Here is a 195,703-nt window from a genome sequence, read left to right as displayed (position 1 = left end):
CTCTGCACGAAGGTCTCCAGCTTCCCGGCATAGCCACCATCGGCAAGATCATCAGCAGGCTCAGGAAGCCATGGCAAAACATGCACAACAGCAGCTTTGCGCCGTCACGATCTTGCACGTCGGCGGGCGTGACCCACCACGCCCAGCAGCAGGCCGTTGGTGTCGGTGAGCGCGTGGCGCTTGCGTCCCTTGATCTTCTTGCCCGCGTCGTAACCGCGCATCACAGCCGGTAGCTGCCCTGCCTTTGACGCTTTGGCTGTCGATGACAGCGGCGCTGGGCATGGCGTTTTTTTAGCATCAGGCGTGTCTGGGTGCGCAGGGCGTCGTTGAGCTTGGGCCACAAGCCCTGCTCGGTCCATTTACTCAAGGCGTCGTGAGCGGTGCTGCGGGGCGCGAGGTTCTTGGGGGATCATCGACCACTGAGAGCCCGTTTGAGCACATAGCGGATGGTGTCCAGACAGATTCGGGCGGAGTCGGGAGCTCGCAGCCTGCCTCGACAACGCTTTCGCGCCAGCCGGGTAGATGATAGACCGGTTCTCAAAAAGAATGTCATAAACGCGTCTTTGGGCGGCACTGGGACTGAAGGATGGATGGCTGGTCGAACAAAGAGCGTAGGGACTCGATGATACGGTCCTGAAGTTGCTCGGAAGTCTTGGCGATCCAGCCGTTGAACCAGTCGGCCTTCATGCGCAGCCACAAGCGTTCGATGGCGTTGAGATCGGGCGAGCGTGGTGGCAGATACTCGGGCTCAAAGTGGTGCCAGTTAAGACTCTTGGTCTTGTGCCATGAGGCGTTGTCGAGCACCAGGATGGCGCGGCGTCCTGCCACGTGCGGATTCTCTTCGGCCAGAGTGTCGAGGAACACCTGAAAAGTGACGCTGTCGCACAGGTTGAAGAGCAGTGCGCCGAGCCTTCCATCTTTGGGCCGCACTGCGCCAAACACATTGTAGCGGATGTGCTCACCGAGATAGGGTGAGTGGCGCACCTTGCCGATCTTGGTCCAGGTACGGCGCGGGCGCGGATCGCCTTCAAAGCCGCTTTCGTCGCTGAACCACAGGTCGACGCTCGGATCGGCCACCCAGCGCTGGAGCTTTTCGCAGAAGGCTTGGCGCTTGTCCTCATCCTGATTGAGCGGCCAAGGGCGCGGAACCTTGATGCGGTAGTCGTGCTCGTGGAGATAGCGCACGGTGGTGCTGTAGCCGAGCTGGGTTTGCAGGTTCTGCTTGATCCAGCCGTGCAATTTCACAGCGGTCCAGTGGCTTTGTCCGGCCAGTGAGGGGTCTTCGATGAGAGGTAGGATTTTATCGCTCACCTGTTCCTTGGGCAGGATGCGGCGACGCCCGCTGCTGCGTCCAGGAATGAGACCATCAAGGCCGGCGAGATTGAAGACTTGGATGAAGCGCAAAACCTGCCGCAGGCTGAAGCCTGAGAGGTCAGCGACTTGCTCGCGGCTCTTGCCTTCATAAAGCCAGCGCAGCGCTTGAAGCCGACGAAAGCCCTTCTTCGTGGGCGTGCAATCCATCGCCACGCAGACCTCTTCCAAGGTCGCGTTTTCGAGATTGAGTGTGATGCACGGGCGGGCCACCGCCGCCTATTACTAATCCGGTAAATAGATAGCACGCATTATGAGGATGTGGTAATGGTGCGTCCGCATGAAAGAAGACGGACGCAAACTAAGCAAGGAACAACAGGTGGAAGCACGTCGCCGGGCGATGCTGCTGGCCAAAAAAGGCTGGAGTGAACATGACATTGCCGAGGCGGTGGGGGTGCATCCCCGCACTGTCCAGCAGTGGAAGCGGCACCAGCGCCAACACGGCACCGCAGCCCTGCTGTGCGACGAGCGCGGCAGGAAAACATGGGGATAAACGGCTCATGAGCGCCGAGCAGGAGAAGGAAGTGCGCAGGCTCATCACCGACAGGTTGCCCGGAGCAGTTGAAGCTGCCCTTGCACTATGGACCCGCAAAGCTGTCGCCCAACTGCTGGACAAGCGCTTCGGGTTCAAGCTGCCCGTGCGCACCATGGGGCTGTATTTGAAGCGCTGGGGGTTCACACCCCAGAAGCCATTGAAGAAGGCCTACGAGCAGCGACCAAGGAAGTCCAGGCGTGGCTGGAGCAGAAGTATCCGCAGATCGCAGGCTCAGGCCAAGGCGGAAGGGCCGAGATCTATTGGGGTGACCAGACCGGGGTCAACAACCAGCCCAATGCCGTGAGAGGCTACGCACCACGCGGAGAGACGCCCGAGATCAAGCAGATGTCCGGGCGCTTTGGTAGCTCGATGATGAGCGCGGTGAGCAACCGGGGGAGTTCGCGGTGGATGGTTTACAAAGGGGCACTGGACGCGCGGCTTCTCATCCGCTTTTTGGAGCGGATGGTTCGCTCGATGCAGGGGCGCAAAGTGTATCTCATCCTCGACAACCTGCGGGTGCATCACAGCAAGCCGGTGAAGGAGTGGCTGGAGCAGCATCAGAGCAGATCGCGGTGCATCACCTGCCCAGCTACAGTCCAGAGCTCAATCCCGACGAGAGGCTCAACCGTGCGCTGAAAAGCAAACTGGGAGTGCTACCCGCCGCCCGGAGGAGCGGGAGCCGCAAAAGCAGATCATCGGCCAGATGCGCTCATGCCAGAGGCTGCCAGAACAAGTCCGTGCCTTCTTTAAATCTGCCTCAACCCAATATGCAGCTTGATGTGCTATCTTAGTGCCGGATTAATAATTACCGAAATTCTAAAAAGTACAGCCTCAATATGACATTCTTTTTGAGAACCGGTCTAGCTGCAATGCCGCTAAGCAAAAAAGCGAAGAGGAGCGAAAAGAGTGCTGTACAACTGAGTAGCTGAGTCAACTAGCGGTAGATGGTAAGCCATCCAGCCCACCGCGATACGAACATCATCTCTGCACGCATCCGCAAAAAAACTCGGCGTCGAGCAGTTGCCCGAGGAACTGCGGGCAGAGCCAACGCACCAAGGGCCGCGACGCAAACTTCTCGGTTGGCAACTCATCGCCGGCATGGTCGCCCAAAGTCTGCACGCTTGCGGCAGCCTACAGCAGATCATCGGTCGTTATTTTGCTGTGCGCATCGGGCTCCGCGGCGCTAAGCCAGCGTCGTTTGAAGATATCCACCCAAGCTTTCGATGCCTGCATGCGCCACTCCCTGGTGCCGCTAGCCTGTGAGCAGCGGCATCCAGCGTGTTTTTCGCCGGGCTGCGCTTGGTCGGCATCGACGGTGGGCAGTGGAACCTGCTTAACACCGTGCAGATCAACGCCCAAGTGCCCAAAAGCCGCAGTCGTCGTGCGCAGGCAGCCTTTGCCAAGCTCTCCATGAGCACGCTGGTCGAGCTCGGCACCCATGCACCGCTGGCCGTATCGATGTCACTGCGCGCTCAATGAGAAATCGCTGGCCGATCCGTTGCTCGCCGCGCTACCAGGCTCGCAGCCTGCTCATCGCCGACCGCTGGCGGGCAGGCTCCGATGCTCAAAGAACTGCAAAAACATTCGCAGCGCACGCAGAGTCACTTTTTGGTCCGAGTGCGGCAAAGCTCTCCGTGCGAGTGCAAAGCGTGCATGCCGATGGCAGTGCGGAGGTGGTGGTGAGTCTGCGCGAGCGTGAGAGCCCATGCGCAGACTCGTCAACAACAGCTCCGTCCAAAGCTGACGAGAAGCAGACACCCGAGGCGAACAAAGCGCGGGGCCGCCCGCGCAAACATCCGCCGATGCGCCAGAGCGAGTTGCCAGTGCGCGAGATCGTGGGGCGAGTGCGCAACGCCGCTGGAGAGTGGGTGAAGGTGCGGCTGTGGACGAGCCTGAGCGTGCAGCAGGGCAGTGCGCGTGAGTTGTTGACGTTGTATGCGAAGCGCTGGGAACAGGAAGTCTTTTACAAAGAACTCAAGCTCGTGCTTCACGGAGGGCATTTGCTCAGCGCACAACGCACTGAGACAGCACAGCAAGAACTCGCCGCGCTCCTCATCGCCAGCTCACTGGTGGCTGAGGAGCGACTAGCCTGCGCACAGAGCAGTGAGGATGAAGAAGTCCGGCAGGGCAGGAGCGCTGCGCATCAGCATGAGCCACTGTTTGGAGCACACCGTAGCGCTGCTACTGGTGCTGGAGGCAGCGCAGGGCCTCATGGACGAGGCGGCACAAGGAGTGCTGGTGCGCCGAGTGCGAGAGCAAATCGCCCAAGCCGCGTTGCCAGCGCGACGAAGACGTAGTTGCCAGCGCAAGGTGCGACAGCCCGTGAGCAAATGGCCACGCCTGCTCTCGACCTCTTCTCTCCAAGCCAGCGACGATCTCATCATCGACCCTTTTGCTTAGCGGCATTGATTTTAAACCGCTAATTCGACGCTGACGTGACTCTAATTCCAAACTCATTTATCAGCGTCCTATCAGCGCTACAAGGTCAGCTGTGATACAGATGCAAGCGCACTATAAACCGGCTGCCAATCTCTGGCGATCCTTCGCTGGTCATCAGGATCGTCCGCGAATCGCTCTGTGTGGGTGCAGACGTAGTCGGCGAGGGAACGAATAGCGGGGTGAATCGGGAAAAGGGCCGAAGCCGTGGGCCATCCAAACTGCGCGGCGACAAGGGAACCGACAATCGCAGCCAAAGAGCCATCGTCATGCTCTGAAGTCACAAACTCTCGAAGAAAGGTATCCAGCACAGGGAAATAGAACACAAAAGCGCGGCCTCCCATGAACATGAAATCCTCCTGATAATGAATCGGGTTCTCGCGGAACTTCGTCAGCGCTTCGGGCACGGTGAGTCCACCGAAGTTTCGCCATGCATTCTGTGCATCAAGACAACCACCCAATGGGTCAAAATCGTGCTCCGCAGGGAGTCCTGTCAGATTGCCGGGGCTCTTGCTTTTCACGGGGATGGTCATGTTATCTATCCCTTTGTGATGGTTGTATGGTTGAGGTCCACTCGGACGCTGTTCTTTCGTCGTTGCAGAAGCGTGATAATGCCATTTTTGCAGGTGCAGTCATCTCGCCAGATCCTCCAAAAGTCCCCAATAGGAGCAACCTGCTCAGAAGAGGGTCTGTGGATGTCTCCAACTTCTTTAAAGCTGGCCTTCTTGGCGATACCGTCCTTGCTCCAAATCTCGACAGCATTGTTCTGAAGTTCGTCGGTCTTCACAAACTCCCAAGCAATCCAGACGACTCGCGAACCATCGTCAGACACGAAATACTCATCGTGCCAAATTGGACGCGTAAATGACCACAAAACCCGCTTCGGGTTCTTGGCAGCAAATACCTCGTGCTTTCCGTTCTTTGCATGTACTCGAAGCACAAAGTGTTCGTTTTCAGACTTCACAAGGCGATCTTTGGGCGGCGCAAAAGATGTGGCGAAGACATCGCCCAGAAAAGCTGTGATAATGGCTATGGTTACTGCGACGGTCTTCATTTCGTTGAGTGCTACTAGGAGATTGAGCGAACGCCCAATACGTGTCAATGACTCAACATGTGTAGCTGATTCAATTCACCGCAGAGATGAGCAGACTTTAATGATGGTGGAGGCGGGATGACAAAGCCGAAGCCATCAGAGCGGGAAAATCTTTTGGTCTGTGGAATTGACGTTCCTTGGTGGATTTCACAGAATCGCGGCCATGAATGTCCTGAGTATCCTTTGCCAGCGCTGCGGTGCACCGCTGCACGTCGCTGATGAAAGCGTGCGCTTCATCACCTGTGCGCACTGCGCTACACCGCTGGAGATCGTGCGCCAAGCGACGCAGTCGCATTCACGCATTCTGGAGCAGATTCAGGAGTCCAGTTCGGAGAGTGCGAAGACGCTCCGACTTATCGCCCTGCAAAATGAGTTAGAGCAATTGGACCGAGACTGGCATGGGGTCGAGCACTTGGTCAGCGGAGCCCTGGTTGATTGGAAAGCTAGCCCTGGCACTGCTTTCATGAACCTGCTGATCGGATTTTTCATTTTGCCCGCTCTATGTGTTGTTGTGGCAACAAGCGGCCTGACACGCCTTGTCTTTCTTGGACTAGCGGCAGCGGGAATGGGCTACTTTTTTGTGCAGGCCTACCACAAGTCCGCTCGGGAAATAAAGGAGATCGCACGTTTCGAGAACGCGCATCATCAACGGAGACAGTCCTTGCTCAACGCCATCCAAAAAGCCAAGCAGGAGGTTTTATGAGAAGGTAATCTGCTGATTCGATAGTGTGTTTCCAACCTGGAGGCGGCGGGTGGCGAGGTTTTTGGTTTCCTTCGTGGCTTTTTGCGGCATCACAGGGGGTTCATGCCCACTTACACCACACGCATCGCAGCTACGGACGAGCCACCTTTACTTCACCAGGCGGTGGATGATGCAGTGGCGCTGCTCCGCGCGGGAGAGGTGGTGGCGCTGCCCACGGAGACGGTCTATGGACTCGCGGCGGATGCGCTGAACGCGGCGGCGGTGGCGAAAATCTTCGAGGCGAAGGAGCGGCCCAGTTTTGATCCCCTCATCGTGCATCTGCCGCACAAAAACATGCTCGATACCGTGGCCGAGGTGCCGGCGGACATCGAACCCGTGGTGAAGCGCCTGGTGGAGAAATTCTGGCCTGGCCCCCTGACGCTGCTGCTGCCGAAAAAGGCCTGCGTGCCAGATCTCGTCACCGCTGGGCTGCCGACGGTGGCGGTGCGTGTGAGTAGCAATCCGGTCTTTCGCCGGGTGGTGGCCACGCTGGAGCGTCCACTGGCTGCTCCGAGCGCGAACCGCTTCGGCTCCATCAGCCCGACGAGCGCGGGTGCGGTGATGAGCGAGCTGGAGGGCCGTATCCCACTCATTCTCGATGGCGGAGCCAGTCTGCACGGCCTGGAGTCCACCATCGTGCGCATCGAGGCCGCCCAGCCGAAGCCGCTGATCACCATCGTGCGGCCCGGGCCGCTGACTCCGGAGGAGCTGAAGCCCTATGGCCGTGTGCAGCTAGCTCCGCGCACGATTTTGGATGACAGTGCCTCGGATGCACCGGGCCAGCTCGCGAAGCATTATGCCCCGCGCACTCCGCTGCGCCTGCTGACTCGTCCATCTGATTTCCACGCCGAGGAAGGGAAACGCTATGCGCTACTGAGTCTGAGCGGTGAGGAGCGCGATGGCTACGCAGGTCTGCATGATTGGGTGGAGGTGATGATGCTGAGTCCTGGCAGCGGGAAGCTGCCAGAGGCGGCGGTGCGCTTCTTTCACTGCCTGCGCCGGCTCGATGAACTGGGCGTGGACGAGATCATCGCCGAGCCGATGCATGAGCACGGCATGGGTATCGCCATGATGGACCGTCTGCGCCGCGCTTCTGTGAATAAGCCCGCGCCTCTGCGTGGACCTGCTGCGCATCACCCCCAGCACACTCAGCAGCAGCAGCAAAACCGCCGCGGATGACGCCTCTGATCCTGTATAGAGCCGCTCCGACCGTGCGTACGCAAGAATGGAGCACGCTCCAGCCTTGCGGAGAGTGCCAGTGCTCGCGAGTATCTGCCCCCACTTTTTCATGAACCTGTCCACCCTGCTCCTGCTCGCCGCCACGCTGGTCTTTGCCAGTGCGGTGGTGCAGGCCCTGCTGGCGCTGAAATCGGGCGTGTGGAAGCAGGCGCGGGCACGCATCGCGCTGATGGCGGCGGGTTTCGTGCTTCAGACCGGTTTTATCTACCTGCGTGGCCAGGAGGTGCGCCAGTGTCCGATGAAGAGCTTGGCGGATATTTTGGTGTTCATCGCGTGGAGCATCGTGCTGCTCTATTTCCTCGTGGGCTCAGGATTCCGGCTCTCGCTGCTCGGGGTCTTCACGGCACCGCTGGTGACGGTGATGCAGATTCTGGCCCTGGTGGCAGGTTTTGAGCCCTATGCTCCGAAAGGGAAAATCAATGCGCTCGTCGAGCTGCATGCCGCCGTGGCGCTGATCGCCTACGCGGCCTTTGCGCTGGCCTGCATCACGGGGGTGATGTACCTCGTGCAGGAGCGGATGCTGAAGCAGCACCGCATCGGTGGATTGTTCTATCAATTGCCGCCCATCCAGGGACTGGCGTTGGCCATTCAGCGGCTCGTCACGCTGGGGCTGGCGCTGCTGAGTGTGGCGCTGGGCATCTCCTTCGCGCTCGATACGCCCGTGTCGAATCCGAAGCTCATTTTCTCGTGGGTCGTCTGGGGGCTGTATGCCGCGATCGCGTTTCTCATGTGGCGACATGTCTCCTCACCGCGCCGGATGGCGTGGCTGGCGGTGGCAGGTTTTGTGCTGCCCTTCATCTCGCTCTGGATCGTGACGCATGCCTGAGCTGCCAGACATCCAGACCCCCGGCACCCTCGTCTGCGTGGGGCTGAACTACAAAACCACGCCCGTCGAGGTGCGTGAGCGCCTAGCCTTCCCAGAGGCCGTCGTACCAGTCGCAGTGCAGCACATCCGTGATCTACCCGGTTTCGGTGAATGCGTGGTGCTGAGCACCTGCAACCGCGTAGAGCTCTACGCCGCGCATGAGCTGGAAAATGGCCCACAGAGCCACGCCGCGCTGCGTGACTTCCTGGTTTCGCATTTCCAGCTCCAGCCCGAGCACGCGGATGCGATGGTGCTTTACCATCTCGATGCCGCAGAGGCTGCGCGGCACCTCTTCCGCGTCGTCAGCGGCCTTGATTCGATGGTTTTGGGCGAGACGGAGATCTTCGGCCAGGTCAAAGCCGCCTACCAGACCGCGCTGCAAACCGGCACCACTGGCAAAGCGCTCAACAAGCTCTTTCAGCAAGCCTTCAGCGTCGGCAAAAAAGTGCGCAACGACACCAGCATCCAGCGTGGCAGCACCAGCGTCGGCAGTGTCGCCGTGGACCTCGCCGAGAAGGTTCATGACCTCAAAGAATGCCGCGTCATGCTCGTCGGAGCCGGGGAGATGAGCCGCACCTGCGCCCAGAGCCTCCTCAGTCGCGGAGCGAAGAGCATCATCGTCTCCAACCGCAGCTATGACAAGGCCGTGGAGCTCGCAGAGGAGATGAAGGGCCGCGCGATGAAGTTCGACGAATGGGAGCACGCCCTGCATGAAGTCGATGTCATCATCAGCAGCACCAGTGCCCCGCATTTCGTCATCAAGCCGGAGCAGATCGACCAAGTCATGCGCAAGCGCCGCTGGCAGCCGCTGCTCATCATCGACATCGCCGTGCCGCGTGATGTCGATCCCGCCGTCAATGACATCGAAGGGGTCTATCTCTACGACATTGATGCGCTCCAAGCCATCGCCGACGACGGCCGCCGTGAGCGCGAGCGCCAGCTCGTGGCCTGTGAGCGCATCATCGAGGAGCAGCTCACGAAGTACGGGTATTTGAATTCCTGATTTTAGATTCCTGAATCCTGAGTCATGCTCCGCCGATGCAAAACGAATCAGGAATTCCACCACAGACTCTCTTTTCGGATATTGGGCACCGTTTAGGAGGCCCCAGTGGCATCCAGGAGCTCATGGACGACCTCGGCGAGGCATTGTCTCTCCATCCAGACATGCGCATGCTCGGCGGCGGGCAACCCGCCGCCATCCCGCAGGCTCAGGCGCTGTGGCGTCAGCGCATCGCCGAGATGCTGGCCGATGGCAGCATCGACCGGGCACTGCTCAACTACGACCCGCCTGGCGGCAATCCGCTCTTTCGCGAGGCCATGGCGGGCTTTTTGCGCCGCGAGTGCGGATGGGATGTCACACGCGAAAACATCGCCGTTTTGCCCAGCAGCCAGAGTGCGTGCTTCTTGCTCTACAACCTCCTCGCAGGCGACACCGCCGACAAAAAGCGCCGCGTGCTCTTCCCGCTGCTGCCCGAGTACATCGGCTACGCCAACCAAGCACTCTGCGAAGGCCAGTTCACCGCCTGTTTGCCCAAAATCACCGAGACCGGCCCACACGAGATCAAATACCACGTCGATTTCGACCGCCTGCGCCTCGATCCCAGCATCGCCGCCATGGCCGTGAGCTGCCCCACGAACCCCACCGGCAATGTTTTGACCGAAAACGAGTTCCAGAGCCTCCACGCCCTCTGCGCGGCTCAAAACATCCCGCTCATCATCGACAACGCCTACGGCCATCCCTTCCCCGGCGTCATCCACAACGGCTTCCAGCCGAAATGGCAGCCCGGCATGATCTTCAGCATCAGCATGAGCAAAGTCGGCCTCCCCGGCGTGCGGAATGCCATCGTCGTCGCCGACGCACCCATCGTGAAGGCCTTGTCGAACATGAACGCCATCACCGCGCTCTCGAACGGCAACCTCGGCCAAGCCATCCTCACCCCGCTGCTCGCCGACGACACGCTTATCAAGCTCGGTCGCGACACCATCCGCCCGTTTTATCGCGAACGCAGCGATCACGCCAAATCCATCCTCACCGCCGCCCTCGGCGAAAAAGTCCCATGGGCACTGCATGCGCAGGAAGGCGCCTTCTTCCTCTGGCTCTGGCTCAAAGGCCTGCCCATCCCCGCCGCCGAACTTTATCGCCGCCTCAAAGTGCGGAAGGTCCTCGTCATCCCCGGCCACTACTTCGCCTTCGGCCTCGACCAGCCCTGGCAACACCCCAACGAATGCCTCCGCCTCACCTACTCCCAGCCCCCGCACATCGTGCAGGAGGGTCTGGAGATCATCGCGGAGGAGGTCATCAAGTTGTTCTGAGCTATGAAGGGCTTCATCAAAGAATGCGAATGCACCATTCTTGGGCTCATGATGACCATTCTGCCGCTAGGACTAATTGGTGCCACCAAGGTCTTCATTTGCGGAGGAACTAGCGATGGAATCCTGTTCGATTTACTCTTTTACGGACTCCCGCTTTGGATTGTGGCTCCATTTGTGATCGCTTCTCAATGTGGTCTAAAACCAAGAGTGCGCAAGGTGTGCCGTATCATCGTCTGCTCTTACCTAGTACTGGCACTCGCCAGCATTTTGGTCAGATCGGTGACAAATTGAGTGAATTGAAACAACCGTATAGCACGGCAGCGTCGTGGAGTGCGGTGGCAGAGATGCGAGTGCGAAACCTCGCATCGGCGACACCGCTGTCGAGAGCTGGAAGAGTGCTTTTTGGCCTCTACCTACCGTCCGGCACACGACAGCGGTGTCGCGCCAAGGCTTGCCACACGCACTCCACGACGCTGCCGCGACTTCCATCAGCTCCCCGGCGTCTCTTTGGTCTTTTGGTATTCGATCCACTCCATCATCGCCTTCATGCGCTTTTTGGAAGCCTCCTCCATCGCGGAGCAAATCTGGGTCAATGGCAGAAGCGCGTAAAAGATGCGATGCCAAAGGTCATTGGACAACGTGCTCGCCCAAGCGGCAAGAACCACCATCGCCATCCCGATCCAAAACCCAGGCTCGTAGAGCGCTGGATGCTCCATCCGCTTTTTCAGCACCTCTTCAAACTCACGCTCACGCTTCCGACCATCCAGTAAGGTCACGCCTTTTCGAAACCAAGCTTCGCCGCTGGCATCATCTTCCTGGAGTGTTTCGCCGGGTATTTTCATGACAGATCGAAGTTACAAGGACGCCATCATGCGTCAATCTTCACGCACTATTGACGAAGCACAAAGCGAAGCCGTAAAAGCCCCCATGCGCCTCCACATCCTCAGCGATCTGCATCAAGAATTCGGCGAGGTGCCGGTTCCGAGGGTGGACTGTGACTGCGTGGTGCTCGCGGGCGATGTCTCGACGAAGACGAACGGCCTGAAGTGGATTCTGCGCACCTTCACCGACGTGCCTGTCATCTACCTTTGCGGCAACCACGAGTTCTACGGCGAAAACTACCCCTCACTGATCGACAAGCTCCGCGAAATGGCCCGAGGCACCAATGTCCACGTGCTCGAAAACGAATCCGTCACCATCGCCGGAGTGCGCATCTTTGGCTGCACGCTCTGGACTGACATGGCACTCATGGGTGATTGGCAGCTCGGCTGCCTCGCCGCCGGAGCTGTCATGAACGACTACAAACGCGTCCGCAACTCCGCCAAAGGCTACAAACGCCTCTCGCCGAAAGACACGCGGCAGGCTCACCTCGCCTCTGTGCAGGCTATGACGGCCTTCTTTGAAGCTGGAGACTCTCGCAGCAGCGTCATCGTCACGCATCATGCCCCGTCCATGCTCTCCTTGCCGGATCGTCGCCGGACGGAAGAGATCAGTTGCGCCTACGCCTCCCACCTGGAGCCGCTCATCATGCAGTACCAGCCGCAGCTCTGGATTCACGGCCACATCCATCACTCCAACGACTATCGCATCGGCGAAACACGCGTACTGGCGAATCCCCGCGCTTATCCCGAGCGGCCAAACCCCGGCTTTATGCCTGGTTTGGTCACCGAAGTGAGCCTGTAACAGTTTGTGATTCTTCCTTGTAAATCCACAATTGCTTTGATGATTTTCAAGGATAGTATCCGACCATGATCGACCGCCAGGAAGCCATGAGCCGACTCGAAACGGCTCTGGATGAAAACCCTGTCGCAGCCTTGCTGGGGCCGCGACAGTGCGGGAAGACCACGCTCGCAAGGATGCTCGCCGACCGTGAAGGCGGGCACTGGTTCGACATGGAGAGCGCCGAGGACCGCGCCGCGCTGGCCCAGCCGGGCTGGCGCTCAAAAACTCACCGGACTGGTCGTGATCGACGAAATTCAGCGCATGCCGGAGCTTTTCAGCACGCTCCGCCCGCTGGCGGATCGGAGCAGCAGGCCCGCTCAGTTTTTGATCCTCGGCTCCGCCTCGCCGGACATCGTCAAAGGCGTCTCCGAGACACTCGCGGGCCGTGTGGGCTTCGTCGATCTCACCGGCTTTCACACTGGCGAGGTCAAGGCGGACGAACTCGACGACCTGTGGCTGCGCGGCGGCTTCCCCCGCTCGTTTTTAGCCAAGGGCGACGCGGCTAGCTGGCGTTGGCGCACGGACTTCATCCGCACCTTCCTCGAACGCGATCTTCCCCAACTCGGCATCCGCACACCCGCGCCGACGCTGCGGCGCTTTTGGACGATGGTGGGGCATTTCCACGGCCAGCAGTGGAATGCCGCCGAACTCGCACGCTCCCTCGGCTCCTCCGAAGGCACCGCCCGGAACTACCTCGACATCTTGTGCGGCACCTACGTCGTGCGGCGGCTCCAGCCCTGGCACACGAACCTCGGCAAACGCGAACTCAGCGCTCCGAAAGTCTATGTGCGAGACAGCGGCCTGCTACACAGCCTTCTCGGCATCCAGGCCACGAAGGACCTGCACTCGCACCCGAAACTCGGCGCTTCATGGGAAGGCTATGCGCTGGAGCAGGTGCTGGCTCTTTGTGGCAGCGCGGACACCTACTACTGGGGCACCCATGCAGGTGCCGAGCTCGATCTGCTGCTCTTCCGCGGTGGCAAGGCCTACGGCGTCGAGTTCAAGGTCAACGATGGCCCCAAGATGACCAAATCCCTCCACATCGCCCTCGACGACCTCAAGCTCGAGCACGCGTGGATCATCCACCCCGGTGAAAAAAGCTACCCCGTGCATGACAAGGTCGATGCACTGCCGCTGAAAGAGCTGGATGTCTTGCGCAGGGCCGTCGGCGTAGCGTGATCAGGCATCTCCATCGCTTTCCTCAATGACCGCCGCGTGAATATCAATTTCAAGACACGCGGCTTTGCGGCAGACTTCACAGCGTCATGGAAATCATCATACTCCTGCTCATCGCCATTGTCTTCATCTTACCCATCGCAGCCATGGTCACGGCTTCTGGTGCTAAACGTGAGGCGGCGGCACTCCGCCACGAGCTGTCGCGGATGCAAAACATCCACGCCACACAGATCGAGCGCATCAATAAGCTCTCCACGCATGTCAGCGACGTCATCGGTGACAAACCGGCTCCCGCACCCAAACCGCAGCCAGAGCCGAAAAAACCGGTTTTTGTGCCTCCACCAGCCTATCTCGAGCCAGCGCCGCAAATCGAGGTGCAGCCTGAAATGCCCAAAGTGGAGCCGAAACGCGAAATCCCGCCTGTGGAGCCCATTTTGCCGAAATCGCCGCCGCCACTGCCCAAACTGCCGCCGATCAATCTGGAGCAGTTCATGGGAGCGAAGCTCTTCGCATGGGTAGGCGGTTTGGCGCTGTTTTTGGGCATCGTCTTCTTTGTGAAGCACAGCATGGAGCAGGGCTGGATCTCTCCCGCACTGCGCATGGCGATGGGGCTCATCACGGGTGTGGGGCTGGTCATCGGCGGTGTCATCATGCACCGCAGGCCGCGCTACATCACGCTAGCGCAGACGCTGTGTGCCACGGGTATCGTGGCGCTGTATGGCGTGACCTTTGCGGGGCATTCGCTGTGGCGTATCGGGCCGTTTGAGAGTGCGATGTTCACCTTTGGTTTCATGGCGGTGATCACCGCGGTGGCCTTCATCTTAGCGGTGCGGCTGCGTGCACAGGTCGTCGCCATTCTGGGCATCCTGGGTGGCTTTTTGACACCGATCTTGTGCTCCACTGGGCAGGACAATCCGCTCGGCCTGTGGAGCTACATCGCGCTGCTGTGCCTCGGCGTGCTGGCCGTGGTGAAGCATACGAAATGGCATCACCTCATCCCACTCGCCGCTGGTGGTGTGCTGGTGATGCAGCTCGGGTGGCTGGAGAAATTCTGGACGAGCAGTGGCTACGCATACGGCACAGCCACTTGGGTGCCGGTGGGAGTGTTGCTGGGTTTTGCGACGCTCTTCACCGCCGCGCTGATCTGGTCGCGTCGAGATGAGCATGCACCCACGAATGGAGCCCTGATGCTCTGTGGCGGCGGGATGCTGGCGGCGTTTGTGTTTCTCAGCTTCAGCAGTGTCTCAGCTCGTCCTGGAGTGCTCTACACGCTGGTGCTGGGCCTGAGTGTGCTGGTGATGGCCATCGTGTGGCTGAAACCACAGGTGAAAATGGCGCAGGGCATCAGCGCGGGCCTGGGCTTTCTGCATTTGATGAGCTGGACGAGTCTGAGTCTGCGCCAGGAGCTGCTGCCGTGGGCGCTGGGGCTGTATTTGCTCTTTGGGGTGTTGCACACGGGCTTCGCAGTGCTGTGGCAGCGGCGTGGTGAGGCGGTGCAGGGCTTCATGAGCTGGACACCCGTGGTCACCCTGCTGCTCATGATGATGCCGGTGCTCTTCCTCGAACAAGTCAGCCTTGCGCTGTGGCCAGCGGTGCTGCTGGCAGATGCGCTGGTCATCGGTGTTGCTTTGGTGACTGGGGCGCTGGCTCCGGTGCTCGTCGCACTGGCTCTGACGGTGATCACAGTTGGTATGTGGCTTTTCATGCGATTGCCTGCGGATGCCACACTGAGCCTCGCGCCGTTTTTGAGCGTGCTCGGTGGCTTCAGCCTGGTATTCGTCGCGGCGTGCAGTTTCCTGGCGAAAAAGCGGCCCCAGGCGCAGTTCGCAGGCCTTTTGCCGGTGAGCGCGGCGGTGATGCCCTTCGTCCTGCTGATCGCCGCGACGCTGCATCTGCATGTGGCGGACCCATCGCCCATGTTTGGCCTCGCGCTGCTGCTGGTGGTCTTCATGCTCGGGCTGGCACGCGTGAGTGGCATCACGCAGCTCGTGCCGACGGCATTGGGCTGTGTGCTCGCGCTGGCGTGGTCATGGCATGGGCAGAGCTTCCGCGCGGAGTGGCCGGTGGTGCCGCTGCTGTGGCATCTGGGCTTTTACTTGTTGTTCACGCTGTTTCCGCTGCTCTTCAGAGACTTCTTCGCCACGCGGAAGCTGCCGTGGATCGCCTCCGCAGCGGCGGGGCTCGGCTTCTTCGGGCTGGTCTATCGCACGGTGATTCTAGCGTGGCCGAATGGGGCGATGGGACTGCTACCACTCGGCTTTGCGCTGGCTCCGCTGCTCATGCTGATCTTCATTTTGAAGCAAAGTAGCCTTGTTGCTGCGCAACAAGGAAGTCCCTGTTCCGCAGGAACAGGGCAACTTCAAAATCCAGCGCGGCTCACGCAGCTCGCGTGGTATGGTGGAGTGGCGTTGTTTTTCATCACGCTGGTGTTCCCGGTGCAGTTTGAGCGGCAGTGGATCACGCTCGGCTGGGCGCTGGAGGGTGCAGCACTGTGCTGGATCTTCCGCCGCGTGCCGCATGATGGCCTGCGCATCACAGGCGCAGCTTTGCTTGTGGCTTCCTTTGCTCGTTTAGCGCTCAATTCGGACCTGTGGCATGCGCAACTGCGTGGCGATACCGCTTTCATGAATTGGCCGCTCTACGCACTCACACTGACGGCACTGGCCATGTTCGCAGCAGCGAAAATGCTCACGCCGCCTGCTCATCTGTGGCGTGAGGTGAATTTGCGCGGCCTTTTCATCGGCATGGGCACGGCGTTGATCTTTCTGCTCATGAATTACCAAATCGCTGATTACTTCACCGAGCCGGGGAGTGTGGTGCGTGTGCTGGATTTCAATCACAGCTTCGTTCGCGACATGACGACGACCATCGCGTGGTCGCTCTTTGCGCTCGCTTTGCTCATGCTCGGCATCTGGAAGCGGAATGCGCCCACACGCTATGTCGGCATCGCCTTACTCGTCGTGGCACTCCTCAAGCTTTTCTTCAATGACCTAGCCAACATCGGCAACATCTACCGCGTAGCCGCACTCATGGTGGTGGCGATCATCGCCCTGGCGGCCTCCTATCTCTATCAGCGCTATCTCCAAGACGAACCGAAATCATGAAACTACATTGTCCAAAATGCGGTGACCTTTTAACCGAGTCAGCCAACGGCGGCTTAGAGTGCGTTCGAGGCGAAATGGGTCTTTCTCAGAATCTGGAAAGCAGACTGAGAGATTGCTATGTTACTCAAATACGAAGACCCAAAGATGCTGTGTTCACGTATAACGGAAAACCACATGGCATTGGCGGCGATTGGTTTTGCCCAGGATGTGGGAGCGCGGCCCAAGAGAAGTTTCCTGGCGATTTGCGGTGTCCTGTCTGCCTGCGCAGCATCGTGGAGTTTATATATGCTCTTATTGAGCGTCACCCGCACAAGCTTGGGAATGGCGAATGGGGCTAAATCCGCTCTTTTTGGGCACAGACATTCTATTCATGAAATACATCGTTACGCTGGCACTAATCGCTTCAAATATTTGCTCCTTAGCAGCCGATCACGCCGCCTGGACGCATCAGCAGCGCCTGAGCGTGTCGCAGACTGGCCTGCATCGTGTGGAGCTCGATCCTGCGCTGCTGGATGCCTCGGTGATGAATTTGGGCGATTTACGCCTGCTGAGTCCGACGGGCGTGGAGATGCCCTATGTGCTGCTGACGCCCACTTTGCCAAAACTGCATGAAGAAGACGCCAAGGGACTGAAACAGACGCTCGAAGGCCAGACGACGCAGTTGGAGTTCCAACTCAGTGGCTCCAAACCGGTGAATCTGCTGCGTTTCGGCACGAGCGACAGTACCTTCATCAAAGCCGTGACGCTGGAGGCCAGTCGCGATGGATCAGATTGGCAAAAACTGGCCGAAAATGTGATTCTATGCCGCCAGGTGGGCTTTCAAAAAATGGAGCTCGCTCTGCCTGCGGACACTTGGCGGCATTTTCGACTGCGGGTGGAAGATTCACGCACTGAGCCGGTCGTTTTCACTGGCGTGCATGCCGTGGGCGAGCTGGAGCAGCGCCAGGTCTTGCCACACACCACTCGCATCGTCGCACGCGAAGAAAAAGACGGCTCCACGCTGCTGAGGCTCGATCTCGGAGCACAAAACCTGCCGCTGGCGAGTCTGCGGCTCATTACACCGGAATCGGTCTTTGATCGTGCAGCCAGCACCAGCCTCCACGGCATCAAGAAACCGATTTTCCGCCTGCAATACGAGGGCCATCATGCGGAGGATGTGGAGCTGCATCTCAACGAAAGCTCGGCCACACGCCAGATCACCCTCACGATCGACAACGGCGATAATCCACCTCTGAAACTCGACAGTGTGGAGCTCACGCGGCATGCGCTGCCGCTGCTTTTCCAAGCAGATGCGGCTGGCGAGTGGCGCTTGCTTGTAGGCAATGCACAGGCTTCTGCGCCGAGCTATGATTTGGCAAAAATGGCCAGCGATCTGCGCCGTGCACCTGCCACGAGCATCCGCGCTGCTCCTTTGGAGCCGAATCCAGAATTTCGCCAAGAAGCGACTCTGCCCGCGACGAATGCAGGCAGCGATGAGGTGAAGCTCGATACCAGCGCATGGCGGTGGCGCAGGGTGATTCTGCCTGCGAAGAAGGATATGCGTGTGTTTCGCATCGATCTCGATGATCATGCGCTCACGCACGCGCAGGCCGATGGCTCAGATCTACGGGTGATCGCGGGTGAGGACACGCTGGTGCGCCATCTCATGCTGCAATCAGGAAAAACCACGATGGCCGCCGCCGAGTTCGATAGCCAGCCCGATGCAAAACGGCCCAAAATCTCTCGCTGGCGGCTCACGCTGCCGCTTGCGGGCCTACCGGTGGAGGCGCTGCATCTCACGACGTCTTCGACTTTGTTCGAGCGCTCACTCACCGCTTACGAAATGGAAAAAGACCCGCGTACGGGCCAGCAGCGCTCGCGACAGCTCGGCTACGCTTTTTGGAAAAGCACTCCAGATGCTCCCCAGGCCAAAATACGTCTCGAATTGAATCAGCGGCCCCACAGTGCCGAAATCTGGTTGGAGACAGATAATGGCGACAATCCACTGCTCCAGCTAACGCAGGCTGAATTGGAAAAACCTGTGGTGAGCCTCCTGTTCGAAGCGCATGGCAATGAGAAGCCGCTGCACTTGCTCTATGGCAACGCGAAGGCTGTCGCGCCGCAGTATGACATCGCACTAGTGCGGGATCGCTTTGAAAAAACCACGCATGTCGCTACGCAGCTCGGTGATGCAGAGGCACTCTCGCCCGCGCCACCAGCACGCGACTCGCACAGCGGCAGCCCATGGCTATGGGCCGCGATGGCGGTGGTGGTGCTCGGTTTGCTCTGGGTCGTCGCGCGGCTGCTACCGAAGGCTTGAGGTCAAAAAGCTTACTTTTTGAATCGCAGATTGTACTGCGCCTCTAGCTCCCGGTATTTTTGCTCCAGGGCATCCATTTCCAGCTCTGCCAAAACAGCTGTCTCGGCGGATGGCAGCCCCAAGAACTGCTCCAACAACTGAATTTTACCAAACCACGCCCCTTTAGCTTGGCCTCGGTGGATACCCTCAACCAGGCCTTCGTTGCGGCCTTCATTGCGGAGTTTTTGAGCGAGGGACATGGCTTGGTTTTGGAGTTCGGGGAGCTGTGAGAGTGTATGGGAGATGCTTTCGACGTCAAGGTTCACGTCGATGTGTACCGCGTAGAGTAAGCAACGACGGAAAAGGTCTTCATGCAGCAACAGAGTGATTTCGCTGCCTGCTTTTCCGAGCCATTCAAAGAACTCCATGAGCTGCTTGTCCCGTGCAGCCTTCATGAGTTGTAGGATGACCTGCATCTGCGGATGCTTTTCTTCCTGTGCGGGGTCGAACTGGCTCAAGTCGAGTAGTGCGTGTTCGAATGTGGGCAAATAGGGGCAAAGGAGAGACTCCAAGTCCTGCGGAAGATCAAAAAGATCACGGAACTGAGTGCTGACCGACCAGCGATCTGGACCTTGGTGCAATACAAAGGGCAGAAGCGGAGGGAGCGGTAACCCATACAGATCGACATGTCGCCGTAGCACCAGAGAGATGTAATTGAGTAGCCGCAATGGCATCAGCGGGTCCACGCTCGTTTGGTGCTCGAGCAAAAGATAGAGAAGCACCTCACGGCCTCCGATTTGCACATGATAGAGCAGGTCCGTATGGGACTGCTGGAGGTTCTGCTGCACGAAAGAGGATGGCAGCAGTGCCAGCGTGCTCCAGTCAGCGGCAGCTACGAGCTGCGTTGGCAAATGCCCCTGGAAAAATGCACGGGCATGCAGCGGATCAGAAAGCATGCTGCGTGCAAAGGCATCATGCGGCTGAGAGGCCAGTTGTTCTTCGAATTCGTTCACACGTACAAAGTGCAAATATGCATTCGTGAAAGCAAGCCTCAGGCGGCATGTGCTGCGATTAAATCAACCCCAGCTTCCGCGAGGCGTTGGCCATTGATCTGGAGCTCGATGCGGTGGTGGCCGGGGTGATGCTTGCGGGTGGTGAAGTCACGGATGAGCTGGGTTTTGCTCAGGTGGATGCTCTGGCCGGCAGTGAGCTCCAGCTCGGTCCATTTGAAGACTTTTTCAAAGGCTGCACCACGGGACTTCACATAATGGATGAGGTAGTCGATGACGAGGCGCTGCGGCTTGTTGCTGGTGGAGGTGATGTGCGCATCGAGGTGCAGGCGATCACCGAGTGTGAGACGCGGAGGCGAGAGCTTCAGGGTGGCGGTGACGGCTGCTTTTTGACCGAAGCCGAAGAGTTTCAGCGCCTGGGGATCACCACGCTTGATGAGGGTGCGGCAGGCGTGCTTGGCGATCCAGCGCAGGGGCTCTTGATCGAGATCCCATGCAGTGAGGCGCTGCACAACGAGCTGCGGATGGTCCTTGGTGATGTCATTGAGGTGATTGGCGACGCTGCGACGGACGAAGAGAGATTCGTCGGCTTTCAATGCCTCTAAAATAGGTGCGGTGGGTGCTGGATCGCGCACGAGTGCGGTGAGGCGCAGGCCCCAGGGCAGTCGCGGGCGGCTGCCTTCACTAGCGAGGCGGCGCACTTTTTCATCGGGGTCCGCTGTCCAGCGCAGCAGGGTTTGCAGGGCTTTGGTTTGATCTGCGACGATGAATGGACGCACGGCGAACTCGGCAGAGCCGTAGCAGGTCAGGTAGCGCAGTGCCTCCATGGAGAAATCGAAGTCTTTCAGGCCAAAGGTGGCGACGTAGTCACAGCAAAAGATGGCGACGAACTCATGCCCGATCTGCGGTGCGAGCTGCTTGAGCACGGCGACTTTCTGGCGGTAGGTGCCGGTGAGCGCAGCGTCTGCGGCGGTAGCGCACTGATGCAGCCGCTGCATGAGGCTGCGGGGCTCTAGATCGGTGAGTGTGTGCTGGAGAAAGGTCTTCGCATCAAAGCCACGCGTGAGCTGGGAGAGCTGCCGGGCGATGGAGCGGTAGCGGGCTTCATCGAACCAGTCTTTGAGCTGCGGTGGTGGGGAGGGTTCTGAGGGCATGGCGAAAGACGCTCATCAAAGGCGCAATGAGCCGGGAGCCAGAAGAATTCAGAAAACTTTACGGCAGCGCTGCTTTGCGTGAGACTCGGGGATCTCTGAAACACGATTCCGTCATCGCCGAGCCTTTTTCTCATTTCATGCAGCGTGCGCTGTTTGATCCGCAGCGTGGCTATTACTCGCGGAATATCAAAACGGTGGGTGCTCGTGGCGACTTCAGCACGTCTGCGACGCTTTTTCCGGCGCTGGGCAAGCGGATCGCTGCGTGGCTGAAGGATGCGCGGAATGTCATCGAGATCGGTGCAGGATGCGGGGAGCTGATGGAGCAGGTGCGGCGCTCGTTGGGCCTGTGGCGGAGGATGCGGATGCGTTTTCACATCGTGGAGACATCGCCCATTTTGCGTGAGCAGCAGATGCGGCGGCTCCAGGGCGTGACGTGGCATGAGAGCATCGAGTCCGCTCTCGCGGCGACAGGTGGAGAGGCCTGGATTTATCACAATGAGCTGCTGGATGCCTTTCCCGCGACACTGGTGGAGTGGCGCGGCGGCCGCTGGAGCGAGGTGTGGCTGCCAGAGCAGCTGCGGACGCTGGGAGTCGATGCGGAGCCGTTTTCTGCGCTGAAGCATGCGAGCTTCCCGGAAGGGCAGCGCTGCGAAATCCACCCGAGCATCCGCGAGTGGCTGCAAAGCGGCTTCAAAGGCTGGAAACGCGGTCAGATGCTCACCATCGACTATGGGGACGAATTCCCCGCTCTGTATCACCGCAGGCCTGGAGGTACGCTGCGGGCCTATTTCATGCACCAGCGGCTTTATTGGCCTGATTTGCTGCAAAACGCCGGGCGCATGGATTTGACCGCGGACATCAATTTCACCGATTACCGCGCCTGGTGCCGGGAACTGGGCTGGGAGGAGATTTCGTATCAAACGATGGCGCAGTGGGCAGGCGCTGGTGAGTCAGATGGAGCTGGTGATGCTTTCAAATGCCTCGTGCATGTGGTGGGAGATTCGTCAAAGTAGCGGTGTATGCCCTACACTCATTCGGATCGACTCACCACGCTGGAGAAAGCCTTCAAAATCAATCAAGCGAAGGCCATTTACGGAACCTTCGCCGAGATCGGTGCCGGACAAGAGATCGCGAACTGGTTCTTCCGCGCAGGCGGTGCCAGCGGCACCATCGCAAAGACGATGTCGGCTTACGACATGACCATCAGCGACGAGATTTATGGCAAGGCCAGCCGCTATGTCTCACGCCAGCGCATGCTCTCCATGCTGGACCATGAATTCCCCATGCTGCTGCAGCGCCTAGACGCCAAGCGCGGGGCGACGACGAGCTTCTTCACCCTGGCCGACACCGTCCGTGCCCGTGCCTACAATGATACCACGCAGGAGTGCCATGGCTGGCTAGGGCTGCGCTTTCAGAGTGAGCCTGGTGGCCCCAGCCACGACATCCAGGTGCATGTGCGACTGCTGGATGATAGCCACATGCGTCAATGTGAGGCGCTGGGCATCTTTGGCGTGAATCTCATCTTCGCGGCCTTTCATCTGCGGCACTCGCTGGAGGATTTCCTCCGCAGCTTGCTCGACGATCTCAGCCGCAAACGTATCGAGGTGGACATGATCGACTTCAGCGGCGTCGCTTTCTCCGCGCCGGAGTTTCAGGACCGCCTCGTCGCGCTCAAACTGGTGCGGCTCGGTCTGGCCGATGCCGCTTTGTTCGGAGCGAATGGCGAAATCTGGCAGGCGAGCGATGTCTTCTTCAAAAAGCCCGTCTTCCTGAAGCGCGGCAGTTTTGATCCCATCACGAACCTGAATCTCGACATGATCGCCCGTGGCCAAGCGGCATTTCAGGCCGACTTCGGAGCCGCTGCTGCTGGCACCATCGAAATCCTGGAGATCACCATGCATAACCTGCTCGCCAGTGGCTGCGAGGTGCCGGATAGCGAGTTCCTCGCCCGTGCGGATGTGCTCCAGGCACTCGGGAAGAACGTGCTCATCAGCCGCTACCCGGAGTTTCATCGTGTGAGCAAGTTTTTATCACGTCACACCCAGATGCCCATCGCCATCGTGCTGGGGCTGCCGCTCTTTGAGGAGCTGTTCAATGAAAAATGGTGCTTGGACCTCGAAGGCGGCCTGCTGGAGTCCTTTGGCCGCCTGCTGAAAAACCAAGTGCGTCTCTATGTGTACCCGATGGGCGATCCACACAGTGGCAATGTGCTAGGTGCCAAGGATGCCCGCCTCAGTGCCGAAAAGAAGCACCTTCTACGCTACCTGATGGAGACAGGCAGCGTGCGCGAGATCCCCGCTGGCAATGTCTCCAGCGACGATGTGCTTTTTCACACCAGTGCCGATGTCCGCCGCATGATCCAGCAAGGCGAACCCGAGTGGCAAACCCTCGTCCCCGAAATCGTCCTCAATCAAGGCCCGTGGTGGGATATGGGGAAGCCAGCGATGTGAGCGGTCTCGGTGGTGCCAACAAGGGAGTGTGGTCGAAAAAGGCTCTAAATATCGATGGTCACTCTTTTGACAGGATTATGCAGGATTTTATTCCGTACAATTGGTGAGAGAGGCTCGGCTCGCTCTGACCTCACGGATAGGCTTTTCCAGAAGCGGCCCACGTTGCTCGTAGAGGCCACCCGCAAAGCCTGTTTCAATTATACGATTTGTAGTTTCAACCTGCTTGCACAGAAATGGCCGCACCTCTAAAACTCAGGTAAACAAAAGAATCACTAGCCATGCCGGAGAAGCCCGATCCTCACCCAAATCCGAAGAGTGATGCATCCTGGTTGTCATTCTTGACCGTAGCCATTGCGATACTGCTGCCGTCATACTTCCTTGGCTATAATGTGGTCTTTACTGAGGGAGAGGTCATGCAAGGTTTATACTACCTCGTTCTTATTCTGGTTCTTTGTACGACTCTATCGGCTTTTTATCGGCGAGATGTTGGGATCATTAGTGTTGCGATTATGGGCGGTCTTCTTCTCACTTGGCAAACATCTCAATCCCGCAAGTGGGCTATGATTCACGAGGACGTTACAGCCATCATTACTGCGGCAATGAAACAGCACAAAGAGACTGGCGCTTATCCAAAGTCTATCAATGACTTGAAGTTCACGAACTCGTTTGTCAGAGCGCACATTCACGACTTTACCTCCGATTCGAGTGGCTTCAGAATAAACTACTTCATCAATCAGCCAGGCATTACATACTCCTACTCGTCGATTGATGGCTTCTGGTATTACCCCGACTGATTCGGTTAACCGAATTCCTGAAAGATAACGGTTTTTGCAAAAGCACGCCGCGAAGCGCCTGCGTATGTCGTGGGGTTGCTTGGTCTTGTGCGCATTTGTGTGGCCTGCGTAGGCCATTCAATACCGCCTCAATGTCGTGTCCTGCGGAGTGCGGGAGGCATCTGGTTGCGGGTAGTCGAGGGTGTAGTGCAGGCCGCGGCTTTCGTGGCGGCGGAGGGCGCATTCGACGATGAGGGAGGCGGTTTCGACGAGGTTGCGCAGCTCCAGCACGTCGCTGGTGACGTGGTAGCTCCAGTAGAATTCCTGTACCTCGCGTTTGAGGTTGCGCAGGCGGGCGGCGGCTCGCTGGAGGCGTTTATTGGTGCGGACGATGGAGACATAGTCCCACATGAGGCGGCGGATCTCATCCCAGTTGTGGTAAATGACGACGAGTTCGTCATTGTTCACGGCGCTGCTTTTTTCCCATGGGCGCAGGTCGTAGCTCTGCTCGGCTTTTTTGCCGATGGGCAGTTTTTTGACCAAATGGGCCACGGCACGGTGCGAGGTGACGACACATTCGAGCAGGGAATTGCTGGCGAGGCGATTGGCACCATGCAGGCCGGTGCAGCCGACTTCGCCGACGGCGCAGAGGCCGCGGATGCTGGTGGCGCCGTTCACATCGGTCAAGACGCCGCCGCACTGATAGTGCGCGGCGGGGACGACGGGAATGGGCTCCTTGGTGATGTCGATGCCGACGCTGAGGCACTCGCGGTGGATGTTCGGGAAATGGGCGAGGATGAAGTCGGCAGGCTTATGACTGATGTCGAGATAGACGCAGGGGGCACCGGTGCGCTTGAGCTCGTGGTCGATGGCGCGGGCGACGATGTCACGCGGCGCGAGGGAGCTGCGCGGATCGTAGCGGGGCATGAATTCGTCCCCGTTTTGATGAATGAGCCGTGCGCCTTCACCGCGCATGGCCTCGGTGATGAGGAAGGAGCGCTTCTGCGGATGGTACAGGCAGGTGGGGTGAAACTGGATGAACTCCATGTTGGCCACGGTGGCTCCAGCACGCCAGGCCATCGCGACGCCGTCACCCGTGGCGACGCTGGGATTGGTGGTATAAAGATAAACGCGGCCGCAGCCGCCCGTGGCCAGGATGACGCGGTCACTGCGGCAGGTGATGACTTCACCGGTGGTCTCATCGAGCACGTAGGCGCCGAGGACGCGGTCTTCGGAGGCGAGTCCGAGTTTGGCCGTGGTGATGAGGTCGATGGCGTAGTGGTTTTCGAGGATGCGGATGTTTTTTTTCGCCCGCACGGCTGCGAGGAGCTTTTCGGTGATTTCTTTGCCTGTGGCGTCTGCGGAGTGCAAAACACGCCGGGTGGAGTGACCGCCTTCTTTGGTCAAATCGAACTCCAAATGGCCATTTTGGGCCTCTTTTTGGTCAAATCGTGCTCCCCAGGCGACGAGCTCTGCGATGCGTGCGGGCCCCTCGGTGACGATGGTGCGTACGGCGCTTTCTTTGCACAAGCCCGCGCCGGCGATGAGGGTGTCGCTGACGTGTTTTTCGATGCTGTCATCCTCTGCCGTGACGCAGGCGATGCCGCCCTGTGCCCAGTTTGAGTTGGAGTCCAAGGCACCGCGCTTGGTGAGCATGAGCACGCTGCCATGCTCGGCGGCGTGTAGCGCGGCGCTGAGGCCGCCTGCACCGGTGCCGATGATAATGAAGTCGGATTCGATCATGTAAGTGAGGGCACGCTACGAGGTGGCCGCGATTCGGCGAACGGTTTTTCCTCCCCACAGCTTGATTGCCCTGTCTGCGGCGGTATAGCCTGCGGTCTCGTTTTTCGTTCACACTTCCAAAAAACCACGCAACACCCCCATCCCTCCATCATGTCCGACATCGCTCTCGCAAAAGGTGAAAAATTTCTCGAAGACAATGCCAAGAAAGAAGGCGTCACCGTGACGGCCAGCGGCCTCCAGTATAAAGTCATCACCGAAGGCACCGGCCGCAGCCCGAAGGCGACAGATACCGTGGAGGTGCATTACGAAGGCACGCTAATCGATGGCAAGGTCTTCGATAGCAGCTACAAGCGCGGCGAATCCATCGCTTTCCCGCTGAATCGCGTGATCGCTGGCTGGACGGAGGGCGTGCAGCTCATGAAGGAAGGGGCGAAGTTCCGCTTCTACATCCCATCGAAGCTCGCTTATGGCCCGCGCGGTGCTGGGCGTGACATCGGACCGAATGAGGCACTCATTTTCGATGTGGAGCTCATCAAGGTGCAGTGAGTAAGCCCTGATGCATCAGGGAGATCACTTTTGCGGCTAACTTTCGTATTTTGTTTCAACAGTCATGTCCCAGATCACCCTTTCTCACGCTTGGTTCCACGTCGAAAACGAGGCGGAAATCCCCTCTCCAGCCCTGCTTTTCTTCCGCCAGCGTGTGGAGCATAATCTACAGCTCATGGTGCAGATCGCTGGTGCCGCGAGTCGCCTGCGGCCGCATGTGAAGACGCATAAATGTGCTCCGATCATCGCGCGGCAGGTGGAGCTGGGCATCACGAAGTTCAAGGCCTCCACCATCGCGGAGGTGGAGATGTGTGCCGATGCTGGTGCCGCAGATGTGATGCTAGCAATGCCCTGCGTGGGGCCGAATGCGGGCCGCTTGGCCGAGCTGGCGAAAAAGTTCCCCAAGGTGCAGTTTTCCAGCATCGCGGATAGCGAGGACGGCATCCGCATCCTGGCCACTGCGGCGCAGCAGCATGGCGTGGTGCTGGGGTGCTTTTTGGAGCTGGATTGCGGTATGGGCCGCACGGGGATCAAGCCTGGGGATGAGGCGGCGCTGCTCGCTCATGTCATCCATGATGTGCCTGGTCTGATCTTCCGTGGTCTGCATGCGTACGATGGCCACATCCATGACGAGAGCCTGGATGTGCGGCGTGAGCGCTGTGATGAGGCTTTTGGTCCGGTGCTACAATTCCGCTGCCGGCTGCAAGGTGAGGGCATCATCGTGAAAGAGCTCGTCGCGGGTGGATCGCCCACCTTTGGTATCCATGCTGCGCATGCGGATCGTACGCTCAGTCCAGGGACGACGGTGCTGTGGGACTTCGGCTACGGGGATAAGCATCCAGATCTGCCGTTTTTGCCTGCGGCGGTGCTGCTGGCTCGTGTGATCAGCAAACCGGGCACGAACCGCCTCACGCTCGATCTCGGCCACAAGTCCGTGGCTCCAGAGAATCCGCATCCACGCGTGCGCTTCGAGGAGCTGCCAGATGCCACCGTGCTCATGCAGAGTGAGGAGCATCTGGTACTGGAGACGGAGCGAGCGCATGAGTTCCTCATCGGTCAGGCGCTGCACGGCATCCCGCGTCATGTTTGCCCCACGGTCTCCATGCATAGTGAGGCCTACCTCATCGAAAATGGCCGCTACACCCAGCGCTGGCCCATCACGGCACGCAATAGGCGGATAACGATCTGATCCATCCTCTCATCATGTCCCACTGGCTCCTCAAATCCGAACCGGATGTCTTTTCCTTCGAGCACCTGAAGAAGAGGCCGAAAAAGACCGAACCCTGGAATGGTGTGCGCAATTATCAGGTGCGGAACATGATGCGCGATGAGATGCGCATCGGTGATCTGGGCTTTTTTTATCATTCGAGCTGCCCGCAGCCCGGCATCGCGGGTGTGGTGAAGATCGTGAGCGAGGCAAAGGCTGATCCGACGCAGTTTGATCCCGCCAGCGAGTATTTCGATGCGGGGAGCAAGCGTGAGGAGCCGCGATGGCTGCTGGTGGATGTAAAGTGGGAAGCGGATTTCCCCACCTTTGTCACCCTGGACATGCTGCGGGCTGATCCGCTGCTGGCGGAGCTTTTGATCCTGCGCCGTGGGAACCGGCTCTCCATCACGCAGGTCGAAAAGCGGCACTTTGACCGCATTTGTCAGCTAGGTGGACTGTGAGCGTGGCTTGATCACGCTTGATTGATGTCGAGCACGCCCGTGCTGAAGCCGAATTTGCCTGACTCCACACCCATGCGCTGGGCGAGGGAGACGAAGAGATCAGAGAAGACGTGTTTGTCCTTATCCACCGCGAGGTGGCGACCGTGCTTGTAGCCGCCGCCTGCGAGTAGGATGGGCAGATTCGCGGTGCTATGGGCACTGGCGTTGCCGAGATTTGAGCCAAAGAGCACGGCGGTGGTATCGAGCAGGGATGCGGCCTTCATTTTGGTCAAAAAGGCTGCCAGGGCGGTGAACTCGGCAGCTTCGATGACTTTGAGCTCTTCGATCTTCGCGGCATCCTGACCGTGGTGGGAGAGATTATGCCAGTCGTTCTTCACGCCTTCGATTTCTGGCACGGCATTCATGCCATTGAGGCGGAGGGTGATGGTGCGGGTGCTGTCGGTCTGTAGGGCGAGGAGGACCAGATCGAGCATGAGATTCATTTTGCCGATGGCGTCTGTGCGGCTCTGGATGTCGGTGGGTGGCTTGGCGTCGATGTGGGGCTTTGGCCGCTGCACCCACTCCTCGTTTTGCACCAGTCGGCCTTCGAGATCACGCACGGCGGAGAAGTATTCATCGAGCTTTTCCTGGTCACGCTTGCCGAGCTCGCCGTGGAGTTTTTTCGCCTGGCCCATGACGGTATCGAGGATGCTGCGGCCACGCTTCAGGCCGCGCACCTGCGCCGCGATCTCTGCCGGGGTGCCATCGACAAAGAGCTGCTGAAAGGCCTTTGCGGGCGAGTTCTCCGCAGGGAGCGGCACACCGCTGGAGGACCAGGAGATGGACTCACTGCCAGTGCCGAGCACCAGGCTGGGAAAGCGTGTGTGCATGCCGACACGCTCTGCGATGAACTGATCGAGGCTGATGGTGTTTTTGAAGCCAGCGAGGCCGGGATGCTTCGCAGAGGTGAGCCAGGTCATCTCGGAGGTGTGGCCGTTTGCGCCGTTTTGCTCCATGTGCTGGAGGCCGGAGATGACGGAAAAATCACTCCTCAGGGCCTTCAGCGGCTCCAGGTAAGGCGTGAGGGTGTAGTCTGCGCCCGTTTCCTTTGGGAACAAAAACGGCGTGTGAAAGCCGAGCGTGGCACACATCGCCATGAAGCGCTGCGGCGGCTGTGCGACGGCGGCCTGGGCCCGCGAGGCGAATGCAGGCACCATGGCCTCCAAAAATGGCAGCGAGAGCGCAGCCCCTGTGCCACGCAGAAACGTGCGACGGTCGAGATGGTGTTTGGTGGCGGTGTACATGGTGTTCTGCGTGCTGAAACGTGTCACTGGGGTGTGATCTGACATGTCCTCTGGCCCAAAATCCACACACTCATGCACAGATGATGTGTTTGAAACACCGGGGCCTCGCGCTATGTAAGCACCCCTCTCACACACCCACCACGAACCCCTTTTCCTCACAATGAATCTCACACGCACGGCTTACGGCACCTGGAGCGGCGGCCGCTTCATGCACTACGGCGAACAGCTCTCTGAAGAGCACTACATGCAGCTCATGCGTGATTCTTTCGCCAAAGGTGTGCGCACCTTTGTCACTGCCGATGTCTATGGCGTGGGCCGTGCCGATGCACTGCTGGGCGAGGCACTCAAGGGCATCCCGCGTGAGGAATACTGCCTCGTAGGCATCGTGGGGCATGATATTTACGAAGGCATCCGCCAGGGCTCACGCGGCTACCCGCGCTTCACCGATCCCACACTGCGCGGACCAGAGAAGTACTACGATTACCTCAAAATGGCGACGGAGAAGAGCCTGGAGCGCTGCAAGACCTCCAAGTTCGACCTGCTCATGCTCCACAACCCGGACAGCATCAGCTACACCAGCGAAAAGGTGTGGGATGCCTTCACCAAAATCCGCGACGAAGGCCTCACCGAGCGTCTCGGCATTGCCCCAGGACCTGCCAATGGCTTCACGCTCGACATGATCGAGTGCTTTGAGCGCTACGGCGACCGCATGGACTGGGCGATGATCATTTTGAATCCCTTTGAGCCCTGGCCTGGTCAGCATGTGCTGGCCGCTGCGGAGAAAAACAAGGTCGATATCCTCGCTCGCGTGGTCGATTACGGCGGTCTTTTCCATGATGACGTGAAGCCTGGGCATAAGTTCCGCGATGGCGATCACCGCACCCACCGCCCCGGTGAGTGGATCGAGCATGGCGTGGAGCGGCTGGAAAAAGTGCGCCCCATCGCCCAAAAGCACGGCTTGTCGATGCTCCAGCTCGCCTGCCTATGGACTCTGGGCAATACCGCCGTCAAAAGCGTCGTCCCCACACTCATCCAGGAGCATGGTGAAGGCGCCCGCAGCATCGAGAGCAAGCTCGATGACCTCGCCGCGCTGCCTGCACAATGCCTGAGCCAGGAGGAGATCGAAGCCATCCGCCAGATCGGTGACAACACCGGCTGCATGGCGCTAAAAGGTGCCAGCAAGCGTCACCCCGCAGATGATGTGCCCCGCGCGGATGAATGGCCGATGCGGGATGACCTCCTCACTCTGGCAGGCCGCTTCGGGCTGCAATGGGCGTGGTAAAAACCGCCCAGCTCAGCGCTTACTCTTCCTCTTCATCCGGCACGCGGGCGCTATTCACGGAGCGCGGCTTCTTCACGGGTGAGATGTGCCGGTGCACCCACACGCTCTGAATCATGCCCATGAGAAAAAGCGTCACGACCATGAAAGTACCGCCGTAGCTGATGAAAGGCATCGGAAGGCCGATGATCGGCAGCATCGTGAGATTCATGCCCGCATTCTGAAAGGTGTGCGTGAACATCATCGCCACGATCCCCACCACGATGAGCCGCCCTAGCTGATCACGGGCAGAAAAGGCCACCATCACGCCGAAGATCAGCAGACTCGCCATGCCCACCAGCGTGCCGAAAGCACCCCGGAAGCCGAACTCCTCTGCCATCACGGCAAAGATGAAGTCATTGATTACTTCATCCGGTAGGAAGGTGCGGTGCACGGAGGCACGATCCGGCACATTTTTTGACTCTGGCCCCTTGCCCTCGAAGCCGCCCGTGCCCACCGCCATTTGGAGATGACTGTACACCCAGCCCTCGTCCTGGAAGTTCACTTTGTGCGATTGGCCCGTGGCTAGATAGATGGGCGTTTCGATGCGCTTTTGCTGCTTCTCCGAAAGGGCAAAGACATAGCCTAGCGGCACCACCGCAGCGACCAGCGTCACCAGCGTGATGATGTAGCGGAAGGGGATGCTACCCACCAGCATCATGCTCAGAAACAGCGGCCCCCATACCAGTCCAGAGCCCAAGTCCTCCTTTGCCACCAGCGCCGTGGGCACTCCAGCGACGAGCCCCGCCACCAGGGTGCGTAGCCACGGCCTGCGAAACATCGGTGCCATGCGCGGTAGATCACCAAAGACCACCGCCAGGGTCAAAATGCCCGCCATGATCGCGAACTGCGATGGCTGAAACTGAATCCCACCGAAGCGTAGCCAGTTCGTATTCCCTTGGATCGTCACACCGAATTGCTTCAGCAGCAGCAGCAGCGTGAGTCCGGTAAGATACATCGGCCAACAGGCCCATCGCACCCATTTGTAGTCGATCAGACTCGCGGCAAAATAGAACGGCGTGCCGACTGCGATCCACATGAGCTGCTGCCGCCACTTCGTGGAAAGATCCACCGCCTCCTTATAGGCAGAGGCATTGTAGATCGAGTACACCCCCAGCAGCAGCAGTGCGACCATGAACAAAAACATGATCCAATGCATGCCGAGGAATTTTTTAAACAGCGGAGTCATCCTATTTCAGAAAAAGGTTATGGGATCAAGTCAGTCCAGATGCGGCACGGCAGCGAGCAGTTTTTTCGTGTAGTCGTGTTGCGGATTTTCACAGATCGCATCCGCGCCGCCCTGCTCCATGATTTTCCCGTGATGCATCACCACGATGCGGTCGCTCATGTGCCGCACCACCGCCAGATCATGCGCGATGAACAGCAGCGTCAGGCTCATCCGTGTTTGGAGATCCTTCAGCAGATTCAGGATCTGTGCCTGCACGCTCACGTCTAGGGCACTCACCGGCTCATCACAGATCAGGAAGCGTGGCTTCACCGCCAGCGCCCGTGCGATCCCGATGCGCTGCCGCTGACCGCCGCTAAACTCATGCGGGTAGCGCTGCAGCGCATCCGCAGGCAGTCCCACACTCACTAGCATCTCAGCGCTCGCCTCACGTCGCTCATTCCGGCTCATCTTCGGGAAGTGAATCTCCTGCGGCTCCGCCAGGATGCTCTCCACCGTCATGCGTGGATTCAGCGAGCCGATCGGATCTTGGAAAACCATCTGCATCTGCTTGCGCAGCGGGCGGAATTGCCCCTCCGGCATGTCTAGGATCGACTGCCCGGCAAAATGCACCACACCACTCGTCACCGGCACCAGTTTCAGCAAAGCGCGAGCCACCGTGGACTTGCCGCTGCCACTTTCACCCACTAGGCCCACTGTCTCCCCCTCATTCACCTCAAAGCTCACCTCATCCACCGCCTTGATCACATCCCGCGTGCCGCCCAGCAGACCAGAGCGGATAGGGAAGTGGATTCGGAGACCTTCGACAGAAAGGAGGGGCATGCAGGCAGGAGGAGAGAGGGCGCGAGCGTAGTGCTTCTTACGAATAATCAAAGAGCTTGTTGGCTTCCTTCGTGCCCGATCTGGGGCCACCTCGCCATCCTCCTCCACTCGCCCTAAGCTCGTTTTTGACGGAATCTTTCGTTGTCAAAATCAGCCGCTTCGCCAAGAGAGAAGGTGCATGAACAAATGGACACTCCGCGCCGTCTTCGGCGTCCTTCTACTCTGGCTCCTCTCTGGTCTGATCCAAAAACCGATCATGGAGGAATCTCTCACTCGTCACACCCAGGCCGCCCTCTCCGCCCCAGAGCACCGTGGCGTCTTCGCGGATGTGAAGCCCGCCTTCGATGGCCAGCAGGCCACCCTCACCGGCACCGTCGGCAGCCAGGCACTCCGTGAGCAGGCACGCGACATCGTCACCAACAAAGTCCGCCCCACTGGCGAATGGGGTGAGAGCTACAACCCCGTCACCCGCGTCATCGACCAAATGCGCGTGGACCCCGCCTGGCTCGATCAGCACCCCCAGCAGCACCTCATTGCCACCTACTACGAAAATCGCATCGACCTCAGTGGCTGGGTCAAATCAGCCGCCGATGCCAAGGAAGCCCTCACCGCCCTCCAAGCCAAACACACCGGCATCAAATGCTATGACATCACCCGTGTCCGTGACGGACTCCGCACAGGCTCCGACTGGGCCACCACGCTCAAGACCATCCCAGACCTCCGCACCATCGAAGGAGCCGCCAAGACTGGCTCACTCGCCTTCTCCGCCGTCGATGGAAAATGGACCACCCTCCCCGGCACCACCACCGATGACCAAGCCGTCGCCCCAGCCACCGCAGCGAACTTAGAGGCCGATCCCGTCCAAGCCGCCCTCGGCCACATCCGCGGCTGGGTCGCCCGCGAAGCCGAAAACGAGCGCATCGCCAAGCTCCCACCCGCCTACGTCGGCGTCATGGCCCTCCCAGACCGCCTCCACGTTTACGGCCACGCTCACAAATTCGAAGACAGCGTCCTCCTCGTCGATCAGATCAAAAAAGCCCTCCCAGGCATCCAAGTCGAAGAACACGTCCCCATTGACACCAACGTCAAACCCGCCCCAGACTGGCAGACCCCGCTCAAAGGCATCACTCCGAAAAAGGACACCGCTTTCGCCTTCGCACTCGCCCCCGGCGGCAAAGCCTCCACCTGGGACACCACCGGTGGACTCGAAGGCATGAAAAAAGCCCTCTCCCCTTCCCTCCCCGCCGATTACGACAGCTACCCCGACCTCTACGCCGCCTACGAAAAATGGGCCAAAGCCAAAGAAGCCACCGAAAAAGCCGCCAAGGAAGCTGCCGCCAAAGCCCTCCAAGAAAAACAAGCAGCCAAAGAGGCCGCTGAGAAAGCAGCCAAAGAAGCCGCTGAAAAAGCCGCCATGGCCGCCAAAACCGCCCCAGCGGCCACTACCACCCCTGCCCCCGCCGCCCCTGCCCTCCCTGGCTTCATCGGCTGGACACTCCACCAGGCCAAAATGCGCCTCTTCGGCCAAATCGGCTCCGATGCGCTCAAAACCCAGGCCATCGACGCCGCCAAAGCCGCCTTCCCCGGCACCGAAATCAATGCCGACGCCCTCAAAGTCAGCCCCACCGCCACCTCCCCCGCCGGAGCCAAAATCGACTTCGCCAAGCCTGCAGACGCCGCCAAACCCGCCATCGGCCTCAGCCACCCCGGTGGAGCCGCCAAAGTCTATAACCTCGACGTCTTCGACTCTGAAATCGAACGCGACTTCCCCGCCATCGCCTTCCCCCAGGGCATGCTCGGCACCGAGCTCAGCGGCTTCCGCACCAGCCTCGTCTCCAGCAAGCTCCTCCAGCAGGACGAGCCCTACGTCAGCGCTATCGCCACCGGCACCACCCTCACCGTCTCAGGCGAAGTCGCCGATGAAGCCGCCAAAAAAGCCATCCTCGATGCCATGAAGGCCGCCAACCCCACCTTTACCATCACCGATGCACTCACCATCACCCCCCTCGTCACCACCATCACCGACACAAAGCCCACCCTCGAGTCCGCCCCTAAATTCGAGCCCGGCAAAGGCGGCATCGCCGTCGTCACCCCCGGCCAAAAATGGCGCACCGCCGTCGTCCACTCCATCCGCTTCAAAACCGGCTCCAATCGCTCCAAAGACCAAGAACGCGCCCTCTACCAAGTCCGCCGCGTCCTCAAACTCAACCCCGCCGCCAAATTCGAAGTCGCCGGCCACAGCGACAACGTCGGCGATGAAGCCGCCAACACCAAACTTAGCGAAACCCGCGCCAAAAACGTCGCAGACGGCCTCGCCGCAGGCGGCATCGACCGCGCCATCCTCTCCACCCGTGGCGCAGGCCCCCGTGAACCCGTCGCAGACCCCAATACCGATGCCGGCCGTGCCCTGAACCGCCGCGTCGATGTACTCCTGAAATAACACCCCCCTCACACTCACCCAAAAAGACAGAAACACCTCAACCCCACACCACACCACCATGGACGGCACCATTTCCTACTTCTTCGAGCACTTCATCACCATCGCACTCACCGCCGCGCTCTTCGGCTACTTCGGTTGGTGGCTACGCGGCAAAATCCACGCTCCCTCTACCCATTCGCACTCCCATTCTCACACCCCGTCCTCGCTAGCACCTGCAAAAGCCGCAGACGCTGATTCCGGCCGCGTCCGCAGCCTCGAAGCGCGCCTCAAAGACGCCGAAGAACGCGCCCGCAACGCCGAAGCCGCCAGCTCACGTCTCAAAGCCGAAACCGAGTCCAAACTGGCCGCCCTCGTCCCCTCCGCCGACCTCGAAAAAGCCCGCCTCTCCCTCACCGAAGCCCGCCGCGAAGCCGACGACTTCAAAGCCAAGTTCCAGCGCTCCGAAGACGGCTTCAAAGCCGCCCGCACCGCCGATGCCAAGCTCCTCGAGCAGCAAAACGAAATCGCCAAGCTCCGCGAAGAAGTCGCCCGCCTCATCTCCGCAGCCCCTGTCGCCTCCGGCGACAGCAGCTCTGAAATCGAGCGCATGAAGGCCACCGTCCGCACCGCAGAGACCCTCGCAGGCCAAGAGCGCCGCCGCGCAGACGAATACAAAGAGCAGGCCGAGTCCCTCCGCGACAAAATGGCCAAGCACAAAGAAGAAATCGCCGCCCTAAAAGCCTCCACCCTCGACGCAGCCGCCAAAGCACGCCTCGAAGCCGAGCTCGCCGCCGCCCGCGAGGACCTCCAAAAAACCGAACACGCCCTCACCACCGAGCGCAACCGCATCAGCGTCCTCGACCGCGAATTCAACAACGCCAAGAGCAGCCTCGCCAAGTGCCGCAACGAAACCACCACTCTCCAAAGCAGCCTCACCGCCACTGAAGAGGCCAAAAATGCCCTCGAAGCCGACAACCGTCGTCTCGTCGTCGCTCTAGCCACCGCAGAATCCAGCGCTACCGCCAGCGCCGCCGCCGCACTCACCACCACCGTCCCCGCAGCCGCCGCTCCGGCCCCAGAGCCCACACCTGCCCCCGCCCCTGTCATCGAAATCACCCAGCCCCTCACCGTGGATGTCCCATCCACCCCCGTAGAGGCCCCCAAAGCAGAAATCATCGCCCCACAATTCGGTGCCGTGCAGAGCATGCTCGGCTTCGCCGCAGCACCAGCCGCAGAAGAAGCCCCAGCCAAAAAGGAAAAAATCGAAGCCGCCACCGAAGCACTCGGCAAACGCGTCGTCCGCGACGACTTTAAAATCCTCGAAGGCATCGGCCCCAAAATCGAAGAACTCATCCACGCCGACGGGATCACCACCTGGCAACAGCTCTGCACCACCAGTGTCGAGCGCCTCAAAGACATCCTCTCCCGTGCTGGCGAGCGCTTCGTCATGCACGACCCCACCACCTGGCCCCAGCAAGCCACCCTCGCCTACGAGGAAAAATGGCAAGAGCTCCGCGCCCTCCAAGACGTCCTCGACGGCGGCCGCATCGTGCAACCCGCCTCCCCGGAGGCCTAATCGGCCTCCTCCGCACCTCATCCAAACAATCAAAAGGGCACTTCAATCGAAGTGCCCTTTTTTTGTGAAGCTTCCCGATAAGGGCACCTACCCAGCGGTAGGCGCACTCACTTCGGCTGATGCATGGCGATGCAGTGGAAGGCTCCGCCCTCGGTGACGAGGTCTTTGGCCATCATGGAGATGATTTCGCGGCCGGGGAAGCACTCGGCGATCTTGTCCTCGGCGGCGGCGTCTTTCTTCTTGTTGCCAAAGAGCGGGACGATGACGGCGTTGTTGAGGATGAGGAAGTTCGCGTAGCTTGCGGGCAGGCGGCTGAGGCGCCAGTCCTTCATTTCGATGGCCTGGGGCATCTCGATCTCGATGATTTCGAGCTTGCCGCCGTCTGGTGCTTTCACGTCATCGAGGCGCTCGCGGATTTCCTTCAAAACTTTGTGGTTCGGGTCGGTGTCACGCGGCTCGACCATGCAGATGACGGCGTCTTCACGCACGAAGCGGACGATGTCGTCGATGTGGCCATCGGTGTCGTCGCCTTCGATGCCTTTTTTGAACCAGACGATGTCTTTGACGCCGAGCATGGCCTTCAGTTCCTTCTCGACATCGGCTTTGTTGCCGGGCTTGCCGCCGTGGCGGTTGGGATTGAGCAGGACGGCCTCGGTGGTGAGGAGGGTGCCTTTGCCGTTGGTTTCGATGGCGCCGCCTTCGAGGATCATCTTGGAGGTGAAGCGCTCCATGTTGAGCACCTTGGCGGCTTTTTCAGGGATGCCGTTGTCGAGATCCCACGGGGCGAACTTGCCACCCCAGGCATTGAATTCCCAGTCGGTGATGGCGAGCTTGCCGGTCTCGTTGTGCTTGATGAAGATGGGGCCGTGGTCGCGGCACCAGACGTCGTTGGTGTTGTGCTCGTAGAGATCGACCTGGGAGAGATCGCCTTCATTGTCGGCGATGCTGAGGCGGATGTTCATGTGGCTGAGCATGGGCGCATTGATGCGCACGCGCTCGTAGCGGCTGATGACGCTGGCGATCTCGCCGAATTTGTCCTGGAGCTTGTGGAAGGTCTTGGGGCAACTTTCCTTGTTGGATGGCCACGAAAGCCAGATAGCCTCCTGCGGTTCGAATTCGGCGGGGAGGCGGTAGTTTTGCGGGTAATTGGCTTTACTCATCGATGTAGCGTTTGGTCAGAGGGGCGTAGGTGTCAATGCGGCGATCACGGAAAAAAGGCCAGATGCGTCGAAAATCTTCCACCGCACGCAAATCGCACTCGGTGAGGAGGATTTCTTCGTCGGTGACGGACGCCTTGGCGATGATCTGGCCGTAGGGGTCTGCGACAAAGCTCTGGCCCCAGAACTCGCTCTGCTGCTCGGTGCCGACACGGTTCACGGCGGCGACGTAGCAGCCATTGGCCACGGCATGGCCGCGCTGGACGGTCTCCCAGGCGCAGTGCTGGGCGATGCCGAGCTGGGCTTTTTCACTGGGCAGCCAGCCGATGGCGGTGGGGTAAAATAGAATCTCCGCACCCATGAGGGCGGTCATGCGGGCGGCCTCTGGGTACCACTGGTCCCAGCAGATGAGCACGCCGATGCGGCCGAACTTCGTATCCCACACGCGGTAGCCGAGATCGCCGGGCGTGAAGTAGAATTTCTCTTCAAAGCCAGGGTCCTGGGGGATGTGCATCTTGCGGTATTTGCCCAGCACAGTGCCATCCGCGTCGATGACGGCGGCGGTGTTGTGGTAGAGGCCGGGGCCGCGTTTTTCAAAGAGGGGGACGATGATGACGACGCCGAGCTCCTTTGCCACAGGGGCCAAAGCTGCCGTGGTAGGGCCGGGCACGGTCTCTGCGAGGTCGAAGAGCTCTGTATCCTGCGTGATGCAGAAATACGGTGTATTAAAAAGCTCCTGCAAGCAGACGATCTGGGCACCCTGAGCCGCCGCGTCTCGGATGAGGCGGATGTGATGGCGCAGGCTTTCGTCTTTGCTAGAAAAGGCCCGGCTCTGCACCAGGCCGAGGGTGACTTTCGACATAGGGCGCGGAGTCTTGACCGCGAGCGGAGTGGATGCAAGGAACGACTGCGTGAGAATCAGCGTAGGCTGATTGCGCTAGCAAGTGAGCAGCGAGAGGAGAAGCGGCTGTTTACCACGGATGGAACGGATCGAGACGGATGACACGGTCTTGTTTGCTACCTCGGCCGCTTCCTCAGCGTGAGAACTCGCGGTCGAGGCCGTCGAGGTATTTGGAGATGGGGTCTTCGCGTGGGGGGAGCTCTTTTTGGATGATGATGGGGAGGTTGAGGAAGTCCTCGAACTTGCCGGAGAGCTTTTCGGTTTCATTGGCCTCATACCAGTCCACGAAGTCTCGCACGGCTTTGGTCTGGCTGGCGGCGGCGATGGCGGCCTGGCGTAGGCCTGCGAGGCTGATATCGACGTCTTTGGTCTGACCACGTTGGAGCATGTCGAGCACGGCCAGGTAGCCATTGACGACGGGGCGGAAGGCGATGCCGATCTGGGGCTGGAGATTGCGCAGAGCGATGACGTTGTGCTGCAGGATCTCGGCGCGGTCTGGCCGCTTCATGATGTGCACGTAGTCCTCCAAATGGAGTTGCACGGCGACCATGCCGGGCGGGAGCTTGCCGATGTCGCTGTCATCCGCCGCTGGGGTAGTGGGCGGGGGAATGACGGGGGTGGGGACGGGTTTGGCGGCGGGATTGGTGGTGCGGGTGCTGCCGTCTTTTGGCTGCACGGGGCGGGCGGCAGGTTTGGCGTTGGGATTGGTGCTGCGGGGCGGGGTGGTGCTCTTGGATTTGGCTTTTTTCTTGGCGCTGGAGGTGGAGGAGGCCGCTGGGGGTGCTTTTGGCGGCGTGGGGGTTTCGGTGGCGGGCTCCTCGGTCTTCTTTTTGCGCTTCAGGAAGTCCAACAAGGCAGCATGCGGACGCGGTGGGATGAGGTAATCGAGGGTGAAGGCGATGAACTGGGCTGCGGCGGGGCTGAGGGCGGCGGATTCGTCCTTGCTGGCGGGTTTTTTGTCCTGGGGGGCTTCGCTTTCGGCTTTGGGCTCGTCTTTTTTGCTGCCGCGTAGCCAATCGAAGAATCCGCGCTTTTTCTCGGCGGGCGGCTCTTCCGCTTTGGGCTCAGGTTTGGCCTCGGATTTGGGTTTTTCGGTGGTTTTGGGCTTGGAGTCGGTGGTGGCTGGGGCGGGCTTTGGGGCCTCGATGGCGGCGGCTTTGGCTTTGGCGTCTTTTTCGGGCTCGGGCGTGGTTTTAGCGTCGGTGGGCTCTTCGGGCTCGGAGGCGGATTTCAGCCCCTGGCGGGAAAAAAGGCGGCTGAAGATGCCTGGGCGGCTTTCTTCGGTCGCTGCGTCGCTGGAGGCGGTTTTGGCGGCTTTTTCGGCAGCTTTGTCCTCGGCGATGGCTTTTTCGAGCGCGGCCATTTTATCAGCGCTGGCGGCTTTTTTCTCTGCATCGGGCTCAGAGTCGCTGGGGTCGTCTTTTTTGTCTCCGAGGAGGCCTAGGGTGAGGTAGCGGACCCAGACGTTGCCTTTTTTGGGTTCTTCCTCTTCCTCAGTCGCCTCATCGGGGGCGGCGGGAGTTTCTGCGGATTTTGCGGCGGATTTGGAGCTGGATTTAGCCTTGCTAGAGCTGGCGACGGGGCTGGAGGTGGTTTTTTTAGCAAAGGGGTCGGGGATGGCCTTTTTCGGCTCTTTAGGTGTGGGCGGCTGTGGGCTGAAGGTGGAGGCCGGGGCGGCAAAGGGCCGGGACTGGATGTCCTTTGGTGCTTCTTCGGTTTTGGCGGTGTAGTGGATGGTCAGGGCCTTTTCGAGGGCGAGGAGACTTTCATCCGCGTTGAGGGGATCACCCACGCCGCGTTTGGCGAGGGCGGCCATTTGCAGCGCCCACCATTTATTCAGGCTGGAGGCACTGGCGGCGAAGCCGGGGTAAGCAGCGCTGAGGAGCTCACGCTCGGAGCGTTTGTCGCCGGCGAGGCTGTTGAGGAAGGTATTGAAGCGCCGTGCGCCCTGTGGCTGCTCGACCAGCGCCATGACGAGCGCGGAGCAGGAGGTGTCGTAAATGCTGCGGGAGAGGCTGTCCATCTCCGTGGGGGAGGCCTCGATGATCTCCTCGATGCCGAAAATTTTACCGCTTTTGAAGATGGCGGCGAAAAGGGTGACGGGCCGCGCTGCTGCACGGAAGTCCAGCGCCCCCATGACGCCGGTGAAGATCCACTCGGGCAGCATGAGCCGGTCTGCGGGATTCATGAGCTGGGAGTGACCACGAAGGACACGCTCGGCGAGCATGAGGCGCACGGTTTCCCGCCGCAGGGTGCCGAGGGTGAGTGCGGGCGTATCGAGCACGGTCATTTCCAGGCGGAATCCGGCCCCACTGACCTCCGTGATGCCGACGGTGACAGTCTGGCGGCCCAGTGCGGTGGCGCGGGCCGCATCCTCTCCCTGCACGAGCTGTACGACGATGGGCAGGACGTGCGGCGCGGTGTCGCCCAAGGTAGCCCGCAGCTCCGAGGCCAGCTCATCCAGGTGCGAGGAGAGGCGGCTGCGAGTGGCGAGATCCTTCCCATGCACGCGGAACTGGCCGCTGGCGCTGGTGGAGGAGGTGACGGGGACTTTATCGCCCGGCAAAGGGATGCTCGGGGCGACGACGGTATCGCTCTTGGGCTTGGTGGCGGCATCCAGGGCCTCCTGCTTGCTCATGGTTGTGGTCACCGGAGCAGGCGGGGGCGGAAGGGCCGCCGCAGGTGCTGGGGGTGCCGCTGGAGGAGTCGCAGGGGGCATCGTCGGTGCCTGGGGGGTGCCTGGGGCTCCCTGCTTTGGCACGGGCATGGGGGGGATTTGCAGCTCGCCCTCTTTGCGCGGGCGGGGTGGTGGCTTGTCAGGCTCTGGCAACTTCGCAGGTGCAGGCCGCGTGGCCTTCAGGGTGCCCACAGGAGGTGCCGCAGGTACCCCCGGTGCCTCCGGGGGCGGGAGGGTGAGCTTTCCGACAGGCCTTGGCCCTGGTGTGATGACCAGCGGTGCCTGGATGGCAGCGGCGGCTTCCGCGGCTTTGTCTTTGACGATTTTCGGTGCTGGTGGTGCCGTAGGAACGGGGCTCTGTGCCTGCGCCGATGGGATGCTGCTGCCGAATACGGCGAGGACTGCCGCAGCTATGGCTGTAGCGGTGGCTAGACGGGGATGTAGGCACGGTTTCATGCGGCGGGGAAGCGGGAGTCGAGCACGAGTTTGTCTTTGCCGAGGGTGATCTGCGTCATTTGAAAAAGAGCGCGGATTTCCGCATCGAGCGCATCGGCCACGACTTGCAGCGTGGGATGCAGCGGGCGCATGAGGCCGCGTGGCAGCCTCAGATGCCCCACGGCGCCACTGAGGACCTCGACGTGGAAATTCTCTCCGCGCCGGGTGATGGCGAGGTCGATGCTGGCCGTGCGCTGAAAGCCACGCACGTCCCAGGCGATGACGACATGCGCCCGCCCGTCCTCCAAATCCACACGGGTGTCCTGCAGCCGCACCCAGTCCGCCATCTGGCTGCCCACACGCTGCGGCAGCACGGCGGTGAGGTAGCGATTCAGCGCGGCCTCGGGGATCTCCAGCATGCTAGAGCGCTTCAGCGCGGCCTGACGCAGCTCATCGAGCAGATCCTGCTCACGCACCTTCTCCACCGCGACGGCCGGCAGGCGCTCTGGCCGATGCGCCACCCATGCAGCTCCGCCCAACGCACTGAGCAGGAGCAGCCGCGTGAGCTTAAAGAAGAAGCGTTTCATGGGACGATGAGCGGGGCGCTAAGTGGCAGCGGGCTTCGCCGGAGCAGCGGCGGGTGCAGGTGCCGGTGGGGTGGAAGTCGTCGTAGCAGACGATGCGGCGGCGCTGTCCTGCTTCGCAGCCGCTTTGTAGGAATCACTGCGGTAGTCGGTGATGTAGAAGCCGGTGCCTTTGAAGATGAAACCGGCACCGACGCCGATTTTGCGCTTCACAGGGCCTGCGCAGCCCTCCTGGGGGCAATCGGTGAGATGCGGGTCCTTCATGGACTGGCGGGCCTCGAATTCATGGCCGCAGGTCTGGCAGGCGTAGTCGTAAGTGGGCATGGATCAGGGTAGGGGGCAAAATGGGGGTTCACGCCCGGCACGAGCCGGGCTGCCAGTATGCGGTGCTGCCCATGCCGCTGCAAAAGGATTTTCCCCTCAACCTGCTCCCCCAAGCCTCATTTCTTTGCAGGGGACTCCTGCGGTGCCTTTTTCGGCGTCCACAGCTTCCAGACGGGGATGAGGTTTGATTCAGCGACCTCTTCTGCCGAAGTAGGTCGCTCCTGGATGGCGACGTAGTCGCTTTGAAGATTGAACATTCTTTGGAAGTTCTCTGCCTTCTCAAACATCGTCTGGTAGGCCGCTTGAGCAATGTCGGCCTCCTTTTTGAGCTTCTCATACTCGGACATTTTCGCACCGAAGCTGAGGCTTTCCTTTTGGAGTTCCGCGATCTGCTTTTCGATTACGGTGATGGAGCGCTCGATGGCGGTGAGACGTCCCTGCATCTCCTCCCGCAGGGGCTCGATGAGGGCTTCAAGCAGGAAGCGTGCTTTTGCAGCCTTCTCAGTAGCTTCCTTCACCTGCGGATGGTCGGCGCTTTGGCTTTTGAGCAGGAATTTCAGTTCATTTTCCGCCCGGCGGACTTCGCTGCTCGTTTCGAGATAATCCCTCTCCGTGCGGGTGACGGGCGAGCCAGACTCGGTGGCGCGGTGCTCCGCCTGCGAAGCGGCGACGGGAATATTTTCGAGATCCAATTGCAGCTCGGCCTGCTGCGTACGCAGCTTTTCCCGCTGGTTTTTCAGCGCGGTGAGGAAACTCGCCGCCTCATTGTTTCCATTGGTGACGGTGAGGATGTTGTTTGCAGCGGCGAATTTGGAGAATGCCTCATTTTTCTCCTCCATGGTCTTCTGCTTGTTCACGACTTCCTGCAGGAAGGTGGACAAAACTTTGCCCTGAGCCTGCTCGCGAATGATTTGGCGAAAAGCGATGAACTCATCGAGCAGGGCATTGAGGTAAATCTGCGTGTACTTCGGGTCCTCGCCCGTCGCGAGGATATTGAAGATGGCAGAGCCTTTGGTTTGTCGCACTTCGATTGCGACGTCTTTATCTTTTAAATCCGGGTGCAACGAGTGAACCCGCTCACGGGCTTTGTACTGCATTTCGGCGGACTCGATCGTCTCGATGATGGTGCCGTAGAAATCCTGGAGCTGCTCCTCCCAGCGATACTGCATGTCCGCCACCATTCGGCCCCCAGCGACCAATTTGGCTAGGCTGCGGAAGACAGGCTTCTTCGGTGTGAACTCCATTTTCGTCATCGCAACCAGGGCAATGAAAGCGGATACCAAAGCGAGAGCGACCATCGCGCCGAAGCCGACACGGCCGCGCCAAAGATTCGTGCGCATGAGCTGCTGCACCCGCTGACGCACCTCTGAGCTGGCCAGCATCGGCACCCCACCCGCCTGGGGTAGGGTCGCGGGCATCCCCGCAGCGATCTCCACCAGCGTGCGGGCATACTCTGCGGCGTCCTCACCAGCCATCAGGGCATGATCATCCGCCGCGTGCTCCGTCTCCGTGTGCAGGCGATGCCGTGCCAGCCAGGCGAGCGGCTGCCACCACCACACACAGGCCGTCAGCCGCGCCAGAGCATGCCAGGGCACATCCGAGCGGTGCAGATGCGCCAGCTCATGCCGCAGGGCACTGCGCAGGCGGTTTTCCGGCCAATGTGCCGCCTCCGCAGGCAGCCAGATCGTGGGCCGCAGCCAGCCGGTGATCATCGGCGTGTGCAAATCCTGTGTCAGCATGCAGCGCGGCCACTTTTTCGGCGTCAGGCTCTGTAGCAGCCTGGAAATCCGCTGCGGAGCCACCGTCGATTTCCGCCGCAACCAGCCCATGCCCATGCATGCCCGCCCCAGCCGCCAAAACACCCAAAAGGCCGCTCCAGCCATCCACAGGTGCAAAGCATGCTCATCACACCAATCCATGATTTTTTGGCCCAGAGTAACTTCCGGCATCACATAGGGCGTAATCGGCGCAACAGGCTGGGATAGCCCTTCTTCATCCAGCGACACCTCACGGATCGGCATCGTGATCTCCCACTCCACCACCGTCGCAGGCCTGGAGAACTGCGGCATCAGTCGCCACAGCCCCAAAACCAGCAGCCCCAGCAAAGCCACACGCCAAATCATGCTCCGCGAGCGAGCCGACCTGCCACGCAGCAATTCGCTGACGGCCAAAGCAGCCACCACCAGCGCAGAACTGGCCGTGAGGGCTGAAACGAGCAAACTCAGCGCCGGATGCTGCGCCAGAGCCTGGAGAACATTTTCGATATGGTAGGAGATCATGACTCGCGAGCGTTGTTGATGAGGGAGATGAGTTTATCCGCCTCCTCGGCGGAGAGTTTGACGTTCTTTTTGCCCAGCAGGGCCAGCGCAGCCTCTCCCACGCTGTCCTCGAAGAAGCGGTCCACCAGGTTCTTCAGTGCACCGACACGGGCCTTCTTCGCCGAAACCGGCAGCGTGAACCAGTCACGACCGTCCTCGGACGTTTTGATCAAATGCTCGCGCTCCACCAGCAAGCGCAGGATGCTGCGCACCGCCGAGTAACTCGGAGCCTCTGGCAGCTCCTCCTCGATCTCCCGTGCCGAGACACGTCCGTGACGCATGACGATCTCGATGACTTGGCGCTCACGCCGACTGAGTTCGGTAGAATGATTTTCGTCCCACATGGGTGCTGAATTATCAGCAGGCCGTCAAATCGTCAAGCACAGGTTGCTGATTTTTCAGCATGGGCCCCATTTTCTGCACCATGCATCATCTCAAATCCCGCAGCGCATGGAGCCCACCTTCAGAAACTCGAATCCGCCTCGCCCCATCCTTTCTCGATGGACCAAACCACGCTCGATGCCCCTGAAAATACGCATTCACGAAATCCTCCGAGCCAATCACCGCCCCCTCCGTGAAATGCCGCACCCGCGAGCGCACCAACTCAACCAGCGATAGCCGCCCTTTTTGCGCCAAAACCTCCTCCGCCTGCTGCTCACTCACCCCACGCCGAGCCACAGCCTTCCCATCCGCCGTTTTCACCTCTCGCCCCACCGAAAACAACATCTGCCGATACCCCTCCCGCGCTCCGCTCTTCACCCAATCCTTCTCCCCCATATTTCGCCCCGTCACTCGGCAAATACCACGCTGGCATTCCTTGTTCCCTCCCAGCGCCTCCGCATAACCACACCACCGGTAATCCTTCGGGTCCACGACCATCCCCGCTCGCACCGCATTCAGATCAATATACGCCGCCATTGCGAGAAGAGGGTTCCCTTTCCCCTCCACCAGCACACTGCGGAACCGATCCATCCACAACGTGCCCTTGCGCTTGTGACGCTTGTTGTACCACTTCGTAAATCGTGTTTTCAATTCCTGCATGAACACCGGCAAATTGCAAAACCGCCTCTTCAGCAACTCCAAGCGCCACCGCACCAGCCCCTCTGAGCCACGCTTTCTCAGTTCCTCAAACTCTTCCCGCAGCCCCTCCACGAACGCTTTGCTATAAAGCACCCGCAGATGCCGAAAGAGCTTCTCCTCGCCCTCCGCGTCGCTGAGACCCCCAAACTGCTCTTCGAGCCACCGCTTCTGATCCGGCACCTCCAGCAACAGGTGAAAATGGTTTCCCATCACGCAGTAAGTCAGCACCCTCAATCCGCAGAACTCCGTCAGCCGCCAGATCACCCTCCGCAGCGCCTCCTTCTCCACATCATCCCAAAACACCGCCCCGCCACAGGTGCGGGACATCACGTGGAAACAATTCGTCTGCGCCTGAAACCCCCGAATCCGCCTGGAGCCCCGCCCCGAGCGCAAATACGGCCCCGTCTTCGCATTCACGCCGATGAGCTGCTTTTCTAGATCCGCCTTGGAAGCATTTAACTCATGGGAGGAGGGCGCAACAGTGTTCATGGGACTGGAGTGGTAGGCGTAGTTAGCGTGAAGACCCCAATCTTGAATAAAGTTATCCGTTGTGGCAACAATTATATTGCAGAGATTTAGTACCTTATTGTTGCCGCAGATTTCTTGCGGGGGTCTCAGGACTGCCGGGGCCGGACGGTGGCGGATTTCATGGGGACGGGGGAGACGGGGAGGAGCTCGGCCTGGATGGTCTGAGGGGTCTCGTTGGATGGGGTGATGATGAGCTGGTGGAGGTGCTCTAGTTCGGCCTGGATTTCGTCTTTTAACTCTTGGGCGTCCGCAGAGCCAGGAGGGAGGGTGGCGAGGCGGGAGTGACGTCGGCGCATGTCGTGGTGCCAGTTGCGCATGGGGCGGAGTTCGGCACGGAGGGTGGCGAGTTCTTGGCGGGCGGCTTCGATGTCGTTTTCTAGGTCTTTGAGCGGGGCGGAGTGCTGGGCTTGGAGCTCGGCGATACGGCTGCGGATTTCTTCCAGGCGGCGGGTTTCTTCTGCTTGCTGCTGGCGGGTGACGTGGAGCTGCTCTTGGGCGGTGGCGGCTTGGGTTTCGAGCCGGGTGAGGGCGGTTTCATGGCTTTCTCGGTCTTGGCTGAGGCACTGGAGGGCGGTGTGGAGGGCTTTCTGGCGTGCTTCGGCTTCGGTGAGGGCGTTTTGTGTGTGGGTGAGCTGCTGCTGGGTGTGCTGGAGGGTGTCAACTTGGGCCTGGAGCGCGGTGTGGCGCTGTTGGAGGGCGGTGAGCTGCTCGGCGGCGCTGTGGGCGAGGTCGCGTTGCTCGGTGGTGAGGCGCTGGGCTTCGCGGGCAGTGGATTGGAGCGCGGTGAGTTCGCTGCGAGCGGTGTCGAGGAGGCTCTGGCGGGTGGCGAGGTCTTTTTCGAGGCTTTGGAGCTGGGTCCGGTTTTTTTCGAGTTGGGCGGTGAGTTCCGCTAATTCGGTTTTTTTGGCTTCGAGCTCTTGGTGCTGTTTTTGGAGGGTTTCGCCGGTTTCGCGTTGGAGGGCGGCGAGGTGGGCTTTTTCGTTGGTTTGGAGGTCTTGGAGGCGGGCTTCTGCCTGGGCGATCTGGTGGGTGAGCTGCTGAAATTCGAGCTGGCGTGCGGCGTGGTCGAGCTGGATTTTTTCCAGGGACTGGGTCCACTCGCGGGAGGATTCACGGGCTTGTTTTTCGGCGACTTGGAGGAGGGCGAGCCGGTTTTCTGCCTGGCGGACGGCTGCATCTGCCTGGCGCTCGCGGGTGGTGGTGACGGGGACGCGGGTGGTGACGCTGAGGCCGGGATCGAGTGCTGCTGAGGCGGTCTGTGGGGTGGTGACGGGGACGCGGGCGGTCTTTTTAGGCGGGGCGGGGAGGGTGGGTTTTGATTGGGGTATGTTGGCAGGGTGCTCGAGGTCGAGGATGGCCTGGAGGGGGCCAAAGGAGAGCTTGTCGCCGTGGAGGAGGGTGTGGCTGATGATGCGCTGTCCGTTGACGAAGGTGCCGGTGCGGGATTGCTGATCGAAGACTTGGACGCTGCCGTCTGCGTTCATGAGCAGCTCGGCATGATAGCGGGAGAGGCGCTCGTCCTCGACGACGACGTCATTGTCCTCGGCGCGGCCGATGGTGACGCGTTCGTCGATGGGGACCACCACATCCTGTCCGTCTTCGAAAACGAAGGTGATTTTTGCCATGGTTAGTGAAATGCGGGAGCGGGAGTACGGGTAGTCATGGCGGTGATTTGGGCGGGAAGCAAGCGCAGGGGAGGTGCTGCGGTGCGGGGAGCCGCCTGAGTCACTTCACGGGTTTGAGTTCGAGGCGCTGGATATCGAGGACGGCGGATTTGGCTTTGGTCAATGGATCGACGAGGAGGCGTGTGGTGCCTGCGGGGAGCTCGATTTCGCCGATGGGGAGTTCTTTCCATTTTTGGAAGCCGCCGGTGTCCTGGGTGGTGAATTGGAGGTCTTTGCCGGCGACTTTGACGAGGATTTCGCTGCCGTGGTTGCCGTCGCCGCAGCCGTGGATGATGCTGAGGGCGTATTTGCCGGGTTGGGTGACTTCGAATTCCCATTCGGCGTGGTCATCGGGGCTGGTCCAGTAGCCGAGGCAGTTTTTTTCGGGTTTAGGCTCGTAGCGCATGGTTTCGGACCAGGTGGTGGCGGAGCTGGCGGGGAGGATGATTTTGCCATCGCCGGCCTGGGTGGGCGGGGGGCCTTCTGGGGCGGGGATGAGGGCGAGCTCGATGACGTCGAGGCTGGACTCGGCGGCGGAGCTGGGTGCGTAGAAGGAGCAGCCATATTCGCCCGGTTTGTCGATGTAGATGGTGCCGAGGTACATCGAGTTCGGGGCCTGTGCGGCGGTGAGGGGGTGCTTGAGTGATTGGGTGCCGATTTTGAAGAGGCTGGGTAGGAAGGCGAACTTCAGGGTGTAGGTGAGGCGGACGTGGTAGCGGCCCCAGCGCTTCATGGTGAAGGGCTTCCAGTCGAACTGCTCCCAATGCTGCTGCGCGGTGCGGGTGAAGGTGCCTTTGGCGAATTTCAAAACGCCGCGTGTGGGCATGTCTGCACGCTCGATGGGCTGGTCACTGCCGAATCCGCCGATGTCCACGGGCTTTTCGGCGCCTTTGAAGAGTGACTCGGTGGGGTCTGGTTTGGGCTCGGGCGCTGTTTCGGCTTTTTTTTCTTCTTCAGCGGCGAAGGTGGATGAGGCGGCCAGCAAAGCGGCGAGGAGGAGGTGGAGCGCAGATTTCATGTGTCGAAGTGCGCGGATGATGCGCCGCGCGGCGTTTGCGGCAAGCACATTGCCGACTATGCAGGCGGGCCCCGCATGAAACTCACTACCTGGAACGTCAATGGCATCCGTGCTTCTCTCAACAAAGGCCTACGGGAGTATCTGCGTGATTGCGATGCGGATGTGATCTGCCTGCAGGAGACGAAGGCGCAGGCGGAGCAGGTGGATCTGGGGTGGTTCTCTGGCTACGAGGCGGTGTGGTCGAGCGCGGAGAAGAAGGGCTACTCGGGGACGCTGGTGCTGAGTCGTGTGCCATTCCAGACGAGTAGCATCGGCCTGGGGGTGGCGGAGCATGACCGTGAGGGGCGGCTGATCACGGTGGAGTTCCCCGATTTCTATGTGGTGAATGTCTATACGCCGAATGCGCAGATGGCGCTGGCGCGGCTGGATTACCGCCTGAGCTGGGATGCGGCCTACCGGGCTCATTTGAGGACGCTGGAGGGCAGGAAGCCGGTGCTGGCCTGTGGGGATCTGAACTGCGCCCACCTGGAGATCGATCTGACGAATCCGCGGTCGAATCGTATGAATCCGGGCTTTAGCGATGCGGAGCGGGCCAGTTTCGGTCAGCATCTGGAGGCGGGCTTTCTGGATGTGTTCCGGGTGTTTGAGCCGACGAAGCTGGGCTGCTATACGTGGTGGACGCAGCGCACGCCGGATGCCCGAGCGAAGAATATCGGGTGGCGTCTGGATTACTGGCTGGCGTCTGCCGCGCTGCGTCCGGCGCTGAAGTCCTGCACGATCCGCGCGGATGTGCATGGGAGCGACCACTGCCCGGTGGAGATGGTGGTGGGGTGAGGCGATCACTCACTTGCATCATGAGCGTGGCGTGGCATGGGCAGGGCATGAATCACCCGTTTTCCTGCGCACCACACTGCATCATCGCGAGCACGCGATGCGGGGTACGCATGGCGGTGAGGAGAGGCGTGGCATGAGCGGATTCACTGGTACACTCAATCCCCAGCAGCGTGAGGCAGCCACCCATATCCAGGGGCCGCTACTCATCCTCGCTGGTGCGGGCACGGGCAAGACACGCGTGATCACGGCCCGCATCGCCCACATGGTCAATGAGGGCATCCACCCGAAAAACATCCTCGCTGTCACCTTCACCAACAAGGCATCCAATGAGATGCGTGAGCGTGTCAAAGGCATGGTGCGAGATGGCCTGGGCAAGAAAGTGGTCATCGGCACCTTCCACGCCTTCAGTGCACGCTTGCTGCGTGAGTTCGCGGAGCATCTCGGGTACAAGAAAAACTTCGTCATCTACAGCCAGGCAGAGCAGGAGAGCCTGATCAAACAGATCCTCAAAGACCTGCTCACGGCGGAGGAGAGCCTCGATGCCGGGGTGATGCTCGCCCGCATCAGCAAAGCGAAAAATGATGGCTCCACGCTCGGGGATGCTCAGGAGTCCACCGATGCCGCCATCATGGAGCGCTATGTGAATGAGATGCGGGCACGCAACGTGATGGACTTCGATGACCTGCTGGTGCTGGGCGTGGAGCTGCTCGAAAAGCACGCCGATGTGCGCCTCCAGGTGCAGCAGCGGCATCATTACGTGATGGTCGATGAGTTCCAGGATACGAACAGTCTGCAAATGCGGCTGCTGAAGGCCCTGGTGCCTGCGCCTTACCACGTCTGCGTCGTCGGTGATGATGATCAGAGCATCTACGGCTGGCGCGGTGCCGAGATCACGAACATCACGCAGTTTGAGAACTTCTTCCCCAATCCGCACGTGGTGAAGCTGGAGGAGAACTACCGCAGCACCACCCCCATCCTGCATACCGCGAACAGTTTGATCAAAAACAACGCCGGCCGCCGCCCGAAGAGCCTCTGGAGCCGCAATGACAAAGGTGATCCCGTCCGCATCGTCATCACCAACGACGAAAAAGAAGAGTCCGACATGGTGGCCAAGGAAGTCGAAAGCATCCACTTCGCCGAAAAGCGCGAGTGGGAGGACTTCGCCGTGCTCTTCCGCACCAATGACCAGTCCCGCGTGCTGGAGCAGGCCTTCCGAGGCCGCAAAATCCCCTACCGCGTGGTCGGAGCCCGCAGCTTCTTCGACCGCCGCGAGGTGAAGGACATCATCGCCTACATGAAGGTCATCGCCAATCCGCACTCGGACATCGACCTGCTGCGCATCATCAATGTGCCCGCACGCGGCATCACCCCATCCATCGCCGATCTGGCCCGTGAGCGCAGCGTGGAAAAGCACCACAGCGTGTGGGTAGCCCTCTGCGACCCTGATTGGCAGCGCCAGATTCCGGAAAAGGCACGCCTCGCCGTGCGCGGCTTCATCACCCTCATCAACAAATACCACGGCGCCGCGAACACCCCCGGCACCTCCATCGGCCAGATGGCCGACATGCTGCTCGTAGAGACCCAGTACCTCCCCTGGCTGAAAAAAGGTGCCAAAAACCCCGAGGACAACATCCGCTGGGAAACCGGCGTCGTGGAGCTGGTGAAGACCATGCACGCCTACGACGAAGAAAACCGCCAAGACGGCCTCACGGGCTATCTCGATCAAATCAGCCTCAATGACGAGCGTGAGGACAAAGACGACATCGAAAAGAAAAAAGGCGTGTGCTTGATCACCCTGCATGCCTCCAAGGGGCTAGAGTTCCCCATCGTGTATCTCCCCGGCATCGAGCAGGGCATCCTGCCGCATCGCCGCAGCTTCGAGGAAGGCCGCGTGGATGAAGAGCGGCGGCTCTTTTACGTCGGCATCACGCGTGCGAAGCAGCGGCTCACCATCAGCTTCACCCGCACCCGGTTCAAATGGGGCCAAAAACAGTCCTCCGCACCCAGCCCCTTCCTTTTGGAGCTGGACCGGAAATTCGTCCACGAGATGGACTACAGCCGCCACATGAAAGAAACCGTCACCGTGGAGGAGAACACCAACTTCTTCGCCGGCCTGCGTGCGATGCTGGCGGATGGGTGAGGTCGGCGCTCACTGCGGCGCATCGGGCTTCCTGGCCGCTTCTTCAGCAGCGCGGCGAGCGGCCTCCTCGGCAGCACGTTGCGCTTCCATCTGAGCTTGGCGTTGGGCTTCTTCCGCAGCACGGCGGGCTTGCTCTTCGGCTTGGCGCTGCGCTTCCATTTGAGCCTGACGTTGGGCTTCTTCGGCAGCGCGGCGGGCTTGTTCTTCGGCTTGGCGTTGGGCTTCCATCTGGGCTTGGCGTTGCGCTTCTTCGCGGCACGGCGGGCTTGTTCTTCGGCTTGGCGTTGGGCTTCCATTTGGGCCTGACGTTGCCCCTCCATCTGGGCTTGGCGCTGCGCTTCTTCGGCTTGTTGGCGGGCGGTGGCTTCTTGTTGAGCGGCGGCGGCGGCTTGGGCCTGCATTTGCTGCTGCTGCTGCTGTTGTTGCTGCTGCATGGCTTGCTCCTGGGCTTGAGTTTGGGCCTGGCGGGCGGATTCCTCGGCGACTTTGCGGGCTTGCTCCTCGGCGGCGGCTTGTTGGGCGCTGAGGGCTTCCGCAGACGGGGCAGGGGGCTGGATGACCGCAGGCGGCTCTTGGGGAGCTGGGGGCTGCGCGGGTGCGGCTTCGGGTGCGGGGGCAGCTTCCTGCGCCATGATGGGAGCAGGCGCAGGCGCTATGGACTCGGCTGGGACGACGGGTGCTGGGAGCTCTGGCAATGCGGCGGGTAATGCGGCGGGCAGGGCAGCAGGGGTGGCCACAGTAGGAGCTGCAGGCTCGGTGAGTACGACCGGTGCTGCGGGGATCATGGCCGGTGCAGGTGCGGAGGCCCCAGAGAGGGCATCTGGTGTAGGAACCGGAGCAGCAGCAGCAGGTGCCGGAATGGCTGTAGCGAGAGTAGCTAAGGGCTGGGATTCGGCAGGTATGGCGGGCTCTGCGGTGAGCACAGGCATCGCTGGGGCAGTGGGAACCGCTGTGGGCAGCTCCAGAGTGGCGGGAGCCTGTGCAGAGGGGACGACGACTGCGGTAGCAGTGTCCGTCGGAGTGCTGGGGAGGCTCGGTGGCTGTGCTGTGGGAATGACGAGCGGTGCCGTCGCGGGCAACTCAGCGGGCAGCACGGTCTCCGTGCTGACATGGACCACCGTGGAGGATGGATCGACCGTGGGCTGGACGGGTGCGGTGGTGGGCACCGTCGCGATGGTCAAAGGTGCGGCAGGCGGCGGGCGTGGCGTATCGGCCATGAGGACACGATTTTGATCCTCCAGGATGGCTTGCTGGATTTCCTGCCGCTGCGCACTGCTCGCTCCGGCGAAGGCATCTGCCACGACGGGTTTTTCGATGACTTCGGCCGCCTTCGGTGGCGCTACGGGCAAGGTGCCGGGCTGGATGGCCGGGAGCTCGATGATCGCAGGCGTCTGGGGCTGCCCTAGGCGGCGATCTGGACGTGCCGCGACGATCTGATCCGGCCTGAGCGTGGGGATCTGGACCTCCGGCACTCTTTGGTGGCAAATCTGCTCGATCTGCACGCGGGGCGGGCCTCCGAGATGCGAAAAGACATTCACCGTGCCATGACCACCTGCGGAGACGATCTGGGTGATGTTCACCGTGTTTTTAAAGATCGTGGTGTTGTAGCTCAGTGGCTGGTAGCAGGTGGAGTAGCTAGGCTGGGTGAAATGCGTGCTGCGGATGAAGGTGTAGCTAGCTGGCCCCAAGCGGTAGCGTGTGTCGCAATCACGCCGCACAGAGGCGTACGTCAGGCTCGGCTCGGGTGGCAGGGGAGCCCAGCCCACGCAGTCCGTGCTCTGCCGCCACGCCACCCACGCCGGGGCCCACTGCGAGCCCGGCACCCACACCCAGCCGTAGGTGACTAGCTGGAGCCAGCGCCCATAGTGATACGTCGCCCAGCCAAAGGGCTCATTCGTCTGCCAAGTCCAGCCGTAGGTGCTCCACACCCAGCGTCCGTCCAAATAGGGCCGCCAGGTGCGTGAGCGGGCCAACCGTGGCTGAAAGCACCGCCCATGCCCCCGCACATCGATCCAGCGCCCATACGGTGCCAGGCTGTCGTAAAACACCGCCGTATCACGCGGTGCCGTGCTAGACGGAGTAGCCGCGATGGGACTCACGGGCACCTGCGCCGCCAGGCGGCTGCTCAGGCTCTCACTCTGACGACGAGCCGTATCCGCCTGCGTGCGCAGCGAGTCGTTCTGCTGCTTCAGCGCATCTAGCTGGCCCCGCAGAGTCTCATTCTCCTGCTGCTGGAGTTTTTGCTCCATCTCGGCCAGTTGCTTGTCCAGCAGGGCCGCACGCGTCTCGATCTCCAGAGCCTGCCGAGCCAGCGCATCGCGGGCAGCAGCTAGCTCGGCCGCATTTGGCACCGGCGCAGGCGCAGGCACCGGTGCTTGCACGATGGGAGCAGGCGGCACCGCCTTTTCACAACTGCTGATGAGGACGAGGAGGCCGCAGAGTGCGGCATAGGCATAAAAAGCAGGCGGGAGCTTCATGGCGGCCTCAACAGACGCCCCTGAGCACGCAGATATTCAAAAAAGAGCCGCCCCCAGCCATGCATGGCCTAGAGATCGGCACGAACATCATCGTAGTGCATCTCCAGCGGCACCTCTCCGGGTGCGACGCTGCTAGGTAGGTCATCATACCTCGCCTCAAAGAGCAGGCGCAGCGTGCCCTTGGTAAAATCCTGGCCAGGATACTCCTGGGCGAATTTTTCCCGCAGCGGCAGCGAGTAATGCCTCCAGCCGTCCTTTTCCTGAAAAGCCGGATTCATGACAAAGCGTGCATTCCCCATCTGATACGGCTGCGTATCGACTCCGTGGAGGATATGGCGCAGCTGCACATTCGTGCCCGATGCGGGCGTAAAGATGGCCACGGCCTGCGCATACTGCTTGGAGCAGAGCTTCTTCTCCTGGGCGACGCGGCAGCGGAAGTCGAGCTTCTCGGGCAGGCCCTTGCGGATCACGAGCTCCTGCACCGTGCCAAAGACCCGCAGGCTCACAGGCGGGGCGCTAGCCTCCGCACGGACTTTGGCAAAGTGATTGGTCTTACCGTCCGCAGTCGTCTCAGAGCCCAGGGAGAAAGGCCCCCACTGTAGATTCCCCTCCAGCGAGTGCCAGGGATCAGGCTCGTCAGCCTCGAAATCACCATTCACCAGCTCCACCGAGGGAGGAGGCGCTGCTTTGGGCACGACGGGGCCACCCCAGATGATTTTCCAGCCCAAGGCGAGCACCGCTAAACCGATGATGCCAAACACCAACCACAGCACCCTCATCGATGCCTCTTTTTGGGGTGCGGCTGGTGCATGCTTTTTTTTGCTCATGGGATCAATGTTGGTTACAGGCGGAATCAATGCCGCCCACTGGGGCGGCATGAAATGTCGCTGAAGCAGATGCAAAGCGCAAGCAGCCCGCGACATCGCCACTCCGAAGCCCCCCGCTTCCTGTGTGGAAAACCCATCTGGCAAAAAGCCGCGTCCCGCTCCGCATCCGGTCACAGATTCATCCCAGGAGCACCGCTAGGCAAAAAACCCCGCAGATCCATCCAACCGGCTTTGGGTGAATGGCCACCTCTCCCTTCCCTGAACCCTGTTCATCCACAAAAAGCGGTGGACGAATCAGATTCGCCCACAATTTAGTGTGGCTAAACGACGGCGGCCGCGTTCGAACATCACTCCGTTATGGGCAATCAGAACAGAAAAGCTACGAAGCAAGAGATGGCACACGCACGGCGAGTCATCCGCGAGGCTTTCCCGAAGCTCGTGCCAGTATTCGGTGCTCATAGTGATTACGGCGGCCATCGCGCACCACGCGACCACACCATCGCGTTTCGCTTGCAAGACGAGCACGGGAAGTTTTGCTCGAACGTCATCTGGGTCATGCCCGACTGGTTGGGCGCGTTGACGGTCGCAGACGTGCAGGCGATGGTAGACCGAGCAAACGGAAAACGAAAATGAGAGAGTCCATCACAACTCCGCCTAATCGGGTGGAGGTGACAGGATTGCGCCTGTCACCCCTCCCACACCACCCGGCATGCGGCTTTGACGGCGCTTCGCTTGCCCTGCGGGCAGCCTTCGGCTGGCTATCTCCGCTGCTCTCCGGCTCCCTACGCTCGGCTGAACCGGGTAGCTCCAGTCAGATCACTGAGCTTTGATTTTCACCTCAGCTCCATGATGCAGCTTGGTCCAGTCCGTTGGCCCCCTTCGTCGGCTCTGCCTCATCCCTGGCGGGGCAGCCTGTGGCTATTTATCATCGGCCCTCTCCGGGACTTTGGATACAGCATGGACATCCTTTCCCAGGTGTAGTACTTCTTTTGTCGTATGATGTGGTATGTTGGTTTTGCATTTACTACTGGTTCGCTCGGCAGTGGCTCAACGCCGCTCCCCGAACATGCAGATAGGCTTCGCCAGAAACAGCCCGCGATTCTCATACCCAACTCAACCTACTTATTTCGCAGGGAACGAGTAAAAAGTGCGGGAACGGAGAACTAGCGATGCAGTGCTTATTTGAGTTCAATTCACCTCATGTCTCAAGAAAAAGCATTTTTCCACGGGCTCACCTGTATCCGGATTCAAGCGATACAAGACGTAATGGTTTTCAATTTCTGTATGTGCCAATACATACACAACCCACTTGGTGGAACCGAAAAAAGCCGTGAACCAATGATTGTACGATTTCCCCTCGTGACCTAGGTCTTTGAATATAAAAGCTAATGTTTTAGGGTCCGGTTCCATTAAGGACTTCTCAGCCGCCAGAATTGAAAATTCAGGGTGGTTTCTTTTGAATTCTTTAAAAGTGATTAGCTTTACATCCGCGGCAAGAGTTGCCGCATCGTTGAGGATGAAAGCTAACAAGATTAGCAACTTGATGATTTTATTGTTCATTTATCATTTGCATGTTTTTCCTCCAAACCCAGAGGATGTCCCTGGTGCATATCTCAGTTCGCCCGTATTATTACCTTTCCGAGTTTTCAGCTCTTTCACGAATAGCTCGCTGAGATATTACTCTGCTGCTTCTTCGTTCGGCCAAGCAACGATAGATCAATCCTCCCTTGAACCTCGATGATATGGGCATCCCCGCTAAATCGCCTCCGAAGGAATATTCCACAGTGAGATCGGCATCAGGGATTCACGATCACAACAGCTTTGGAGTTGACCTCTACAAGCAAATATGTCCTCAGGAGGGCGAAGCACACGAGAGATGGTTCGCTAGGCTACAAGCCAGGATTCCTGAGGTGACTGTGGGAGAAGTGCTGACTGATGCCTTGCTCAAGCAGATCGTTGCCCGAACTGAGTATGAGCTGCCAAAAGAACTGATGTCTTTATGGGCGGTGGCACCAGGCATCTCGATTGAGCATCACAACTTCCTGTTCACTCCTGCGGACTTTCTTCGCGAGAACATGTTTTATGTCGATTTTGTGCCTGAGATACCAAAGCAGATGGTATTCGTCGGAGGTAACGACGGCTTCAATGCCGCCGTTGCTCTTGGCGCTGATGACACTTTCGTTTATGAGTGGAGCCATGAGGAGGGTTTTACAGGTCTCAAGGCTGCATCCATCATGCATTACGTCTCAGAGGCCATCGCATGGTATGCGACAACCTTTTCCCCCTTCTGTGTTCGTCGAGGATATGTTCCGAAATGATTTGTCATCGACCAACGCCGAATCGGGTGGAATAGCTCGAATATCTCGCTGAGATATTATTGTTGCCCCCCCTCCCTGGTCCTGGTGGACAAAGTTAAGCGAATCGGCAACAACAATGACAATTTTGAGCCTGGCTACTTATAGACAGGGCAAAAAAGAATCGGTGGACTTCACTTCACGCGAGCGGGTAAAAACACAGCGCTCATGCCATCTCCCGCTCTCCCTCGTCCAGCCCGCCGCGTTTGGATCGAGGCATTCCTCGTCTCCGTGGTCTGCTTCATCGCCTATCTCAGCCTCATCGGTAGGCCCGCTTACAATACCAATGACGACATCGGCATGGATATGATCGCCGCTGGTGTCTGGACGGATCCCGCAGGCTCTCCGCTGCTCGTTTTTATCCATCCATTGTATGGTTGGGTGCTCAGCGGCCTCTATCGCCTAGCGCCTGCGCATGGCTGGCATGGCACGCTGCTCCTTCTCATCGCCTCGCTCTCACTCATGGGCTGGCTGGCGTCCATCCTGCGTATGCGCGGAGATGGGCTGCTGCGTGCGCTGCTATGGATCGCCGCTGCCGTCGCCACTGGCCTGCTGCTGTCGAATCTGCAATTCACGCTCGTTGCGGCCTTTGCCTGCATCGGCGGCGTCACGCTGTGGTGCTCGATTTTGATCCAAAGAGCAGACGAGACCCGCTGGAGCCGTTTTGAGGCCAGCTTCGCCACCGTGCTGCTGGCCGCTGGGGCCATGCTGCGGCTAGAGAGTGCCTGGATGGTCTGGGGCCTCTCCATTCCACTGCTCTGCGGTGTGTTTTGGCTGCTGCGCAGTAGCTGGCGGCGACCACGGCTGTTCATCGCGGCATCGGCTGCGGGGCTGTTTTTGACCCAGACCAGTGCCGAGCTCTGCTACCGGAGCGAAAGCTGGCAACAGTGGAAGCAACTGAACCATGCCAAATCCGAAATCCTCGATACCAAGCGCGTGAAGTGGGACGAGTCCCTTTTCGCGAAGCACGGCTTCGATGCGAACGACTTCAACATGCTCTTCACCTGGCAGTACTTGGATGCAGAGCGCATCTCTCCTGCCAAACCAGCCGCCGTGGTGCAGGAGGCACTCTCGCGCAACTCCAGTGAGGCCAAGCCACCCGCCGTGCAGAGGCCCCTGGCGCGGTTTTTTGCCAAGGTGGTGGAGTACATGCAGCTGCACCCTCTCTACTGGCTGCTCGTAGCGGCTTGGCTCGTCTCCGCTGCATGGAGTCGCCGCCGTGTGGCCGTGAGCGTGCTCACCTTCGCCAGTGCCTTCGCCTTGCTCTACTATCTCGATGTCGTCGTGAATCGGCTGCCCGTCCGCGTGATGGCTGGTGTGGTGCTCTCCGCCCTAGCAGCGCAGTTTTTCATCTCCAGCCTAGCTCCGCAGCCCACCGAGCACACGCCGACGAAGCGTGCGAGCCTCTGGAGTGGTGCTTTGGCCATGCTGCTGGCTCTTTATCCTCTGCACGCCTTCTACCTCTACTGTGTGCAGTGGACCGGCCAAGTGCAGGAGCGAGAGCGCAAGCTCGATGCGATGCTACAAACCTGGAGTCAGCACCTACCCGCCGACGCCATCGTGTACAGCCCCGCAGGTGCCATCGATGTGCGTGACATCTCGCCTCTGCGCTCCACGAAGGACCTACCGCTGCGCCGGGTGCTCTCCGCAGGCTGGCTGAACCAGTCCCCGCTGCTCGATGCACAACTCGCTACCCTCGGTCTTGATCCGAAAGCTGTCTTCCCCTCGCTCGCCCGACAGCCCGCCGTCTATCTCGCAGGCAAAACAAACAAAGAAGAGATGCTTTTCATCATGCGCACGCTCAAGCAAGCCTACCGCGAGCGATACCACCTCACCCTCAGCTACCAACCCGCCGAAAATCTCCCCGGCCTGCTGAAGCTGGTCTTCACCCCCATCACAGACGCTGCACCAGCAAAGTAGATCTCGCTCCGTCGAACATGGAGCCTAGAAACATCCCACGATTTCAACTTTGTGATTCCACAAAAAACGGTGGACGAAGCTGATTCGCCCACAATTGAGTGTGGCTAAACAACGTTCGCCCAACTAGCACGCCGCCCGTGAAACTGAGCTACATTCTTAACTTATTGGTGCTGTTGTCGGCTCCCGCGTTCGCCGCTGAAACTTCCGTGGAGCGCGACCTTTCGGCAGAGTTCGGTTCTTACTCCGGTGGCTTCGTGCTCTACGATGAGGCGCAGCAGCGCTGGCTCCGCTACCAGCCCGAAGAATGCCACACCCGCACTTCCCCGTGCTCGACGTTCAAGGTGCTCAACTCACTGATAGCTTTGGAGACTGGTGTGGCCAGCGGCGCTGATTTCAGGCTCCCTTGGGATGGCACTCGCCGTTCCATTGAGTCTTGGAATCAAGACCAGACTTTGCGGAGCGCCTTTACCACTTCCTGCGTTTGGTATTATCAGGCTTTGGCAACGCGCATCGGGTTGGAACGTTACCAGCAAATCATTCCTAACGTCGGTTACGGCAACAATGACCTGACCGGCGGCGTGACCCAATTCTGGCTTCAGAGCTCTCTGACCATTTCGCCTGACGAGCAGGTGGAGTTTCTGCGCTGCCTTCACGCTCGCAAATTACCCTTTTCCGCCAAGAATGTGGACATGGTGCTCGATATTATGACACTCTCGCAAGCCGGCCAAACGGTCTTCCGTGGCAAGACCGGAAGTGCGAAGAAGAATGTCCCGATCCTCGGTTGGTTTATCGGCAGCGTTACCAGCCCATCGGGGCTTTATCTTTTCGCCACCCGCATCACCGGGGGTGAAAACCCTTCCGGGATCACCGCCCGCAAGATTACTGAGTCCATTCTTTTCACGCTCAACATTCTTCCCAAACATGGAATAGAATAGCATGCGGAAACAAGGTTGTTGCTCCCTAGTGGGGTCGCCATCGCTTGAACTTTGATATGGCGTCGCTCACGCGTCCCTCCCAGAACGAGCAAGCAATCACTCGAGCCAAGCATTCACAACCAAGCCATGAACATAGACCTACCACCGGTTATTGCTGCCTTCTTCCACGCCACCAACACACGGGAGTTTGCGGATTTCCTGTCGCTGTTCACCGCCGATGCCCATGTCAACGACGAGGCCAATGATTACTACGGTGCCGAAATCGCAGCGTGGATTGACCGGGCTACCGCAGACACGAAGCCGACGGTGGACGTGACTGGCGTGACACGCGACGGCGAGCAGCTTGCCGTCACGGCCGGAGTCAGCGGGAATTTCCCCGGAAGCCCGGTGCAGCTTCGTTACTCCTTCACACTCAAGGACGACAAGATCGCTACGCTGCTCATCAAAGCCTGAGCCTAGGCCACCCGTCACACCCCACGATTTCAACGCTGTGAGTCCATAAAAAGCGGTGGACGAATCTGATTCGCCCACAATTGAGTGTGGCTAAACAACGTTCGCCTAATTTCAACGCATCCCATGACTCACACAGAGCCTGCAGCCGTAGTTCAGCGGCAGCTTGACGCCTATAATAGCCGCGACGTCGAGGCACTTCTGTCCATATACGCGGAGGATGCTGAGATGTTTGAGCACCCAGCCACTCTTCTCGCCAGCGGTTCGGCGGTATTGAGGGAGCGTTTCATCGCTCGGTTCCAAGAGCCCAACCTTCATGCACAGTTGTTGAGCAGGATTGTGATGGGCCAGACGGTGATCGATCACGAAGAGATTACCCGCACCTTTCCTGAAGGGTCGGGTCAGCTCAGGATGATTATGATTTATGAAGTCCGAGGAGACAGAATCGCCAGAGTTTGGAGCATCGCTGGAGCCAAGACTCTTGACTGATTTGCGGCTAACCCAATCGCCCTACGATGCCTCGCGTCCTAAGGTTTTGTGATTTTTTAACCGCTAATTTGACGCTGACCCGACGCTAATCCCAAACCAAATATCAGCGTTAAATTAGCGTCATATCAGCGGTTCCATCTCTTGTATTCAACCCTTTGGGTGAGGAGAGGCTTCATACCGGTTTGGCCACACGCTGGGTTCCTCTCGCGGAGCGAGAGGAGTACGTTGCTTCGCGGGAATGGCTCGATTTGGGGAGGGGTTGCGGCTCGGAAAGGGGGTCCGGGGTCTTGGGGGAGGGTGTGGGGATCGAAAACGGGCAGGGTTGAGAGAGTCACGTCTTGCTCATTTGGTATTCGGCCCTACCATCGCGCCCCACTTATGCTACGCGCCGGAATCGTCGGCCTACCGAATGTAGGCAAATCCACTCTCTTTAATGCTGTCACCCGTACCCGAAAGGCGGAGGCGGCAAATTACCCGTTTTGCACCATCGAGCCCAATAATGGGGTGGTGACGGTGCCGGATGAGCGGCTGGCGGTGCTCTCGAAGATCTCTGGCTCGTCCAAGCTGATCCCGGCGGCGATCGAGTTCGTGGACATCGCGGGCCTGGTGAAGGGCGCGAGCCAAGGAGAGGGCCTAGGGAATAAATTTCTGAGCCATATCCGTGAGACGGATGCGATCGTGCATGTGGTGCGCTGCTTTGAAAATGGCGACATCACGCATGTGAGCGGCGCTATCGATCCGGTGGCCGATATCGAGGTGATCAATACAGAGCTGATCCTGGCGGATATGGATGCGATCCAGCGCCGGAAGGATAAGGCCGAGAAGAATGCCAAAAGAGGCGAAAAAGAGGCGAAGGCGGAGCTGGCGATCTGTGAGCGGCTGATCCCGCATTTCGATGCCGGTAAGCCTGCGGTGACGCTGGAGATGACGGAGGATGAGCGGAAGCTGGTGAAGAGCTTTTTCCTGCTGAGCTCAAAGCCCTGTATCTTTGCCTGCAATGTGGCGGAGGGCGATCTGGCCGCTGCCTCGAATGACCCGGATAATCATCCCTTTGTGGGCAAGGTGCGTGAGTATGTGAAGCATGCGCATGAGGCCAGTGCGGTGGTGGTGAGTGCTGCGATCGAGAGTGAATTGATCGACCTGAGTGAGGAGGAGGCAAAGGCTTACCTGGCAGACATCGGTGTGACGGACAGTGGTGTGTCACGCCTGATCAAGGGTGTGTATGACCTGCTGGGCCTACAGACCTATCTGACGACCGGGGAGAAGGAAACGCGTGCATGGACCATCGTGAAGGGCATGAAGGCCCCGCAGGCGGCGGGGGTGATCCACGGTGATTTTGAGCGTGGATTCATCGCAGGTGAAATCGTGCCGTATCATGATCTGGTGGAGCTAGGCTCGTATGCAAAGTGCCGCGAGAAGGGGAAACTGCGCATCGAGGGCAAAGAATACGTCATGAAGGACGGCGACGTGGTGGAGTGGCGATTCAACGTGTGATCACGTCGTCACTTGGAGGCCTCGACCGCGATTTTGATGCCGATTTCCACCGTGGGCTCGGCTTCATCATGCATGGGCGGTGAGGTGGGCTGGCCGCCCTGGGACTTGAAGTCTGTGCCTACGGACCAGAGCAGTCCACGGGAGCGATCATAGAGCAGTGGGCTGGCGGAGAAGGGATCTGGCGGCAGATCGCTGAGGAAGTGCGGTTTCAGCGCATCGAGGGTGACGGGGAGGGTCTTTTGCGCGGCGACATGGCGGTGCAGGGCAAAGAGGGTATTCACCAGCCCGCAGCGTGCACGAGCGAGCGCGAGCTGGGCCGGTAGGGAGCGGTAGCCCGCCATGCGTGCGGCGAAATAGACCTCGCCCTCGGAGTTCGGCTGATAGCCGCGCTGGCGGGCGGAGGATGGGGCCTGGGTGGTGACGAGGCCGGTATTGGCCAGAGGTGCACGTGCCTCCATCTGGAGCTGGCGTATTTCATTGGCAAAGAGCTGGAGCGTGGCGCTGGGCTTGAAGAATAAACGGCCTGGGCGGCGGAGCTGGGCACCGGCGGGCATGGTATCGGGCGGCTCGCCACTCTCCGCACCGAGGAGGAGCTTTTTCTCATGGAAATAGAAGGCTCCGAGGGCCTGGGTGAGGGCCTCCACCTTCGGCTCACGGGCGCTGTACTGGCTCTGGTGCAGGCGCAGCAGGGGCTCTGGTAGGCGTGTGTTTTGCAACTGGGCGGCGAGGGATTGGGCGGCCATCTGGTGTGCCTCCAGCGAGCGTGAGTAAAAGCTGGGCCAGGCCCAGATCTGCTCCAGACGCCAGGCCAGATCTGCCAGATCGACTGCTGCGGTGAAGGCGTCCTCTTCCTGCCCTTTGCGGGCGACATAGGCTGCCTGGGCCTGCTTCACGAGAAAGGCGAGCCGCCAGCGTGAGTCGCTACCGAGATCCGTCATGTGCCACGCGGCATGCGCGGGATGCCAATCGGCCTCCTCCAGCAGATCACGCAGGTTATCGAGCGCAGCACCATTCAAAGTGACGAATTTGGAGAGCGTGGGTGTCTCCCACAGCCACGGTGGTGTGCCGGGTGTCGTGCCCTGTGGGGGCGGGACTAGAGACTCCAGGAAGGTGCGCACCTTCTCCGGCATTTTCGTCACAGCGGTCTGGTCGATGGGGCGGCGTGGGCGGAGATCATCATCTGCACCCGGTTTCACATCATCCAAGTACTGCCACGCGAGAAAGACGAACACCAGCAGCCCCAGGCTGAGAAAAATCATGGCTGGCCAGGCACTGCTGCGCGGCAGATGCAGCGGCGCTGGGCGCTGGGGAGGCGCGGTAGCTGCGGGGCGGGGCTCGGCCTGCCGGCGCGGGGCATGCACAGCAGCGCGGGGCTCCATGACGGACTCTGCACTGCGTCTGCTCTCTAGGCGGTCATCGTTTTCGTCTTCCTGCTCGGCAGGCTCGGTAGCCGTGGGCAGCGGCCGTGCGGCCTGTCGGCGTGGGGCAGGCGTGGGCGGCGGCGGCTCCTCCTGCCTGCGTGGGGCACTGCGCCACTCGTGATCCAGCTCCCACGGCGACGGCGGCCTGCCGCGTGCCGCACGGGGAGCGGCGGGTGGCGGGGTGGAGTGCGAGGGAGTCAACATGCGGAGCGCACTAAGAACGCATGGCCCGCACACGGTCAATCAGCCAGACCTCAAGAGTAGCTTGCGCAAGTGGCAGAGCGGGTTAGTATCGCCACCCTTGCCTCCCGGCATACATGGTGACCGTAGTTCAAAGGTAGAGCCCCAGATTGTGATTCTGGTTGTTGCGGGTTCGAATCCCGTCGGTCACCCCATTTTTTTCTGGCACGCGGCGCATGGCCCACGCTAACAAGTAAGCCTCTCCCCGCGCATGGACTCCACGCCTGACAGCATCCTCGGCCACATCTTCCGCGAGCCCCGCCTGCTCGCAGAGGCACTCACGCATGGTAGCGTCAGTTACGAGAGCCAGCGGGCCGGCATGGACAATCAGCGCCTCGAATTCCTCGGCGATGCGGTGCTCCAGCTCATCCTCAGCCATGTCTTGTTCGCTCGGCTGCCAGAGGCCGATGAGGGCCGCCTCACAAAGACTCGCGCCCATGTCGTCAGCACCAAATCGCTCGCAGCACTCGCCCGGCGGCTCGGATTAGGCCGTTTTCTCTTCATGGGCCGTGGTGAGGAGGCCAATGGTGGCCGTGATCGCGACTCCTCACTCGCAGATGCTCTGGAGGCTGTCATCGGTGCTGTGTATCTCGATGCGGGTCTCACTGCGGCCATGGACTTCGTCCAGCGTGTGATCGGCGATGAGCTAGAGGACATCCTGCGTGGCTCTGGTGACTCCAATCCCAAAGGCGACCTCCAGGAGAAGCTGCAAGCCGTCAATGCCATCGCCCCGCACTACCGCATCCTCTCGCAGAGCGGCCCCGATCACGCCAAGACCTTTGAGGCTGCGGTAAGCTGGCAGGGCATCGAGCTAGGACGTGGCAGCGGCAAAAGCAAAAAAGAAGCAGAAGTCCAAGCCGCCGAGGCCGCCCTCTGCCGGGATGATTTGGCCTCACTCCTCACCTCAGCCACACCGTGAGTAACCTGTGCCTTTCCCGACCAACAATTCCCCTGAAGCTGTGAGTAACTGTGCTTTTCCTGAGATTGACCTGCTTCCTCACACTCACTCGCAAAAGCATTCACAACAACACTGCCTGTGGAACGCTGCATTTCTAGGCGCAGAACACACTTCTTGCGCTTCTTCACAGCCCTTACGGATATGGATGAATCCATAAATTTACCTTCATCTTTAATACAGCATGTGAAGAACTCATTTTCAGAGCCTTCAGCAGCCTACAAACAGCTCTCCACCGCCAATTTGCAACACCACGCTCTGCGCACCGTCTGAGTGCTGCCCATGATGGACTCCCTCATCGAACTGCTACGGCAGCAACTCAACAATCAAGTCTTTGCCGGAGGTGTCGCCCTGGGGATCACAGGCTTCCTCCTCGCACTGATCCACCGCCTCGGGCCAGTCATCTGGGGCTTCCTGAAGCGCCTCTTCGTCGTCACTGCGGTGATCGACAGCCGCAACGACATCTTCCAATCCGTCATCAAGTGGCTCAATGAGCTGCCGTATAGCCGCCGCACGCACTTCTTTGCCGTCACGCAGGAGCACGCCTCCTCACAGACAGCTGGGCGCATCCCACGCCTGCTCTACAGTCCAGCGCCGGGCTTTCACCTCATGCGCCGCGGCTTTCACCTCGTCTGGATCGAGCGCACACTCGAAAAGGATCAGATGCAGGTCATCGAGACACTCCGCATCTCCATGCTCCTCGCACGGCGAGAAGACTTTGAGATGCTCATCCGCGACATCGTCCAAGCGAACTACGGCCAGTGGATCGGCCGCACGCAGCTCTTCACACCTGACCCCTGGGCAGATGAATGGCGCCTGCACACCACCAAGCCAAAGCGTGCCCTCACCTCCGTCGTCCTGCCCACCGGCGTGCGGGACCGCATCTTGGAGGACATCCGCCGCTTTCATGCCAGCAAAGAGCGCTATGAGTCCCTGGGCATCCCCTGGCGGCGTGGCTACTTGCTCTTTGGACCACCCGGTACTGGCAAAACCAGCCTCGTCTTTGCCCTTGCTGGTGAGCTGGACCTCAACATCTGCACACTCAGCCTCACACACCGGAAGCTGAATGATCAAAACCTCGCGGACATGCTGCAAAGCACCCCGCCACTCTCCATCATCCTGCTGGAGGACGTCGATGCCTTCTTCCAGGCACGGACGAAGCAGGATACCAAGATGGAAATCAGCTTCAGTGGCCTGCTCAATGCCATCGATGGCGTCGCTGCACAGGAAGGCCGCGTCGTCTTCATGACCACCAATCACCGCGAGCTCCTCGATCCCGCGCTCATACGTCCAGGTCGCATCGACGTCGCCTTCGAGCTCGGAAATGCCGGCTCAGAGGAGCTGCGTGGCATGATGTTGCGATTCTTCCCCACCGCCGCAGGCCCAGAGCTAGACGCCATCATCGACCACTACGTCCCCGGCAGCCTCAGCCCCGCCCAGATCCAGCAGCTCCTCCAAGATGAGCACACCGCCCCCGCCGCCCTCGAATCCCTGCGCAAACTCGTCTGGGGGTGAAGAATAATAGGCGGTGGGCGCTGATTCTCAGAAAGTACAAACAATACGGAACCAAGTAAAAAAACCATAGCGTTACCTCAAGGGAACTGCTTTGATGCGGGCGCTGTGATTTGAGGAAGTCGCAGCACCTCGTTTCGTCCCGAGACTCTAAAATCCAACAACACCACTCTTATGGTCGAATATCATCGCTCCAATCACGGCGACGGCAGTACTGCCGCGCTCTCTGCTCCGCGCATCTGCATCGTCGGCGTCGGCGGCTCCGGCTCCAATGTCATTGACCGTATCACGCTCGATCGCATCGTCGATGCCACACTCGTCTGCATGCACACAGACGTGCGCGTGCTCGGCCACAGCATGGCACCCGTGAAGGTCCAGCTCGGTGTGGAAATCATGAAGGGTATCGGCGCAGGTGGTGATCCAGATCTCGGACGCGAGGCCGCTTTATTCAGCCGTGAGCAGATTCGCCAGTCCATCGACGGGCATGACATCATCTTCATCAGCGCCGGTCTCGGCGGCGGCAGTGGCAGTGGCGCTGCACCCGTCATCGCAGAGATCGCGAAGAACACGGGTGCCCTCGTCATCGTCGTGGCCACCATGCCCTTCAGCTTTGAAGGACGCCGCCGTCTCGGGCAGGCAGAAGAAGCGCTCGAGCTCCTGCAAAAGCGCTGTGATGCGCTCATCCTCTTTGAGAACAATCGCATGGGCGAGCTCGTCCTACCGAAAGATGGCATCCAAAAGGCCTTCACCCAGGCAGATCAGCTCATCGCCCAGGCACTCCGCGCTGTCTCCACCATCACGGCGACGCCAGGCATCGTCAAACTCGGCCTCGATGACCTCACCTCCGCACTCCGCACGGCCAATGGGCGCTGCCTCTTCGGCTTTGGCGAGGCACGCGGCCAGAATCGCGGCACCGAGGCGGTCAAAAAAGCCCTCAAGAGCCCCCTCATCGACCAAGGCCGCCTTTTGAGCCACACACAGACCCTCCTCGTCCATGTCGCGGGTGGAGAGTCACTCACGCTCATCGAAGTCGAAGGCATCATGAAGAGCCTCGGCAAATATGTGCCTGACAGCACACACATGCTCTTTGGGCTCGCCGTTAATCCGAAGCTCGGTGACTCCGTCGCCGTCACGCTCATCAGCTCCCTCGGCCTCACGCAGCTCAATGCACATGCTGCTGCTGCGCCCCCTGCGGAGATGATGCCCACTGCGCCCGCCAAGCGTGAAAAACGCCTCACCACGCCGCCACCGCCACCAGCTCCCGTGAACGATTTGCTCTTCAGAGAAGAAGAAATCGTCCCACCGGCCCCAGAGCCCGAAATCATCGAAAAAGTCGAAAACCGCGAGGAACCCGCTCCTGAGCCCGAAATGGAAGAAATCGCTCCAGAGCCGGAAATCACTGCCCCAGAGGCCGAAATCGAGCCTGAAATGGCCGATGAAGAGCCTGAGGAGGCCTATACACCCCCTCCCGCACCTCCTGCGCCCGTCATCACTGCCCGCGAGAGCAAGCCTCTCGCCACCGTGGTCTCACGCACCGTCACCCTGCAAACCGATCCACCCCCCGTGCAGGACGACATGCTGGTCTTTGAAGATGCGCCTGCCGCTCCCGCGCCCAAGCCCGCACCTGCCAGCCGCCGCACCATCGCCATTGAGCAGCCCAGCCTCGATCTGACCACCGAGCAAGATCGTGGCCGCTTCAAGGACACAGAGCCCTCCGTCGTCGAAGGCGAGGATCTCGATGTCCCCACCTGGAAGCGCATCAAGATGAAGCTCAAACGCTGAATCCGCCTATGAACTGCCCGTGTGGCATCCTCGCGCTCCTCTTCGCCACCTCTGCGGCGGCGCAGATCGCCACACCCACCACGCCATCCCGCTTCAGCCAGCGTGAAGTCACTGGTGGCAGCAGCACCGGCACTGCCAGTGTCAATGTCCAGGCACCCAAGGGTGACTCCACCGCACGTCTCGTCAGTCATTATTCCTTTGGCGAGGCCCGGCAGTGGAAGAGCACGGATGGCCGCAGCCTCATCGGCAAAATGATCGCCTTTGAAGACATCATCATCGAGAAAAAAGCCGCCACTGCCGGAGAGGCTGCCGCCGCGCTCAAGACCGCACCCGCGCCGCCTCCACCGGCCAAATTCACGCTCCTACGCGATGGGAAAATCCGCCTGCTCGTCAACAACAAGCCCTTCGAGATCCCTCTCGATCGTCTCAGTGACGAGGACCGTGCCTTTGCGAAGAAAGTCGATGATACGGTGAATCCCAAAGCAGGGAGCCAGTAAGGGCACCGCAGTGCCTACTGCTCCCACGCCTTTGCCCTTTCCAGCGCACGGGCCCAAGTCGCCATCACCTGCGCTCTCGCCGCTGGTTTGAGCTTTGGTTTGAAGCGCTGGTCTGCCTTCCAGTGCTTGGCGAAGTCGCTTGTGCTCTTCCAGAATCCCGTGGCCAGTCCAGCGAGGCATGCGGCACCTAGCGCCGTCGTTTCATTCACCTTCGGACGCACCACAGGCACACCGAGCAGATCTGCTTGGCGCTGCATGAGTAGGTTATTGAGTGAGGCCCCGCCATCCACGCGGAGCTCCTTCAGCCGGATGCCAGAGTCTGCCTGCATGGCAGTCAAAATATCTGCCACCTGGAGTGCGATGGATTCCAGTGCAGCACGGGCAATGTGTGCCCGTGTGGTGCCGCGTGTGATGCCCACCATGGTGCCGCGTGCATACGCATCCCAGTGCGGAGCACCCAGCCCGGCAAATGCCGGCACGAGAAACACACCACCCGTGTCTGGCACACTCGCCGCGAGTGACTCCACCTCCGCAGAGCTCTGGATGATGCCCAGACCATCTCGCAGCCACTGCACCACCGCACCTGCGATGAAGACGCTGCCCTCCAGTGCATACTCCGTCTTTCCACCGATGCGCCACGCCACCGTGGTGAGCAGTTTGTTTTTGGAGGTGATCGGCTTGCTGCCGGTATTCATCAGCATGAAGCAGCCTGTGCCATACGTGTTCTTCACCATGCCGGGCTGCGTGCACACCTGGCCAAAGAGCGCCGCCTGCTGATCACCTGCGATGCCGGCGATGGGGATACTGCCGCCGAGCAGCGTCGTCTCACCGAAGCTGCCGCTGCTGTCACGCACCTCTGGCAGCATGCTGCGCGGAATGCCGAAGAGTTTGAGCAGCTCCTCATCCCAGGTGCCTTTACGGATGTCGTAAAGCATGGTGCGTGAGGCGTTGCTCACATCCGTCGCATGCACGGTGCCACCCGTGAGATTCCACAGCAGCCAGGTGTCGATGGTGCCAAAAGCGAGGCGGCCCTTTGCCGCGAGCTGGCGGGCTCCCTTCACATTTTGCAGCATCCACTGCACCTTCGTGGCGGAAAAGTAGGCATCCACCACGAGGCCAGTTTTCTTGGTGATCATGCGGTCGAGTTTTTTCTTCCGCAGCGCATCGCAGGCCGGTGCCGTGCGTCGATCCTGCCACACGATGGCATTGCAAATGGGCCAGCCTGTCTCGCGATCCCACACCACCGTCGTCTCACGCTGATTGGTGATGCCGATGGCGGCCACCTCTGCTGCTTGCGCCTTCGCTTTGCTCAGTACCTCGCGTGCGACACCGAGCTGCGTGTCCCAGATGGCCTGCGGATCATGCTCCACCCAGCCCGGCTTCGGGAAAATCTGTGGGAACTCCTTCTGCGCCACCGCGACGACTGTGCCATCGTGATTGAATAAAATAGCACGCGAGCTGGTGGTGCCTTGATCGAGAGCGAGGATGTATTTCATGGCTGCGACATGTTTTAGCGGGTCGCCGCATCCGCCGTCAAGACTGGAGGGCTCAGCCTCTCTTTTTCTGCCTTGTGCCCGGAAAGCCTGCCTTCGCGTGCTTCACCATCTCTGCGAAGAGCGTCTGCCCGATGCCCCTCACCCGTGTGACATCCGTGACCCGCGCAAAAGGCCGCGCTGCGATGATGGCCTCTGCTTTGGCCTCACCGACTCCTGGCAGCGTCATCAGTGCTGACTTGCTGCCAAAGCCCAGTAGATCCTGCAAAGCATACCGCTGCGCATCTGTCATGCTCTGTGCGATGGCCTCGATCATCGCCGGAGTGCGCGGCTCTGCGGATGGCTCCGCCCCCAGTGCCCACGGAGTGAGCATCAGCAGGACCAGGAGGCGGCACCAGCGCATGATCAGCAGCAGCGGCTTATTTCTTCTTCGTAGTCGTGCTCTTCTTCTTTTTCGGCTCTTCCTTCTTCTTTGTGTCGCCTTTGGGAGCCTCACTCTTCGCCGCATCCGCTTTGGGGAAGCCCGCCTTCGCATACGCGACCATTTCTGCGAACGTACCCTCACCGACGCCATCGACTTCCGCCGCATTTGTCACATCTTTAAAGGGGCGAGCTTTCTTGATCGCTGCAGCACGGGTCTCACCGATGCCGGGGATCGCCACCAGGTCGGCCTCGCTACCTGAATTCAGCAGATCGAGCAGTTTTGTGCGCTGCGTCGGAGTGAGGTTTTTTGCGATAGCCTCGATCTTGGCCGGGCTTTTTTCCGTGGCCTCGACGGGGGCTTTTTTCGGGGTGGATTTCTTCTTCGCAGGCGCATCTGCGGCCTGGACCGCAAGGCTGAGGAAGGAAACGGCAAGGAGTGATAGCAGCGTTTTCATGGGATTTGTCGTATAACAAAAAGGCCCACTCCTTGGCTACAAAAATCCTGCCGCGCAGCCGCACCCGCAACAGCCGCACTGGCTATAATCTGCCCGCAAACGTGGAATTGGCATTTTGGGCGATGATTGAATAGGATCGCCCCGCACACATCCAAAACGACCGCCATGCAAAACAACCCTCCCTCCGCCACCACCTCCTCCTCGCTGCCAAAGCGCTCCCTCTGGCGGCACCCGCTCGTCATCACGCTCTGCGTGCTCCTCGGTCTGGCCGGCATCGCCACCGCCGCCGCAGGCATTTGGTGGAAGACCAACTTCGACCCTGATCCCTTCAAGCCCGTGGCCCTCACCGCGCAGGAGCAGCAGGAGTTCGACACCAAGCTCGCAGCCTTCAGCGGCGAAAAGCCACCCGCTGCACCCGCGAGTGTCCCCACACCCGATGTCCCCGCTCCCACACCCACCACCGATCTGCAAAAGCGCACCCTCGTGCTCACGGAAAACGAAGTGAATGCCTGGCTCGCCAAAAACCAGTTCGGCGAAAACGTGCAAGTGCGCTTCGAGAACGGCAAAATCGCCGCCGATGCCATCCTCGTCCTGCCCGATGATCTGCCCATGCTCGCTGGCCAAAAAGTGCGCATCAAGCTCGCCCTCGCTGCCCATCTCGATGACGTCAGCCGTCACTTTGCCATCCTCGTCGAAGACGTCACCGTCGGCGGCATGTCCCTCCCGAACGCCTGGATCGGCGAGCTCAAAGGCACCAACCTCGTCGATCAATCCGCCAAGATCGACCCCGCCACCGAGCAGTTCCTCAAAGGCATCCGCCACTTTGAGATCCGCGATAGCCACGCCGTCGTGACCCTCAACGAATAAGACCCCATCCTTCCCCCAAAACCCGGGCCTGCTCTTGCACTCGTACTGCTTGAGCAGGCCTTCGCCTTTTTGGGCTCCCGCATCCCTGTCGGCTACCACCAGCGCAACACCAAGCACATAAGGGTGCGAAGGAGCTAGAGCCGGGGTTATTCTGCTGCGCAGGCTCTGCGGTTTGGCTTCGCTGAGGTGATGCCGCTCTTCGCGGCCTAGAAGGGTTCAACGACAGGGGCCTTTGCTGGCTCGCTTAGGCTCGCAGCAATGCACCCTTCAATATTCGCCCTCGTGGTTGAGATGTGTCTTATTGATCAGCTATAAAAAGCGAATGTCGGCCGCTCGCAGCCGCTCGTCGATAGAAGTCTTTGGTCTCTTTAAAGTAGTCCCAGGTATACTCAAAGTCATCCTCAGACATGAAAATACCGTATTCATCCTTCGGCAAGGCCCAATACTTCTTGTGAAGCCAATCACGATCTAGGTGACGAATGGCCAGATCAACCTCCCTCACATCTTCTGGAAAGCACAGGCCAACGATCCAGTTGTCGGCTGTGTCGAATTCCTGGACACCAAGAATGCATTTAGCCATCGGATCCGATGGATCGGGCAGCATGTAACCATTGGTGAGACAACGATGAATGGCATCCCAACTCTTGTCGACAGATGTCACCCAATCCGGTTCGCAGCGAATATACAAAGTCTCGTTTGCAAACTCCATCATTTCGTAACTGTCTGAAGCCAATGAAGCAAACTCACTGACATCAGCATCAGTGAGACCGAGAAAGTAGCCGCGACAGGACATGGAGAGACTCTATTTCTTGGGCGAATCTGATTCGTCCACTGAATAAGTTGCCAGGCTCAAAATTGTCATTGTCGTTGCCGAATCGCTTAACTTTGCTCACCAGGGTCCAGGGAGGGGGCAACAATAAAATCTCAGCAAGCTATTCGTGGTGTTGGCTGTGCTCAGGAGTCCTCTCCAGGTTTGGACGGTTCAACGGTACCCCTGCTGACCCACAGTGCGCGTAGGGCAAGGACAAAGGTAAAGAGTGGAACAACCAGAAGGGCCTGGAGTCCGTCGGAGAATCTCGTCAAGACACGAACAAGGGTGTTCCAAGTGCTCTGCCCGGACTTCCAAGCCAGTCTAGCTTCATTCTGTGCACTTTCGATAGTCGAGGATCGCTGTATGCGTGATTCGATCTTCTGTGCTGTCTGCCGAGCGGTCTCCTCAGTTCCCTTGAGAGCAGTCGCACGACTTGCGAAGTGAATGCTTAAGACACCCAACGTGGCGAACACAACGATATGCATCGCTGCGATAACCTTGAGTACTTGCCTGAGTCTATCAGTGGTAGTCATGTCCTAGTTCGTGGAGCGTGGTCTTGTAGTTTGGCCGAAGGATGAGCGCATGCATCCATACTACCGTTTGGCGAAAGTCGTCAGTGGCTTCCCCTCCAAAAAGAGAAGCCGTGTCTCGGGGCCCTCCAGAAGGTGCTGCTCCATGTGGGGTGCCAGTTTTTCCGGCTGGCGGGGGAACATCTCGGCGAGCTGGAGCAACAACTTTGTTTGGGCATGCTATTCTTAGCCATATCAACGAAAAAGCTCCAACACGTAATAGACGACTGCGAGAATGAAGCCGAGAAAAGGCACCGCCAGCGGACGAGCAAAGTTGAGCGTCCAGCCAAGGCCCCGGATGCGCTTCGGAACGAAGATACGCGGATCTGATCTGCAAAAGTAGATGAACCCGAGTTTCCAGTTGTTAGCGTCGAAGTAATTTCGATCAAATGTCGATGTGCTCATGGCGTCCATGTGGTTTGGAGTTCAGAGTCTGTCTGAGAGACAGGGCGACGTATTGGTTGAGCGAACAAATCGGATGAGAAGCACCTTTGTCGGCTTTGTAGCAAATGCTCGTCATGGTTACTTCGTCATCATATCCTGCGAGTTGATATTGTATCCCTGCAAAGTACAGGACCCTCCCGAAACGACAAAAGTAAAAGTCTCCACTCCCTTCCCTTGTTCAAACTCAGTGTTCTGAGTGATGACCACTGAAGTCTTCATGTTGAAGGTATTCACCCTCCAACCAGCACCGTTTGAATGCATGTGTTTGCCCAATTTGCGATGGATGGCTTCCAGTAGCTTCAAAAAGTCTGCCTCTGTGGCGGCGGCTCTTAAATCGGGGTGAGCGGAGTTGTAGAGCTCTTTGAACTTTTGCTCGTTGAACTTCTTGTGGAAGTCCACGATCGCAGTGTCCGCAAGTGACTTGGCCTGCGTCATGTCCTTGCATGAGGTGAGGGATAGAAGCCCGGCTAGGAGTGTGAGGATGAGTCTGCGATTCATGGTTCGTGGAGTGTTGAGGTAGGAGAATGTTTGTTTAGCTACACAAAATTTTGGACGATCCAGATTCGTTAACAGAATAATATCTCAGCAGGCTATTCCTCTGGAACCGCCCGGTTCGGAAACCCATGCCGGGTGGTGTGGGAGGGGTGACAGGCGCAATCCTGTCACCTCGACCCGATTCGCCCCTGTTGGTCCTCTGGTGATGTTCATGCCTCACCCTCCTTGGAGCGTCCAAACAGACGCCGAAACAGGCGCTCTGCTGGATCAACGCATAGGTGTAAGGCTGCGACGATCGTGGGCGGCCAAAGCCAAGCCCACTCGAAAGGGGAACCAATCGCTCGATAGAACGGATCTATGATATGATGGGCAGTGGGCGCAAAGACAATGAAAAGGAAGAAAACCTCAAGGATGGTCAGAGGGAATAGACCAACTCGGAAGCAAAACCAAGCCGCAAGCCCTATGGTGAGCCAAGCGATGACAAGCGGATAGCCCACAGTGACGAGGGACCACCGCTCCAAGAGCGATTGCCGTCCGAAGAAGACCAGACCAATCGTGACTAGTAGCCAAGAAAACGCGGCCACTCGATGACGAATCCCAAAATCCCGCCGAATGGTGAACCAGCTCCAAAACAGCGGGAGCACGAAGACGCCGAGCCAGAAGAAGGTGCGTTCTCGTGTGTCTCTCATGGCGATGGACTCGGTTGGTTGGGCGAACGTTGTTTAGTCACAATAAACTGTGGGCGAATCAGATTCGTCCACCGTTTTTTGTGGACCAACAAAGTTGAATAAGTAGCCAGGATCAAAGTTGTCATTGTTGTGGCCGATTCACTTAATTTTGCCCTACAGGGTCCAGGGAGGGGAACAACATAATATCTCAGCAAGCTATTCCTAGGACGCTGAGCCGACGAAGGCGGCAACGATCTGGATCAAGCTGCATCACGGAGCCGAGGTGAAAATCAAAGCTCAGTGATCTGACTGGAACCGCCCGGTGCGGAGCCGCATGCCGGGTGGTGTGGGAGGGGTGACAGGCGCAATCCTGTCACCTCCACCCGATTAGCCTTTGATTTGAGTCATGACTTCTTGATTCCAATTGTCCATGCTTCCGATGTTGCTGGAGTCTCATACATTGTGCCGCCTCCAAAATTTGCATGCATCCCGCCGTTATTCCGTGAGGAATGGGTTGGTTCTGGATCCTTATGACTTGGATTGAACCAAGGCTTCTTAATTTCGCTCCCGTCAACGTCCAACCAAACATGTTTCTCAAAGTCGAACGACACACCGATCCAAATGGTGTTATCCTTGCGGAGCCTGTTGATTTTCTCTCTCGCGCCCTCATTGGTTAAAAGCTCGTGTGAAAGCATGGTCAGGTCATTCTCCGAACACCACTTCACCGCGTCAGCCCATTTCAGCTTGCCTGGGCTCAATACCATCTGCGAACCTCTGAAGGAGATGTCATCAGCCTTCGTGTCGGGAGGTTGGGTAACAGCAGACGACTGAGGCGTAAGAGACTTCAGTTCAGTATCTACGGCTATAGCCGCTTCAAGGTTGCCCTCCTTGGTATAGCGCAACTTCAGCGCTCTCAGTGCATCGTCATACTTCTTGTCTAGCGGCGCGTTTGCCTGCTGTTTGGCGCGCTGCCAACTCTCCCTGAGTCTCGACAAGTCGGGTGGATCGGCTGCCTGAGTCTCCTGTCCGAAGACGAACAGACTAAGTAATGCGAGTATCGCTCTGGTCATTGGTGTTCTGCGCATGGTGGTGACTTCGTTTCTTGGGCGAACGTTGTTTAGTCACAATAAATTGTGGGCGAATCTGATTCGTCCACCGTTTTTTGTGGATTAACTGGGTTGGGTTGGGTTGGGGTTCCGGGTTCCAGGTTGTTACGGTGTGGGTGGCGGTGGCGGAGGTGGCGCGGGGTCTTCCGGCGACTCGGGGTTCTCCAGCAGGTGCTGCTGCATGTAGAGGGGCAGCTTTTCGGGCTGGCGGGGGAACATCTCGGCGAGCTTGATGAGATTGAGGAAGAGCATGAGTTGCAGGTTTTCGCGGGCCAGCTTTTTGCCTTCTTGCGTGACGGTCTTGGCGCCGGTGGTGGCCTCACTGGCGGTGTAGAGGGCGGTCCACTGGGTTTTCAGGTTCGTGGCGGCGGTGACGGTGGCCGGGGCGAGGGAGGCGGCATTGGCCTGCGCGGCGGCGAGCAGGGTGCCGAGATGGGAGTCGAGCTGGTCGTCGCGGCAGGTGCCGAAGACCGTGCGGCCCTCTGGCAGCGCCTCGATGAGTTTGGGCGAGTTCGCACCAAAGGCGGCGATGAAGCCGGCCTCGATGCGTTTGACCTCCGGCGGCACCGTTTCGGCGCGGAAGGCATCCTTGGCCGCTTTGGCCGCCATGCGGGCACCGAGCCGCGTCTGGTCCTGCGTGACGCAATCCGCCACCTGAGCTAGCGCGGGCGTGGTGGCGGCGAGGCGGTCAGTGAGTTCGCCACCGGGATTATTGGCCACCGTGCGCTGCACATGGTCGGTGGTGAAGGCGACGAGCTCATCCATGCTGATGTTGGGATCGTCGAAGGGGTTTTCGAGGAAGGAGGTGAGCGTTCTCATATGGGTAGGATGGGCGTCGGGTGAGTCCCAGCGCACGCCAGAGTCGAAAAAGGCGAAACCAAAGCGTGCCATAGCAGGTGAATGGGGTTGGTTATTTGGAGATTAGCGAAAAAAGTCTGTTGCAGACAAGGAAAATGACGAGCAAGGAATGTGGTTTAATTCCGTAAAAATACGAAAAAGCCCCGTAAAATCAGAAACTGCCGGAAAATCACCTTTTCACGCCCTCAAGCCCCCAAACCCGGCGGGAAAACGGTTGGAGAGCAGCTCAAGGCCTGTGAGTGACCGGGGAAGTGTCTGGAAAGCAGCTCAAGGCCTGTGAGTGGCCGGGGAAGTCTTTGGAAAGCAGCTCAAGGCCTGTGAGTGACCGGGGAAGTGTTTGGAAAGCAGCTCAAGGCCTGTGAGTGACCGGGGAAACGTTTGGAAAGTCGCTCAAGGGCTGTGAGTGACCGGGGAAACGTTTGGAAAGCAGCTCAAGGGCTGTGAGTGGCCGGGGAAACGTTTGGAAGGCGGCTCAAGGCCTGTGAGTGGCCGGGGAAACGTTTGGAAGGCGGCTCAAGGGCTGTGAGTGGGCGGGGAAGTGTTTGGAAAGCAGCTCAAGGCCTGTGAGTGACCGGGGAAGTATTTGGAAAGCCGCTCAAGGCCTGAGAGTGACCGGGGAAGTGTTTGGAAGGCGGCTCAAGGCCTTTGAGTGGCCGGGGAAACATTTGGAAGGCGGCTCAAGGCCTGTGAGTGACCGGGGAAGTCTTTGGAAAGCGGCTCAAGGCCTGTGAGTGGCCGGGGAAGTCTTTGGAAAGCGGCTCAAGGCCTGTGAGTGGCCGGGGAAGTCTTTGGAAAGTCGCGGAAGGCCTGCGGAATTGATTCGATGTCTTTAAACACCCACGGGTGAAGGCTCGCGGCAGCGTTTTGGAGTGCGCCAGTCCTCTGGCGCTTTCGAGCGTGGCCAGTCCTGCGGAAAGCTCCACAGGGGTGGAGCAGTCCCGAACGCTGTCGCGCCACGCCGACACGGAAGGAACAAGATCAAGAACCGGAAGGGCGGCTCCAGCAGGTGAAGAGGGCTTCTTGGGTGCTGCCCATGGCCTGAATGAAGGCACCGTGGTCGAAACCAGGGAGGGCGAGGAGGAGGTCGGCGAGTTCTTTTTCGCCACTGGCACCATGGGGGATGGAGCAGCCACCGGAGGTGCCGTGCAGGAGCCAAAAGGCATCAGGAGCGAAAGGGCCATCGCTGGTGGTCAGGATGTCCACTTTTTGGAGGTCGGCCCAATCGACACGTTCGGAGGTGTCATCTGGCCGGTAACAGATTACAAAGGTGTCCGTGATGGCGAGGACGTAATACCGCTCCGGCGGCAGCGGCGGAGGCGGGGGATCATCATCCATCGGGGCATCGGTCAGTTCTTCGACAGGTGCGGCCTGGGCGGGAGGCGGCGTGTGCTCCAGCGGGCGTTCCGAGAACCCGCTCGTGAGCTTCCCCACGATCCAAAAGGCCAGGAAGATGCAGAGGATCAGGCCCAGGAGAAGAAGGAGGGTTTGCGGGCTCATGGCGGGTAAGGGGAGGAGAGGTAGTATCCAAGGAGAGGCCACTTGCCAAGTGCCGCTCCTTGCCGAATAGCCGTGTCGGCTGTTGGTCTTGCGCTTTACGAGCAGTTGGGAACTTTTAAACCGCTGATAGGACGCTAATCAGACGCTAATCCCAAACTCTTGATCAAGCGGGATTTGCAGAGCAAAAGGTTCGAGGACGAAGCAGGCGGAGCGGAGCGGATTGGAAGACTCTGTGAACCTCTGTGCCTCTGTGGTGAACTTCGGGGAGACGGTGGCGGATCACCTGCGGTGGGCGGGGAAGGGGAGGAGCTTTTGGACTTCTATGCTTTGTGTCGTTGGGTGTTGGGATTTTTTAACCGCTAATTCGACGCTAACATGACGCTAATCCCCCCAATCAAATATCAGCGTTAAATTAGCGTCCTATCAGCGGTTTAGATTCCCCCGAAGCATTACTTCTCACTTCTAACGTCTGACCTTCTGGGGGCTCGGAGCGGGAGGATCGAGGACGAGTTCGAGGAGGAGGACGAGGACGAAGTTGGCCGTGCGGAGCGGCTTGGACTCTACGCCCTTGGCTCTACGCTCTCCGCTTCTCCACTGCCGCGTTTGAGCATGATGCCCAGAAGGGCGATGTCGGCGGGGGTGACGCCTTGGAGTCTGGTGGCTTGGCCGAGGGTGGTCGGTTTGGCGGCGGTGAGGCGGTGGCGGGCTTCGGTTTTGAGGGCGGTGAGGGCGGTGTAATCGAAGTCGGTGGGGATGATTTTTTCCTCCATCCGGGCGGTGCGGGCGACCATGTCCTCCTGCCGGGTGATGTAGCCGGCGTATTTGATGTCGTTTTCGACCAAGGACCAGACTTCGGCGGTGAAGCGGTCGCGCAGCTCGGCGGGCAGGGAAGCGGGGGTGTTTTCGGGCCGGCGGAGCCATTTTTCGGCGGAGAGGCCGTCGAGGCGGGTTTCGGCCAAAAGAGCCTTCGCGGCGGAAATGGCGTCGATTTTGGCCTGGGTGTGCTTTTGGCGAAAATCGGAGACGAGGCCGATCTGGGCGGCGAGGGGGGTCAATCGGAGGTCGCAGTTGTCCTGGCGGAGGAGGAGGCGGTATTCGGCGCGGGAGGTGAAGAGGCGGTAGGGCTCGGTGGTGCCTTTGGTGACGAGGTCGTCGATCATGACGGCGAGGTAGGCCTGGCTGCGCTGGAGGAGGAATGGGGGGCGGCCCTGGACCTTCAGGGCGGCATTGGCCCCAGCGATGAGGCCCTGGCCGGCGGCTTCTTCATAGCCGGAGGTGCCATTGATCTGCCCGGCGAAGTAGAGGCCGGAGACACGCTTCGTCTCCAGGGTGGGTTGGAGCTGGGTGGGCGGGCAGTAGTCGTATTCGACGGCGTAGCCGGGGCGGACGATCTCGGCATTCTCCAGGCCGGGGATGGACCGGATGAAGTCATACTGGACCTCGAAGGGCAGGGAGGTGGAGACGCCGTTGACGTAGAATTCGCGGGTGTGGCGGCCCTCCGGCTCCAGGAAGATCTGGTGGCGCTCCTTTTCGGCAAAGCGGACGACCTTGTCCTCCACGGAGGGGCAGTAGCGGGGCCCCACGCCCTCGATTTTGCCCGAATACATGGCCGATTTGTGGATATTGGCCCGGATGATGTCGTGCGTCTGGGGGGTCGTGTAGGTGATCCAGCAGGGAATTTGTTCCACGTGGAACGTTACATCGCGCCAGGAGTTGAGGGTGAACTGGTTTGGTCCCGTGCTGGGAAGACTTGGAGAGGGGGAGACTGGGAGACCGTGAGAAGTAAGAGGTGAGAGGTGAGAGGTGGAGTCGCCTTCACCTCTGACTTCTGACTTCTGACTTCTCACCGCTGCGGCGGACTCTTCCGCCTCATCTTCCCCCAGCACGCCCGAGAGGTAGCTGAACCTCGGGGCGGGCTCGTCGCCGGGCTGGAGGTCGCACTTGGAGAAGTCGATGCTGCGGCTGTTCAGGCGGCAGGGGGTGCCGGTTTTGAAGCGCTGCACGTCGAAGCCGAGCTGGCGGAGGCTGTCGGACAGGGTGGAGATGCTGTCGCCCATGCGCCCGCCGGCCTGGTTCTGCTGGCCGACATGGAGCAGGCCGCGCATGAAGGTGCCGGAGGAAATGATGACCGCTTTGGCCCGGTAGATCATGCCGAGGGAGGTGCGCACGCCGGTGACGGCATCGTTTTCGACCAGGATCTCGGCGGCGTTGCCCTGGTGGAGGTCGAGGTTGGGCTGGTTCTCGATGAGCCACTTCATGCGGAACTGGTAGGCCTTCTTGTCGCACTGGGCACGGGGGGCCTGGACACTGGGGCCCTTGCGGGCATTCAGGAGGCGGAACTGGATGCCGGTGGCATCGGTGTTCCGGCCCATGACGCCGCCCAGGGCGTCGATCTCCCGGACGACGTGTCCTTTGGCGAGGCCGCCGATGGCGGGATTGCAGGACATCTGGGAGATGGTGTCGAGATTCTGGGTGAGGATGGCGGTGCGGCAGCCCATGCGTGCGGCGGCCATGGCGGCCTCGACCCCGGCGTGGCCGGCTCCGCAGACGATGACGTCGTAGTGGGTGGGGAAGGTGTACAGAGACATGGAGACAGGGAGAAGAGGAGACGGGGAGACGGGGAGACGGGGAGACGGGGAGACGGGGAGACGGGGAGACTGGGGTGGCGGATCGTCCTCGTCCTCCTACTCGAACTCGTCCTCGATTCAATGCGGGGTGAGGTGAGACGTTAGAAGTGAGTCGTCAGCCGGGAAGGGGAGAGTAGCACAGGTGAAGGGATTGTTCCATGTGGAACAAAGGGGTGGGAATGAGGTCACTCTAGCATCGAGAAGATAGAAACCGGAGTCGGAGCGGCAGACTTTCCAATCGCGAAAAGGACGCGGTTTTGATGCGAATGGAAAAGGCAAAATGGCGGCGTCATATCAGCGACGGATAAGCGGTTCAAGAAGACCCCACCGTGCCTCACTGGAGTTCAGTCCATGAAGGCAAAAGCAACTTCCAACTGATCACAGCGCCCGCTTGCCTTTGACCTCCATCCCGCTACTATCGCGGTCCTCCACAATGGCCAAGACAAAAGCCCCCTCCCCAACTGCCGCTGCTGCTGCAACCGTCGCTCCGTCGTCCCTGGCCGAGTTCGCCTCGGCTCCGATCAATCAGAAGCTGACGGCAGCTGACAAAGTGAATCTTTACCGCCAGATGGTGCGCATCCGCCGCTTTGAGCAGGAATCGCTGATCTATTATAACAAGAGCATGATGGGCGGCTTCTTGCACCTCTACATCGGCCAGGAATCGGTGGCGGTGGGCACGGTGTCGGTCATGGGGCCGGACGACCACGTCATCACGGCCTACCGCGATCACGGGCACGCTTTGGCCGTGGGCATGGGCATGAATGAGTGCATGGCAGAGCTTTTCGGCAAGGCGACGGGTTGCTCCCGTGGCAAGGGCGGCTCGATGCATTACTTTGCCCCAGACAAGAATTACTGGGGTGGTCACGGCATCGTGGCTGGCCAGACGCCGCTGGGCCTGGGCCTGGCTTATGGCCTGAAGTATCGCGGCATCAAAGGTGCTGCACTGTGCTTCCTCGGGGACGGTGCGGTGAACCAGGGTGCCTTCCATGAATCGTTGAATTTGGCCGAGCTCTGGGACCTACCCGTGATCTATGTGATCGAGAACAATGGCTACTCCATGGGCACCAGCCAAAAACGCTCCTCCGCCTACCCGGAGTGCCTGGCCCAACGTGCGGAAGCCTACGGCATGGCCTGGGAACGATTCAATGGCGAGGACATCTATGAAGTCCGCGCAGGTGTGGGCAAGGCCCTCGACCGAGCGCACAACGAATCGAAGCCCAGCATCCTGGAAATCTCCACCTACCGCTGGGAGGGCCATTCCGTGGCCGACGCGAACAAGTTCAAATACCGCACGAAGGAGGAAGTGGAGAAGTTCCAAAATGACCACGATCCGGTCATGGTCTGGAAGCGGAACCTGATCCAGGAAGGTGTGGCGACGGAGGAGGAGCTGAAAAAGATCGACAAAGAAGCACACAAAGAAGCGGAAGAATCCGCAGAGTTTGCTAAAAATAGTCCTTATCCTGAGCCGGAGACCATTTTCGAGGACGTGTACTGGGAAGTGGACAATAAAACCGAAGCCGGGCAGACCGGGCGGCATTTCTTCAACGACTAGCAGTCCTCAAGTCAGTGTATCCACCAGCACCGTGGCGATCATGGCCACGCTGATGCCGATGCGCAGAACGAGGCCGACGCCCGTGCCGACGATGGTGCCCCAGGTGCTTTTCATGGCGGGCTGCATGCGGCGCTTTGCAAAGATCATCTCAAAGGCAAATCCGCCGACGAGTGGACCGAGCAGCAAGCCAAAGGGGCCGAAAAAGATGCCTACCAGCCCGCCTACGAGCACACCCCAGATGCCCCAGGCACTGGCCCCGAACCACCGCGCCCCGACCATGCCGCTGAAGAAATCCACCGCGTAGGCTAGGCCGAAGAGCAGCACGAGGAGCACGATGCCCGGTGTGCTCATGCCGGACTCTGGGCGCAGAAAAGTGTGCAGCACACCCGCGATTACGATCAAGAACGGCCCTGGGAGAAAAGGGATGATCGCCCCGATGAATCCCACGACGAGCAGGGTGATGGTGAGCGACCACACGCCGAGGATTTCCCACGGGATGCCGCTGAAGAAGCCCGCGGTGGCCGTCCAGGCATCTGAGAGCCATTCCATCATGTGTTTGAGCACCTCCAGGTGATTTTTTGCTCGATCGGTGCTCGGACGCTGCGCGGCCAGTTCAGGCCTGCACGCGGCCATCCGAGGTAAAGGAGCCCCACGCAGCGATTTTCGCCCTTTAGGCCCAAAAAGCCGCGAAAGCGGTCTCCATCCAAAAGCGGCGGCGAGGACCAGTACGAGCCCAAACCGGCTGCGCAGGCACTGAGCATGAAGTTTTGCAAAGCGCAGGCCATGGCCTCGATTTCCTCGATCTCTGGGATCTTGGTGCCGCCGTTGCGCTGCATCTCGCAGGCGATGACGACGGGTGCGAGCAGGGGATTGGAGCCGATTTTTTCCAGCTTGTCTTCACGGAACTCGCTGGTGGGCGTCACATCACGGTAAGTCTGCTGCATGACACGAGCGAGCTCACTGCGGGCATCCTCTTGGAAGATATGGAAGTGCCAAGGCTCTGTGAGGCCGTGATTCGGAGCCCAGGTGGCATTTTCCAGCAGCTCCAGCAGCAGAGCGCGGTCCACGGCACGCGAGGGATCGAGATCCTGCGGTTTGATCGAGCGGCGGTGGCGGATGAGCGCGGTGGTTTGCGGCAGCGTGGGCAGCATGGCGCGGCTGATACACGCGCCACGACCAAAGAAAAGGCCGGATGCGCCAACCATGCACATCCGGCCTTGTTTTTTAACCTCAAGCACCAACTTGAAAAGCAGTCTGCTAGAAATTGATCTGCGCCTGCACGCCGAGGTAGTGGTAGTTCACATCGCGGTAGCGTGGGCTAGCAGCAGCAGCGGGATTGTCCGTGGTATTCGTGCGTGTGCCCATGGCATACATGAGGGTGAGCTCAAACTCTGGCCAGGGGATGTACTCGAAGCCGAGGGCGACTTCGTTGACGCGATTGCGCGGTGCATTGGCGGCGAATTTCCGTGCACCGTCAAATGTCTGCCAGCGCACGAATGGGATGAGCTCAGCCTGGTTTTCAAACACATGGCGATACACTGCCTGCACGAAGCCACCATTGAGGCTCTGACTGGTGATGGTGCGCAGGTCGTTGCTGAGCTGTGGGCCTTTGCCCCATGTCCATTCTGCTTCGAGGCCGAAGGGCTGCGGATAGAGGATAGCGTTCATCGCGAAGCGTGAATCCTGATGGCCGCGGGTGTCGAATGTCGGGGTGCCTACGCCAGGGATATTCGCCACCGTTGGCACGTAGCGACCATAGTAGTAGCTGGCGCCGAGCTCGAGGATCTGACCGTTTTGGAACTCGAATGGGTAAGCAAAGCGGGCGCTGTAATGCACGTCGCCATTGCGGTCGGCATTGTTGATGCCTTGGCCGCTGAAGACACCGAGATTGACCACACCGTAGTCGCCGGAGCCGCGCAGACCATTTTTGACTAGGTCTTTGAAGCGGTTGCGGATCGCATATGGAGCCCAGATGAAGTAAGCACCGAGATCACGCTCGCCTTCCACAGCGCTATTGAGTGCATCAGGACGCTCCAGCGCATAGCGGTTCTGGGAGGATTGTAGGTTCGAGAAGCCGTAGGGCACCTTGGAGAGACCGAGGCGCATGCGGAACTCGCGTGCGGGATCAAGCGAGATGTCTGCATACACATCGCGAGCTTGGAGGGCATTCACACCACCGACACTGGCCATGAAATCCGTTTGGAGGTAGAGGTAAACATGGTCTGTCACATCACCGCTTAGAACCAGCCGCCCACGACGGACGCCGAGGCTCTGCGTGTCGCTGACGAAGGAGTCATTCGCCTGGTGAAGGCCAGGACCATCATCATCACCGAGGATGCCGATGAAGCGGTTCTGGATGTAGCCACGTGCTTTGATGCGCTCATACCATTTATCGGAGAGCAGGGCATCTAGGTCCGCCTTGCTCAGGGTGGAGGGGCTGGTGTTGTCGCTGATTTTGCCTAGCACTTCTTTTTGCTTTGCAACGGTGGCCTGCAGATTCTGGATCTGTGCCTCATCGCGATCGAGGCGGCGTTCGAGCGAGCCGCTGCTGCTACTGGAGGCGGTGCTGCTTCTGCTAGAGCTGGAGCGGCCGCCTTCTTCTTCCCGCATCGTCTGCATGAGCAAATCATACTCATCGGCTGTGATAGAGCCTTTTTGCTTCATGATGTAGAAGAGCTTTTCCATCGCAGGACTGGCTGCGAGCGGCAGAGCAGGGGGCAGGGCCGCTAGAAGGGCCAGTGTGGTGGCGAGCAAGCGGGCAGGGCCGCGTCGTGGAGTGAACTTGAGCATGGAAGTGTGTGTTCAGTTGTAGTTTGCATGCTGCCGTTTTATTGATGGCAGCGGCTCTACTTTTGCCGTTCACGAAAGATCCTCGCGAGTCATCGAAGGTTACACTTCCGTCACTTAGACATGCCCAGTCGCTATGTGACGAAATCTTCACGCAGCATTAGTCGTCATCGAAGAAACGATCTTCAAGAGTGCAGGCCTCAACCCACCATTGCTTACACATGAAAAAACTCGCACTCACTCTCCTTGTCCTCGCTTCAGCAGCTGTGGCGCAGGCGCAATCGACCCTCCGTATCCGTGGTTCCGACACGCTCGGTGCCAAACTCATCCCCTCATTGGCTGAGTCATTCAAGAAAACAGGCGGCAAAGTGAGCTTTGACATCGCCGCAGAAGGCTCCTCCACGGCATTCACCAACCTCGCCTCTGGCACAGCAGAGATCGGCATGTCTTCCCGCAAGGCGAAGGCAGATGAGCGCACCCTCTGCCGCAGCAAGGGCGTCGCCTTGAATGAAATCGAAATCGCCTGGGACATGATCACCATCGTCGTGAGCAGCAAAAACAGCGTCAGTGACCTCTCGAAGAAACAGGTCATGCAGATCTTCGCTGGCGACATCACGGATTGGAGTGAAGTCGGCGGCACACCAGGACCGATCAGCGTTTATACCCGCAACACCTCCTCTGGCACCTACAAGGACTTCATGACCTTGGCCATGAAGGGTCGCGAGTATGGCAAGAGCAGTCAGAAAATGGCCGGTAACGAGCAAATCGCTGCCGAAGTGGGCAGCAATCCGAACGGCATCGGCTACGTCGGCTATGCTTATGCAGGTGCCAAAGGCACAAAAATCGTCACCATCGACGGCAAAGCCCCAAATCCAGCCGCAGTGAAGAGCTACCCTCTTTCCCGCCCTACCTACCTCTACACCGCAGGTGAGCCTGCTGGCACGACAAAGGATTTCATCGACTTCTGCCGTAGCGCCGCTGGTGAGGCCATCATCTCCAAAGCTGGCTTTGTCGCTCTTTCTGCAAAATAATCGTCATTTGACCTCTTCAACAACCGGCGGCAGGAAAAACATCCTCCGCCGGATTTTTTTGCTTCAAACACATGTCGAGCTCGACCTCCACGACCCCAGGCTCCCTTGGCAGCAAGCTGCTGCGCAAAGGACGCGACTCCGTGCTGGGCATGGACCCGCAGAAGATCATCAAGAACTTCTTCGGAGCGAACTCCGGCATCACCATCGTCGTGCTGGTGCTCATCATGGTCTTCCTGCTGCGGGAGGGCGCAGGCTTCCTGGGCACCTACCATCAAGAGTTGGAGGTTTATCGCAAAGCGGGGCTCGAATTCTGCGACATCGCCGACACACCGCTCAAAGAGCAGCAACTCCTCACCAGTGCTCTGCGCCGCGCAAAGACGACGACAGATGCAGCGCTGAAAACGGCACTCACCGATGCTGAAGACGCTTTTGACACCGCGATCGAGCCTGCGGCGGAAATCCTGCTCGAGCTCAAAACACACGCCACCGAGACCAAAGAACTCGCCACCGAGCATCACACACTCGAAGCCGGTCGTCAGCAGCTCCTAGAGGCTGCTGCGGGCACGAGTGATGCGAAACATAAAGCAGACCTGCTCAAAGAAGCAGAGCTCTCCAAAGTCGATGCTCCGGACTATGCAGAACGCATCGCCACCATGCTCGAGCGGCGTGGAGAGCTCTCCCAGGCACTCACCGATTACACCACCGCGCTCGAGACGGCTGCTGCCACGCTGCCAGAAGCTGTCTCCGATGTGAAAAAGGCCGTGCCCGCTCATGTCGCCACCATTCGCAAGGCGACGGAGAATTTGCAAAAATGGTCCTGGGAAGAGCCCGTCTCGTATTTCACCGCCGTACGCAGTTTTTTATTCGGCAGTGCCTGGATCACCAACAGTTCCTGGCATGATATCTACGGTGTGGTGCCGCTATTGGTCGGCTCATTGCTCATTTCGCTCGTCGCTTTGCTCCTTGCCACGCCCATCAGCATCAGCGCGGCCATTTACACGAACCAGTTCGCCACGGATCGCGAAAAAGAAATCATCAAACCGGTCATCGAGTTCATCCAGGCCATTCCCAGTGTGGTGCTCGGCTTCATCGGAATCGCCGTGGTGGGGGATTTGATCAAAGGCATCAGCCAGTGGGAGCTTTTGAGCTGGGTGCCAGGCTTTCCCATCCAGGAGCGGCTGAATATCTTCAATGCAGGCTTCCTGCTCGCCTTCATGGCCGTGCCGACGATGTTCAGCCTCGCTGAAGATGCGCTCAACAACGTTCCCCGTGCTTATGCGGAGGCTAGCGACGCCCTGGGTGCCACGAAGCTGCAAACTGTCTTCCGAGTGATCGTGCCCGCTGCTCTCAGTGGCATCCTCTCGGCCATTTTGCTCGGGCTGGGCCGAGTCGTCGGAGAGACGATGGTCGTGCTGTTGGTGGCGGGGAACCGGATCGCCATTCCTGACTTTGGTGATGGTGTGGGCGTCATTTTCCAGCCTGCGCACACGCTCACCGGCATCATCGCGCAAGAGCTTGGTGAGGTATCACGCGGATCGAGCCACTGGCAGGCGCTCTTCATGGTGGGCATTCTTCTGTTCCTCATTTCCCTCGCTGTGAATGGCTGCGCCCGCGCCATCGCGAAACGCTTTGAGCATTCCAAGGCATGAAATCCTTTTTATGACGCCCAACCCATTTGCTGGAGACAACACACGCACACAGCGCCGCGAGGCTGCTGCGCGGTGGATGCTGCGTATTGGCAGCTACTTGGTCGTGGTGCTCACGGTGGCGATTTTTCTCTTCATCACGATCAAAGGCCTGCCACATGCCGTGAAGCCTGGATTCCTCACGGAGCTGACGAGCACGCTGCACGTCATCGAGACGAAAACGGGCGAATTCATTCAAACGGGCCCCGCAGAGGCCGATACGATCAAAAAACAGCTCGGAGAGGCCTTTGTGGGCGAAAAAACCATCTCCTACTCTGGTGGTGGCATTCTGGGGCCCATCGTCGGTACGGCGTTGCTCGTGCTGGTGAGCGTCAGCGTGGCCCTTTTCCTCGGTGTCTGCTGCGCTATCTACCTCAGCGAGTATGCGAAGAAGGGCAAATTCCTCGAAATGGTGCGTCTAGCCATCCTGAACCTCGCGGGCGTGCCTTCGGTCGTCTTTGGGCTTTTTGGACTCGGGGCCTTTGTGCTGACCGCGCCTGTTTTGACGGATGCGCCGGCGGATCGCGCGGTTTTCGTCATCCCACTCGGCTTTACGAATTTGAGTTTTCAGGGTTGGGACACTTGCGTGCTGAGTGGCGGCTTCACGCTGGCCTTTGTGATTCTGCCCGTCATCATCACAGCGAGTGAGCAGTGTCTGCAAGCCGTGCCGCAGGGATTCCGGGAAACGAGCATGGCGCTGGGAGCCACACGCTGGCAGACGATCTGGCGCAGCGTGCTGCCCTTTGCCACGCCGGGCATTTTGACCAGCACCATCCTGGGCATCGCCCGTGCAGCAGGGGAAACGGCCCCGATCATGTTCACCGCTGCATTGGCTTTCAAAGACAAGCTCCCGTGGCAAAAAGACCTGCCGCCACTGCCTGCGGATGCGGGCATGTTGGCGCAGTGGGAGCAGAGCGTGCAGCGCTTCCTCGGTATCTTCACGGAGAGCGTGCAGGCGCTGCCGTATCACATTTACACCTTGGCCGCGAAGATCCCGCAAAACGAATACTCCGAGCAGGCGCAGTATGGCAGCGTGTTTGTTTTCTTGGTGCTCGTAGCATCGCTCGCCGCCTCGTCGATCTGGCTGCGGGTTCATTTGAGAAAGAAATACAAATGGTGATTTCGTCCTCGTCCTCCTACTCGTCCTCGAATCTTCCGCTCCGCAAACACCCACCACGTCCAAACCTCCACCGACATGACTTTGCACCACTCGGACTCGATACTCCGCCTCGACACGCTTGGATCGAGGACGAGAACGAGTAGGAGGACGAGGACGAAGGTCTGCTCTCGATCCCTTTGATGTCTTCAGCCTCCCCCTCCAGCTCCAAACCCGCCCCTGTCGTGCATGTCCGTGACATGGATTTTTGCTATGGTTCCAAGACTGCATTGCATGGCATCAATCTGGCGGTCGAATATCACCGTGTTACGGCTCTGATCGGTCCTAGCGGCTGTGGCAAGAGCACGCTGCTGCGCTGCATCAATCGCATGAATGACCGTGTGGCGGGTGCCCGTGTCTCCAAGGGCGAGATCCTCGTCAAAGGCAAAAACATCCACGATGCGGATGTCGATCTGACGGTGCTGCGCAAGCAGGTGGGCATGGTTTTCCAGAAGTCGAATCCCTTCCCGAAGACCATTTACGAAAATGTGGCCTATGGCCTACGTGTGCATGGCGAGAAGGATCAAACCAAGCTCGATGCGGCGGTGGAGCGAGCGCTGCGCCAGGCGGCGCTGTGGGATGAGCTGAAGGACCGCCTCCAAGCACATGCGCTCGGTCTCTCTGGCGGTCAGCAGCAGCGGCTGTGCATCGCCAGGGCCATCGCGACGATGCCGGATGTGCTCCTCATGGATGAGCCGTGCTCCGCGCTCGATCCCATCGCCACACTGAAGATCGAGGAGCTCATCACGCAGCTCGCCCGTGACTACACGGTGGTCATCGTCACGCACAACATGCAGCAAGCCGTGCGCGTGAGCGACTTCACGGCCTTCCTACACCTGGGCAAGCTGATCGAGTTCGGTCCTACGGAAGAGCTCTTTACCAATCCCCGCGAGAAAATGACCGATTCCTATCTGCGCGGGACTTTCGGCTAACACGGATCATTTCTCGACCGGACGCAGCACCATGTTGCGGTAGTCGATGTTGGTGTGATCACCCTGGAGGTAGATGGGGCCGGGCTTGGTCTCATCACTGGTCATGGCGCCGCCGGTGCAGCCGAGCACGGGCTGGTTGTCGATGATGGTGGTGCCATTGAGGATGACGGTGAGGTGACGGTCTGCGAGAGTGATGTCGAGGGTCTGCCACTCGCCCTGGGGCTTCTCCGCAGCGACGGAGGGAGTGATGCGGCTGTAGAGAGCGCCCATGTGGTGGGAGTCCAGTTGCTTGCCGTAGCTTTCCATGATCTGCACTTCGTAGATGCCGCGCAGGTAGATGCCGCTGTTGCTGCCTTCTTGCGTGCGGACTTCGGTGCGGAGATTGAAGTCGGTGAACTCCGCATCCGTGCGCAGATTGGCGAAGTGTTTGCCCTTTTCCTTGGTGACACGGTTTTGCAGGATGCCATCCACCACGCTCCAGCCATTGTCGCCCTCTTTGAGCAAGCGCCAGCCAGTGAGGTCTTTGCCATTGAGTAGGGCAATGGGGTTGCCGAGCTTGAGCTTGGAGAGATCTGGTTTTGCGGGGATGTCAGCGATGCGTTGGCCGGTGAAATCTGCGGGCTGGCCGATCTGCTTGCCCTCTGGGTTGTGCTTTACGGTGGAGAGCTTCAGAGCATCGCCCTCACGAGTGGCGGTGATCGTTTCGCGGGTGATTTTGCCTTCTTTGTTCTTCTGCTCGCGGGTGACGACGAGTTTGCCATCTTCGAGACGTGTGGCTGCGGTAGGTACGACGCTACCACCACCCCAGAGGACGCTGGAGCTGAGCTGGCCACCCTTTTCCTCCACACCGAGCCAGCCTGCGCCGCCGCCAGGGATCTTCAGTGCCCAGCGTCCGGTGAAGGGAGTTTCAGCAAGAGAGAGCGTGGCGAGAGAGAGGAGAGCAGCGGTGGCAAAGGCGGTTTGTTTCATGGGTAAAAAAGAACGCCACGTCACCGTGGCGTCCTTCAAGGTGTTTTTGATGCCGATCACAGATACAAGTGATGGGCTTTCGAGGGCTCACCAGCCATACGGATTGTAGCTGGAGGGCTGGTAGCCGTAGTCATTGCTGTAGCCGTTGTTATACGGATTGCGGCAGGTTGGTGGCGCAGGTGGTGGGCAGGAGGGCTGCTGCTGGTAGCCGTAGCCATCATAGGCTGCGTAGGGCTGCTGATTGTAGCTGCGCTGTTGGCGGCTGTTTTGGATGGCAGAGCCGGCCAAAGCACCGAGTAGGCCACCGATGGCGGCACCCTCTAGGCCGCGGCGGCTTTGATTACCGATGATGCCACCCGCAGCGGCACCGATGAGGGCACCACCGACGGCACCATCTGAGCGGGTCGGTGAGCCATAGCCACCCCAGGTGCCGTAGTCATTGCCATACGGGGCGCAGGAAGTGAGGGTGAGCATGGCAAGCAGAGTGCCAGTGACGAGGTAGCGCAGGGAAGTGGATTTCATGGGCATGCGATTGGGTTGCGTGTGCTGTGACGGCACCCTTCGCACTTCATTCAAAAATTTTTTCTGCGTGGCTTTACACCGGGCGTTTCGCCAGTGCATCGCGGATGATTTTCAGCACCTGCTCACGCTCTGCTCCAGCCAGGGGCAGTCGCGGCTCACGCACCCACTCGGCACCCAGGCCGGTCTCTTGGCAGAGGAGCTTGATGTATTGCACGAAGTGCACATGCGTATCGAGCTTCATCAGCGGCTGACTCCAGCGGTAGAGCGTGCGGCACTCATCCCAGCGCCCGGCTTTGGCCAGATCCCAGATTTTTTGGTTCTCCTGCGGGAAGGCGATGCCGCTGCCGCAAACCCAGCCGTCGATGCCGAGGATGGCAGACTCCAGGAAGAGATCATCCACACCGGTGAAGATGCGGTAGCGGTCGCCTGTTTGATTGCGCAGCTCGGTGATGCGGCGTGTGTTTGCGCTGCTCTCTTTGATAGCGTGCAGATTCGGGATGTCTGCGAGCTCCACGAACATCTCCGGCGTCACATCGGTGTGGTAGCCCACGGGATTGTTGTAGAGCATCCAGGACAAGGGGGTGGCCTTTGCGAGTGTGCGGAACCAGTGCGCCGTCTCGCGTGCATCACTCTTATAGACCATCGGCGGCATGATCATGAAGCCGGATGCGCCCAGCTTTTCGCAGTCCTGCATGTAGCTCACTGCAGCCTGGGTGCTGGATTCGGCGACGCCACTGATCACTGGCACGCGACCAGCCGCCACGGCGACGGCGTGCTTCACGACCGTGCGTTTTTCATCGGGCAGGAGGGTCTGGTTTTCTCCGAGAGATCCGCAGACGATCAAGCCGGCCACTCCGGCCTCGATCTGTGCCTCCCAGAAGTGTGTACAAGCCGGGAGGTCCAGGGATTGATCCTGGTGCATCTGCGTGACGACGGCCGGGAACACACCGGACCACATGGAGGAATTCTGATTCATGAGTGGACACACTTGTGCGAGGAAGGAGGTGGGCTCTTGATTGCTTTTTTGTCATGAACCTGCCAAATCAGCCAATTCATGGACTCAGACGCCATTTTCATCGACCGCGACGTCGCAGAGGCACTCTTCGATGCATTGCCCGATGTGGTCTTTTTCATCAAAGACGCCTACGGGCGCTATCTTGTCGTGAACAAAGCCTTTGCGGCACGCTGCGCAGGTGGGGACAAAGCGCGGCTCATCGGCAAAAAACCTGCCGAGGTCTTCCCCGCGCCGCTAGCAGCCAGCTACACACGCCAGGATGAGCTCGTGCTCAAAAGTGGCAAACAGGTGGAACATCAACTGGAGCTGCATCTTTATCCCGGTGGCCGTACGGGCTGGTGTCTCACCACCAAGCACCCGCTGCGTGATGCCGCAGGCCGTATCACCGGTGTCGCAGGCATCTCACGCGATCTGAATGCCCCTAGTGACAAAGCTACTGGCTACGCCGAGCTCGCCTCCGCGCTGCATCTGATGCGCCGCCGGTTTGCCGAGAGTCTGCGCATCGAGGACATCGCTCAAAAAGCTGGCCTCAGTGTGTATCAGTTCGAGCAGCGTGTGCAGCGCCTCTTTCAGATGAGCCCGCTCCAGCTCCTGCATAAGCTGCGGCTCGATGAAGCCACGCGTCTGCTGTGTGAGACAGATCGCTCGCTCGCAGACATCGCCATCGAGACTGGCTGGTGTGATCAGAGTGCCTTCACACGGCACTTCACCCGCTACGCTGGCATGTCGCCGGGGAAATTCCGCCTCATGTCGGCTCCGCGCTGCGGGCCTGCTTCTTGACCATCTTGTACACCAGCCAGCCGGCGATATTGATCACCGCTAGAGCCGCCAGGAGCTGCACCATCGACTGCGCTAGGTCCTTTTTGCCCAAACCACTCCCCACCAGAGAAAAGGCCACATTCAGCGGCAGATAGCCCAGCAGCGTGCCCAGCAAAAAGCGGCTATGGCGCACCGGCGTCATGCCCAGCAGCACATTCAGCACCAGACCGGGCACCATGAGCTGCCGCACCCAGAACACGCGCATCACACTCGGCTTGCGCAGCATTTTTTCAGCCACGGCCACTTCTCCGCACGCGATTCCGCCGCACGGCGGAATCCATGCCGCGAGAGCAAAAACGCCCCCATACGAGCCGCAGGTCGATCCCAGCAGCGAGATCACCAAACCCTCGCCAAACCCGAAAATCAGCCCCCCAGCCGAGCAAAAGGCCAAGCGTGGCACCCCCAGCATCACGCAGCCCGCACAGGCCAGAAAAAACAAACCGTGTGCTGCTAGGCCATACTCACGCATCATCGTCTTCCACACCTGCACATTCTCGATCCAGGCCCGCACCGGCGTGAAATGCGCCAGCGCCAGAAACGCCGCCACCATCACCACCGCTAGCAGCACCTGCCGAGTCTCTTTGCCAAAAGCGCGGCTCGTCTCCTGCTCCAAGGCATCAGCGCTGGAGGCATCGAGTAGGGAGTCTTCGTCTTCCATAGGCATTTACTTCAGCATCCAAAGTTTGGAGTCGCTGCGCACAAAGATCGCCCCATCAGCGATGGCGGGCGTGGTGAGCACGGTTTCCTTCAGCTCGATCTCCTGCGTCACCTTGCCCTCTGGCTCCACACTCGGATCGATCGTCTGGAAAATGCCGCGCTCGTTCACGATGTGGATGCGATTTCCTGCTGCCACGGGAGATCCGCTAAAGGGGCCCTTCAGTCGCAGCTTCCACAGCTCGTCACCGTTTTTCAGGCTCGCCTTGATCAGCACGCCGGCACCATTCACGACGTAGAGATGATCACCGAGCACCAGCGGGCTCGCGGTGCCGGGATTGAGCTTCTCATGCCGCCAGAGCTGCGTCACTGCGCCATTCTCCGGTGAGAGTGCCGTGATGCCGTGTGACACCGCGTAGAGCACACCATGGCTCACCACACTGCTCGGCGTCGTGCTCGCACCATCCGCATAGTCCCACATCGTCTTGCCAGTGCCTGGATCGACTCCGAGGATGCCCTTGCTCGACTGCAAAGCGACGACGTTGTTCCAAATCGTTGCGCTGGACCAGTTTGCGGCCTTGGGGCGGTCCAGTTTCCATTTATTGCGACCAGAGGCCACATCCAGCCCAGCCGCGAAGGATTCGCTATCATTCTCACTTTGCACCACCAGCGTGCCATCCAGCACCACCGGACTCTGCGCCATGCCTAGGCTGTTGCTCGCATTCGCGTAATCATAGGTGAGGCCACGCAGCCAGAGCAGATTCCCATCCAGATCGAATGCGAACAGGTCATTCGATGAAAATAGTGCGAACACACGCTCCCCATCGCTGCATGGCGTCGCCGCAGCCACGCTGGTTTTCGGATGCGTCATGGTGCGGCCTGTGCTGCGCATGCTGCGCTCCCATTTTTTCTTCCCACTCGCCACATCGAAGCAAAAGACATGCAGCGTCTCCTGCTCTGGCCCGCTAGCGCAGGTCACGAAGACACGCTGACCGACGATGATCGGTGCAGAGAGCCCACGCCCTGGCAAATCAGCCGTCCACGCGATTTTGAGCTGCTCCGCAGGCACCGCAGCCTCCGTGGACACCGCCGTAGCACCAGGCCCGCGGAACTGGAGCCAATCCGCATGCGCAGATGTAAAGGAAAGGGAAAGGAGGGAGAGAAGGAGCTTCTTCATGACCTCACTGTGTAAATCCACGGCGCACCCTGCGCAACCCCCCACACGCAGCGCGGAGCCATGAGGCTCGCATGAGGAATCGACTCAGAGTCCTGAGTTAGTGTTTAAGCAAAGGAGGCCGAAAGCCAAAGATTGACTTTTCTGGGCAAAAGTCCTAGATGATCACAATTATTTCCAATTAAAACAATTAGCTTATGAAAAATACGTCCTTCGTGCAAGGCCTCGTGCCCACTCTTGTTGCGCTGCTTCTCAGCGGTCACTCTGCTATGGCGGTGTCCATGCTCCATACGACAAACTGGAGCGCTCTGGACAATACCAATCCGTATGTGGTAGAGGGTGCGAACTGGGACAGCGTGGGGTTCATTAATTGGACTTCGACGGCACCTGGAAATAGCACCTACAGTGGCACTGGCACACTTGTACCATCCAATGTGCCGGGGCAGTTCAAATTTCTCACGGCTGCGCACAATGTGGATTCGGAAAATGGCGCAGGCGGAACGACGCCAAATGGCATCATGGACGCCCTCAGCTTCACGATTTACTTTGGAGATAACACAGGTGCGGATGGATCCACCGCCTCGGCCACGGTGGTGGTGCCTGCGGCGAATATCACGGTACATCCTTTTTGGCAGAATGGCGACGGTGCAGGTTTAACCGCATCTGCCTCGCAGTACGACTTAGCAGTCATGACGTTCGACCTGACGAATGTGACAGGCACGCTGCCCTCCACCCTCGGCATCTCTACGACTAGTCCCATCGGACTGGAAGGAACGATGGTGGGCTACGGACAATGGGGCAGCGGGCAGACGTTTTCGGGTCAGGCCTCTGCCGGTCTCCGCCGTGCGGGCAAAAATATGATCGATGTGGCAGGGACGACGGCTTCTGATCCTGCCAATCAGGGCATAACAATCCAATCAGATTTTGATGGACCTGCGGGGGAGGGTCATACCACCGGTACGAATGTGGCGCTAGCGCTCGAGTCCTCCACGGCTGGTGGTGACAGCGGTGGCCCATTGATCGCTAATGGCTTGATCGTCGGTGTGCTGAATGGCGGCTTCCCTGGCACGGGAGCTCCGCTTTCGCAGTATGGTGATCGCAGCGTTTGGGCACCACTTTACACGCCCACGAACACAAGCTTTCTCACCACTGCAGGTATTGCCCTCGGCGCTGTGCCTGAGCCGGCCCGAGTTTGCCTGTTGGCCCTCGCCTTCGCTGGCATAGGTCTCCGCCGCCGTCGTCCTGTGAAGGTGATTGACTGCGAATGATCATGAAAGCATTCTTTTCACGCCGATCGTCCCTTTGCGGCACAATCGGCTTTTTATTCGGAATGGCAGGCTGTTTTGCAGTTGATGAAAGTGCATGGATTTTTTCGTCATGGAAGGCTGATGGCGCGGACATGGCCATTCCAGCAGGCGTTTCGGCTTCGATCCTCTTTGATGGCAAAGGCGGAGTGCATGGTGGATCGGGTGTGAACAGCTTTTCAGGCGGTTATTCGCTCAAGGGTCATGTTTTGACATGGACGATGCCGTTTCGCTCGACACGCCGGGCGGGTCCGCCGGCTCACATGGCGTTTGAGCAGCAGTTTCTGACGATCCTTCAAGCCTGTGAAAAGCTTGTGGAGGATCAAAACCTCACACTCAGCGGCCCCAAAGGTGAATTAGTTTTTAGGCGGGAAAAGTGAAGTTGTTGCCTCAAAGTGCTCGTCTCCAAAAGATATGTTCCTCGGGCAGAAGAGACTCTGGGTGGATGCGCTCGGCGATTTGAAATGCACGGGCGGTTTCCGTTTGTGACATAGCGAGCAAGCCGGCAAGCACGGCTTTTTCTCCCGTAGAGAAGTCAGCGGTATTTTCAATGTCACGTGCGAGGCGGATCGCGAGAGGCAGATCATGCAGGCGAAAAGCCTTCAATGCCTGCAAGAGCCGCATTGGAGAGCTGGAGGCACTTTGAGGCAGGTTGGCATCTATAGCCTTCAGTGTGGTTTCTACTTCCTCACCACGGAGAAGCCGCATGTAATCATGCTTTTTCATGGCACCTGGATCATTCGGACGCAGCGCATAAAGCCGACCTGAAATGTCTGCTAAGGCCTGCGAATCCTTTAAAGTCGCCGCAATCTGCCAGCACTTCTCCAATATAGCTGGCTCGCCTTGGGTGGTTGGTTTTGCGAGCTGGCGGAGGGCGGTGAGAGCTAGATCAAGCATTCCCCATTCCTCCGCGAGGGCAGCAGCACCTTGCAGAGCCAAGACGTTGCCCTCTGAAACACCGAGGCGAGTGCCCTCTTCCAGATGGTGGCGTGCTTCTTGGGGGTAGTCCGGCTTGAGGTGATGCGTGGCGAGTGCCCGCCAAACGGCAGCCCGTGATGGGGCCAGCGGCAGGAGCCGGGCCTTATCCTCAACAAGGTCCAGCAGCTCCTTCCAGCGCTTTTGTGCCACGAGAGCTTGCGCTTTCAGAGGATACACATCGCCAGGGTGCAATTTCGAGCCGTCAGCCACGAGCGTGTGATACCGTGCATATTCGCCCTCGGTGATCAGCCACGAGGCCAGACGTGCACGAATGGCCGCACCACGGCCCTCATGTCGTGCGGTCTCACTTTGGAGCAATGCCTCACGGCGTGAGGGTTCGAGCCGCATGAGAGTCGAAATAAGAACCAGCCTGTCTTCTAGGGGAAGACGTTCATGACGCTCCGCCATCGCGAACAATTCATCCGCTTCGCTCTTTGTGAGTGACGGACGGTGGGCGAGCACGCGGCATGATTGCAAGCCGGTTAGGTCTGTACGTGCAGCCAGATCAAGAAGCTGACGTGTGGCGGATTGTTGCAATTCAGGGAAAGGAGCTCCCTGGTGCCTTGCTGCGAGTCGCATAGAAATCTCAGGATCATCTTTGAGCCGCTCTAGCAGCGATCGTTCAGCTATCATAGCCTCCTGCATGCGGCCTTCTGCCACGAGGAGGTCGATCTCAATCTCTCTCGCTTGTTTGCTATCCCTCAGTGTGGATGGAAGCCTGTCCCAGGCGCTGCGGGCATCACGGATCTCACCGATGGCATGGCAAGCCATGCTCATCCACAAATCATCCATTGGCTGGGCATGGCCCGCAGCATGGAGATTTTTCAGAGTTTTTACCAGCAGCTCTGGTGACGTGCGCGTGCCCGTCAGATAGCCTGCCACTATGCGAAGAAATGCCGGATTTGTTTTTTCTTCTGCCTGCACCTGCTCAATCGCATGACGTGCCTCTTCCCAATCTTCCCTCTCGATGGCCTGTGAGGCTTTTTCGATATAATGGCTGGCTCCGCGGAGACTGCCGAACTCAAACCGCATCGCCACCAGCCCAAGCAGGCCCAGTGTGAGCAAGACGACCATCCAGCGAACTGTGCGCCCGAAGGAGGAAAGGCGGTCATTCTTGTTGGTGATCAGCGCCAGTGGGCGATGCCACCAGTGCTTTTTCGAATTTGGCGGAGTCTTCATTCGCAGGATTCTTGGGGGATGAAGACTCTTTGGGAAGGAAGAGTGGAAAGTCATGCTACGATTCAGAACCGCGCAACAAACGGACACTCAGCCTCCTGAGCCGAGCGTGACGCCTACGGCGGTGGCTTTTTCATGAAGGGTGGCTTTGCGGCCGAGATCCTCTTCTAGCCGCGAGATGGCGTAGCGGACGTGTGCGGCGGTCTCGATGCTGCCGCCGAGTAAACCGACGAGATAACCGATCTCACGATCACTCTCGGGGTCAGATTCCTTTGTCGTGGAGGGTGGGGAAGGAGTGAACCAGCTCCAGAGCATGAGGATGAGCCATCCGATGACGATGAGCGCAGAGATGATGGTGAGAGCGACATTCATGGCGGCGTGTTTTTACCGGCAGGCAGCGGCGGTGTCTGGTGGAATTTCCCGCTGATATTCTCCTCAGGGCAGTGGAGTGCGTTCGATGTCTGTTGGGTTGATCCAGTTCGCTTTCACGGGTTCACCGCGCATGAATTTCTCGTAGAAGCCGACGTTGGGCTTGGAGGCGTGTTCGTATTTGTCGAAGAGCTCGCCTTTGCCATCCATGCGTGGATCGCCTTGGGTTTGGAGCTCGGTGTGGAGTCGATCACGCAGTGCCGTGGCGCGGGCATCAGCAGGGCGGTTTTTGACGAAGTCGGGATCGGCTTTGAGGTCGTAGAACTCCAGCGCGGGCCGTATGCCGAAACAGAGCTGCCAAAAGGGATCGCTCGGGTTCTTGCGATGTGCTTCGAGGATGAAGCTCTTCGTCGCTCCGGCGTCGCAGTCCATGTAGCCCGTCTCGGGATTGCCACCGGGCCAGCGTGTGGGCTCGAAGTTCTCGATGAGCACGTTTTCATGCGTGAGAATGGCGCGGATGGGGTAGCCCCAGTCGTTCGGTCGGCCTACATCGGTGCGTTCTTTGCCGAGGAGGACGTGATCGCGGGTGTGGGCGGGTTTGTTGGCAAAAAGATCGGTCAGGCTGCGGCCGGGGCTCTGGGCCATGCCAGTGTCACTCCACTTCAAACCGGCGATTTCGATGAAAGTGGGCGCTAGATCGACGAAGCTCACGAAATCATCAATCACGCGGCCTGGGGCAGTGATGCCCTTTTTCCACATGGCGGCGAAGGGGACGTGATTGGCCTGTACATTGGCGTTTCCTTTGCTGCGTGGGAATGGCATGCCGTGATCGGCGGTGACGATGACGAGGGTGTTTTCCAGTAGGCCACGTTTTTCGAGCTCGGCGAGCATGCGGCCGACATGCGAGTCGAAGTACTCGACCTCAAAGGCGTAATCGAGCATGTCATTGCGGATGATGTCATTGTCGGGCCAGTAGGCTGGGACGTGGTCGATGTCGGTGAGCTTTTTACCGCCTTTTTTGACACCGCTGCCGAACTCATAGCCACGATGGGGCTCGATGGAGCCGCACCAGAAGGCCCAGGGCTGGTCTGCGGGTGCTGCATCCAGGAAGTCAGCGAAATTCGCTGCGTAATCGTTGTTTCCGATCTCGGAGGTCGGTGGTTTGGCTTTGCGCTTGTTGTAGGCTTTGCCGGTCATTTCGCGTGGTTTGCCGCTGGCGTCTTTGGCGACTCCGGGGCCCCAGCCTTTGGTGGTGTGGCCGACATTCCAGCCTTTTTCGGCCAGGGCTTCTCCCCAGCCTTTGAACTCGGGCGGGAAGTAGCAGATGTGATTGGCGGCTTCTTTGAGCTGCCAGGAATTCCGACCTGTGAGGATGCATGCGCGGGAGGGTGCGCACTTGGCGTTCGGTGTGTAGGCGTGTTTGAAGAGCAGGCCATCCTTTGCCACACGGTCAAAGTGCGGTGTTTTGACCCAAGGTGTGCCGTAGGCACTCGCGTGGGGCCCCCAGTCATCCGCGATGGCGAAAAGGATGTTTGGCCGCTCGGCGGCGAGGACTGGGAGAGCGAGCAAAAAGACGGTGAGGAGTGATTTCATGTGATCTGGGACATGAACTCATTGCTGGACCTCGATCTTGCGGCTTGCCGCTTCTGTTAGAAGCTGACCATGCCGCCGAGGTAGAAATTGCGGCCATAGGCGGGATCGATGCCGTCATTGCGCACACGGGCGTAGTAGCTCTCATCAAAGAGGTTATTGATGCCGGCCATGAGAGTGAGGTTTTTATGCACTTTCACTTCGGCGGTGAGATCCCAGGTCATGTAGGCGGGGATTTCGAAGGCGGCAGCGGCGGCATCCTGCGCATTGTGATCTGCCACGAAGGTGCCGGTGAACGCGATCTTGACCTTATCGCCGCGTTTGTAGATGAGGCCGGTGCGGATCATGTAGTCGGGTGCGTATTGCGGCGTGTTGCCATCGAATGGACCACCGTGCAGCTGGGCCTGCAGCAGGGAGGCATTGGCGTAGAGATTGAGGCTATGGCCGCGCTCCACATCACGTCCGGCGAGCTTGTCCGCGAGGGCGATGAGGTCCATATCCACTGCGCCATCCCAGCCGTAGTTGATGCTGCGGCCGACGCTGCGGAGCTGCCCACCACCGACACCGAAGCGGTTGTCCATGTCGATGAAGAAGAGGCTCGTGTCGTAGCTGAACCACTTCACCGGACGACCACGGGCTCCGAGCTCGTAACTCCAGGTCAGGCTGGGTGTGGCATCCGTGGCGGTGAGGCCCGGCTGGGCGACGATGGATTCCGTGAAGACCGTGGTGCGGTAGCTCTGTGAGACGTTCGCATACAGCATGCTGTCGCGCCCCAGGTCGTAGGAAAAACCGATGCCGAAGAGCGGCTGCGCCTCTTCTTTGACCTTGCCCGTTTCACCCGTGAAAGCGCCAGTGAGGGGATTGAAGTTCCGTGAGTGGACCTGCTGGCGGATCAGCTCCATGCGGAAGCCCGGTGTGACGCTGAATTTGCCGAAGGTGAATTTATTCTCCGCAAAAACGCTGCCGTAGGTCGTCTCACGCGTGGAGTCGAGGAAGAGATTCCCGTCTTCGGCATCGGGGGTGAAGCCACGACGATCCTCACGCGGTGAGTAGGCGTAGTAGAACTGCATCCCAGCGGCCAGGGTGTGCTTCTCACCCCATGCCTCCCAGTCGTGGCGCACACGCGGCTCGATGCCAAAGGTGTAGAACTGCTGCTGCTCGATGTTGTTGGTCGTCGTCAGTGGCATGATGCCGAATCCACCGCCGGTCTGGCGCTTGCTCCAGCGCTCGTAGAAGCCACCCCATGACTTCACACTCAGTTCAGTACCTTCTTTGATTTTATGTTGGAGCTCGGCGCTGGCGGCGTAGCGCTTCAGCCGGAAGCGGTCGTGCAGACGAGTAGTGGCGGAGGGATTGCTGGCGAAGGCGGCCTGGGTGAGCCCACCTGGCTCGCCGTGCTCTTCTTCATACAGGTCCAGATTGAAAATGAGCCGCGTGTCTTTGCTGAAATCGTACACCAGCTTGGCATTGCCGCCGTCGAGTCGGTAGTCGCTGTTATGGTCGCGGAAGCCCTCGCTGCTGCGGTGGTTGTAGTAGCCGTAGTAGCCCAAGTTCCCGATCGTGCCGTCTGCTGCCGTGTAGCTGGAGAATAGATTATCCGTGCCGAAGATATTCTGCGTGCGGAAGCCGAACTGGCGATCACGCGATGGCATGTTGGTGATGTAATTAAAGGCACCGCCTGGCTGTGGGCCATACATGAGCGATCCGCCGCCGCGCACAAAGTCGATCCGGTCCACCACATCGAGCGGTGGCGTGTAATAAGCCTCTGGGTAGCCGAATTGGTCGGCGTGGATCGGGATTCCATCCTTCATCACCTGCATGAACTGGAAGCGGTGTGGCTCCCCTAGCCCGCGGTAGCCCACACTCACTAGTGGCGTCGTTTCCTCTGAAAAAAGCAGCCCCGGAGTCGAGGACAGCGCTTGGCGGTAGTTATTTGCCTGCACCTTCGGCAGTGCATCGAGATCGATCACTGTCGCACGCTTGCCAGAGTAGATGCGAGTGCCCTCGACGGCCTGGGGGAAGGGTAGTTGGACTTTGGCCTCCTCCTCCGACTCTGCCGTGATGACGGTTTCCTCCAGCTCTGTCGCTGCTAGGTCCGCCAGGACTCGTAACCTCGCCTGCTCACGGTCGGCGATGATGAAGTCGGTCGCCTCGCCGGGGAAGAACTGCGCGTGAGAGGCCACAACGAGGCCCAAAAAGGCCGCGAGGGCCAAAATGGGGCCGAAACGAGCCATGGAGGCTGGTGAAACGGAGCGAGCGGGGAGGTGCATGGGTTTGATGATATTGAGATTCTGTCGCAGTAGAGGCAGAATTAGCACCTCGGATGGGCGCCGCAAGTTCTTTTTTGCGACAGAGTCTCAATTGCAATTTGACGGCGCAGACTCCACACGCATCATTCTCGCCCGCTACACAACTTTGGTGTAAAAAAAGCCCTCGCAGCCCACCATTCTCCCGTCCCCACTCGCCTCACCCATGTCTCAGGCCGTCACCCCACCTCCAACTACCCTCGCATGGCGAATCCGTTCGCTACTGCAGGAGGTGCCCGTGGGGATGTGCTGGCTCTTGGGGTTGAGTGGTAGCTTTTTGGCCGTCGGTATCACCGGCATGGCTGCGGTGGATGTTCCACCCTTCACCCTACAAAGCCACTACGTAGAGCCAAAGATCGAGGAACTGCCGCTCTGGGATGCACCGATGGCAGAGCTCACGACGCAAGAAGAAGACTCTAGCGAGCCATCGACGGAGGAAATCCCCACCGAGGTGCCCAGCGAGCTCACTGAGCTGCCAGAGGCCCCACCGCTCGATCTCGATCTGCCGGAAATCGCAGAGGCACTCACGGAAAAAGACATCTTTGCCATCCCCACGGCCCCAAAGATCGAAAACGCCCTCCGACCCATCGAGCCCGAGTACAAGCCCCGGCCCCGCCCGAGCCCTACCCCGCGAAAAAGCAGTTCCACAGCCTCGCGCAGCGCTTCCAGCTCCACCAGCAAGGGCGGAAGCCCAGGTGGCTCTGCGGGCGGCTCCTCAGGTGGCACCCGCCGCATTAGCCAGTCTTCGCCACCCTATCCCTCCTTTGCCAAAGCTGCCCGCATGCAGGGCACGGTCAGTCTGGCCATCACCTTTGCCCCCAGTGGCTATGTCTCCAGTGTCCGTGTCACCGGCACCAGTGGATACAGCGCTCTGGATCAGAGCACCGCCGATTATGTGCGGCGGAATTTCCGCGCCACACCCTCCAGCTCCTCCAGCACCTACAGCAAGCGCTTCACCTTCCGCCTCCGCTGAGTCACCATGCTCCACCTGCCATCTCCCATGCTCGCCAACATCGTCATCGACTTCATCCACAAAGGCGGCCCGATCATGTGGCCGATTCTCGTCGTGGCTCTGTTTGCCATCTGTGTCTTTGTAGAGCGGGTTTTTTGGTGGCTACGCCTTGCCGCGAAGCGTGATTCAAAGCGGCTCGAAGCCGTGTATGAAGCCCTGGAGGCCGGAAATCTCTCCTCTGCGGTCTCGCAGTCCAAAGACAGCACCGACCCCGTCGTGCGCATGATCCATCACGGGCTGAATCACCGCTTCTCCAGCATGCAGGGTGCGCTGGAAGTCGCCGCTGGGCAGGAGCTACGTGATGCAGGCCGCTTCCTCAGCGCCATGGACACCATCGTCACCCTCGCCCCGCTGCTGGGGCTCATGGGCACCGTCACCGGCATCATGGGCAGCTTCACCAGCATCGGCAGCAGTGAGCTGGCCGTGGAAAAAGTCACCGGCGGCATCGGTGAGGCCCTCATCGCCACCGCAGCCGGCCTGGGCATCGCCATCGGCACCCTCGTGCCCATGAATTACTTTCACAGCCGCCTCGCAGCCCTCAAATTCGACCTCGAAGCCGCCGCGAACAACGTCCTCATCCTAGCCGCTCAGCACGGCTTCGATAAAACCGGCCCCAAAACCGGGAACTGAGAACTGCGAACCGAGAACGCCTCCGTGAAGCTCCACTCACCACTCCCCGAAAAAAAGACCCGGCTGGAAATCATCCCGCTCATCGACGTCATGTTCTTCCTCCTGGCCTCCTTCATGATGGTCAGCCTCACCATGACCAAGCAGCAGACCATCAAAGTCGATCTGCCCATCGCCTCCGCCGCGCAGGGCGATTTCAAGCCCGACATGGTCAATCTGGCGGTCGATGCCAAAGGCGATCTTTTCTCCAATAAAAGCCCCGTCACACTCCCGCAGCTCGAAAACGAGCTCGCCACCCGTTTTGCGAAAAACAAAGCCACACCCGTCTATATCAGCGGCGATGTGAACACACGCTTCGCAGACATGGTGAAGCTCCTCGACATCGTCAAACGCACTGGCTTCACCAAAGTGGCCTTCAACGTCAAACCCGCCGCACCCGCCGCCGCGAAGTAACATGAAGCGCTTCCTCAACACCCTCATCGTCCTCGTCTCGCTCGGACTCTGTGCCGTCTGCGTCGTGCAATGGGTGCGAGAGGACCGCCTCCGTGGCCATATCAGCGACTTGGTGAAGAAGCTGGAAGCCGAAAATGCACTCCGCATCGACGGCGAGCGCAAAATCGCCGAATACGCCAAAGAAATCGAGCGCCTCACCGCACTCCGTGCCGAAGTCGAGGCCAAGCTCCTCGTCGTCACCGAGGAACTGAACGCCACCCGCAATGACAGCGCCGCCCGCGGCATCACGCTGGCCCTCTTCCTCGCCGAGCGGGCGGAAATGCAGGGCAAGCTCGCCGTTTACGAATCCGCCGTTGGTAAGAGCAGCACCGCGCTCAAAGAGCATAACAGCGCCGTCGCCGCGCAGAACGACGCCATCGCCAAACAAAACGCCATGCTCAAAACCCTCACCTCCGAGCGTGATGCCGCCATCACCAAGCTCAACGCCCGCACCCAGGAATTCAACGAACTGGTCGAAAAGTACAACAAGCTCACCAAGAGCCGCTAAAGGGCATCCATCCACTTTGCAAAGTCCACCAGACTCCCGCGCCGCCATGATTCGCCATACCGTCGTCTTCCGCCTCAAGCACGCTCCTGGCTCCGATGCCGAGCGTGATTTCCTGCATGCAGCCTGCCTCCTGGCGGCTATTCCGGGAGTGCAGCGCTTTGAGTGCCTGCGGCAGGTCAGTCCGAAGAATGCCTTCACCTTCGGCCTCTCGATGGAGTTCGCCGATGCGGCAGCTTACTCAGGCTATAGCGATCATCCAGAGCACACCGCTTTTGTGCAGCAGCGCTGGCTACCAGAGGTGGAGGACTTCATGGAGATCGACTACGTGCCGCATGTGCCGTGAGGCAGGGCCTACGCACCAAATTGATGCGATTGTACGGCTGGAAATGAGGACAGGATTAACAAGATTTTCAGGATTATGCAGGATTAACGGCATGTAACTTGATAGCGGCTTAACATCAGCAAGGGCAGAGCTTTGAAATTGCCGCGACCACACCGAGTTACCCAGGATAAAATCCTGCATAATCCTGTAATCTTGTTAATCCTGTCATCTGCTTGATATGTTCCAGGTTCACTTCGCCATTTCATACGTAAGCCCTGGCCGTGAGGGGAGCTGCATCGTCGCAGATGGCTACTTCAGCGCCGCATACACGCGGTGCACATCATCGTGACCATCCAGTGCTTGGAGGAAGTTTGTGACCTCTTCACGCTGCTCATCGGTGATCTCAGGGTATTCCTTCGGCACGTAGGCCATTTCAGAGCTCGTGATCTGCCAACCCACCGCTTTGAGTGCCTTTGTCACCGCATCCAGGCTCGTCGTCGGAGTGAAAAAACGTGCCCCGATGTGTCCGGCGAATTCTTCGTCCTCGATCTCCATCGGCTCCACATTATCCGCCTCTGCCTCCAGTGCGGCGACTTCGATGTCCAGCGACTTATCCGCATGATGCGCCTCGATCTGGCCCACATGGTCAAACATCCACATCACCTTGCCCATGCTCCCCGCGCGGAAGAGCACCCGCACCTCGGAAGACGTGCGGTTATTGTTATCCGTGAGGCATTCCACGATCACAGGCACGCGGTGTGGAGTGAATCCTTCATAAATCACCGTCTCAAACTGCACCGCATCCGCACCCGTGCCGCTGCCTTTCGCGATCGCACGCTCGATGGTGTCCTTTTGAGACACTCTGCTTCCGGGCATTCACCAGCGCAGCGGCCAGTCGGGGATTGAACTCGGGATGAGCACCGCCCAATCGCACGGAGACCTGGATTTCACGCACCAGCTTGCCCACGATCTTGCCTTTTTGGTCTGCGGCGAGTTCACGCCATTTTTGTTTCCATTGTGCGCCCATGTGATGTGTCTCTCAGAGTGTAGTTGTAGTGAAAAGGGATCACCATAGAAGAAAGGCCCGCGTGGAATGCAAGGCTCACAGCAGCCCTTGAGAAGCACCGAGGCTCAAAAAACTCGGTTTTCCCGCTGGGGCGTTTTTCCCGATCCACATCCTTGACCATCTGCGCCCTGTCCGTCAGCATCGCGGGCCATGAAACGCCTATTCCTCACCGCCGCTGCTCTTTCCACGCTCGTCATGACCTCAGCGTCAGCGGGTGAAAACTACCTCGTTTACTTTGGGACCAATACGAATGCCAAAAATGGCTCCAAAGGCATCTACGTCGCTCGTTTCAACAGCAGCAGCGGTCAGCTCACTCAGCCAGAACTCGCCGCCGAGGCCGGAAATCCCGGTTTCTTGGCCATCCATCCCTCCAAAAAGTATCTTTTCGCCATCGGTGACGTCACTGGGCCAGATGGCAAAAAAGGCGGCGGCATCAGCTCCTTCACCATCGACTCTGGCAGCGGCCGACTCACGCTCATCAATCAATCCAGCGCTGTCGGCAATGGGCCCTGCCACGTCAATGTCGATGCCAGCGGGAAAATGGCCGCTTTGGCCAACTACGGCAGCGGCAGCGTCGCCTCCTACTCCATCAGTGCCGAGGGCAAGCTCAGTGAGCCCGCCAGCTTCATTCAGCATGAAGGCAGCAGCATCGACCCGAAGCGCCAAGCCGGCCCGCATGCCCACAGCGTCAATTTCAGCCCAGATAACCGCTTCGCCTTCGCCTGCGACCTCGGGCTCGACAAAGTGCTCATCTACAAAGTCGATCCTGCGAGCGGCAAACTCACGCCAAACGACCCCGCTTTTGCCAAAACGCCCGCAGGTGGTGGCCCGCGCCATCTCGCCTTTCACCCTAGTGGCAAATTCATCTTCGTGAACAACGAAATGGCCATGACGGAGACCGTCTTCGCCTATGACGCCGCCACAGGAGCCATGACCGAGATCGAGACCGTCTCCACGCTGCCAGAGGCAGATCGCGGCAAGCCCGGCTTCAGCACCGCAGAGACCCTGGCACATCCGAATGGCAAAAACGTCTATGTCTCCAATCGCACGCATGACACCATCGCCGTCTTCGCCTGTGATCCCACCACTGGGAAGCTCACCCTCCTCCAAAATGTGCCCGTCGAAGGCCAGATCCCGCGCAACATCTGCCTCGATCCCACCGGCAAATGGCTCATCGCTGCGCATCAAAACAGCGGCACCGCCGCCCTCTTCAAAGTGGACGCGGAAAGCGGCAAACTCACCTTCACCGGCACCAAAGTCGAAGTCCCCGGCAGCATCTGCGTGCGCTTCCTAGCCGTCGAGTAAAGCTCATGCGCTACCTTTCGCTCGTCCTTGCTCTGTTTCTCGGTGCATGCGCGGCCCCGATCCATCAGCCATTGGTGGAACGCCAACCGGGCACACTGCGCATGGTCACCTGGAATGTGAACTGGGGCGTATCTTTTCCAGATCGTGTCGCAGCGTTTTTGCGTGCCTCCCAGGCGGATGTCATTTGTTTGCAGGAGACGAATGCTGAGTGGGAGGCAACGTTGGCACAGCGCTTGAGCGATTTGTATCCGTTCCGCGTCTTTCGTGAATCCGAGGGGCGGATGGGTGGAGGGCTGGCCTTCCTTTCGCGCATCCGTGGCCGAGAGGTGTCCTATATTAGATCCACGACTGGGTGGTTCGATGCCTGGATCATGTCTTTCCATCATGCGGGGCGTTTGGTGCCCGTGCTCAACGTCCATTTGCGACCACCTGTCAGTGAATCTGGCAGTGCTGTCACAGGCTATGTGACGACAAACGATGACCGCGAAGCAGAAATCATCCGCTTTGCGAAGCATCTCGATCCAAATCAGCCCAACATCGTATGCGGGGACTTTAACGAGTCACCACGCGGGCTCGCGGTGCAATGGCTGGAGAAGCGTGGCATGCTCAATGTGCTTTCCCAGTTCGATTCACGCTCCCCGACTTGGGAGTGGCCGACATCCATCCTCACACTACGCCGCCGCATGGATCATGTGATGGTGCAGTCACACGCATGGCGCTGCCAGAACGCACAAGTCGTGCGCATCCCTGCTTCGGATCATTTTCCGGTCGTCGTGGACTTAGCGCTGCCCGGAGCATAGCTGGGCGCTATTTTGACTTGGTGCGGGCTTCTAGCGTCTTGGTGAGGGCCGTGACGGCATCGTGCGCAGCGGCCTCATAGTGCTGGCGGAGCATTTTGGGATTGGCGGCGTATTCTTCGATCTTGGCGTATTGATTTTTCGCCATCGTTTCATTCGAGTGAATGAGCTTCAGCACCTTTTTGGGGTCATTGCTCTGGAAATAGGTCTCCACGTAAACCACGGGCGAGTGTGTGTTGCCGAAATTCTTCTGCAAACCATGGCGAACGACGGTGGAGACGAGCTTCCATGGGGCAGCGGGATTGTCCGTCAGGCGGGTTTGGAAGAAGGGCACCGTTTTGAGAGATGTCGCGAGCTCTTTGCTCACCATTTGATTCACATCGGTAGGCACTGTTTGAGCGATGACGTCGGAGACGGGCTTATGCTGGTTACTTTTGACCTTTTCGGCGGCTCCCACGACTGTCGCCGCGATCACGCCACCGATGATGCCGCCTGCAAAGCCGCTCATGAAGCCGATGGTGCCTGCGGATGCATTCGAGGTGAAGGTGGGCTGCATGTAGGCTTTTTCATTCTGTGCGGTGGCCGGCAGATGAATGGAGGTCATCTGCTCCCGTTGCTTTTTGCTCAATCCAGCGCAGCTGATGAGGTGTGCGCAGGTCGTGATGGTGATGAAGAGGCGGCTGAATTTTTTCATGCGCCTGCTTTCAATCAAAAATCACTTCTCATGACAAGCGCAAAGGTGAGGGCGGCGTGCCTTGGCAGTAAAGGTTCGTGGAAAAGTAAAACTTCCCCCTCGCGGCGGCGTTTGGTAAAACTACACCGCCATGAATACGCTCCTCACTCCTGCCCCTGCCTCCAGCCGCCGCCGATTCCTCTCCCGTAGTGCCCAGGTGGCTACGGCGGGGCTTTTTGGTCGTGCTTTTGCTGAAACTGCACCTGCTGCTGCTGGGTTGCCCTCCGAGACACTGGTCACGCAGCTCTACAAAACACTCGATGACACCCAAAAGGCCGCCATCTGCCTGCCCTGGAGTGATTCCCGCCGCCAGAAGGTGGATAACAACTGGCACATCGTGAAGCAGCCCATCCGTGATGTGCTCAAAGCGGACCAGCAGGCCATGGTGCGTGAGATTTTCGACAAACTGCACAGCGATGAGTACAAGACAGAGGTGTGGAAGCAGTTCGATCACGATAACAAAGGCGATGGCGGCTTCGGCAGTGCCTCGATCGCACTCTTTGGTGAGCCGGGGACGAATCAGTTCGAGTTCGTGCTCACAGGCCGCCACTGCACCCGCCGCTGTGATGGAGATAGCGAGCGCGGAGCGGCTCTGGGCGGCCCCATCTTCTACGGACACGCCGCAGGCAGCTTCAATGAGAAGCCGGACCACGCGGGCAATGTCTATTGGTACCAAGCCAAGCGTGCGAACGAGGTCTTCGCCGCGCTGGATGGTAAGCAGCGTGAAAAAGCCCTGCTCGACTCCTCCCGCCAGGAAAAGGGCAATCTCACCGTCGAGCTCACGGGCAAGACCAGTGGCCTGGAGGGCCTACGCCTCGCGGACATGACAGCGGATCAAAAGGGCCTCGTTCGTGGTGTGCTCTCCGATCTGCTGAAACCCTTCCGCAAGCATGATGCCGATGAGGCGATGCAGTACATCGAAGCCGCTGGCATCGACAATCTGCACATGGCCTTCTTCAAAAAAGGCGACCTCGGCAACGACGGCGTGTGGGATGTCTGGCAGATCGAAGGGCCGAATATGGTCTGGTTCTTCCGTGGGGCACCCCACGTCCACTGCTGGGCCCACATCCGCGACAAAGCGGCCGCGTAAGTTCATCTACGGTAGCGCACCAGCATGGGGTGCTTCACCTGCATGGCACAAAACTCACAGCAGCGAGCTCTGGAGCGACGCTTGCTCTTTCCACGGCATCGGCGACACTCGGCGCTCTTTTTCCCCCGGCTCCCCGCATGTCTTTCGAACTCCTCGCCACTGATCCCACGTCTCTCGCACGCCGTGGGCGGCTGACGACGCCGCATGGCGTGGTGGAGACACCCATTTTTATGCCGGTAGGCACGCAGGGCACGGTGAAGGGGGTGCACCCGGATGAGCTACGGGCGCTGAACTCCCAGATCATCCTGGGAAATACCTACCACCTCTTTGTACGGCCTGGGATGGAGATCATGCAGGCGGCGGGCGGCCTGCATGCCTTCTCCAACTGGGACCGACCCATTTTGACAGATAGCGGCGGCTTCCAGGTCTTCTCACTGGCGAAACTGCGCAAAATCAAAGAAGAGGGCGTTCACTTCCAAAACCACCTCGATGGCACGCCGATGTTCATCGGGCCGGAAACGAGCATGGAGATCCAGGCGACGCTAGGATCGGACATCGCGATGCTTTTTGACGAATGCACGCCTTACCCCTGCGAGGCCAAGGAGGCCGAAAAAAGCCTCGATTTGACCCTCCGGTGGGCCAAGCGCTGCCGGACCTGGATTGACCAAAATCGGCCGCAAACCGGCGGCGGGGCGCAGCAGCACTTCGGCATCGTACAGGGCAGTGTGTATGAGGATTTGCGCAAAAAATCCGCCCGTGAGCTGGTGGCGATGGGTTTTGATGGTTACGCCATCGGGGGGCTCAGTGTGGGCGAGCCGGAGGAGGACATGATGCGCATCGCCGAGTGGGTGACACCGCTGCTCCCGGCGGATCAGGCCCGCTATGCGATGGGCCTGGGCACGCCGCCGCAGGTGGTGGAGCTGATCGCACGCGGGATCGACATGTTTGACTGTGTTTTGCCCACGCGGCTGGCGCGGAATGGCACCGCCTTCACCCATGAGGGCATGATGAACCTGCGGAATGCCTGCTATGCGAAGGATTTCCGTGACCTAGCCGAGGACACGCATCCCCTGTGCCGGGGCTTTTCCAGGGCCTATATCCGGCATCTCGTGCAGGCTCAGGAGATCATGGGTTTGCGGTTGATTTCTCTGCATAACCTGCATTTCTACGCGTCCCTCACGTCCAGGGCACGTCAAGCGATCGAACAGGGTTGTTTCGCCGAGTTTCGGGCGGAGGTCCGTGCCCGTTACAAAACCTCCTCAGCCTCCGACCTTTCTTCATGACAGTCCAGACCCTCTCGCATGCCCTTTTCTTCGCACAGGCTCCTGCTAGCCCGGCACCAGGGGGTGGACTTTTTGGCAATCCATTGACCATGATGGTCCTCATGATCGTGATGATGTACTTCATCGCCATCCGTCCGCAGCAGAAGCGGATGAAGGAGCACCAAGCGCTCGTCGCCAGTGCGAAGGTGGGCGACCACGTCGTCATGGAATGCGGCGTGCATGGCATCATCACCAGCCTCAAAGAGCGCACCGTCATGGTCCGCATCGCCGATAACGTCAAAGTCGAGTACGAGCGCACCAAGATCGCCGCCGTGACGAAAAAATCCGACGTCGTCGAGGCCTGATTCCCGCCCCGTATTGCTCCTACCATCCTTTTAGCTTTTCCCAGCCCCCACCATGCAAGCCTACCTCACCTTCATCCTCGGCACTATCATCCTGTTATTGCTGATCGTTTACGTCGGCACTGCCGTGCAGAAGACCAAGCGCCTCATCGGCACCCTGCTCGTCGCTCTGACGGCCTTTTCCTCCATCCTCAGTGTGAAGCAGCTCGGTATCCCGCTCGGGATTGACCTCCAGGGCGGCTCGGAGTTCATCGTCGAGATCATGCCCGGCAAATCGGACGACGGCACGGAAAAACCTGTCACTTCGGAGTCCGTCCAGCAGGCCATCAAGATCCTGGAAAAGCGTCTCAATCCAGACGGCCAAAAGGACCTCACCATGCAGCCACAGGGTGAAAACCGCATCGTCATCCAGATGCCTGGCGTCACACCCGCAGAGATCGACAATGTGCGCAAACTCATCCAGCAGGTCGCTCACCTGGAGTTCCGCATGGTGCATGTCCAGCAGGGCTATGACCAGAAGCTCGCTGAACTGAAGAGCACCTCTGGAGTGCGAGATCCTTCCTACATCCTTTTGAAGCAGAAACCCGAGATCGACAAAAAAGGCGTCGAGACTCCGCAGGATGACATCGTCGTGAAGCGCCGCACCGAATTCGAAGGCAAGCACGTCAGCAAAGCCGGTGCCATGTACGATGCCCAGGGCTGGTCTGTGATGCTCGCACTCAATAGTGAAGGTGCCGCCCTCTTCGATGGCGTCGCGCAGAGCAATCAGGGCAACCGCATGGCCATCATCGTCGATGATGTCGTTATCTCTGCTCCAGTGCTCAAAGAGCGTCACTACGGTGGCACCGCCGTCATCAATGGGAACTTCAGCCAGGAGGAGGCCTTTGCCCTCTCCACCATGCTGAACAATCCCATGGAAAACCCGCTCGTCATCGCCTCCGAGAGCAGCGTCTCCTCCGCCTATGGTGCGACCAGCATCAGCCAGGGCAAGTGGGTAGGCATCGCCGCTCTGGCGCTGACCACGCTCTTCATGGTCTTCATTTACCGTCTCGCGGGCCTCGTGGCCATCGCCGGCCTCATCATCAACATGTGCATCCTCTTTGGAGCGATGGCCATCTTCCAGTTCACACTCACCATGCCCGGTATCGCCGGTTTGGTGCTCACCATCGGTATGGCCGTCGATGCGAATGTGCTCATCTATGAGCGCCTACGAGAGGAAATGGAAGACGGCAAGACACTCGCGGGTGCCCTGGATGCCGCGTATGAAAAAGCCTTCTCCGCCATCGCGGACTCGAACATCACCACCCTCATCGCCGCTGTCATCCTCTTCGTCATCTCCGGTGGTCTGGTGAAAGGCTTCGCCGTCACTCTGATGATCGGTCTGATCTCCTCCATGATCGGTGCACTCATCGTCACCCGCGTCATTTTCATGTGGGTCATCGACAAAGGCATCCTCACCACGCTGAAGACCACCCGCATCATCCCGGACAAGGTGTGGGACATCCTCAGCACCGCGCCCAAGTTCATCATCGCCTCCCTCGTCGTCACCGCCATTTCCTTTGGTACACTCTTCTACAAGGGTAAGGACAGCCTCGGCATCGACTTCCGTGGTGGTGGCCGTGTGGATGTCGTCTTCAAAGCCGGTCAGGAAGCTACTGAAAGCGAGCTGAACGACCTCGTCACCCCGCTGAAGCTCTCCGATGGCAAAGCGATCGGTGGATTCACCGCCCAGCTCAAATCTGACCCCGCCACCGGCGGTAAACTCGCCAGCATCCGCTGCGAGCAGGACAGCGCCATCACCATCGACGCTGCCGTCAAAGCCAAGTGGAAAGACGTCAGCACCAGCATCTCCACCGTCGGCAGTGTCTTGGGTGAGGAGTCCATGTACTCGTCCCTTTGGGCATTGGCCGTGGCCCTCGTTGCCATCTTCCTCTACCTGCTTGTGCGTTATGAGTTCGCCTTCGCCCTCGCGGCCATCGTCGCCCTCTTCCATGACGTGCTCATGGTGCCCGGCTTGATCGTCCTCTTCGGCCAGCAGCTCAGCATCATCCACGTCGGCGCGCTGCTCACCATCGCGGGTTACTCCATCAATGACACCATCGTCGTCTTCGACCGCATCCGCGAGACCATCCAGCGCGGCGGTGCAGGCTCCCTGCGTGATCTCATGAACGAGGCCATCTGCAAGACGCTGTCCCGTACCCTCCTTACTGGTCCCACAGCCCTCGCACCCATGATCGTGCTCCTCTTCCTGGGGAATCCCTCCATGCTCGAGTTCGCGCTGCCCATCACCATCGGTGTGCTGCTCGGTACCTACTCCTCCATCTTCATCGCCAGCCCGCTCGTGCTCTGGTATGCGAAGAAGACTGGCACCAGCCTGAAGCGCCAGGTGCTCGATGCCCAGATCGAGCAAATGAAGGCCGAGCAAGCCATCGCTGCTGCCAAAGCAGCCGGCGAGCGTGCCTGATCCGCCTTACTTCAGCTCTAAAACACCTCTCGCATCCGTCTGATCCCCGCTGGTCAGACGGATGCTTTATTTTCCGGCGGAAGATAGGCTGTGAGGGCCGCCGCGAGCTGTGTGACCTGCTGCGTCGAATGTGCCGCGCTCAGAGAGATGCGCAGGCGGGCACTGCCACGAGCCACGGTGGGAAAACGGATCGCTGGGACCAAAAAACCTGCCGCTAGCAGCGCAGCGCTCGATTTCAGCGCCAGAGACTCTGCACCCAAAATGAGCGGTAAAATGGCCGCAGGTCGTGCAGGGGCCGAAATCGCCGTTTGGAGGCTGGAGACATGATTTTGCAGTTTTTGGCGCCTAGCATCTCCATCATCACTCGCGACATGGGCGAGCATCCGTGCCGCTGCATGGGCCAGAAACGGCGGTGGTGCCGTGGAGTAGATAAAACTGCGAGCTCGGTTGATGAGAAGGTCGATGACCACACGCGAAGCGGCGAGGTAGCCACCGCTGAGGCCCAGTGCCTTGCTCAGTGTGCCCATGTGCAGCTCCACGCGGCCCTCCAGGCCTAGCTGAGCCGCCAGTCCCCTGCCCTGTGGGCCCAGGACACCCACCGCATGCGCCTCATCCAGCAGCAGCCAGGCACCGTGCTGTTCCTTTAGCTCAATGATTTCCCGCAGCGCCGCTGCATCACCATCCATGCTGAAAATGGACTCCGTGACGATCAAAACACGTCCAGAGGCCGTGGCCAGCAGGCGAGCGAGCTTTTCGACATGATTATGCGGAAAGACACGAATCGTCGCACCGCTCAGCCTTGCTGCATCGACTAGGCTGGCGTGGCAAAGCTTATCCAGGATGATCGTATCCCCACGGCTCAGGAGTGCGGGGATGACCCCTAGCGCCACCGCATAACCACTGCTGAAACTCAGCGCCGCCTGGGTGCCCTTAAAAGCCGCCAAGGCCTCCTCCAGCTCCGTGTGAGCACGCTGAGTGCCGCAGACTAACCGTGAGGCACCACTGCCACCGCTGTGCTTCGCCAGCCCATCTTCCAAGGCCGCATGCAGCACCTCTGAGCCTGCGAGGCCGAGATAGTCGTTCGAGGAGAAATTCACCACCAGGCGCCCATCACGCATCACTTGCTGCTCCTCACCGGCATCGAGCGTGCGTAGCTCACGCCAGAGATCCTGCGCACGCAGGTCATCGAGTTCAGATTGCAGGCTCCAGTCACGCATGATGGATCACTCTTTGAGCCTGCGCTCGACGACTTCATCTTTTTCCATGCCGAGTGCGCGGGCTTTTTCGTAGTGCCGCTTCGCGAGCTCGATGGCCGGCGGGCGCTGATCGAGCATCATCAGCGCCAGATTGAAGTGCGCAGCGCCATAATCCGGCTTCAAAGTGAGTGCTTTTTGCAGCTCTGCCTGTGCGGCATCTGCCCATCCGAGATTTTTCGCAGCGATGGCCAGGTAATTGTGCGCACGGGCATCCTCTGGCTCCTCATTCACCGCCCGTGCCAGCGCAGAGATGGCAAGATACGTATCGCCCGCCTCTAGGCGCAGCAGACCGAGCGCGAGCCACGAGCTAGCGAGCTCTGGATTGCTCTGCACGGACTTCTCAAAGCACTGCACGGCTTTTTTCATGTCACCGGCTTGTTGCTCCACCGCACCCAGATTGGCCCACACCAGCGCATTCTGCGGATCGAGATCGATCATCTCCTGGTAGGCCTTCCGGGCGGTGGCCCAGTCTTTTTTCGAGAAGGCGGTGGCCGCACGTTGATTGAGCACTTTGGTCAGTGGCGGCAGCTCACCGACTTTTTCGACGGCGGCTGGATTGAGTGGTGCGGCGGCGTCTTGGGCAGACAGCGCAGTAGCGCAGAGGAGGAGGCAGAGGATGAGCTTCATTTTGCGGTATGATGCCCAGAATGTGCCATCTGGAAAACTTCTTGCACATGGAACGTAGAGTCGGATTGTTCGACCGAACAAGAACAACATCACCCTTCCCTATTATGATGCCTCGACAACGCGAAGCCCAGCTCACTGCTCGCCAGCAAGAGCTGCTCGATTATCTCCGCAGCTACCAGCGCTCGGAAGGCGTGATGCCCTCCACGCGTGACATTCAGAAACATTTCGGTTTTTCCAGCCAGACGGCGGCCATGAGCCACCTGCGTGCACTGGAGAAAAAAGGCGTCATCCAGCGCCATGCGCATAAAGCACGCGCCGTGGTCTTCCCAGAGGATCTCGACCGCGCAGAGATCATCGACATTCCCGTATTTGGCACCATCCCGGCGGGGATGCCCAGTGATGTGGCCCAGCATGCAGATGGCTGCATTTCGGTGGATGTGAATACGCTCGGCATCCCACGTACATCGAAGAGCTTTGCTCTCAAAGTGCGGGGAGACAGCATGATCGAAGCGCACATTTGCAGCGGCGATTTTGTGATTTTGGAGATCCGTGAGCCCCGTGAAAAAGACATCGTCGCCGCCCTCATCGACGGCGAGACCACGCTGAAGCGCTACCTCATCAGCAATGGCCAGCCCTTCCTCAAAGCTGAAAATGAGCGCTATCCAGACCTGCTCCCTGCCCAGGAGCTACTCATCCAGGGCGTGATGGTCGGCATGATCCGCCATTTCCGTCGAGACTGAGCCACCTACACCGTGCTGTGGTGAATAGAGAAAATGCCACCTAGCAGAGGCGGAGAGGCCCAGAGCCGCTCTGGCGCTAGGTGCCCTGCTCCAACCAGCGCAAATTTTAGCGAATAATTATGGCATTCGGATTGGGTATCCGTTATTTAGGATGTCTTAAAGATGACCGCCCCTGCGGTCTTCCTGCCATTTTGCCCTCCCGCTATGCCTTCGGCGAAAAAAAGTACGCGCTCTGCCACCAACCGCTCCTTCCGCACGCGGAAAGGTGCTGCTGTGCCGCACATCATCGACTACGAGCCCGAGTCGCCCATCATCCGTGCCCAGGAGGCAGAGGCAGCGAAGCGCCGCGGCTTTCGTAATGCCGTCTGGCTCATCGTCATCATCGGAGCCATCGCTTTGGGCAAAGTCGTCTGGGAGGAAGCCTTCGAAAAAAATGCTCAGTTCCTCCTCCGCCAACTGGTCGTGAATACAGAGGGTCCTCTCTCCGTGCCGCGCATCGTCCGTGCCACAGCGCTCACTCTGGACACGAATCTACTCACCCTGAACATCCGTGATGTCCGCGCTCGATTAGAAAGGCTGCCCCAGGTCAAAAATGTGCGCATCCACCGCGACTACAATGGCCGCCTCACCCTGGATGTCACCCAGCGCATCCCCGTCGCATGGCTGGAATGTGCGAAGCTCAAATACTACGCTGCACGCAGCGGCGCGGGCTGCCTGCTCGATGCGGAGGGCGTGCCCATGCCCTGCGAGGTCATCACCAAAGACTTCCTCAGTCTGCCCACCATCCGCTTTGATGGCCTCAGCCAGGCCTTTTACGGCTCCCCCATCCCGAATGCCCAGGTCCACACCGCACTGAGCCTCCTCAAAGAGCTCAATACCCGTGCCGAGACCAATGATGAAGCCGTAAAGCTCATCATCGTGCCGAATGCATGGTCCATGGAGGCCCACTTCGCCACCGCAGAGAGCAAAGTCATCACCTTCGGCGCAGACGATCTGGAGCAGCAGCTCGAGCGCTACGAGCGCGTGCTCCACAGCACCCGCACACGCCAGTGGAAGCTCGCCACACTCAATCTCATCCCCGCAGGCAACACACCTGTCACTTTTCACGGCACCCCAGACCTCGCCGGAATCACGCTCACGGAGCATACCGTCACACCCTCCAAATAAATCGCCATGGCCAAGAGCAACATCTACGCTGGACTCGAAATCGGGACGCACAAAATCTGCGTCGTCGTCGGTGAAGCAAAAAAAGACGGGGCCATCAAAATCCTCGGCGTCGGCCAGGCCCCTTCACGCGGCGTGCGCAAAGGCGAGATCGTCGATTTTGAAACCGTGCAGACCTGCCTCAACGACGCCCTCGTCCGTGCAGAAGACCGCAGCGATGTCATGATCCGCAATGTCTTCCTCGGCGTCAGCGGTGCCCACATCGAAAGCCTCAACAACCGCGGTTGCCACCGCCTCCCCGACGACCAGACCGAGATCACCGAGGACGATGTCGAAGAGGCCAAAGAAATCGCCCGCAACGTCAGCATCCCGCAGCAAAACGTCTTCCTCCACAGCGTCACCCGCCAATACATCGTCGATGGCGTGGAAGGCGTGCGCCAGCCCATCGGCCGAGAAGGCCGCGTGCTCGAAGCGGACTACCACATCATCCATGGCATCCGTGGCCGCATCCAGAATGCCATCCGCTGTGTGCGTGAGATTCCGCTCGAAGTCGAAGACGTCGTCTTCTGCCCCGTCGCCGCCGCACAGGTCGTCCTCACCCGTGAGGCGAAGGCCCAGGGAGCTCTCATGCTCGACTTCGGCGCAGGCACCTGCGATTACGTGCTTTATGAAGACGGCATGATCACCGCCTCTGGCTGTGTCCCCCTCGGTGGCGACCACATCACCAATGACATCGCGATGGCGCTGGAGATCCCCAATGGCCGCGCAGAGCGCCTCAAAGTCGAAGAAGGCAGCGTCGATTACCAAGACATCGACCCTGATGAAATGATCAACATCGAAGACGATACCGGCCTCATCCTCGGCGAGGTGTCCCGCGCCGTGCTCAATGAAGTCATGTATCTCCGCACCCAGGAGATCCTGGAGACCGTGAAGCTGAAATGTGAAGACCACCTCGGTCGCCTCGGAGCCGGCGTCTTCCTCACGGGCGGCGTCAGCCTCATGAAAGGCATCGAAAACGTCGCGCATGAGGTCTTTGGCCGCAAAATCACCCGCGCAGGCTCTGCACCCGTCAGTGGCATCAGCTCCACCTTTGAAAACCCGCAGTTCTCTGCCCCCATCGGCCTCATCCGCTACGCCCAGATCCTCGACAGCGAGAAACCTTATCTCTCCCCGCTCAAAAGGCTCGGTCGCAGAATGCAGGAGCTGCTTTCCTCTGTCGCACTATGATGGTGCGGTGCCCTTTGGCGTTTTGGAAGTGATCCATCTCACCCGCGGATCGGTGGGCCATACCACACGTAGCACATCAGGTAGATGATGATGCCAGTGACGGAGACATAGAGCCACACGGGCACGGTCCATTTCGCGAGGCGCTTATGCTTATCAAAACGGTGCCGCAGGGCCGGTAGCACCGTCATGATGATCATCGGCAGGTTCAGCACCGCCAGTGGGATATGCGTGATCAGCAGAGCTAAGTAGATCATGCGCACGGTGCCAGTGCCAGCGAAGCGCACATGACCGACCGTGAAGTGATAGTACAAGTAACAACCGAGAAAAGCGGCAGAGAATGCCAGCGCGATGATCATGCTAGCCACATGCGCTTTGCGCTGGCCGATTTTGATCATCGTCAGTCCCAGCAGGATGTGCAGCAGGGCACAGGCATTGAAGATGGTGTAGAGCTTTGGCAGTTCGGTGACGGTCATAGCGCAGAGATCAGAGGTGTTGCGTTCTAGGTCTTATTTCACTTTGCCATCCCGCAGGTCAATGAGGTAGCGCAGCGTCTGGCGGATGTGCTGCTGCCAGTACTTCGCAGTGGCGGGGTCTTGGTTTTGCACGTCTTCCAGACCACGCACATGGCCCTGGTGATCGACGATGGCGATGCGCAGATCGTGCATGTATTTGTCATCAGGCCCGAGGCGCTGATTCTCTGGAATGTCCTCCACTGGGCGGAAGCCGAACTGGCGTGTCATGTAATTGCGCACCTTGGTCTTGTCGCCATTGAGGAACCACCAGCGTGCGTCATCCGGGATTTGGAAGCCTTTGGCGAACTTGGTGAGCTGCTCGGGCGTGTCCTCCGTATCGAGTGTGAAGGAAAGGAAGTGCACCTCAGGATTGGAGGCGAATTCATCATGCAGCTCCTTCATCTGCGCGGTGATGGCGGAGCAGCCACGTGAGCAGCGAGTGAAGACCCACGAGGCGACGAGGATTTTCCCCCGCAGCTCGGCGAGGTGGACAATTTTCCCACTACGCTCGGTGAGCTCCAGATCATCGGTCAGGCGGCTCATGATGGCTGGGCGGGCAGCTTGGCCAGCAGACTCGGCTTTCACACGGTCCATCTCCTGCCGCTGGCGGAAGATGAGCCAGTTGTAGAACACCACGATGCCTAAAGTGATGATGATGATCGGAATCCAGATGGACCAGGGATTCAGCGGGGCTTTCGGAGCAGGTTCAGGGGCGGACATGGCAGTTGCAGGAGAGAAAAAGGGTCAGAGCACAGTTTTTTCATCGCTTCCATGCCAGCACGGTCACGATGAGGATGAGCGGTAGATACATCAGAGTGCAGAAAAAGAGCTTTCTCGCGGTGGGTCGCTCTGGCATGCGATTGAAGCGTAGCGCAAGCCAACTGAGCCATCCACTGAGGAGCAACGCTGGCGGCAAAAACCACCACGCATGCGCTACGCCGCTATACACGGGATAAAGCATCAGCAGCATCGTCGCGAAGGCATAGGCCAGCGCATGGCGGGAGGTACGCACACCGTGCTCGTCCTCATTGGCCAGCATGACGAAGCCGCCTTTGCGGTACTCATCACGGTACATCCAGTTGATCGCCAAAAAGTGCGGTAGTTGCCAAAGAAAGAGCAGAACGAAGAGGTAGATCGCTCCTGGCTCCAGCATGAGCTGCCAGCGGAAGTAAGGCGCAGGCCCCACGGCAGCACCGGCAGCGCCCGCCCAGCCGATGAGGGGTGGCAAAGCGCCTGAGACAGCACCTACGAGCGTATTGGACGGGCTTTGGCGCTTCAGCGGTGTGTAGATGAAGAGGTACACGGCCAGTGTCAGAGCTGTGAGGGCCGCAGACTCCACATTCACGCGGTGGACCAGGTGAATGAGCGCTACCGCACTCAGCAGCCATCCCAGGCCAAAGGCCGTGGATGGACTCACGCGGCCAGAGGGCAGCGGGCGATCTGCCGTGCGCTGCATGCGGCTATCCGGCTCGATTTCCATGAGCTGATTAAACACCGCCGCACCAAAAGCCGCCAGCGTGCTGCCGATGAGTGTGTGGATCATGAGCCAAACATCCAGCGGCCGGTCAGCACGCAGCCAGAATCCCACGAAGGTGGTCACAATGACCAGCGCACTGAGGCGGAATTTCGTGAGGGTGAGCAGATCGCGGGCAGACATACAGTTGGGGGGCGGAGACTAGGCCGTGTTTAGAATACTGAAACGGCAAATTTGCATGGCTGCGATGCTCCGGCCCGAAAGTGGAAGGAAACCGTCGCTCATCTACGGTGCAGGCCGCCGCAGATGGCGCAAAGCGGCGTCCTGCATGAACTCGATGGCCTCGGCGGTATTGGAGTGACCCGCTAGGACATCGGCATGGATGTTTTTGGGCACACGGAGGGCATTGTAGGCGGCGTACACGCTGGTGGGAGGGCAGGTGGTGTCGATGTAGCCTACGGTGAGGGCAGCACCTTGGCATTTCGCCTGCGTGGCGAAATTCACACAGTCAAAGTAGCGTGAGGTCTGGAGCGCAGCGGCGTCTGGCTTTCCATCTGGGCCCAGGGGCACGATTTTCGGCCAGCCGCTGATGCGTCTAGCCTGGCTGCCGGTGTGATCGCAGCCAGCGGGCACGCCAGCACAGATGAAGGTGACACGCTCATCGAGCCCGGCAGCCGCGAGTGCCTGGAATCCGCCCTGACTGCTACCATAGACGATGAGAGTGCGTCCATCCCACTCCGGCCGCGCTGTGAGGAAGTCGATCGCACGGATGAGGCGCAGGAACATGCCTTTGAAGTAGCAGCTCTCGCGGTCTTTGTTGCCGATGGCGCGGTAGTCACGCAGCTCGCCCGCGCTCAGGGCATCGTAAAACGCTTGTGGTTTGCCGTTCGGGATGCCGTGGGCGTTGATGTCCATCGCGAGCATGCCGTCGGCTTTTTTTAGCACCCAACTGGCGCATCCTTGGTTGGCGCTTCGCACGCCTGCGCCGTGGACGAGTAGGATCGCGGGCTGGGATTTTGGCGCAGCGGTGGGCAGCTTCGCAAAATAGCCGGAGACGGGTTTTCCACCTGCGCAGTCGATTTGCACATCGAAGAGCTCGGTGCCCTTGAAGGACGAGGGTAGGGACTTGAGCACGGATATGGCCGGTACGGCGGCTAGGGCGGCTTTTTGGGCCTTCCAGAAGGCATCGAAGTCCTCTGGCACGGGCATGCTGGGCTGGATTTTCAGCGGATCAAAGGCTGCAGAGGCCAGCGCGGTGGCTTTGCCGCTGGTGACGCGGAGTTGGAGAAAGCCCGCAGACTCCCGTGTGCCGGTGAGGGCCAACTTGCCGCCATGGAGGGTGATTTTCTTCGCAGGCTGTGGATGCAGGCCATCTTCGCTGAAGATGCAGGTGAGCTCGGCAGGCTGCGAGGCCTCAATCGTGAAGGTAGCGGCCTCTCCGGCCTTATAAATAGCATCGGGGCGATCCGTGCTGACTTTCAGCGTGAGCGCCGGAGCAGCTTTTGCGGGTGTGTCAGTCTTCTGGGCTAGAAGTGGTCCGGTCGTGGCCAATATTGCCACAAGGAGGAAGGCGCGGTGTTTCATGATGGTTGAGGCTTTGAAATAAAAAGCGATCTCATTCCACAGGCTGGCCCACGGTGGCGGGCTCTGCTTTTTCCTGCGGCAGCAGTAGCGCGATGAGAGCAGCCGGGATGAAAAGGAAGCTGGCCGCGAGCATGGCGGAGCGCACATCTGGGATGGTTTGATACACGCCAAAGAACACCGTGCCTGCTGCGGCGATGATGCGGCCAAAATTATAGCAGAATCCCGCGCCCGTGGTGCGCAGCAGCACCGGGAAGAGTGGCGGCAGGCACATGGTGAAGAGACCAAACACGCCCTGACACACGCCGATGAGGCCAAAGAGCCACATCGTTTCATTCAGCGACCAATCACCTTTAAAAGTGACGAACATGACGCCGAAATAAGCCAGCAGCATGAGCGAGATGGTGCGGCGGTAGCCCATGAGCTTCGCTAGGCCGCCCGCGACGAAATTCCCGAGGATCGAACCGAACATGATCCACATCAGCGCAGCTCCGAGAGCACCTGCCTGACCCACTTTATCCATCGCGATGACCTCCGGCAGTTGTTTGACCACTTTGGCCTGCCAGAAGAGGAAGGCCCAGTGCGCGGTGAGTGATACGCCGCAGATGATGAGCACTCGCCATGTCGTGCTGCGCACTGCGGGCCCGAAAAGCTCACTCACACGTGGCACAATCTGGCCTTCGCGGGCATTTTCCCACGCCTCGGGCTCGGGCACGGCCTTGCGAATCCATACCGTGACGAGTGCTGGCAAGATGCCGACGAGGAAGAGATACTTCGGCTCAAAATCCGCCAGGAGCCAATGCGCTAACACTGCGAGCAACACACCAAAATTCACCGCTGTTTGCAGCACCGCTGCGATCCACGGACGCCATTTGCTAGGCCATGTCTCCGAAAGCAAGGAGGCACCCACCGCCCACTCACCGCCGATGCCTAGGGCCGAGAGAAAGCGGCAGATCATGAGGTGCCACCACTCCGTCGCGAAGAAGGACAGGCCCGTGAAGAGCGCATACGTCAAGATGGTGAGCATCAGCGCCTTGCTGCGCCCGAGCAGATCGCCCACACGGCCAAAAAAGCCGCCACCGACTGCCCAACCGACAAGGAATGCCGCCTGGATGATGGAGCCCTTTTGCCCCACATCCGCGTGGTCCTGCGGCAGGTCCATGAGCTGCGCGACAAACACAACCCACACCAGTGTGTAGAGATGCATGTCGAGCCCGTCAAAGAGCCATCCTAGCCATGCAGCGATGCCAGATTTCCACTGTTGGGGCGAGAGATCGCGCAGATGATGAATTTCGGGGGAAGGGGAGGCAGTGTGGCTCATGTGGGCCCGAGTCTTTCGCAGTGCAGCACGGATGGCAAGCCTGGATACGCTGCATGAAAAACGCCAGAAATCAGCGCAAGTCACCGTTTCTGCGCCGCCCATGAAAAACTGCCTCTTTGCCTTCCTTTTCCTCACGACACACCTTTTTGCCGCCGATGCAGAGGCCCTGCGCCAGCTCGGGGCGAAGGTCACCGAGTCACAGGGCGTCATCACGCAGGTGCAGGTGAAGTGTGATGCCTTCACTGAGGCGGATTTCCGCACGCTGGGAAGCTACACGACCATCAAAGACCTCACTCTCAGCGGCAAAACGATCACCGACAGCACGCTAGCTCTACTCACTGGCCTGACAGAGCTGGAGCGCATCAGCGCTGATGGCATCCAGCTCACCGATGCAGGGTACAAGCACTTCGCTGCCTTTCAGAAGCTCAAGTCCCTCTCGCTCTTTCATCCAGCATTTCGCTCGAAGGACTTTACTGGCAGTGGTTTGGCACATTTGAAGGCTCTGCCACAACTGGAGCGGCTGACCTTTGCCGGATCGACGGCAGGTGATGCGGCGCTGGAGGCCATCGGCCAGCTCACACAGCTCAAGGAATTCCGCACCTGGCACACAGCGCAGACGCAGGCCGGGAACGTACACCTTTTGAAGCTAGTGAACCTCACCGGACTGCGGATGGGCCAGCGACTCCCAGAGTGGGGCAAGGACTCGCCAGCGAGCTTTGATTCATCCACCATGTCAGTGATCGCTCAGCTCCAGAAGCTAGAGTCCCTGGAGCTCACCGAGGCACGACTCGATGCGGGCATCCTGCCACATCTGCGGGCCCTGCCTGCACTCAAAAAACTACGCATCGAGTCCGTGGACATCTCCAGCGCCGATGTGGAAGCCATCCGCGCCGCATTGCCAGCCTGCAAAGTCGATCACATCGCGATGAGCGATGCAGAGAAAGAATCGCTGCTGAAGAAAAAGCTGCGGCTCTGATGGGACTCCTGCAAATCACACGAGCGCGGCGATGCGGCGGCAGACTTCCTCCACGTTCGCACGGCTGTTGAAGGCGCTGATGCGGAAATAGCCCTCGCCGGCGCTGCCGAAGCCGCTGCCGGGCGTGATGACCACATTGGCTTCGTTGAGCATCTTATCAAACATCTGCCAGCTCGTGAGGCCGTTCGGGCAGCCAACCCAGACATAAGGCGCATTCACACCACCAAAGACGGAGAGTCCGGCCTTTTTGCATGCATCGACGAGCAGTGTGGCATTGCCCATGTAGTGCTCGATGAGCGCTGCGACCTGCTTTTTGCCCTCAGGGCTGTAAACGGCCTCTGCACCGCGCTGCACGATGTAGCTGGTGCCATTGAACTTGGTGCTGTGGCGGCGACTCCAGAGCGGATGGATGGCCTGCTTGGTGCCGTCCTGCTTTTTACCCATGAGGCCCTTTGGAATGATCACCACGCCGCAGCGCACGCCCGTGAAACCACCGTTTTTACTAAAGCTGCGGAACTCAATGGCGCAGTCGCGTGCACCGGGGATTTCATAAATGGAGCGCGGCAGCTCTGCATCGCGGATGAAGGCCTCGTAGGCAGCGTCGTAGAGAAGCGTGGTGCCATTGGCCAGAGCGTATTTCACCCAGGCTTCGAGCTGGGCACGTGTCGCGACAGCGCCAGTCGGATTATTCGGGTAGCAGAGATAGACGAGATCCATCGGCTCATTCGGGATCTCAGGCACAAAACCATTCTCGGGGGTGCATTTCAGGTAATGCAGGCCTGCATAGGCACCATTCTCGTCCGCATCGCCGGTATTGCCTGCCATGACGTTCGTATCGACATACACGGGGTAAACCGGGTCCGTGATGGCCGTTTTATTGCCACGGCCAAAAATGTCGAGGATGTTCCCCGTATCGCACTTGCTGCCATCGGAGATGAAAATTTCGTCCGCATCGACTTGGATGCCCCGAGCCTTAAAATCATGCTCCGCGATAGCATTGCGCAGGAAGTCGTAGCCCTGCTCAGGGCCGTATCCGCGGAAGGAGGCGCGGTCACCCATCTCATCGACGGCTTTGTGCATCGCATCGCGCACGGCCTGGGGAAGCGCCTCCGTCACATCACCGATCCCGCAGCGGATGAGGCGCTTCGCGGCCTCTGTGTTCGCCTCCGTAAAGGCCTTCACGCGACGAGCGATTTCGGGGAAGAGGTAACCAGCTTTGAGTTTGTTGTAGTTTTCGTTGATGTAGGCCATGGCGGTGAAAAAGGGCGGCCAGTGTGGCGAGGCCGCAGAGCATGGTCAAGAAGTGCGCGAAACCACCCCCCAAGCTCCCAAGCGGTAGCTTTGCAACATGCATAAAGGGACAGACACTTTGTAGCATCACTTATTGCGCAAGACGGGCCTTTGATCGCCGCGTCCTTTCTGAGGATCACGTAGTTTAGCATGCTCTACCGCCTTTGAGTTGTGAGGAGCTTCGTGTCCTAAATGGAAATAATCCTGTCATCTGGTGAATAGGCTCTGATTTTTGAAGTGGAACCGCGCCGCATGGAAATTCTACTCAATATGAATTCACCACATGATCCTTCGCGAGTTGAACGCCACACATGAATTATCTGTCTTCGTGAAACGAACCATACTCTTTAGGCTTCTTGAATTTCAAACACCGGACTCACTCCTGACAGTTTTTAAATTGCGATCACACGAGCTTTTCTGTTAATGTAGCACCCCACTGGCGAAAAAATCCAACCACCATGCCTGCCAAGTTCCAATTGATGACATGCCTTGTGATCCTTGCCGGATTCGCAGCGCCACAGGCTCATGCGCAGCTCAGCTTCTTCAAGAAAAAGAAAGAAGCCGATGACGATAAGCAAATCCTCGTAGCCGCCGTCACGCCAAAGACCTCCTCCACTGGCATTTCGAGTGGTTCTTCTACCGCTAAGAAATCCGCCACGCTGCCTCGCATCGAGATCCCCAGCGCCACTGCACCCGGCACGGGATACGCACGCTACCCATGGAAGCTCGACATCGTCTCCACCGTCTTCTGGGTCGGTGAGTCACCCACAGAGAACAATCCCGTCCCCAATGACAAAAGCTCTTGGGACACCGAGTGGCAGAAAAATTTCGGCGGATTCGACGACCCAGATCGTGCAAATCGCACGGATCACTTCACTCCCGCTGCCTTCACACCGAAGCAGAATCCATTCTACATCGCCCTGCCCTACAACGACGTCATCGACTACAACACCCACAAGTCGAAGGCCAAAGTCATGATCCCTTGGTTCAAAGAAAAATTCAAGCGTGAGGGCAAATCCGTCCTCAAGGGCACATGGGTCGCGATCCGTCATGGCAACCGCGTCTGCTACGCCCAATGGGAAGACTGTGGTCCTTTTGAAACCGATGATGTCGAGTACGTCTTCGGCAACTCTCGCCCTCGCAATACCAGCAACAACGGTGCGGGCATCGACATCTCCCCTGCCGTGCGTGATTACCTCGGACTCAATAGCATGAGCAAATGCGACTGGCGCTTTGTCGATGTCAGTGAAGTCCCCGCAGGCCCCTGGAGAAACTGGGGCTCGAACAATCCCTTCGCCCACCGTCTGCCGCAGCAAAGCGACCCCGTCCGCACCAAAACGGAGATCTCCAATCGCCTCGATGAACTGCGTCGCATGCGGGATGAGTACTTTAAGTCCAGAGGTCAGTGAACGAGCTGATTCAGCTCCTCCACACGCTCAACCCACCAGACCGTATTCTCACGCGGCAGGAGCAGCTCACTGCGTAATGCACATCAGCAGCGCTGGAAATGCCGCCGACTCATTCACCTGCCATCATACAGCCTCTCCCTATGCGACGAGGCCCCGCTTTGGATCGGCGAACGTCCGCGTTCATACATCGAATCGGCAGTGAAACACGCCCTCGATCCAGAACACCGATACCCCTGCCTCGATGAGTAAACATCAGGCAAAAATATCACTCACAGCCTTCCCTTTGCCATCCTCGGTCACGTAAAAAGGCCGCCCCTCGATGTCGAACTCCGTTTTTGGGCTAATACCCATCGCTGTCATGATCGTCGCGTGCAGATCCATCACGCTCACAGGGTTCTTCGTCGCGATAAGTGGCCGTTCATCCGCCGTCTCACCATAGATATACCCCTTCTTCACTCCACCGCCAAACATGGCCACGCTCGTGCCACCAGTGAAATGCCGATGCAGTCCATAATGCTGCGCCTCACTGATCGTCTCGACCTTAAAAGTGGCTTGGTCGCTCGCATTCGAGCCTGGTTTGCCCTCGATCAACGCATCTCGGCTAAACTCGCTGGCGATGATGATCAGCGTGCGGTCAAGTAACCCCTTCGCCTCCAAATCGAGCACCAACTGCGCAATCGGCCGATCAATCTCCTTATGCAGTCCATCGACCGTATCATGCCCACTCTTATGCGTATCCCAGTAGAGGAATGGGACATACTCTGTCGTCACCTCCACGAAGCGTGCCCCAGCCTCGATCAAACGCCGGGCCAATAAGCAGCCACGGCCAAAACGCCCCGTATCATACTTCGCATAGCTCTCCTTTGGCTCCAGTGTGATGTCGAATGCCTCACGCTCCTTTGCACTGAGCAGGCGATAAGCATTATCCATGCTACGCAGCATCGACTGCTGCTGGTAATCACTCATAAAGTCACGCTGCGGACTCTGATCCACCAGCTTACGGAACAAGCGATCACGATTCGCAAAACGCCCGGCATCCATGCCCTTTGGCGGCTTCACAGACTGAGCCGCCTCCTCTGGAAAGGGTAAATTCATCGGCCCGAATTCACTGCCGAAAAATCCAGCGGTCGTAAAAGCCTTCAACTCCTCACTCTCGCCCACTCCTTCGAGTCGCTGGCCGATATTAATAAAGGCAGGCATCACCGCATTGCGTGGACCGAGCACCTTTGCCATCCAAGAGCCGATATGTGGACACGCCACCGTCTGCGGCGGTACATAACCCGTGTGCCAGTGATACTGATGCCTCGAATGCAAGATGCTACCTAGGTCAGGCTGCACCGCGCTACGGATCAGAGTCCCGCGGTCCATCACCTGGGCGATGTTTTCCAGCCCCTGGGAGATTTTCAGGCCATCGACGACCGAATCGATCGCGGGAAAAGTCGAGAGCATTTTCTTGACCTCCAACCCCTTCTCAAAAGGAGAATAGCGCTTTGGATCAAACGTATCCGGCGCAGCCATGCCGCCCGCCATCCACAGCAAAATGCATGCGTCAGCCTTCGCGGGTGGGTGTGTCACCTTCTCGCCCGTCTTTGCCCAGATCGCACTCGGCTCCCCTGTCATCCACGCAGCGGTGGATGCAGCTGCGAGTTTCTTCAGAAAATCACGGCGCACGAGGTGCTCTGGCAGACAAGGATCAAAATCATTCATGATGCCTAGGGAAACGCCATTGGATGCAGAGAGCTGTCATTTGAGTGTAGCATCGTTTTGCGCATCGGCTTTGCGATAGAGCGACGTCGGGATCAGCAATTGCGGCGGCACATCGTCGCCCTTTTGATAAGCAATAAAAGCCTTCACGACCTCGACCCCCATTTTATCGGGGAACTGGATAGGGTCCGCGTAGATTTTTCCTTCTTTAATCGCCTGTTTTCCCTCTGGCTGGCCATCAAAGCCAATCAAAACGACCTGCTCAGCACGGCCAGCCTTTTCCAGAGCACCGCGTGCCCCAAGAGCAGATGGATCATTGATCGCGAAGATGCCCACGAGATCTTTGTGTGCCTGGAGCATATCCTCAGCCGCTTTGTAGCCCTTATCTTTTGCGCCCCCGCCATCGAGCTCGCTCACGATTTCAATTTGAGCCACCCCACGGGCATTATGCGCCGTGATCACCTCTTTAAAGCCCTTCACGCGTAGAATACAGGACTCCACCTGTTTCAGATCCAGCACGCCCATTTTCCCACCACGTCCTCCCAGCGCCTCGATCATAGCCTGCGCCGCCTCTTTACCACCACCGAGATTATCCGTCGCAACCTGCGACACGATTTTAACACCCGGCTCAAGGCATGGGACATCCACCGTGAAAACGGGAATACCCGCAGCATTCGCTTCAGCGATCACCGGCACGATCCCCTTTGAATCACAAGGACTCAGCACGATAGCCGCCGCCTTCTTGACGATAAAATCCCTCACCTGATTGCTCTGGCGCCCCACATCCTGGTCCGCACTCAGTACCACGGCCTCATATCCATGCTTCAGCGCTTCACTGGCGATATGATCACCGATCACCTTAAAAAATGGATTTTGCAGCGTCAGCAACGAAACGCCAATAACACCCTTCGACGCCGCTAAAGCCGTGGAACTCACATTCAACAGCAGCCCCACACCAATCAGCATCAACACGCATTCACGTCGCAAACGGATGAAGTGTCCATTCACAGGAGTTCTGCACGGACGACTAGAAACGATGAATGAATAAACCATGCCGCCATTCTGCAAGTCAACGACCACACTGCAAGCAAGATGGCGTGTTAGGCAAGTCAATAAATAGTCTGTCCCTTTATAACATACCGCTTGCGATGCGCCGATTCGTTGCCAGTTTCGCCTTCGCCACTCTACTACATTTCACCTCTCCATCATGCGCCAGGCTCGGCTTAAGGCTCCCAAGCATCTCCCCTTCGCTTACTACCACTGCGTCTCTCGTGTGGTCGATCGTGGCTTTCGGCTCAAGGAGCAGGAGCGTGAGATGTTCGTCGGGCTCATGCGCATGTATGAAACGCTCTGCCAGGTGCGGGTGGTGACGTTTTGTGTGCTCTCGAATCACTTCCATGTGCTCGTGGAGGTGCCACGCAGGCCGGAGGTGTTGCCGACAGAGGAGGAGGTGCTGGGGATTGTGCGCAGGGCTTTTGGGAAGGCGACGGAGGGGCAGGTGCGGGCGGAGGTGGAGCATTTGCGCAAGATCGGAGCGCAGGCGGAGGCGCAAAAGATCATCGACGGGCTGATGGCGCGGATGTGGGATATTTCGGCGTTTATGAAGTCGCTGAAGCAGCGCTTTACGCAGTGGTTTAATAAGAAGGAGAAACGCAAAGGCACGCTTTGGGAAGAGCGCTATCGTAGTACGCTGGTGGAGGGCGGTGGGACGGCGCTGGCGATGGTCGCCGCGTATGTGGACCTGAATCCGGTGCGGGCAAAACTTGTCGCAGATCCCAAAGATTATCGGTGGTGCGGCTATGCGCAGGCGGAAGCGGGGATCAAAGTGGCGAAGAGCGGCATCGAGCTGGTGGCACGAGGGCAATTGGAGGGACGCAAACCCGAGGAGGGCCATGTGCAGCACTACCGGAAGCTCTTGTTTACCTGGGGCACGGCATCGAAAACGAATGCGGATGGGACAAAGAAGGGTGCGATCAGCGAGACATCTCGGCGTGAGGTGATGAAGCGCGGTGGGAAGCTACCGGTGGCGGAGGCGCTGAGGTGCCGGGTGAGATATTTTACCGATGGAGCGGTGATTGGGGGCAAGGAGTTCGTGAACGCGATCTTCAAGAGCCAGCGGAAGCGCTTTGGGGCGAAAAGGAAGGATGGAGCACGGATGGTGCGCGGGATCGAGATGGCTGAGGGCACGGAGAAGCTCTGCACGCTGCGAGATCTGCGCGTGGAGGTGTTTGGAGATCTTTAAAAGTCGCGGGTTATGCTCCCGGGCCACCAGTGTCGAGTTCGTGGCTGACTTCTTGGAAGGCGGTGGTGAGGGCTTGCCAGTCGGCGGCGGTGGTGTGCCAACCGGAGCTGATACGGACGACGCGTTTGAGCTCGGTAGGGCTTGCGCCGAGGGCGGTGACGACGATGGAGCTGCCTTCACGACCGGAGCTGCATGCGCTGCCTGTGGAGATGCTGAAGCCGCGGCGGGAGAGGCGGATGAGCCATTTGAGATTGTCATGCGCGGGCATGACCATGAGTACGGTGTTCCAGAGCCGAGGGGCACCAGCGCTGATGATGCGGATGTGGGGGAAGGCGCTGGTGATGGTGTGAATGAATGTGTCTCGTGGCTCGGGGCTTTGCGGGTGTGCGTTTTCGAGCGCGGTGACCATGGCTTCGATGGCAGGATAGTTTTCGGTGCCGGCACGGCGTCCGTTTTCTTGTGGGCCGCCGTGATGGAAACGGATGTGCTCGTCTTCGTGGCGCAGGACGAGGAAGCCACAGCCTTTGGGACCGCCGAATTTATGGGCGCTGCCGGTGATGTAGTCGCATTGGCCGAGATGGGTGCTTTCGAGTTTACCGATCCACTGGGCGGCATCGGTGTGAAAGGGGATGCCTAATTTGCGACAGTGGGCTGCGGCTTCACGCCAGGGTTGCAGGACGCCGCTTTCGTTGTTGGCGGCTTGGATGGAGACGATGGCGGCATCATGCGGGATCTGAAGCTGACAGATGCCGTGCGCATCGACGGGTATTTCGGTGACGTGGGTGTGGTGATGTGCGGGGGCGCGGACGCTGGGATGCTCGATGGCGCTGATGGCGGTTTTGCGGCCGTGGTAAGCGGCGAAGAGCATGTTGTTGGACTCCGTGGCACCGGAGGTGAAGACGATGCGATTTGGCTCTGCGCCGAGGAGGTTGCCGAGGCGTTCGCGGGCGTTTTCGAGCTGTTGGGCGGTGTGGCCTGCGTGGCGATAGAGGCTGCTGGGATTATGCCAATGCTGGTCGGTGGCGCGGAGCCATGCTTGGCGTGCGAGCGGATGAAGTGGGGTGGTGGCGTTGTTGTCGAAATATGTGTTCATGCCGTTTTCACGCGTTGGGGATGGGCATAAATGTTCATGGTCTGGCCACGGAGGAAGCCGATGAGGGTTTGACCGCTGTTTTCCGCGAATTCGACGGCGAGGCTGCTAGGGGCGGAGATGGCGGCGATGAGTGGGATGCCTGCAGCGAGGGCTTTTTGCATCATTTCGAAGGAGACGCGGCCACTGAGGAGGAGGATGTGGTTTTGGAGTGGTAGGAGGCCGTTTTGAAGTGCGTAGCCGAGAATTTTATCGAGGGCATTGTGGCGGCCGACGTCTTCGCGAATGCACTGGAGGTGCCCTTGGAGGTCAAAGATGGCGCAGGCGTGTAATCCACCAGTTTTGGCGAATGCGGGCTGTGATTGGCGTAGGAGGTCTGGGAGCGTGGCGAGGAGTGCGGGCTGAATTTGCCAGGGGGAGGGCGGTACGGCGGGAAAGTGCTGGAAGATGCTTTGGAGGCTGGTTTTGCCGCAGAGGCCGCAGCTCGATGTACTGAAGACGTGGCGTGTGAGGTGGTCCCAATCGACGATGGCTCCGCCGAGGAGGACATCGACGATGTTGCCATGCTGATTGTTGACGCTGGGGCATTGGGAGACCTCTAGGATGTCGCGTGGATGCTTGATGACGCCTTCGCTGACGAGGAAGCCGGTGGCGAGTTCTTCATCATGGCCGGGGGTGCGCATGACGACGGCGACGCTGCGGCCTTCGACGCGGATTTCGAGCGGTTCCTCGCGTGCGACGATGTCATCGGCGTGGTGGGAGCTGTCGGCAGCCACTTTGAGCACGCGTAGATCGGCGGTGGTGGCGGAGTTCATGTGGCGGAGTCCATGAAGTCGGCGGGGAGGATGCCGACGGGGACGTGGCGTGGCTCGGCGATGAGGCGGACGAGTTTGTCGAAGATGTCGCGGCCTTTGACGATTTCGATTTCGACACGCATGAAGTAGAATGGGATGTGGGTGGGCGTCATCGCAGTGGGGAAGCGGACGAAGTCTTTTTCCGTGGTGACCATGAACTGCACATCGCGGCGGGTGCAGCGTTCGATGAACTTGGTGAGGTCTTCTTCGTCAAAGCGGTGGTGGTCTGCGAAGCGTGCGGTGTGCTCGATGCGGGCTCCGAGACGGCGGAGGCCGTTTTCGAAGCTCTGGGGGACGGCGATGCCACTGAGGGCTCCGACGCTTTTGCCGCTGAGGCCATCAAGGGGGAGTTTTTCGCCAGTGTGGATGTTTTCGAAGTGTAGGGCACGGTGGCGGCACTCGATGATCTCAGCGGCGCGGTTGTAGCGGCGGATCTGGGTGATGAGGTCGTCACTATCGCCATCGCTTTTGGTGATGAAGATGTAGCTGGCACGGCGGAGACTGCGGGGAGGCTCGCGGAGGGTGCCGTAGGGGAGCATGCCGCCGTTGCTGCCAAAGGGGGCCGTCTTGTCGATGAGGACGATGTCGTGGCGGTGCTTGAGTTTCAGATACTGCAGGCCGTCATCGAGGAGGAGGACATCGGCTCCGAGGTGTTTGATGGCGTGGGCTCCTGCTTTGACGCGGTTTTTATCGACGACGACGGGGACGCCGGGGCAGTTTCTGGCGAGCATGTAGGGCTCGTCGCCGGCGGTGTGGGAGTCGAGGAGGACGTTTTCGCCATCGGAGACGATGCGTGGGGGCTTTGCGGCGGGTTTTTCTGCGAGGCCGAGCCGGTGGCCGATGCGTAGGATGAGGGAGGTCTTTTTTTGACGCTTGCTCTTGTAACCGCGGCTGAGGATGCAGACGCGGCGCCCGCGGTCACGGAGAGACTTGGCGAGGAGCTCGACGACGGGCGTTTTGCCGGTGCCTCCGACGGTGAGATTGCCAACACTGACAACGGGAACGCCGAGGTGGTGATCATGGATGTAGCGCTCGCGGTAGAGCCGGAGGCGAAGTGAGACGGCACTGGAATAGATGACGGATAGGCCACGGAAGACGATGCGGAGGAGTGTGGCACGGATGCCGCGGCGTCCGTGCACCACGACTTCCGTGACGAAGCTCTCCAGATCCTCAAGGGTGTCTCTCATGTGTGGGTGGAATGGAGCGCACGCTGCGGGGATGCTCAACAGGCTCTTCCATGCGTGGTAAGAACGGTTTGTGCGGGGATCACTTGGAGTTGCGGGGCAGCTGGACCTCTGCGATGAGGCCGCCGCCGAATGGGGCACCTAGGCGCAGGCCGACAGCGACCTCCGGCAGATGGTACTCCTGGCCGCTGAGGTGATCACGCCGCCGTGAGAGTATGCCGAGGAGGGCTGCGATGACTGCGGCGATGATGAGGCCGATGGAGAGTATGAAGAAAAGGCTTTTTTCCGGCGAGCCGAAACGGCGCTCGCCTTTCAATCGCATGGTTTCGAGCTGACGCATGGTGCTGGAGAATTCGAGCACGGCTTCGGAGATGCGCTCGTCGATGGTGAGCCCTTCGCGGGCCATGATGGTATCGGTGCGGCGTGTGAGGTCTGCGAGTAGGCCGGCTGGGTAGCGATCCCAAATATCTGGTGAGAAGGAGTAGCCGAGGAGATTGCCCGCACGGTCGTAGCCGAGGAGGATGGCGGGGTGCTCAGGACTCCAGTGGTGGCGTGTTTCGCGTAATTGTTGGCGGAGTGTTTGGCCGGAGGGGGTAAAGGATGTGGCGGTGAGCCAGAGATCACACTTGATATCTTGGCTGAGGGTATTGAGCTCGCTGACGAGCATGGCCCGGGTGGGGGGCTCGAGGGCGCGGGTATCGTCATAGATGCCGTCGGCTGGTGCGGGCATCTCCTGGACTGGCACGGCAGTGGCGGCACCTACTCCAGAGAGGATGATGGCAGCGAGTCCCAGCCACCGCAGTAGGGAGGGGAGGAGGGGAGTGCTGGGAGAGGGGAGGGGGGACATACCGGAATTTTGAAGGACTGCCTATATATAGAGAGCGGCGCTTCGCGAGCGGGGAATGGGGGTGTCGGTGGCAGGCTTGTGAAAGTTTTCACAAAATCGTGTTGCTGGCCTATCTGCGACGGCGAATAAGTCGGCTCCTTTTACCCCCCTAAATACCTGATCGCTCCACATGCCGACCGTCACCCGTGAAATCGAGGCCCCCGATGTCGCCGCCCGCGCGGCAGGCCACCTCGAATCTTTGGAAGAGGTGACTCAGGACATCGTGGGGGAGAAGCTGGTGCTCAATATGGGCCCTAGCCACCCTGCGACGCATGGGGTGCTGCGCCTCGTCCTGGAGTTGGATGGCGAGATCATCACCAAGGCGGACCCAGATGTGGGCTTCCTGCATCGTGGGGATGAAAAGATCGCCGAGAACATGCACTACAACCAGTTCGTGCCTTATACAGACCGACTGGACTACCTGGCACCGCTGGCAAACAACGTGGCCTATGCTCTCGCCGTGGAGAAACTGATGGGCTGGGAGCTACCTGAGCGTGGGAAAGCCATCCGCGTGATCTGCTGCGAGATCGCGCGGCTTTCGGCACATCTACTCGGTGTGGGAGTCTTTGCCATGGATGTGGGAGCGATGACGGTGTTCCTCTACACCTTCACAGAGCGTGAAAAGATCTACAACCTCTGCGAGCAACTGACGGGAGCACGTTTTACGACGAGCTACACACGAGTGGGCGGCCAGACGCGTGATCTGCCAGAGGGCTTCGAGGCCCGAGTGACGACCTTTTTGAATGAGCTGGAGCCAGTGATCGAGGAAATCGACAAACTGCTCTCGCGGAATCGCATCTTCATCGACCGCACGCAAAACATCGGTGTCATCACGCGTGAGGAAGCCATAGCGTATGGCATCACCGGGCCGAACCTGCGAGGCTCGGGCGTGGAGTTCGACGTGCGCAAGGCTCACCCATACCTCGACTACGAGAAGTATGAGTTCGACATCCCCATCGGAACAAAAGGGGACTGCTACGACCGCTACCTAGTGCGTATGGAGGAGATGCGGCAGAGCATCCGCATCCTGCGCCAAGTTTTCAAAACACTGCCTGGTGGCGCGATCAATGTGGCCGAGGCCAAGGGCCTGCTACCGAAAAAAGAAAAGGTGCTCATGAAGATGGAAGAGCTCATCCATCACTTCATCATCGCCACACAAGGTATCGATGCTCCTGCGGGTGAGGTTTATTTCTCTGCGGAGAATCCGAAGGGCGAGCTCGGCTTTTACATCAACAGCACTGGTGGCGGAGTGCCGCACCGGCTGAAGATCCGCAGCCCCAGCTTCCTGAATCTGTGTATCCTATCGAAACTACTCGTCGGCCACATGATCAGTGACGTGCCATCCGTGCTCGGCAGCCTCGACTTCGTGATGGGCGAGTGCGACCGCTGATTTCTTGAAACCAACCCAACGCTTTCTGACCGACACACCGCATGGCCTTTGAAGTTCCAGCCGAATTGGAGAAAAAGATGGATGAGGCCATCTCGCACTACCCCGTATCCAAGCGCAGCGCCGTGCTGCCGCTCCTCCATCTTATGCAGCATCACTTTCGCTATATCAGCGAAGAAGCGGTGAACTGGGTCGCGGCAAAGCTGGGCCTGGAGCCGATTCAGGTGCTCGAAGTCGTCACTTTCTACCCAGGCTTCCGCCAGAGTGCTCCTGGCAAATATCACATCCGCGTGTGCCGCACACTCTCTTGTGCCATGGCAGGCAGTTATGAGCTGATGGAGACGTTTTGCCAGAAAACGGGCATCGACCGCTCACACTGTGATCATCACCACCCCATCGCAGTTAGTGCAGATGGGAAATACAGCATCGAATTCGCCGAATGCCTCGCCAGCTGTGGTTTTGGCCCTGTTTGCATGGTGGAGGACGATTTCTACGAGAAGGTCGATGCCGCGAAGGCGACGGACTTACTCGCAAAATACGCGTGAAAAACAAAACGGCGGCCAGAGAGGCCGCCGTTCGCATATTGAAACTGGGCGTTAGTAATCGTCATTGATCACGCCATGACACCACATCGTCGCCAGTGAGCTGCATGATGTCTTTACCAGCGCTGTAGATACCCACATCGGTCGGGAGATACTCAGGGGGCGGACTAACTGCGTTTCGAGACATTTTGGGATCTTGGTTCTGCATGTCAGGATTCTGGATTTTCCGATCCATATTCGTATCAAGGATCACCCAATAAGGCTGCGCCCAAAGATCCACGAGGCGAAAAGGAGGCTGCGCACCGACAAGTCCGTTGCGACCATTTTGCGCCATCTTGAAAGTCGCGAACTCGATCCCCTTGGGGTTGATGCTTTCTGGATCAGGCTCCGAGGCGGTGCCGCTCAGGTTCGCCGCATCGCCCATGAGTGTTTCGATGAGAATCGTGTTTTCATCCGTCTGGAAAGCTTGGGCATCTTCATCACCACCGCCGGCCTGTTCGGGATCAATGGGGTAGCGATTGTACTCGACTTGATAGCTGTTCACACCGTTGCGGATGGCGATGATGGTATTGCGCACTTCGAGTTTACGTGCGTCTTCCATCATCTTCGGAGCCTGCGAGATGACGAGTCCAGCGAGTACCGCGATGATCGTAACTACGACTAGTAGCTCGATGATAGTGAAGCCCTGGCGGCGAGGATAGGGCGCGGTAGCAGTGAGTTTCATGATGGTGATGTGCTTGATGAGGTGGAGTTGAAAAGATTCGCGAAGAGCACAGCGAATGCGCCGCGTTAATCGTGATTTCCCCGAGTGTATCAGGAATAGAAGCGATGCGTCAACATCTCTGTCATTGCTACAGAGCACCTTCATCGCGACATCCATTTCAGAGCAAAGAACTTCATCGCATTGCGAGCACGCGTGAACTTTTCATTGTCAACAAACGCCTTGCATCATATAATTCATCAATATAGATCGGCGATTCAATCCCACCTAACACATCGACATCACACACGGATCGCATTGATCGACCGAAAATAAAATATGGCTAAACAAGCAACCAGCGGCGCAAAGAAAGTGAAATACGTTTATTCCTTTGGAGCAGGAAAAGCGGACGGCGACGGCTCCATGAAAGCATTGCTCGGAGGAAAAGGCGCGAATCTCGCAGAGATGAGCCGCATCGGTCTTCCAGTGCCTCCCGGATTCACGATCAGCACGGAGGTCTGCACCTATTTCTACGCGTACAAGAAAAGCTATCCTGCGGATCTTCAGAAGCAGATGGAAGCCGGTATCGCCTCCATGGAAAAAATCATGGACGCGAAATTCGGCGATGCCAAAGGCATGCCGCTTCTCGTCGCGGTGCGCTCCGGTGCCCGTGACTCCATGCCAGGCATGATGGACACCATCTTGAACCTCGGCCTCAATGACCAGACAGTTCTCTCACTCGCTGCTGCGACCAAGAATGAGCGTTTCGCTTGGGATTGCTACCGCCGCTTCATCCAGATGTATGGTGACGTCGTTCTCGGCGTCCAGAAGACTGAAGGCGAAGATCACGAGCCCTTTGAAGTCGTCATCGAAGGCTTCAAACACAAAAAGTATCACAAAGACATCCTCGATAGCGATTTGACCGCTGAGGACCAAAAAGAACTCGTCCGCCTCTTCAAGCAGCTCGTCAAAGAGCGCACGGGCAAGGTTTTCCCGAATGACCCATGGGATCAGCTTCGCGGTGCCGCTGGCGCCGTGTTCGGTTCCTGGATGAATGACCGCGCGATCGTCTATCGCCGCAAATACAACATCCCCGCTGAGTGGGGCACTGCCGTGAACGTCCAAGCGATGGTCTATGGCAATACCGGCGACGATTCTGGCTCCGGCGTGGCTTTCACACGTAATCCGGCCAACGGCGTCAATGAATTCTACGGTGAGTTCCTCATCAATGCCCAGGGCGAAGACGTCGTCGCAGGCGTCCGCACCCCTGAGCCAGTTCTTGAGCTCAAGAAGGCGATGCCAAAGCCCTACGCCGAGCTGCTCAAAGTCCGCCAAATCCTTGAAAAGCATTTCAAAGACGTTCAAGACGTCGAGTTCACTATCCAGCAGGGCAAGTTGTTCATGCTTCAGACCCGCAATGGCAAGCGCACCGCTGCCGCCGCACTGAAGTTCTCCATGGACATGGTGAAGGAAAAGCTCATCGACTGGGAAACCGCCGTCCTACGCAATCCAGCCGACCAGCTCGAGCAGCTCCTCGCTCCTGACTTCGACCTCAGCGAGATCAAAAAGGCCAAGGAACTCGCCAAAGGTCTTCCTGCCGGTCCTGGTGCCGCCTCCGGCACCATCTACCTCAATGCGAACCGCGCCGCCGCCGCCGCAGAAGCCGGTGAAACCGTTCTCCTCGTCCGCAACGAAACTTCCCCTGAAGACCTTCGTGGCATGATCGCCGCTGCTGGCATCCTCACCGCCAAAGGTGGTGTCTCCAGTCACGCCGCGCTCGTTGCCCGCCAAATGGGCAAAGTTTGCATCTGCGGTGCCTCCGCCGTCGAAATCGACTACGACAAGAAGACCGTCACCATCGCAGGTGAGGTCTTCCGTGAAGGCAAAGACAGCCTCAGCATCGACGGCACTGCCGGCACCATCTATGGTGGCAAAATCAAGACAGGCCCCTCCTCCATCGTCACGGGTGCCCTCCATGGCGACAAGGCTGCACAAGCCACGGAGAAGTATAAGAGCTTCCAAACTCTCATGAACTGGTGCGGCAAGGCTGCCCGCCTCCAGGTCCGCACGAATGCCGATAATCCTGAGCAGACTCAGAACGCGATCGCTTTCGGTGCACAGGGCATCGGCCTCACCCGCACAGAGCACATGTTCTTTGAAGGGGACCGTATCGACGCCGTCCGTGAGATGATCCTCGCTGACAATGTCGCTGACCGCGAAAAAGCACTCGCCAAGCTCCTCCCATATCAGCGTGAGGACTTCACCGGCATTTTTGAGTCCCTCAAAGGCCTGCCTGCGACCATCCGCCTTCTCGACCCACCCCTTCACGAATTCGTTCCGCATGAAGAAGCCGCTCAGGCCGACCTTGCGAAGAAAATGGGCGTCTCCGTCGATAAAGTGAAGTCCCGTGTCGCCGCACTGCATGAGTTCAACCCCATGCTCGGTCACCGCGGCTGCCGTCTCGGCATCGCCTACCCAGAAATCACGGCCATGCAGGCCCGCGCTATCTTTGAAGCCGCCGCAGACGTGGCGAAGAAGAAGATCAAGGTGAAGCCAGAGGTCATGGTCCCGCTCGTCGGCTTCAAGAAGGAGCTCGATCTCCAGGTCGAAATCATTCACCGCGTCGCCAAGGCCGTCATGGCCGAGAAGAAGATAAAGTTCGACTACATGGTCGGTACCATGATCGAAGTGCCCCGTGGTGCCCTCACCGCAGACGAAATCGCGCAAACCGCCGAGTTCTTCTCCTTTGGCACGAATGATCTCACCCAGACCGCACTCGGCATCAGCCGTGACGACATGGGCTCCTTCCTCATGCCCTACACGGAGAATGAGATCTTCAAAAAGAACCCCTTTGCCACGCTGGACACCACTGGCGTTGGTCAGCTTATCCAGACCGCCATCACCAAAGGCCGCAGCACCCGCCCCGACATCAAGCTGGGCATCTGCGGTGAGCACGGTGGCGATCCTGACTCCGTGAAGTTCTGCCACAAGGTGGGACTGAGCTACGTCAGTTGCAGTCCTTTCCGCGTCCCCGTCGCCCGCCTCGCTGCTGCGCAGGCCGCCATCGAGGAAAAGCGTGCAGCCACCAAGGCTGTCGCCGGTAAAAATGTCCGTGGCTCCGGCTCTGCTGGTGCCTCGGCAAAACAAAACAACAAAGCAACCAACAACAAACAGAGGATAAACACCATGGCTAAAAAAGCTGCAAAGAAAGCCGCCAAGAAGGCTGCCAAGAAGGCCCCCGCAAAGAAAGTCGCTAAAAAGGCTGCCAAGAAGGCCAAGAAGTAACTACACGGCGGCCTAAGCCGCTGTAGCGGGCCTCGGCTCCGCTCAAAAGCCCTGTGGGGGAAACTCCACAGGGCTTTTTAGTGCTCACGAGGAGCCGTTATCTATCCCGCAATCGCGACTTACAGTTGATCATGTAGCTCACGCACTTTTTTCGCGATGCGGTCTTCCACATCTTCTGCCCAGCCAGCCGCTGCTTCATAGCCACCCTCCTTGAGCACACGGAGACTCGGCATGTAGCCCGTGTAGTCGTTCGAGTAGCCTGCTACCCATACTCCCGCCTCGCCGGCGAACTCGCGTTTGAAGCGTAGTGAGTAATCCACTACCACCTCACTGCCCAGTGTGATGAAAGTGAGGTCCTTGCCCATCTTGATCACTTGCACCGGATACAGATGGTCCTCACGACCCGGCTTCGCATAGCTCAGGGGGATCTCTGCATAGGCAGCACGGATCGGGCCATTCACCGGCCGTGGATTGACCGTGAGTGCCATCTCGACCGCATTGGAAAGAGAGCGCCCGTGCTGCATGGAGAGCTCTAGATCCGTGATTCCCGGCACCACATCACTGCGGCGCGGATATGGATTTTGATCACCTCCGCAGCCCATCAAAAACAGCGCGGTGAAGCCGGGTCGGTGCTCTTGCAGATACTCCTGCGCCCAGCCGGCGTAGTCACCGCACCAGTTGTAAAAGCCCAGACTCGTGTTGTGGCAGGCATAGCCGAAGAGCGTCGCCTGGAGTGCTCCATCGGGGGCTTCTACGCGGAGAGCAGGCACCTCGTGATCCACGGGGCCATTCGGGTTCGGGGCTTTATTCGCGTTCGGATGCTCGGGGGGTAGCGTGTAGTCACGCCTGCGATTCATTGCGAAACCACAGCGTGCCTTATTCCACGTCAGCCGCGCAGGCTGCATCTGCGCCAATGCCTTGCCGATGATGGCTACGAGATCGTTTTGTAGTTTCTGCGTGTACTCCCAGGCATCACGGGCTCTGGCATCATCCTTTTCTGTCAGTGGAGTCGTGCGCAAAGTCGGTCCACTATGCGTGTGTGAGGCATTCATGACCAGATTCGCCTTCGGGAGGCCGAGTTCCTTTTCCGCTCTTTCTGCCACGGCATGGCGCAGCAGTTGAGGCACACCGAAGAGGTCCAGAGTCACGAAGACCAGCTTGGTGCCCTGCTCATCCTGCAAAGCGAGTGCCTTGGCAAAAAGCTCCTGCACCTTCCCCTCCGCAGGCTTCTTGCGTGCGGCGTAGCCAGCCATCCAGAGCATTTTTTGCGGTGTGACCTTCATTACCGCAGTGCCAGCCTTCCATGTCGGCTGCAAATGCGGTGCCACCGACTTCGGCGGAGCTGGTGGTGATAGAGGTGTCGCACCGGGAGGCGCGGCTGACACGATGCAGGCGAGTGTGGCGGAGAGGAGGAAGGCGCAGAGCTTCATGAGCAATTTACGGCCTTCACCGCGTTTTTTCTTCCACGCTATGTCACGCATCACCGCCATTGAGACTGCCATCCCCACCGGCATCATGCCGAATCTGTTGCTCCTCCGCATTCATACAGAGGACGGCTTTATCGGCTGCGGAGAGACGTACTACACCCCCCAGGCCATCGCTTCGCTCATCCATGATTGGATGGCAGAAAGGCTGCTCGGGGCCGATGCGCTCGCCATCGAGTCGCATTGGCGCTTCATTTATGAGCGCTGCACGCCATTTGGCCATCCCGGAGCGGAGATGCGGGCACTCTCGGCCATTGATCTGGCATTGTGGGACATCCTCGGCCAGGCCTGTCAGCAGCCCGTCTATCGACTGCTCGGTGGTCCCGTGCGTGATTCGATCCCGGTTTACAACACCAGCGGCGGCCCCAGCTACGGAGCAGTATCTGGTGCCACAGCAGCAGCAACGCGTCATCCTGGTTGGCCAGGTTACGGCGACATCGGCGTGCAGGGTCCATTGCAGGATAATTGGTCCTCGCATCACGCGGCGGGTGATCTCGCAGAGGAGCTGCTCGCAGAGGGCATCACGGCGATGAAACTCTGGCCCTTTGAACGTGCAGCGCATCGAAATGGTGGCCTGCATATTTCTTGGCAGGACGTGGATGAGGCGATGAAGCCACTGAGGGAGATCCGCGCTCGTGTGGGCATGAAAATGGACATCGCCATCGAGGGCCACGCCTTTTTCCAGCTCCCCGCCGCACTGCGCATCGCCGAGGCGCTGCGTGAGATCCAGCCGCTATGGCTGGAGGACGTGTTGCGCGTCGATCACGTCGGCACCCTGGCCGATTTCCGCCGTCGTAGCAGCCTCCCCATCGCCGCTAGCGAGATGCTGCTCGGGCGCAAAGAATACCTCGCCGTGCTTCAGGCCCAAGCCTGCGATTACTGCATGGTCGATCCCACTTGGAATGGCGGCATCAGCGAAACACGCCGCGTCATCGACATGGCGCAGGCCTTCAACATTCCTGCCACCATCCATGACTGCACGGGCCCGCTGACACTCTTCTCCGGGCTGCATCTCGCCGCCGCATCTGCCAATGTCGTCTTCCAGGAGACGGTGAGAGCCCACATTCGCTCCTTTTACGACAAGCTCGTCGATACTCAGCCCATCATCTCCGGCGGGAAAGCCGCCTTGCCCACCGGTGTCGGCCTCGGCACACGCCTCCGTGATGAACTCTTCTGTGAAGGCGCCCATTCCTGGCGTCGTAGCACCATGCGGTGATCAATCCTCCTCATCCCGTTTCGCAAAACGGCGGCGGTGCCAGATCAGCCAAAGTAGGCATAACAGACACCAGGTCCACGCGGCATAGATATGGTGGGAAACGAGCGTCGAAGGCATCCATGCGGGCGTCGCACGTGTCGTCGCGGCCAAAACGCCCAAAAACACGAGAAAGCGCACCCACTTCGACTTCACGAAAAAACCGTCCAAATCGCCGCTATGGCCGAAAAGCACGCGTGAGCCGACAATGAGCATCAAAAGGCCAAATCCGCCGATGTAGAGCAAATGCTCCACACTCACACGCTGGTCATAAAACCAGCCCGTGAGCCCTAAACCCGCCAAACCCATCCCCAGTGCCCAAAACAGGCCCGTCGTGAGTGATCCAGCCTGCTGTGTCTGCCATTTCACCTCCATCCAGAGATAGAGCAGCGCCACGAGCGCACGCAGCGTGTAGCCGGTCATCACTTGGCCATACGCCTCGATGAAAAAGCTCCCCACCACCAGCGCCGCAGCCATGAGTGAGCGGATCAGCTTCACACGACTCTGCGCGGCTGACTTCGGATCACCGAAATCACCACCGAGCATGCGTGGGAACACAAACGAGCCGATCCCCAGCACGGGAGGTAGCAGCAGCCCCTGGTAGAGCAGCAGATTCGCCAGCCGGTAGCGCGGCGGGTCCGAGTAGATCGACCCATCGAGTAGCAGCAGCACGCCCGCGATGCCGCAGCTCAAGCCAGTCAGTGCCAGCAGCATCTGCGGCGGGGGTGCTTCCTTGCGAAACACCACCACACGTACCACGAGGCATAGCAGCAGCGAAATGAGCAGCGCCGCGAAAAAGCCATCTCCCCATGCCAAGCGCTGCATGAGGTGACTCACCGCGCAAGCCTGATGCAGAGCAAAAAGCCAGATCAGCTCCACTGGCGTGAGCTTCGGAGCCGTCGCCATGCGTGGCCCTGCCGTCCCGAGAAAGCCCACCACGAAGGCACCGCCGAAGGCTTCGATCATCAACCGCGCATGGACGAAGTTCGGGTAGAAACCGATCTGCTGGGCATAAAACAGCGGCCACAGCGCCACACCGATGATGCTCCACATCGCTCCACTTGCGAAGAACACCCGGTAGGGCTCCGCTGCGATCCAGCGCAGGCCGTGCTTTAGCGGGCCTTTGGCTTTGTGTTTCTTGTGCTTGCAGGCCGGGAAGTTGCTCATATCACGCGCACTAAACGCGATAAGTCGGGCTCTTGCACTGCAATCGCAAGTTCCGGCGCACACAACGCAATTGATAGTAATGCCAGCCGGGGCACCGGCCGTTTTTTCTGCCCTCTCATGAAGTTCATACTCACCTCCCTTGCCACCATCACCGCAGTGATGACACTACTCATCAATGCTGCCCTCGCCGCAGATCCAGCCACTGTCGCTACTGAAACCGCGACAAATACCGTCTGCCCCGTCACCGGAAAACCGGCTGATCTCGCCATCACCACCGAGTATGAGGGGCGTAAGTGGGCCTTTGCCAAAGAAGCCTGCAAAACCAAATGGACTCAAGCACGTGAAGCCAGCCTATATCACAAACTCGGAGGCAAAGCTGCCATGGATGCCGCAGTGGATGCCTTTTATGTCAGAGTGCTCGCCGACAAACGTGTGAATCACTTTTTCACGGACGTCAGCATGGACAAGCAGCGTCGGAAGCAGAAAGAATTCCTCAGTGCTGCCTTTGGTGGCCCTGTGCCATGGACGGGTAAAGACATGCGCAAAGCCCATGCAGGCATGGGTCTCACGGAAGAGCACTTCAACGCCATCGCGGAAAATCTCGTCAACACGCTCAAGGACCTCAAAATCAGTCAAGACCTCATCGACCAAGTCGTCGCCGTCGCACTCACCACCAAGGATGACGTGCTCGGTCGGCCCAAAAAATAACCGCAGGGCATAATTCTGGCTCTGAATTCACCTCAAGGTGGCGTTTCCTGCGCCGCCATGAGGTTTTTTCTTTTCGCCATGCTCTGTCCGTCCCTCTTTGCCGCCCAGATCGGCCCCTGGGACATCTCCGCGCTGCAAAACCATGTCCCCGCCATGAAATGGCTGCGGCAGGACCAGCCCGTGCATTCGCTCACCTACGCGGGGGAGAAGTATCAGGGTCGCGAAACTGAGGTTTTCGCTTTCTACGCCTCACCGACCACGCTGGGCGAAAAGACGAGCGCCAAGAAATTCCCCGGTGTGGTGCTCATCCACGGCGGCGGTGGCACCGCCTTCGCCGAGTGGGCTCTGCTTTGGGCCAAACGCGGCTATGCAGCCATCGCGATGGATCTGAATGGCTCCCAGCCACCAGCGGTGGTCTTTGACGAAAAAGGCGCTGTGAAAAGCAATGCACACGATCAGAAAACCCGCACCCGGCTCGCTAATGGCGGCCCACCGCATGGTGCGGCGGAGAAGTTTGACAGCATCGGTGGCGACAGCAGTGATGACTGGCCCTTTCACGCCGCTGCGAGCGTCATCCGTGCGCATACCCTGCTGCGCAGCTTTGCGGAGGTGGATGCAGAGCACACCGCCGTCACCGGCATCAGTTGGGGTGGCTACACCACCTGCCTCGTCGCCTCGTTGGATGATCGCTTCAAAGCTGCCGTGCCCGTCTATGGCTGCGGCTTTCTGCATGTGGGCGAGTCCGTGCAAAAACCCGCCATCGACAAGCTCGGCGAGCGCAAGGCCCTGTGGGTCAAAGAATACGATCCCGGCAGCCATTTGCCACGCTGCCGTGTGCCCATCTTCTTCGTCAATGGCACCAACGACGTCCATTATGTGCTCGATAGCTACATGAAGAGCTACGCCGCCGTCCCTGGAGAAAAACACCTGCGCATCCAGGTGAAAATGCCCCATGGCCACCCGCCCGGCTGGGCCCCGCAGGAGATCGGGGCCTTCATCGACTCCAAGTGCATCCCTGCCGGCACACGGGTAAAAGGCTCCGACGTGACGACCCCGCATCCGCTGCCCGTGCTCGCCGCCGTGCAGATCCAGGCAGAAGGCATCGAGTGCCTGGTGGACACCGTGAACAGCCAGCCCGCCACCGCACTGCTCCACTACACCACCGATACCGGCCTACGCTCCGCACGAGAGTGGCAGAGCCAGCCGGCGACACTCGAAATGCGGGCCATGAATGGCAGTGGGGCCTCCTTTCCTCCCAATACCTCATCAAAGCCCCGAAACTGCCCACAGGTGCCAATACATGGTTCCTTTCCGTCACCGACAGCCTCGGCAGAATGGTCACCAGTACCGTGCAGTTTGCTCCCTGAGAGTCCCTTTGGCCCTGTAAATACCACTTGCCGCCTGGGGGTAGGCGGGTAGCATCGCGGCCCCTTTCGCCCGGCCATGTTGGCTGGGACAAAGGCTCAATACTCAGCCCGATCCACCGAATCAGCTCCCCCGTGAGCCAGAGCGCCGTCCCTGTGACAGCGTGCGGAAGAAAAGGCACCTCAGATACCACATGTCATCCCCTGTACTCGCCGAACTCGTCGAAGCTGGCGTCCACTTTGGACACCAGACCAAGCGCTGGAACCCCAAGATGAAAAAATTCATCATGGGCTCCCGCAACAACATCCACATCCTCAACATCGAGGAGACCGTCAATCAGATCGACAAAGCCGCTGACTTCCTCAGCGACCTCGCCCGCAAGCACAAGCGCATCCTCTTTGTCGGCTGCAAGCGCCAGGCCCAAGAAGCCGTCAAACAGGCCGCAGAAGCCTGCCAGCAGTATTATGTGAACCACCGCTGGCTCGGCGGCACCCTCACGAACAACGAAACGCTGCGTAAATCCATCGCACGCCTGAACTACCTCGAAGACATCGAGAAGAAGCCCGAGTTCAAGCAGATGTCCAAGAAGGAGCTCGCCTCCCTCAACCGCGAGCGCATCAAGCTCGAGCGCAACCTCCGTGGTATCCGCCACATGGACAAGCTCCCTGACGCCGTCGTCATCGTCGATGCCGCCCGTGAGCACATCGCCGTCTCTGAGTCCCGCCGCCTGCGCATCCCCATCGTCGCCCTCGTGGACACGAATGCGGACCCCTCCCTCATCAATTACCCCATCGCCGCCAACGACGACGCCATCCGCTCCATCCGCATCATCCTGCAGAAGCTGATCGACCCCGTCATCGTCGCCACGGCTGAAGCGAAGAAGTAATCCATTTTTCACCCCCTAAACCTGAACTAATCATGGCACACGAACTCTCCGCGAAAGTCGTCATGGCCCTGCGTGACAAAACCAACGCAGGCATGATGGATTGCAAAAAAGCCCTCAAGGAAGCCGAAGGCGACATTGAGAAGGCCGAAACCATCCTCCGCAAAAAAGGCATCACCAAGGCTGAAACCAAAGGTGACCGCCAGACCAAGGAAGGCATCATCTCCTCCTACATCCACATGGCAGGCCGCATCGGCGTGCTTATCGAAGTGAACTGCGAAACCGACTTCGTTGCCCGCAACGAAATCTTCCAGGCCTTCGTGAAGGACATCTCCCTCCACATCGCCGCCTCCAATCCGAAATTCATCGGTCGTGAGGAGATCCCTACCGATCTCATCGCCAAGGAGCGCGAAATCGCCGCCGAGCAGGTCAAGGGCAAGCCCGAGGCCATCGTCGAGAAGATCGTCCAAGGTAAGATCGACAAGATCTTCGCCGAGCAGTGCCTCCTGGAGCAGGCCTTCATCAAGAACCCCGACATCACCATCGGTGACTTCGTGAAGAGCAAAATCGCTGAACTTGGTGAAAACCTCGTCGTGCGCCGCTTCGTCCGCTACGCCGTCGGCGAAGAAGTCTGAGCCTCCGAATAGCCAAAAATCACGAAAAGGGCGGATCATCACGATCCGCCCTTTTTTCATGTTTCCGCTGCGGTGAATCCTGCGCTAGCCTTCGTGCCCACCAATGCCCGCAAACCGCTTCTACAATGCCTTTGACACCGCCACGCTCCATGAGCGTCGTGTTTTCGACGGCGAGTATCGCAGCGCCTTCCAGATCGACCGCGACCGGATCATCCACAGCAGCGCCTTCCGCCGCTTGCAGAGCAAGACGCAGGTCTTTCTCTCCGGTGAATACGACTTCTACCGCACGCGGCTCACGCACAGCATCGAGGTGGCGCAGATCGGCCGCAGCATCTGCGGGTGGCTGCGTCAGCAGCGGGATATTCTCGATGACGAGTGCTTCATCGACCCCGATCTCGTCGAAAGTGCCTGCCTCAGCCATGATCTGGGTCATCCGCCCTTCGGCCACGCGGGCGAGCGCACGCTGCACCGGCTCATGGAGCCGTATGGCGGCTTTGAGGGCAATGCACAGACCCTGCGCATTCTCACACAGACACTCTTTAGCGAAGGCCGCGCCGGCATGAACCCCACGCGTGCGCTGCTCGATGGTGTGCTGAAGTATAAAACCCTCTTCACCGAGCGGCCCGCTGGCAAAACCAACCACTACCTCTACGACGACCAGGAAAAGTGGCTCGACTTCACCATGGGTGAGCAGGCCTTTCCCGTGGAGCTCACACCGGGCAAGCTACGCAACGGCTTCAAAAGCATCGAATGCCAAATCATGGACTGGGCGGACGATACGGCCTACTCGCTCAATGACCTCGCGGATGGCATCCGCGCCGGATTCATCAATGTGACCAGTTTGGAGCACTGGGCGGCCAAACAGACGCTCGATGCCACACAGAGCGAGTACATCGTCTTCTTGTGCAAAGCCATGCGTGATGACCGCGTCGAAGGCAGGCTCAACCGCCTCATCGGTGACTGCATCCATGCGACGAAGCTCATTCCTGCGGCCAATTTTCTTACTGCCAGCACGCGGCGGCATCAGTTTGAGCTTCAGATCGATCCAGCGCTGCGTTCACGAGCGGATCTGCACAAAAAAATCTCCCTCGAACTCGTCTTCCGCAGCCCGCAGCTCCAGCAGCTCGATCATAAGGCGGATTTCATTCTCCAGCGGCTCTTTGAAGTGCTGCATGATCGCTACATCGAGCCCGCGCAGCCCAAAGGCCTGCGCCTCATCCCCGAAAACATCGAAAGCGAGATCGCCGCCGCGCCAGATGCGAAAGTGAGAGCGCGGCTGGTCTGTGACTGGGTCGCGAATATGACGGACCGTTTTGCCTTCCGCACCTACCGCCGGCTTTTCGATGCCGAGTTCGGTTCCATCACGGATTTCGTTTGAGGGCTGTGCGCTATCCTTGGCTAAGCAGTGTTTTAAAACCCACCAGCAAAGACCAAGCGAAGCAAAGTAGCCATCTCGCTCCGTCGAGATGCGCGAGAAGGCTTTCGCCAGCATGTAGGATGCGCGGAGATCGTAAACCAGAGAGTTTGCAACGCGTCCAGCTCATCTCGCGGAGCGAGATGGCTACTTTGCTGGTGCCTCTTTCGTTGCCTATGGGCGGTTTTCAAAAAACGCCTCAGCTCACGACATCTCGCAGCATGGACTCGAAGTTCTCTGCCATCTGAGTGGCACTGTAATGAGCACGTACTCCAGCGAGGCCGGTTTTAGCGATCTGGTCGCAGCGGTCCGCATCGAGCAGGAGGCTTTCGAGAGCATTGGCGAGAGATTCGACGTCGTCGGGCTCGCAAAGGAGGCCACCGCCGGTTTTTTCGATGATTTCTGGGAAGGCACCATGCCGTGGCTGCACCACGGGCACGCCGCTGGCGAGTGCCTCGATGACATAGAGGCCAAAAGCCTCGCCATAGGTCGCGGGGACGCTCAGGATGGTCAGATCGGAGAAGAAGTGGACTTTGTCTTTGAAGCTGAGATTCGGGCGGAACTCGACGCGCTTTTCCAGCCCAGCGGCAGCGAGTTTCCGGCGCTGCTCCTGGATGTATTTTTCATCGGAGTCGGTCTTGGCACCGCCGATGCGTAGCTTCACACGCGGCACGCTGCCGCGCTGGGCGAGTAGGATGAAGGCATCCACGAGTGTGGTGAGCCCTTTGCCGTGAATCATGCGGGCGAAGTAACCGATGGTGGGCCAGTTCGGGTCTGGCGTGGCCATGGTGAAGCTGGTGGCGTCGATGCCGTTGGGGATGACGGTGATCTGCTCCGCGCTGAGGCCGAGGCGCTTGCGCATGTGATCGGCGTAGTAGTAGCTCGGGGCGATGAAGCGGCGGATGCTCGCTGCATTGCGCCGCATGGCCTCCCATGCCTGCTCACGATACGGATCTGGCAGTGTATCGAGGAAGCTGTCCTCTCCCTGGAGTGAGCAGATGACAGGCACGCCGAACTCTTTCTCCATCGTGGGTGCTAGGCCAGAAAGGAGGCTGTTAGAGAGGGAAATGACCTCGAACTTCCCTTCACCGCGGATCCAGGTGAGGAGTTTTTTCCACTCGCCCCATTGGCGGCCTTCGCTGCCCATGAGGCTATCCAGCGTCATTTCGCCGAGTGCTTTGGCACTGGTCATGCCGATGCGCCTGGAGGCCTTGCGCAGTTTTTCGGGCTTATTGAGCCAGCGATGGATGAATCCGGGCATGTGGTGGAACCACGGCATCTTCTGCTGCAAGTAGAGTGAGACACCACCCACCTGCACCGCAGGCTCCTGGGCGCTGAATTCGCGGTCCGTCACCAGCGGCAAGTACAGCGGTGCCATGACGGCATCATGCTTGCGGAAACGCAGCGCCCGGATCAGCGCATGATCCCGCAGGCAAGATCCGCAATGAAAGGAACCTGTGCCGGGGGTGAGGTGGAGGAAGCGCATGTTTGGGGTGAAGGGGGGTGCCTAGCATGACGTATCCAGGCCAAAAGTCGAATGATAGACGTTCTGGAAGGCAGAAGAGCGAAGATCAGGCTGCCTGAAGTGCCGATTGTACTGTTTGTTTAATTGAATCTTGCCAGTCAGCAGGTGTGAGTCAAATTTGAGACATGAGTGTCGAGCAAATCAAACGAGAGATTACGGTCCTGACGGAATCAGAGCTTGATGAGGTGTCCGCATACCTCTTCCAACTCCGCCACCGACTCGATGAAGATTATCAAAGGGCTTTGAATCGGCGTGCTGAGGATCGTGAGCAAAGCCACTGGCTCACACCGGATGAGTTTGAGCGGCAGTTACAGCTTCTTTATTGATATTCGGTACGCAGATCGGTGATCGGATCAAGTCTCCGTCAGACCGCGTGCCATCACCACTTTGCCGGTGCGGACGGTTTCGACGATGTCGAATTTGCTGAGGATGCGCACGGCGGCGTCGAGCTTGTCGGTGTTGCCGGTGATCATGGCGATGAGGCTGTCTTCTTGGAGATCGACGGTTTTGCCGGCGTAATGCTCGATGATTTGTAGGATCTCGGTGCGCTCGGCGGCTCCAGCGGCGACTTTGATGAGCACCATTTCCTTTGCCACGGCGTCACGGTCGGTGTGCTCGACGCAGCTGATGACGTCGATGAGCTTGTTCACCTGCAGGATGATCTGGTGCAGACCCTCTGGTTGGCCGCTGATGCCGATGGTCATGCGGCTGAAGCGCGGATCACGCGTCTGGGAGACGACGAGGGATTCAATGTTGAAGCCACGGCGGCTGAAGACGGCGCAGATGCGGCCGAGGACGCCAGGCTGGTTGTTCACCATGACGCTGAGCGTGTGAATGTGGATAGGATCGGCCTGCGGAGCGGGTTTTTTGTCGGTGGTGGCGGGGATGCGGTCGGACATGGCGGTTTCGGGGCTGGTGTTTGGAAAGGGGGCGGGGTTTGAGTTCTCAGTTCTCAGTTCTCAGTTGGGCTTTGCTGCGTTTGGGGCGCGAAAGGGTGAAAAGGTCCATTTCGGCTGGCTGGGAGGCTTTGTGGCGCTTTTTGGCAGACTGAGCACTAGGCACTGAGAACTGCGCACTTTGAGTTTTCTGGCCAGAGGGAGCCTTTAAGCGTTCTTGGGCGATTTCGACGTAGTTGGAGTCCATTTCGATGCCTAGCCAATTTCGGCCATTTTGCTGGGCGGCGACGGCGGTGGTGCCGCTGCCTAAAAAGGGATCGAGCACCGTATCGCCTGCATCTGTGGAGCAGAGGACGAGTTTTTCGATCAGACCGAGCGGCTTTTGCGATGGGTGGCCGCATTTTTCCTTCGACTGTCCTTTGAGACTGGGGACGCGGAGGATGTTGGTGGCGTATTTGCCTTTGTTGAGATGGGCTTTGCGGGCCTCCAGGTCTTTGTAGCGCGGGTCTTTGAGATACTGCGCGATGGTCTTCTCGTCGTAGGGGATGCGGACGGCGTCTTTGTTGAACTTCACGCGTTCGCCTTTGCGTAGGACGAGCACCATCTCGTACTGCGGGGTGAAGCTGTCCCGCCGCTCGTCATAGCCCACCGCACGATCCCAGATGATGAGATCGTGAAACTGGTGCTGCTGACTGAGGCGTGACATGAGATGCAAAAAAGTGTGCTCGCGTTTCCCTAGCTGTCCGAAGATGAAGCAGAGGCCGTCATCGCGCAGGACGCGCATGGAATGACGCACCCACTCGTCGCACCAGGCGAGGTAGTCGGTTGCTGTTTTCCATTGAGTGTCCCAGGCTTCATTTTCGAGAACATTGAAATAGGGCGGGTCGGCGATGATGGACTGGATGCTGGAGTCAGGCAGCCTCGCAAGTTCGGTGGCGGCGTCGCCTTGGAGGATGCGGTTGAGTTTCATGGACTACGGCGACTTTTCGGACAGGATTTACAGGATTACAGGATTTTGGCTAGACTGCGGAGGTCCAGGGCTTTGCGAAGATGAAAAAGTAATCCTGCATAATCCTGTGAATCTTGTTAATCCTGTCAAAACGGTATCCGAGCAGCCCAACACGCGATCAGGTCGAACCGGTGGGTTTCTCCATTTTGTGCTTCGGAGTTTCGAGGATCATGTCTTCCAGGGCGGCACCGGCTGGGATCATGGGGAAGACGTTTTCTGCTTTGATGCACTCGGCTTCGATGATGCAGGGGCCGTCGTTGTAATCGAGGGCCTGCTGGAGCACGCGCTCGACATCGGCAGGGCGGCGGATGTGCCAGCCTTTGATGCCGTAGGCTTCACCGAGCTTCACGAAGTCGGGGTTGCCGATGAGATCGACGCCGCTCTCGCGGTTCTCGAAGAAGAGCTCCTGCCACTGGCGGACCATGCCGAGGTAGCTGTTGTTGAGGATGAGGATCTTGATCGGTAGCTTGTGAATCGCGGCAGTAGCCAGCTCAAAGAGGGTCATCTGGAAGCCACCGTCACCCGAGATGGAGACGACGGTCTTGTCTGGGTAGGCGAGCTGCGCACCGATAGCCGCTGGAAAGCCGAAGCCCATCGTGCCAGCACCGCCGGAGCTGAGCCAATGGTAGCTTTCGTCGTTCTTGTAGAACTGCGCGGCCCACATCTGGTGCTGACCCACGTCGGTGGAGACGATGGCCTTGCCTTTGGTGAGGTTGTAGAGCTCATCAATGACCTGCTGCATGCGCAGTCCACCCTGTTTCTTGTAAGTGAGGGGGAATTTCTTCTTGTAGCCATCGAGATGGGCCAGCCAGTCTTCGGTGGGCAGTTTTTCGACGTGTGGGAGCAGATCGCTGAGCGCTGCTTTGGCGTCGCCTTTGATCGCGACGTCCACTTTGATCATCTTGTTGAACTCGGCGGCGTCGATGTCGATGTGGATGAGCTTGGCATTACGGCCAAACATGTGCGGCTTGCCGATGATGCGGTCGTCAAAGCGGGAGCCGACATTGAAGATCAGATCGGCCTCGCAGATGGCCTTGTTCGCATACGCGGTGCCGTGCATGCCCAGCATGCCGAGAGACAGCGGATGAGTTTCTGGGAAGACACCTTTGCCGAGCAGGGTGGTGGTCACTGGGCAGCCGAGCGTTTCTGCCAGCGTGAGCAGTTCTTTATCCGCACGGGCGATCATGGCACCCTGACCGGCCAGGATGACGGGGCGCTTGGCTCCAGCGAGCAGGCGAGCGGCTTCTTTGATGCCTGCCTGGTCGATTTTGAAATTCTGTTCGGGGTGGTAGCCGGGCAGATCCATGGGCTCATCAAAGGTGCCGGTGAAGGCTCCCTGACTGATGTCCTTCGGGATGTCGATGAGCACGGGGCCTGGGCGGCCAGTGGTGGCGATGTGGTAGGCCTCACGGGCGATGCGGGGCAGCGCATTGGAGCTCTTGACCAGGAAGTTATGCTTCACGACCGGGGCGGTGATATTGAAAATGTCCGCTTCCTGGAAGGCGTCCTTCCCGAGCATCCAGGTGACCTGCTGGCCGCAGAGGATGATCATGGGCACGCTGTCCATCTGGGCGGTCATGATGCCGGTGACGGTATTCCCAGCGCCGGGGCCGGAGGTGACGAGCACGACGGCGGGCTTCCCGGTGGCGCGGGCGTAGCCGTCGGCCATGTGGACGGCACCCTGCTCGTGGCGGACGAGGATGAATTTCATATCCGTCTTCACGGTCTGGAGGGCGTCAAAGATCGGGATAGCTGCGCCGCCGGAGTAGCCAAAGACGTACTCGATGCCGAGATCGGCGAGGGTTTTGATGAGGGCCTGTGCGCCGTCCATTTTTGGGGTGCTCATGATTGAGTTTGGGTAAAAATTGCGATTTGGGCGGCCAAAATCGGGTCAAACGCGAAAATCGCAAGCCGAAGTTTGCCCGTTTTTGATCAAATGCGACCAGTTGAGGGCTTCTTGTGGTTGAAAACGCGACAATTTCGCCCAAATGCGGGTTTTGCCGGACTATTTCGCGGCAAAAGCAAAAAAGCCCTTCTCCGTGCGGAGGTAGAGTACGCCATCCACAATGGCTGGGGTGGCAAAGACGGGCTGCTTCAGCTCATTGCGGGCGAGGACGGTGAGTCGATCCCCCGCAGCGTCCAGCACCACCACCGTGCCACGCTGGGAGGTGACGTAGATTTTGCCCCCCGCCGTGACGGCAGAGGCGTAGTAGTCACCTGGGGCATCGACGCGTTCGGCTTGGTAAATGGGGCTGCCGCTTTTCGCCTCGTAGGCACTGGCTAGTCCGCCGCTCTTCATGGTGAAGATGCACCCGCCAGCCACCACTGGGCTGGAGACGTAGGGCAGGTGCTTGCTCTGCTGCCAGAGCACGTGTGTGTCCGTGATGTCGCCACGGCCGCCGGGACGGATGGCAAAGAGCTGGTTCACCGCCTCTGCGAACATGCTGCGCAGCACCTCATACTCCTGGGCAGTGACTTTGCCGTCCTTATCCGCATCGATCTGTGAAAAGCGGTCTTTGATCTTCCCTGCGGGGAATTCTGCCAGCGTCAGCAGTCCGTCCTTGTCCGCATCATTCGCGGCGAGGAAGTCTGCATGCGGCTCCATCACCACGCGGTCATCCTCATCGCCACCCACATTCCAGCTCACCAGTAGCAGCACGCCATCTGCGGCCGTAGGGCTAGCATTCGATACGCGGGCCATCCCCCGCACGGACCAGCGCTGCTGCCCATCCGCCAGATCATAGCTCCGCGTCCAGAGTGATCCGCATACGATCAGCTCGGAGATCCCATCATGCTGCCACACAAATGGCGTGGAGAATCCGCGGCGGAACTCGCTCCGATCCACACGCCAGAGCTGCGAGCCCGTCTGCGCATCCAGCGCCAGCATGTAGCTACCGATGTCTTGATCGACGACGAGGATGACCTTTCCCCCGATCACGATCGGCGAGGAACTGGTGCCAAACTCCACCACCGGCGGTGGCAGCGTTTTTTGCCAAAGCAGCCGCCCATCCCAATCATATGCCAATACGCCATAGGAGCCGAAATAGGCGAAAAGCCGCTCCCCATCCGTGCAGCACGTCGGAGCAGCCGGTGAGCCGATGCGGTGTGCACCTTCGATTTTTCCTGCTGGAGCCTCAGCACGCCAGATTTCGCGTCCATCTGCCGCCTGGAGGCAAAAAGTGACCAATTTCCCCTCTGCCAGCCCAGTGAGTGCGATACGCCCCTTCCAAATACAGGGCGAGGAATGCCCCTGGGGCACCGCCACCTGCCATTTCATGTTTTGACCCACCGCGAAAGCTACGGGCGGCTCACCACTACCAGCCCCCAAGCCGCCCTCGCCACGAAACTGCGGCCACTCGCCCGCCTGTGCTGCTCCAGCAGCCAAGAAGCATGCCATCAAAAAGAATCGGGGTGCAAGAATCCGCATTCCAAGGGGTGTCGCTCTATATGTGTTCATGGTTTTGGGAAATGGAGGTGCTTGCCTTGTTTACCAGCTTTGTGTGCCTCGTGCGTGTCCTGCGGGATGCCGGGGTCGCCTTGGGCGGTCAGCCACTGATCGAGTGCGGCACTGAGTTTGGTCTTGATGGCGGTGCACTCGGGTTTCGCGGCGAGATTGGTCATCTCTGCTGGATCATCCGCAGTGTGGTAGAGCTGCTCCGCAGGGCGGTGCATGTAGCGCTTCACGAGGGTGTAGGTGTGCGGATTGTCGAGCGCGGTGGCCATCCAGCTCGACCAATAAGGATTATGCACCGTAGCCCCACCGAGCAGGCCCATGAGATGCTTTTCGATGAAGATTTCATCCGGCGTGAGATTGCGGATGTAGCGCCACTCACCGTCGGTGATGCTGCGGATGGGATACGCGGGGCCTTCGGGGATGTTGTTATGCGCGGCGTAGGCGTAGTCGCGATGCGTGGCCTTTTCTCCGCGTAGCACAGCGGCGAAGCTGCTGCCGTCAAAGGTGTGCGTACTTTTCACACCGATGACATCGAGCAGCGTCGGGGTGACATCAGCGTATTGCACCAGAGCGCTGGAGCGGCTGCCAGCGGCGACTTTTCCAGGCCAGCGGGCGATGAGCGTGGTGTGCAGCCCGGTGTCCCAGCAGGTCCATTTATTGCCGGGGAACTGCGATCCCTGCTCACTGGTGAAAAGCACGAGCGTGTCTTGCGCTGCGCCGCTTTCATCCAGCGCCGCGAGGATCTCACCGACCTGTCCGTCCATGTAAGTGATCTCGGCGAGGTACTTGGAGAAATCCTCTCGCGTCTTCGGAGTGTCGGCGATGTTCGGCGGCAGTTTGAGCTTCTGCGGCGGATACTTTGACGCATCGCCCATCACCCACGGCACATGCGGCTCGGTCAAAGCGACGACGAGGCAGAAGGGCTGCGCTTTGTCGCGTGTGATGAAGCTCTTCACGCCTGCGAGGTCATGCGGATGCGTGGGATCACGCACCGCATTGGCATCGAATCCGGGCACGTCTTCAAAAGGAAAACATGGCCTCGGCGTCACATGCACCTTGCCCGCGATGCCGGTCCGATAACCCGCTGGTGTGAGATGGTGTGGCAGACTTTTCGTCTCAGGCCGGCAGGCGCTGTGATTCCACGCACAGCCATTCCGCATCGGCTGCTGGCCGGTGTAGAGCTCCGCGCGGCAGGGCTGACACATCGCAGCGGTGACGTAAGCCTTGTCAAAAACGAGCCCCTGTGCGGCGAGGCGGTCGATATTCGGCGTCTTCGCATTTTGACCGCCGTAGATGGCGAGATCGCTGAATGTGCAGTCATCCGCGAGGATGAGGAGGATGTTCGGCTGCGCCGCGAAGAGCGGAGTGCAGAGCGTGAGAACAAAAAAGATGCAGAGGAGCTTCATGGGATGGTGAACGTGCGAACCTGGATGCCGTTTTTGCCGCTCTTTTGGATGCTGCGGGGCTCTGGCTGGGCGAAGCCGTTCAAATCGACGGTGCGGGCGCGGACTTCGTATTTGCCGGGCTTCAAATCACGCAGCGCGGTGCTGAAGCCGACCATGCTGTAGCGCAGAGGCCAGGAGAGAGGCTTTCCGGTCTTTTTGTCGAAGCCGAGGATGTCCTGCGGCTTCACGCCGGCGGGAAGCACGCTTTTCCAATCCGGCGGCGCATCGAGCTGCGCGGGCTCCCAGACGGCCTTTTGCCATTCGGGCGAGTTTTCAGCCAAATCGGCTCCCGCAGGCCGCAGCCACGTCTCGACGTGTGAGAGGCCGGAGAGGCCGCTGATGGCCCAACCGCCGACATGGGCCGTTTTGCCGCTCACGACGACGTCATCGAGATACGCGGCAGTTTTGAGGTGCGACTCGGGATCGTTGTTTTTCTCCGCGTAGGTGTCGTTCGCCCGGTGATCATTCGTAAGGCGGATGTGCTGGAGCCATTTGATCGATTTGAAGCCGTGCGCCCATGGCACGACCATGCGCACGGGGCCGCCGCGTTCGAGGTTGATGGGTTCGCCGTTGAGTTTGTAGGCGATAAACACGGGCAGCTCGCCCGGCGGTGTCTCCATGACCTGCGTGTAGCTGAGTGAGGACTGGAAGCGCTGCTTCGGGTCGTCATTGTGAAAGCCCCAGAAGTACACGCGGCGCACATTCGACATCGCGCCGCAGAGCCGCAGCACATCACGCAGCGGCACGCCCTCCCACAGACCCTGGCCGAGCGGCGTGGCGATGTTCAGGCACTGCATGGCCTTCAAAAACAAGACGCGATGCTTTTTCCCGAGCTCCAGGAGCTGTGCGTAGTCGAGTGTGACGGCGCGTTCGATCTGCGCCTTCTGCGTGACGACTTCGTTCGTGGTTTCATCCACGCTGATTTCGAGCTTCCACGACTCCGGGGAGAGCTTTGCTCGGATCAAAGCCTCGCCGGTGAGTGAGTGCGGCTTTGGCGTGCCGCGGGAGACATCTTCGAAATCATCGGCGGCGGTGAGAAACGGGCGCGGTTTGATCTGCGCGGGTTCTTCGGCGTGGATGGAGGTCTGCATCGCGGCGAGCGATCCGATGCCGAGTTTCACGGCCTGCCTGCGGGAGATGGGGCTCATGGTGGTGAGTGAGTTGTTCAGGCGGCATGCTGACAGAAAGCCCCGCTCACGGCACCATCTTCTTTTTGCCATTCGTCGGCGAGATCCGTCACCTTTTCAGGCTGCGTAGCAGCGAGGCTGCATGCCAAAATGTTTGCACGGCTCTTCGGGAGGCATGGTCCTGTATTCGGGGCATTCTTGCCCCGAAAGGGGCCAGGAATGGCCCCAATACCCATTAGCCCGGTCCGGGCTCGATTCCGTTTTCAAGGCTCCATGGGCCTTGTTGGCGGACGAACCAGTGCAGTTTTTGAGCTTCTTTGCCGATGATCGTGTTCGGGGCGCGGCGCTCCAGGAGTTGCAAATACTTGTCGGCAGCTTTGTCGTCGCCTTTATCGTCGCCACGAATCCAGTTTCCGGCGCAATTGAGCACGTCGGCGAGCTCTTCGCTGTCGTTGGGAAGCAGGGCTGCGGCTTTTCCAGCGAGTTCGGCGGCAAGAAAGCGGTGATAGCGCCTGCGATCCGGGTTGTATCTTGAGTTGGCGATGCGCTCACGTTCCGCACTGGTTGATGGAATAACGATGGGCTTGGGGTTTTGCTTCGTGACGCCGTCATCATAAGAATAAAGGATGTAGCGCCCCGTCATGCGTTGGGTGGCAATGCTGTTCGGGCCTTCGATTTCGGGGTAAGTGAGTTCTGGCTGCGTTTTGATGATGCAGGCAGCATCAAAGTAGGCACGTGCCCGCTCCAGCCGTGGCGTTTTGGTGTTCTCGGCCTTTGATTTGGCATCGATGTAGCGCTGAAGAGCCTTTTGTTGCTCCGCTGGGAAGTATTTCAAAGCCTCTGGTGCTCGATTGGCCCTGACCAGACGGCGGGCCAGGATGTGACGAAGAGCCAGTGTCTCGTGCGGATAGTAGAAGCCATACACATCTAGCTCAGTTTGGCTGGTGATCTGAGCTGGATCGACGGGAGGTAGCTTATCCACGTAGGCGATGAGTTCTTGCAGCGTGAATACACGCTCTGCCATGAAATGGCAGTCATGGAACAATCCAAACTCACGAAAGACTTCGAATGCCTGCATGAAGTCACCACGGCTCAAATGCAGCCCGGCAAAATCGCCACCGAAACAAAACGGCATGGGTTGGGAGTACTCACGCTCATAACCTTTTGTCCACGGAGCGATGATTTCAAACTCCTGCACGATGGATTTAGCGGCTCTGGCCATCGTGAGAGTCGCGGCCTTGGTTTCGCCGTCGCGACGTTGAATTTTGGCTTTCAGCCAGAGTGTTATAGCCTTGTCAGGGGCGGCTAATTGGAGCCAGTTCTTCGCTGCAGTGTATTCTCCGGCGCAATAAGCACACCATGCGATGCGCTCGGCGTCGGGGTCTTGTTGGACACCGACTTCTTGGAGTATCTTGAGCCATGCAGCAAAGCCTCCGGCAGTGTCACTGCGGATACTTGCATAGTCATACATGTCGCTCGTGGTGTTTGCGCAAAGCATGTTTGCGGTCTTGAGCCTCCGCAGCACTTCATCCTTGGCCATACGGCTGAATGTTTCGGTCTCAGGCTGGCCTTGGACCGGGAATGGAAAGACATGCTTGAGCGAGGAGATGGCCGAGTCATCTCCGAGCGCCAACTGCGTGAGGTAGAGTCTGGCAGCGGTTTCGTAGTTTTGATGGTCGAGTTCCCACTTCGCCTCCCAGCCATAGCTGTCGGCTGCTAGGCCGATGGAGTCGGCAAAACCTTCTCTGGCCAGTGCGCGGGTCATTTGAAACCACTTCGCGCCATCGCCTTGTTTTTCGTAGATGGCGAGTTTGCCCAGCATGAAGGCTGCCCACGTGCTGCGGTAGTGCCGTTGCTCCTTTGGTCGTGCCAGCAGATGCTCCCAGGCGGCTTTGGCGTCGGCGTAGCCGTCTTTGCCGCGGCTGAAATGGTAGGCTCCCCGCTGGTAATCGGTGAACTCATGATCTTCGAGTGTGACCTTGGGCTCTTTGTCCGCCAGATAGAGACGAGCTTCGTTGTGGAGAGTGATGGAGCCTTTCTGGTCAGCGGATTGGATGCGGCCAGATTTCAGAGCGTCGGCAAACTCGGTCGTGTTGGCCTCTTCGCTTTGCGCTGCCCAGGTTTTGATGGGCAACTCAGGCTCAGGGGATTCTTGAGCTGCTTTTTCATCATAACCGAAACGTTTTTCTGCGGGGAGGAAGTCGCGTGCGATGCGTTTGGTTTCAATGGCCCAATAAAACTCCGGCGAGTGATCCGAAGCGATGCCGCCATCACCCAACCAATAAAACGGACCATATCCACCGCTGCCATGAAGGCATGGGGCGGCCATTCCGAATGAAACGACGAACAAACTCAGGCTAACGAGTGACTTCGACATGGAGGGGAGTGCTTTCCTGAAAGCGCAGCCATCCTACCGCGACTCTGCCACCTGGCGCGAGCCGTATGTGAGCTGGTGGCGAAAAAATGGCACGCCCGGCTTCTTGACGCATCTGCCAGCCTGGCAGTGCCTCGATGGCGGCAGGAGGGGCGGAGTTGGCCCAGTTCACGGTGAGTGTGCCGTGGAGGTCTTCGTCCACTTCACCGGTGTTTTCCAAGGAGAGGTCGTAGGGCTGTGTGGAGGTGATTTTGGCCTCCAAACGGCTCTGTGGCATGCGCTGGTCCAAAATGGCGGCCAGTGTGGTCCAGTGCCAGTTTCGCTGATCCGTCTCCACGGGCAGGCGGTACCAAATGATGCCCGTGCAGTTCTGCGGTGGCGCTGCGGTCCACTCCTGCACCAGCGCGGCCAGTGCAGGAGCGTCCGAGTCCAGCCGCATGACCTGTGTGCCAGCAGGCCAACGCGGTTGCGTGGCATCCAGCGCCAGACCGAGAAGCTGGCCCTCCGGGTCATAACCAGCGAGGGCGGAGTAGGTAGAAAGCGCGATTTCAAAGGGATGTTGGAGCTTCGTGGCCTGCTGCACCCATTTTCTGGCCCGGTCCGGCTCGCAGAGGAGTGAGCGGATGGTGACGCGGGAGGGCGTGAAAGAGTGCAACTGAAGGACGTAGGCATCCACATGCGTCAGCAACGTCGGAAAAGCCGTCTCCGCGAGCCAGCTTGGCAGCGTGGTGATGACGAGACGTGTCGGGGCGATCGCCCGACGCACCGCACGGAGCCAGTGGGCATATCCAGCGAGCTTTTTCTGCGCACAATCGAAGTCCAACTGGAACTCCGCGCAGCTCACGCCTTCACCTCGCACACGGCGCAGCAGTTCGGCGGCCTGCGCCGCGATGAAGGCCGTTTTCTCATCTCCCTCCTCAAACGGCGCGGCATGATTCGCGATGCGCATGACGATGGCGACGGGCTTTCGCAGCGCTCGGACGCCCTGCCAGTCCGGGGAGCCAAAGACAACCCTGGGAGTGATGGATGCGTCTTTTTTGTCCCACACGATCTCAGCACCGAAGAGCGCCAGACCACGCAGAGGTGAACGGTCAGCCTTTAGTGCTGCTGCGCTGACAGCAGGAGTCCACTGCCGCTGCCACACGTAGGCGCGATGCGGCATTTCACGGCTTGCCTCTTTCCGGCAGGAGCACATGACTGCGCAGGCCAGCAGCAGGATGCGAGTGAGCGAGGAAAGGAGAGTCATGGCGGCGTCGGCAGGGATACCTTGTCCGGCGCTTGCCTTTTGCACGGTCCATTTTGGTCCGGTTGCTCGGCATCTTCGGCTTGGAATCGGCTCTCGGCAGAGTCAGGATGATGCACCATGCGTCTCATCCTCTGCTTTCTTTCCCTCTTCATTCTTTGCAACGGCATCTCCAGCCACGCCGAGGAACCGAAGTGGATTCCGCTCTTCAATGGCAAGGATTTGACCGGGTGGACGATCAAGATCGCGAAGCGGCCGCTGGGGGAGAATTTTGCGAACACGTTTCGCGTCGAGGATGGCATCCTGAAGGTGAGCTACGATGGCTACGAGAAGTTTGACCAGCAGTATGGACACCTTTTCACCAATCTGCCCTACTCGCACTACATCCTGCGCATGGAGTATCGCTTCACGGGCACGATGATGGCGGATGCGCCGAAGTATGTGAACCTCAACAGCGGCGTGATGCTGCACGCGCAGCCGCCGCAGAGCATGCGCTTCGATCAGGGATTCCCATCCAGCCTGGAGATGCAGTTCCTCGCCGATGAAGGCAAGGGGCCGCGACCCACGGGCAATCTGTGCACGCCGGGCACGCATGTGGAGATGGAGGGGCAGCTTTTCACGAAACACATCGCCAAATCGAGCTCGCCCACCTTTCCGGCGGAGGAATGGGTGCAGGCGGAAATGGAGGTGCGCGGCCATGACATGATCATCCACCGCATCAACGGAGTCGAGGTCCTGCGCTACGAGCATCCGGTGCTCGATCCGTCCTGCACCATCGCACCCGCGAGCGACATCACCGCCGCTGGTGGCGATGTGAAGCTCAGCTACGGCCACATCGCGCTACAAGCCGAGGGCCAGCCGGTGTGGTTTCGCAAGATCGAGCTCCAGCCGCTGCAAACTAGATAGAGAGAGCCTTTTGCCGATTTTCGAGCAGAGCAAAGCGGGGCATAGTAGGCCCGCCATCTGCTGCAACAAAATGGGCCTCCAGATCGTTTCATCGCCCCCCCCCAAACACCCTTCATGAATCGTCGTCATTTCCTCCTCAGCTCCCTCGGTGCCACACTGGCGCTACCGGGCATGTCATCGCTCCAGGCCAAAGGAGCGGTTAAGGCCGCCAAAGGCGCAGGCATGGGTGCGCGGCGCTTTGTCGCCATCGGCAACCTGCTCGGCTACCAGACGAAAAGCCTGTTTCCGACCACGCAGGGCCGCAATTACGAGAAGACGACGCTGCTGGGGCCTCTGGCGGAGATTCGCGATCACATGACGGTCTTTCGCGGGCTCGACCACGGCGTGAAGGGCGGCCATTTCGCGGTGCATTCCTTCCTTTCCGGCGTGCTGCACTCCGAGGCGCAAAACCGGCCCGAGGGCAATGTGACCATCGATCAATACCTCGCGGACGAAATCGGCTTTCAGACACGGTTTCCCGCACTCACGGTCGGCTCGGAAGGCGGCATCCATGGCGGCTGCCAGATTTCATGGACGAAGTCGGGCGTGCGTGTGCCGCCGGTGACGAATCCGGCGGAGCTTTTCGAGAAAATCTTCGTCACCGACTCCAAAGAGCGTCAGGCACGCCGTGCACAAGAAAACCAGGTGGAGGCCTCCATCCTCGATTCCGTGCTGGAGGAAGCAAACCGCCTCTCCAAGCAGGTGAACAAGGAGGATAAAGACAAGCTCGACGAGTATCTGACCTCCGTGCGGGATGTGGAGAAGCGCCTCGAACTGCGCCAAAAGTGGACGCATCAGCCGAAGCCCAAAGCGCCCTTCGACAAGCCCGCCAACCGCAACGCCGTCGAGGACATGCCACTGCTCTATGAGATGATCGCTCTCGCTTTGCAGACGGACAGCACCCGCATTGCAACGCTGGAGATCGGCGGCGATTTCATGCCGCAGCACCTCGGCATCAAGAAGGACTGGCACGGCCTCTCCCATCACGGCAACGACGCCGAAGCCATCGCCGACCTCATCAAGCTGGAGACGTATCAGATCGAGCACTTCGGCAAGTTCGTGGCCCGCCTGGCCAAGATGAACGACGGCGAGCGCACGCTGCTAGACTCCACGACCGTGCTTTTCGGCAGCGGCATGGGCGATGGCAACTCTCACAAGAACTCCGACCTGCCCATCCTCCTCGCTGGTGGCGGCTACAGGCACGGCGAATTCCGCGAGGTGCCCCGCGAAGGCATCAACAAGGTGCCGTTGTGCAACCTGTTCGTCGATATCGCCCAGAAGATGGGCGTGGAGACCGATTCGTTCGGCAGCAGCACGGGGCGGTTTGCTTGATCGAAAAAGAGTGGTGCTAAGAGAAGTGTTTCATCACTCTCTTTGCCCACTCTTCATTCTGAAGACTTCCACGGAAGCCAGCGCCGTTTGGCTGGTGGAGGAGCTGGGTTTTTGGCAAAGTCTGGCACGCTCGCTTTATCATAACCGCCGCCGAGGGCGCGGTAGAGGTCGATGGTGGAGAGGAGTTCTTCGAGCTTGGCGCGGGCTTGGGAGATCTCGGCGGCGAAGAGTTGTTGGTCGTTGTAGAGGACTTCGAGGTAGGCGGCGACGCCGTTGTCGTAGCGCTGGCGGATGAGACCGAGGGCGGACTGGCGGGCGGTGACGACGCGGGACTGCGCCTCATGCACTCCAGCGCTTTTTTGGCGGCTGATGAGGGCGTCGGAGACTTCGCGCAGGCTTTGCAGGACGGTTTTGCGGTAGTCGGCTTCGGCTTCATCGCGGGCGGCTTTGCTGCCCATGATTGCGGCGCGGAGTCGGCCTCCGGTGAAGATGGGCACGTTCACGGCGGGGCCGATTTGCCAGAGCTTGGTGGGATTGGTGAAGAGGTCGCCGAGCTCTTTGCTGCGCAATCCGACGCTGGTGGTGAGGGTGAAGCTGGGAAGGAGCTGCGCTTGTGCGACGCCGATGTCGGCTGTGGCGGCGATGAGCAGTTGCTCGCTAGCGCGGATGTCGGGTCGGCGATTGAGAAGATCGGAGGGCAGGCCAGCGGGGATGTGCGCGACGAGTTGGGTGCCGCTGAAGGCGGTGCCACGGCGAATGGAGCCGGGCGGACGGCCTGCGAGGGTGCTGAGCTGGTTTTCCAGCAGGGCGATTTGTTTTTCGATGGTGCGTATGGCGACATCGGCCTCGGCGATGAGCACTTGGCCTTGTTCGACATCGGTGAGCGGGCCTTGTCCGGCTTTTTGTTTTTGCGTGAGGAGTTCGAGCGACTTCACGCGGGCCTCGCGCGTGCGTGTGGCGATGGAGAGCTCGTGATCCTGCTCGCGCAGCGAGACGTAGGCGGTGGCGATGCCTGCGATGAGGCCGACCTGCACCATGCGGCGGCCTTCTTCCGTGGCGAGGAGCTTGGCGCGGGCGGATTCGGCGGCGCGGCGGATTTTGCCCCAGAAGTCAGCTTCGTAATCGAGCAGTGTGATGCCGATGCTGTGGCTTTGTGTGTCGAAAAGGCTGGGGGAGTTGAACTTCGAAAGCGAGATGTCGCGTGAGACCTCGCTGTGACTGTAGTTGTAGCCCGCGCCGATGGTGGGCAGAAAGCGTGAGCGCACGGCGGCGAGGTTTGCCTGGGCCTGGATGACGCGGGCGGAGGCAGCGGCGAGGTCGAGATTGTTCGCGAGGGCTTCGTCGATGAGTTGGCGCAGAGCCGCATCTTTGAAAACACTGCGCCAATCGAGATCGCCGAGGCTGCGACCGTATTTATTACTACCAAAACGGAAGGTGGATGGCTCACCAGCGTAGGGCCGTGAGTAGTTCGGGCCGACGGCGGCGCAGCTCGCGAATAGCGTGGTGATGAGGGGAATGAAAAGAGTGCGATTCATGCGCTGAGTGGTTGTGACGGTTTTTTGCCTGCGCCGCTGAGCCACATGATGAAGCCGTAGCAGGCGGGGATGACGAAGATGCCGATGAGCGTGGCGATGGTCATGCCGCAGACGACGGCGGTGCCCATGACTTGGCGGGAGTTTGCCCCGGAGCCGGTGGCGATGGCGAGTGGCACTGCGCCGAGGATGAAGGCGAAGGAGGTCATCAAAATGGGCCGCAGGCGCAGGCGTGCGCCCTCGATGGCGGCTTCGATGAAGGGTTTGCCGTTCTCGTGCTCCATCTTGGCGAATTCGACGATGAGGATGGCGTTCTTCGCGGCGAGGCCGATGAGCATGATGATGCCGATCTGCGCATAGACGTTGTTTTCAAAGCCACGCATGAGCAGGCCGAGGAAGGTGCCGAGCACGACGAGCGGTGTGGCGAGCAGCACGCTGAAGGGCAGCGACCAGCTCTCATACTGCGCGGCGAGCAGCAGGAAGACAAAGATGAGCGCGAGGCCAAAGATGAAGATGGCTTGCCCCTCAGCTTTTTTCTCTTGGTAGGTGAGTCCGGTCCATTCGTAGCCGTAGCCTGCGGGCAAGTGATCGGCGGCGAGTTCTTCCATGACGGCGACGGCCTGTGCGGAGCTGTAACCGAGCGCAGGTGAGCCACTGATTTCGACGCTGCGATAGAGATTGTAGCGTGTGGTGAAGGCGGGGCCGCCGGTTTGCGAAACCTTCACCAAAGTATCGAGCGGGACCATTTTGCCGTCTTTGTTCCGCACATAGAATTTCGCGATGTCTTCGGGCTTGCCGGTGAATTTCGGCTCGGCCTGCAAATAGACGCGATAGACGCGGCCAAAGCGGTTGAAGTCATTGATGTAGGCTCCGCCGAGGTAAGCCTGGAGCGTGCTGAAGACGTCATTCACGTTCACACCGAGCAGACGGCACTTTTCGCGGTCGAGATCGACTTTGACCTGCGGCACGCTGGGGCGGAAGCCGGAGAAGAGTCGAGCCAGCTCGGGACGCTGACCCGCGGCGGCGAGGAATTTTTGTGAAACAGCGGCGAGTTCCTCCACACTGCCTCCAGCGCGGTCTTGGAGCATGAAATTGAAACCAGAGGCATTGCCGTATCCCGGCAGTGAAGGCGGCCCGAAGGCGAAAATGCGGGCTTCGGGGATTTTGATGAATTCCTTCATCAGTTGGAAGATGATGCCGCGAACGTGGGTGAGGCGTGTTTGACGCTCTTTCCAGTCTTTGAGGCTGACGAAGAAGGTGATGGCATTCGGCGAGGAGACGCCGGTGAGCGTGCTGAAGCCGTTCACGTTGAGAAAGGAGTCGATGCCTTCGATTTTGCCGAGCAGGGCTTCGATCTTTTTGCCGACGGCTTGGGTGCGCTGGAGCGAGGCAGCGTCGGGCAGCTCGGCAGAGATGAAGAAGTAGCCTTTGTCCTCCTCCGGGATGAAGCCGCCGGGCACTTTTTGGCCGACGTAGTAAATGCCGACCACTGCGGCGACGAGGATGAGCATCGCACGAGCCGAGCGACGCACGAGGAAGCCGACGATGCCGGTGTAGCGTGCGGTGATGGCATCGAAGACCTTATTAAAGAGGCGGAAGAACCAGCCGAGCGGCCCACGCTGCGGTTTTGGTGGTCGCAGCAGCATGGCGGCGAGTGCGGGGCTGAGTGTGAGCGCATTGATGGCGGAGAAGATGACCGATGCGGCGATGGTGATGGCAAACTGCTGATACAGCGTGCCGGTGAGGCCAGGCATGAAGGCCACAGGCACAAAAACGGCGCATAAAATGAGTGCGATGGCGACGACGGGGCCGGAGACTTCCTTCATCGCCTTCTTCGTGGCCTCCACGGGTGTGCTGCCGTGCTCCAGGTGGTGCATGACGGCCTCGACGACGACGATGGCGTCATCCACCACGATGCCGATGGCGAGCACGAGGCCGAAAAGCGTGAGTGTATTCACCGTGAAGCCGAGCAGCGGAAACACCATGAAAGTGCCGAGCAGTGCCACAGGCACGGTGAGCATGGGAATGAGCGTGGCGCGGAAGCTCTGCAAAAAGATGAAGACGACGAAGATGACGAGCACCACGGCCTCAAAGAGCGTGTGGACGATGGACTCCATGGAGGCCTTGATCGGCAGTGTGGAGTCGAGCGTGATCTGAAAGGCCATGTCCGGCGGGAAGCTCTGCTGCATCTCGGCGAGCTGCTTTTTGATCTCATCTGCTGTGGCGAGCGCATTGGCTCCGGGTGCGAGATAGATGCCGAGTGCGGCTGCGGGCGATCCATTCACTCCGGCGCTGCTTTTATAAATCTGTGCTCCCATCTCGATGCGGGCCACGTCTTTGACTTTCACCTGGGAGCCATCGGCATTTGAGCGGATGATGATTTGCTCGAACTCCGCTGGGTCTTGCAGCAGGCCGCTGGCGACGACGTTGTATTGGAACTCCTGGCCTTGATTCGCAGGCTCGGCACCGACGATGCCTGCGGCGGCCTGCACGTTCTGCTCGCGCACGGCACCGATCACGTCTGCGGGCGTGAGTCCGAGCGAGGCGAGGCGGTCGGGATCAATCCACAGGCGCATGGCGTAGTCCTGCGAGGTGAAGTTCTTCACATCACCGACACCTTTCACACGAGCGATGCTGTCGATCATGTTGATGGTGGCGTAGTTGGAGAGGAAAATGGCGTCGTAGCTCTTCTTCGGCGAGTAGAGGCCGATGACCATGAGGATGTCCGGGCTGGAGCGTTTCACGTTCACGCCCTCCTGTGTGACGGACTGCGGCAGGCGAGGAAAGGCGAGCGAGGCGCGATTTTGCACGTTCACTTGGTTGATGTTCGCGTTCGTGCCGAGATCGAAGGTCGCGGTGAGGTTCATGCTGCCATCGGCGGCATTCACCGACTTCATGTAGAGCATGTTTTCCACGCCATTGACCTGCGCCTCGATGGGACGAGCCACGGAGGCTTCCACGGCTTCTGAAGCAGCCCCGCGATAGTTCGCGGAGACATTGATGACCGGCGGACTGACCTCGGGATACTCCGAGATGGGCAAGCCAGTGAGCGTGAAGGAGCCAACGATCACCATCAGGATGGAGATCACCATCGCAACGATGGGGCGGCGGATGAAAAATTCGGCCATGGGCTATGAGGTTTGGGACAGAAAGATTAGAGACAGGAAAAATTTCAGAAGGGGAGGGTTTGGAAAATTTTCCTACCTCTAATTTTTCTGTCCTTATCTGGTGATGGTGTGAAGCGTGATTTCATGATGAGCGATGTTAATCCAGTGCAGTGCTTCGAGTGGGCTGGGGGCCAGGAGTTTCCGAAGTTGGGCTGATGGCCTTCCGTGCTGATCCTGGAAAGTGGTGATTCGGAACGCGCTCTCGGGTGATGCTAGATGAAAGCGTTGGTTGCCGATGGGCACGTTATCGAGCTGCATCGGCACCTGTTGGATCACAGCAGTCTCTCCGCCGAGGCATTCCACCAGCGCCTGTGTGTAAAGCGACTGATCTAGCGACGTGCCCCAGTCCGTGATCAGCTCTACGATCATCTGCCGCAAAGCCTCGGGGCCAGCCCAATGTCGATCATAGACGGTGAAGTCTCGTCGCGCGGCGTCATTGAGCGCGGCGTTTACGAAATGAGCGTCCACGGAGGCAGGGCGGAAATTGATGAGCTTGCCTCGCGAGGCGTTGACCAGCAGCAGGTAGTTCAGGAGTTGAGCGAAATGGGCAGGCGTGAGCTGGGTGACGGCCTTGAGTTCGTAGATGGCGACACGGTTGATGACCAGATCGAGATACAAAGTTTTGAGGAAGGAGCGAAACGTCAGCGTGACTGGCACTTCGCAGTCCACTTGAAATCCGGCTGCGCGAAGTAGGTGAGCAAAGCGATCTTGGTAAACGGCTTCATCACACAAACAGCCCAAATCGTTCTGTGCAGCGAATGCATGTGGCATCACGGCGTAGTCGAGCTTTCCAAACTCCTCTTTGATCAGGCGAGGGAAGATGATGGGGCAGTGGATTGGCATAAGAATTTAGGACAGAAAGATTGGGGAGATTCAGAGTCAGAAAATATTTCTGTCTCTAATTTTTCTGTCCTGGAACGCTGGAGAGCAACTCTTGCAGCGGTGCGTCGTCGATCTCGGTGGGTTGTGGCTCGACTTGGAGGCCGTCGCGGACTTTTTGCAGGCCTTCGATGACGATGCGCTCGTCAGCGGCGAGTCCTGACTCCACGATCCAGAGTGAGCCGATGCGGCGGCTCATTTTCACGCGGCGAAAGGCGGCTTTGCCATCGGCAGCGACGACGAAGACGTTGTGCAGGCCTTGCAGCTCTTGCACGGCACGCTGTGGGATGAGCAAGGCACCGGACAGTGTGCGGGTGAGTGCTCGCACGCGGCAGAATTGGCCAGGGCGGAGGATTTTTTGCGGATTGGGGAACTCGACGCGGCATTTCAGTGTGCCGGTGGAGGCGTTCACGATGCGATCGACAAAGGCGAGCTTGCCGAGATGCGGATGCACCTGACCATTCGCGAGCACGAGGGCGAAGGCGGTCTGATTGCCGGGGTCTTTGAATTTGCCCGCGCTATTGAGGTAAGCGACTTCGCTGATCTCCACATTCGCCCAAATGGGATCGAGCGGCGAAATCGTCGCCATCATGGTCGGCAGACCTTTGCCGACGAGCGAGCCGACATCGACCTGCTTCGCGCCGATGATGCCTGCGACGGGTGCAGCGACATCGGTGTAGCCGAGATCGAGCTCGGCGGCGGTGACTTGGGCTTTGCCAGTGTCGAGTGCCGCGATGGCTTGTTTTTCGACGGCGATGGCGGTGTCGAGATCCTTCTGCGGCACGGCGCCGGACTTCGCGAGAGGTCGCAGACGCTGCACGTCCTGCTGCGTGCGTCCGAGATTGGCTTCGAGCTGACCGAGATTGCCTTTAGCTGCGGCGAGGCGTTGCTCGATGGGTTTTTTATCGAGCAAGAAGAGCGGATCGCCTGCTTTCACCTCGGAGCCTTCGACAAAGAGGATTTTTTCTACCGTGGCTTCGACGCGGGCCATGACATCGACATTCGCGGTGGCCTCCGTTTGCGCGATGGCCTCCGCGACGATGGGCACGTCTTTTTTCAAAGGCACAGCGACCTGCACGATGGGCGGGCCAGAGGGGAGTTGCGGCGGTGTTCTTTTGCAAGCAGCGAGGCTGAGCGAAAGAAGGAGAAGCGTCGGGAGGGTTCTCATGAGGTGCTGAGAGCGTGGTTTATAGGTGTGTGAGGTGCAGAAGTAGGATACGGCGCATCTCCACGATGGCCTCGGGGCGTGCGTGGACGCTGTGGTCGGAGGTGACGATAAGCTCGGACTCGACGCCTGCGAGGTGGGAACTATGATAGGGCACAAAGCCGTCGGAGCAATTCGGATCGGCGAGTGCCTTGCCATCGTGATTGCCGATGATGGAGTGGAGATGCACACCTCTGCGGAAGGGCAGCGTGTTGGCGACTCTCACATAAGGCGAGTGCGGGGAGAGATTGTCCACGCTGGTGGGCATCCCGTGTCCGAAGACCTCGCTGAGCAGGGGATCGCGTGTGGCGATGTTTTGTACGACTTGCATAGTGCCGCCAAAGGCCTGGAGAGGGAGATTGACGAGTTTCCGACCGAGATGGGCCAACCGCGTGTCAGCGACCTCGCTGCCGCGATGCGGCGTGGCGGCGAAGATGACGCGGCTGATGTTTGGATTGGCCTGGAACTCAAAAAACGGGCGCAGCTTCGCGTGTTCTTTTTCGCTGATGCTGAGTTTGTGCGAGTCCGCGCCGAGGATGTCGAGCCAGCGCTGCTCGGTGCTGCTCTGCACCTGCGCTTTGCTGACGAGGCCGCCCATGCTGTGGCCGATGAGCACCATGTTCCGCGCGGTGCTGCCTGCGCCTTCTTTGACGAGGGTGCTGTGCAGTGTGGCGAGCTTCTCCCGTAGTTTTTCCGAGCTGAAGCCGATGGGGACGCCAGATGGATAGCGGAAGGCATAAATCTGATAGCGACGGCGAATGACGGGATCGGCGGATAAGGTGTGAGTGACGGTCTCCCACGTCGCAGGCCGCGACATGAGGCCGTGTACGAGCACGAGCGGGATTTTCGCCGGATCAGGATGCTCCAGCGTGTAGAGGCCGAGCTTGTCCATGTGGTTCGCACTCCGCAGCAGGGCTTTGAGTCCCGCCATCTGGGCTTGTTTGATGGTGGCGAGGTATTCGCCATGCGCCGTGAAGTCGGCTGCGAGCGGCTGTGAGCGGCCCTGGAGCCGCACGCTGTCTGTCTCACGCGGATCGTGCAGAGTGAGCGTGGCAGTGCGCTGTCCTTTGAGGCTGCGGCTAAAGTCGAGCGTGGCGGTGACTGGTGAGATGTAGCCCGCCTCGGACATGAATGGCTCGGCGGCTTTGCGCTCGGCGGAGTAGCTCCAGTGCGCAACCATCGGTGTGCCCACGCCATCGCGAAGGCTGCGATCTTTGAACTCTTTGCTCTTGATCGAAGCAGCGGGGATCAGCTCATCAAAGCGCAGATGAGCCGGGAAACGAGATTCCAGCGTGTAGCGTGGCCCTGCGGACGATTTGCGAGCGACGACTGCGGCGTAAGCCTGCCGCTGCTCTGGCGAGGCGATCCCTCGTGTCATGATCTGCTCGGCCTCTGTGAGCGCAGCCGTGAGTTTTTCGTCCTGAGTGCCCGAAACTGCTCCAGGGGCCGCTGCGCGGTTTTGCAGCGGTAGGCTGCAAGATGACAAACCAAGCGAAAGCAGGGCGATGAGTGAAGAGAAGCGGAATAGCATCAGAAGTTAAAAGAAAGCTGGGCGTAGCCGAAGTGGGCGACATCACTGGCACCGGTTTGAGCGAGGTAGTCGCCGGGGAGAAAGAGGGCGTAGCCGGTTTGCAGTGCCATGTGTGAGTTGAAGGTGTACCAGGCGTTCACATTGAATTCAGTGCCACGGTAGTTGCTTGCGCTGCGGGCTGCAGCGTTCACAGGGCGCACGGTGGTGCTGGTGTTGGAGCCGAACCACGCGTCATTGTTCGTGGCGTTCCAGAAGGCCATGGCATCCAGGCTGAGCTTCAGTTTCTCCGTGGGCTGCATGGTGAAGTTGAGCTGAAGATTGTGCATATTCATCCAGGCGGTGGTGTCCATGTAGCCAAAGAGAGCGTGGTTTCCGGGGAAGAAGTTCTGGAAGGTAGAGCTGCGTCCATCCGTGGCGTCTTCATCGCCGCTGGCGTAGTTGTACTGCACTCCGAGGCGGGGTTTCCAGTCGTGGGTGAAGTTATACCCGCCGCCCCAGTGACCTGCGAAGGCTCGGTGACTGAGTCCGCCAGCTTTGCCAAACTGCGCGGTCATTTCAACATCGTAGTCCCAGTTGGCGAGCTGCTTGGGGTCGCCTTTCATGAGGGTGCCGATGCTCCAGACGTTCGTGCGGCCCACGGCTCCGAGCGGTGCTCCAGCGGCACCGGGGACTTTGTCGAGCACTTGATTGAGCACATAAAAGTCCGTTTTGCTCTGCCAGGGAATGAGAGACTTCGAGGAGAAGTACACGCCGCTGTCGATGGCGTTGCGTGCCTCGGTCGTGTCGAAGATGTCAGACTGATTCCATTGGTTGTTATTGAAGGTCACGGGGCTGCCGGTGAAGAAATCCAGCTCCCAGGTTTCGGTGGCGTAGCGCAGACGCACGGCGTCCCAGGCACGAGTGGAGTTCAGCCACTGCGGATTACCGATCAGGCGCTGACTGCCGTAGTTCAGTGGCTGGCGACCCACACGCAGGCTGAGATGATCGCGGTCATGGCCGATCTCGATCCACGCCTGCAAGATGTCGAGAACGTCATCCCCATCCGCGCCGAAGGTGCCGACATTGTTCGGGCGGCTGCCGCCGAGCTCGCGGATGTCCTGGCCTTGCACATAGACCTTGAGCCAGTCGTTAGCATGAAAGAGCGCACCGAGTCGGAAGCGTGTTAGCAGCCACGAGGCGTCTTTGGGATCATTGACGCTGCTGTCGAAGTCGCTGTTGTTCTCGCGTATTTCAAAGCGGGTATTGAAATAGGCATCGAAGACGAGGCGACCCTCCGCCAGCGAGTAGCGATCCTTCAAATCCGGCCGTCCATCCGCGAAACTCGTCGGGTAATGCCAGCCCGCTGCCTGGGCGATCCCGGCGGTCTGACTGCCAGCGGATTGAGCTTTTGCCGTGATGCCAGCGGCGAGAACCGCAGCCATGATGCAGAGTGATTTTTTCATGAGTGTGAAGGTGGTTCGTTTTGTAGGCGACTCAGAATGGATCACAGCCAGATGACGCGGCCAGAGTGCAGGTCATACACAGCGCCGACGATTTTCACCTCTCCCTCACGCACGGCTTTGGCGAGAGCGGGGTCTGCCATGAGCTGGCTGATGACGAGCTTCACATTCGAGGTGACTGCTCGGGCGATTTGCGAGTCACGCGAGCCTCCTGTGCCCGCCATTTTCACCGCAGGAGAGATGTCATCCACGAGTCGCTGGACATGGCCGCCTGCCGCCTTGTGCGTGGCACAGGCATCCACCGCGGCGGTGACGGCACCGCAGCTCTCGTGGCCCATCACGACGATGACCGGCGTCTTCAGATGCTCCACCGCGTATTCGAGACTGCCCAGCGTGGCATCATCCGCGACATGGCCCGCCTCACGCACGACGAACAAATCGCCCAGCCCTAAATCGAAAATGAGTTCCGGCGGCACCCGGGAGTCCGAGCAACTCAGCACCGTAGCGATGGGATGCTGTCCCGTGACGAGCTGATGAACACGCCTCCCGCCCTGGTCTGGGTGTCTCAGAAGGTGATTCACAAAGTGGCGATTGCCCCGTTTCAATTTGGTGATGACTTGAGAAGCTGTGGGCATCTTTGGTGCTGCTGCTGTCGGCGCGTGATGCTGAACTGCTGTGCAACTGGTGAGGATGGCGCAGGAGAGGGCGATGAGGCGGATGTTCATGGGTGAGGTAGCGACGGTTTAGATGATTCAGTGAGGTTGATTCAATAAGGCCGAGCCGGGACAACTGGCACCCCTTTGACGATAACGCAACGGGTGTAGACCGTCTGCCCGTTAATGATGAACGGGTAGTAGTAGATGCCGCCGCAGTAGTAATAGTTCACGCCGACAAAGGTGTGCCGAGAATAGCCTGTGGGAAGCCCATACATGTAGGGTGCCGGATTGCGCGGGTCGAACGGTCCGCGTGGATCAAACACGCCCCGTGGGTCATAAGCACCGCGCGGATTATGAATGCCCCGTGGATTGGATGGGTAACGTGGGCCAGCCATTGATTCGGCAACGATGACGGTGAAAAGGATGCCGATGATGAGCGGCAAAGCGCTAGCTGAGGAATAGAGTTTCATAGAGATGGCTTCAGTAAGGTTGTGAGGTGAGATCAGCGGCTCTTCAGCATTTTCACCTTTTGTGAGTCTGCTGCTGGACGTTTGGTGAACAGGGCGGCATCGACGGGTGCATTCAGTTCCCATTTGGTGAGGCGGATGTCCCAGTTCAAGCCGCCGGCAAAGGTGAGTAGGTAGCGCCGTGGGAGGCCGTCATTTTTCCCCACCCAAAGATCGCCCGTCATGCCCTCTTGCTCAAAGTGCAGACGATCGCAACGGGTGAAGCCCACCCATTCTCCGTGCATCACTTTGGCGGAGGTCACATTCATCATAAGCTGCGCCGCCACATCCGTAGCAAGCAACTCTGCCACTGGTGGACGAAAGCCGAACTTCTTCGCCACCAAGTCCGCAAACTCCTCCACCGACCCGGCTTTGAAAGACTCCAAAGCATGGTGTTTGAGTCCAGGATGCATCAAGCAAAGCTCGCTGCCGTTGAAGGCGACTTCGCGTGTCTCGTCACCCGCGTGCTGGATGGCATAGAAGCGATTCGGGCGCTGCGCGGAGATATGCAGCGCCCCTTTCTCATGAGCAGCACCCACACCCAGTCGCGGATCGAGCGTATGCTTGGCCGTTAATTTGATGGTCTGCGCAGCCTGAAGTTTTTCGCCTACCGCCCTGGCCAGCGCCGTCGCTTCAGGTTCGATCTGAGCTTGTGCGTGATGAGTGCTCAATGCCAGCAAAGAGGCAATGACGAACAATGGGAGTACGAAAGAGTGTATTTTCATGATCTAGGAGGTGGCGATAAGGGTGCCCGCATGAAGGTGATTTGCCATTGGCCGGAAAAAATGACGCACGATGTGTAGCTATTTTTTGAAGCGATCTATTTGCTGGGCAGTCTGCGATGCGCGTAACGCACTCGAATATTTTGTCTTGTTCATCCTTGGGGCATCTTACAGAGTCGGCGCTTCATGAAAAAAATGGGACCAATCGCACTTAAGGGCATCGCTTGGATCGTTACGTTGGGCTGTGTGACTTGGGCATTCGGTGCGCTCCATTACGACTTCCCGTTTGGGCGAGGCGTGGTGTCTTGGGTGTTTCTCATCGCCATAGCGACGGTGCTCGTTCTAATGCGGACGATGCTAAGGAAGTTCGCGGTGGTGGCGCTGCTTTTTGCTGCTGTGCTCAGCTGGTGGCTGACACTTGTCCCCAGTAACGATCGTCAATGGCTGGCCAACAACGCCGAGTTGGCATGGGCTGAGGTGGTCGGTGAAAGAGTGACGCTGCATAACGTGCGCAACTTTGATCATCAATCAGGGCACACAGAACCGGCGCCACGATGGGAATCTCGCACGGTGGACCTCACCAAGCTCACGGGGGTGGATCTTTTCATCAACCAGTGGGGTTCTCCGCTCATGGCGCACCCGATTGTCAGCTTCCAGTTCACGGATGCGCCGCCGCTTTGCTTCTCCATCGAGACGCGGAAGGAAATGGGCGAGGGTTACTCCGCCATCGGTGGCTTCTACCGTCAGTTTGAGCTCATTTACATAGTGGCTGATGAGCGGGATGTCATCCGCCTGCGCACCAATCTGACCGGCGGCGAGACGACACGTCTCTACCGCACGACGCTCGGCCCTGGCGCTGCCCGTGAACGCTTCATGGAGTATGTTCACTCACTCAATCAGCTGAAAAAGCAGCCGCGCTGGTATAATGCGGTCACCACCAATTGTACCACGAGCATTCGTGCGCAGCATCCCACACAGGAGCGGGCCAAGTGGGACTGGCGCATCCTGGCGAATGGTTCGCTCGATGAGTTGTTGTTCGAGCGGGGAGCTATCCGCACCGCCGACCTCACGCTTGCTGAGTTGAAAGCCAAATCTCTGATCAATGCCGAAGCACGGGCCGCTGACCTCGATCCTGATTTTTCCAAACGTATCCGTGTGGGGCGGCCCGGCTTCTGACGGCGATTCACTCAAGGATTCGATGCAGTGCCAGTGAGCGGGATGTCGTAGTGCGGTGTGTCGGGGTCGTCGCTGGGGATGCGCAGGAAGGCGGACTTCGAGCCTGCGGTGGTGGGGCGGAAGGTGATGCTCAGGTTTTGACTGCCATTCGGGTCGATTTGGTTGCTGAGGCTGCTGGTGTCGAGCACGAAGTCAGAAACATCGGTGCCGTAGAGTAGTGGGGTGGCTGTGGTAAGCTTTTCGTTGCCGCGATTTTTGATTTTCAAGGTTTTCACACTGCCGCTGCCCTGGAGCACAAGGGGAGCAGCTCTCTGAATGATGCCGAGTGACTGAATCCCGGCTGCGGTGATGGCGCGGGCGCGGAAATCTGTGGGAGTCGGGATGGATGTGTCTTTGCCACCCCAGGCGATGACACTGCCATCGCTCTTCAGGGCGAGGCTGTGTAAAGTCCCGCTGGCGATGGCGATGACGTCGCTTTTTGCTTCAGTGGGCACGGTGGCCTGGCCCAAGCTATTGTGTCCCCAGGCGATTACAGAGCCGTCGCTTTTCAGAGCCAGCGCATGCTCGGAGCCTGCGCTGATGCTGATCACACCGGAGCGGGCACCTTCAGGCACATCGGTCTGGCCGACACGGTTCAGTCCCCAGGCCACCACAGAGCCGTCTTTTTTCAAAGCCACATTAAACAAGCCTCCAGCCGAAATGGCGATGATGTCCGAAAGTCCACTGGGAGCCGAGACAAAGTCGAAGCCACGCCCACCCCAGGTGACGACGCTGCCGTCTTTTTTCAGTGCCAGCGAGTGCATCCTGCCTCCGCTGACCGCCACCACATCCGTGAGTCCGGGCGGCACATCGCACTGTCCCTGGGTATTCGTTCCCCAGGCCACCACGCTGCCATCCGCCCGCACTGCCAGCGCATGAGTGGCATAACTGCCTGCCCCGATGGCGATCACATCCGTCAAACCAACGGGCAGGCTGATTTCGACGTTCTTGTTGTTTCCCCAGACGAAGAGGGTGCCGTCCTTTTTTAGCGCGAGATGGAATCCGAAGCCCGAAACGACGTTTTTGACATTCTGGAGTTCAACTGAGACATCCAAGCCAGCGCCAAAATTCTGCGCTGTGATGGTGACGGGCAATGCGGCTCCCTTTTCATCCTCGACCAAGATGTCTCCGCCGCTCTCCTCCTTTGCCTGGGAGCCGGGAGCGGCAGGCGGGGATGCTGAGGGATAAAAAACGGCCGCTGCGATCAATCCCAGCACTCCCACGAAAACCGCGATCCATCGCCCCGTTTTGCCCCCGGGCTTTGATTGGGGATCTGTTCCGACTTTTGACTCCGGTTTGGCCTGGAGCACGCTTTGCACATCGGTCTGCAATGCCTGCGCCGTCTGGTAGCGATGCTCAGGATCGGCCTGCATGGCTTTTTTGGATGATGTCATCGAATGCAGGAGACACGGCCACAGCCGAGCTGACAGGCTTGAATACGCCACGCGGTATCTGGCCGGTGAGCATGTTGTAGAGCATCACGCCCACGGCATAGAGGTCGGCACGATGATCCACCACCATGCCCGTGAGCAGCGACTCCGGGGCGACGAACTCCGGCGTGCCCAACGTCATGCCAGTCTGGGTCATTTGTGACAGTGCATGGTCATGCTGCTTCGCGAGGCCAAAGTCCGCCACTTTCACCTGACTCTGCCGCGTGACGAGGATGTTCCCCGGTTTGATGTCCCGGTGCACGATGTCGGCCTCATGCGCGTAGTGCAGCGCCGCGCAGACATCCGCTGTGATGCTCGCTGCGTGCTCGGGCGGCAGTTTACCACTCGCCGCCACCATGCGGGCCACATCGGTGCCATCCACATGCTCCATGACGAAGTAACACTAGCCATCCACTAGCGTGCCAAAGTCATACACATGCACGATGCCGGGGTGATTCATGCGTGCGAGTAGCCGTGCTTCGTTTTTGAATCGCTCGACAAAACCTGCCTCACGTTCCGCCGTCTCCGCTGGCAGCACTTTGATCGCGACCAGCCGATCCAGCGTGGGCTGCCGCGCACGATACACCGCTCCCATGCCGCCGCGTCCGATCAGCTCGATGAGTTCATAGTCTGGCAGCATCGGTTGCAGATCGGCCACGCTAGGTGGTTGCCAGGCTTTGATGCCGGGTGCTATCGCGTCATCATCATCGTCCACATCCTCACCACCGGCCAACATGCAGCGCGGGCAGATGCCACCGGGCACCAGCGCCGCATCAAAACGATGCTGGCAATCTGGGCAGGTGGTCCAGTGGATGATGGCGGTGGCTTCGGTCATTGGCGGTAGGGCAGGGGATCGGTGTGTGCTTTGCCGTCACCAGCGAAAACTGACGCTGAAAATTCGATCACGTACCACTCAAGATACGAATCAGGTAGGCTCGCTCCTCTGCCACAGCCTCGGGCCCATCCACTGTCTCGGCGATTTCGAGCTCCAGCAGCTTCCGGTAGCGAGAGCGCATCCGCTTTACTGACTGCGCTACCGCATCGGGTGTCATCGCGAGGCTTTGAGCGATCTCGGCATGGCTTTGTTCCATTCCATTCCAGGCGAGAGCAGGCTCCAGCCGATCAAACAATCTCTCGCTCCCCCGCGCCACATACTCCGCCCGCAGTCGCTAAAGCACCAGCTCCAACAAACTGTAAGCCCAGCGCCGATCAAAGGCATGGTCTGGCGACTCGCAATCCACTGGCTGCATTTGCAGTGCCGCCTCAGAATCCTCCAGAGATACCACCTGCGTCCCATCGCCACGCTTCAGCCGCGTCTTATCACGATGAATCTCGCTTAGCTGCTTCTGAAAAGCCCCGAGCAAAAACGAACGCAGACGTCCCACTGCCTCATCCGCGCTACGCAGTGACCCACGGCTCACCAGCGAGTGGCAAAACATCTGCACCGCATCCTCCGCATCCTGCTGATTCAGCCCCGTACGCCGCGCATACACATACAGCGGACGCCAGTAAGCCTGCAAAAGCTGCCCCAATGCCACCTCCGCCGCCTGCTCATCCACCGCCCCGGCCCGCCGCACCAATGACCACCGCGTCATCGGAAACACTTGGGCATGAGGCTCCGCAGCCGGAGTGGATGTCGTGGTCGGGGGGGGCATGAATTAGGGATATATCCCCCTATGTTCATAAATAAACGTCATATCTGCTGACAATGAGAAGTTTATTGGATGCATGATTTGCCCAATCGTTTTTGCGCCAGCAAAGTAGCCATCTGACTCCGCAAAATGAGCTTAACTTTCTTGCCAACACCTCACGTTTTTCCTGTTCGATGACGAAATCCCCATTCAACGCCCCACGCTCCTCTCGCGGATCGAGAGGGCTGCTTTGCTTCGCGATTGCGGCCACTTTGTCCCACGCTGCGGACGACACACCAAAGCTCGTGCAGCAGTTTCTCGGCAAATACTGCCTGGAGTGCCATGACGCGGATGTGCAGAAGGGCGATCGGGCTTTCGACAAGTTCGCGCTGCCGCTGAAGTCGGTGAACGAGCTCATTGATGCCCGCGACATCATCGACCAGCTCACGCTGAAGGAAATGCCGCCAAAGAAGGCCGATCAGCCGAATGACGAGGAGCGCATCGCCATGATCCGTGCCCTCCGCGATGGCACGGTGGCCGCGCATGGCAAATTTCAGAGCACCGGCAGCCGCACCGTGATGCGCCGCCTTTCCAGCCGCGAGTATGAAAACACGCTCGCGGTGCTGTTTGGACGTCGCGTGGACACGCTCGGCCTCACGGCGCAGTTTCCGAAGGAGAAGACCACCGAGCACATGGACACGATCGGCAAGTCGCTCGTGACCTCCGGGTTCCTCGTCGATCAGTATTTCCAATCCGCGAATCGCCTCGTCGAGGCCCGTCTCGGCAAACCGGCGCCGCCGCCGAAGGATTGGAAGTTCAACAGCCACTTCGTGCAATACGAGGAACTGCAGGGCTCGCACAAAAGCGCCTTCAACTACCGCTACCTCAACATCTACGAGCAGCCAAATAGCGACACACGCCAGGGCGGCTACGGCCACATCGAGGACTTCAAGCAAGGCGTGCCCGCCGCCGGCCTCTATGACCTCGAAGTCGAGGCCGCCGCGATGCATCGCGACACGCACTACGATCCCGCCATCTTCGGCATCGACTTCTCCGAGCCCTTCATCCTCGGCGTCGTGCCCGGCGATGTCACTGCGGGCCACATTCACTATCCGCAGCCCATCGAGCCCGTGCTCGCCACCGCCGTCGTGCCGGACAACACGCCGACGCGGCTCAAATTCCGCGTGTGGCTCGAAGCCGGGCAAACACCGCGCTTCATCTTCCCGAACGGCCCGTATGAATCCCGCGCCTCTGTCGTCACGATCAACAAACGCTACAAAGACGAGTTCAAGAGCGATGTCGGCAGCTCAGGCGTCGGTCGTGCGCACATTTTGAAGGAGGGCAAGCTCCCGCACATCCGCATCAGCGAGATCGTGATCCATGGCCCCGTGCCGGAAAATCATGGCAGCGTCGAGGAAGCGGCCGTTTTCGGCAAAGACGGCTTTCAGGAGGCCAAGGCGCTCGATCAATTGAATGCCTTCGCCGAACGCGCCTACCGTCGCCCGCTCGCCGAGGCCGACCGCCAGCCGATCAAGGCTATGTATGACAAACGCCTCGCGGAAAAAGCCACGCCACGCCAGGCCGCGCTCGATGCGCTGAAGCTCATCCTGTGCTCGCCGAGCTTCCTCTACCTCAGCGAGATCACCGACGAGTCGGCGAAGGCCCTGAAGCCCTACGACCTCGCCTCGCGCCTCTCCTTTGCCCTCTGGGCCACACCGCCGGATGACGCGCTGCTCGCCTCCGCAAAGTCCGCCAAGCTCACGCAGGATGCCGAATTGAAAAAGCAAATCGAGCGCATGATCGCCGATGAGCGCATCACCGGCTTCGTGAACGGCTTCCTCGATAGCTGGCTCAATCTCCGCGACCTAGGCTCGCAGCCGCCGCCGCGTGAAAACTTCCGCTCCTACTACGCCGAGGACCTGCCTAGCTCGATGAAGGCCGAGGCACGGCTGTTTTTCCGCGATCTGCTCAAGAACAACAGCAGCGCCGCGCAGTTCATCGACTGCGAGCACACCTTCGTGGACAAGAAACTCGCCAAACTCTACGAACTGCCGGAGAAGGACAAACTGCGCCTCGCCGATGGCTTCCAAAAAGTCAGCCTCAAAGGCAACAATCATCGCGGCGGCCTGCTCGGCATGGCCGCGGTGCTCACCGTGAGTGCCAACGGCGTCGAGACCTCGCCCGTCACGCGCGGCGTGTGGGTCACGGAGAATTTCCTCGGCGTCCCGCCGCCACCGCCGCCGGATGTCGTTCCCGCCATTGATCCCGATGTCAGCGGCGCCACCACCATCCGCGACCGCCTTGCCAAGCATCGCGCCGACGCCGCCTGCGCCGAGTGCCATCGCAAGATCGACCCGCTCGGCTTCAGCCTCGAAGCCTACGACCCCGTCGGCCGCTGGCGCAAAAAATACCCCGCCGCCAGCAAGAAGGCCAAACCCGCCGACATCGACACCACCGGCGAATTCCCCTCCGGCGAGACCTACGCCGACTTCACCGGCTTCAAGAAGGTCATCCGCGACACCCGCAGTGATCTCTTCACCCGCCACCTCGTCCGCCAGCTCCTCACCTACACCACCGGCCGCACCATGGAGCTCAACGACGACATCCCTCTCGATCAACTTCACGACAAAGTGAAGAAGCAGGGCCTCGGGCTGAAGACGCTCATGGTCGAGTGCTTGATGAGCGAGATGTTCCGGTCGAGGTGAGTCACCAAACGTAGCCCGAATCTCCAGATTCGGGTTTTGATCACATTTCTGTCGACATCGTAGCGACAATCAAAATCATTGAAGCATGTCCGAACGAGTTCCTTGCAAAGAGTGTGGTGCTACCATTTTGCCTTCCACGGCGGCTGCGACAGGTGGTGTCTGTATGGCGTGCAAACAGGGTATCCGACAGAATCTTGAGCGTTCGAAGAAATACTATGAAGAGCAGCGCAAAACAAACCCCGAAAGAGATTACTGGTCGGCGCTAATCCATCGAATCTACAAGACACCCGAAGGCTACGAAGGTCTTTCCGAAGTTGAGCGAGTTTATTACCTCACATGCGTGGTGAACGGAGAAGTTCACAATGGTGGCCTGCATCAGTTTTACTCCAATAGCTCCGGTGATCGGTATGCCGAGACGCTTTCCGCTCTCGAAGAGCTGGACGCTTGGCACAGTCGCCGCATTCTCGCGAGGTCGTGTGAGCTTTTGTTTCCAGGAATGACTGAACCTCCCAAAGATCGAGATGAGAGATTCGATGTCCTGCCTTGGTGGCGGAAAGAGCCCACCGATCCGCCCGCAAGCTGGGCTGAGGAGCTTGATCGACTCGATAAACAGTTTTGGGATGATCCAGACGGGCTTTCCGAACGACTGACTGCGTGGGGCGTTTCAAAGGGCCTATTCATTCCTAAACTCACGGATTAAAGTTCACTTCCTCCCGGCTCCATAGTTCGGATGCCGTTTGTCATGTCGGACGGACAAAACACGGACACGGTCGGAGTGGATGCGGTAGAGGATCGTGTATGGAAAGCGCTTCAAATGAGCCTTGCGGCGTCCCTGTGATGCCTGCGGGAAGGCTTGTGGATTATCTGCGATCTGTGCCAGGACACGTTCGACCTCCTGAAAGTATTCATCACCCAGGCGGTCCTTGCGCTCATCATACCAAGCACAAGCATCATCCACTTCGCGTTGAACGGCGATGTGATACGTCAGCTTCACGACCGACGGCGATTTGAAAAGTGACCGAGAAACGCCTCGTGGCTGATTTCGAGGGATGGGTTCTTCTCCAACTCGTCCTCACGCTGATCGAGCATGGACTCCAGTTCATCATCGACCTCCACCACACGCGAGCGGGTGGACTCCCACAGGCTAGATGCTACCCGGCAACGGTCCTGCGGAGCAAGCTCCATCGCGGAGGACATCACGGATTCGTAAGTTGTGTTCATGAGGTGATTGTATTCACCACCACCCCCAAGGTCAACGAGCGAGATTTTGGCTTGATCCTGATCCTTTCACTTCACTAGAACTACTACTGCCGAACCTATGCCACGCTCGTCTTACAGCGGCGGCATCGGCTAAAGTGCGACGTCCGTCTTCGGCTAAAGCCGAAGCCAAATCGCCTGACGAGTACCAATGACTGTCCACTTGCCTGAATGGCTCTGGGCCACTAAAATCGCCCCATGAGCGTTACCTTGACCATCGACGAAGCCCTGCTCCACGAAGCGGAGCAGGCAACGAACATTCATGACTGGTCGGCACTGGTGAAAAAGGACTGCAAGTTCTCTCTCAGCGCTCCGCACGCACCGAAGTGGCGCAGACTCCTTTTGACTTTGATGCCGCTCTCGCAGCTGCTGCCGAGTTGCCTGACCTTAGCGATGAGGATTTCGTGCAGTTTGGGAAGGAAATGAATCGCCCACTCTCCGCCGCCTGGAACTGATGCGATTGATTGCTGACAGCACCGTGCTCATCGACATGTGGCGGCTGCGCCGTGAGCCGCACCGTTTGCTACAGCTTCGCTCTCATCTGACAGAACCGGTGATGCCCTGGCAGGTGCTTTTCGAGTTTGCTCGTGGTGCCTATCGAAAAGGCGTGATGGATGCTGCATTGCGAAGGTTCCTTGCCCCTTTCGGCACCTTGCCCATCACCGAGGCTCAGGTCTGGCGAGCAGCGCGGATCGAAGCTGATCTGGCGCTTTTAGGCGAAACCATCGGCTCTGCCGACACCTGGATCGCTGCTGCCGCCTTGGAAAACGGTTTGCCCGTGCTCACGCAGAACACCCGGCATTTCACCCGCTTCCCAGGCGTGCAGGTCATTGGGTATTCGATCCTGCCGTGAAGCTGCCGCCATGCCGTCCCTCTGCTCCAATCTAAGATTTGTTTGGGAATATCTCATTCAGGGGAAGCACCGGCTTCCTCAGGTTACCCCGCCTCCTGACTTCGACTATCCAGTACCAGATGATCGTTTGATGAACTTCCTCCTTGGGATGTATCGTGAGCATGGTGCCTCAGCAGTCCGGGTGGGAAACTGGATATGCGTCGATGGTGGGCGCTTGTTTACCAGAGCCGCACATTTCGATCACCTAAGGCATCCGCAAAATTTGATCCTGCAGGCTGACTTTGTGACTGTTACAATACAAGGACAGCACATAATCGAATCGTTTGCCGGGATTGGTCCTGATTTCACATCTGCTCTGCAAGATGCCTGCAAAAGTTTCCAAGATTGCAGCTTTCATGCGTTGTTTGTGACACTCCTTGGCCGCCCATGTGAGCATGTAGATCGAGAGGTTTGGAGTATTGGAGGACAAAATCGACAGATCACGCTCGGATGGCTTCGATACCGGGGAGATTTTCCAACCGATCAGTGGGCACCCATTTTTGAGGGACTGCAAAAGCATCTGGAGTCCTTTTCACTCACGCGAGGTCTTCATTGGGTGAGATACTTTTACTCCCATGTGCCGTCACAGGCTCCCACCATCGAGGTTTTGATCGATAACGAGATTTCTGAGCCTCTACAGAGTCTGGCGGCTAACTTGCCCTTGGCCACAAGTGGAGCAGTTTACTCCACGAGGCTGTTTTTCACTATTCAGGATGCGACGACCTAAGTTGGTAATTCACTCCAACAACCACTGCAAAGCCGTCAGCACTCTCGTCTTCGCGGGTAGTGCCAGATTTGGGAACCCGGTTTGTTGCAAGGTGATAAGGGGTGCAGCTCGCTTTGGAGTGTATGTTCGGCGCTGGCAGCGGCGCAGTTGAGAGATAAAATGAAATGACCGAGTGCTCACAGATGCGCGAGGCCAATGACGAATTTTGTTTCCACGCATATTCGGCTTTCGGAAAGGATTTGCCCCCCCCCTGGATGCAGTCGGCGCATGGATTCCACGCCGTCCATGTTGGACTGATAGACCTCGCGGCGTGGCCCGTTTGATCCGACCCTGAATCAATCACCACATGCACTCGCCTAGACTCTCGCTCTGCTCACTCCTCCTCGCGCTGCTCACCACGGCTGCGCACGCTGAAATCAAGCTGCCCGCCATCATCGGCGATCACATGGTGCTCCAGCAAAAGAACGCGAATCCTATCTGGGGCTGGGACACGCCGGGTGATGAAGGTCACGGTGAATTTTGGTGGCCAGACGAAGTCGGCGGTGGCCGATGCCAAGGGAAATGGACCGTGAAGCTCGATCCCGTGCCTGCCAGTGCAAAGCCCGCCACCATGAGCATCGCCGGCACGAATAAGGTCGAGCTCAAAAACATCCTCGTCGGTGAGGTGTGGATCTGCTCCGGCCAGTCGAACATGCAGTGGACCGTGGCGCAGAGCTATGATGGAGATTTGGAGATCGCGACGGCGAAATTTCCGCAGATCCGCCTCATTTCCGTGCCGCAGGTCGGCACGCAGGAGCCGCAGGATGACTTCAAGGGTGAGTGGGCAGAGTGCTCACCTGCGAATGTAGGCGAGTTCAGCGGTGTGGGCTTTCTCTTTGGCCGTACGCTGCATCAGGCGCTGGATGTGCCCGTGGGGCTCATCGACAATGCCTGGGGCGGCAGTGCAGCGGAGGCCTGGGTGCGCCGCGATGTGCTGGAGAAGGATGGACGCTTCAAAACCCTGCTCGATGGCTGGGCTAGCCGTGAAAAAGACCTCACGAGTGATGCTGCGAAGCAGAAATACGAAACCGCACTCGCAGGATGGAAAAAGCGCTCCGAGGAGGCCAAAGCCGCCAAAAAGCCCTTCAACGAGCGTGCTCCACAGAGCCCGCAGCAGCGGCTCTGGCAACAATCGCCCTGCAAACATCTACAACGGCGTTTTGCGTCCCACCATCGGCTACGGCATCAAGGGGGCCATCTGGTATCAGGGCGAGAGCAATGCCTCCCGTGCCTTTGACAATGCCTCCCGTGCCTTTGAGTACGGCTACCTCTTCCCGCTCATGATCCAGCATTGGCGCAATGAGTGGCAGCAGGGTGATTTCCCCTTCTACTGGGTGCAGTTGGCCGATTTCAAACCCGAGAAGCCACTGCCTGGCGACAGCGACTGGGCAGAGCTGCGTGAGAGCCAGACCAAGACCCAAAATGCCATCAAAAACGGCGGCCAGGCCGTCATCATCGACATCGGCGAAGGCCGCGACATCCACCCGCGCAACAAGCGCGATGTGGCAGACCGCCTGGTGCGCCTCGCACTGGCCAAGGACTAAGGCATGAAGATCCCCTTCCGCAGCCCTGAGTACAAGAGCATCGAGATCGTCGGGAATAAGGCCATCGTCACGCTGGATACCTTTGGCAGCAGCCTCTACTCCTTTGACGACGCTGCTTTGATCAAAGGCCTCGCTATCTGCGGCGAGGATAAAAAATTGGGTCTGGGCCACGGGCAAGCTCGTCGGCACCGACAAGATCGAAGTCAGCGCTGCTGGCGTGGCAAAACCCATCGCCGTGCGCTACGCCTGGAGTGATAATCCTGTGTGCAATCTCTTCAGCAAAGAGGGCCTGCCGGTGACTCCCTTCCGCAGTGACACCTTCCCCATGATCACGCAGCCGAAGTAATCGTCCCTTCAATTCGCATCATTCCAGCCGGGGAGGAGCCACCAAAATGGCCCTCCCCGGCTTTTTTGTGGGCAGAACACCGCTATTGCCAGCTTTTCAAACCCCGCCTAGGATCGTCGTCCGCTTCCAGTCTAGGCTGGGGCGGCTCCTGCTCTGGCGGGACGGCGTTTGCAGGCCGTCCATGCCGCTCCCGCGACTTTTTTAACCGGGGAGATGGGCTAGGGGCCTCCCGTCTGCGCTGTGCAGCGGATCAACTACACATTTATTTTCCATGGGATTTTTCAAGAAACGCAGCGTCGATGACCTCGGCGAAAAGAAGAAAGACATGCCAGAAGGGCTTTGGACCAAGTGCCCCTCCTGCAACGAAAGCCTCTTTGAGGACGCCCTCACCAAGAACCTCCGCGTCTGCACGCATTGCAGCTACCACTTCACCATCAGCAGCGGTGAGCGCATCGTCAGCCTCGTCGACGAAGGCAGTTTTCAGGAAATGGACGCCAAGCTCGACTCGGTGAACGCCCTCGGCTTCAAGGGCTACCTCGACAAAGTGAAGGCCTACCAGAAGAAAACCGGCCTCGGCGAGGCGGTCGTCACCGGACGCGGCAAGATCGAAGACATCGCCGTGCTACTGGCCATCATGGACTTCCGCTTCCTCGGAGCCAGCATGGGCAGTGTCGTGGGGGAGAAAATCACCCGCGCCATCGAGGCTGCCACGGCGGAGAAAAAAGCCCGTCATCGTCTTTTCCGCCTCCGGCGGTGCCCGCATGCATGAGGGCATCCTCAGCCTCATGCAGATGGCGAAGACCAGCGGTGCCCTCGCACGCCATGCAGAGGCGCGGCTGCCCTTCATCTCCGTCCTCACGCATCCCACGACGGGCGGCGTCACGGCCAGCTACGCCACGCTGGGGGATCTCATCATCGCAGAGCCAAAGTGCATGATCGGCTTCGCCGGCCCACGCGTGGTCAAAGAAACGACGCACGCAGATCTGCCCCCTGGCTTCCAGACGGCCGAGTTCATGCTCCAGCATGGGCTGGTGGACATGATCGTCGATCGGAAGGACATGCGCAGCACTTTGGCCAAGGTCCTGCGCTACATGAGCAAGTAAGTCGCGACGATGCATGAGCCATCTTGACCGCTACGCGCCTTTCCGGTAAAAGGCGGGCATGAAGCACCTCGCAGGCCTCTTTCTTCTCCTCTTCGCAGCTCACACTGCCACCGCGCAGCAGGCAGAGATGCGCACCTTCACCAATGCGCAGGGGAAGGCCATCCAGGCACGCCTCGTCGCGGTGAGTGGCACCAATGTCACTATCGCCATGGCCAACGGTCAGCAGTTCACCCTGGCAATCGCTAGCCTCAGTGCCGCAGATCAGGCTTATCTGAAGACAGCCACCCCATCTGCGGCTCCAGCCACCGCCACCGCCCCACGTCCTGCCTACAAAGCCGGCCCGAATGATAAACTCGCCCCAGAAGTCGTGAATGAGGCCGTCGGTCAGCCCCTTTTCGGCGAGGCAGCCCTCTGGGACAGCTCCGCAGAAGAGATCGCCACCAAACTCGGCATCCCATCCGAATCGAAGACCAAGCTCACCAGCAGCTACCGCTCCTACACGAAGGATGATTACCAGATGTTCGGCACGCATCCCTTCTCCGTCGCCATGTATGCGGAAAACGACAAAGTCACCGCCTTCTCCATCGTCTTCGCGAACAAAGGTGACCTCTTCAGCGCCAAAGGCGGTGGCGAGATGCACTTTGACCGTGACACACCGCCTGCCAAGGCCGCCTCCATCGTCCGCACCGCCATGGACAAGGACGTCACTGCCATCACCGCCGCTTTGACCAAAACACTCGGTGCACCTGTGAAGGAGCGCATCGGCGATAGCCAGTCCGTGCGTGAGACCATGCTGCGCTGGGACTGGCGCGGCCACAGCATCCTCCTGGCCGATGTGGAAGGCGAGTACGTCGGCATCCAGCTCGTCCCTAGCGCCTTCGCGGATGCTGGCGGCAAAGTCGCAGACACCGTGGACAAGGTGATCCGTGAGCGTGCTTTGGCCAATATCGAGAAGCGTGAAAATGGCGACATCGTCATCGGCGACATCCCCATGGTCGATCAGGGGCCCAAAGGCTACTGCGCCCCCGCCACCGCAGAGCGTGCCATGCGCTTCCTCGGCATCCCGGCGGACATGTACATCATCGCCAACAAAGGAGACACCGGCTTCGGCGGTGGCACCAGCATGCAGGCCATCTTTGAAGGCATGGCCAAGCAGATCCGCAGCAAGCAGCGCTCCTTTGACGCCTGGCAGGGCGAAATGAAGCTCAAAGAGCTGCAAAAAAAGCATCGACAAAGGAGTGCCCGTCATCTGGACCCTCTTCAGCACCGATGACTTCAACAAAACCGCTGACGACCGCACCAAGGCCCGCAAAGACGTCACCAACTGGGCCAGTGGAAGACCAAAGTCACCGGCGAAGCCGCCTCCAACCCGCTGCGCAAAGACAAAGAAACCGGCCACGTCGTCCTCATCGTCGGCTACAACAAAGAGACCAACGAAATCGCCTTCAGCGACAGTTGGGGCGAGCGCTTCAAAGAGCGCTGGATCACCATGCAAGAGGCCGAGCTCGTCTCCCAGGGCCTCTATTACGTTGTCGGCTTCTAAAAACCGCCCGAGAGGGCCGCTCTGATCATGCGCCGCCGCTCACAGCAACGCCGTCCCACCTCCTCACTCCGTTGGCTCGTGTGGCTAGGCGGGTTCTTGCTCATTTTGGGGGCTGTACTCGTCCTAGCGCTGCCATCGCTCGTCGCAGGCTACATCCAGCGTTTTCTCCGGAAGTGATGCATTCCCGCACTCGTGGAAAAACAGCTCGAAAGCCGCTTTGGCGGCCACGCCAGCATTGCGAGCCCCGTTTGGCAAAATGATGCCGCCACCAGCAGTGATGTGGACATCGAAACAGCCGCCGGATGGCAAATCGCCGCGCGGGAGCTGCGAGCCGCACTGGACTTCGGGGCCATCCGACGTGGCGCATGGCACATCCAGAGCGCAGGTGCGGATGAGATCACCCTCAGCCGCATTCCCGCATCTCCAAAAGAGTCCTCGCATCAAGCCGAGCACGCTGGGGCAGATTTACCCTCCTGGATCGCTGCCATCCCCACAGTCACGGAAGTCGATGGCTTCGACTGCGACCGCTTCGGCCTCACGCACGGCGCATGGCAGCTCGCAGAGTCACGGCTTCATCTCAGCTCCTACAGCAGTGCCACCACCTCCCCAGGCCGCTTCACCATCCCCGGCCAGCTCAGCGGAGGCACCCTGCGCACGCCCGTGACGCCTCCCAGCCAAAAACAGCCCCTCCAGCTCGAAATCGTCAGCGCCACGCTCCGCCTCGCTGATGACAAAATCCAGATCACGGACTCCTCCCTGCGCTGGAAAGACCGCGCCAAAGCCAGCATGCACGGCAGCGTCAGATTCGGCAGTGACTGGCAAGCCACCGTGAAGGCCACCCAAGTGCCTGTGAGTGAATTTTTGGCCGAAGCATGGCAATCCAGCCTCAGTGGCCAGCTTGAAGGCCAGACCGACTTCAATGGCGGCGCAGGTCGGCCCATGACATGGCAGGCCGATGTCGCTCTCAAAGACGGTGTGCTCAATGCTGCCCATTCTCGAAAAACAGCCACCTCACACGCATGGAGCGCTTCAAGCGCCTCTCGCTCGACATCGCCACCCCGCCACGGTAAAGCCACATCCTGGCGGCGGCACCCAATGGAAAAAATCATCGTGCAGAGCAACGGCCTCCTGCGCATCGAAGGCAGCCTCACGCTGCTCCCTGGCGATCAAATCGCCGGCGACTTCATGGTCGGCGTCACCTCCGAGGCACTGCGCTGGATCCCAGGTGCTGAGAGCCGCATTTTCATCGAAACACATCCCAGCGGCCCACCCGGCCTGCATTGGACCCGCGTGAAAATCGCTGGCAGCGTCCAGTCCCCGCAGGAAGACCTCAGCGCTCGTCTCATCGGAGCCGCAGGCATGTCTCTGGTGCTCGACACACCCGCAGCCGCGCTCAACAAAGCCACCGACACGCTACTCAAGCCCATCCTCGGCGAAGACGCCGCCAAGCTCCCCAGCAAAGCACTCGAAGACGCCGCCAAAACCGGCACCGACCTCCTCAACAAAGTCGTCCCCATCTTCGGCAAGTAACGAACAACCGCGAACAGAGAACAGAGAACAGGGAACAGGGAACGGAGAACCGCGAACCTACTCCACCTCAAAAATCCCCTCGATCTCCACCGCAATATTCCCCGGCAGCGAGCCCATGCCCACCGCGCTGCGTGCACCGATGCCATTTTCTCACCCCACACTTGGCCAAAGAGCTCGCTGCATCCATTG

At 59.2% G+C, this 195,703-nt stretch carries 171 protein-coding genes, 1 tRNA gene and 5 pseudogenes (1 of these 177 cut by a window edge); 86 read left to right on the top strand and 91 right to left on the bottom strand.

The window, feature by feature from the left end; all coding sequences use genetic code 11:
* Positions 1 to 549: 549 nt before the first annotated feature.
* Positions 550 to 1,584 (bottom strand): IS630 family transposase, encoded by a 1,035-nt coding sequence (locus IPK32_21295; GenBank protein MBK8094426.1) that lies wholly within the window; start codon positions 1,582 to 1,584, stop codon positions 550 to 552.
* A gap of 67 nt (positions 1,585 to 1,651) precedes the next feature.
* Here IPK32_21295 and IPK32_21290 point away from each other — a divergent pair, with 67 nt between their 5' ends.
* The 4 genes from IPK32_21290 (at position 1,652) to IPK32_21275 (ending at position 4,203) form a co-directional block, all read left to right on the top strand.
* A complete protein-coding gene (locus tag IPK32_21290; protein MBK8094425.1) occupies positions 1,652 to 1,864 on the top strand; it encodes a helix-turn-helix domain-containing protein in 213 nt (70 codons plus the stop codon).
* Between the two features lie 87 nt (positions 1,865 to 1,951).
* A complete protein-coding gene (locus IPK32_21285) occupies positions 1,952 to 2,542 on the top strand; it encodes a transposase (GenBank protein ID MBK8094424.1) in 591 nt (196 codons plus the stop codon).
* Between the two features lie 642 nt (positions 2,543 to 3,184).
* On the top strand, positions 3,185 to 3,385 hold the full coding sequence (locus tag IPK32_21280) for a hypothetical protein (protein MBK8094423.1): 201 nt from the start codon (positions 3,185 to 3,187) through the stop codon (positions 3,383 to 3,385).
* Complete coding sequence (locus IPK32_21275; GenBank protein ID MBK8094422.1) at positions 3,382 to 4,203, top strand: hypothetical protein; 822 nt, start codon at positions 3,382 to 3,384, stop codon at positions 4,201 to 4,203. The genes IPK32_21280 and IPK32_21275 overlap by 4 nt, the downstream gene beginning before the upstream one ends.
* A gap of 180 nt (positions 4,204 to 4,383) precedes the next feature.
* Here the strand turns inward: IPK32_21275 and IPK32_21270 are convergent, their stop codons facing one another.
* Both IPK32_21270 and IPK32_21265 read right to left on the bottom strand, forming a co-directional pair.
* Entirely contained in the window at positions 4,384 to 4,875 is a 492-nt protein-coding gene (locus IPK32_21270) for a hypothetical protein (GenBank protein ID MBK8094421.1), read from the bottom strand.
* A gap of 5 nt (positions 4,876 to 4,880) precedes the next feature.
* Positions 4,881 to 5,396: a hypothetical protein gene (locus IPK32_21265; GenBank protein MBK8094420.1), complete on the bottom strand. Its 516-nt coding sequence runs from the start codon at positions 5,394 to 5,396 to the stop codon at positions 4,881 to 4,883.
* Between the two features lie 160 nt (positions 5,397 to 5,556).
* On the opposite strand from IPK32_21265, the gene IPK32_21260 reads away from it, so the two are divergent.
* The 6 genes from IPK32_21260 (at position 5,557) to IPK32_21235 (ending at position 10,885) form a co-directional block, all read left to right on the top strand.
* Positions 5,557 to 6,138 (top strand): hypothetical protein, encoded by a 582-nt coding sequence (locus IPK32_21260; protein MBK8094419.1) that lies wholly within the window; start codon positions 5,557 to 5,559, stop codon positions 6,136 to 6,138.
* Between the two features lie 102 nt (positions 6,139 to 6,240).
* Positions 6,241 to 7,356: a threonylcarbamoyl-AMP synthase gene (locus IPK32_21255; GenBank protein ID MBK8094418.1), complete on the top strand. Its 1,116-nt coding sequence runs from the start codon at positions 6,241 to 6,243 to the stop codon at positions 7,354 to 7,356.
* Positions 7,357 to 7,465: 109 nt separating this feature from the next.
* A complete protein-coding gene (gene ccsA / locus IPK32_21250) occupies positions 7,466 to 8,242 on the top strand; it encodes a cytochrome c biogenesis protein CcsA (GenBank protein ID MBK8094417.1) in 777 nt (258 codons plus the stop codon).
* Entirely contained in the window at positions 8,235 to 9,284 is a 1,050-nt protein-coding gene (locus IPK32_21245; GenBank protein ID MBK8094416.1) for a glutamyl-tRNA reductase, read from the top strand. The genes ccsA and IPK32_21245 overlap by 8 nt, the downstream gene beginning before the upstream one ends.
* 35 nt (positions 9,285 to 9,319) lie before the next feature.
* Positions 9,320 to 10,594, top strand: a complete 1,275-nt coding sequence (locus tag IPK32_21240; GenBank protein ID MBK8094415.1) for a valine--pyruvate transaminase — start codon at positions 9,320 to 9,322, stop codon at positions 10,592 to 10,594.
* A gap of 3 nt (positions 10,595 to 10,597) precedes the next feature.
* The gene (locus tag IPK32_21235; GenBank protein MBK8094414.1) at positions 10,598 to 10,885 is read left to right on the top strand and encodes a hypothetical protein; all 288 of its coding nucleotides are present in this window, start codon (positions 10,598 to 10,600) and stop codon (positions 10,883 to 10,885) included.
* Positions 10,886 to 11,082: 197 nt separating this feature from the next.
* Here IPK32_21235 and IPK32_21230 read toward each other — a convergent pair whose 3' ends face one another.
* Positions 11,083 to 11,436: a hypothetical protein gene (locus tag IPK32_21230; GenBank protein MBK8094413.1), complete on the bottom strand. Its 354-nt coding sequence runs from the start codon at positions 11,434 to 11,436 to the stop codon at positions 11,083 to 11,085.
* Here IPK32_21230 and IPK32_21225 point away from each other — a divergent pair.
* The 4 genes and pseudogenes from IPK32_21225 to IPK32_21210 all read left to right on the top strand — a co-directional run bounded on the left by IPK32_21225 (position 11,435) and on the right by IPK32_21210 (position 18,895).
* Positions 11,435 to 12,277, top strand: coding sequence for a metallophosphoesterase family protein (locus IPK32_21225; GenBank protein MBK8094412.1), 843 nt, complete (start codon positions 11,435 to 11,437; stop codon positions 12,275 to 12,277). The genes IPK32_21230 and IPK32_21225 overlap by 2 nt on opposite strands.
* Positions 12,278 to 12,342: 65 nt before the next feature.
* A pseudogene (locus IPK32_21220) lies at positions 12,343 to 13,495 on the top strand (ATP-binding protein).
* 86 nt (positions 13,496 to 13,581) lie between these two features.
* On the top strand, positions 13,582 to 16,596 hold the full coding sequence (locus IPK32_21215) for a DUF2339 domain-containing protein (protein ID MBK8094411.1): 3,015 nt from the start codon (positions 13,582 to 13,584) through the stop codon (positions 16,594 to 16,596).
* A 370-nt stretch (positions 16,597 to 16,966) separates the two neighbouring features.
* The gene (locus tag IPK32_21210) at positions 16,967 to 18,895 is read left to right on the top strand and encodes a DUF3999 family protein (protein ID MBK8094410.1); all 1,929 of its coding nucleotides are present in this window, start codon (positions 16,967 to 16,969) and stop codon (positions 18,893 to 18,895) included.
* 11 nt (positions 18,896 to 18,906) lie between these two features.
* Here IPK32_21210 and IPK32_21205 read toward each other — a convergent pair whose 3' ends face one another.
* Positions 18,907 to 19,887, bottom strand: a complete 981-nt coding sequence (locus IPK32_21205; protein ID MBK8094409.1) for an Rpn family recombination-promoting nuclease/putative transposase — start codon at positions 19,885 to 19,887, stop codon at positions 18,907 to 18,909.
* A 38-nt stretch (positions 19,888 to 19,925) separates the two neighbouring features.
* Positions 19,926 to 21,038, bottom strand: a complete 1,113-nt coding sequence (locus IPK32_21200) for a DNA alkylation repair protein (protein MBK8094408.1) — start codon at positions 21,036 to 21,038, stop codon at positions 19,926 to 19,928.
* A gap of 137 nt (positions 21,039 to 21,175) precedes the next feature.
* Between IPK32_21200 and IPK32_21195 the strand changes: the two genes are divergently transcribed.
* From IPK32_21195 to IPK32_21185, 3 genes are all read left to right on the top strand, one after another.
* On the top strand, positions 21,176 to 22,051 hold the full coding sequence (locus tag IPK32_21195; protein ID MBK8094407.1) for an SAM-dependent methyltransferase: 876 nt from the start codon (positions 21,176 to 21,178) through the stop codon (positions 22,049 to 22,051).
* A gap of 6 nt (positions 22,052 to 22,057) precedes the next feature.
* Positions 22,058 to 23,488, top strand: coding sequence for a TonB-dependent receptor (locus IPK32_21190; protein MBK8094406.1), 1,431 nt, complete (start codon positions 22,058 to 22,060; stop codon positions 23,486 to 23,488).
* A gap of 278 nt (positions 23,489 to 23,766) precedes the next feature.
* On the top strand, positions 23,767 to 24,282 hold the full coding sequence (locus IPK32_21185) for a hypothetical protein (GenBank protein ID MBK8094405.1): 516 nt from the start codon (positions 23,767 to 23,769) through the stop codon (positions 24,280 to 24,282).
* A gap of 117 nt (positions 24,283 to 24,399) precedes the next feature.
* On the opposite strand, the gene nadB is transcribed toward IPK32_21185, so the two are convergent.
* Complete coding sequence (gene nadB / locus IPK32_21180) at positions 24,400 to 26,004, bottom strand: L-aspartate oxidase (GenBank protein MBK8094404.1); 1,605 nt, start codon at positions 26,002 to 26,004, stop codon at positions 24,400 to 24,402.
* 150 nt (positions 26,005 to 26,154) lie between these two features.
* Here nadB and IPK32_21175 point away from each other — a divergent pair, with 150 nt between their 5' ends.
* The 3 genes from IPK32_21175 (at position 26,155) to IPK32_21165 (ending at position 28,218) form a co-directional block, all read left to right on the top strand.
* Positions 26,155 to 26,550 carry an FKBP-type peptidyl-prolyl cis-trans isomerase gene (locus IPK32_21175; GenBank protein ID MBK8094403.1) on the top strand — a complete coding sequence of 132 codons (396 nt, stop codon included), beginning with the start codon at positions 26,155 to 26,157 and terminating at the stop codon, positions 26,548 to 26,550.
* Between the two features lie 64 nt (positions 26,551 to 26,614).
* The gene (locus IPK32_21170) at positions 26,615 to 27,739 is read left to right on the top strand and encodes a D-TA family PLP-dependent enzyme (GenBank protein ID MBK8094402.1); all 1,125 of its coding nucleotides are present in this window, start codon (positions 26,615 to 26,617) and stop codon (positions 27,737 to 27,739) included.
* A gap of 14 nt (positions 27,740 to 27,753) precedes the next feature.
* Positions 27,754 to 28,218 (top strand): EVE domain-containing protein, encoded by a 465-nt coding sequence (locus tag IPK32_21165; GenBank protein MBK8094401.1) that lies wholly within the window; start codon positions 27,754 to 27,756, stop codon positions 28,216 to 28,218.
* A gap of 11 nt (positions 28,219 to 28,229) precedes the next feature.
* On the opposite strand, the gene IPK32_21160 is transcribed toward IPK32_21165, so the two are convergent.
* Positions 28,230 to 29,501, bottom strand: a complete 1,272-nt coding sequence (locus IPK32_21160) for a DUF1552 domain-containing protein (GenBank protein ID MBK8094400.1) — start codon at positions 29,499 to 29,501, stop codon at positions 28,230 to 28,232.
* Positions 29,502 to 29,661: 160 nt separating this feature from the next.
* On the opposite strand from IPK32_21160, the gene IPK32_21155 reads away from it, so the two are divergent.
* Positions 29,662 to 30,783: an aldo/keto reductase gene (locus IPK32_21155; protein MBK8094399.1), complete on the top strand. Its 1,122-nt coding sequence runs from the start codon at positions 29,662 to 29,664 to the stop codon at positions 30,781 to 30,783.
* Positions 30,784 to 30,802: 19 nt separating this feature from the next.
* On the opposite strand, the gene IPK32_21150 is transcribed toward IPK32_21155, so the two are convergent.
* Both IPK32_21150 and IPK32_21145 read right to left on the bottom strand, forming a co-directional pair.
* Positions 30,803 to 32,008 (bottom strand): FtsW/RodA/SpoVE family cell cycle protein, encoded by a 1,206-nt coding sequence (locus tag IPK32_21150; GenBank protein MBK8094398.1) that lies wholly within the window; start codon positions 32,006 to 32,008, stop codon positions 30,803 to 30,805.
* Between the two features lie 30 nt (positions 32,009 to 32,038).
* Positions 32,039 to 32,827, bottom strand: coding sequence for an ABC transporter ATP-binding protein (locus IPK32_21145; protein MBK8094397.1), 789 nt, complete (start codon positions 32,825 to 32,827; stop codon positions 32,039 to 32,041).
* Positions 32,828 to 33,005: 178 nt separating this feature from the next.
* Between IPK32_21145 and IPK32_21140 the strand changes: the two genes are divergently transcribed.
* Entirely contained in the window at positions 33,006 to 35,267 is a 2,262-nt protein-coding gene (locus tag IPK32_21140; GenBank protein ID MBK8094396.1) for an OmpA family protein, read from the top strand.
* A gap of 58 nt (positions 35,268 to 35,325) precedes the next feature.
* The gene (locus tag IPK32_21135) at positions 35,326 to 36,822 is read left to right on the top strand and encodes a hypothetical protein (GenBank protein MBK8094395.1); all 1,497 of its coding nucleotides are present in this window, start codon (positions 35,326 to 35,328) and stop codon (positions 36,820 to 36,822) included.
* A 107-nt stretch (positions 36,823 to 36,929) separates the two neighbouring features.
* Here the strand turns inward: IPK32_21135 and IPK32_21130 are convergent, their stop codons facing one another.
* The 10 genes from IPK32_21130 to IPK32_21085 form a co-directional block, all read right to left on the bottom strand.
* Positions 36,930 to 37,982, bottom strand: a complete 1,053-nt coding sequence (locus IPK32_21130; GenBank protein ID MBK8094394.1) for an agmatine deiminase family protein — start codon at positions 37,980 to 37,982, stop codon at positions 36,930 to 36,932.
* Positions 37,975 to 38,841: a carbon-nitrogen hydrolase gene (locus IPK32_21125; protein ID MBK8094393.1), complete on the bottom strand. Its 867-nt coding sequence runs from the start codon at positions 38,839 to 38,841 to the stop codon at positions 37,975 to 37,977. The genes IPK32_21130 and IPK32_21125 overlap by 8 nt, the downstream gene beginning before the upstream one ends.
* Before the next feature lie 172 nt (positions 38,842 to 39,013).
* The gene (locus tag IPK32_21120) at positions 39,014 to 42,013 is read right to left on the bottom strand and encodes a hypothetical protein (protein MBK8094392.1); all 3,000 of its coding nucleotides are present in this window, start codon (positions 42,011 to 42,013) and stop codon (positions 39,014 to 39,016) included.
* A complete protein-coding gene (locus IPK32_21115) occupies positions 42,010 to 42,579 on the bottom strand; it encodes a hypothetical protein (protein MBK8094391.1) in 570 nt (189 codons plus the stop codon). The genes IPK32_21120 and IPK32_21115 overlap by 4 nt, the downstream gene beginning before the upstream one ends.
* Positions 42,580 to 42,597: 18 nt before the next feature.
* Positions 42,598 to 42,900 carry a zinc ribbon domain-containing protein gene (locus tag IPK32_21110; GenBank protein MBK8094390.1) on the bottom strand — a complete coding sequence of 101 codons (303 nt, stop codon included), beginning with the start codon at positions 42,898 to 42,900 and terminating at the stop codon, positions 42,598 to 42,600.
* Positions 42,901 to 43,016: 116 nt separating this feature from the next.
* Positions 43,017 to 45,179: a hypothetical protein gene (locus IPK32_21105; protein ID MBK8094389.1), complete on the bottom strand. Its 2,163-nt coding sequence runs from the start codon at positions 45,177 to 45,179 to the stop codon at positions 43,017 to 43,019.
* Positions 45,176 to 45,562: a BlaI/MecI/CopY family transcriptional regulator gene (locus tag IPK32_21100; GenBank protein MBK8094388.1), complete on the bottom strand. Its 387-nt coding sequence runs from the start codon at positions 45,560 to 45,562 to the stop codon at positions 45,176 to 45,178. The genes IPK32_21105 and IPK32_21100 overlap by 4 nt, the downstream gene beginning before the upstream one ends.
* 85 nt (positions 45,563 to 45,647) lie before the next feature.
* Positions 45,648 to 46,625, bottom strand: coding sequence for a hypothetical protein (locus IPK32_21095; protein ID MBK8094387.1), 978 nt, complete (start codon positions 46,623 to 46,625; stop codon positions 45,648 to 45,650).
* Positions 46,626 to 46,912: 287 nt separating this feature from the next.
* Positions 46,913 to 48,451, bottom strand: a complete 1,539-nt coding sequence (locus tag IPK32_21090; protein ID MBK8094386.1) for an FHA domain-containing protein — start codon at positions 48,449 to 48,451, stop codon at positions 46,913 to 46,915.
* A gap of 100 nt (positions 48,452 to 48,551) precedes the next feature.
* The gene (locus IPK32_21085) at positions 48,552 to 49,508 is read right to left on the bottom strand and encodes a hypothetical protein (GenBank protein ID MBK8094385.1); all 957 of its coding nucleotides are present in this window, start codon (positions 49,506 to 49,508) and stop codon (positions 48,552 to 48,554) included.
* Positions 49,509 to 49,583: 75 nt separating this feature from the next.
* On the opposite strand from IPK32_21085, the gene xth reads away from it, so the two are divergent.
* Positions 49,584 to 50,342 (top strand): exodeoxyribonuclease III, encoded by a 759-nt coding sequence (gene xth / locus IPK32_21080; protein ID MBK8094384.1) that lies wholly within the window; start codon positions 49,584 to 49,586, stop codon positions 50,340 to 50,342.
* Positions 50,302 to 52,482 carry a UvrD-helicase domain-containing protein gene (locus tag IPK32_21075; protein MBK8094383.1) on the top strand — a complete coding sequence of 727 codons (2,181 nt, stop codon included), beginning with the start codon at positions 50,302 to 50,304 and terminating at the stop codon, positions 52,480 to 52,482. Before xth ends, IPK32_21075 begins: the two co-directional genes overlap by 41 nt.
* Here IPK32_21075 and IPK32_21070 read toward each other — a convergent pair.
* On the bottom strand, positions 52,395 to 54,959 hold the full coding sequence (locus IPK32_21070) for a hypothetical protein (protein MBK8094382.1): 2,565 nt from the start codon (positions 54,957 to 54,959) through the stop codon (positions 52,395 to 52,397). The genes IPK32_21075 and IPK32_21070 overlap by 88 nt on opposite strands.
* A gap of 68 nt (positions 54,960 to 55,027) precedes the next feature.
* Positions 55,028 to 55,786 carry a hypothetical protein gene (locus IPK32_21065; protein ID MBK8094381.1) on the bottom strand — a complete coding sequence of 253 codons (759 nt, stop codon included), beginning with the start codon at positions 55,784 to 55,786 and terminating at the stop codon, positions 55,028 to 55,030.
* Between the two features lie 357 nt (positions 55,787 to 56,143).
* On the opposite strand from IPK32_21065, the gene IPK32_21060 reads away from it, so the two are divergent.
* Entirely contained in the window at positions 56,144 to 56,419 is a 276-nt protein-coding gene (locus IPK32_21060) for a hypothetical protein (GenBank protein ID MBK8094380.1), read from the top strand.
* Positions 56,420 to 56,974: 555 nt separating this feature from the next.
* On the opposite strand, the gene IPK32_21055 is transcribed toward IPK32_21060, so the two are convergent.
* Complete coding sequence (locus IPK32_21055) at positions 56,975 to 57,346, bottom strand: hypothetical protein (GenBank protein ID MBK8094379.1); 372 nt, start codon at positions 57,344 to 57,346, stop codon at positions 56,975 to 56,977.
* 167 nt (positions 57,347 to 57,513) lie between these two features.
* Here IPK32_21055 and IPK32_21050 point away from each other — a divergent pair, with 167 nt between their 5' ends.
* The 6 genes from IPK32_21050 (at position 57,514) to ychF (ending at position 63,428) form a co-directional block, all read left to right on the top strand.
* Positions 57,514 to 58,104, top strand: coding sequence for a hypothetical protein (locus tag IPK32_21050; GenBank protein MBK8094378.1), 591 nt, complete (start codon positions 57,514 to 57,516; stop codon positions 58,102 to 58,104).
* Between the two features lie 204 nt (positions 58,105 to 58,308).
* Positions 58,309 to 60,060, top strand: a complete 1,752-nt coding sequence (locus IPK32_21045; GenBank protein MBK8094377.1) for a hypothetical protein — start codon at positions 58,309 to 58,311, stop codon at positions 60,058 to 60,060.
* A 137-nt stretch (positions 60,061 to 60,197) separates the two neighbouring features.
* Positions 60,198 to 60,995, top strand: coding sequence for a class D beta-lactamase (locus IPK32_21040; protein MBK8094376.1), 798 nt, complete (start codon positions 60,198 to 60,200; stop codon positions 60,993 to 60,995).
* Positions 60,996 to 61,121: 126 nt separating this feature from the next.
* Positions 61,122 to 61,448 carry a nuclear transport factor 2 family protein gene (locus IPK32_21035; GenBank protein MBK8094375.1) on the top strand — a complete coding sequence of 109 codons (327 nt, stop codon included), beginning with the start codon at positions 61,122 to 61,124 and terminating at the stop codon, positions 61,446 to 61,448.
* Positions 61,449 to 61,571: 123 nt separating this feature from the next.
* Positions 61,572 to 61,934 (top strand): nuclear transport factor 2 family protein, encoded by a 363-nt coding sequence (locus IPK32_21030; GenBank protein ID MBK8094374.1) that lies wholly within the window; start codon positions 61,572 to 61,574, stop codon positions 61,932 to 61,934.
* Positions 61,935 to 62,312: 378 nt separating this feature from the next.
* Positions 62,313 to 63,428: a redox-regulated ATPase YchF gene (gene ychF, locus IPK32_21025; GenBank protein ID MBK8094373.1), complete on the top strand. Its 1,116-nt coding sequence runs from the start codon at positions 62,313 to 62,315 to the stop codon at positions 63,426 to 63,428.
* 8 nt (positions 63,429 to 63,436) lie between these two features.
* On the opposite strand, the gene IPK32_21020 is transcribed toward ychF, so the two are convergent.
* On the bottom strand, positions 63,437 to 65,053 hold the full coding sequence (locus IPK32_21020; protein ID MBK8094372.1) for a hypothetical protein: 1,617 nt from the start codon (positions 65,051 to 65,053) through the stop codon (positions 63,437 to 63,439).
* 116 nt (positions 65,054 to 65,169) lie between these two features.
* Between IPK32_21020 and IPK32_21015 the strand changes: the two genes are divergently transcribed.
* The 5 genes from IPK32_21015 (at position 65,170) to IPK32_20995 (ending at position 69,835) form a co-directional block, all read left to right on the top strand.
* Positions 65,170 to 65,244, top strand: a tRNA-His gene (locus IPK32_21015).
* Between the two features lie 56 nt (positions 65,245 to 65,300).
* Complete coding sequence (gene rnc / locus IPK32_21010; GenBank protein MBK8094371.1) at positions 65,301 to 66,008, top strand: ribonuclease III; 708 nt, start codon at positions 65,301 to 65,303, stop codon at positions 66,006 to 66,008.
* Positions 66,009 to 66,326: 318 nt separating this feature from the next.
* Positions 66,327 to 67,559 (top strand): AAA family ATPase, encoded by a 1,233-nt coding sequence (locus tag IPK32_21005; GenBank protein MBK8094370.1) that lies wholly within the window; start codon positions 66,327 to 66,329, stop codon positions 67,557 to 67,559.
* A gap of 171 nt (positions 67,560 to 67,730) precedes the next feature.
* A complete protein-coding gene (locus IPK32_21000; protein ID MBK8094369.1) occupies positions 67,731 to 69,338 on the top strand; it encodes a cell division FtsZ family protein in 1,608 nt (535 codons plus the stop codon).
* An 8-nt stretch (positions 69,339 to 69,346) separates the two neighbouring features.
* Positions 69,347 to 69,835 carry a hypothetical protein gene (locus IPK32_20995; protein ID MBK8094368.1) on the top strand — a complete coding sequence of 163 codons (489 nt, stop codon included), beginning with the start codon at positions 69,347 to 69,349 and terminating at the stop codon, positions 69,833 to 69,835.
* Between the two features lie 14 nt (positions 69,836 to 69,849).
* On the opposite strand, the gene glpK is transcribed toward IPK32_20995, so the two are convergent.
* From glpK to IPK32_20980, 3 genes are read right to left on the bottom strand one after another with little or no spacing between them, the layout of a single operon-like run.
* Positions 69,850 to 71,331 (bottom strand): glycerol kinase GlpK, encoded by a 1,482-nt coding sequence (gene glpK, locus IPK32_20990; GenBank protein MBK8094367.1) that lies wholly within the window; start codon positions 71,329 to 71,331, stop codon positions 69,850 to 69,852.
* A 52-nt stretch (positions 71,332 to 71,383) separates the two neighbouring features.
* Entirely contained in the window at positions 71,384 to 71,701 is a 318-nt protein-coding gene (locus IPK32_20985; GenBank protein MBK8094366.1) for a helix-hairpin-helix domain-containing protein, read from the bottom strand.
* 46 nt (positions 71,702 to 71,747) lie between these two features.
* Complete coding sequence (locus IPK32_20980; protein MBK8094365.1) at positions 71,748 to 72,206, bottom strand: hypothetical protein; 459 nt, start codon at positions 72,204 to 72,206, stop codon at positions 71,748 to 71,750.
* 165 nt (positions 72,207 to 72,371) lie between these two features.
* Between IPK32_20980 and IPK32_20975 the strand changes: the two genes are divergently transcribed.
* Complete coding sequence (locus tag IPK32_20975; protein ID MBK8094364.1) at positions 72,372 to 73,073, top strand: hypothetical protein; 702 nt, start codon at positions 72,372 to 72,374, stop codon at positions 73,071 to 73,073.
* A 298-nt stretch (positions 73,074 to 73,371) separates the two neighbouring features.
* Here the strand turns inward: IPK32_20975 and IPK32_20970 are convergent, their stop codons facing one another.
* The 7 genes from IPK32_20970 to mnmG form a co-directional block, all read right to left on the bottom strand.
* Complete coding sequence (locus IPK32_20970) at positions 73,372 to 73,866, bottom strand: DUF1877 family protein (protein ID MBK8094363.1); 495 nt, start codon at positions 73,864 to 73,866, stop codon at positions 73,372 to 73,374.
* Positions 73,867 to 74,648: 782 nt separating this feature from the next.
* Positions 74,649 to 74,858: a hypothetical protein gene (locus IPK32_20965; GenBank protein ID MBK8094362.1), complete on the bottom strand. Its 210-nt coding sequence runs from the start codon at positions 74,856 to 74,858 to the stop codon at positions 74,649 to 74,651.
* Between the two features lie 117 nt (positions 74,859 to 74,975).
* On the bottom strand, positions 74,976 to 75,395 hold the full coding sequence (locus IPK32_20960) for a hypothetical protein (GenBank protein ID MBK8094361.1): 420 nt from the start codon (positions 75,393 to 75,395) through the stop codon (positions 74,976 to 74,978).
* Positions 75,396 to 76,464: 1,069 nt separating this feature from the next.
* Positions 76,465 to 77,145, bottom strand: coding sequence for a C-type lectin domain-containing protein (locus IPK32_20955; protein ID MBK8094360.1), 681 nt, complete (start codon positions 77,143 to 77,145; stop codon positions 76,465 to 76,467).
* A gap of 126 nt (positions 77,146 to 77,271) precedes the next feature.
* Positions 77,272 to 77,985 carry a hypothetical protein gene (locus tag IPK32_20950; protein MBK8094359.1) on the bottom strand — a complete coding sequence of 238 codons (714 nt, stop codon included), beginning with the start codon at positions 77,983 to 77,985 and terminating at the stop codon, positions 77,272 to 77,274.
* 1,017 nt (positions 77,986 to 79,002) lie between these two features.
* Positions 79,003 to 79,521 (bottom strand): hypothetical protein, encoded by a 519-nt coding sequence (locus tag IPK32_20945; GenBank protein MBK8094358.1) that lies wholly within the window; start codon positions 79,519 to 79,521, stop codon positions 79,003 to 79,005.
* Between the two features lie 560 nt (positions 79,522 to 80,081).
* Positions 80,082 to 82,109, bottom strand: coding sequence for a tRNA uridine-5-carboxymethylaminomethyl(34) synthesis enzyme MnmG (gene mnmG / locus IPK32_20940; GenBank protein ID MBK8094357.1), 2,028 nt, complete (start codon positions 82,107 to 82,109; stop codon positions 80,082 to 80,084).
* A gap of 472 nt (positions 82,110 to 82,581) precedes the next feature.
* On the opposite strand from mnmG, the gene pdhA reads away from it, so the two are divergent.
* Positions 82,582 to 83,700: a pyruvate dehydrogenase (acetyl-transferring) E1 component subunit alpha gene (gene pdhA, locus IPK32_20935; GenBank protein MBK8094356.1), complete on the top strand. Its 1,119-nt coding sequence runs from the start codon at positions 82,582 to 82,584 to the stop codon at positions 83,698 to 83,700.
* A gap of 6 nt (positions 83,701 to 83,706) precedes the next feature.
* Here the strand turns inward: pdhA and IPK32_20930 are convergent, their stop codons facing one another.
* The 3 genes from IPK32_20930 to IPK32_20920 are packed head-to-tail and all read right to left on the bottom strand — an operon-like array spanning position 83,707 to position 86,490.
* Positions 83,707 to 84,252, bottom strand: coding sequence for a DUF456 domain-containing protein (locus IPK32_20930; protein ID MBK8094355.1), 546 nt, complete (start codon positions 84,250 to 84,252; stop codon positions 83,707 to 83,709).
* Positions 84,249 to 84,905: a nitroreductase gene (locus IPK32_20925; protein ID MBK8094354.1), complete on the bottom strand. Its 657-nt coding sequence runs from the start codon at positions 84,903 to 84,905 to the stop codon at positions 84,249 to 84,251. The genes IPK32_20930 and IPK32_20925 overlap by 4 nt, the downstream gene beginning before the upstream one ends.
* Before the next feature lie 52 nt (positions 84,906 to 84,957).
* Positions 84,958 to 86,490 carry a porin gene (locus IPK32_20920; protein ID MBK8094353.1) on the bottom strand — a complete coding sequence of 511 codons (1,533 nt, stop codon included), beginning with the start codon at positions 86,488 to 86,490 and terminating at the stop codon, positions 84,958 to 84,960.
* Between the two features lie 218 nt (positions 86,491 to 86,708).
* Between IPK32_20920 and IPK32_20915 the strand changes: the two genes are divergently transcribed.
* From IPK32_20915 to pstB, 4 genes are all read left to right on the top strand, one after another.
* The gene (locus IPK32_20915; GenBank protein ID MBK8094352.1) at positions 86,709 to 87,518 is read left to right on the top strand and encodes a phosphate ABC transporter substrate-binding protein; all 810 of its coding nucleotides are present in this window, start codon (positions 86,709 to 86,711) and stop codon (positions 87,516 to 87,518) included.
* A 71-nt stretch (positions 87,519 to 87,589) separates the two neighbouring features.
* On the top strand, positions 87,590 to 89,167 hold the full coding sequence (pstC, locus tag IPK32_20910; protein MBK8094351.1) for a phosphate ABC transporter permease subunit PstC: 1,578 nt from the start codon (positions 87,590 to 87,592) through the stop codon (positions 89,165 to 89,167).
* A gap of 10 nt (positions 89,168 to 89,177) precedes the next feature.
* Positions 89,178 to 90,323 carry a phosphate ABC transporter permease PstA gene (gene pstA / locus IPK32_20905; GenBank protein MBK8094350.1) on the top strand — a complete coding sequence of 382 codons (1,146 nt, stop codon included), beginning with the start codon at positions 89,178 to 89,180 and terminating at the stop codon, positions 90,321 to 90,323.
* 179 nt (positions 90,324 to 90,502) lie between these two features.
* Complete coding sequence (gene pstB, locus IPK32_20900; protein ID MBK8094349.1) at positions 90,503 to 91,291, top strand: phosphate ABC transporter ATP-binding protein; 789 nt, start codon at positions 90,503 to 90,505, stop codon at positions 91,289 to 91,291.
* Between the two features lie 6 nt (positions 91,292 to 91,297).
* On the opposite strand, the gene IPK32_20895 is transcribed toward pstB, so the two are convergent.
* The 3 genes from IPK32_20895 to IPK32_20885 form a co-directional block, all read right to left on the bottom strand.
* Positions 91,298 to 92,260 (bottom strand): DUF1080 domain-containing protein, encoded by a 963-nt coding sequence (locus IPK32_20895; protein ID MBK8094348.1) that lies wholly within the window; start codon positions 92,258 to 92,260, stop codon positions 91,298 to 91,300.
* A gap of 87 nt (positions 92,261 to 92,347) precedes the next feature.
* Positions 92,348 to 92,734: a glycine zipper 2TM domain-containing protein gene (locus IPK32_20890; GenBank protein MBK8094347.1), complete on the bottom strand. Its 387-nt coding sequence runs from the start codon at positions 92,732 to 92,734 to the stop codon at positions 92,348 to 92,350.
* Between the two features lie 121 nt (positions 92,735 to 92,855).
* Entirely contained in the window at positions 92,856 to 93,740 is an 885-nt protein-coding gene (locus tag IPK32_20885; protein MBK8094346.1) for a dihydrodipicolinate synthase family protein, read from the bottom strand.
* Positions 93,741 to 93,836: 96 nt separating this feature from the next.
* Between IPK32_20885 and IPK32_20880 the strand changes: the two genes are divergently transcribed.
* The gene (locus tag IPK32_20880; protein MBK8094345.1) at positions 93,837 to 94,577 is read left to right on the top strand and encodes an AraC family transcriptional regulator; all 741 of its coding nucleotides are present in this window, start codon (positions 93,837 to 93,839) and stop codon (positions 94,575 to 94,577) included.
* On the opposite strand, the gene IPK32_20875 is transcribed toward IPK32_20880, so the two are convergent.
* Positions 94,543 to 95,274: a TVP38/TMEM64 family protein gene (locus IPK32_20875; GenBank protein MBK8094344.1), complete on the bottom strand. Its 732-nt coding sequence runs from the start codon at positions 95,272 to 95,274 to the stop codon at positions 94,543 to 94,545. The genes IPK32_20880 and IPK32_20875 overlap by 35 nt on opposite strands.
* Positions 95,275 to 95,280: 6 nt before the next feature.
* Positions 95,281 to 96,447 (bottom strand): PQQ-binding-like beta-propeller repeat protein, encoded by a 1,167-nt coding sequence (locus tag IPK32_20870; GenBank protein ID MBK8094343.1) that lies wholly within the window; start codon positions 96,445 to 96,447, stop codon positions 95,281 to 95,283.
* A 194-nt stretch (positions 96,448 to 96,641) separates the two neighbouring features.
* Here IPK32_20870 and IPK32_20865 point away from each other — a divergent pair, with 194 nt between their 5' ends.
* Entirely contained in the window at positions 96,642 to 97,712 is a 1,071-nt protein-coding gene (locus tag IPK32_20865; protein ID MBK8094342.1) for a PEP-CTERM sorting domain-containing protein, read from the top strand.
* Between the two features lie 2 nt (positions 97,713 to 97,714).
* A complete protein-coding gene (locus tag IPK32_20860; GenBank protein ID MBK8094341.1) occupies positions 97,715 to 98,128 on the top strand; it encodes an META domain-containing protein in 414 nt (137 codons plus the stop codon).
* Positions 98,129 to 98,138: 10 nt separating this feature from the next.
* Here the strand turns inward: IPK32_20860 and IPK32_20855 are convergent, their stop codons facing one another.
* The 4 genes from IPK32_20855 to IPK32_20840 form a co-directional block, all read right to left on the bottom strand.
* A complete protein-coding gene (locus IPK32_20855) occupies positions 98,139 to 99,905 on the bottom strand; it encodes a hypothetical protein (protein ID MBK8094340.1) in 1,767 nt (588 codons plus the stop codon).
* A gap of 87 nt (positions 99,906 to 99,992) precedes the next feature.
* Positions 99,993 to 100,274 (bottom strand): hypothetical protein, encoded by a 282-nt coding sequence (locus IPK32_20850; protein ID MBK8094339.1) that lies wholly within the window; start codon positions 100,272 to 100,274, stop codon positions 99,993 to 99,995.
* Positions 100,275 to 100,337: 63 nt separating this feature from the next.
* Positions 100,338 to 101,864 carry a sulfatase gene (locus tag IPK32_20845; GenBank protein ID MBK8094338.1) on the bottom strand — a complete coding sequence of 509 codons (1,527 nt, stop codon included), beginning with the start codon at positions 101,862 to 101,864 and terminating at the stop codon, positions 100,338 to 100,340.
* A gap of 56 nt (positions 101,865 to 101,920) precedes the next feature.
* Positions 101,921 to 104,131: a TonB-dependent receptor gene (locus IPK32_20840; GenBank protein ID MBK8094337.1), complete on the bottom strand. Its 2,211-nt coding sequence runs from the start codon at positions 104,129 to 104,131 to the stop codon at positions 101,921 to 101,923.
* Positions 104,132 to 104,333: 202 nt separating this feature from the next.
* On the opposite strand from IPK32_20840, the gene IPK32_20835 reads away from it, so the two are divergent.
* Genes IPK32_20835 through IPK32_20815 form a run of 5 tightly spaced genes read left to right on the top strand, consistent with a single transcriptional unit; the run spans position 104,334 to position 107,149 of the window.
* Positions 104,334 to 105,140 (top strand): TonB family protein, encoded by an 807-nt coding sequence (locus tag IPK32_20835; protein MBK8094336.1) that lies wholly within the window; start codon positions 104,334 to 104,336, stop codon positions 105,138 to 105,140.
* 15 nt (positions 105,141 to 105,155) lie between these two features.
* Positions 105,156 to 105,809 (top strand): MotA/TolQ/ExbB proton channel family protein, encoded by a 654-nt coding sequence (locus IPK32_20830; GenBank protein ID MBK8094335.1) that lies wholly within the window; start codon positions 105,156 to 105,158, stop codon positions 105,807 to 105,809.
* Positions 105,810 to 105,833: 24 nt separating this feature from the next.
* A complete protein-coding gene (locus IPK32_20825; GenBank protein MBK8094334.1) occupies positions 105,834 to 106,259 on the top strand; it encodes a biopolymer transporter ExbD in 426 nt (141 codons plus the stop codon).
* Between the two features lies 1 nt (position 106,260).
* Complete coding sequence (locus IPK32_20820) at positions 106,261 to 106,806, top strand: hypothetical protein (GenBank protein ID MBK8094333.1); 546 nt, start codon at positions 106,261 to 106,263, stop codon at positions 106,804 to 106,806.
* 46 nt (positions 106,807 to 106,852) lie between these two features.
* Positions 106,853 to 107,149, top strand: coding sequence for a Dabb family protein (locus IPK32_20815; GenBank protein MBK8094332.1), 297 nt, complete (start codon positions 106,853 to 106,855; stop codon positions 107,147 to 107,149).
* Between the two features lie 288 nt (positions 107,150 to 107,437).
* Here IPK32_20815 and IPK32_20810 read toward each other — a convergent pair.
* Positions 107,438 to 108,155 (bottom strand): annotated as a pseudogene (locus IPK32_20810) (YebC/PmpR family DNA-binding transcriptional regulator).
* A 189-nt stretch (positions 108,156 to 108,344) separates the two neighbouring features.
* On the opposite strand from IPK32_20810, the gene IPK32_20805 reads away from it, so the two are divergent.
* Together IPK32_20805 and IPK32_20800 are read left to right on the top strand one after the other, a co-directional pair.
* Positions 108,345 to 109,499 carry a lactonase family protein gene (locus IPK32_20805; GenBank protein ID MBK8094331.1) on the top strand — a complete coding sequence of 385 codons (1,155 nt, stop codon included), beginning with the start codon at positions 108,345 to 108,347 and terminating at the stop codon, positions 109,497 to 109,499.
* A 74-nt stretch (positions 109,500 to 109,573) separates the two neighbouring features.
* Complete coding sequence (locus IPK32_20800; GenBank protein ID MBK8094330.1) at positions 109,574 to 110,299, top strand: endonuclease/exonuclease/phosphatase family protein; 726 nt, start codon at positions 109,574 to 109,576, stop codon at positions 110,297 to 110,299.
* Positions 110,300 to 110,306: 7 nt separating this feature from the next.
* Here IPK32_20800 and IPK32_20795 read toward each other — a convergent pair whose 3' ends face one another.
* The gene (locus IPK32_20795) at positions 110,307 to 110,990 is read right to left on the bottom strand and encodes a hypothetical protein (protein MBK8094329.1); all 684 of its coding nucleotides are present in this window, start codon (positions 110,988 to 110,990) and stop codon (positions 110,307 to 110,309) included.
* A gap of 130 nt (positions 110,991 to 111,120) precedes the next feature.
* Between IPK32_20795 and IPK32_20790 the strand changes: the two genes are divergently transcribed.
* From IPK32_20790 to secD, 4 genes are all read left to right on the top strand, one after another.
* Positions 111,121 to 112,119, top strand: a complete 999-nt coding sequence (locus IPK32_20790; GenBank protein MBK8094328.1) for a DUF3500 domain-containing protein — start codon at positions 111,121 to 111,123, stop codon at positions 112,117 to 112,119.
* A gap of 137 nt (positions 112,120 to 112,256) precedes the next feature.
* On the top strand, positions 112,257 to 113,402 hold the full coding sequence (tgt, locus tag IPK32_20785) for a tRNA guanosine(34) transglycosylase Tgt (protein MBK8094327.1): 1,146 nt from the start codon (positions 112,257 to 112,259) through the stop codon (positions 113,400 to 113,402).
* Positions 113,399 to 113,746 (top strand): preprotein translocase subunit YajC, encoded by a 348-nt coding sequence (gene yajC / locus IPK32_20780; GenBank protein ID MBK8094326.1) that lies wholly within the window; start codon positions 113,399 to 113,401, stop codon positions 113,744 to 113,746. Before tgt ends, yajC begins: the two co-directional genes overlap by 4 nt.
* Positions 113,747 to 113,798: 52 nt before the next feature.
* Positions 113,799 to 116,207, top strand: coding sequence for a protein translocase subunit SecD (gene secD / locus IPK32_20775; GenBank protein ID MBK8094325.1), 2,409 nt, complete (start codon positions 113,799 to 113,801; stop codon positions 116,205 to 116,207).
* A gap of 53 nt (positions 116,208 to 116,260) precedes the next feature.
* On the opposite strand, the gene IPK32_20770 is transcribed toward secD, so the two are convergent.
* Both IPK32_20770 and IPK32_20765 read right to left on the bottom strand, forming a co-directional pair.
* On the bottom strand, positions 116,261 to 117,424 hold the full coding sequence (locus tag IPK32_20770; protein MBK8094324.1) for an 8-amino-7-oxononanoate synthase: 1,164 nt from the start codon (positions 117,422 to 117,424) through the stop codon (positions 116,261 to 116,263).
* A gap of 6 nt (positions 117,425 to 117,430) precedes the next feature.
* On the bottom strand, positions 117,431 to 118,090 hold the full coding sequence (locus tag IPK32_20765) for a tetratricopeptide repeat protein (GenBank protein ID MBK8094323.1): 660 nt from the start codon (positions 118,088 to 118,090) through the stop codon (positions 117,431 to 117,433).
* A gap of 107 nt (positions 118,091 to 118,197) precedes the next feature.
* On the opposite strand from IPK32_20765, the gene lexA reads away from it, so the two are divergent.
* From lexA to ftsA, 3 genes are all read left to right on the top strand, one after another.
* Positions 118,198 to 118,830, top strand: coding sequence for a repressor LexA (lexA, locus tag IPK32_20760; GenBank protein MBK8094322.1), 633 nt, complete (start codon positions 118,198 to 118,200; stop codon positions 118,828 to 118,830).
* A 162-nt stretch (positions 118,831 to 118,992) separates the two neighbouring features.
* Positions 118,993 to 119,997 carry an FtsQ-type POTRA domain-containing protein gene (locus IPK32_20755; protein ID MBK8094321.1) on the top strand — a complete coding sequence of 335 codons (1,005 nt, stop codon included), beginning with the start codon at positions 118,993 to 118,995 and terminating at the stop codon, positions 119,995 to 119,997.
* A gap of 6 nt (positions 119,998 to 120,003) precedes the next feature.
* Positions 120,004 to 121,221 carry a cell division protein FtsA gene (gene ftsA / locus IPK32_20750; GenBank protein MBK8094320.1) on the top strand — a complete coding sequence of 406 codons (1,218 nt, stop codon included), beginning with the start codon at positions 120,004 to 120,006 and terminating at the stop codon, positions 121,219 to 121,221.
* Between the two features lie 38 nt (positions 121,222 to 121,259).
* Here ftsA and IPK32_20745 read toward each other — a convergent pair whose 3' ends face one another.
* The 5 genes from IPK32_20745 to IPK32_20725 form a co-directional block, all read right to left on the bottom strand.
* The gene (locus IPK32_20745) at positions 121,260 to 121,694 is read right to left on the bottom strand and encodes a DUF420 domain-containing protein (protein MBK8094319.1); all 435 of its coding nucleotides are present in this window, start codon (positions 121,692 to 121,694) and stop codon (positions 121,260 to 121,262) included.
* A gap of 33 nt (positions 121,695 to 121,727) precedes the next feature.
* Positions 121,728 to 122,453 carry an SCO family protein gene (locus tag IPK32_20740; GenBank protein MBK8094318.1) on the bottom strand — a complete coding sequence of 242 codons (726 nt, stop codon included), beginning with the start codon at positions 122,451 to 122,453 and terminating at the stop codon, positions 121,728 to 121,730.
* A gap of 40 nt (positions 122,454 to 122,493) precedes the next feature.
* The gene (cyoE, locus tag IPK32_20735; GenBank protein MBK8094317.1) at positions 122,494 to 123,390 is read right to left on the bottom strand and encodes a protoheme IX farnesyltransferase; all 897 of its coding nucleotides are present in this window, start codon (positions 123,388 to 123,390) and stop codon (positions 122,494 to 122,496) included.
* 102 nt (positions 123,391 to 123,492) lie between these two features.
* Positions 123,493 to 124,791 (bottom strand): alpha/beta fold hydrolase, encoded by a 1,299-nt coding sequence (locus IPK32_20730; protein ID MBK8094316.1) that lies wholly within the window; start codon positions 124,789 to 124,791, stop codon positions 123,493 to 123,495.
* 31 nt (positions 124,792 to 124,822) lie between these two features.
* Positions 124,823 to 126,109: an MFS transporter gene (locus IPK32_20725; GenBank protein ID MBK8094315.1), complete on the bottom strand. Its 1,287-nt coding sequence runs from the start codon at positions 126,107 to 126,109 to the stop codon at positions 124,823 to 124,825.
* Positions 126,110 to 126,209: 100 nt separating this feature from the next.
* Between IPK32_20725 and IPK32_20720 the strand changes: the two genes are divergently transcribed.
* Positions 126,210 to 127,085 (top strand): hypothetical protein, encoded by an 876-nt coding sequence (locus IPK32_20720; GenBank protein ID MBK8094314.1) that lies wholly within the window; start codon positions 126,210 to 126,212, stop codon positions 127,083 to 127,085.
* Between the two features lie 15 nt (positions 127,086 to 127,100).
* Here IPK32_20720 and IPK32_20715 read toward each other — a convergent pair whose 3' ends face one another.
* Complete coding sequence (locus IPK32_20715) at positions 127,101 to 128,336, bottom strand: LL-diaminopimelate aminotransferase (GenBank protein MBK8094313.1); 1,236 nt, start codon at positions 128,334 to 128,336, stop codon at positions 127,101 to 127,103.
* 497 nt (positions 128,337 to 128,833) lie between these two features.
* On the opposite strand from IPK32_20715, the gene IPK32_20710 reads away from it, so the two are divergent.
* Complete coding sequence (locus IPK32_20710) at positions 128,834 to 129,784, top strand: hypothetical protein (GenBank protein ID MBK8094312.1); 951 nt, start codon at positions 128,834 to 128,836, stop codon at positions 129,782 to 129,784.
* A 252-nt stretch (positions 129,785 to 130,036) separates the two neighbouring features.
* Here the strand turns inward: IPK32_20710 and IPK32_20705 are convergent, their stop codons facing one another.
* Positions 130,037 to 131,491 carry a DUF1501 domain-containing protein gene (locus tag IPK32_20705; GenBank protein MBK8094311.1) on the bottom strand — a complete coding sequence of 485 codons (1,455 nt, stop codon included), beginning with the start codon at positions 131,489 to 131,491 and terminating at the stop codon, positions 130,037 to 130,039.
* Positions 131,492 to 131,527: 36 nt separating this feature from the next.
* A complete protein-coding gene (locus IPK32_20700; GenBank protein MBK8094310.1) occupies positions 131,528 to 132,454 on the bottom strand; it encodes a substrate-binding domain-containing protein in 927 nt (308 codons plus the stop codon).
* A 241-nt stretch (positions 132,455 to 132,695) separates the two neighbouring features.
* Between IPK32_20700 and IPK32_20695 the strand changes: the two genes are divergently transcribed.
* The gene (locus IPK32_20695; protein MBK8094309.1) at positions 132,696 to 133,730 is read left to right on the top strand and encodes a transposase; all 1,035 of its coding nucleotides are present in this window, start codon (positions 132,696 to 132,698) and stop codon (positions 133,728 to 133,730) included.
* Positions 133,731 to 133,740: 10 nt separating this feature from the next.
* Here IPK32_20695 and IPK32_20690 read toward each other — a convergent pair whose 3' ends face one another.
* The 4 genes from IPK32_20690 to IPK32_20675 form a co-directional block, all read right to left on the bottom strand.
* Entirely contained in the window at positions 133,741 to 134,823 is a 1,083-nt protein-coding gene (locus IPK32_20690) for an aminotransferase class V-fold PLP-dependent enzyme (GenBank protein ID MBK8094308.1), read from the bottom strand.
* Positions 134,820 to 135,635, bottom strand: a complete 816-nt coding sequence (fdhD, locus tag IPK32_20685) for a formate dehydrogenase accessory sulfurtransferase FdhD (protein MBK8094307.1) — start codon at positions 135,633 to 135,635, stop codon at positions 134,820 to 134,822. Before fdhD ends, IPK32_20690 begins: the two co-directional genes overlap by 4 nt.
* Positions 135,632 to 136,861: a tetraacyldisaccharide 4'-kinase gene (gene lpxK, locus IPK32_20680; protein MBK8094306.1), complete on the bottom strand. Its 1,230-nt coding sequence runs from the start codon at positions 136,859 to 136,861 to the stop codon at positions 135,632 to 135,634. The genes fdhD and lpxK overlap by 4 nt, the downstream gene beginning before the upstream one ends.
* Before the next feature lie 79 nt (positions 136,862 to 136,940).
* Positions 136,941 to 137,705 carry a hypothetical protein gene (locus IPK32_20675; GenBank protein MBK8094305.1) on the bottom strand — a complete coding sequence of 255 codons (765 nt, stop codon included), beginning with the start codon at positions 137,703 to 137,705 and terminating at the stop codon, positions 136,941 to 136,943.
* Between the two features lie 169 nt (positions 137,706 to 137,874).
* On the opposite strand from IPK32_20675, the gene nuoD reads away from it, so the two are divergent.
* Positions 137,875 to 139,134, top strand: a complete 1,260-nt coding sequence (gene nuoD / locus IPK32_20670; GenBank protein ID MBK8094304.1) for an NADH dehydrogenase (quinone) subunit D — start codon at positions 137,875 to 137,877, stop codon at positions 139,132 to 139,134.
* 41 nt (positions 139,135 to 139,175) lie between these two features.
* Positions 139,176 to 139,676: an NAD(P)H-dependent oxidoreductase subunit E gene (locus IPK32_20665; protein ID MBK8094303.1), complete on the top strand. Its 501-nt coding sequence runs from the start codon at positions 139,176 to 139,178 to the stop codon at positions 139,674 to 139,676.
* A gap of 61 nt (positions 139,677 to 139,737) precedes the next feature.
* Here the strand turns inward: IPK32_20665 and IPK32_20660 are convergent, their stop codons facing one another.
* Positions 139,738 to 140,397: a type II secretion system protein gene (locus IPK32_20660; GenBank protein MBK8094302.1), complete on the bottom strand. Its 660-nt coding sequence runs from the start codon at positions 140,395 to 140,397 to the stop codon at positions 139,738 to 139,740.
* A gap of 315 nt (positions 140,398 to 140,712) precedes the next feature.
* On the opposite strand from IPK32_20660, the gene IPK32_20655 reads away from it, so the two are divergent.
* Positions 140,713 to 143,658 carry a pyruvate, phosphate dikinase gene (locus IPK32_20655; protein MBK8094301.1) on the top strand — a complete coding sequence of 982 codons (2,946 nt, stop codon included), beginning with the start codon at positions 140,713 to 140,715 and terminating at the stop codon, positions 143,656 to 143,658.
* A 119-nt stretch (positions 143,659 to 143,777) separates the two neighbouring features.
* On the opposite strand, the gene IPK32_20650 is transcribed toward IPK32_20655, so the two are convergent.
* Positions 143,778 to 145,088 carry a neutral/alkaline non-lysosomal ceramidase N-terminal domain-containing protein gene (locus tag IPK32_20650; protein ID MBK8094300.1) on the bottom strand — a complete coding sequence of 437 codons (1,311 nt, stop codon included), beginning with the start codon at positions 145,086 to 145,088 and terminating at the stop codon, positions 143,778 to 143,780.
* Between IPK32_20650 and IPK32_20645 the strand changes: the two genes are divergently transcribed.
* Positions 145,087 to 146,358: a mandelate racemase/muconate lactonizing enzyme family protein gene (locus IPK32_20645; GenBank protein MBK8094299.1), complete on the top strand. Its 1,272-nt coding sequence runs from the start codon at positions 145,087 to 145,089 to the stop codon at positions 146,356 to 146,358. The two genes, IPK32_20650 and IPK32_20645, sit on opposite strands and share 2 nt — an antisense overlap.
* On the opposite strand, the gene IPK32_20640 is transcribed toward IPK32_20645, so the two are convergent.
* Positions 146,359 to 147,561, bottom strand: a complete 1,203-nt coding sequence (locus IPK32_20640; protein ID MBK8094298.1) for an NnrS family protein — start codon at positions 147,559 to 147,561, stop codon at positions 146,359 to 146,361.
* A gap of 159 nt (positions 147,562 to 147,720) precedes the next feature.
* Between IPK32_20640 and IPK32_20635 the strand changes: the two genes are divergently transcribed.
* The 5 genes from IPK32_20635 to dgt all read left to right on the top strand — a co-directional run bounded on the left by IPK32_20635 (position 147,721) and on the right by dgt (position 152,530).
* Positions 147,721 to 148,269: a group 1 truncated hemoglobin gene (locus IPK32_20635; GenBank protein MBK8094297.1), complete on the top strand. Its 549-nt coding sequence runs from the start codon at positions 147,721 to 147,723 to the stop codon at positions 148,267 to 148,269.
* A gap of 57 nt (positions 148,270 to 148,326) precedes the next feature.
* Positions 148,327 to 149,688 (top strand): acetylxylan esterase, encoded by a 1,362-nt coding sequence (locus IPK32_20630; GenBank protein MBK8094296.1) that lies wholly within the window; start codon positions 148,327 to 148,329, stop codon positions 149,686 to 149,688.
* Between the two features lie 139 nt (positions 149,689 to 149,827).
* Positions 149,828 to 150,520, top strand: coding sequence for a 30S ribosomal protein S2 (gene rpsB, locus IPK32_20625; GenBank protein ID MBK8094295.1), 693 nt, complete (start codon positions 149,828 to 149,830; stop codon positions 150,518 to 150,520).
* Positions 150,521 to 150,552: 32 nt separating this feature from the next.
* Entirely contained in the window at positions 150,553 to 151,152 is a 600-nt protein-coding gene (gene tsf / locus IPK32_20620) for a translation elongation factor Ts (protein MBK8094294.1), read from the top strand.
* A gap of 103 nt (positions 151,153 to 151,255) precedes the next feature.
* Entirely contained in the window at positions 151,256 to 152,530 is a 1,275-nt protein-coding gene (gene dgt, locus IPK32_20615; protein MBK8094293.1) for a dNTP triphosphohydrolase, read from the top strand.
* Between the two features lie 235 nt (positions 152,531 to 152,765).
* Here dgt and IPK32_20610 read toward each other — a convergent pair whose 3' ends face one another.
* A complete protein-coding gene (locus tag IPK32_20610) occupies positions 152,766 to 154,052 on the bottom strand; it encodes a glycosyltransferase family 4 protein (GenBank protein ID MBK8094292.1) in 1,287 nt (428 codons plus the stop codon).
* Between the two features lie 224 nt (positions 154,053 to 154,276).
* Between IPK32_20610 and IPK32_20605 the strand changes: the two genes are divergently transcribed.
* A complete protein-coding gene (locus IPK32_20605; protein ID MBK8094291.1) occupies positions 154,277 to 154,417 on the top strand; it encodes a hypothetical protein in 141 nt (46 codons plus the stop codon).
* 27 nt (positions 154,418 to 154,444) lie between these two features.
* Here the strand turns inward: IPK32_20605 and ilvN are convergent, their stop codons facing one another.
* The 8 genes from ilvN to IPK32_20565 all read right to left on the bottom strand — a co-directional run bounded on the left by ilvN (position 154,445) and on the right by IPK32_20565 (position 165,642).
* Positions 154,445 to 154,990, bottom strand: coding sequence for an acetolactate synthase small subunit (gene ilvN, locus IPK32_20600; protein ID MBK8094290.1), 546 nt, complete (start codon positions 154,988 to 154,990; stop codon positions 154,445 to 154,447).
* Positions 154,991 to 155,036: 46 nt separating this feature from the next.
* Positions 155,037 to 155,957, bottom strand: a complete 921-nt coding sequence (locus tag IPK32_20595; protein MBK8094289.1) for a site-specific DNA-methyltransferase — start codon at positions 155,955 to 155,957, stop codon at positions 155,037 to 155,039.
* 157 nt (positions 155,958 to 156,114) lie between these two features.
* Entirely contained in the window at positions 156,115 to 157,842 is a 1,728-nt protein-coding gene (ilvB, locus tag IPK32_20590; GenBank protein MBK8094288.1) for a biosynthetic-type acetolactate synthase large subunit, read from the bottom strand.
* A 159-nt stretch (positions 157,843 to 158,001) separates the two neighbouring features.
* Entirely contained in the window at positions 158,002 to 159,393 is a 1,392-nt protein-coding gene (locus IPK32_20585) for a PQQ-binding-like beta-propeller repeat protein (protein MBK8094287.1), read from the bottom strand.
* 56 nt (positions 159,394 to 159,449) lie between these two features.
* On the bottom strand, positions 159,450 to 160,856 hold the full coding sequence (locus tag IPK32_20580; GenBank protein ID MBK8094286.1) for a sulfatase-like hydrolase/transferase: 1,407 nt from the start codon (positions 160,854 to 160,856) through the stop codon (positions 159,450 to 159,452).
* Positions 160,853 to 162,043 (bottom strand): molybdopterin-dependent oxidoreductase, encoded by a 1,191-nt coding sequence (locus IPK32_20575; GenBank protein MBK8094285.1) that lies wholly within the window; start codon positions 162,041 to 162,043, stop codon positions 160,853 to 160,855. The genes IPK32_20580 and IPK32_20575 overlap by 4 nt, the downstream gene beginning before the upstream one ends.
* 214 nt (positions 162,044 to 162,257) lie before the next feature.
* Positions 162,258 to 164,399, bottom strand: coding sequence for a hypothetical protein (locus tag IPK32_20570; GenBank protein ID MBK8094284.1), 2,142 nt, complete (start codon positions 164,397 to 164,399; stop codon positions 162,258 to 162,260).
* Complete coding sequence (locus tag IPK32_20565) at positions 164,380 to 165,642, bottom strand: DUF3142 domain-containing protein (GenBank protein ID MBK8094283.1); 1,263 nt, start codon at positions 165,640 to 165,642, stop codon at positions 164,380 to 164,382. The genes IPK32_20570 and IPK32_20565 overlap by 20 nt, the downstream gene beginning before the upstream one ends.
* Positions 165,643 to 165,759: 117 nt before the next feature.
* On the opposite strand from IPK32_20565, the gene IPK32_20560 reads away from it, so the two are divergent.
* Positions 165,760 to 166,545 (top strand): DUF1080 domain-containing protein, encoded by a 786-nt coding sequence (locus IPK32_20560; GenBank protein MBK8094282.1) that lies wholly within the window; start codon positions 165,760 to 165,762, stop codon positions 166,543 to 166,545.
* A gap of 114 nt (positions 166,546 to 166,659) precedes the next feature.
* Positions 166,660 to 167,916, top strand: coding sequence for a DUF1552 domain-containing protein (locus IPK32_20555; protein MBK8094281.1), 1,257 nt, complete (start codon positions 166,660 to 166,662; stop codon positions 167,914 to 167,916).
* Between the two features lie 53 nt (positions 167,917 to 167,969).
* Here IPK32_20555 and IPK32_20550 read toward each other — a convergent pair whose 3' ends face one another.
* The 9 genes from IPK32_20550 to IPK32_20510 form a co-directional block, all read right to left on the bottom strand.
* Positions 167,970 to 169,451 carry an efflux transporter outer membrane subunit gene (locus IPK32_20550; protein ID MBK8094280.1) on the bottom strand — a complete coding sequence of 494 codons (1,482 nt, stop codon included), beginning with the start codon at positions 169,449 to 169,451 and terminating at the stop codon, positions 167,970 to 167,972.
* Positions 169,448 to 172,576, bottom strand: a complete 3,129-nt coding sequence (locus IPK32_20545; protein ID MBK8094279.1) for a multidrug efflux RND transporter permease subunit — start codon at positions 172,574 to 172,576, stop codon at positions 169,448 to 169,450. Before IPK32_20545 ends, IPK32_20550 begins: the two co-directional genes overlap by 4 nt.
* Positions 172,577 to 172,669: 93 nt before the next feature.
* Positions 172,670 to 173,458: a GxxExxY protein gene (locus tag IPK32_20540; protein MBK8094278.1), complete on the bottom strand. Its 789-nt coding sequence runs from the start codon at positions 173,456 to 173,458 to the stop codon at positions 172,670 to 172,672.
* Between the two features lie 55 nt (positions 173,459 to 173,513).
* On the bottom strand, positions 173,514 to 174,662 hold the full coding sequence (locus tag IPK32_20535; protein ID MBK8094277.1) for an efflux RND transporter periplasmic adaptor subunit: 1,149 nt from the start codon (positions 174,660 to 174,662) through the stop codon (positions 173,514 to 173,516).
* 19 nt (positions 174,663 to 174,681) lie between these two features.
* Positions 174,682 to 176,229 (bottom strand): alpha/beta fold hydrolase, encoded by a 1,548-nt coding sequence (locus IPK32_20530; GenBank protein MBK8094276.1) that lies wholly within the window; start codon positions 176,227 to 176,229, stop codon positions 174,682 to 174,684.
* Positions 176,229 to 177,671, bottom strand: a complete 1,443-nt coding sequence (locus tag IPK32_20525; protein ID MBK8094275.1) for an alginate export family protein — start codon at positions 177,669 to 177,671, stop codon at positions 176,229 to 176,231. Before IPK32_20525 ends, IPK32_20530 begins: the two co-directional genes overlap by 1 nt.
* 41 nt (positions 177,672 to 177,712) lie before the next feature.
* Positions 177,713 to 178,393: a carbonic anhydrase gene (locus IPK32_20520; protein ID MBK8094274.1), complete on the bottom strand. Its 681-nt coding sequence runs from the start codon at positions 178,391 to 178,393 to the stop codon at positions 177,713 to 177,715.
* 41 nt (positions 178,394 to 178,434) lie between these two features.
* Positions 178,435 to 178,794, bottom strand: coding sequence for a hypothetical protein (locus IPK32_20515; protein ID MBK8094273.1), 360 nt, complete (start codon positions 178,792 to 178,794; stop codon positions 178,435 to 178,437).
* Between the two features lie 32 nt (positions 178,795 to 178,826).
* A complete protein-coding gene (locus tag IPK32_20510; protein MBK8094272.1) occupies positions 178,827 to 179,555 on the bottom strand; it encodes a DUF2092 domain-containing protein in 729 nt (242 codons plus the stop codon).
* Between the two features lie 183 nt (positions 179,556 to 179,738).
* On the opposite strand from IPK32_20510, the gene IPK32_20505 reads away from it, so the two are divergent.
* Positions 179,739 to 180,728 carry a DUF4105 domain-containing protein gene (locus tag IPK32_20505; GenBank protein MBK8094271.1) on the top strand — a complete coding sequence of 330 codons (990 nt, stop codon included), beginning with the start codon at positions 179,739 to 179,741 and terminating at the stop codon, positions 180,726 to 180,728.
* An 11-nt stretch (positions 180,729 to 180,739) separates the two neighbouring features.
* Here the strand turns inward: IPK32_20505 and IPK32_20500 are convergent, their stop codons facing one another.
* The 5 genes from IPK32_20500 to IPK32_20480 form a co-directional block, all read right to left on the bottom strand.
* On the bottom strand, positions 180,740 to 182,161 hold the full coding sequence (locus IPK32_20500; protein MBK8094270.1) for a choice-of-anchor D domain-containing protein: 1,422 nt from the start codon (positions 182,159 to 182,161) through the stop codon (positions 180,740 to 180,742).
* Positions 182,124 to 182,588, bottom strand: a complete 465-nt coding sequence (locus IPK32_20495; protein ID MBK8094269.1) for a serine/threonine protein kinase — start codon at positions 182,586 to 182,588, stop codon at positions 182,124 to 182,126. The genes IPK32_20500 and IPK32_20495 overlap by 38 nt, the downstream gene beginning before the upstream one ends.
* Positions 182,589 to 182,600: 12 nt before the next feature.
* The gene (locus IPK32_20490; protein MBK8094268.1) at positions 182,601 to 183,032 is read right to left on the bottom strand and encodes a protein kinase; all 432 of its coding nucleotides are present in this window, start codon (positions 183,030 to 183,032) and stop codon (positions 182,601 to 182,603) included.
* A 67-nt stretch (positions 183,033 to 183,099) separates the two neighbouring features.
* Entirely contained in the window at positions 183,100 to 183,288 is a 189-nt protein-coding gene (locus tag IPK32_20485; GenBank protein ID MBK8094267.1) for a hypothetical protein, read from the bottom strand.
* Positions 183,289 to 183,366: 78 nt separating this feature from the next.
* The gene (locus tag IPK32_20480; GenBank protein MBK8094266.1) at positions 183,367 to 183,852 is read right to left on the bottom strand and encodes a hypothetical protein; all 486 of its coding nucleotides are present in this window, start codon (positions 183,850 to 183,852) and stop codon (positions 183,367 to 183,369) included.
* A 170-nt stretch (positions 183,853 to 184,022) separates the two neighbouring features.
* Here IPK32_20480 and IPK32_20475 point away from each other — a divergent pair, with 170 nt between their 5' ends.
* On the top strand, positions 184,023 to 186,533 hold the full coding sequence (locus IPK32_20475; protein ID MBK8094265.1) for a DUF1592 domain-containing protein: 2,511 nt from the start codon (positions 184,023 to 184,025) through the stop codon (positions 186,531 to 186,533).
* An 85-nt stretch (positions 186,534 to 186,618) separates the two neighbouring features.
* The gene (locus IPK32_20470; GenBank protein ID MBK8094264.1) at positions 186,619 to 187,233 is read left to right on the top strand and encodes a DUF4375 domain-containing protein; all 615 of its coding nucleotides are present in this window, start codon (positions 186,619 to 186,621) and stop codon (positions 187,231 to 187,233) included.
* Between the two features lie 3 nt (positions 187,234 to 187,236).
* On the opposite strand, the gene IPK32_20465 is transcribed toward IPK32_20470, so the two are convergent.
* Positions 187,237 to 187,527 carry a type II toxin-antitoxin system RelE/ParE family toxin gene (locus IPK32_20465; GenBank protein MBK8094263.1) on the bottom strand — a complete coding sequence of 97 codons (291 nt, stop codon included), beginning with the start codon at positions 187,525 to 187,527 and terminating at the stop codon, positions 187,237 to 187,239.
* On the bottom strand, positions 187,524 to 187,754 hold the full coding sequence (locus IPK32_20460) for a hypothetical protein (GenBank protein MBK8094262.1): 231 nt from the start codon (positions 187,752 to 187,754) through the stop codon (positions 187,524 to 187,526). The genes IPK32_20465 and IPK32_20460 overlap by 4 nt, the downstream gene beginning before the upstream one ends.
* A gap of 234 nt (positions 187,755 to 187,988) precedes the next feature.
* Here IPK32_20460 and IPK32_20455 point away from each other — a divergent pair, with 234 nt between their 5' ends.
* From IPK32_20455 to IPK32_20420, 8 genes and pseudogenes are all read left to right on the top strand, one after another.
* A complete protein-coding gene (locus tag IPK32_20455; protein MBK8094261.1) occupies positions 187,989 to 188,216 on the top strand; it encodes a hypothetical protein in 228 nt (75 codons plus the stop codon).
* Positions 188,217 to 188,250: 34 nt separating this feature from the next.
* Positions 188,251 to 188,643 (top strand): type II toxin-antitoxin system VapC family toxin, encoded by a 393-nt coding sequence (locus IPK32_20450; protein ID MBK8094260.1) that lies wholly within the window; start codon positions 188,251 to 188,253, stop codon positions 188,641 to 188,643.
* 130 nt (positions 188,644 to 188,773) lie between these two features.
* Complete coding sequence (locus tag IPK32_20445) at positions 188,774 to 189,409, top strand: hypothetical protein (GenBank protein MBK8094259.1); 636 nt, start codon at positions 188,774 to 188,776, stop codon at positions 189,407 to 189,409.
* 346 nt (positions 189,410 to 189,755) lie between these two features.
* Positions 189,756 to 191,338, top strand: a pseudogene (locus IPK32_20440) (sialate O-acetylesterase).
* A gap of 271 nt (positions 191,339 to 191,609) precedes the next feature.
* Positions 191,610 to 192,441: pseudogene (locus tag IPK32_20435) on the top strand (acetyl-CoA carboxylase carboxyltransferase subunit beta).
* Between the two features lie 58 nt (positions 192,442 to 192,499).
* Positions 192,500 to 193,714 carry a hypothetical protein gene (locus IPK32_20430; protein ID MBK8094258.1) on the top strand — a complete coding sequence of 405 codons (1,215 nt, stop codon included), beginning with the start codon at positions 192,500 to 192,502 and terminating at the stop codon, positions 193,712 to 193,714.
* A gap of 297 nt (positions 193,715 to 194,011) precedes the next feature.
* On the top strand, positions 194,012 to 194,161 hold the full coding sequence (locus IPK32_20425) for a hypothetical protein (GenBank protein ID MBK8094257.1): 150 nt from the start codon (positions 194,012 to 194,014) through the stop codon (positions 194,159 to 194,161).
* Between the two features lie 15 nt (positions 194,162 to 194,176).
* Positions 194,177 to 195,514 (top strand): hypothetical protein, encoded by a 1,338-nt coding sequence (locus IPK32_20420; GenBank protein ID MBK8094256.1) that lies wholly within the window; start codon positions 194,177 to 194,179, stop codon positions 195,512 to 195,514.
* Between the two features lie 57 nt (positions 195,515 to 195,571).
* Here IPK32_20420 and IPK32_20415 read toward each other — a convergent pair.
* Positions 195,572 to 195,703: pseudogene (locus IPK32_20415) on the bottom strand (RidA family protein) (it continues 329 nt past the right edge of the window).

It is taken from the genome of Verrucomicrobiaceae bacterium, assembly GCA_016713035.1.
Taxonomy (GTDB): Bacteria; Verrucomicrobiota; Verrucomicrobiia; order Verrucomicrobiales; family Verrucomicrobiaceae; genus Prosthecobacter.
The sequence above is the reverse complement of the archived record's forward strand: the minus strand, read 5'-3'. Positions and strand labels throughout refer to the sequence as shown.

What these genes read in the sequence shown, in the direction of transcription:
- IPK32_20915 (MBK8094352.1), top strand. Translation starts at nt 86,709, where the DNA reads ATGAAAAAACTCGCACTCACTCTCCTTGTCCTCGCTTCAGCAGCTGTG.
- IPK32_20525 (MBK8094275.1), bottom strand. Translation starts at nt 177,671, where the DNA reads ATGAAAAAATCACTCTGCATCATGGCTGCGGTTCTCGCCGCTGGCATC.
- IPK32_20630 (MBK8094296.1), top strand. Translation starts at nt 148,327, where the DNA reads ATGAGGTTTTTTCTTTTCGCCATGCTCTGTCCGTCCCTCTTTGCCGCC.
- IPK32_20650 (MBK8094300.1), bottom strand. Translation starts at nt 145,088, where the DNA reads ATGAAGCTCTGCGCCTTCCTCCTCTCCGCCACACTCGCCTGCATCGTG.
- IPK32_20695 (MBK8094309.1), top strand. Translation starts at nt 132,696, where the DNA reads ATGCGCCAGGCTCGGCTTAAGGCTCCCAAGCATCTCCCCTTCGCTTAC.
- IPK32_20455 (MBK8094261.1), top strand. Translation starts at nt 187,989, where the DNA reads ATGAGCGTTACCTTGACCATCGACGAAGCCCTGCTCCACGAAGCGGAG.
- ychF (MBK8094373.1), top strand. Translation starts at nt 62,313, where the DNA reads ATGCTACGCGCCGGAATCGTCGGCCTACCGAATGTAGGCAAATCCACT.
- lexA (MBK8094322.1), top strand. Translation starts at nt 118,198, where the DNA reads ATGCCTCGACAACGCGAAGCCCAGCTCACTGCTCGCCAGCAAGAGCTG.
- IPK32_20885 (MBK8094346.1), bottom strand. Translation starts at nt 93,740, where the DNA reads ATGTGGTCCGGTGTGTTCCCGGCCGTCGTCACGCAGATGCACCAGGAT.
- tsf (MBK8094294.1), top strand. Translation starts at nt 150,553, where the DNA reads ATGGCACACGAACTCTCCGCGAAAGTCGTCATGGCCCTGCGTGACAAA.
- IPK32_20820 (MBK8094333.1), top strand. Translation starts at nt 106,261, where the DNA reads ATGAAGCGCTTCCTCAACACCCTCATCGTCCTCGTCTCGCTCGGACTC.
- cyoE (MBK8094317.1), bottom strand. Translation starts at nt 123,390, where the DNA reads ATGTCTGCCCGCGATCTGCTCACCCTCACGAAATTCCGCCTCAGTGCG.
- IPK32_21240 (MBK8094415.1), top strand. Translation starts at nt 9,320, where the DNA reads ATGCAAAACGAATCAGGAATTCCACCACAGACTCTCTTTTCGGATATT.
- IPK32_21070 (MBK8094382.1), bottom strand. Translation starts at nt 54,959, where the DNA reads ATGAAGCTCCCGCCTGCTTTTTATGCCTATGCCGCACTCTGCGGCCTC.
- ilvB (MBK8094288.1), bottom strand. Translation starts at nt 157,842, where the DNA reads ATGAGCACCCCAAAAATGGACGGCGCACAGGCCCTCATCAAAACCCTC.
- IPK32_21110 (MBK8094390.1), bottom strand. Translation starts at nt 42,900, where the DNA reads ATGCCCACTTACGACTACGCCTGCCAGACCTGCGGCCATGAATTCGAG.
- IPK32_20545 (MBK8094279.1), bottom strand. Translation starts at nt 172,576, where the DNA reads ATGGCCGAATTTTTCATCCGCCGCCCCATCGTTGCGATGGTGATCTCC.
- IPK32_20895 (MBK8094348.1), bottom strand. Translation starts at nt 92,260, where the DNA reads ATGAAACAAACCGCCTTTGCCACCGCTGCTCTCCTCTCTCTCGCCACG.
- IPK32_21065 (MBK8094381.1), bottom strand. Translation starts at nt 55,786, where the DNA reads ATGAGCAAAAAAAAGCATGCACCAGCCGCACCCCAAAAAGAGGCATCG.
- IPK32_21005 (MBK8094370.1), top strand. Translation starts at nt 66,327, where the DNA reads ATGATGGACTCCCTCATCGAACTGCTACGGCAGCAACTCAACAATCAA.
- IPK32_21265 (MBK8094420.1), bottom strand. Translation starts at nt 5,396, where the DNA reads ATGAAGACCGTCGCAGTAACCATAGCCATTATCACAGCTTTTCTGGGC.
- tgt (MBK8094327.1), top strand. Translation starts at nt 112,257, where the DNA reads ATGTCTTTCGAACTCCTCGCCACTGATCCCACGTCTCTCGCACGCCGT.
- IPK32_20840 (MBK8094337.1), bottom strand. Translation starts at nt 104,131, where the DNA reads ATGCACCTCCCCGCTCGCTCCGTTTCACCAGCCTCCATGGCTCGTTTC.
- IPK32_20430 (MBK8094258.1), top strand. Translation starts at nt 192,500, where the DNA reads ATGAAGCACCTCGCAGGCCTCTTTCTTCTCCTCTTCGCAGCTCACACT.
- IPK32_20875 (MBK8094344.1), bottom strand. Translation starts at nt 95,274, where the DNA reads ATGGAAGACGAAGACTCCCTACTCGATGCCTCCAGCGCTGATGCCTTG.
- IPK32_20870 (MBK8094343.1), bottom strand. Translation starts at nt 96,447, where the DNA reads ATGAAGAAGCTCCTTCTCTCCCTCCTTTCCCTTTCCTTTACATCTGCG.
- rpsB (MBK8094295.1), top strand. Translation starts at nt 149,828, where the DNA reads ATGTCATCCCCTGTACTCGCCGAACTCGTCGAAGCTGGCGTCCACTTT.
- IPK32_20855 (MBK8094340.1), bottom strand. Translation starts at nt 99,905, where the DNA reads ATGAAGACTCCGCCAAATTCGAAAAAGCACTGGTGGCATCGCCCACTG.
- IPK32_21285 (MBK8094424.1), top strand. Translation starts at nt 1,952, where the DNA reads ATGGACCCGCAAAGCTGTCGCCCAACTGCTGGACAAGCGCTTCGGGTT.
- IPK32_20975 (MBK8094364.1), top strand. Translation starts at nt 72,372, where the DNA reads ATGCAAAACAACCCTCCCTCCGCCACCACCTCCTCCTCGCTGCCAAAG.
- IPK32_21190 (MBK8094406.1), top strand. Translation starts at nt 22,058, where the DNA reads ATGCCCTACACTCATTCGGATCGACTCACCACGCTGGAGAAAGCCTTC.
- IPK32_20995 (MBK8094368.1), top strand. Translation starts at nt 69,347, where the DNA reads ATGAACTGCCCGTGTGGCATCCTCGCGCTCCTCTTCGCCACCTCTGCG.
- IPK32_20815 (MBK8094332.1), top strand. Translation starts at nt 106,853, where the DNA reads ATGATTCGCCATACCGTCGTCTTCCGCCTCAAGCACGCTCCTGGCTCC.
- IPK32_20720 (MBK8094314.1), top strand. Translation starts at nt 126,210, where the DNA reads ATGAAAAACTGCCTCTTTGCCTTCCTTTTCCTCACGACACACCTTTTT.
- IPK32_20665 (MBK8094303.1), top strand. Translation starts at nt 139,176, where the DNA reads ATGGCCTTTGAAGTTCCAGCCGAATTGGAGAAAAAGATGGATGAGGCC.
- IPK32_20860 (MBK8094341.1), top strand. Translation starts at nt 97,715, where the DNA reads ATGAAAGCATTCTTTTCACGCCGATCGTCCCTTTGCGGCACAATCGGC.
- IPK32_21115 (MBK8094391.1), bottom strand. Translation starts at nt 42,579, where the DNA reads ATGAAACGCTTCTTCTTTAAGCTCACGCGGCTGCTCCTGCTCAGTGCG.
- IPK32_21035 (MBK8094375.1), top strand. Translation starts at nt 61,122, where the DNA reads ATGAACATAGACCTACCACCGGTTATTGCTGCCTTCTTCCACGCCACC.
- IPK32_20495 (MBK8094269.1), bottom strand. Translation starts at nt 182,588, where the DNA reads ATGGAGCATGTGGATGGCACCGATGTGGCCCGCATGGTGGCGGCGAGT.
- IPK32_21095 (MBK8094387.1), bottom strand. Translation starts at nt 46,625, where the DNA reads ATGTCCCGCACCTGTGGCGGGGCGGTGTTTTGGGATGATGTGGAGAAG.
- IPK32_20730 (MBK8094316.1), bottom strand. Translation starts at nt 124,791, where the DNA reads ATGAAACACCGCGCCTTCCTCCTTGTGGCAATATTGGCCACGACCGGA.
- rnc (MBK8094371.1), top strand. Translation starts at nt 65,301, where the DNA reads ATGGACTCCACGCCTGACAGCATCCTCGGCCACATCTTCCGCGAGCCC.
- IPK32_20715 (MBK8094313.1), bottom strand. Translation starts at nt 128,336, where the DNA reads ATGGCCTACATCAACGAAAACTACAACAAACTCAAAGCTGGTTACCTC.
- nadB (MBK8094404.1), bottom strand. Translation starts at nt 26,004, where the DNA reads ATGATCGAATCCGACTTCATTATCATCGGCACCGGTGCAGGCGGCCTC.
- IPK32_20585 (MBK8094287.1), bottom strand. Translation starts at nt 159,393, where the DNA reads ATGGCATGCTTCTTGGCTGCTGGAGCAGCACAGGCGGGCGAGTGGCCG.
- IPK32_21210 (MBK8094410.1), top strand. Translation starts at nt 16,967, where the DNA reads ATGAAATACATCGTTACGCTGGCACTAATCGCTTCAAATATTTGCTCC.
- IPK32_20755 (MBK8094321.1), top strand. Translation starts at nt 118,993, where the DNA reads ATGACCGCCCCTGCGGTCTTCCTGCCATTTTGCCCTCCCGCTATGCCT.
- IPK32_20645 (MBK8094299.1), top strand. Translation starts at nt 145,087, where the DNA reads ATGAGCAATTTACGGCCTTCACCGCGTTTTTTCTTCCACGCTATGTCA.
- IPK32_20515 (MBK8094273.1), bottom strand. Translation starts at nt 178,794, where the DNA reads ATGAAACTCTATTCCTCAGCTAGCGCTTTGCCGCTCATCATCGGCATC.
- IPK32_21085 (MBK8094385.1), bottom strand. Translation starts at nt 49,508, where the DNA reads ATGAAATCTGCGCTCCACCTCCTCCTCGCCGCTTTGCTGGCCGCCTCA.
- IPK32_21185 (MBK8094405.1), top strand. Translation starts at nt 23,767, where the DNA reads ATGCCGGAGAAGCCCGATCCTCACCCAAATCCGAAGAGTGATGCATCC.
- IPK32_20655 (MBK8094301.1), top strand. Translation starts at nt 140,713, where the DNA reads ATGGCTAAACAAGCAACCAGCGGCGCAAAGAAAGTGAAATACGTTTAT.
- IPK32_21140 (MBK8094396.1), top strand. Translation starts at nt 33,006, where the DNA reads ATGAACAAATGGACACTCCGCGCCGTCTTCGGCGTCCTTCTACTCTGG.
- ccsA (MBK8094417.1), top strand. Translation starts at nt 7,466, where the DNA reads ATGAACCTGTCCACCCTGCTCCTGCTCGCCGCCACGCTGGTCTTTGCC.
- IPK32_21245 (MBK8094416.1), top strand. Translation starts at nt 8,235, where the DNA reads ATGCCTGAGCTGCCAGACATCCAGACCCCCGGCACCCTCGTCTGCGTG.
- IPK32_20535 (MBK8094277.1), bottom strand. Translation starts at nt 174,662, where the DNA reads ATGAGAACCCTCCCGACGCTTCTCCTTCTTTCGCTCAGCCTCGCTGCT.
- lpxK (MBK8094306.1), bottom strand. Translation starts at nt 136,861, where the DNA reads ATGAGAGACACCCTTGAGGATCTGGAGAGCTTCGTCACGGAAGTCGTG.
- IPK32_20470 (MBK8094264.1), top strand. Translation starts at nt 186,619, where the DNA reads ATGTCCGAACGAGTTCCTTGCAAAGAGTGTGGTGCTACCATTTTGCCT.
- IPK32_20480 (MBK8094266.1), bottom strand. Translation starts at nt 183,852, where the DNA reads ATGCCCCCCCCGACCACGACATCCACTCCGGCTGCGGAGCCTCATGCC.
- IPK32_21000 (MBK8094369.1), top strand. Translation starts at nt 67,731, where the DNA reads ATGGTCGAATATCATCGCTCCAATCACGGCGACGGCAGTACTGCCGCG.
- IPK32_20850 (MBK8094339.1), bottom strand. Translation starts at nt 100,274, where the DNA reads ATGAATGTCGCTCTCACCATCATCTCTGCGCTCATCGTCATCGGATGG.
- glpK (MBK8094367.1), bottom strand. Translation starts at nt 71,331, where the DNA reads ATGAAATACATCCTCGCTCTCGATCAAGGCACCACCAGCTCGCGTGCT.
- IPK32_20980 (MBK8094365.1), bottom strand. Translation starts at nt 72,206, where the DNA reads ATGAAAACGCTGCTATCACTCCTTGCCGTTTCCTTCCTCAGCCTTGCG.
- IPK32_20660 (MBK8094302.1), bottom strand. Translation starts at nt 140,397, where the DNA reads ATGAAACTCACTGCTACCGCGCCCTATCCTCGCCGCCAGGGCTTCACT.
- yajC (MBK8094326.1), top strand. Translation starts at nt 113,399, where the DNA reads ATGACAGTCCAGACCCTCTCGCATGCCCTTTTCTTCGCACAGGCTCCT.
- IPK32_21275 (MBK8094422.1), top strand. Translation starts at nt 3,382, where the DNA reads ATGAGAAATCGCTGGCCGATCCGTTGCTCGCCGCGCTACCAGGCTCGC.
- IPK32_21270 (MBK8094421.1), bottom strand. Translation starts at nt 4,875, where the DNA reads ATGACCATCCCCGTGAAAAGCAAGAGCCCCGGCAATCTGACAGGACTC.
- IPK32_20700 (MBK8094310.1), bottom strand. Translation starts at nt 132,454, where the DNA reads ATGCTGATTGGTGTGGGGCTGCTGTTGAATGTGAGTTCCACGGCTTTA.
- IPK32_21075 (MBK8094383.1), top strand. Translation starts at nt 50,302, where the DNA reads ATGGGAGCGACCACTGCCCGGTGGAGATGGTGGTGGGGTGAGGCGATC.
- IPK32_20485 (MBK8094267.1), bottom strand. Translation starts at nt 183,288, where the DNA reads ATGGAACAAAGCCATGCCGAGATCGCTCAAAGCCTCGCGATGACACCC.
- IPK32_20475 (MBK8094265.1), top strand. Translation starts at nt 184,023, where the DNA reads ATGACGAAATCCCCATTCAACGCCCCACGCTCCTCTCGCGGATCGAGA.
- IPK32_21145 (MBK8094397.1), bottom strand. Translation starts at nt 32,827, where the DNA reads ATGCCCCTCCTTTCTGTCGAAGGTCTCCGAATCCACTTCCCTATCCGC.
- IPK32_20965 (MBK8094362.1), bottom strand. Translation starts at nt 74,858, where the DNA reads ATGAGCACATCGACATTTGATCGAAATTACTTCGACGCTAACAACTGG.
- IPK32_20960 (MBK8094361.1), bottom strand. Translation starts at nt 75,395, where the DNA reads ATGAATCGCAGACTCATCCTCACACTCCTAGCCGGGCTTCTATCCCTC.
- IPK32_20970 (MBK8094363.1), bottom strand. Translation starts at nt 73,866, where the DNA reads ATGTCCTGTCGCGGCTACTTTCTCGGTCTCACTGATGCTGATGTCAGT.
- IPK32_20745 (MBK8094319.1), bottom strand. Translation starts at nt 121,694, where the DNA reads ATGACCGTCACCGAACTGCCAAAGCTCTACACCATCTTCAATGCCTGT.
- nuoD (MBK8094304.1), top strand. Translation starts at nt 137,875, where the DNA reads ATGCCGACCGTCACCCGTGAAATCGAGGCCCCCGATGTCGCCGCCCGC.
- ilvN (MBK8094290.1), bottom strand. Translation starts at nt 154,990, where the DNA reads ATGTCCGACCGCATCCCCGCCACCACCGACAAAAAACCCGCTCCGCAG.
- IPK32_20635 (MBK8094297.1), top strand. Translation starts at nt 147,721, where the DNA reads ATGACACTACTCATCAATGCTGCCCTCGCCGCAGATCCAGCCACTGTC.
- xth (MBK8094384.1), top strand. Translation starts at nt 49,584, where the DNA reads ATGAAACTCACTACCTGGAACGTCAATGGCATCCGTGCTTCTCTCAAC.
- IPK32_20460 (MBK8094262.1), bottom strand. Translation starts at nt 187,754, where the DNA reads ATGAACACAACTTACGAATCCGTGATGTCCTCCGCGATGGAGCTTGCT.
- IPK32_20575 (MBK8094285.1), bottom strand. Translation starts at nt 162,043, where the DNA reads ATGAGCCCCATCTCCCGCAGGCAGGCCGTGAAACTCGGCATCGGATCG.
- IPK32_20805 (MBK8094331.1), top strand. Translation starts at nt 108,345, where the DNA reads ATGAAACGCCTATTCCTCACCGCCGCTGCTCTTTCCACGCTCGTCATG.
- IPK32_20985 (MBK8094366.1), bottom strand. Translation starts at nt 71,701, where the DNA reads ATGCTCACTCCGTGGGCACTGGGGGCGGAGCCATCCGCAGAGCCGCGC.
- IPK32_20500 (MBK8094270.1), bottom strand. Translation starts at nt 182,161, where the DNA reads ATGACATCATCCAAAAAAGCCATGCAGGCCGATCCTGAGCATCGCTAC.
- IPK32_20725 (MBK8094315.1), bottom strand. Translation starts at nt 126,109, where the DNA reads ATGAGCCACACTGCCTCCCCTTCCCCCGAAATTCATCATCTGCGCGAT.
- IPK32_20610 (MBK8094292.1), bottom strand. Translation starts at nt 154,052, where the DNA reads ATGCGCTTCCTCCACCTCACCCCCGGCACAGGTTCCTTTCATTGCGGA.
- IPK32_21135 (MBK8094395.1), top strand. Translation starts at nt 35,326, where the DNA reads ATGGACGGCACCATTTCCTACTTCTTCGAGCACTTCATCACCATCGCA.
- IPK32_20490 (MBK8094268.1), bottom strand. Translation starts at nt 183,032, where the DNA reads ATGACCGAAGCCACCGCCATCATCCACTGGACCACCTGCCCAGATTGC.
- IPK32_20555 (MBK8094281.1), top strand. Translation starts at nt 166,660, where the DNA reads ATGAATCGTCGTCATTTCCTCCTCAGCTCCCTCGGTGCCACACTGGCG.
- IPK32_20710 (MBK8094312.1), top strand. Translation starts at nt 128,834, where the DNA reads ATGCCTGCCAAGTTCCAATTGATGACATGCCTTGTGATCCTTGCCGGA.
- IPK32_21130 (MBK8094394.1), bottom strand. Translation starts at nt 37,982, where the DNA reads ATGAGTAAAGCCAATTACCCGCAAAACTACCGCCTCCCCGCCGAATTC.
- pdhA (MBK8094356.1), top strand. Translation starts at nt 82,582, where the DNA reads ATGGCCAAGACAAAAGCCCCCTCCCCAACTGCCGCTGCTGCTGCAACC.
- IPK32_20765 (MBK8094323.1), bottom strand. Translation starts at nt 118,090, where the DNA reads ATGAAGCTCATCCTCTGCCTCCTCCTCTGCGCTACTGCGCTGTCTGCC.
- IPK32_21045 (MBK8094377.1), top strand. Translation starts at nt 58,309, where the DNA reads ATGCCATCTCCCGCTCTCCCTCGTCCAGCCCGCCGCGTTTGGATCGAG.
- pstA (MBK8094350.1), top strand. Translation starts at nt 89,178, where the DNA reads ATGACGCCCAACCCATTTGCTGGAGACAACACACGCACACAGCGCCGC.
- IPK32_20565 (MBK8094283.1), bottom strand. Translation starts at nt 165,642, where the DNA reads ATGACTCTCCTTTCCTCGCTCACTCGCATCCTGCTGCTGGCCTGCGCA.
- IPK32_21160 (MBK8094400.1), bottom strand. Translation starts at nt 29,501, where the DNA reads ATGTACACCGCCACCAAACACCATCTCGACCGTCGCACGTTTCTGCGT.
- IPK32_21100 (MBK8094388.1), bottom strand. Translation starts at nt 45,562, where the DNA reads ATGTGGGACGAAAATCATTCTACCGAACTCAGTCGGCGTGAGCGCCAA.
- IPK32_20950 (MBK8094359.1), bottom strand. Translation starts at nt 77,985, where the DNA reads ATGAGAACGCTCACCTCCTTCCTCGAAAACCCCTTCGACGATCCCAAC.
- IPK32_21120 (MBK8094392.1), bottom strand. Translation starts at nt 42,013, where the DNA reads ATGAAACCGTGCCTACATCCCCGTCTAGCCACCGCTACAGCCATAGCT.
- IPK32_20560 (MBK8094282.1), top strand. Translation starts at nt 165,760, where the DNA reads ATGCGTCTCATCCTCTGCTTTCTTTCCCTCTTCATTCTTTGCAACGGC.
- fdhD (MBK8094307.1), bottom strand. Translation starts at nt 135,635, where the DNA reads ATGAACTCCGCCACCACCGCCGATCTACGCGTGCTCAAAGTGGCTGCC.
- IPK32_21055 (MBK8094379.1), bottom strand. Translation starts at nt 57,346, where the DNA reads ATGAACAATAAAATCATCAAGTTGCTAATCTTGTTAGCTTTCATCCTC.
- IPK32_21255 (MBK8094418.1), top strand. Translation starts at nt 6,241, where the DNA reads ATGCCCACTTACACCACACGCATCGCAGCTACGGACGAGCCACCTTTA.
- IPK32_21090 (MBK8094386.1), bottom strand. Translation starts at nt 48,451, where the DNA reads ATGGCAAAAATCACCTTCGTTTTCGAAGACGGACAGGATGTGGTGGTC.
- IPK32_20580 (MBK8094286.1), bottom strand. Translation starts at nt 160,856, where the DNA reads ATGAAGCTCCTCTGCATCTTTTTTGTTCTCACGCTCTGCACTCCGCTC.
- IPK32_20640 (MBK8094298.1), bottom strand. Translation starts at nt 147,561, where the DNA reads ATGAGCAACTTCCCGGCCTGCAAGCACAAGAAACACAAAGCCAAAGGC.
- IPK32_21290 (MBK8094425.1), top strand. Translation starts at nt 1,652, where the DNA reads ATGAAAGAAGACGGACGCAAACTAAGCAAGGAACAACAGGTGGAAGCA.
- IPK32_20920 (MBK8094353.1), bottom strand. Translation starts at nt 86,490, where the DNA reads ATGCTCAAGTTCACTCCACGACGCGGCCCTGCCCGCTTGCTCGCCACC.
- IPK32_20770 (MBK8094324.1), bottom strand. Translation starts at nt 117,424, where the DNA reads ATGCGTGACTGGAGCCTGCAATCTGAACTCGATGACCTGCGTGCGCAG.
- IPK32_20930 (MBK8094355.1), bottom strand. Translation starts at nt 84,252, where the DNA reads ATGATGGAATGGCTCTCAGATGCCTGGACGGCCACCGCGGGCTTCTTC.
- IPK32_21230 (MBK8094413.1), bottom strand. Translation starts at nt 11,436, where the DNA reads ATGAAAATACCCGGCGAAACACTCCAGGAAGATGATGCCAGCGGCGAA.
- IPK32_20945 (MBK8094358.1), bottom strand. Translation starts at nt 79,521, where the DNA reads ATGAGCCCGCAAACCCTCCTTCTTCTCCTGGGCCTGATCCTCTGCATC.
- IPK32_20865 (MBK8094342.1), top strand. Translation starts at nt 96,642, where the DNA reads ATGAAAAATACGTCCTTCGTGCAAGGCCTCGTGCCCACTCTTGTTGCG.
- IPK32_21215 (MBK8094411.1), top strand. Translation starts at nt 13,582, where the DNA reads ATGGAAATCATCATACTCCTGCTCATCGCCATTGTCTTCATCTTACCC.
- IPK32_20445 (MBK8094259.1), top strand. Translation starts at nt 188,774, where the DNA reads ATGAACTTCCTCCTTGGGATGTATCGTGAGCATGGTGCCTCAGCAGTC.
- IPK32_21235 (MBK8094414.1), top strand. Translation starts at nt 10,598, where the DNA reads ATGAAGGGCTTCATCAAAGAATGCGAATGCACCATTCTTGGGCTCATG.
- IPK32_20740 (MBK8094318.1), bottom strand. Translation starts at nt 122,453, where the DNA reads ATGTCCGCCCCTGAACCTGCTCCGAAAGCCCCGCTGAATCCCTGGTCC.
- IPK32_21155 (MBK8094399.1), top strand. Translation starts at nt 29,662, where the DNA reads ATGAATCTCACACGCACGGCTTACGGCACCTGGAGCGGCGGCCGCTTC.
- IPK32_20790 (MBK8094328.1), top strand. Translation starts at nt 111,121, where the DNA reads ATGAATACGCTCCTCACTCCTGCCCCTGCCTCCAGCCGCCGCCGATTC.
- IPK32_20530 (MBK8094276.1), bottom strand. Translation starts at nt 176,229, where the DNA reads ATGCTATTCCGCTTCTCTTCACTCATCGCCCTGCTTTCGCTTGGTTTG.
- IPK32_20690 (MBK8094308.1), bottom strand. Translation starts at nt 134,823, where the DNA reads ATGAACACATATTTCGACAACAACGCCACCACCCCACTTCATCCGCTC.
- IPK32_20425 (MBK8094257.1), top strand. Translation starts at nt 194,012, where the DNA reads ATGCGCCGCCGCTCACAGCAACGCCGTCCCACCTCCTCACTCCGTTGG.
- IPK32_20675 (MBK8094305.1), bottom strand. Translation starts at nt 137,705, where the DNA reads ATGTCCCCCCTCCCCTCTCCCAGCACTCCCCTCCTCCCCTCCCTACTG.
- IPK32_21175 (MBK8094403.1), top strand. Translation starts at nt 26,155, where the DNA reads ATGTCCGACATCGCTCTCGCAAAAGGTGAAAAATTTCTCGAAGACAAT.
- IPK32_20550 (MBK8094280.1), bottom strand. Translation starts at nt 169,451, where the DNA reads ATGAATCGCACTCTTTTCATTCCCCTCATCACCACGCTATTCGCGAGC.
- pstB (MBK8094349.1), top strand. Translation starts at nt 90,503, where the DNA reads ATGTCTTCAGCCTCCCCCTCCAGCTCCAAACCCGCCCCTGTCGTGCAT.
- IPK32_21200 (MBK8094408.1), bottom strand. Translation starts at nt 21,038, where the DNA reads ATGCCCTCAGAACCCTCCCCACCACCGCAGCTCAAAGACTGGTTCGAT.
- IPK32_20570 (MBK8094284.1), bottom strand. Translation starts at nt 164,399, where the DNA reads ATGTCGAAGTCACTCGTTAGCCTGAGTTTGTTCGTCGTTTCATTCGGA.
- IPK32_21105 (MBK8094389.1), bottom strand. Translation starts at nt 45,179, where the DNA reads ATGATCTCCTACCATATCGAAAATGTTCTCCAGGCTCTGGCGCAGCAT.
- IPK32_20955 (MBK8094360.1), bottom strand. Translation starts at nt 77,145, where the DNA reads ATGCGCAGAACACCAATGACCAGAGCGATACTCGCATTACTTAGTCTG.
- mnmG (MBK8094357.1), bottom strand. Translation starts at nt 82,109, where the DNA reads ATGTCTCTGTACACCTTCCCCACCCACTACGACGTCATCGTCTGCGGA.
- IPK32_21125 (MBK8094393.1), bottom strand. Translation starts at nt 38,841, where the DNA reads ATGTCGAAAGTCACCCTCGGCCTGGTGCAGAGCCGGGCCTTTTCTAGC.
- IPK32_20925 (MBK8094354.1), bottom strand. Translation starts at nt 84,905, where the DNA reads ATGGTTGGCGCATCCGGCCTTTTCTTTGGTCGTGGCGCGTGTATCAGC.
- IPK32_21165 (MBK8094401.1), top strand. Translation starts at nt 27,754, where the DNA reads ATGTCCCACTGGCTCCTCAAATCCGAACCGGATGTCTTTTCCTTCGAG.
- IPK32_20595 (MBK8094289.1), bottom strand. Translation starts at nt 155,957, where the DNA reads ATGAAACTCAACCGCATCCTCCAAGGCGACGCCGCCACCGAACTTGCG.
- IPK32_21195 (MBK8094407.1), top strand. Translation starts at nt 21,176, where the DNA reads ATGCAGCGTGCGCTGTTTGATCCGCAGCGTGGCTATTACTCGCGGAAT.
- secD (MBK8094325.1), top strand. Translation starts at nt 113,799, where the DNA reads ATGCAAGCCTACCTCACCTTCATCCTCGGCACTATCATCCTGTTATTG.
- pstC (MBK8094351.1), top strand. Translation starts at nt 87,590, where the DNA reads ATGTCGAGCTCGACCTCCACGACCCCAGGCTCCCTTGGCAGCAAGCTG.
- ftsA (MBK8094320.1), top strand. Translation starts at nt 120,004, where the DNA reads ATGGCCAAGAGCAACATCTACGCTGGACTCGAAATCGGGACGCACAAA.
- IPK32_21150 (MBK8094398.1), bottom strand. Translation starts at nt 32,008, where the DNA reads ATGACTCCGCTGTTTAAAAAATTCCTCGGCATGCATTGGATCATGTTT.
- IPK32_20890 (MBK8094347.1), bottom strand. Translation starts at nt 92,734, where the DNA reads ATGCTCACCCTCACTTCCTGCGCCCCGTATGGCAATGACTACGGCACC.
- IPK32_21020 (MBK8094372.1), bottom strand. Translation starts at nt 65,053, where the DNA reads ATGTTGACTCCCTCGCACTCCACCCCGCCACCCGCCGCTCCCCGTGCG.
- IPK32_20540 (MBK8094278.1), bottom strand. Translation starts at nt 173,458, where the DNA reads ATGCCAATCCACTGCCCCATCATCTTCCCTCGCCTGATCAAAGAGGAG.
- IPK32_21225 (MBK8094412.1), top strand. Translation starts at nt 11,435, where the DNA reads ATGACAGATCGAAGTTACAAGGACGCCATCATGCGTCAATCTTCACGC.
- IPK32_20510 (MBK8094272.1), bottom strand. Translation starts at nt 179,555, where the DNA reads ATGAAAATACACTCTTTCGTACTCCCATTGTTCGTCATTGCCTCTTTG.
- IPK32_21060 (MBK8094380.1), top strand. Translation starts at nt 56,144, where the DNA reads ATGGGCAATCAGAACAGAAAAGCTACGAAGCAAGAGATGGCACACGCA.
- dgt (MBK8094293.1), top strand. Translation starts at nt 151,256, where the DNA reads ATGCCCGCAAACCGCTTCTACAATGCCTTTGACACCGCCACGCTCCAT.
- IPK32_21030 (MBK8094374.1), top strand. Translation starts at nt 61,572, where the DNA reads ATGACTCACACAGAGCCTGCAGCCGTAGTTCAGCGGCAGCTTGACGCC.
- IPK32_20520 (MBK8094274.1), bottom strand. Translation starts at nt 178,393, where the DNA reads ATGAACATCCGCCTCATCGCCCTCTCCTGCGCCATCCTCACCAGTTGC.
- IPK32_20845 (MBK8094338.1), bottom strand. Translation starts at nt 101,864, where the DNA reads ATGAAATCACTCCTCACCGTCTTTTTGCTCGCTCTCCCAGTCCTCGCC.
- IPK32_20795 (MBK8094329.1), bottom strand. Translation starts at nt 110,990, where the DNA reads ATGAAAAAATTCAGCCGCCTCTTCATCACCATCACGACCTGCGCACAC.
- IPK32_21170 (MBK8094402.1), top strand. Translation starts at nt 26,615, where the DNA reads ATGTCCCAGATCACCCTTTCTCACGCTTGGTTCCACGTCGAAAACGAG.
- IPK32_20880 (MBK8094345.1), top strand. Translation starts at nt 93,837, where the DNA reads ATGGACTCAGACGCCATTTTCATCGACCGCGACGTCGCAGAGGCACTC.
- IPK32_20835 (MBK8094336.1), top strand. Translation starts at nt 104,334, where the DNA reads ATGTCTCAGGCCGTCACCCCACCTCCAACTACCCTCGCATGGCGAATC.
- IPK32_20705 (MBK8094311.1), bottom strand. Translation starts at nt 131,491, where the DNA reads ATGAATGATTTTGATCCTTGTCTGCCAGAGCACCTCGTGCGCCGTGAT.
- IPK32_20505 (MBK8094271.1), top strand. Translation starts at nt 179,739, where the DNA reads ATGAAAAAAATGGGACCAATCGCACTTAAGGGCATCGCTTGGATCGTT.